Annotated in this window: 187 protein-coding genes, 1 tRNA gene and 4 pseudogenes (2 of these 192 running past the window's edge); 124 read left to right on the top strand and 68 right to left on the bottom strand. The window is 51.6% G+C overall.

The genetic code is table 11. From position 1 onward, the window contains the following. The 4 genes from EBA_RS12145 to EBA_RS12130 form a co-directional block, all read right to left on the bottom strand. A protein-coding gene (locus EBA_RS12145; RefSeq protein ID WP_192374955.1) for an AMP-binding protein crosses the window boundary here: on the bottom strand, positions 1-1,030 show its 5' end (the start). 1,121 nt of this gene lie to the left of the window's left edge; only the first 1,030 of its 2,151 coding nucleotides appear in the window; the start codon lies at positions 1,028-1,030; its stop codon lies off the left edge, out of view. A gap of 192 nt (positions 1,031-1,222) precedes the next feature. Then, positions 1,223-1,834 carry a hypothetical protein gene (locus EBA_RS12140; protein ID WP_192374954.1) on the bottom strand — a complete coding sequence of 204 codons (612 nt, stop codon included), beginning with the start codon at positions 1,832-1,834 and terminating at the stop codon, positions 1,223-1,225. A 70-nt stretch (positions 1,835-1,904) separates the two neighbouring features. Then, complete coding sequence (locus EBA_RS12135) at positions 1,905-3,380, bottom strand: putative Ig domain-containing protein (RefSeq protein WP_192374953.1); 1,476 nt, start codon at positions 3,378-3,380, stop codon at positions 1,905-1,907. Positions 3,381-3,642: 262 nt separating this feature from the next. Beyond that, on the bottom strand, positions 3,643-4,269 hold the full coding sequence (locus EBA_RS12130; protein ID WP_192374952.1) for a cytochrome b/b6 domain-containing protein: 627 nt from the start codon (positions 4,267-4,269) through the stop codon (positions 3,643-3,645). Between the two features lie 143 nt (positions 4,270-4,412). Between EBA_RS12130 and EBA_RS12125 the strand changes: the two genes are divergently transcribed. The 19 genes and pseudogenes from EBA_RS12125 to EBA_RS12040 all read left to right on the top strand — a co-directional run bounded on the left by EBA_RS12125 (position 4,413) and on the right by EBA_RS12040 (position 26,211). After that, complete coding sequence (locus EBA_RS12125; protein WP_192374951.1) at positions 4,413-5,078, top strand: response regulator transcription factor; 666 nt, start codon at positions 4,413-4,415, stop codon at positions 5,076-5,078. Then, positions 5,075-6,397, top strand: a complete 1,323-nt coding sequence (locus tag EBA_RS12120; protein ID WP_192374950.1) for an ATP-binding protein — start codon at positions 5,075-5,077, stop codon at positions 6,395-6,397. Before EBA_RS12125 ends, EBA_RS12120 begins: the two co-directional genes overlap by 4 nt. 95 nt (positions 6,398-6,492) lie before the next feature. Further along, positions 6,493-7,896: an argininosuccinate lyase gene (gene argH / locus EBA_RS12115; protein WP_192374949.1), complete on the top strand. Its 1,404-nt coding sequence runs from the start codon at positions 6,493-6,495 to the stop codon at positions 7,894-7,896. Positions 7,897-7,942: 46 nt separating this feature from the next. After that, a complete protein-coding gene (locus EBA_RS12110; protein ID WP_192374948.1) occupies positions 7,943-8,644 on the top strand; it encodes a type IV pilus assembly protein FimV in 702 nt (233 codons plus the stop codon). Continuing rightward, positions 8,641-9,870, top strand: coding sequence for a hypothetical protein (locus EBA_RS12105; RefSeq protein WP_192374947.1), 1,230 nt, complete (start codon positions 8,641-8,643; stop codon positions 9,868-9,870). Before EBA_RS12110 ends, EBA_RS12105 begins: the two co-directional genes overlap by 4 nt. Positions 9,871-9,889: 19 nt before the next feature. Continuing rightward, positions 9,890-10,426, top strand: coding sequence for a GTP-binding protein (locus tag EBA_RS12100; protein WP_192374946.1), 537 nt, complete (start codon positions 9,890-9,892; stop codon positions 10,424-10,426). A gap of 5 nt (positions 10,427-10,431) precedes the next feature. Continuing rightward, positions 10,432-11,088 (top strand): hypothetical protein, encoded by a 657-nt coding sequence (locus tag EBA_RS12095; protein WP_192374945.1) that lies wholly within the window; start codon positions 10,432-10,434, stop codon positions 11,086-11,088. A 40-nt stretch (positions 11,089-11,128) separates the two neighbouring features. Continuing rightward, positions 11,129-11,491: a roadblock/LC7 domain-containing protein gene (locus EBA_RS12090; RefSeq protein ID WP_101052602.1), complete on the top strand. Its 363-nt coding sequence runs from the start codon at positions 11,129-11,131 to the stop codon at positions 11,489-11,491. A gap of 27 nt (positions 11,492-11,518) precedes the next feature. Beyond that, complete coding sequence (locus EBA_RS12085) at positions 11,519-11,995, top strand: PAS domain-containing protein (RefSeq protein WP_192374944.1); 477 nt, start codon at positions 11,519-11,521, stop codon at positions 11,993-11,995. Positions 11,996-12,007: 12 nt separating this feature from the next. Continuing rightward, positions 12,008-12,754, top strand: coding sequence for a phosphate/phosphite/phosphonate ABC transporter substrate-binding protein (locus EBA_RS12080; RefSeq protein ID WP_192374943.1), 747 nt, complete (start codon positions 12,008-12,010; stop codon positions 12,752-12,754). A gap of 16 nt (positions 12,755-12,770) precedes the next feature. Beyond that, positions 12,771-13,370 carry a histidine phosphatase family protein gene (locus tag EBA_RS12075; RefSeq protein ID WP_192374942.1) on the top strand — a complete coding sequence of 200 codons (600 nt, stop codon included), beginning with the start codon at positions 12,771-12,773 and terminating at the stop codon, positions 13,368-13,370. Positions 13,371-13,412: 42 nt separating this feature from the next. After that, entirely contained in the window at positions 13,413-16,211 is a 2,799-nt protein-coding gene (locus EBA_RS12070; RefSeq protein WP_192374941.1) for a class I adenylate cyclase, read from the top strand. Positions 16,212-16,260: 49 nt separating this feature from the next. Further along, a complete protein-coding gene (locus EBA_RS12065) occupies positions 16,261-17,322 on the top strand; it encodes a hypothetical protein (RefSeq protein ID WP_192374940.1) in 1,062 nt (353 codons plus the stop codon). 300 nt (positions 17,323-17,622) lie between these two features. Beyond that, on the top strand, positions 17,623-18,141 hold the full coding sequence (locus EBA_RS12060) for a TonB-dependent receptor plug domain-containing protein (RefSeq protein ID WP_192374939.1): 519 nt from the start codon (positions 17,623-17,625) through the stop codon (positions 18,139-18,141). Continuing rightward, positions 18,066-19,604, top strand: coding sequence for a TonB-dependent receptor plug domain-containing protein (locus EBA_RS12055; RefSeq protein ID WP_192374938.1), 1,539 nt, complete (start codon positions 18,066-18,068; stop codon positions 19,602-19,604). The genes EBA_RS12060 and EBA_RS12055 overlap by 76 nt, the downstream gene beginning before the upstream one ends. Before the next feature lie 108 nt (positions 19,605-19,712). Continuing rightward, positions 19,713-20,252 (top strand): YfiR family protein, encoded by a 540-nt coding sequence (locus EBA_RS12050; RefSeq protein ID WP_192374937.1) that lies wholly within the window; start codon positions 19,713-19,715, stop codon positions 20,250-20,252. Between the two features lie 15 nt (positions 20,253-20,267). Further along, positions 20,268-20,573, top strand: a pseudogene (locus tag EBA_RS24920) (CHASE sensor domain-containing protein); the annotation flags it as partial. A 219-nt stretch (positions 20,574-20,792) separates the two neighbouring features. Next, positions 20,793-25,340 carry a response regulator gene (locus tag EBA_RS12045; protein WP_407663598.1) on the top strand — a complete coding sequence of 1,516 codons (4,548 nt, stop codon included), beginning with the start codon at positions 20,793-20,795 and terminating at the stop codon, positions 25,338-25,340. Positions 25,341-25,350: 10 nt separating this feature from the next. After that, positions 25,351-26,211, top strand: coding sequence for an HDOD domain-containing protein (locus EBA_RS12040; RefSeq protein ID WP_192374935.1), 861 nt, complete (start codon positions 25,351-25,353; stop codon positions 26,209-26,211). A gap of 17 nt (positions 26,212-26,228) precedes the next feature. Here the strand turns inward: EBA_RS12040 and EBA_RS12035 are convergent, their stop codons facing one another. Next, a complete protein-coding gene (locus EBA_RS12035; protein ID WP_192374934.1) occupies positions 26,229-27,548 on the bottom strand; it encodes a PepSY-associated TM helix domain-containing protein in 1,320 nt (439 codons plus the stop codon). Positions 27,549-27,765: 217 nt separating this feature from the next. Between EBA_RS12035 and EBA_RS12030 the strand changes: the two genes are divergently transcribed. The 5 genes from EBA_RS12030 to EBA_RS12010 all read left to right on the top strand — a co-directional run bounded on the left by EBA_RS12030 (position 27,766) and on the right by EBA_RS12010 (position 34,232). Beyond that, complete coding sequence (locus EBA_RS12030; RefSeq protein ID WP_192374933.1) at positions 27,766-30,063, top strand: DNA internalization-related competence protein ComEC/Rec2; 2,298 nt, start codon at positions 27,766-27,768, stop codon at positions 30,061-30,063. A 106-nt stretch (positions 30,064-30,169) separates the two neighbouring features. Beyond that, positions 30,170-30,484, top strand: a complete 315-nt coding sequence (locus EBA_RS24575; protein ID WP_324615351.1) for a PilZ domain-containing protein — start codon at positions 30,170-30,172, stop codon at positions 30,482-30,484. 11 nt (positions 30,485-30,495) lie between these two features. After that, positions 30,496-30,678 carry a CstA-like transporter-associated (seleno)protein gene (locus tag EBA_RS12020; RefSeq protein ID WP_225616209.1) on the top strand — a complete coding sequence of 61 codons (183 nt, stop codon included), beginning with the start codon at positions 30,496-30,498 and terminating at the stop codon, positions 30,676-30,678. Between the two features lie 316 nt (positions 30,679-30,994). Next, entirely contained in the window at positions 30,995-32,329 is a 1,335-nt protein-coding gene (locus EBA_RS12015; protein ID WP_192377272.1) for an IS1380 family transposase, read from the top strand. Positions 32,330-33,194: 865 nt separating this feature from the next. After that, the gene (locus tag EBA_RS12010) at positions 33,195-34,232 is read left to right on the top strand and encodes an IS110 family RNA-guided transposase (RefSeq protein ID WP_192374932.1); all 1,038 of its coding nucleotides are present in this window, start codon (positions 33,195-33,197) and stop codon (positions 34,230-34,232) included. 186 nt (positions 34,233-34,418) lie between these two features. Here the strand turns inward: EBA_RS12010 and EBA_RS12005 are convergent, their stop codons facing one another. Continuing rightward, positions 34,419-36,500, bottom strand: a complete 2,082-nt coding sequence (locus EBA_RS12005; RefSeq protein WP_192374931.1) for a carbon starvation CstA family protein — start codon at positions 36,498-36,500, stop codon at positions 34,419-34,421. Positions 36,501-36,756: 256 nt separating this feature from the next. Here EBA_RS12005 and EBA_RS12000 point away from each other — a divergent pair, with 256 nt between their 5' ends. Next, complete coding sequence (locus EBA_RS12000; RefSeq protein WP_192374930.1) at positions 36,757-37,248, top strand: cytochrome P460 family protein; 492 nt, start codon at positions 36,757-36,759, stop codon at positions 37,246-37,248. A gap of 27 nt (positions 37,249-37,275) precedes the next feature. Here EBA_RS12000 and EBA_RS11995 read toward each other — a convergent pair whose 3' ends face one another. The 9 genes and pseudogenes from EBA_RS11995 to EBA_RS11950 all read right to left on the bottom strand — a co-directional run bounded on the left by EBA_RS11995 (position 37,276) and on the right by EBA_RS11950 (position 48,040). Then, a complete protein-coding gene (locus EBA_RS11995) occupies positions 37,276-38,223 on the bottom strand; it encodes a histone deacetylase family protein (RefSeq protein ID WP_192374929.1) in 948 nt (315 codons plus the stop codon). A 298-nt stretch (positions 38,224-38,521) separates the two neighbouring features. Next, complete coding sequence (locus EBA_RS11990; protein WP_192374928.1) at positions 38,522-40,096, bottom strand: peptide chain release factor 3; 1,575 nt, start codon at positions 40,094-40,096, stop codon at positions 38,522-38,524. Between the two features lie 331 nt (positions 40,097-40,427). Beyond that, positions 40,428-40,613: a hypothetical protein gene (locus EBA_RS11985; protein ID WP_225616206.1), complete on the bottom strand. Its 186-nt coding sequence runs from the start codon at positions 40,611-40,613 to the stop codon at positions 40,428-40,430. Positions 40,614-40,935: 322 nt separating this feature from the next. Further along, a complete protein-coding gene (gene tnpB, locus EBA_RS11980; protein WP_229427876.1) occupies positions 40,936-41,109 on the bottom strand; it encodes an IS66 family insertion sequence element accessory protein TnpB in 174 nt (57 codons plus the stop codon). 531 nt (positions 41,110-41,640) lie between these two features. After that, positions 41,641-42,296: pseudogene (locus EBA_RS11970) on the bottom strand (IS66 family transposase); the annotation flags it as partial. Positions 42,297-42,522: 226 nt separating this feature from the next. Further along, the gene (locus tag EBA_RS11965; protein WP_192374927.1) at positions 42,523-42,951 is read right to left on the bottom strand and encodes a desulfoferrodoxin family protein; all 429 of its coding nucleotides are present in this window, start codon (positions 42,949-42,951) and stop codon (positions 42,523-42,525) included. 161 nt (positions 42,952-43,112) lie between these two features. After that, entirely contained in the window at positions 43,113-44,330 is a 1,218-nt protein-coding gene (locus EBA_RS11960; RefSeq protein WP_192374926.1) for an efflux RND transporter periplasmic adaptor subunit, read from the bottom strand. Between the two features lie 6 nt (positions 44,331-44,336). Then, complete coding sequence (locus EBA_RS11955) at positions 44,337-47,513, bottom strand: efflux RND transporter permease subunit (protein ID WP_192374925.1); 3,177 nt, start codon at positions 47,511-47,513, stop codon at positions 44,337-44,339. Between the two features lie 299 nt (positions 47,514-47,812). Next, positions 47,813-48,040 (bottom strand): Sec-independent protein translocase subunit TatA, encoded by a 228-nt coding sequence (locus EBA_RS11950; protein WP_192374924.1) that lies wholly within the window; start codon positions 48,038-48,040, stop codon positions 47,813-47,815. An 824-nt stretch (positions 48,041-48,864) separates the two neighbouring features. On the opposite strand from EBA_RS11950, the gene EBA_RS11945 reads away from it, so the two are divergent. From EBA_RS11945 to EBA_RS11930, 4 genes are all read left to right on the top strand, one after another. After that, positions 48,865-49,941, top strand: a complete 1,077-nt coding sequence (locus EBA_RS11945) for a sigma-54 interaction domain-containing protein (RefSeq protein ID WP_192374923.1) — start codon at positions 48,865-48,867, stop codon at positions 49,939-49,941. A 140-nt stretch (positions 49,942-50,081) separates the two neighbouring features. Next, complete coding sequence (locus tag EBA_RS11940; RefSeq protein ID WP_225616197.1) at positions 50,082-50,549, top strand: TonB-dependent receptor; 468 nt, start codon at positions 50,082-50,084, stop codon at positions 50,547-50,549. Positions 50,550-50,878: 329 nt separating this feature from the next. Then, positions 50,879-53,641 (top strand): TonB-dependent receptor, encoded by a 2,763-nt coding sequence (locus EBA_RS11935; RefSeq protein ID WP_229427840.1) that lies wholly within the window; start codon positions 50,879-50,881, stop codon positions 53,639-53,641. A 74-nt stretch (positions 53,642-53,715) separates the two neighbouring features. Next, complete coding sequence (locus tag EBA_RS11930; RefSeq protein ID WP_192374922.1) at positions 53,716-54,675, top strand: SMP-30/gluconolactonase/LRE family protein; 960 nt, start codon at positions 53,716-53,718, stop codon at positions 54,673-54,675. Positions 54,676-54,999: 324 nt separating this feature from the next. Here EBA_RS11930 and EBA_RS11925 read toward each other — a convergent pair whose 3' ends face one another. Continuing rightward, complete coding sequence (locus tag EBA_RS11925) at positions 55,000-55,203, bottom strand: hypothetical protein (RefSeq protein ID WP_192374921.1); 204 nt, start codon at positions 55,201-55,203, stop codon at positions 55,000-55,002. Between the two features lie 84 nt (positions 55,204-55,287). Here EBA_RS11925 and EBA_RS11920 point away from each other — a divergent pair, with 84 nt between their 5' ends. The 10 genes and pseudogenes from EBA_RS11920 (at position 55,288) to EBA_RS11875 (ending at position 65,587) form a co-directional block, all read left to right on the top strand. Next, positions 55,288-55,800: a rhodanese-like domain-containing protein gene (locus tag EBA_RS11920; protein ID WP_192374920.1), complete on the top strand. Its 513-nt coding sequence runs from the start codon at positions 55,288-55,290 to the stop codon at positions 55,798-55,800. A gap of 65 nt (positions 55,801-55,865) precedes the next feature. Further along, complete coding sequence (locus tag EBA_RS11915) at positions 55,866-58,202, top strand: DUF1549 and DUF1553 domain-containing protein (protein WP_192374919.1); 2,337 nt, start codon at positions 55,866-55,868, stop codon at positions 58,200-58,202. Positions 58,203-58,306: 104 nt separating this feature from the next. After that, positions 58,307-59,770, top strand: coding sequence for a DUF1501 domain-containing protein (locus EBA_RS11910; RefSeq protein ID WP_192374918.1), 1,464 nt, complete (start codon positions 58,307-58,309; stop codon positions 59,768-59,770). Positions 59,771-60,145: 375 nt separating this feature from the next. Further along, positions 60,146-60,499 carry a hypothetical protein gene (locus EBA_RS11905; protein ID WP_225616194.1) on the top strand — a complete coding sequence of 118 codons (354 nt, stop codon included), beginning with the start codon at positions 60,146-60,148 and terminating at the stop codon, positions 60,497-60,499. 7 nt (positions 60,500-60,506) lie between these two features. After that, positions 60,507-61,100: a peroxiredoxin gene (locus EBA_RS11900; protein WP_225616191.1), complete on the top strand. Its 594-nt coding sequence runs from the start codon at positions 60,507-60,509 to the stop codon at positions 61,098-61,100. Between the two features lie 2 nt (positions 61,101-61,102). Further along, positions 61,103-61,825 (top strand): c-type cytochrome, encoded by a 723-nt coding sequence (locus tag EBA_RS11895; RefSeq protein WP_192374916.1) that lies wholly within the window; start codon positions 61,103-61,105, stop codon positions 61,823-61,825. A 133-nt stretch (positions 61,826-61,958) separates the two neighbouring features. Beyond that, a pseudogene (locus tag EBA_RS11890) lies at positions 61,959-62,468 on the top strand (peroxiredoxin); the annotation flags it as partial. 90 nt (positions 62,469-62,558) lie between these two features. Beyond that, positions 62,559-64,202: a PepSY domain-containing protein gene (locus EBA_RS11885; protein WP_192374915.1), complete on the top strand. Its 1,644-nt coding sequence runs from the start codon at positions 62,559-62,561 to the stop codon at positions 64,200-64,202. Between the two features lie 259 nt (positions 64,203-64,461). Continuing rightward, positions 64,462-65,118, top strand: a complete 657-nt coding sequence (locus tag EBA_RS11880; RefSeq protein ID WP_225616187.1) for a thiopurine S-methyltransferase — start codon at positions 64,462-64,464, stop codon at positions 65,116-65,118. A 70-nt stretch (positions 65,119-65,188) separates the two neighbouring features. Continuing rightward, positions 65,189-65,587, top strand: coding sequence for a cupin domain-containing protein (locus tag EBA_RS11875; protein ID WP_192374913.1), 399 nt, complete (start codon positions 65,189-65,191; stop codon positions 65,585-65,587). Between the two features lies 1 nt (position 65,588). On the opposite strand, the gene EBA_RS11870 is transcribed toward EBA_RS11875, so the two are convergent. Beyond that, positions 65,589-66,857, bottom strand: a complete 1,269-nt coding sequence (locus EBA_RS11870) for a sensor histidine kinase (RefSeq protein WP_192374912.1) — start codon at positions 66,855-66,857, stop codon at positions 65,589-65,591. Continuing rightward, positions 66,823-67,467 (bottom strand): response regulator transcription factor, encoded by a 645-nt coding sequence (locus tag EBA_RS11865; RefSeq protein WP_192374911.1) that lies wholly within the window; start codon positions 67,465-67,467, stop codon positions 66,823-66,825. The genes EBA_RS11870 and EBA_RS11865 overlap by 35 nt, the downstream gene beginning before the upstream one ends. Before the next feature lie 305 nt (positions 67,468-67,772). Between EBA_RS11865 and EBA_RS11860 the strand changes: the two genes are divergently transcribed. The 7 genes from EBA_RS11860 to EBA_RS11830 all read left to right on the top strand — a co-directional run bounded on the left by EBA_RS11860 (position 67,773) and on the right by EBA_RS11830 (position 81,076). Then, on the top strand, positions 67,773-68,531 hold the full coding sequence (locus EBA_RS11860) for an Lcl C-terminal domain-containing protein (protein WP_192374910.1): 759 nt from the start codon (positions 67,773-67,775) through the stop codon (positions 68,529-68,531). 298 nt (positions 68,532-68,829) lie between these two features. Further along, positions 68,830-69,279: a hypothetical protein gene (locus tag EBA_RS11855; RefSeq protein ID WP_192374909.1), complete on the top strand. Its 450-nt coding sequence runs from the start codon at positions 68,830-68,832 to the stop codon at positions 69,277-69,279. Between the two features lie 505 nt (positions 69,280-69,784). Then, a complete protein-coding gene (gene recC, locus EBA_RS11850) occupies positions 69,785-73,276 on the top strand; it encodes an exodeoxyribonuclease V subunit gamma (RefSeq protein WP_192374908.1) in 3,492 nt (1,163 codons plus the stop codon). After that, complete coding sequence (recB, locus tag EBA_RS11845; protein WP_192374907.1) at positions 73,273-76,941, top strand: exodeoxyribonuclease V subunit beta; 3,669 nt, start codon at positions 73,273-73,275, stop codon at positions 76,939-76,941. Before recC ends, recB begins: the two co-directional genes overlap by 4 nt. Continuing rightward, entirely contained in the window at positions 76,938-78,911 is a 1,974-nt protein-coding gene (gene recD, locus EBA_RS11840) for an exodeoxyribonuclease V subunit alpha (protein ID WP_192374906.1), read from the top strand. The genes recB and recD overlap by 4 nt, the downstream gene beginning before the upstream one ends. Before the next feature lie 356 nt (positions 78,912-79,267). Further along, positions 79,268-79,915: a helix-turn-helix transcriptional regulator gene (locus EBA_RS11835; protein WP_192374905.1), complete on the top strand. Its 648-nt coding sequence runs from the start codon at positions 79,268-79,270 to the stop codon at positions 79,913-79,915. Between the two features lie 222 nt (positions 79,916-80,137). Next, positions 80,138-81,076: a hypothetical protein gene (locus EBA_RS11830; protein ID WP_192374904.1), complete on the top strand. Its 939-nt coding sequence runs from the start codon at positions 80,138-80,140 to the stop codon at positions 81,074-81,076. Positions 81,077-81,285: 209 nt separating this feature from the next. Here EBA_RS11830 and EBA_RS11825 read toward each other — a convergent pair whose 3' ends face one another. Together EBA_RS11825 and chrA are read right to left on the bottom strand one after the other, a co-directional pair. Continuing rightward, positions 81,286-81,714: a type II toxin-antitoxin system VapC family toxin gene (locus tag EBA_RS11825; RefSeq protein WP_192377269.1), complete on the bottom strand. Its 429-nt coding sequence runs from the start codon at positions 81,712-81,714 to the stop codon at positions 81,286-81,288. Between the two features lie 385 nt (positions 81,715-82,099). After that, a complete protein-coding gene (gene chrA / locus EBA_RS11820; protein WP_192374903.1) occupies positions 82,100-83,476 on the bottom strand; it encodes a chromate efflux transporter in 1,377 nt (458 codons plus the stop codon). A gap of 467 nt (positions 83,477-83,943) precedes the next feature. Here chrA and EBA_RS11815 point away from each other — a divergent pair, with 467 nt between their 5' ends. Next, positions 83,944-84,306 (top strand): hypothetical protein, encoded by a 363-nt coding sequence (locus tag EBA_RS11815; protein WP_192374902.1) that lies wholly within the window; start codon positions 83,944-83,946, stop codon positions 84,304-84,306. A 51-nt stretch (positions 84,307-84,357) separates the two neighbouring features. Here the strand turns inward: EBA_RS11815 and EBA_RS11810 are convergent, their stop codons facing one another. The 6 genes from EBA_RS11810 to EBA_RS11785 form a co-directional block, all read right to left on the bottom strand. Beyond that, entirely contained in the window at positions 84,358-84,957 is a 600-nt protein-coding gene (locus EBA_RS11810; protein WP_192374901.1) for a hypothetical protein, read from the bottom strand. A gap of 366 nt (positions 84,958-85,323) precedes the next feature. Beyond that, a complete protein-coding gene (locus tag EBA_RS11805; RefSeq protein WP_192374900.1) occupies positions 85,324-86,184 on the bottom strand; it encodes a carbon-nitrogen hydrolase family protein in 861 nt (286 codons plus the stop codon). Further along, on the bottom strand, positions 86,177-86,779 hold the full coding sequence (locus EBA_RS11800; protein ID WP_192374899.1) for a GNAT family N-acetyltransferase: 603 nt from the start codon (positions 86,777-86,779) through the stop codon (positions 86,177-86,179). Before EBA_RS11800 ends, EBA_RS11805 begins: the two co-directional genes overlap by 8 nt. 903 nt (positions 86,780-87,682) lie before the next feature. Further along, complete coding sequence (locus EBA_RS11795) at positions 87,683-87,949, bottom strand: RnfH family protein (RefSeq protein ID WP_223146755.1); 267 nt, start codon at positions 87,947-87,949, stop codon at positions 87,683-87,685. Between the two features lie 4 nt (positions 87,950-87,953). Then, entirely contained in the window at positions 87,954-88,391 is a 438-nt protein-coding gene (locus EBA_RS11790) for a type II toxin-antitoxin system RatA family toxin (protein ID WP_223146672.1), read from the bottom strand. Then, entirely contained in the window at positions 88,391-89,749 is a 1,359-nt protein-coding gene (locus EBA_RS11785; RefSeq protein ID WP_192374897.1) for a sodium-dependent transporter, read from the bottom strand. The genes EBA_RS11790 and EBA_RS11785 overlap by 1 nt, the downstream gene beginning before the upstream one ends. Positions 89,750-89,849: 100 nt before the next feature. Between EBA_RS11785 and smpB the strand changes: the two genes are divergently transcribed. The 14 genes from smpB to EBA_RS11715 all read left to right on the top strand — a co-directional run bounded on the left by smpB (position 89,850) and on the right by EBA_RS11715 (position 102,549). Further along, positions 89,850-90,335 carry an SsrA-binding protein SmpB gene (gene smpB / locus EBA_RS11780; protein ID WP_192374896.1) on the top strand — a complete coding sequence of 162 codons (486 nt, stop codon included), beginning with the start codon at positions 89,850-89,852 and terminating at the stop codon, positions 90,333-90,335. After that, entirely contained in the window at positions 90,335-90,904 is a 570-nt protein-coding gene (locus EBA_RS11775) for a hydrolase (protein WP_225616182.1), read from the top strand. Before smpB ends, EBA_RS11775 begins: the two co-directional genes overlap by 1 nt. A gap of 90 nt (positions 90,905-90,994) precedes the next feature. Further along, positions 90,995-91,945 carry an FAD:protein FMN transferase gene (locus tag EBA_RS11770; protein ID WP_229427839.1) on the top strand — a complete coding sequence of 317 codons (951 nt, stop codon included), beginning with the start codon at positions 90,995-90,997 and terminating at the stop codon, positions 91,943-91,945. A gap of 52 nt (positions 91,946-91,997) precedes the next feature. Further along, positions 91,998-92,759 carry a DUF2231 domain-containing protein gene (locus tag EBA_RS11765; protein ID WP_192374894.1) on the top strand — a complete coding sequence of 254 codons (762 nt, stop codon included), beginning with the start codon at positions 91,998-92,000 and terminating at the stop codon, positions 92,757-92,759. Positions 92,760-92,878: 119 nt separating this feature from the next. Beyond that, complete coding sequence (locus tag EBA_RS11760) at positions 92,879-93,508, top strand: phosphoribosylanthranilate isomerase (protein WP_192374893.1); 630 nt, start codon at positions 92,879-92,881, stop codon at positions 93,506-93,508. Next, the gene (trpB, locus tag EBA_RS11755; RefSeq protein WP_225616180.1) at positions 93,505-94,725 is read left to right on the top strand and encodes a tryptophan synthase subunit beta; all 1,221 of its coding nucleotides are present in this window, start codon (positions 93,505-93,507) and stop codon (positions 94,723-94,725) included. Before EBA_RS11760 ends, trpB begins: the two co-directional genes overlap by 4 nt. Further along, the gene (gene trpA, locus EBA_RS11750) at positions 94,722-95,525 is read left to right on the top strand and encodes a tryptophan synthase subunit alpha (RefSeq protein WP_192374892.1); all 804 of its coding nucleotides are present in this window, start codon (positions 94,722-94,724) and stop codon (positions 95,523-95,525) included. Before trpB ends, trpA begins: the two co-directional genes overlap by 4 nt. Positions 95,526-95,549: 24 nt before the next feature. Then, positions 95,550-96,497, top strand: coding sequence for an acetyl-CoA carboxylase, carboxyltransferase subunit beta (gene accD / locus EBA_RS11745; protein ID WP_192374891.1), 948 nt, complete (start codon positions 95,550-95,552; stop codon positions 96,495-96,497). A gap of 11 nt (positions 96,498-96,508) precedes the next feature. After that, the gene (gene folC / locus EBA_RS11740) at positions 96,509-97,774 is read left to right on the top strand and encodes a bifunctional tetrahydrofolate synthase/dihydrofolate synthase (protein ID WP_192374890.1); all 1,266 of its coding nucleotides are present in this window, start codon (positions 96,509-96,511) and stop codon (positions 97,772-97,774) included. A gap of 11 nt (positions 97,775-97,785) precedes the next feature. Next, positions 97,786-98,610, top strand: coding sequence for an SPOR domain-containing protein (locus EBA_RS11735; protein ID WP_192374889.1), 825 nt, complete (start codon positions 97,786-97,788; stop codon positions 98,608-98,610). 42 nt (positions 98,611-98,652) lie between these two features. After that, on the top strand, positions 98,653-99,171 hold the full coding sequence (locus EBA_RS11730) for a CvpA family protein (RefSeq protein ID WP_192374888.1): 519 nt from the start codon (positions 98,653-98,655) through the stop codon (positions 99,169-99,171). Between the two features lie 12 nt (positions 99,172-99,183). After that, the gene (gene purF, locus EBA_RS11725) at positions 99,184-100,692 is read left to right on the top strand and encodes an amidophosphoribosyltransferase (RefSeq protein ID WP_192374887.1); all 1,509 of its coding nucleotides are present in this window, start codon (positions 99,184-99,186) and stop codon (positions 100,690-100,692) included. Positions 100,693-100,703: 11 nt separating this feature from the next. Continuing rightward, positions 100,704-101,894, top strand: a complete 1,191-nt coding sequence (locus EBA_RS11720; protein WP_192374886.1) for an O-succinylhomoserine sulfhydrylase — start codon at positions 100,704-100,706, stop codon at positions 101,892-101,894. Between the two features lie 76 nt (positions 101,895-101,970). After that, entirely contained in the window at positions 101,971-102,549 is a 579-nt protein-coding gene (locus tag EBA_RS11715; protein WP_192374885.1) for a PilZ domain-containing protein, read from the top strand. Positions 102,550-102,737: 188 nt separating this feature from the next. Here the strand turns inward: EBA_RS11715 and grxC are convergent, their stop codons facing one another. Beyond that, a complete protein-coding gene (grxC, locus tag EBA_RS11710; RefSeq protein ID WP_192374884.1) occupies positions 102,738-102,992 on the bottom strand; it encodes a glutaredoxin 3 in 255 nt (84 codons plus the stop codon). 36 nt (positions 102,993-103,028) lie between these two features. Then, positions 103,029-103,691: a class II aldolase/adducin family protein gene (locus EBA_RS11705; RefSeq protein WP_192374883.1), complete on the bottom strand. Its 663-nt coding sequence runs from the start codon at positions 103,689-103,691 to the stop codon at positions 103,029-103,031. A 44-nt stretch (positions 103,692-103,735) separates the two neighbouring features. On the opposite strand from EBA_RS11705, the gene EBA_RS11700 reads away from it, so the two are divergent. From EBA_RS11700 to EBA_RS11660, 9 genes are all read left to right on the top strand, one after another. Continuing rightward, entirely contained in the window at positions 103,736-107,107 is a 3,372-nt protein-coding gene (locus tag EBA_RS11700) for a mechanosensitive ion channel domain-containing protein (protein ID WP_192374882.1), read from the top strand. Positions 107,108-107,190: 83 nt separating this feature from the next. Next, entirely contained in the window at positions 107,191-107,649 is a 459-nt protein-coding gene (gene nrdR, locus EBA_RS11695) for a transcriptional regulator NrdR (RefSeq protein WP_192374881.1), read from the top strand. Further along, positions 107,639-108,727: a bifunctional diaminohydroxyphosphoribosylaminopyrimidine deaminase/5-amino-6-(5-phosphoribosylamino)uracil reductase RibD gene (gene ribD / locus EBA_RS11690; RefSeq protein WP_192374880.1), complete on the top strand. Its 1,089-nt coding sequence runs from the start codon at positions 107,639-107,641 to the stop codon at positions 108,725-108,727. Before nrdR ends, ribD begins: the two co-directional genes overlap by 11 nt. 8 nt (positions 108,728-108,735) lie before the next feature. Next, positions 108,736-109,392, top strand: coding sequence for a riboflavin synthase (locus tag EBA_RS11685; RefSeq protein ID WP_192374879.1), 657 nt, complete (start codon positions 108,736-108,738; stop codon positions 109,390-109,392). After that, positions 109,389-110,501 carry a bifunctional 3,4-dihydroxy-2-butanone-4-phosphate synthase/GTP cyclohydrolase II gene (gene ribBA, locus EBA_RS11680; protein WP_192374878.1) on the top strand — a complete coding sequence of 371 codons (1,113 nt, stop codon included), beginning with the start codon at positions 109,389-109,391 and terminating at the stop codon, positions 110,499-110,501. The genes EBA_RS11685 and ribBA overlap by 4 nt, the downstream gene beginning before the upstream one ends. Before the next feature lie 45 nt (positions 110,502-110,546). After that, positions 110,547-111,023, top strand: coding sequence for a 6,7-dimethyl-8-ribityllumazine synthase (gene ribH, locus EBA_RS11675; RefSeq protein ID WP_192374877.1), 477 nt, complete (start codon positions 110,547-110,549; stop codon positions 111,021-111,023). Continuing rightward, the gene (gene nusB / locus EBA_RS11670) at positions 111,023-111,466 is read left to right on the top strand and encodes a transcription antitermination factor NusB (RefSeq protein ID WP_192374876.1); all 444 of its coding nucleotides are present in this window, start codon (positions 111,023-111,025) and stop codon (positions 111,464-111,466) included. The genes ribH and nusB overlap by 1 nt, the downstream gene beginning before the upstream one ends. Beyond that, the gene (gene thiL, locus EBA_RS11665) at positions 111,466-112,401 is read left to right on the top strand and encodes a thiamine-phosphate kinase (RefSeq protein WP_192374875.1); all 936 of its coding nucleotides are present in this window, start codon (positions 111,466-111,468) and stop codon (positions 112,399-112,401) included. Before nusB ends, thiL begins: the two co-directional genes overlap by 1 nt. After that, on the top strand, positions 112,385-112,882 hold the full coding sequence (locus tag EBA_RS11660) for a phosphatidylglycerophosphatase A family protein (RefSeq protein ID WP_192374874.1): 498 nt from the start codon (positions 112,385-112,387) through the stop codon (positions 112,880-112,882). The genes thiL and EBA_RS11660 overlap by 17 nt, the downstream gene beginning before the upstream one ends. 13 nt (positions 112,883-112,895) lie before the next feature. Here EBA_RS11660 and EBA_RS11655 read toward each other — a convergent pair whose 3' ends face one another. Next, entirely contained in the window at positions 112,896-113,528 is a 633-nt protein-coding gene (locus EBA_RS11655; RefSeq protein WP_192374873.1) for a HEAT repeat domain-containing protein, read from the bottom strand. A 167-nt stretch (positions 113,529-113,695) separates the two neighbouring features. Here EBA_RS11655 and EBA_RS11650 point away from each other — a divergent pair, with 167 nt between their 5' ends. Together EBA_RS11650 and EBA_RS11645 are read left to right on the top strand one after the other, a co-directional pair. Beyond that, positions 113,696-114,508 carry a GlcG/HbpS family heme-binding protein gene (locus EBA_RS11650; RefSeq protein ID WP_192374872.1) on the top strand — a complete coding sequence of 271 codons (813 nt, stop codon included), beginning with the start codon at positions 113,696-113,698 and terminating at the stop codon, positions 114,506-114,508. A gap of 105 nt (positions 114,509-114,613) precedes the next feature. Next, positions 114,614-114,690: transfer RNA gene (locus EBA_RS11645), tRNA-Met, on the top strand. Between the two features lie 247 nt (positions 114,691-114,937). On the opposite strand, the gene acnA is transcribed toward EBA_RS11645, so the two are convergent. Beyond that, positions 114,938-117,667 (bottom strand): aconitate hydratase AcnA, encoded by a 2,730-nt coding sequence (gene acnA, locus EBA_RS11640; RefSeq protein WP_192374871.1) that lies wholly within the window; start codon positions 117,665-117,667, stop codon positions 114,938-114,940. Between the two features lie 216 nt (positions 117,668-117,883). Between acnA and EBA_RS11635 the strand changes: the two genes are divergently transcribed. The 4 genes from EBA_RS11635 to EBA_RS11620 are packed head-to-tail and all read left to right on the top strand — an operon-like array spanning position 117,884 to position 120,912. After that, a complete protein-coding gene (locus EBA_RS11635) occupies positions 117,884-118,330 on the top strand; it encodes a ferritin-like domain-containing protein (RefSeq protein ID WP_192374870.1) in 447 nt (148 codons plus the stop codon). Between the two features lie 12 nt (positions 118,331-118,342). Then, on the top strand, positions 118,343-119,746 hold the full coding sequence (fumC, locus tag EBA_RS11630) for a class II fumarate hydratase (protein ID WP_192374869.1): 1,404 nt from the start codon (positions 118,343-118,345) through the stop codon (positions 119,744-119,746). Positions 119,747-119,785: 39 nt separating this feature from the next. Beyond that, positions 119,786-120,517 carry an MBL fold metallo-hydrolase gene (locus tag EBA_RS11625; RefSeq protein ID WP_192374868.1) on the top strand — a complete coding sequence of 244 codons (732 nt, stop codon included), beginning with the start codon at positions 119,786-119,788 and terminating at the stop codon, positions 120,515-120,517. A gap of 8 nt (positions 120,518-120,525) precedes the next feature. Further along, positions 120,526-120,912 (top strand): thiol-disulfide oxidoreductase DCC family protein, encoded by a 387-nt coding sequence (locus EBA_RS11620; RefSeq protein ID WP_192374867.1) that lies wholly within the window; start codon positions 120,526-120,528, stop codon positions 120,910-120,912. Positions 120,913-120,957: 45 nt separating this feature from the next. Here EBA_RS11620 and EBA_RS11615 read toward each other — a convergent pair whose 3' ends face one another. From EBA_RS11615 to EBA_RS24915, 3 genes and pseudogenes are all read right to left on the bottom strand, one after another. Continuing rightward, positions 120,958-121,473 carry an aspartate carbamoyltransferase gene (locus tag EBA_RS11615; protein ID WP_225616177.1) on the bottom strand — a complete coding sequence of 172 codons (516 nt, stop codon included), beginning with the start codon at positions 121,471-121,473 and terminating at the stop codon, positions 120,958-120,960. 33 nt (positions 121,474-121,506) lie between these two features. Further along, positions 121,507-121,752 (bottom strand): GGDEF domain-containing protein, encoded by a 246-nt coding sequence (locus EBA_RS11610; RefSeq protein WP_229427401.1) that lies wholly within the window; start codon positions 121,750-121,752, stop codon positions 121,507-121,509. A 16-nt stretch (positions 121,753-121,768) separates the two neighbouring features. Next, positions 121,769-121,912: pseudogene (locus EBA_RS24915) on the bottom strand (diguanylate cyclase domain-containing protein); the annotation flags it as partial. Positions 121,913-122,173: 261 nt separating this feature from the next. On the opposite strand from EBA_RS24915, the gene EBA_RS11605 reads away from it, so the two are divergent. From EBA_RS11605 to EBA_RS11595, 3 genes are read left to right on the top strand one after another with little or no spacing between them, the layout of a single operon-like run. Continuing rightward, positions 122,174-123,970, top strand: coding sequence for a PAS domain S-box protein (locus EBA_RS11605; protein WP_192374865.1), 1,797 nt, complete (start codon positions 122,174-122,176; stop codon positions 123,968-123,970). 16 nt (positions 123,971-123,986) lie between these two features. Continuing rightward, positions 123,987-126,473 carry a GGDEF domain-containing response regulator gene (locus EBA_RS11600; RefSeq protein WP_192374864.1) on the top strand — a complete coding sequence of 829 codons (2,487 nt, stop codon included), beginning with the start codon at positions 123,987-123,989 and terminating at the stop codon, positions 126,471-126,473. A 40-nt stretch (positions 126,474-126,513) separates the two neighbouring features. Next, positions 126,514-127,257 carry a hypothetical protein gene (locus EBA_RS11595; protein ID WP_192374863.1) on the top strand — a complete coding sequence of 248 codons (744 nt, stop codon included), beginning with the start codon at positions 126,514-126,516 and terminating at the stop codon, positions 127,255-127,257. A 10-nt stretch (positions 127,258-127,267) separates the two neighbouring features. Here the strand turns inward: EBA_RS11595 and EBA_RS11590 are convergent, their stop codons facing one another. Continuing rightward, complete coding sequence (locus EBA_RS11590; RefSeq protein ID WP_225616175.1) at positions 127,268-127,615, bottom strand: hypothetical protein; 348 nt, start codon at positions 127,613-127,615, stop codon at positions 127,268-127,270. A 1,174-nt stretch (positions 127,616-128,789) separates the two neighbouring features. On the opposite strand from EBA_RS11590, the gene EBA_RS11585 reads away from it, so the two are divergent. Continuing rightward, positions 128,790-129,296 (top strand): hypothetical protein, encoded by a 507-nt coding sequence (locus EBA_RS11585; protein WP_192374862.1) that lies wholly within the window; start codon positions 128,790-128,792, stop codon positions 129,294-129,296. A 211-nt stretch (positions 129,297-129,507) separates the two neighbouring features. On the opposite strand, the gene treY is transcribed toward EBA_RS11585, so the two are convergent. The 6 genes from treY to EBA_RS11555 all read right to left on the bottom strand — a co-directional run bounded on the left by treY (position 129,508) and on the right by EBA_RS11555 (position 135,858). Continuing rightward, positions 129,508-132,378 (bottom strand): malto-oligosyltrehalose synthase, encoded by a 2,871-nt coding sequence (gene treY / locus EBA_RS11580; RefSeq protein ID WP_192377264.1) that lies wholly within the window; start codon positions 132,376-132,378, stop codon positions 129,508-129,510. A gap of 73 nt (positions 132,379-132,451) precedes the next feature. Next, positions 132,452-134,305: a malto-oligosyltrehalose trehalohydrolase gene (gene treZ, locus EBA_RS11575; RefSeq protein ID WP_192374861.1), complete on the bottom strand. Its 1,854-nt coding sequence runs from the start codon at positions 134,303-134,305 to the stop codon at positions 132,452-132,454. Positions 134,306-134,381: 76 nt separating this feature from the next. Further along, positions 134,382-134,951, bottom strand: coding sequence for a BON domain-containing protein (locus tag EBA_RS11570; RefSeq protein ID WP_192374860.1), 570 nt, complete (start codon positions 134,949-134,951; stop codon positions 134,382-134,384). A gap of 29 nt (positions 134,952-134,980) precedes the next feature. Then, entirely contained in the window at positions 134,981-135,130 is a 150-nt protein-coding gene (locus tag EBA_RS11565) for a DUF3096 domain-containing protein (protein ID WP_192374859.1), read from the bottom strand. A 75-nt stretch (positions 135,131-135,205) separates the two neighbouring features. After that, positions 135,206-135,484, bottom strand: coding sequence for a hypothetical protein (locus tag EBA_RS11560; protein WP_192374858.1), 279 nt, complete (start codon positions 135,482-135,484; stop codon positions 135,206-135,208). An 83-nt stretch (positions 135,485-135,567) separates the two neighbouring features. Beyond that, the gene (locus EBA_RS11555; RefSeq protein ID WP_192374857.1) at positions 135,568-135,858 is read right to left on the bottom strand and encodes a sll1863 family stress response protein; all 291 of its coding nucleotides are present in this window, start codon (positions 135,856-135,858) and stop codon (positions 135,568-135,570) included. 867 nt (positions 135,859-136,725) lie between these two features. Here EBA_RS11555 and EBA_RS11545 point away from each other — a divergent pair. The 6 genes from EBA_RS11545 to EBA_RS11520 all read left to right on the top strand — a co-directional run bounded on the left by EBA_RS11545 (position 136,726) and on the right by EBA_RS11520 (position 151,877). Next, positions 136,726-138,579, top strand: a complete 1,854-nt coding sequence (locus tag EBA_RS11545; RefSeq protein WP_192374856.1) for an autotransporter assembly complex protein TamA — start codon at positions 136,726-136,728, stop codon at positions 138,577-138,579. Next, positions 138,579-142,589: a translocation/assembly module TamB domain-containing protein gene (locus EBA_RS11540; RefSeq protein ID WP_192374855.1), complete on the top strand. Its 4,011-nt coding sequence runs from the start codon at positions 138,579-138,581 to the stop codon at positions 142,587-142,589. Before EBA_RS11545 ends, EBA_RS11540 begins: the two co-directional genes overlap by 1 nt. Before the next feature lie 660 nt (positions 142,590-143,249). Further along, complete coding sequence (treS, locus tag EBA_RS11535; RefSeq protein ID WP_192374854.1) at positions 143,250-146,603, top strand: maltose alpha-D-glucosyltransferase; 3,354 nt, start codon at positions 143,250-143,252, stop codon at positions 146,601-146,603. A 411-nt stretch (positions 146,604-147,014) separates the two neighbouring features. After that, on the top strand, positions 147,015-150,692 hold the full coding sequence (locus EBA_RS11530) for a PAS domain S-box protein (RefSeq protein ID WP_192374853.1): 3,678 nt from the start codon (positions 147,015-147,017) through the stop codon (positions 150,690-150,692). Continuing rightward, positions 150,689-151,300, top strand: coding sequence for a response regulator transcription factor (locus EBA_RS11525; protein ID WP_192374852.1), 612 nt, complete (start codon positions 150,689-150,691; stop codon positions 151,298-151,300). The genes EBA_RS11530 and EBA_RS11525 overlap by 4 nt, the downstream gene beginning before the upstream one ends. Before the next feature lie 292 nt (positions 151,301-151,592). Then, positions 151,593-151,877, top strand: coding sequence for a hypothetical protein (locus EBA_RS11520; RefSeq protein ID WP_192374851.1), 285 nt, complete (start codon positions 151,593-151,595; stop codon positions 151,875-151,877). Between the two features lie 91 nt (positions 151,878-151,968). Here EBA_RS11520 and EBA_RS11515 read toward each other — a convergent pair whose 3' ends face one another. Then, positions 151,969-152,208: a hypothetical protein gene (locus EBA_RS11515; RefSeq protein WP_192374850.1), complete on the bottom strand. Its 240-nt coding sequence runs from the start codon at positions 152,206-152,208 to the stop codon at positions 151,969-151,971. 328 nt (positions 152,209-152,536) lie between these two features. On the opposite strand from EBA_RS11515, the gene EBA_RS11510 reads away from it, so the two are divergent. Beyond that, positions 152,537-153,826 (top strand): glycoside hydrolase family 30 protein, encoded by a 1,290-nt coding sequence (locus EBA_RS11510; RefSeq protein ID WP_225616173.1) that lies wholly within the window; start codon positions 152,537-152,539, stop codon positions 153,824-153,826. A 7-nt stretch (positions 153,827-153,833) separates the two neighbouring features. Here EBA_RS11510 and EBA_RS11505 read toward each other — a convergent pair whose 3' ends face one another. The 3 genes from EBA_RS11505 to EBA_RS11495 form a co-directional block, all read right to left on the bottom strand. After that, positions 153,834-157,001 carry a hypothetical protein gene (locus EBA_RS11505; protein ID WP_192374849.1) on the bottom strand — a complete coding sequence of 1,056 codons (3,168 nt, stop codon included), beginning with the start codon at positions 156,999-157,001 and terminating at the stop codon, positions 153,834-153,836. Between the two features lie 232 nt (positions 157,002-157,233). Beyond that, positions 157,234-157,404 (bottom strand): hypothetical protein, encoded by a 171-nt coding sequence (locus EBA_RS11500; protein ID WP_192374848.1) that lies wholly within the window; start codon positions 157,402-157,404, stop codon positions 157,234-157,236. 94 nt (positions 157,405-157,498) lie between these two features. Next, on the bottom strand, positions 157,499-157,636 hold the full coding sequence (locus tag EBA_RS11495) for a hypothetical protein (protein WP_192374847.1): 138 nt from the start codon (positions 157,634-157,636) through the stop codon (positions 157,499-157,501). A 260-nt stretch (positions 157,637-157,896) separates the two neighbouring features. On the opposite strand from EBA_RS11495, the gene EBA_RS11490 reads away from it, so the two are divergent. Both EBA_RS11490 and EBA_RS11485 read left to right on the top strand, forming a co-directional pair. Next, entirely contained in the window at positions 157,897-159,810 is a 1,914-nt protein-coding gene (locus EBA_RS11490) for a methyl-accepting chemotaxis protein (RefSeq protein ID WP_192374846.1), read from the top strand. Between the two features lie 9 nt (positions 159,811-159,819). After that, the gene (locus EBA_RS11485; protein ID WP_192374845.1) at positions 159,820-160,380 is read left to right on the top strand and encodes a chemotaxis protein CheW; all 561 of its coding nucleotides are present in this window, start codon (positions 159,820-159,822) and stop codon (positions 160,378-160,380) included. Positions 160,381-160,529: 149 nt separating this feature from the next. On the opposite strand, the gene EBA_RS24565 is transcribed toward EBA_RS11485, so the two are convergent. Continuing rightward, positions 160,530-160,658, bottom strand: coding sequence for a hypothetical protein (locus tag EBA_RS24565; protein ID WP_267873577.1), 129 nt, complete (start codon positions 160,656-160,658; stop codon positions 160,530-160,532). Positions 160,659-160,670: 12 nt separating this feature from the next. Between EBA_RS24565 and EBA_RS11480 the strand changes: the two genes are divergently transcribed. Both EBA_RS11480 and EBA_RS11475 read left to right on the top strand, forming a co-directional pair. After that, positions 160,671-163,013, top strand: coding sequence for a methyl-accepting chemotaxis protein (locus EBA_RS11480; protein WP_223146671.1), 2,343 nt, complete (start codon positions 160,671-160,673; stop codon positions 163,011-163,013). Between the two features lie 9 nt (positions 163,014-163,022). Then, positions 163,023-163,580 (top strand): chemotaxis protein CheW, encoded by a 558-nt coding sequence (locus EBA_RS11475; RefSeq protein WP_192374844.1) that lies wholly within the window; start codon positions 163,023-163,025, stop codon positions 163,578-163,580. Positions 163,581-163,754: 174 nt separating this feature from the next. Here the strand turns inward: EBA_RS11475 and EBA_RS11470 are convergent, their stop codons facing one another. Genes EBA_RS11470 through EBA_RS11460 form a run of 3 tightly spaced genes read right to left on the bottom strand, consistent with a single transcriptional unit; the run spans position 163,755 to position 169,615 of the window. After that, on the bottom strand, positions 163,755-165,197 hold the full coding sequence (locus EBA_RS11470) for an efflux transporter outer membrane subunit (protein WP_192374843.1): 1,443 nt from the start codon (positions 165,195-165,197) through the stop codon (positions 163,755-163,757). Beyond that, entirely contained in the window at positions 165,194-168,379 is a 3,186-nt protein-coding gene (locus EBA_RS11465) for an efflux RND transporter permease subunit (protein ID WP_192374842.1), read from the bottom strand. Before EBA_RS11465 ends, EBA_RS11470 begins: the two co-directional genes overlap by 4 nt. Before the next feature lie 3 nt (positions 168,380-168,382). Next, complete coding sequence (locus EBA_RS11460) at positions 168,383-169,615, bottom strand: efflux RND transporter periplasmic adaptor subunit (RefSeq protein WP_192374841.1); 1,233 nt, start codon at positions 169,613-169,615, stop codon at positions 168,383-168,385. A gap of 106 nt (positions 169,616-169,721) precedes the next feature. Between EBA_RS11460 and EBA_RS11455 the strand changes: the two genes are divergently transcribed. Both EBA_RS11455 and EBA_RS11450 read left to right on the top strand, forming a co-directional pair. After that, positions 169,722-170,342, top strand: a complete 621-nt coding sequence (locus EBA_RS11455; protein WP_192374840.1) for a TetR/AcrR family transcriptional regulator — start codon at positions 169,722-169,724, stop codon at positions 170,340-170,342. A gap of 123 nt (positions 170,343-170,465) precedes the next feature. Continuing rightward, positions 170,466-170,993, top strand: coding sequence for an SRPBCC family protein (locus tag EBA_RS11450; protein ID WP_192374839.1), 528 nt, complete (start codon positions 170,466-170,468; stop codon positions 170,991-170,993). A gap of 105 nt (positions 170,994-171,098) precedes the next feature. On the opposite strand, the gene EBA_RS11445 is transcribed toward EBA_RS11450, so the two are convergent. The 3 genes from EBA_RS11445 to EBA_RS11435 form a co-directional block, all read right to left on the bottom strand. Further along, the gene (locus EBA_RS11445) at positions 171,099-173,300 is read right to left on the bottom strand and encodes a hypothetical protein (RefSeq protein ID WP_192374838.1); all 2,202 of its coding nucleotides are present in this window, start codon (positions 173,298-173,300) and stop codon (positions 171,099-171,101) included. A 488-nt stretch (positions 173,301-173,788) separates the two neighbouring features. Next, entirely contained in the window at positions 173,789-174,457 is a 669-nt protein-coding gene (locus EBA_RS11440; protein WP_192374837.1) for a response regulator, read from the bottom strand. Positions 174,458-174,481: 24 nt separating this feature from the next. Next, positions 174,482-174,721, bottom strand: a complete 240-nt coding sequence (locus EBA_RS11435) for a hypothetical protein (protein ID WP_192374836.1) — start codon at positions 174,719-174,721, stop codon at positions 174,482-174,484. 238 nt (positions 174,722-174,959) lie between these two features. On the opposite strand from EBA_RS11435, the gene EBA_RS11430 reads away from it, so the two are divergent. From EBA_RS11430 to EBA_RS11380, 11 genes are all read left to right on the top strand, one after another. Further along, a complete protein-coding gene (locus EBA_RS11430; RefSeq protein WP_223146670.1) occupies positions 174,960-176,768 on the top strand; it encodes a methanol/ethanol family PQQ-dependent dehydrogenase in 1,809 nt (602 codons plus the stop codon). 82 nt (positions 176,769-176,850) lie between these two features. Then, positions 176,851-177,693 carry a methanol oxidation system protein MoxJ gene (gene moxJ / locus EBA_RS11425; RefSeq protein ID WP_192374835.1) on the top strand — a complete coding sequence of 281 codons (843 nt, stop codon included), beginning with the start codon at positions 176,851-176,853 and terminating at the stop codon, positions 177,691-177,693. Between the two features lie 16 nt (positions 177,694-177,709). Beyond that, entirely contained in the window at positions 177,710-178,186 is a 477-nt protein-coding gene (gene moxG / locus EBA_RS11420) for a cytochrome c(L), periplasmic (RefSeq protein ID WP_192374834.1), read from the top strand. Between the two features lie 180 nt (positions 178,187-178,366). Further along, entirely contained in the window at positions 178,367-178,648 is a 282-nt protein-coding gene (locus EBA_RS11415; RefSeq protein ID WP_192374833.1) for a methanol dehydrogenase, read from the top strand. Positions 178,649-179,021: 373 nt separating this feature from the next. Further along, positions 179,022-180,041 carry an AAA family ATPase gene (locus EBA_RS11410; RefSeq protein WP_192374832.1) on the top strand — a complete coding sequence of 340 codons (1,020 nt, stop codon included), beginning with the start codon at positions 179,022-179,024 and terminating at the stop codon, positions 180,039-180,041. Between the two features lie 5 nt (positions 180,042-180,046). Next, a complete protein-coding gene (locus EBA_RS11405) occupies positions 180,047-180,673 on the top strand; it encodes an MxaP protein (RefSeq protein ID WP_192374831.1) in 627 nt (208 codons plus the stop codon). A 165-nt stretch (positions 180,674-180,838) separates the two neighbouring features. Continuing rightward, positions 180,839-181,693 (top strand): DUF58 domain-containing protein, encoded by an 855-nt coding sequence (locus tag EBA_RS11400; protein ID WP_192374830.1) that lies wholly within the window; start codon positions 180,839-180,841, stop codon positions 181,691-181,693. Beyond that, positions 181,690-182,610, top strand: a complete 921-nt coding sequence (locus EBA_RS11395) for a nonribosomal peptide synthetase MxaA (protein WP_192374829.1) — start codon at positions 181,690-181,692, stop codon at positions 182,608-182,610. The genes EBA_RS11400 and EBA_RS11395 overlap by 4 nt, the downstream gene beginning before the upstream one ends. Then, the gene (locus EBA_RS11390) at positions 182,607-183,590 is read left to right on the top strand and encodes a vWA domain-containing protein (RefSeq protein ID WP_192374828.1); all 984 of its coding nucleotides are present in this window, start codon (positions 182,607-182,609) and stop codon (positions 183,588-183,590) included. Before EBA_RS11395 ends, EBA_RS11390 begins: the two co-directional genes overlap by 4 nt. Further along, on the top strand, positions 183,587-184,150 hold the full coding sequence (locus EBA_RS11385) for an MxaK protein (RefSeq protein ID WP_192374827.1): 564 nt from the start codon (positions 183,587-183,589) through the stop codon (positions 184,148-184,150). Before EBA_RS11390 ends, EBA_RS11385 begins: the two co-directional genes overlap by 4 nt. A gap of 36 nt (positions 184,151-184,186) precedes the next feature. Next, entirely contained in the window at positions 184,187-185,119 is a 933-nt protein-coding gene (locus EBA_RS11380; RefSeq protein ID WP_192374826.1) for a vWA domain-containing protein, read from the top strand. A 1-nt stretch (position 185,120) separates the two neighbouring features. Here the strand turns inward: EBA_RS11380 and EBA_RS11375 are convergent, their stop codons facing one another. From EBA_RS11375 to EBA_RS11335, 9 genes are all read right to left on the bottom strand, one after another. Then, the gene (locus tag EBA_RS11375; RefSeq protein ID WP_192374825.1) at positions 185,121-186,293 is read right to left on the bottom strand and encodes an EAL domain-containing protein; all 1,173 of its coding nucleotides are present in this window, start codon (positions 186,291-186,293) and stop codon (positions 185,121-185,123) included. Positions 186,294-186,310: 17 nt separating this feature from the next. After that, complete coding sequence (locus tag EBA_RS11370) at positions 186,311-188,989, bottom strand: nitrate reductase (protein ID WP_192374824.1); 2,679 nt, start codon at positions 188,987-188,989, stop codon at positions 186,311-186,313. 12 nt (positions 188,990-189,001) lie between these two features. Further along, entirely contained in the window at positions 189,002-190,225 is a 1,224-nt protein-coding gene (locus tag EBA_RS11365; RefSeq protein WP_192374823.1) for an NAD(P)/FAD-dependent oxidoreductase, read from the bottom strand. 61 nt (positions 190,226-190,286) lie between these two features. Further along, positions 190,287-191,609 (bottom strand): alginate export family protein, encoded by a 1,323-nt coding sequence (locus EBA_RS11360; protein ID WP_192374822.1) that lies wholly within the window; start codon positions 191,607-191,609, stop codon positions 190,287-190,289. 31 nt (positions 191,610-191,640) lie between these two features. Further along, positions 191,641-193,365, bottom strand: coding sequence for an ABC transporter ATP-binding protein (locus tag EBA_RS11355; protein WP_192377261.1), 1,725 nt, complete (start codon positions 193,363-193,365; stop codon positions 191,641-191,643). Between the two features lie 46 nt (positions 193,366-193,411). Further along, positions 193,412-194,425 (bottom strand): ABC transporter permease, encoded by a 1,014-nt coding sequence (locus tag EBA_RS11350; RefSeq protein ID WP_192374821.1) that lies wholly within the window; start codon positions 194,423-194,425, stop codon positions 193,412-193,414. Between the two features lie 89 nt (positions 194,426-194,514). Further along, positions 194,515-195,909 (bottom strand): CmpA/NrtA family ABC transporter substrate-binding protein, encoded by a 1,395-nt coding sequence (locus tag EBA_RS11345; RefSeq protein WP_192374820.1) that lies wholly within the window; start codon positions 195,907-195,909, stop codon positions 194,515-194,517. 542 nt (positions 195,910-196,451) lie between these two features. Further along, the gene (locus tag EBA_RS11340) at positions 196,452-196,784 is read right to left on the bottom strand and encodes a hypothetical protein (protein ID WP_192374819.1); all 333 of its coding nucleotides are present in this window, start codon (positions 196,782-196,784) and stop codon (positions 196,452-196,454) included. A gap of 325 nt (positions 196,785-197,109) precedes the next feature. Beyond that, positions 197,110-197,688: a beta-class carbonic anhydrase gene (locus EBA_RS11335; RefSeq protein ID WP_192374818.1), complete on the bottom strand. Its 579-nt coding sequence runs from the start codon at positions 197,686-197,688 to the stop codon at positions 197,110-197,112. A 153-nt stretch (positions 197,689-197,841) separates the two neighbouring features. Between EBA_RS11335 and EBA_RS11330 the strand changes: the two genes are divergently transcribed. Next, a complete protein-coding gene (locus tag EBA_RS11330) occupies positions 197,842-198,726 on the top strand; it encodes a LysR family transcriptional regulator (protein ID WP_192374817.1) in 885 nt (294 codons plus the stop codon). Positions 198,727-198,994: 268 nt separating this feature from the next. Continuing rightward, complete coding sequence (locus EBA_RS11325) at positions 198,995-199,402, top strand: hypothetical protein (protein WP_192374816.1); 408 nt, start codon at positions 198,995-198,997, stop codon at positions 199,400-199,402. A 162-nt stretch (positions 199,403-199,564) separates the two neighbouring features. Here EBA_RS11325 and EBA_RS24560 read toward each other — a convergent pair whose 3' ends face one another. The 6 genes from EBA_RS24560 to EBA_RS11300 all read right to left on the bottom strand — a co-directional run bounded on the left by EBA_RS24560 (position 199,565) and on the right by EBA_RS11300 (position 205,399). Beyond that, positions 199,565-199,696, bottom strand: a complete 132-nt coding sequence (locus EBA_RS24560) for a hypothetical protein (RefSeq protein WP_267873576.1) — start codon at positions 199,694-199,696, stop codon at positions 199,565-199,567. Between the two features lie 475 nt (positions 199,697-200,171). Further along, positions 200,172-200,519, bottom strand: coding sequence for a hypothetical protein (locus tag EBA_RS11320; protein ID WP_192374815.1), 348 nt, complete (start codon positions 200,517-200,519; stop codon positions 200,172-200,174). 457 nt (positions 200,520-200,976) lie between these two features. Further along, a complete protein-coding gene (locus EBA_RS11315) occupies positions 200,977-201,855 on the bottom strand; it encodes a DUF4238 domain-containing protein (protein WP_192374814.1) in 879 nt (292 codons plus the stop codon). A gap of 176 nt (positions 201,856-202,031) precedes the next feature. Then, positions 202,032-202,949 carry a DUF2971 domain-containing protein gene (locus EBA_RS11310; protein ID WP_192374813.1) on the bottom strand — a complete coding sequence of 306 codons (918 nt, stop codon included), beginning with the start codon at positions 202,947-202,949 and terminating at the stop codon, positions 202,032-202,034. Between the two features lie 72 nt (positions 202,950-203,021). Continuing rightward, positions 203,022-203,924: a carbohydrate kinase family protein gene (locus tag EBA_RS11305; protein WP_192374812.1), complete on the bottom strand. Its 903-nt coding sequence runs from the start codon at positions 203,922-203,924 to the stop codon at positions 203,022-203,024. Then, entirely contained in the window at positions 203,921-205,399 is a 1,479-nt protein-coding gene (locus EBA_RS11300) for a RimK family protein (protein WP_192374811.1), read from the bottom strand. The genes EBA_RS11305 and EBA_RS11300 overlap by 4 nt, the downstream gene beginning before the upstream one ends. A 162-nt stretch (positions 205,400-205,561) precedes the next feature. On the opposite strand from EBA_RS11300, the gene EBA_RS11295 reads away from it, so the two are divergent. The 15 genes from EBA_RS11295 to EBA_RS11225 all read left to right on the top strand — a co-directional run bounded on the left by EBA_RS11295 (position 205,562) and on the right by EBA_RS11225 (position 224,177). Continuing rightward, entirely contained in the window at positions 205,562-206,659 is a 1,098-nt protein-coding gene (locus tag EBA_RS11295; RefSeq protein WP_324615349.1) for a DUF2817 domain-containing protein, read from the top strand. Continuing rightward, on the top strand, positions 206,656-207,783 hold the full coding sequence (locus EBA_RS11290) for a GNAT family N-acetyltransferase/peptidase C39 family protein (RefSeq protein WP_192374809.1): 1,128 nt from the start codon (positions 206,656-206,658) through the stop codon (positions 207,781-207,783). The genes EBA_RS11295 and EBA_RS11290 overlap by 4 nt, the downstream gene beginning before the upstream one ends. A gap of 80 nt (positions 207,784-207,863) precedes the next feature. Then, on the top strand, positions 207,864-208,022 hold the full coding sequence (locus tag EBA_RS11285; protein ID WP_192374808.1) for a hypothetical protein: 159 nt from the start codon (positions 207,864-207,866) through the stop codon (positions 208,020-208,022). Positions 208,023-208,148: 126 nt separating this feature from the next. Further along, entirely contained in the window at positions 208,149-209,333 is a 1,185-nt protein-coding gene (gene alaC / locus EBA_RS11280; protein ID WP_192374807.1) for an alanine transaminase, read from the top strand. Between the two features lie 37 nt (positions 209,334-209,370). After that, a complete protein-coding gene (locus tag EBA_RS11275; RefSeq protein ID WP_192374806.1) occupies positions 209,371-210,681 on the top strand; it encodes a homoserine dehydrogenase in 1,311 nt (436 codons plus the stop codon). A 3-nt stretch (positions 210,682-210,684) separates the two neighbouring features. After that, positions 210,685-211,779 carry a threonine synthase gene (thrC, locus tag EBA_RS11270; RefSeq protein WP_192374805.1) on the top strand — a complete coding sequence of 365 codons (1,095 nt, stop codon included), beginning with the start codon at positions 210,685-210,687 and terminating at the stop codon, positions 211,777-211,779. Positions 211,780-211,833: 54 nt separating this feature from the next. After that, positions 211,834-213,579 carry a single-stranded-DNA-specific exonuclease RecJ gene (gene recJ / locus EBA_RS11265; protein WP_192377260.1) on the top strand — a complete coding sequence of 582 codons (1,746 nt, stop codon included), beginning with the start codon at positions 211,834-211,836 and terminating at the stop codon, positions 213,577-213,579. 6 nt (positions 213,580-213,585) lie between these two features. Beyond that, positions 213,586-215,127, top strand: coding sequence for an ArnT family glycosyltransferase (locus EBA_RS11260; protein WP_225616170.1), 1,542 nt, complete (start codon positions 213,586-213,588; stop codon positions 215,125-215,127). Continuing rightward, the gene (locus EBA_RS11255; RefSeq protein ID WP_192374804.1) at positions 215,108-215,803 is read left to right on the top strand and encodes a phosphatase PAP2 family protein; all 696 of its coding nucleotides are present in this window, start codon (positions 215,108-215,110) and stop codon (positions 215,801-215,803) included. The genes EBA_RS11260 and EBA_RS11255 overlap by 20 nt, the downstream gene beginning before the upstream one ends. A gap of 2 nt (positions 215,804-215,805) precedes the next feature. Beyond that, the gene (locus EBA_RS11250; RefSeq protein ID WP_456085607.1) at positions 215,806-216,261 is read left to right on the top strand and encodes a YaiI/YqxD family protein; all 456 of its coding nucleotides are present in this window, start codon (positions 215,806-215,808) and stop codon (positions 216,259-216,261) included. Positions 216,262-216,365: 104 nt separating this feature from the next. Further along, positions 216,366-217,205 carry a 4-hydroxy-tetrahydrodipicolinate synthase gene (gene dapA, locus EBA_RS11245; RefSeq protein ID WP_192374803.1) on the top strand — a complete coding sequence of 280 codons (840 nt, stop codon included), beginning with the start codon at positions 216,366-216,368 and terminating at the stop codon, positions 217,203-217,205. 2 nt (positions 217,206-217,207) lie between these two features. Further along, a complete protein-coding gene (gene bamC, locus EBA_RS11240) occupies positions 217,208-217,963 on the top strand; it encodes an outer membrane protein assembly factor BamC (protein WP_192374802.1) in 756 nt (251 codons plus the stop codon). 105 nt (positions 217,964-218,068) lie between these two features. Then, positions 218,069-222,019, top strand: coding sequence for a phosphoribosylformylglycinamidine synthase (gene purL / locus EBA_RS11235; RefSeq protein WP_192374801.1), 3,951 nt, complete (start codon positions 218,069-218,071; stop codon positions 222,017-222,019). A 203-nt stretch (positions 222,020-222,222) separates the two neighbouring features. Beyond that, positions 222,223-223,536: a sensor histidine kinase gene (locus tag EBA_RS11230; protein WP_192374800.1), complete on the top strand. Its 1,314-nt coding sequence runs from the start codon at positions 222,223-222,225 to the stop codon at positions 223,534-223,536. Then, positions 223,533-224,177, top strand: coding sequence for a response regulator transcription factor (locus EBA_RS11225; protein WP_192374799.1), 645 nt, complete (start codon positions 223,533-223,535; stop codon positions 224,175-224,177). Before EBA_RS11230 ends, EBA_RS11225 begins: the two co-directional genes overlap by 4 nt. Before the next feature lie 92 nt (positions 224,178-224,269). Here the strand turns inward: EBA_RS11225 and EBA_RS11220 are convergent, their stop codons facing one another. Then, the gene (locus EBA_RS11220; RefSeq protein WP_192374798.1) at positions 224,270-225,100 is read right to left on the bottom strand and encodes an HDOD domain-containing protein; all 831 of its coding nucleotides are present in this window, start codon (positions 225,098-225,100) and stop codon (positions 224,270-224,272) included. A 149-nt stretch (positions 225,101-225,249) separates the two neighbouring features. Beyond that, positions 225,250-227,001, bottom strand: a complete 1,752-nt coding sequence (locus EBA_RS11215) for a methyl-accepting chemotaxis protein (protein WP_192374797.1) — start codon at positions 226,999-227,001, stop codon at positions 225,250-225,252. A gap of 123 nt (positions 227,002-227,124) precedes the next feature. Between EBA_RS11215 and EBA_RS11210 the strand changes: the two genes are divergently transcribed. The 3 genes from EBA_RS11210 to gyrA form a co-directional block, all read left to right on the top strand. Beyond that, positions 227,125-227,607, top strand: a complete 483-nt coding sequence (locus tag EBA_RS11210) for a low molecular weight protein-tyrosine-phosphatase (RefSeq protein ID WP_192374796.1) — start codon at positions 227,125-227,127, stop codon at positions 227,605-227,607. 22 nt (positions 227,608-227,629) lie between these two features. Continuing rightward, on the top strand, positions 227,630-228,349 hold the full coding sequence (locus EBA_RS11205) for a dienelactone hydrolase family protein (protein WP_192374795.1): 720 nt from the start codon (positions 227,630-227,632) through the stop codon (positions 228,347-228,349). A gap of 126 nt (positions 228,350-228,475) precedes the next feature. Then, positions 228,476-230,686, top strand: the 5' portion of a protein-coding gene (gene gyrA / locus EBA_RS11200; protein WP_192374794.1) for a DNA gyrase subunit A. The gene runs 417 nt beyond the window's last position; only the first 2,211 of its 2,628 coding nucleotides appear in the window; it begins with the start codon at positions 228,476-228,478; its stop codon lies off the right edge, out of view.

The following is a 230,686-nucleotide window of genomic DNA, read 5'->3' as shown; positions in this document are numbered from 1 at the left end:
TTGTCAATGATGTCGCCAAGTCTTCCAGGTAAATCAGCTTGACATGTTGCTCCAGGATCGCCGCTTCCTCTCCCAGATGCGCCAGCTCAATGAACTTGCGTGAAGTCAAAACGATGTTGATTTTTCCGGTGCTACAGGCAGCGGCCATCCCGGCGGCACCAATCGAATAATTCAACATCGCCGGTACTCGTTGATAAATCTGTAAGCCCAACACTACGTTCAAAGTCTTGCAGCTATTGGGCAGTAACACGCCGACATTCTCGCCGGCTTGCGTGATGCTTTTTATGAGCTTGCCTACGATGAGGCTGCGAGTGATCAGCGCGTCGTAACTTATAGGTTTGCGTTCCAGGTCTTCGGCAACGGTGTAACGTCCACCATGCAGCGCGCGCGCTTCCAGTAAGGCCTCGAAGATGGTTTGTTGATAATGACTGGTGGCAAACATCATTTCGGTCATGATGTCGGCCAGGATGTGGCCACTGTGTTTGCGGCGGGCTTTGCCGGTCACTTCGCCGTGCGTCTCTATCAGCGTTGGCGGCAATATATGAATGGCAATACGCGGAAACCAGTGTTGACGCGCACCGCCTAGCTTGGAAAACCGGCTGTACTCGGCACCTTCAATGCGAACCGGCAATAAGGTTGCGCCGGATTTATCCGCAACCATGCCGGTGCCGTCGTAGATTTTCATCAACGAACCGGTCACGGTGATACGGCCTTCCGGAAAAATAACGGTTTTGGTGTCGTTTTGCAAATGATGGATCAGCGCTTTTAAAGATAGCGGATGGGTGGGATCCATCGGAAATACTTTGGATAAACGCAAAAACGGTTTCAGCCACCAGCGTTCGGAGATTTGTGTATTGATCGCAAAGGTAATGTCGTCCGGCAAAAACACACCCAATAACAATGGGTCGAGAAACGACGTGTGATTAGCTACTATCAATACTCGGTTGCCAGCTTTAGCATAATTTTCCAGTCCGTGGACCTTCACTCGATAGACCAGCGTCAGCAGCCAGCGTAAAACAATTTTTAACATAGTATTCCTCCCGTAAGCGCATATTAGCAGACAGTTTGCGATTTGCCGGGGAGGCACTATAACGATAAACTAAACACTGTTCAATTGGATTTTTTCATATTGAAAACACAAATAAAAAAGCCATCTCTCTCAAGATGGCTTTTTGCGGATTTTGCCGGTGGACGGAGACTGCCGAGAAGACTTCTTCAGCAATTATGCCGTGATTTTTCCCGCACTTTTGCTTATGGCGCCAAATACCGCCAACAAGCCCGGAACAAACAAAAATATCGAGGCTGGCACCGGAACTGCCGCAAGCGCGGATACTTTGACGTTTCCACCTTGCGTTGAGCCGCTGACCGAAGTGCCGTCGAAAGTGAAGATAGCGGGATTGCTGAAATTGATTAAGTAGGCAGTATTAATCGGGCTAACCGTCAGCGCTTTGAATTTAACGGTGCCCAATAAAGTAGGCCCGGTGATATTCAAGCCCCCGGTTGCTAGACTGTCAGCGGCTATAGCTTCGGCAAAATGGATTGAGCCAGGGGCAATGCTATTTGCAAAGCTAGCATCCGTGTCTGCACCAAATACGGTGGCAGAGGTCAACGATTGAGCCAATAAGTTCGTGCTGCTGTATGTCAGGTAGAAATCGAAGCCACCGAAGTCTGGTAAACCGTCGGCATAGATATATGCGTCAAAAGTCGAACCAACTGAAGTAGTGTAGATATTCGAATTGTTTGGAAATTTAAGACTAAGTGTGGTCGCTTCGGCTGTATGGAATATACCAACGAAAGCCAGGGCAATCAGTTTAACAAATACATTTTTGTTCATAATAGATTTTGTGGATTAGTTGTGCCAGTGGGTAACCCCACTAGCACCATGTTAAAAGATGCGGTGTGATTTAAGGTGCAGGCGTAACCAAAGCACATTGGGGTAAGGTGCATAGCGTTGCAGCTTTTCTGTAGTCGGCGATAGTCACTCTTAGATCGCCATTCAGATCGGCAGGGTTGCCGGTTGCGACTACTTGACCGTATTTCGCCTTGATGGTGTTCAAATCAAGCATATCGATATCGCTATCGCCATCGGTATCGCCGGGGCCGGTTACTTTGACGGTAAAGGCTTTTGATGCGGTTGTGTTATCGTGATCGTTAGCCGAGACGGTAAAGTTAAAGATGCCGACTTTGGATGGCACACCGGACAACAGACCTGTGTCCTGCGCAATTGTCAAGCCATTTGGTAGGGCGCCGACGCTGACATTTGCCACGTATGGGGTGTTGCCGCCGTTAACTGTAGGCCGCTCAGGAAACAGTTCGTTAACCTTGCCGTTTTGCAGCGCATCAGCCATGGCTAAAGGTGAGATAGCCAGAAATTCCGTCATTTGTGCGCCCTGATAGGCACCGACGATTACCGCAGTTGAGCAATCAAACGGGTAAGAGTCACCGTTGGCATCGGTGACGTCCACGACACCGCTACCATGCAGATTATCCGATGCAACCGCGTCGCACATGGCTTCGCCTTTTTCGCCATCAATGGATGCGGCGGGCCCTGCATAAGCATAAAATTCAAAACGGCGGGTGACGGCTTCTTCAGAGTTGTTGCCCATGTGGTCGGCACTACCGCGCAACTCAGATTTAGCATTGCTGGCGCCATTATGTGATTGCAATAGATACCATTCGGATTCCACTTCGTCCGGTTCGCCGTTGGTCCAGTCCGCATGGCCATCACCGTCATGGTCGTCACTGATCAAATCGCCCAAGGCCAAAGCGCGGGCTCGATGCGTGGTGGTTTTTATAACCTTGACCCAGCTTGGTTCGCCAAATTCTTTAACTACGTGTTGCGGAACAACCGGAGCTGGTATGGTTGCCACGACTTGTGCCGGAAAGTTGGCGGTTGGCGGGGTGTAGTCGAATACCGGCGTGTTTAACTGTAGCGCAGGGCCCACTACCAGCTTGCCGCTACTATCTTTAACCAGCCAGTTGTACTTGACTGCGCTGTATGGCGGGGTGGTGCTATTGGCGGAATAGGCAAAATGCACCCCAAAATGTTCACAACCCACATTCAAAGCCAAATTGTAGCAAGAGACAGTGGAGCCCGCTGGATAGGGATTGGTGAAGGCTCCCCCGTCATAGCGCACAAATGTTTTCGGGTGCGCAGGGTCTGTAAGATCTTCCCGTACTTTTCCATAGCCGTAATGATTGCCAGGGTAAGTGCCGACCACATCCTTGCTGTGCGCGTCGTCTAATTCGATTTCTATGCCATAGACGATGCCGCCGCTGTGATTTAGCGCGTCGAAATTGCCTAGTCCGCCTCTGATGTCGCTCGCCTGAGCTGCAGAGCCAAGCGCAAGCAATGGCAATAAGAATGTCATCTTTTTCATTGTGTATTCTCTGTTGGTTGGTGGTATGGAAACTGACCTAACTATCGATGAGACTCGGCGGCGGACGAATCAACTGTTTCTCTAAAAGCCCCATCGGTTTTTAAAAAAACGAAAGTCAAAGTAGCGTTGCCGCAAGGCATGAAGTGAGTTGCCCAACCCCGAGAGACTAACTCAAACTGTAAGGCAACGGAAAGTCGCAGGATTTATAACACCGGAAAATGAATTTAAAATTAAAACTGTGTTAGATTTCACATTTTTATTGTCATTTTTTTGACTTCTTTCCGGTTAACATCGCTTTTATCAAGTGTTCGTTATGTACTCTGCTAGAAATGACAACGCCGAGCACGTGCAGGGTAATCAATACCAACATGAAATTAGTCGCACCTTCATGAATTTCTTCCCAAAATTCTTCGTCCTGACGTCCTTCACCGCCTGTTTCGCCTTCATCGTCATCCTCCGCATGGGCCGCACTGATCACGCTGAGCATTGGTAAATTACTAGCGAGTGGTCCGCGTCCTTCTTCAATAGCGTACACTTTCAAACCGCTTATGGTGACGACCAATAAAGTGCTCAATAATGCCAATACCATCCAGCCGCCCAAGGGGTTGTGGCCCAAATGGTGTTTGGCGGTGCCGGCGCGGAGTTCGGCAATATAGTGGAAGACATTGGCTGGGGAATGGACAAAGTCGCTAAACCTGGCGTAGCGACTACCAACGAATCCCCAAATAACTCGAAATATAATAAGCCCCAGAACCGAATAACCGGCGTATATGTGCCAAGCGTTTTCGTCTTCGCTGGTGAAATAAGCTACCGTAAAAGCTAATACTAACGACCAATGGAAGATGCGGATCAACACGTCCCAAACTGCTACGGTATTTTCATTGTTCATTATTAGTGCTCCGATGTTGTAATGTACTGGCGATACGTATTATAGAAAGCGGATATGAAACCAATCTTAAACGGAAAAATCGGCTCTTGTAATGAGAGCCGGGGTGTAGCTCAATTCAAACCAAACAGGTGTGACAACAATCGATGCGATTATTGCTGGTAGAAGATGACCCAAGCTTATCTCGTTCGTTAAAAACCGATCTGGAGCGCGCCGGTTTTGCCGTCGATTTAGCCATGGACGGACAGAGAGGCGAGTTTTTAGGGACGACGGAGATCTACGATATTGTTATTCTGGATTTGGGGTTACCGAAAATCTCCGGTTTGGAGGTGTTGCGGCAATGGCGTCGGGCCGGTAATCATGTGCCGGTCATCGTGCTGACAGCGCGCGACGCCTGGCACGAGAAGGTCGACGGTTTTAAGGCCGGTGCCGACGACTATTTGGGTAAGCCTTTTCATATCGAAGAATTACTAGCGCGTATACAAGCGTTGTTAAATCGTTTGCATGGGCGAATACAGCCGCAACTGAGTGGCTGCGGATTAACCTTGGACGAAGACAGGCAAACTGTCTGCTTGGATGACTCGCGAGAAGCCGAACTAACGGCAATCGAGTTTCGCTTACTACGTTATTTCATGCTTCATCCGGGCAAGTTGCTGACCAAAACTCACTTGTTGGAACATATCTACGAGAGTGACAGCGACCCCGCCAGCAACGTCATCGAGGTCTACATCAATCGCTTGCGCGGCAAATTAGGTAAGGATTTAATCACCACCCGACGGGGGCAAGGCTATATCTTCGGCGAAAAAATATGATGTCACTGCGGCAGCGGCTTAATCGCGGCTTGGTCATCATCCTAAGCGTGGTGTTTGTCGGTCATTGGCTTGCGGCGGACTGGGTAATTCGAGCCGTGGCGGAAAAACAAATGCTGACTCGTCTGCAACACGACGGCGATTCGCTGATAGACACGCTAAAGCTCGCCGCTGATGGACAAATGATGTTCGATAGCTCGCATGCCGGCACGGTTTATGGACAAGCCTATTCAGGGCACTATTTCGTCATTGAGTTCGACGGCCAAACCTATTATTCAAAATCACTGCAAGCGCTTGTTTTACCGTTTGCCGCGGTGCCGCCAGGTACCGTTAAACAATTCCATTATGCCAACGGTCCACAGCAGCAACCGCTTCTGGTATTGAGCCGTGGTTTGGAGCGATTCGGTCATGTTATTAGCATTAGCATTGGTGAAGACCTCACCGATATGGGTCAAGATATTGACCAAATTCGGCTGGCATACCTGGCGCTGACCGCCATGGTCTTGCTGATTGCTATCGCTCTACAGAGCAACGATGTGCGTAGGTCGTTGAGTTCGTTACAGGCGGCGCGTGATGAATTGGCGTTGATTGCCAGCGGCCGGCAGCAGCAGATTCAAGCGCGCGTGCCCTTGGAAATCAAGCCTTTGGTGAAAGAGGTCAATCGTTTGCTGGTCTTGGTGGAACGCCGCCTTCATCAGTCGCGTACCGCTATCGGCAATTTGGCACACGCCCTGAAAACACCGCTGGCTATGCTATTTCGGTTGGCGGAACATCCGCAACTCGACGCACAACCTGAGTTACGCCAACAGTTGCAACAGCAAACTCAAGCCATACATCAACGCATAGAGCGCGAATTGAAGCGCGCCCGTATTTCCGGCAATACCCACACCGCCAGCGCATTCAATCCGCGTCAAGAATTAACGGCAATGGCCATGTTGTTACACAATATTTACAACGATAAGGGCTTGATGATCCAGGTGAACGCGCCAGATCAATTAATCCATTTTGATAGGGAAGACATGTTGGAATTGACCGGTAACTTGCTGGATAACGCTTGTAAGTGGGCCAACCGGCATGTGGTGGTAAATGTCGAAATTCGGCAAGGCATGATGATCAGTGTGGAAGATGATGGCCCGGGCTGCGCGGAGCAAGACATGCTACAGCTTAGTCAGCGTGGCTTGCGTTTGGATGAGGCGGTGCAAGGTCATGGCTTAGGGTTGGCTATTGTCCGTGATATCGCCGAGTTTTATGGCGGTACCTTGATGATCGTTCGTTCTCAAGCGCTTGGTGGATTGTTGGTTAATGTGCGGTTTCCGCTATAAATCACCAAAATCAATCGCGACCTGCAAATCCGTCAGTGGAAAAGGGCGGTGAAGGTATAATTGCGCTTCATTAAATTTTCATCGAAAGCTAGCTTATGATCACCGTTAATACCGAAAAACTTTCCAGCGCCCGTTTTGCCGAAGCCACCGATGCTTTTGTCGAGGAATTTACCGCTTCCGTCAGTTTCGATCAGCGCATGGCTCGCCAGGATATTCAAGGCTCGTTGGCGCATGCGGCCATGCTTTGCAAAATAGGAATTCTGACCGAACAGGAACTCGCCGATATTCGCAGCGGATTGATGCAAATAGGCGGCGAGATCGAACGCGGAGAGTTCGTCTGGTCGATCAAACAGGAAGATGTTCATATGAACATCGAAGCGCGTTTGACTGATCTGATTGGCATTGCGGGGAAAAAACTGCATACCGGCCGCTCACGCAATGATCAAGTAGCGACCGACATTCGTTTGTATTTGCGTAGTGAAATCGAAATGATACTGGCGCAATTGCAACGCCTGCAAATCGCCTTGCTGGATTTAGCGGAACGCGAAGCCGATACCATCATGCCTGGCTTTACCCATCTGCAAGTGGCGCAACCGGTCACATTTGGGCATCATCTGATGGCGTGGTTCGAGATGCTATGCCGGGATAAAGAACGTCTGCAAGATTGTAGTAAACGTCTCAATGTGATGCCGTTAGGCGCGGCAGCATTGGCGGGCACCAGCTATCCTATCGATCGTTTCATGACCGCTGAATTGTTGGGATTTTCCCGGCCGTCGAACAACTCCTTGGATTCGGTCAGCGATCGCGATTTTGCGATTGAATTCGCGGCGGCCGGTAGTTTAATCATGATGCATCTGTCGCGATTTTCCGAAGAACTGGTGTTATGGGCCAGCGCGCAATTTAATTTTATCGACATTCCCGATGCATTTTGTACCGGCTCGTCGATCATGCCGCAAAAGAAAAATCCTGATGTGCCGGAACTGGTGCGCGGCAAATCCGGCCGGGTCACGGGTCATTTAGTGTCGTTGTTGATGCTAATGAAGAGTCAGCCATTGGCTTATAACAAGGACAATCAGGAAGATAAGGAACCCTTGTTTGATACCGCCGACACCCTGATCAATTGCCTGCATGCGTTTGCCGATATGATGCCGCGCATTCAAGCCAAGCGCGAGAATATGTATAACGCCGCCAAACGCGGTTTCGCTACCGCCACCGATCTTGCCGATTATTTGGTGCGGAAAGGCATGCCGTTCCGCGATGCCCACGAAGTGGTTGGGCAGGCGGTGCGTCTGGGTTTGCAAACTGAGCGGGATTTGTCGGAATTGAGCTTGGCTGAATTACAAGGCTTTGCCGAAACGATTACGGCGGATGTATTCGATATTCTAAAATTGGAAGGATCGGTCGCCGCCCGAAATCACATCGGCGGTACGGCTCCGGAAGCAGTTCGTAAGGCAATTTGTGACGCAAGACAAAATACCCTACTAAATTCTGTTAATTAGTTGTTTAACTGCTACCCTTCGAACATTGTTTGATTCGGAGGGTGGCATGCCGCAATATTTTTCTCGGCTGATTGCAGGGCAACACGCCGATGAGTTTTCCCAAGAAACCAGTTTTTGGCGAGACCAGGCCTTAGTATTACTTTACAACCCTGACGGCGATCAAAGTCAAACCTTAAATGCGCTAGTCTTCAAAGTTGGGCGACAGCCTAAAGATCTGCTGGCACATGTGCGCCGAATTTACTTTTGTTATGACCAGCATTTAGCTGAGCAGCTTTACGCGGCTCTGCTAGATTTGCTTATAGTCCTGGATGGTAAAGGGAGTTTGATAAGCCGCCGTATGATAGAGGCCAGTCGTTCTCGACTAAATAGTGGGCAATTTCAGGCCTTGCATAAAACCACTGGGCGCGCGCAGTTTGGTAATCCTTATTCGCTGTTTAGCAGCGGTATTACGGGCAGCCGCGAATTGGTCAGTTCCCAGCAGCAAACCGAAATGCAGCATGATTTTCTGGAGTTGGCGAATGATTTTATCGAATACAGTCAACTTGAGCAGGCCATGGATGTGTTGGAAACCGGAATCAGCCTGCATCCTGAACGCGCGGATTTACAGCAGGCCTTATTGGAACTTTATAAATCGATAGGAAACCGCGAACGCTTTCAAATCCACCAACAAAGATTTAGCGACTCTGGTGTCGCACTACTAGAAGAATGGTTGGTATTGGCACAATTTTTTGACAGGCAGGAATCATGAGCAAGGCGACTAAGACACCGTTTCGAATTGCTCTTCACGGCATGGATAGCCGCACCTGTAAAACCATGGAAATGTATTTGAAAGGACCCTGCCGAGGCGCTGCAATTGTGGTTGATGAGGCTGAAGCCAATATCGACATGATCGATGCAGATCATCCAAAAGCCCGTGATATTCTGGATGCCAGAAAAGCCTCCACACCGGCCCGGCCCATCATATTGCTGTCTTTACAAAACCTGCAACTAGACAATACCTATTTTATAAAAAAGCCGGTTAATGTCGAACAAATATTGGCGGTTCTTGACAAGATCAAGGCCGTTGCACACGCTCGCAAAGCCATTGGTGGCGGTGTTAAACCCGTCCTTGATCCGCAGCCTAAAGCACCTGACTCGCCGGAACCCGCTAAGCTAGAGCCGCCAAAAAAAATGGCTATGGACGTGTACGTCAATAAGTCTAAAACAGCGAACCCCGTCGAAACTGAGCATCATAAAGCCAGCAAGCATCAGTCGGCGATGCAATTAAATGAAGGAGGCTTTTCTGCATTTTTGGGAACGCTGACTAATATCGACTTCGACGATGAGGCGCAATTGTTAACGGCTTGTTACGATCCGCGGCAGTATTTTTTAGGCTACGTACAGTCAGCATATAAAACTGCCAATTTGCAGTCGCGCGTATTGCAACTTTGTTCGATTTGGAAACCATTAACGATATTTCCAGAAACTCAGGAAATCTGGGTAGATGCCGACGATAAGCAAACCCGAGCATTTGCCGGGATGCCATTAGGAAAAGGCTCCGTCAGCAAAATGATTTTGACGGCGGTAGATCCGGCAATAACCATTCAGAGGCCTGAAAACAAATTGCAGGATATGTGGGCTTTTGTCTGGAAATTGGCAATTTGGACATCCAAGGGTCGCTTCCCGATAGGGCTGGATATTCAGCGTCCGGTCTATTTGGAAAGATGGCCTAATTTTACCCGACTGGTCATCACGCCCGATGCCTTGCGTATTGCCGCTTTACTGGTTCAGGCGCCCAGAACGCCTCTCGAGGTCTCTGGCCTATTGCATGTCAAACCACAGTATGTGTTTGTATTTATTAGTGCTTGTCAGGCAATAGGTATTTTGAAACAAAGCGAACGTCAGGTCGATACGGTCATCGCCGTTGAACAGACTACAAAACCTAAAAACAAAGGTTTATTAAGCAAAATTCTCAGCAAACTACGTGGCGCTTAGCAAACGATAAGGAATCTCCATGAGCCAATACAAAATTATTTTCACTGGCCCCGTGGGCGCCGGCAAAACCACTGCGATCAATGCCATCAGCGATGTGCCACCGGTTAAAACCGATGCGGCGGCCAGCGATATGACAAAAAACCGTAAAGCATCAACAACGGTGGCGATGGACTACGGCGTGATGAATTTGGCAGGCGGTGAAAAAATTCACTTATATGGAACTCCCGGCCAGGAGCGTTTCGATTTCATGTGGGATATTTTAACCAATGGCGGTATCGGCTTAATCTTACTGCTAGATAACACTCGCGCGGATCCTTTTCTGGACATGAAGTTCTTTCTGGACGCGTTCGGTAAGTTTATCGACGATACCACCGTGGCGATTGGGGTAACACAAATGGATTTGAGCACTAAGCCCTCAATAGAAGACTATCACGCGCACTTACAGGGATTTGGCCTAAAACCGCCAGTGTTTGCCGTGGATGCGCGGGAAAAGAATGATGTCTCCCTATTGGTGCAAGCGTTGTTGTATTCCCTGGATCCGGGGTTGGTGGGATAAGGGCGATGGAAAAATTTAATTTGATTGATGGGTTGTATTTATACCCCACTCCCGCGGGCGCCTATTACGCCATATCGTCGCCCGAAACCGATAAACCGCGGCGATTCTTAATACGCTTGCTGCAACAAGCAAGAACCCCCGAACTGACCATAGAGCAACTGCAAAAATTGATGGAAATTGAGGACGAAGACAAAGCGTTGCAATTGTTATTGTATTGCCAAAAGCTGGGTTGGGTGCAGGGTGTGGATGCTCCTTTGCAGGCACCGAGCACAGCATTAGAGGACATTTTGCCGGAATTATTGGGGAAAATATCAGAAAGCGGCAAAGTGTTATTGGCCGACGATCAGGGATTTTACTTGGCTTGTAGCGGCTTTGCCCATGAAGTTGCCGAAGAGCTGTCGGCGCTTAGCGCGGAACTGGCGACCGTGCATAAACGTCGATCAGGCCTATTGATAAACAATATGGGTATATCCAGCCATGCCTGGGCCATCGTTGATCCTTTCGGTAATAGTCAAATTGGTTTTTGGCCGATGTTCGTCGGTAAGCATCGTTTCGTATTAGCAATAACAGGTGTACCGCATTTTAATCAGGCTGAGTTCGTCACTTTAGCTTGGGCTTTGATCACGCGTTATTTAACAAAAGTCGCTGACGTTCCAAGCTGAACGCAGTGCAACTCACTCATTGTCAAAGAGGAATTAAATTATGAAAGCAGACATGCTGACGTCGGTTTTGAACGAGCTGAACGGAACATCGGCGGATATAGAAGCGTCCGGCGTGATTTCTACCGATGGTTTGATGATGGCATCGGTATTGCCCGCCGGTATGGACGAAGATCGGGTAGGTGCGATGAGCGCTGCCATGTTGTCTTTGGGCGATAGAACCGCGCAAGAATTAAATCGCGGCAATTTGGAACAGGTGTTGATCAAAGGTGCCAGGGGCTATGTGTTAATGACCTATGCCGGTAACGAAGCCGTGCTCACTGTGCTCGCCAAGCCTAACGCCAAACTCGGATTAATCTTCCTTGACGTCAAGCGCGCAGCTGAGAGTATTTCCGAAATGCTGTAAACCATAACCGGCAACCTGGAGCAAATTATGTTCGTTGATATGAAACCAGAAGATATCGTAGGCGAGTACCAGGAAGCGACTCTTACCTATTACGATGGTAAATCCCGAAAAGTACTTTACACCGCGCTTGAAACCCCATATCCCGACGGCAAATTAATCGTTTCCACGACTACGCCGGATGGCATTATCAGTCATGTCAATCGGGCGTTTGTAGAAATGTCAGGCTACACCGAAGCGGAATTGCTCGGCGCACCGCATTGTATTCTTAGACACCCGGACATGCCGCCAGCTGCTTTTCAAGATCTATGGGATACGGTGTTGCGGGGTGAGAAATGGCAAGGATTCGTAAAAAATTTACGTAAGGATGGCGGTTATTATTGGGTAAAAGCCACGGTGATCCCGAACGTGCGCGGCGGCAAGGTGGTAGGTTATACCTCGGTGCGTAGAAAGCCATCGCTCACTAAAGTCGATGAATGCATCGCGCTGTATCCGACACTTTTTTAATGGGGGAACATCATGTCTTTTATGTTTACAGTTAGTCCGGATTTTGCCCCGGATCGCCTGTCAGGTTGGTATATCTTCAACACCTGGTTGCAGAAACAGAGTGCCGAAGCCATCCATCTGGAAATGTATAACCACTATCAGGATTTACACCATGCAATAGCAGCGGATAAGATCGATTTAATTTATGCCAATCCCTTCGACGCTGCGACCTTGGTCAGAGAGAAAGGTTTTTTGCCTCTGGTACGCGCTAATGGTGAATCCGACGAAGCGATCATTGCCGTGAATGCCGACAGCAATATCCGAGATGTGATCGACTTAAAACCAAATACCCGCGTAGCATTCACTGACGATCCGGATGTGCGCTTAATGGGTATGATCATGCTAGAACCCGCCGATTTGCATGCCGATAATATTGTCCCAATATTATCGGATAATCATGTTTTGGTCGCTAAACACCTGCTGAAAAGCGAAGCCGACGTTGGCATTATTCTGGCGGAGGCATACGATAATCTATCTGGTATGATAAAAAAACAATTACGGGTATTGGTGCGCAGTCAAATTAGTGTTATCAACCATTCCCTAATGATAGGGCCGAGATTGCAGGGCCGCCGAGGCGATTTTCAAAAAATACTGGTGGATATGGATAAGGATGAAAAAGGTAGCGGGGTGTTGAACGCGCTTGGTTTCGAGGCCTGGAAACGGATCGAAGACGAAGAAATGGAGTTTATGATCGATTTGATGGATACCTTGAACACCTGATACCAATTTAGTCGCGATGAATCAGTCAACCGTAATAGATTTTTTGCGACACGGCGAAGCCTGCGGCGGTTCGTATTATCGAGGTATTACCGACGATCCACTCACGGAACGCGGGTGGCGGCAAATGTATTGCCAATGCGGGGAAGGGCAGTGGGATACCGTAGTCAGTTCGCCGCTGCGACGTTGCCGCTCCTTTGCCTCTGCCTGGTGCGAACAACAACAATTGGACTTACTGATCGAACCGGCTTGGAGTGAAATCGATTTCGGTGCTTGGGAAGGTCAAACCGCCGAGCAAATTTCGATTCGGTGGCCCGATGCGCTAGCGGCATATTATAAAGACCCCATAAAATTTACACCGCCCGGCGCCGAAAGCTACCAAAAATTCGCCACCCGAGTGCGAAAAGGCTGGGAAAATTTATTGGCTGTACATGGCGGACGCAGAATACTGGTTGTTACCCATGCCGGAGTGATCAGAGCGCTATTCGCGGAAGCCTTCAGACTAACGGTTACCCAAAGTTTTCATATCGACTTGCCGCACGCCTGTTTGACCCGTTTTACCAGTTTTGACGACGGCAATGGCCGCTTCGTCCAGCTTAACTTTCACAAGCCGGGTTGAGTCTTCTATACTTGCCTCACATTTGATTTTGGCGCCGCCACTTTGACGAATCGATTCCTACCCATCCATTTAGGCGCGCCGGGCGAAGAGATCAGCAAAAAAGATCTGTATGCGGTTGCCCAACGTTTCAAGCACTTCAACCAATTGCGTTTGCAACATGTACAAAGTTTCCTGCAGCCACGCCAGCAGGACTTTTTAAAGCTGCTGCCTTTATTATTTCATCAAAACCATCCCTTGTTGCCCGGTTTCGTCTCGCTGGAAAGCCCGGCCGGTATTCCCGATTACACGCCCAGCAAGCAAACCACCGATGTCGCCAAATTGTTTTCCAAAGGGTTTGTCTATAAGCGTAAGGCATTAAGACACTATCCGATCCAGGCTATTTTTCTAATGGGTAGTGTGGGTAGCATGGCTTTTTCAAAAAATAGCGATATCGATATTTGGCTTTGTCACTCATCCACCCTGGCACTCGATGAATTGAACGAATTGCGGCAAAAAGCCCACGAAGTGGAAAAATGGGCCGCATCGTTAAAAATCGAGGCACATTTTTTTCTGGTCGATGCTACGCAGTTTTTACAAGGTGAAAATACGCCTATCTCCAAGGAGAGTAGTGGCGAAACACAACATTATTTGTTATTGGAGGAGTTTTACCGCACCTCGATTTATATTGCCGGGCGGGTACCGATTTGGTGGTTGGTGCCGCCAGAGCAGGAAAAACACTATAAGCAATATGTCGCACATTTGCTGGAAAATCGGTTTGTCTCGGAAACAGACATCATTGATTTTGGTGGTCTGGAAGATATACCGATGGCTGAATTTGTCAGCGCTACGCTCTGGCATATATACAAGTCTCTGACCTCACCACATAAGTCATTATTGAAACTGCTGTTGATGGAGAGTTATGCCAGTGAATTTCCCAACCCGCAATGGCTGTGTCTGTCATTAAAACAGTCGGTTTATCAGGGCGATTTCAGTGTCGATAGCCAGGACCCATACTTGCTAATGTATCGCAAAGTGGATGCCTACCTGCGCCAAGCTCAGTCAAAACGGCGGTTGAACCTGATTCGGGAATGTTTTTACATGAAAATCATGGCTGCTTCCGAAAATCTCACGGAGAACAGAGTGCGCTTGCAGCGTGAAAATTATCTGCACAGCGTGGCCAATCAATGGGAATGGCCGGACGATTTGTTGGAGAATTTGGCCAGCCAAAAGTTTTGGGATATCAAAAAAGCCAGCGTCGAACATGTAGTGATTCGCGACCAACTGCAGCAATGTCTGCGGATGATTTTAAAGTTCTCCGGTTTGCCCTTGGATCAGGCGCAGCGGGAAAACCGAGATTTGAAATTGATTGGACGTAAATTACGGGCGGCCCTGGATTTACGCCCGGATAAAATTGAAGTGCTCACTACCAGAACTACCGTCCATGCCAAACCCGACCTTTTAGTCCTTGTCGAAGTCATTACTGACGACACGCCACCATGCTGGTGTTTATATGTCGATAGAATCGCTTCGCAAAAAGCCTTCCCCGAAAGCGCTATTAAATCAGGCGAGAGCCTGCTTGAGGTTTTATGTTGGGCGGTGGTAAACGGCCTGTACAAAAAATCGCTCAATCTGCAGCTAGTTACCTCAAGTCTTAAAATTTCCAGTAACGACTTATATCAGCTGTTTAATGAGTTAAATGCCTTTCTAAGCCGCCACTTGCCTGGCAGAGAGAACGATTTGGAGGTCTACGGCGAGCCTAATCGCATCTTGGCTTCGTTGTTGCTGATTAATCTTGGTGAAAGTTTGACCATCGACGCGAACAATCAGCAATTAGTGATGAGCGAGCGCTCGGACCCCTTAAGTTACGGTGACAGCCGTCAGTGTTTTATTCAGAGCATTCAGTGTTTATCCGTATCCAGTTGGGGCGAGGCCAGCTTACAACGCTATATCGGTATTGATGGCGTTTTTAATTGCCTAGTCGATGTGTTCAATAATAGCGCTACGCCTTTATCCGCCGATAAGCTCCGGATATTGTGTTACAACCCGGTACGCGGCAGAAGCATAGTCTTGCGTATCGAAGCCTTGTTCGGCAATTTGTTAAAGTTTTTCGCGCCCGGCCAGGACGGCTTACAGCGCTATATTGTTGCTGCGGAGACAGGTTATTGCTTGTTCCAACTTAGAAACCGCAGCCTGGGTTATTATCGGCTGGAAACACATAGTCAACTTTTACAGGAATTGGCGAAACCCAATCCGCAATTTTCTGCAGTATTTTTTGACACCTACGTACTGGATCAAACCTATATTCCCTCTTTATATAGCCACAACTTGGCCGATGTGATTCAGATTTTTTATCATGCGACCAGTAAACACGTTGGCGTTTATCTGCTTGATGAAAAAGGGGCGCTGTTCGTCCGTCAGCATAGCAATGCCAATCCGGAGCACGTCATTACCCACTATTCGATGTTTTTGGGAACGCTGCTGGCACGCGCTCAATTGCCGGATGGCTTAAGTGTCAAATTTTACGAAATCCAGCGTAATTCGGCGGGCGTGCTGTCTTGTCAGGTCGTGCCGGTCAAACTCTGCAGCAGCGCAATGGATTTAAGAGTCAGAATAGCTGCCGAAGAAACGGGCGCTATGGCGATATATTGCAACGAAGCGAAGTTCTCCGTCACCAACGCCGACAGCTTTAAAGCTATCCGCACTCACATATCGGGTTACCGTAAAAACCACGACGACTACCCGTTTCACATCACGGAAATCGATGTACCTTGCCGTACATTGGGCACGGAGCGTAAAGAGCAGTTACAGGCCACGCATTTTCTAAACTACAAACAAAAAATAGAAGATAAATTAAATATTTAGGTTTCGCAGCCGATACTCAGCTCAAATCAGTAGAGCTGTGGGGGCTGTCATGATTATTCAGAATTCCGCCGTCAAGTTTCAAAGCCAACACCAATCGCAACAGATTGCCAAGCGTGACGAATCGTTGCGAATCTGGATAGATAAACCAGAAGACAAACCCAATAAAGTGCTTTCGCACCGTGCCGAAGCCGGCCCCATTCAAGACACGCTTGATTTAAGCCACGCCCCGCAAACTTCGGCAATTACCACACAAACCTTGGATACCGATAAAGCACTCAGTTCCAAAGATACTTTGCTGCTGCAAATCGTCAGGCGTATGGTCAAGGAAGTCACCGGCCGGGATTTTGAATTGTACGCTCCGGAAGATCTGCAGAGGCAAGCCGATCCAGTGACTATTCAGGCTCCGCAGCAAGCACCGGCGACGTCCGCCCCTGAACGCGAAGGGTATGGTTTGGTGTATCAACAATCCGCATCTTATTTCGAAAGCGAAACCACTAGTTTCAGCGCCGAAGGCAGTATCCACACCAAAGACGGTCAAAATCTGAGTTTTTCGGTGTCCTTATCCATGAGTCGTCGCTTTTACACCGAATCAAATCTGACTATGCGCGCGGGCGATGCGGTGAAAACCGACCCCTTGGTCATCAATTTTGATGGCACTGCCGCGGAACTGAGCGATACCCGATTTCAGTTCGATATTGATGCCAATGGTAGCCTGGATCAAATTGCCGGCTTGAAAGCGGGCAGCGGTATGTTGGCTTTGGATAAGAACCGGGATGGTCTAATCAATGACGGTTCGGAATTGTTCGGCCCGAAAAGCGGCGACGGCTTCGCGGATTTAGCGGCATACGACGATGATAAAAATCAGTTTATCGATGCAGGCGATGCCATCTACAAGCAACTGCGAATCTGGCAACATCATGATGACGGCTCGCAGCAATTGTTTGCATTGGGCGATAAAAACATCGGTGCGATTTACTTAGGACACCTGACTACGCCGTTTCAACTGAAAGATACGGCTAATCAAACGCTGGGCGAAATTACCAGTAGCGGCATTTATTTAACCGAACAAGGCAAAGCCGGCAGTGTGCAGCAGCTTAATTTCATAGCATAAACGAATAATTTCTCGCCAACGTCGTTCCGCCAAGTTGGTGAAACATTTCCGGTTTGGTTCGGTGTCCGTAGTGTGGCATGACACCTACACCTCCTCGTGCCCCAATTTGAGAATTGGACTAGACTTGCCGATATAGCCCTAATAACTTTTTATAAAACGGGCTGAATTTCTGCGTTGAGTGGCCTTAGACTCGCGGCATTTTAAGGTCAGGCTCATACAAAACGACATACGGGAATATAATCACTGGATACGGTGGTGAAGCAAACCGTGGATTACTAACAGCACTGATCAAAAGCTCTTATGAAAAAATATATTGCCGGATTTTTATTATCTACCGGCTATGCCTGTACGTCATGGGCCGCATCTCAAGATGCTCTTGAGCTGAATGTGGAAGACTTGCTAAATGTCGAAGTCACTTCTGTTTCAAAAAAAGCTCAAGCCTTAAACGATTCTGCCGCCGCGATATTTGTGATTACTCACGATGACATCAAACGCACCGGTGCGACCAGTATTCCGGAGGCGCTGCGGATGGCGCCGGGTTTGGATGTGGCAAGGATAGATTCGAATAAATGGGCGGTGAGTGCGCGCGGCTTTAACGGTCGATTTGCGAATAAGCTCTTGGTGCTAATCGATGGTCGTAATACTTATACCCGCTCCTTTTCCGGTGTTTATTGGGAAAACCAGGATGTAATGCTCGAAGATGTGGAAAGAATAGAGGTGATCAGAGGACCTGGTGCCACGCTTTGGGGGCCAATGCGGTCAATGGTGTTATCAATATTATTACTAAGCACTCCTCAAAAACTGAAGGCGGTTTACTGAGCGGGGGTGGTGGTACAGAGGAGCAAGGCTTTGGGGCTTTACGCTATGGTGGGCAGTTAGGCGACGATACCACGGGCAGAGCATACGTTAAGGGCTTCAAACGCGACGAGAACACTAACACCCTGGGTGCTGGCGCGGGCGACGATTGGGACAAAGCGCAAGGTGGCTTTAGAATAGATTCCAATTTAACGTTAAAAGACGAATTAAAATTGCAAGGCGACTTATATCACAGCCATCTTAATCAAACGGTAACAGTTCCGCAGATCACGGCGCCTTATGCCGATACTTTTCGCGACAAAGCTGAAACCTACGGTGGCAACATTCTCGGCCGCTGGCAACACACTGTTTCAACCAGCTCGGACTATTCCCTACAACTTTATTACGACTACTACCGGCGCAACGAGGCCTGGTTTAGCGAGGGTAGGAATACCCTGGATTTGGATTTTCAGCACAGATTTAGCTTGCTCGATAACAATGAAGTCATCTGGGGCTTCGGTTATCAGTACACCCATGACGACACTCGTGCCGGCAAGTTATTGAGTCTAAGCCCGACCAGTCGAAACGATCAATTATTCAGCACCTTCGTGCAGGATGAAATGGAATTGATCGATCAAAAATTGTGGTTAACCTTAGGCACCAAATTAGAACATAACGATTACAGTGGCTTCGAGGGGCAGCCTACCGCACGCTTGATGTGGACACCGCATTCTCAACATCGCCTATGGGGAGCGGTGTCAAGGGCTGTGCGGACACCGTCTCGCGCTGAACACAATATGACCCTATTGCAAACAGTGGTGCCGCCCTCCGCGTTGAACCCGTTCCCAACCGAGGTGAATTTACAAGGAACCCGTAATTTTCGCACTGAAGATGTGATTTCTTACGAATTGGGCTATAGAACGACATTTATAAAGTCGCTGTCTATTGATATTACCGGGTTTTATAACAATTATAATAATTTGCGTAATCCTGCCCAAGCCGCTTATTACTTCGATTCTACGCGCTTCGTCGTGGTGCAACCGGTACCCTTAAGTAACGACTATAAAGCCAAAACCTACGGGTTTGAGGTGTCCACCGTTTGGCAAATGCTGGATTGGTGGCGTTGGGATGCGAATTACAGTTTATTAAAAACCGATCTGCAAGATTCTGCCCCCCCATTCGGTGTCAGTCCACAACAGCGAGTGAGCCTACGCAGTGCATTATCAGTGAGTAAGGAGCTGGATTTTGATTTATGGTTTAAGTATGTCGATAACAATACCAGCGTCACAATATACGGTCCAAAACATATTAATAACTACGTAACTATGGATGCTAGGGTGGCTTGGCGACCAGTCCATGAGGTGGAGTTATCATTAGTTGGACAAAACTTATTCACATCAAGCCATTTGGAATATCAACAGGAAAATCTGGTCATGCCAACTTTAATTGACCGCGGTATGTACGGTAAAGTGAGTTGGAGTTTTTGAATAATTTACATTGGTAGGTATAAATATATCTTGATGGCCACTAAATAGTCTTTCTGATTACCTTTGCAATCCAATAGTGAGTTTGAATGTTGCCCTGCCGCAAATGACATGGAAAAGCTAATTCGATATTTAGCGGTTTCGGTATGTTTAGTTACTGCGCCGATAGCCAGCGCGGCGCCGCAAGCAATGGAGCAATATACAGTGTTGGCAGCGTTGACTTTGAATTTTGCCAGATTCACTCAATGGCCTGAGCAGGCATTTGCAGAATCGGGCGACTCATTGAATTTATGTTTGGTAGGCGATAATGTTGTGCAGCAATCCTTTGAGTCTATAAACGGCAAAAGTGTTGGAGATAGGGTGATTAAAGTTATCTATGCTGATCGCTTGCGAAACTTAACACAATGTCATGTGTTATTTATTAGTGAATTAGCAAAGAATTTACTTTTACAAGTTTTTATCGATATTAAATCTCACCCTGTTTTGACTATGGGGGAGGATCAAGAGTTTATGGGTTCCGGCGGCATGGTCAGCATGATTAACAAGGAGGGCAAGATTCAATTATCTGTTAATTTAGCCGCTGTGAAGGCAGCGCGGTTGAGCATTAGCTCGAATTTGCTGCGGCTAGCGAAAATTGTCGGCGAAAATTAGGAGAGACGAGCAAAAATGTTTAAATGGTTTAATAACGCGCCAATTAAAATAAAGCTGGTGTCCATATTAACGTTTACCGCTATGCTAACTTTATTTTTGGCAACGGCAGCTATTATTGTTAATGAATATTTTGCAAAGAAAAAAGAAACAGAACAGCAGTTAGTTTTAATAGCCGATATTATCGCGTCTAATATCTCTGCAGCCTTGGCATTTCAAGATGTGGCTGCGGCTAGCTCCATGCTGGCAAGCATGCAAACACGAGATAGTATATTAAATGCAGAGCTATATAATAAAGCCGGTATTTTGTTTGCGGATTATCATGGGCCAAATACTGCCAGCGAAAATTGGACATCATCCAAAATTCTAGAAATTTTAGAAAGTCCGCATAAAGCCGATTTCTCTGAAAATACGCTCCAAATTTTTAGCGATACGTTTAACCAATTATTTTTATATGGTAAACGACCAATAGATCAAGCTAGTAATAGGGATATATTTGAATACGACACGAAAAATAACCTACATTTTGTACGTCCTATTTATTTGGACAGCGATGTTATCGGGATTTTACATTTAGTTGACGATCAAAGCGGTTTGTATGCGATTTTAAAAACCTTTTATTTTGTTACCGGATTAATCGTGGTCTTTACCATGATTTTTATCGGTATGCTAACCACCAAGCTGCAACAAATATTCTTGGGGCCTTTATTAAAACTCATGGATGCGATGAAGTCGGTCGGCCATGAAAAAAGCTTTTCGCATCGTATTAATAAGACGAGTACCGACGAGTTTGGTGATTTAGCGGATGTCTATAACGCCATGCTTGCGGAAATTCAATTCCGCGATGATCAACTCGCCATGCATAGAAATTCTCTTGAACAGCAAGTCCTTGAACGAACCCAACAATTGGCGGACACCAATCAAGAATTGAAACACAGCATAGCCGAGGCTCTGGCGGCAAAAGAACAAGCTGAGCAAGCCAGCAAAGCCAAGTCGCAATTTTTAGCGACTATGAGCCACGAAATTAGAACGCCGATGAATGGCGTGCTGGGCATGACTGAACTGTTAATGTCATCTGGTCTGGACGACCGGCAAACCCGCTTTGCCGATACCGCCTATCGTTCCGCTAATTCGCTATTGAGCATCATCAATAATATTCTCGATTTTTCCAAAATCGAAGCCGGCAAATTACAGTTGATCGTCCAGGAGTTCGACCTGCGCCGTCTATTGGAAGACACCGTGGAAATGATGGCCGAACAAGCCCATCGAAAGGGTTTGGAAATAATCCTGAATCTTCCGAATCAGATGAGTTTCATCGTCCAAGGCGATGCGGAGAGATTACGGCAAGTGCTGGTTAATCTGCTCAGTAACGCTATAAAGTTTACCGAAGCAGGTGATGTTCAGCTTAAAGTGAATTTTGCGGAAAATTCGGCCCATGATAGTGTCAGATTGCTGTTCGAAGTAATCGATACCGGTATAGGCGTTGCCGTTGAACGTCAGGCGGAAATTTTCGATAGTTTCACCCAGTCAGACGGCAGCATAACCCGGCGTTACGGTGGTACCGGTTTGGGACTGACTATTTCCAAGCAGTTGGTGGAATTAATGGGCGGCAATCTGCAGCTCGACAGCAAAATCGGCCGCGGATCGCGGTTTTACTTCAACTTGGAATTTGATTTGGGTATCCAGACCAACATCGAACGCGCCGACACCAGCGCGTTAGAGGGCCTGAATATCCTGGTGGTCGATGATAATGCGATAAACCGCGAGATACTGTTCGACCAGGTTTCGCCGTGGGGAGCCAACGTCACCACGGTCGATAGCGGCCCCAGAGCATTAAAGATATTGGTGGAGGCGGCTACTCTCAATAATCCGTTTCAAGTCGCTTTACTGGATTGGCATTTGCCGGTTATGGACGGCCTGACTTTGGCAAAGGCTATTCAACGCGATCAGCGTATTCCCAAACTGGCCTTGATCATGCTCAGTTCCGAAAATGTCAACGTGCAAACCGGCCTCACTCAAGAATACGGCATTAGCTTTTATTTAAACAAACCGGTTTTCCAACAACGTTTACTCAATTGCTTGTTGGAAACCGCTACCTGCTCACCCGCCGAACTGCCGCCTTCGTCCGCCATGCCGGCCGAGCAAAGCAGGCTGTCCGGACGTATTTTGGTTGCCGAGGATAACTTGGTCAATCAGGAAGTGGTTAAAAGCTTTTTAGAAAACATGGGTTGCACCACGGACGTGGTGAAAGACGGTCAGGAAGCGCTGCAAGCCGCCTGCCAACGTCGTTACGACTTGATTTTGATGGATTGCCATATGCCGGTTATGGACGGTTTTTCGGCCACCGCTAAAATTCGCGAGTATGAGCAATCCAATGCCACGCCTAGAATTCCCATCATCGCCTTAACCGCCGATGTGCAAAAAGGCATTCATGACCAGTGTGAACAGGTGGGCATGGACGGCTATTTGAGTAAGCCGTTTAGCAAGGAACAGCTTCGCCAATTGCTGACGCATTGGTTGCCGAGTACTGCGGATAAGGCGTTAGTGCCGGCAGCACTTGAACCAACTGTCGCCGCAGCGATAGACGATTCGACGCCAAGCCCGATTTGCGAGGCGGATCTGGATCAGCTTCGGGATATATACGATGCCAATGGCGTAAGCTTATTAGAAAAAGCCATAACGTTATATTTGCAAACAGCGCCCGAAACAGCGGAAAAACTGAGACAGGCCGTTGCTAATACTCAACCGGATTTGTTAGCCAATATGGCCCACGCGCTGAAGTCGTCGAGCGCGAATCTGGGAGCCAAGGAACTGGCTAATACGTGTTTGATGTTGGAAACCGCCGGCCGTCAGGCCGATCTTGAGGCTATTCCGGCATTATTTGAGTTATTTGAGACGCAATTGCCGGCGGTTGTTGCGGCCTTGCGCGCTATCGCCGACGTAGCAATTTCTGTAGCACCGCAAGCCAGGGCTGAGAATCAAGTAAGCGGCAGCTCTTTGGAAGCCAAGCAGATTTTACTGATAGACGACGATCCAAATTTTAGATTGATTACCAGCGAACAGTTAAAAGCCTCCGGTTTCGACGTCGTCGAGGCCGAGAGTGGAGAAGCGGCACTGTTACGATTGGATGTTGAAATTCCCGATCTGGTCATAGTCGATGCGATTATGCCTGGCATCGACGGTTTCGAAACCTGCCGTCGTATGACAGCCATTCACGCCATGACCGACGTGCCTATCATTATGTCTACCGGCTTGGAAGACATAGAATCGATAAATCGAGCATTCAAGGCAGGTGCTACCGACTTTATTATCAAACCGCTCAATCATGTGGTGCTGATTCATCACATCAGATTTTTGCTGCGCTCCAGCCAAGACACCGCTGAACTGCGTAATAGTAAACAACAACTTTCCGCGGCACAGCGTATAGCGGGTTTGGGTTACTGGACCTGGGAGCCCAAGCAAGATAAATTCACCATTTCGCCATTTTTAGCGGAAATGTGCCAAATGCCTGCCGATTATTTCCGGGGCGAACTAAGCAACTATCTGAATTTGATCGAAGCGTCCGATCGCAAAATCGTGCAGACATTGATAGAGGCGGCTGCCCAAGGCGAAAAAGTGGAGTATGTCGAGTATCGTTTGCGTCCGGACCTGGAAGCCGCGATTAGCGTTCGTCAGGATACCGCGTTGATCAGTAGCGGACCGCTAAGCTTCGTCACCGGCACTGTTCAGGACATTTCCAAGCAAAAGCAATCGGAACACATTATTCATCAGTTGGCGTATTTCGATGAGCTGACCGGGCTGGCTAGCCGCGTTCATTATCACAAGCGTATTCAGCAAACCATAAAAGCCTCGGCGCGCAGCAAGCAGGAATTTGCATTTTTGTTCTTGGATCTGGACGAGTTTAAATATGTCAATGACAGCTTTGGGCACAACATTGGCGATCAATTCCTGAAAGCGATAGCCCAGCGCATTCAAAGCGTGGTCCGCGAAGAAGATTTTGCCGCCAGATTGGGCGGGGACGAGTTTTGTATTATCGCCAGCAGTATTACCGACGAATTTCAAGCCATGGACATCGCAGAACGCTGTCTGCAAGAAATCAACCGGCCTTTAATTCTGGATACTCACCATTTAAAACCGCGCGTTAGTATCGGCATCGCCATTTACCCAAAAGATGGCGAGAATGAGCACGACCTGATGAAAGCCGCCGATACCGCTATGTACGCCGCTAAAAGTGCCGGCAAACAGCGTTACGCTTACTATAGACCGGAGATGACAGGGCTCGCCATCAAACGCTTGCAAGACGAGCAAACCTTGCGAGACGCGCTGGAATACCAACAGCTTGAACTGTACTACCAGCCACAAGTGAGCATGTTGGATGGCCGGATGATAGGTATCGAAGCCTTACTGCGTTGGCGACACCCGTTGCGCGGCTTGATAGGGCCGAACGAGTTTATTCCTTTGGCCGAAGCATTGGGTTTGATCGGTAAAATATGCGATTGGGCCATTCAGCTAGCCTGTTCGCAATTAATCGCTTGGCAAGAACAAGGCTTGCCGCTTATCACTACGGCTGTCAACGTATCTGCCAGCCATTTCCGTGATCCGCAATTTCCGATTACCTTGCAGGAAATCCTTAAACGTACGCAATTCCCCCCGCAATACTTACAACTCGAAGTCACGGAAAGTGCGATGCAAAACGCGACGGACTTGGATATTTTTAAGCAATTGAAAGCCATAGGCGTCAAAATCGCGATAGACGATTTCGGCACCGGTTTTTCGTCGCTGGCGTCGTTGAAGCAGATGCCGGTGGATTGCCTGAAAATCGACCGAACGTTTGTCCAGGATGTGTTGTTCAATCCGCAAACACCTATTCTGTTGGGAACGATTATCGGCATGGCCAATGCGATGGATTTCTCGTTAGTAGCAGAAGGCGTCGAGACTATAGAGCAAGCCATGGTCATGAGCGGTTTGGGTTGTCAGGTGGTTCAAGGCTATTTGTTTAGCCCACCCCTAAGTGCAGCCGAATTGCCGGCATTGTTTTACAAAGATTTTCGACTGGAGTTTATTCAGTCGAAACAGACTAATAATGACTAAGTAAAGGGCTATGACTGATCTTGGACTACCGGAGCGGTTCGCTGATGTTAAGCGGCTACCTTCATTGCCACATGATGTTCATCAAGTCGTCAAAGCCTTATCCAACGACAATCTGGACTATGCCCAGTTAGCAAAGATCCTGGCAGGGCATGCGACGATAACCTCCCGCTTGATTGCCTTGGCCAATTCGGCCTGGTTCAACAACTCCAGCGAACCGGTGACGTCCTTGGAGAGAACCTGTCAGAAACTAGGTTTGAATGTGGTGCGAGGCGTCGGCATCGGGCTAGCGGTGATGAAGCCGTTCAATGTCAGGGGTTGCCGAAGCTTCGATATTAAGCGCTATTGGATCAGCACTATGCTGGTTGCACATGCGGCACGCGCGTTAGCGGATGAATCGGTGTCGGAGCGGGGTAACGAGCATTTGGCGCAAACGGTGCATACCGGCGGCATACTGCACAATATTGGCTTGCTTTGCATGGCCGACATCATGCCGGAGGAAACCCACCAAGCCCTACGTTTCAAACAATCCGACTCCGAATTAGACCTGAATCAGGCTTTACGCAGAGTACTACAAACCGATTATTGCGAAGTAGGGGCGCATTTGGCCTATTCCTGGGGCATACCCGAAGCGTTGGTCGCAATTATTCGCTACCACCGCAATCTTGGTTATGAAGGCAGTCATTGGCGCCAAGCGGCTTTAGTAGGCGCCGCAGCGCACATGGTTGGCAGCCTGTTTGACAATAAAGAAACATGGCCGGTAGCGGCTTTCGAAAAACTGGCGCTCAGCCAGGCATGCCAAGCCGAGTTGTTTGCCGATCTCCAAGTCCAGTTTTTAAAAACCCAAGAATTAGCAAAAGTGCTGTTTCGTTGACCTAGTTAGAAACCCGGCTACTGTAGTCGTTTTACCTGTCTGATTCGGCCATATAATTTTTGCAACGCTTTACTTAAAGCAGGTATCAATACCTTAAAAATCAACTTCGATCCGTATTTTGACGCCTTGATACAAGCAGTTATTGCTGTTTCAGTAGCTCGTTTTAAGTCTATTTGTCTATCGGCGACAAAGCCGTGCCGGAATAACCAGTGTATTAAACCGCTCAAATAGAGCAGGGTTGGCATCAGTCCCGCAAAAAACCATAGTAAACGGCCGCCGTTACCAAAGGCTTCGCCGGTGTGTAGTGGCCAAAGCCAGGTAGTGAATGTTTGTCCGGTCGAGAATTTGCTTGGATTTTGCACATCGCGAATTTGCCCGCTCCACCGATCTACCCAGACGGTAGTGAACGGATGATGTTGGTTGATCTCGTCGCGTTGGCGCAAATTGATCCGATACGTACCTAGCTCGCCAACCGGCGTGGTAATACGCCGAACTTCCGAGCTGGGAAACGGCCCGCGCGCCACTAATAAAGCTTCGGACAGACTAACCGGCCGGTCATTGGGGATTGCAGTGCTGCTTACATTGGGACCTGCATCGCCATGCCCCATGCCGGAAGCTGCGGTCAGGCGTTCCAGCAGGCTAGGGTAAGCCAAATGGAAGCCGGTAAAAGCCAGTAAAATTAATAAGGCCGAACTCGCGAATCCAAATAGTCTATGCAAATCAAACAATAGCCGCATCAAACCGGCATCTTGACGTACTGTAAATGCGCGTGACAACTGTCGCCAGCCGGGCCACCACAAGTACAAGCCGCTGCATACTGACAGCATCATTAGGCCGCCGAAAACGGCTAGTGCATTCCGGCCAAATCCGTCCAATTGCAGTTGCGTATGCAGATCCAACACCCAAGTGCTTAGCGTTTGTCCCCAAAGCCGGCTGGCTACAACTTCACCGCTATAAGGGTTAACCGAGACCATCAAGGGCGCATAAAATGCGTCCACGCTTTCCTTAGGCTTTTCAAACCAGGCGGTGATCATGCCGTCTGCCGTGCGCGGCATCTCCAGGGTCCAGGGTCCATGCCGATCCGGATTCGCAGCGCGTACTGCGGCGACGATCTTATCCAATGACAGGATCTTGTCTGCCGGGACATCGATACTCAATTTTGGATTGAACAAAATATCCAGCTCTTCCCGATAAATACTCAAACTGCCCGTCAAACCGATCAGCGCAAAGACCAGGCCCAAACTTAATGCCAAATAAACATGACACAACCGCCACCATTTTCGGGCGTTGACGATAAAGCGCGGGCGGACGATCAGTGGATAATGAATTTCGGGCATGCGGAAGAATGGTTACAGTTTTTTCGACAATTAGCCGCTCGCGGCAAGCCGGCTATTTTGCAGGAATAATTCAACGACAGCCAGCCTATCGGGAATGTTGATCCAGTGATAAGTTTAAAAATTGGACTAGACTGCGTTAATGCTGTCAGGCGGCTGACTTTGTTTGGTAGAAAAAAGTGACATGTCTAGCGACGGATAGACTTAGATTGGAGACGCAGTGAACTCAAGCAGTTTAATGTTTCTGGCGGGCATTGTTGCCGTGCAACAATTCAGCCGCTTACCCAATATGTTCGAATTACTCGGTCTGGGTATTGGCTGTTTGCTGTTGATTTTCCGGCGTGATTGGCGATTTTTTGCGCTGTTTGCCGGGCTGTTGTGGGCGAGTTTATTCGGCGGCTGGCGACTGTCCCAACAATTGCCTGACACCTATCAAAATAGGGAAGTCAAAGTGCAGGGTTATATTGCCAGCCTGCCGCAACAACAAGATCAGCGGACTAATTTCGATTTTATAGTGACGGCACCGACAGACGGCTTTCCGGATAAAATTCGGTTGAGTTGGTATTACCCGCAACTGAATTTGGCGGCCGGGCAAAGTTGGGAATTCCACGTAAAACTGCGCAAACCGCATGGTCGCCTCAATCCTGGCGGTTTTGATTTTGAAGCCTGGCTATTTACCAATCATATCGGGGCGACAGGTTATGTGCGCGATAAACCGCCGCCGCAAATCGTGAGTATATCGCCAAGTATTGGCCAATATTTCGCCCGGTATCGGCAAGCAATTGCCGACCGGCTGGACGCAGCTTTACCCGGTAGTGAGCAGCTGGGTATTATCAAAGCGTTGACTATCGGCAGCCAAAACGCGATCACGCAACAACAATGGCAAGTGTTCAGAGTCACCGGTGTTGTGCATTTAATCGTAATTTCCGGTTCACATATTAGCTTGATTGCCGGCCTGATTTACCTTTGGAGCAGAAGGCTTTGGGCTTACACCGGGGTGTTAAGTATTTCGCCGCAACGGGCCGCCGCATTGTGCGCTTGGCTGGCTGCGGTGTTTTACGCCGGATTGGCAGGATACTCGGTACCAACCTTGCGCGCGGTGATTATGCTAAGTGTGGCGCTGGCAGCCATCGCCTGGCAACGTAACACCGCACCCATGCGAGTTTTATTGCTGGCATTGCTGGCCGTCTGTTTGATCGACCCGTTGGCGGTGTTATCTGTCGGCTTTTGGCTATCATTCGTGGCGGTGGCATTGTTGATTTATGTGTCAGCGGGTCGATTAGGCAGACCCTCGTACTGGCGCGAAGCCGGCGGGGCGCAATTGGCGACGGCAGTGGGTTTGTCGCCCTTGTTGATCGTGTTTTTTCAGCAGGTTTCGTTGATATCGCCTGTTGCCAACTGGCTGGCCGTGCCGGTTATTGGCATATTAATCGTACCGCCGGCTTTGCTGGCGGTAGTATTGCTATTCATATGGCCGTGGCTGGCGGCGCTGTTGCTTCATCTCCTGGACTATCTGCTGCAAGGGCTGTGGTGGCTACTCGCGCAAATGGCCGATTTGCCCTTAGCCAGCATCTCCTGCCTACCGCCGCCGTGGTACGCAGTTGCACTGGCGGCCGCCGGCGTATTACTGCTGTTGGCGCCGGGCGGTTTTCCCGGCAAATATTTAAGCCCATTATTATTTTTACCGCTGATATTTGTGACGGTTGAGAGACCGAAACCCGGTGAAGCTTGGCTGACTGTGCTGGATGTGGGGCAAGGATTAGCAGCGGTAGTGCAAACTGCGGAACATACTCTGGTGTTTGATACCGGTGCGCGTTATTCGGAATATTCCGATATGGGTGATTCTGTGGTTTTGCCGTTTTTACGCGAGCAAGGTATCACTCGCGTCGATAGCTTGATGATTAGTCATGGCGATAATGATCACAGTGGCGGTGCGGACTCGATACTAAACGAATTGTCGGTAGACAAAATCCTTAGCAGCGTTTCGGATTGGGCGGAACGTGAGAATGGACAATATTGCCGGAACGGACAAACTTGGCGCTGGGACGATGTAAGCTTTAGTGTACTGTCGCCGTCGGAAAGCGGATTTGCCGGCGATAACGATAACTCCTGCGTTTTACAAGTTAGCACCGCGCGGCAGCGTTTTTTGCTGACCGGCGACATCGAGCAAGCGGCTGAAACCTGGTTGGTGCAAGAGTACGGCGACAGACTGGCAAGTGACGTATTGCTGGCACCGCATCATGGCAGTAAAACCTCTTCAAGTTTGGATTTGCTTGGAGCGGTTGTTCCCAAACTGATTTTGATCCCGGCCGGTTATCAAAACCGCTTCGGCTTTCCGCATCGACAAGTTATCGAACGCTACCGGCAGCTTGGCATAGCTTGGTTGAATACTGCCGAACAGGGTGCTATATCAGTGCGTAGCGGCACTGAAAGCATTCAGCCGATAGCGGAACGAGCAAAAAGGCAACGTTATTGGCGGGCAGCCGTGCCGAATCGGCAGAGCATTGATGTCAGATAAATTTTGTCGCGTCGGCGTTTCTGCCTATACTCTCAGGACCAAAATATGGAGCATTGCAGTGGAGAACGAAAACCGTACCAGAATACGTTTTAACCCGGAAGGACTCGTGGCGCACATCACTATCGAACCGCCGCCGCCCGGCGGTGAAATTGTCATCGACGGCCAAGTCGTCGATATGAGTTACAGCGGCATTAAAATTCGCTTGAAAGAACCCCTGGGGCAAGCGGTGGACGAGGCCGAATTGCGTATATCCATTATATTGCCGGAATCGCGGGTGGCGATGTCGATACATGGCAACATCAAGCATATCCGCGAAGACCGCGAATGCGGCTTGCAATATAACGTCAATAAACACAGCGAAGACGAATTCGATGATCTGATGTTCGAATGCGTCAAGTTGGTGCCGAACCGTAAAGATTAATTGATACGCTAATGAGCGCATTCATGTTGTCGTTGCGAGCATTCTGGCGCCACTTGAACGGCGACGTGGCGTATGAGCGCTATCTGCGACACTGGCATGAGCATCACGCCGAACAAGTATCACCATTAAGTCGAAAAGCATTCTTCGCCGCTGAAACTCGGCGAAAATGGCATGGTGTGAAGCGGTGTTGCTGAATATAATTGTGGCTTGAGTGGCTGGTGCAAAACGATATTCCGACCGCAGTTGACGATTCTATAAGTGCAGTACTGTCATGGAATAACGGTTCAATTCGATCAACTTGTGTTTGAAACAATGTGAGCGTTGCAATTCGGAAGGGTATAAAAAGGCCTAGGTTTTTCAACCTAAGCCTCTATAGTCATCCAACCCGCGACCGGCTGATTACAAAGCCTGATATTAAAGGCGATAACCTTCGCTGAAAATCTTGGAAACGGAGCGCCAGCGAAGTGAAGATTTTTAGTCCCCGATAGCCGTAGCGCCGGGTACGCCGGACTGGCCTTGGTGGGGCAATGCCTGGATATCATCAACGTTGAAGCGGTTGTCGATGGGCGGATACCGGTCTCGCAAGGCATCAAGACGTCGGATGTCGTGAAATCGGCGACGGGACTGCTCAGTATCGGCAAGAGTGACTTCGAGGCGATTGAGCCATTTCGGGAAGATCGGTTTTTCAAGCAGGCGCTGAACCTGCGCAAAGTGCCGGGTAGCGTGTGGTTGCGGCAACGCCTGGATCGGGTCAGTGATGCGTTGCGCGAGCCGCTGGACGAGATGTCGGTTCGGCTGATTGAGCGCGCCGCCGTACCGATCACGCCGCACAAAGGCTACGTCTGCCTGGATATGGATACCTTTGTGATGGATCAAAGCGGCAGCAAGAAGGAAGAAGTCAGTCGCACCTACCAAGGCGTGGATGGTTATACGCCGGTGGCGGCGTATCTGGGCAACGAAGGCTGGTGTGTTGGCCTGGAGCTTCGCCCCGGACGCTGGCATTCGTCTTTGGAGATCGAGTATTTTCTGGAACGGCTGTTGCCGCGTGTCGAACGTCTGGTGTCAGCCGAACAAGCCGTACTGATGCGCAAGGATTCTGGCTTCGACAGTGCCAAACTGCTGTTTGCGGCGGCCGCTGAAAAAGAGCGTTGGGCCGCCATGGACCGGCGCTTCGACTATCTGGTGAAGTGGAATCCACGTCGCCAGGCTAAAGAAACCTGGGTAATGCAGGCCGAGGCCGCAGGTCGCTTCGTCGAAAAGCGCCCCGGCAAACGCGAAGCGCTGTTCTCGATGAACGTCGAACGCGCCTTCGGCAAACAAACCCGAACCTTTCGCCTGGTGATTCGCCTAATCGAACGCACCATCGACCGGCGAGGACAACACCTGCTGTTGCCCGACATCGAACTGGAAGGCTGGTGGACCAGTCTGGACGACGACGAAGCGCTGGTCATCGAACGCTACCGCGACCACGGCACCCATGAACAATTCCACTCCGAGTTCAAGACTGACCTGGACTTGGAACGCCTGCCGTCGGGTAAACCTGTTCTGAGCGAAGTCGAAGGGTTTGACACCAACGATGTCATCCTGTGCTTGGGGATGCTGGCGTACAATTGCCTGCGGTTGCTTGGACAATTAGGCTTGCTGGGTGATCTGGCGCCGATCCGACACCCGGCCAAGCGGCGGCGGATCAGAACGGTGTTACAGGACATCATGTACCGGGCCGCGCAGGTTATCCACAAAGCAAGACAATGGTGGCTGGATTTGGGCCAATTCTCGCCCGTTGCCCGGCTATTTGAGTATCTGCAGCAGCGGTTGGTGATTCAGCCATCTGCCGCACCGGGATAAACGCGACCGGAAACGCACAATCATACGGACTCACCCCGGCTACTCACTGACCGGGGCGCCGTCCGTTTGTGCATTGGCTGCCGAAATGGCCAGAACAGGTGCTGGCAGAGGCTTTTTGGAGAGAAAACGCATCTGCAGATTGAGAAGAACAACGCAGGGCTGGTTGGGTAGTCGGAAAAATGACCCTCATTCGAATGCTGGCGGACGTTTGAACTGATAGCAACACGGATTCAGGTTTGATATAGACACTGCTGATTTTATTGATTGTAAAATAATGGAAACGACATCAATTGTGTACTCTTTTTCAGAGTTTACTGACCACTATTCATTACAAGACAAATAAACATAGAATTAATATTCGGCTGATCCGGCTCCTTTCGTTGCACTGCCGCACAACCTAGCCAGTAGGATGCGCCAACCAACGGGCGGCGCATCTTTCGAGTTATTCAATTCCTTCAATATCTAACGGCACAACGCTACCCCAGTTTTCGGGATAAATTCCTTGCTTGACATAATTCTGAAAACTCGAGTAAGCCGGGTGGGCACGGTTTTTGTGCCCACGCGGGATTAAAGCCGCTGTCTATATCGGTGGGCAGAAAAGCATTGCCCACCCTTGTATGATGAATTTTAACAACCGATAGCGCAGAAAAACCGATTAAGCTGTCATCGTTCATTGGGAGGCCGTCCCACCCTGAGGACTGGTAGTTTACCAGAGCCTGTCCGTGTAGATTGGCCCCCGCCCTATTCACCCATACCGTGGAGTATCCGAGGCTAAGAGCCTGCATACACAAGGAAGGTAGGTGCATGTGCAGGGTCGGGAACCGATGAATAGTGTACTTCCCTTTAACTGTATTCAAAAACGATTATGACGAACCGCCCGCTCAACACTACCGCTGAATCTGTCCATCGCCTGTTTGCCGGCGTGGATGTGGGCGCCGATGAATTGGTATTAGTGATCCGTAAGAATGGCAAGCCGTTCGATCCGCAAAAATATGCCAATACCCGTAGCGACCGTACCCGGTTGGTCAATAAGCTGATCAAATTATCCGGCATCAAGGTGTGTCTGGAAGCCACCGGCATTTACCATTTCGATCTGGCAATTGCGCTGCATGACGCCGGTATTCCCGTGATGGTGGTTAATCCCAAGGCCTCGCATAATTTTGCCAAGGTCTTGATGAAAAACAGTAAAACAGACGCCGTCGATGCCAACACCCTGGCCGAATATGTCGAGCGCATGGATTTTGTGGCTTGGACTCGCCCTTCGAATCAGACTCTGACTTTGCGCGGCTATGCGCGCCGTATCGACGCGCTAACCGGTCAGAAGGCCGCCGCGAAGAATCATCTGCATGCGCTGAGCGCCACTCAGGAAACCCCGAAGGCTCTACTGCGCGATGCCAAACTGGCGGTCAGTCAATTGGAAAAACGCATCGATACCCTGACAGACGAAGCGATGGATTTAATCGACCAGCATCCTGAACTTCAGCGAATATTTGAGCTACTGACCGGGATCAAAGGCATTGCCCAAACCAGCGCCATTGCCTTGATGGGCGAACTGCTGTTATTGCCGCCCAATCTGTCGCATCGCGAATGGGTTAAGTTTGCCGGACTCGATCCCAAGGCGTTTGAATCCGGCAAAAGCGTACACAAGAAAATGCGGCTGTCCAAGGCCGGTAACCGGCACATTCGCTCCGCGCTGTATATGCCGGCCTTAAGTGCCAAACAACATGACCCGCATGTGCGGGCGTATTTCCAGCATCTGATCGACAACGGCAAGAAACCGTTACAAGCTGTCTGCGCTGTCATGCGTAAATTGTTGCATGCGATCCATGGCATGTTGAAGCACGACCAGCCGTTCGATAACACACGGTTTTATGCCATCCCTGAATCGATCATCGCTGAGTAAAAGATGATGAAATTTGTTGCTTTTGAACAGAGTATCTACGCGTTTGTTTAGGTTCATTTTGGATCATCACTGTGTGATTTAATCGAAATCGGTTCATCAAATTGGCGGATTGAATTTAGACTAATCCCAACTAAATCAATCATCGCGATCAAGTCGTTCCAGGGAGCAGATCGATACTGAAAAATTCTAATCCCTCACCCATTCCTCAATCAATCGGCTGGGAATATGTGCCGACTCGCTGGATTGTGGGTAGTTTTTGCCGGAGATGATGCAGTAGATCACCCGCAGGGTATCGGCCAGTAAAAGCCAGGTGATAAGCATGAACAAGCTGGTTAAAGCGGCATTTAAATAGTCGTTGAAAATCAGGTGTGGGGCGTTTTTGACTTGCTCGGCCGGCAGGGAACCGCTGGCCAGTTTGGCGGATAGGTCGGCTGCGTGCGCTAAAAAGCCAACGCGCAGGTCGGTAGCAAACAGTTTTTCCCAGGCGGCGGTGCTGGTGACGATGATTAGCCAGGACAAGGGCAGGGCGGTGACCCACGCGTATTTTAATTTATCGGATTTCACCAAAATCGTGGTGGCGACGCATAAGGCTATGGCTGCCAGCATTTGGTTGGCGATGCCGAATAAGGGCCACAAGCTGTTGATGCCGCCTAATGGGTCGATGGTGCCCATGTACAGAAAATAGCCCCAGGCGCCGACGACTAAACCGCTGCTCAGTAAGATGCTGGGATAGCTGCTGGTTTTGCCGAGACCGATATTGAAGTTGCCCAACATGTCTTGCAACATGAAACGGGCAACGCGGGTGCCGGCGTCCAGGGTGGTTAATATAAACAAGGCCTCGAACATGATGGCGAAGTGATACCAGGCCGCCAACAAATGCTCGCCAAATACCTGCGCGAACAAGCTGGCCATGCCCACCGCCAGCGACGGTGCGCCGCCGGTGCGGGCAAATAGCGTGGACTCGCCCATGGTCTGCGCCAAATGCTGCATTTGTTCGACGCCGACCGGAAAGCCCCAACTGCTGATTTTGGCAACCGCATCGACCGCTTCCTTGCCGACGACGCCGGCCGGGCTGTTAATTGCGAAATACACGCCTGGCTCCAGTACCGTGGCGGCGATCATCGCCATGATGGCGACAAAGGATTCCATCATCATCGCGCCGTAACCGATGAAGCGGGCGTCCTGTTCGTTAGCCAGTAACTTGGGCGTGGTGCCGGAGGAAATTAAGGCATGGAAGCCGGAGATGGCGCCGCAAGCGATGGTTATAAATACAAACGGAAACAGCTTGCCGCCGAAAATCGGGCCGCTGCCGTCGATAAACTGGGTGAGGGCGGGCATTTTCAATTCCGGGCGCAACACGACGATGGCTATTGCCAACGCACTGATGGTGCCCAACTTCATGAAGGTGGATAAATAATCCCTTGGTGCTAGTAATAGCCAGACTGGCATTACCGCCGCCGCAAAGCCATACAAGATCACCATCAGTGCCAGTTGCGGCGCGTCGTAATCGAACCAACCGCGTAGGGTCTGATTGTTATCGATCCAGCCGCCTCCCAACACCGCAAAAATCAGCAAGGAAACGCCAATCAGCGTGGCTTCAGCCACCCGGCCCGGTCTTAATTGATGTAAATACAGGCCCATCAACATTGCAATCGGGATCGTCGCTGCCACGGTGGAGGTGGCCCATGGGCTGTGTTTCATTGCGTTGACCACCACTAAGCCCAGTACCGCGATCAGAATGGCCATGATCATCATCACTCCCAGCATCGCCGCTGTACCGCCTATCGCGCCGAGTTCGTCTTTGGCCATTTGTCCCAAGGAGCGGCCGTCGCGGCGTATCGAGAAAAACAGCGTGACAAAATCCTGCACGCAGCCGCCCAGCACCGCCCCGATCAAAATCCATAAAGTACCGGGCAAATAACCGAATTGCGCGGCCAGAGTTGGGCCGATCAATGGGCCGGGGCCGGCGATTGCCGCAAAATGGTGGCCGAATACTACCCATTTATGGGTGGGCATAAAGTCGCGACCATCGTCGAAACGCTCGGCGGGCGTGGCGCGGCTGGCATCCAGCACTAGCACTTTAGTGGCAATAAACGCGCTATAGAAACGATAGCCCAAGGCATAGATGCAAATTGCCGCGACGATCAACCACATGCTGTTGATGCTTTCGCCGCGTTGTAATGCAATTCCGCCCAGGGAGAAGGCGCCGGTTAGGGCCACACAAGCCCAGAAGAAAATGGACGGTAATTGTTGTTTGTTGCCGGACATGGCGAATTCCTTTCGAAAATAGTGCTGTGCATTGCGTGATAAAGTTCGCAAAATGGTAGCATGCCGGAGTCGATTGCTGTAGGCGGATTAGCACGGAAACCCGCTGTTTGTGCTGGTTTTATTGCTAATAAACTGTCCTCGTCAGTTAGGTTTGTACGACTGGAACGCGCGCGTTAGCAGCAATTGCGTTAATCGTTAAACTCGCCGGCGTATAATTAAGGCTTAGTACCCATTGCAGATAAAGGAGAACGAGAAAATGACCAAAACTATTTTCAGCGGCTTATGTTTGGCCGCTGCGGTTTTAATGCCGTTTAACATGGCTTGCGCAGACACAAAGCCCACTGCTAAACCGGAACATGGCGAGTACCGCGACTGGCGCTTGCTGGGTGTGTCTTTGCGCAGCGACAAAAACAGTATACGGGCCATAGTGGGTAACCATGTGGCTATCAATGCCGCCCGTGCCGGCAAAGTCAAACCTTGGCCGGACGGCAGTATTATCGCCAAAATTAAGTGGGCCGAAAGAAAGCATCCCAACTGGGAACAAGCGACCGTACCCGGCGAATTCACTGCCGCCGAAGCGATGGTGAAAGATAGCAAGAAATACGCAGAAACCGGCGGCTGGGGTTTTGGCATCTGGGAAGGCGAAACCTTAAAAATGCTGGATCAGGAAAAATCCGCACCGTGTTTTGCCTGTCATTTACCCATGAAAGACAGCGACTACGTTTATACCTTGCCTAATCTGCAATAAACGCGGCACCGTTGATCAGAGGCGGGATTATTCGCCTCTGATTTCTAAACCCATCAAACTGCTTACGTGTACAGCGACGCTGTTTGCTAAGGCCCTCAAGTTATAACCACCTTCCAGCGCGGAAATGATTCGGCCTTGACAGCAGGTATCGGCAATAGCGATCAACTCATTGCTTATCCAGCGATAATCTTGTTCCAGTAAATCCAGCGAGGCTAAGGGGTCGTCCCGATGGGCGTCGAAGCCTGCCGAAATCAAAATCAGCTCCGGATTGAATGCTTTCACCGCCGGCAAAATGGTTTGCTGATACTTTTCCCGGAACACTTCACTACCGCTGCCGGAAGGCAGGGGGACATTGATAATATTGCCGACGCCGTTTTCCGAAGGATGACCGGTGCCCGGATAATGCGGCCATTGATGGCTGGAGGCATAGAGCACTTGCGGCTGTTCGTAAAATGCCGCTTGTGTGCCGTTACCGTGATGAACGTCGAAATCGACGATGGCGATACGCTTTAATTCGTATTGGGCTCTTGCGTATTCAGCGGCAATTGCAATGTTATTGAACAGGCAAAACCCCATCGCATAATCCGGCATCGCATGATGGCCCGGTGGCCGTAATGCGCAAAAAGCTCTGGCATTTTGGCCGCTACAGATTTTATCTACCGCATCGCACACTGCGGCCACTGCGCGCAGCGCTGCTTGTTTCGAGCCGGGTGATACTACGGTGTCGGCGTCCAGGTTCGCCAGTCCTTGCGTGGGAATGCTTGCCAACACTTTGGCGATCATGGCTTTGCTGTGTACCAAGCCAATCTTGTCTTGAATATCGGCGGGAATAATGGGCTCTACTCTCTGCAGTCCGTTAAATTCAGGACTGGATAAAGCTTGTTCGATCACATGGAGCCGGTCGACGCTCTCTGGATGGGCTACGCCGGTGTCATGGCCCAAAAAATCCGGGTGACTATAGTACAGTGTGCGCATAAGCTTACTCCTGCGGATTTTGCTTAAAGTCAGGTCTTTATCGGATTGTCGCTTGCAGTGTATATCCCTTGTGCAAATATTTCTATAATTATTAAGTATTTAGCGATGTTTTTTTGAGGTGGCATTTTGCGCTAGGGGTGTCGCGGCGAGAGTGTTTTCGCCTGTAGCCAGCGATTGCCGGTGGTATTTGAGACGTGATTTTTAACGGGTATGCGGGCTTAAAAAAGGTTCGCAGGAATCGCTAAGCCTTAGCGATTCTGCAAGATCCCAAACTAAACTATTGGCATTGCATGCGCTGTTAAAGTTCTCTAGTCTGACTAAAGTTTATATCCGGCCAGCGTTCTTGGGTTAATTGTAAATTGACCCGGCTACTGGCCAGATAAACCAAATAGCCGCCGCCATCTTCAGCCAAGTTTTCGAAGGCTTTGTTTTTAAATTCTTCCAATTTCGCGGGATTTTTAGAGCTAATCCAGCGCACGGTGTTGATCGGCGATACGTCATAAGCACATTCGACGCTATATTCGTTTTTCAAACGGTGCGCGGTGACATCGAACTGCAAGATACCTACCGCACCCAGGATTAAGTCATTATTCTTAAGTGGTTTGAATAACTGCGTGGCGCCTTCTTCGGTCAATTGAATCAGACCTTTCTGCAATGCCTTTGCCCTCAAAGGGTCTTTTAGCACCACGCGCCGGAAAAGTTCCGGCGCGAAGTAAGGGATACCGCCAAATTTTAGGGTTTCGCCTTGGGTAAAAGTATCGCCGACCTGAATCGTGCCATGGTTGTGTAGCCCTATGATGTCGCCCGGATAAGCTTCTTCGACATTTTTCCGGCTGTCGGCTTGAAAGGTAATGGCGTTGGCGACCTGGATATTTTTACCGACCCGCACATGATTGACCTTCATACCCTTATCGAATTTACCGGAGCAAATTCGCATAAATGCCACCCGGTCGCGGTGAGCCGGGTCCATATTTGCTTGGATTTTAAACACAAAACCGGTGAACTTTTCTTCATTAGGCAATACTTCGCGTTGCTCGGCTTGCCGCGAGCGCGGACCCGGCGCGTATTCCGCGAATGCATCCAGCAATTCGATAATGCCAAAGTTATTGATCGCTGAGCCGAAAAACACCGGTGTTTGTTCGCCAGCCAAATATTTGTCGTGATCGAATTCGTGGCTGGCACCTTTAACCAGTTCGATCTCGTCGCGCAATTCTTCCGCTTGATACCCCAATAGTTCGTCGAGTTTGGGATTATTCAAGCCTTTGATGATCTCGGCTTTGGCTATCCGGCCGCCATGGTGCGGACTGAACAGCAAGATCTCGTCTTTATAAAGCTGGTAAACCCCTTTGAAGCGTTTGCCCATGCCAATCGGCCAGGTCATCGGCGCGCATTGGATTTTCAAAACACTTTCGACTTCATCGAGCAGTTCAATGGGTTCGCGGCCTTCGCGGTCCAGCTTATTGATGAAAGTCAGAATCGGCGTGTCGCGCAAGCGGCAGACTTCCATCAGTTTGATGGTCCTGTCCTCTACACCCTTAGCCACGTCGATAACCATCAATGCCGAATCGACTGCTGTCAAAGTGCGGTAAGTATCTTCGGAAAAGTCTTCGTGACCAGGTGTATCCAGCAAATTAATGATGCAGCCGTTATGCTCGAACTGCATGACCGAGGTGGTCACGGAAATCCCGCGCTCTTTTTCCATTTCCATCCAGTCGGAGGTGGCATGACGTGCGGCTTTACGGCCTTTTACCGAGCCGGCCAACTGAATCGCGCCGCCAAATAGAAGCAGTTTTTCGGTGATTGTGGTTTTACCTGCGTCGGGGTGGGAGATGATGGCGAAAGTGCGTCGTCGCTTATATTCTGGGGATTCCATTGGTTACTTTGTTTGGATTTGCATAATTATGTACACGGTTATGCACACAAAATTAAAAGTACACTTCCGACAATACGATTTGAATTGCCGGAAAATACTGGAATTATATCGTAGATTCTTCCCAGACGACGTCCTCCGGATCACAAAGACAGGTAGTACCTTTTTGTCTAATCTTCTGCGCAGGGAATGGACATTCATCAACTTTCATCCATCGATAGATTGTACGCTTAGGTTTTTTGTAGCGTTCGTACAGATCGTCGATCTTAAAAAATATTTTGCTCATTTTTTATCCTTCAAGTCACTAGTGTCCCGTTAAGAACGCCCTAAAAAGTCACGGAGCTTTATATTCCGTAGGCTTCAGAGCATTACCAGGTGTCTCCGGCTTGAACGGCAAATCAACAGTGTCGCAGGACTGATCATCGCGCAGTTGTTCGACTTCTTCATCAATTGCCGAGATGTCAGTATTCCAGGTTTCCTCGAACACATCCCGCTGCAGCGGGGCCAGGGCTTCGCTCATGGTACTGAAGCGGCTGCGCTTGTAAATGGGGCAGCGCGCCAATTTTGATGTCTTTAGCGTAAAACGTGGCGTCTTTGCTTTGGATCGCTTTGGCATCCCGGATTGCCTGATCGATTTACGCCTGAAGCACTGCCGCCACTTCGGTTTTGGTAGCCGGTGCTAGATGCTATTGCTCAAGTTTTGCCTGCGGATTCATTGGGTTATTATACCGCACCCCCTTTCAAAGCCTTGATATGACGGGGCTTTAGTAGTTTTGTACGACCCTATTTTGACCCCCCATTCAAACTTGTCAGTCTGCTTGGGGCCAAGCGGATAACAGCTGTCAATCGACGCCGGTAATCAACCACTGCCATTGTGCCTGCGTCAGTGCAAACACCGCATCGCCAATCCTGGGCCAGATAAAGCCGCCCTGATATAAACGCCGCTGACACAGCCAAACGCCAATGCCATCCCACAACAACAGCCTCAACCGATTACCCACTCGGCTGCGAAAAATAAACGCCGATCCGGCGCAGGGTGAGTGACCCAGACTCTGCTGCGCGATGGTCGACTAGCCATCCAGGCCATGCTGCACTTGTGCCCTGTAGGTATGTTGACCGGCGCCGCAGCCAACCAAATCTGTGCAGGGTAATCGGTCAAGCCAGACATTGTAAGCACTCAGCTACCCAACCCGCCGAAACCGAAGACGAAAGCGCCAGTCGATGACCGTGGCCATGGGTAAAGGCCATAGCTGCCGCCGCAGGTACCGCCACAGAAGTAGGCTCAGCCGGCCTAACCTGCCCCGGCACTAAAACCACCGGCTCTGTCACCGGCCCTTTGCGATAATCACTTAATCATGCCGTGAATGTACGAATATTGATTTCCTGCTGCGCACAATACTCGGCTTGCGACAACCTACTGCGTTACCACGCAGCAATATGCTGACGCCATTTCGCAGTAAGGTCCATAGCCACGCCTAATCAAAAAATCGTGTGCGCCTTTTAAACCACGCGATTGATTTTTTAAACAAAGCCAACACCGTAGCAGTTTATAGGGATTTTGGCTCGACGAGTCGCCAAGGCAGCAATGCCTCAAGGTCTTCGACGGTTTTGGATAGAGGTAACTGACGGAACAATGCCACAAGATAGGTGTAGGGTTCGATTTGGTTGGCTTTACAGGTTTCGATTAGCGAGTAGAGATTGGCGCTGGCCTGGGCACCAGCCACCGTGTCGCAGAATAACCAGTTACGGTGACCGACGACGAACGGGCGTATGCGTTCTCGCAGAGGTTGTTGTCGATGGGCCAGGCGCCGTTGTCGACAAAGCGGATCAGTTTCGGACATTGCGACGACAGATAATGCAAGGCCTTGCCCAGCAAACTGTCGGGCGTGACTCCATGCAGATGCGCGACCAGCAAGCCTTCGATCTTGGCCAATACCGGCTTGCTTAACTGTTGGCGCTGTTGCCCACGCTGTTCGGCACCGCGCACCGCTGCAATAGCGTTATACACCTCATAGCCGTCGCTCATGAAAACGGTGCCAGGCTGGATGCCTTCATAGAGGGGTTGCGCATGACTTCCGCCACGACCGGGCGTGTAGCTGAACAGTCGGATCGGTGGGCCGGAGTCGGTCATTTGCGCCCACAGATATACCCGGTTGCAAACAGATTCGGACCAACTCCCGTTTCGCTTCCGGATCATAAAGACATCGGCCATCTCGCCCGTGTCCTACAATCAATGGTCGCGATAAGCGAGTAGTGTGCTCCTTCATAAGTGTCCACCTGATGATAAGTGGACACTATCTTCGCTTCTTTCGATATGAAATTAGTGCTGACCGTCTTTTTTGGATCGTGACCGCTGATGCACGGGAGCTTCTGACGGAAGTAAGTGGCGAAACGGCGACAACGTCCTTGTTATCGCCGATCTGATGACTTTATACCTCGGCGCTATTCAACCAAAGATCGTGTTTGTTACATAGGCTCAATGCGTAGACCGTGCCGCTGTAGCCTGCCAGGCTGAATTCGGAAATGGCTACGGGGTCTTTGCTAGGATCGAACATATGCTCGTTCAGGAATTTGTAGTCTTTATCCAGCAGCACATGTTTGACGATGTAATGCTCGTAACCTTTCATTTCGTGCGGCGTGGTGATTTTGACGGTGGTTTTTCCGTCGGTTTTAACGACTTCAACCTCCGGCAGATGCGTCGCGGCTTTGCCGGCCCAGCGGCCTTGCGCGTCCTTGGTATAAAACACATCGCCCGGCGGTGTGGGTTGTTTGCCGGCTTCGGCCTGGGCTAGGGTTGGGGCAATGATGCCTACCGCCGCACCGGCGGCACTCAATCGAATAAAATCGCGACGTTCCATGAAAATTCCTTGTTATGGGTTAAAAGTTGTTTGCCACTGAGTGAAGTACAGTATGAATTGCTCGGCAGCGCGGTTTGAGCCGGGTTTTCTATCCTGTCAATGCAGGAAAAAACGTGCGCGGCGGCTCCGGCTCGACAGACCGCGCGACGCGTTGAAATGTATCACGATTTCGCCGGACTTTTGTCCTTGGCTTTCGCCGCCGGTTTTGCTTGGGCTTCCACCACGCCCACGGTTTCGCCTTCCACTAACAGATCCGAGGGGCTGGCGACCAAGGTATCGCTGGCCGAGATGCCTTCCAATATTTCCAGTTCGCGGCCAAAGTCACGGCCCAGTTTTACCGGACGAAACGCCACACGATGTTCCGCGTCGACCACTACCACATGCGGACCGGCTTGATCGATCACCAACACATTAGCCGGCACTACCAAGGGGCTGGATTTGCCGGCGACGTTGATCGAGATCTCGACGTAGGAGCCGGGTAGTAACTTTCCGTCCTTGTTGGGTAGGGTAATATCCACTTGCCGGGAACGATTAACCGGGTCCAACGCGCCGGCCACATGATCCACGTGGGCGCTTACCGGCTTGCCTTGCGATTCCAGCACTCTTACCGAGACTTCCTGGCCGGCCTTGATGTCGTCGGCATAGACTTGCGGCACCCAAACCGTCAACCGCAACGGGTCGGTTTGGGTTAACGCAAATAACTCCTGACTGCCGGCGACGATTAAACTGCCGACATCGACCGCCCGCCGAGTAATCACGCCGGAAAACGGGGCGACGATGCGCCGGTAGCCTTCAATATTTTCCAGGCGTTTGACATTGGCTCGCGCGGCAGAGAAATCGGCTTCGGCCTGCAGGAACGCGCTGCGTTTTTCGTCGAATTCCTGTTGGGTGCCGCTGTCGGTGCCGTTCAATTGCGTCCAGCGCTGCAGGGTGGTGCGTGTCAGTTCCAGCCGGGCTTTGACCTGGGCCAGCGCGGCGCGCGCTTGCGCCAGTTCCTGTTCCAGCTCGGGTACGTCGATGACCGCCAGCAGGTCGCCTTTCTTAACCTGATCGCCTATGGTTTTGTGCCAGGCGCTTAAGTAGCCGTTGCTGCGCGCATAGAGTTGGGTTTCGGTATTGCCGCGCAAGCTGGCAGGCAACACCAGTTTGCGGGTCGCTTCTCCAGGCCGGGAATGCGCCGCGATGACGCTGCGCTGCTGGCTGGCCGCCGTTTGCGCCTGCAAGGTTTCCTCTTGCTGGAGGTTCTGTGCCAGGCGCCAGGCGCCGGCCAGCAGGAGCAATAACAATAGCCCCAAACCCAGCCGTTTTACTACCAAAAGGGTACGGTGCGTATGGTCGGTGGACGGTCGCGCAAAGGTTGATGAAGGGATGCTATTCATATGATTTTAGGGAGTTACAAAGTTTGTGCGATGCGAAAATCGATGCGCCAGCCAGCGGTGGGTGCCGGCAAACACCAGCGGAACGAACAGTAAAGTGGATACGGTGGCAAAGGCCAGACCGCCGATCACTGCGCGGCCCAGCGGCGCGTTTTGTTCGGCGCCTTCGCCCCAGCCGATAGCCATCGGCAACATGCCGACGATCATCGCAAACGCGGTCATCAGCACCGGTCTAAGCCGGGTCGCCGCCGCTTCCAGCGCTGCCGTTACCGGCGGCACGCCGGCCGCCAGCCGGGTACGGGCAAAAGACACCAGCAAGATACTGTTGGCGGTGACCACGCCCATCGCCATGATGCTGCCGGTCAAAGCCGGGATGCTCAAGGTGGTGCCGGTCAAAAACAGAGTCCAGGCGATGCCCGCCAACGCAGCGGGCAGGGCGCTGACGATAATCATCGGGTCCAGCCAGGATTGAAAATTCACCACTAGCAGCAGGTACAGCAACACAATCGCGACGGCCAAGCCGGCAGCCAGACCGGTGAACGAACTGTTCAGGGTTTGGATCTGGCCGCGCACATTCAGCTCGACGCCGCGCGGCAGATGCTCACGCGCCTCGGTAACCAAGGTTTCGATCTCCTGACTGAGCGAGCCCAGGTCGCGGTCTTCCACGCCGGCGTAAATATCAAATACGTTGTTGGCGTTGTAGTGAGTCACCGCGGCCGGCATTACCGTGCGTTTTAGTTTGACCAGGTTGCCGAGGAGTTGCGGCTGGCCGTTGCCGCCGCCGACCGGGGTGCGCATCAAGGCATCCAGGTTATCGAAATCCAGCGGATTGCCCATCACTCCGATATTGACCGAATTGCCGTTGGCCGGATTCAACCAGAATGACGGCGCGGTTTGCATGCTGCCGCTGAGCGTCAACAACAGGTTTTGCGCCAGATCGCGGGCCGACAAACCCAGTTGTTGCAACTGCTGGCGGTTCATTTCCAGGTCCAGCGCCGGCCGATTCATGCGTTGGTAAATATGTGCATCGACGATGCCGGGGATTTGCCGCAAACGATTTTCCAAGGCGATGACCTGCGGCATGACTTCTTCCGGCTTGCCGCCGATGAACTGGATGTCGATAGGCGCGGGGACGCCGAAATTCAAGGTCTGGCTGACCTGGTCGGCGGGCTGGAAGAAAAATTCCAAACCGGGAAAACGGCCGGGTAATTCCGTGCGCAACTGTTTGATGTAATCGGCGCTCGGGGCGTGGTCGCCGGGACGTAGCGAGATCATGATCTCGGTGTCGGCGGTTTCCACGGTGCCGGAGTTACCGAATAAGGTGTTGCGGGTGCTGTAGGGGCCGCCGATAATGTCGAGCAGATCGGCGATCTCTTCGGCGGGAATAATGCTGCGAATGACTTTTTCCACCGCATCGATGTGTTGCGGCATTTCCTCGATGCGGGTGCCGGATGGTGCGCGGACGTGCAGACGAATCTGCCCGGCGTCCACCGCCGGAAACAAGTCTTCTCCCAATAGCGGGACCAAGCCCAGCGATGCCAGGCAAAAGCCTAGAATTGCCGAGCTATAGCGCAAGCGGTGTTTGAGTAAATGACTGGCCAAGATCAGATAGTGGCCGCGAAACTGTTCGAAGCCGTGCTCGAAGGCGTGATGCAGACGTTGAAAACCTCTTGCCAGTGCGTTGGTCGGCGGCGCATCGGTATGGCCGTGATGGCCGGACATCACGTACATCACCAGCGTCGGCACCAGGGTACGCGACAGAATGTAGGAAGCCAGCATCGCGAATACCACCGCTTCCGCCATCGGCACAAACAGGCTGCGCGCCACGCCGGACAGGAAGAACATCGGTACGAACACGATGCAGATGCACAATGTGGAGACCAGCGCCGGCATCGCAATTTCCGCCGCGCCGTCCAGGATGGCTTGATGCGGGTTCTTTCCCAACAGCATTTGCCGCTCGATGTTTTCGATTTCCACGGTGGCGTCGTCCACCAAAATCCCCACCGCCAATGCCAAACCGCCCATTGTCATTAGATTGATGGTTTCGCCGACAAGATACAAGGCAATCAGCGAGCACATGATAGACAGCGGTATCGATACCGCGATGATGCAGGTGGTGCGCCAGTTGCCTAGGAACAGCAAGATCATCGCGGCAGTCAAGCCGGCGGCGATCAATGCTTCATGCAACACATTGCCGATGGCGGCCTTCACGAATAGCGACTGGTCGAACATCAAGCGCATATTGATGCCATCCGGCATCAGGTCCAGCATTTTCGGAATGGTTTGCCGGACGTGTTCAACCACTTCCAGGGTCGAGGTACGACCCACCTTGAAAATTGAGGTCAAGATACCGCGTTCGCCGTTTTGCCGGGCGATGGTCGTCACCGGTGCCGCGCCATCGCGCACCGTGGCGACGTCTCGTACCAGCGTCGTGACACCGTTCACGGTGCGGACCGGCAGGTCGGCGAGCCGGGGTATCGCCGCCACCGCGCCATTCAGGCTGACGTCGTATTCGTTACTGCCGATTTTTACCGTGCCGGTGGGCAGGATCAGATTTTGCGCGGCCAGGGTATCGTTTAAATCGGCGGGCGACAGGCCGCGCGCCAACAGGGCCGGGGCATCGACATCCAGCGTAATTTGCCGGCTTTTCGCGCCGAACGGATTCGTCATTGCCACGCCGGGTTTGGATTGCAACGCGGTTCTGGCGATATTATTCACCAGATCGTTGACATCGGTTTCCGGGACGACGCTACTGGAAATGCCCAACTGCACCAACGGCAGGTCGGCGGCCGAATATTGAATGACTTGCGGCGGCGCCACATTGGTTGGTAGCGAGCGGTAAACTGAGTTGCTGCTGGACATCACCTGGGCGATGGCGGTGCGGATGTCCGTGCCCGGATGGAAAAATACTTTAACTACGGCCGCACCGCTGTAAGACAAAGATTCACTGTGTTCGATGCCGTCGATCAAGGCCATGGAGCGCTCGACCGTGGTGGTCAAGCGGTCGGCTATTTCCTTGGCGGTCATGCCGTTGTATTGCCAGAGCATCGCTACCACCGGAATATCAATGGTTGGGAAAATATCGGTGGGCATTTTCCGCAACACATAGGGTGTAGACAACAGAATCAACAGCGCCGCCACGATAAAGGTATAGGGACGGCGTAAAGCGATATTAACGATCCACATGGATTTCTCGGGAGATCCGATTGGTTAGAGAGGTCCGGCCGGTTTTAAATCTATCGTTTCGCCGGCAAAGGCAATTTCGTGTTTATGTAAGGCAATAGCTATACCAATCAATCTCCATAGGGTTTTCGATGCATAGTTCGTGGCGTGCGCTGGAGTTTGGGTGAACGTTAACAGCGCAGTTTTTGCTCGGTAGGCGTTCTGTGTTGTTGCCCTACCAGCAGGCGACAAGCAAACGCTGCTGCTTTGCTAACAGGCTGCTGTTTTGCGCGTGTTTGGAGGCGGGGAGGCAAACTGGACTATTAAGCCTTGTTGCGGTCGGGTACGTTGATCAAGTCAGCGGATAGTTCTTCCTGGTAGAGTTGGGTGATGGCTTTGGTGTCTTGGGCTTCTTCGCTTTCCTTCACCGCCGTCCGAAATCCCTTGATCGCATCGCCCAGGTCTGCGCCGACACTTTTCAGGCGTTTGGTGCCGAACACTAAAATCACAATCGCTAAAACCACTAATAGATGGGGAATACTCAAGCCCATTTTTTTGCTCCAAGATTTAAAGTTGATGGTGTTAGCTAAGCCGCTCGCCGGTATCGACTTAGCCTTGATAGAGTAGTCTCAGGCAATATAGGTGCCAACATGCGCGGCGAGCGCTGAAATACTAAGTAATGACACCTGCAGTCCAGGCACATTAACCACGCAAGCGTAAGTTGCCGAGGCGGCGAAGCAAGAGAGTAAGTCGGCAAATAGTTTGGAATCGGCTGAGTAATCAGCATGGCATCAGCAGACAGTGTTGATTTACGTGCAGGCCGTTGAGTAATTGGCCTATTTTGATTGCCGGAATGGCGGGGTTAGGATGACTCCGGCAACCGAAAAAGCCCGGATGACTGGGAAAAGCGTCATGCTGGGCAAACAACATTCGGATTTTCGCAAAACTGTTGAAATACAAACACTAAATCAACAATATCTGCTGCTGTAGAAACATTTGTGTTTCGCAAAAACGCGTAATCCCTTATTCTTACCAAGAAATACGAAGTGGCATGAACAGTGCTTAGAGCCAGTTATCTCGCTGCTATTTTCCGAGCATTTTGTCTCCATAACATTCACTTCTGCTGACCGGATCGCCGGAAGCCAGTTTGTCCCCAAAGGACTGCTGGCTTTTTTTTTGGCCTGTGCTCAGCGCAGGTGCCGGTGTGTTGACCGACTTTGGGCAGGGTAAGGCTGATTTTTGTTTGGCGTTTGCGTATTCGCAGCTCATTGGTGATACCGCTGACGAATCACTATTTTTGACATCTTAGGAAAAGATATTTCATGGAACTATTTTTGAGTGGCGGCAACGTGGCTCGCAGTAAAGGGGAAACCGTATGACATTATTGGCATTTGACGAATTGCAATTACGATCGTTGTCGCACACGGTGCGGGCCACGGCGATGGTTTTCGAGGATCCGGTTTCACGAAAGCTGTTGGAGCATATCGAGCGGATCGCGCCCAGCGATGCGACAGTGCTGATCATTGGCGAGACTGGCACCGGCAAGGAATTGGTGGCCAGGCATGTACATGCACTTAGCAAGCGCGCCAAAGGACCGTTCGGTGCTCTAAATTGCGCGGCACTCAGTGAAAATCTCATCGAAAGCGAATTGTTCGGCCACGAAAAAGGTGCGTTTACCGGCGCCTTGAATACTAAAGAAGGTTGGTTCGAAACCGCCAATAAAGGTAGTTTGTTTCTGGATGAAGTCGGCGATTTACCGCTGGGCTTGCAAGCGAAATTATTGCGAGTGCTACAGGAAAGAGAGGTAGTTAAGGTGGGCTCGCGCACGCCTTCGCCGGTGGATGTCAGAGTCATCGCTGCTACTAATGTTAATTTGGAAGAAGCGGTGGCGGCATCGCATTTTCGTGCCGATCTTTATTACCGCTTTAATGTGGCGGCCATTCATCTGTCGCCGTTACGGGAACGTCCGGGCGATATTTTGCCTTTGGCCAGACACTTTCTAAAAATCTACGGCGATAGATTGGGTTACGCCGAAATCAAGCTGTCGCCTTCCACCGAGTTGGCCTTGTTAAATTACGATTGGCCCGGCAATATTCGCGAGCTGGAAAATGCCGTACATAGGGCGTTGTTGGTCTGCCCAGGCAATCGCTTGCGTCCGGAGGACTTTAAGTTGTCGGGGGTACGGGTCTCGCAGAGCGGCCCCGTGGTTTCCACCTCTTCGCTGGAAAGTTCATTACTACGCTTGTGCGAACAAGCGCCGCCTAAGTTGTTCGATATTATCGAAGAAACCGTGATTCGTACGGCGTTCGAGTTTTGCGAAGAAAACCAGGTGCAAACCGCGCGCCTGCTGGATATTAGCCGCAATGTCTTGCGGCACAAGCTAGGGCTGTATGGCATGTTGGCCAATGGTCAGAGAAAATTGGCCGTTGCCTACGAAGAAGGCGAAGATTAATCTCCGCTAAGTTTCTGCAGGCAGCTCGCAAATGGCGAGCTGCCTGCATCAACACGCTATTTTCCAAGTGCCGGGGTAGACGTCGCCGGGCCGATGCCGACAATCTGCAGAATCGTGTCTTCGTCCTTGGCACCGTCATAATGGATTTCGTTGCCATAGTGGGTGACGAAGCTGCCAGCCGGCACCGCCTGCAAATGCGCCGGATCATAATCCGTGCCGGTGCCGGTGCCGGTGAGCTGGGTTATCCGACCGGCGATTATGTCGATATGACCGGCCAGTATTTGCCTGGCGCGTCCAAATGGAACTTTAAACTCGGTGCCGAATATTCCAAGCCGATTTTCGAGAGCAAATACATCGCGCACACCAGCTTCAATACCAACTACCAAACCGAGTTCAATAACACCGATAACCTATCGGCCTATGGCTGGGTGGCCGATAGAGCCAGAACGGACGCGGCGATCAGTATCGGTACCCGCGACAAACACTGGGACTTGAGCCTGATCGGTAAAAACATCTTCAACGATAGAAATCACGAAATTGGCTGGAATTCCTACGGGCCGGATCCTTATCCACGTTGGTTCGGTATTCAGCTAAGCGGGAAAATTTAACGGAAAAGGCCAGGCAGAAAGTTCGCTTGAGTCGGCTGGTAAGCCTAGGGTGGTACTGTTGATAGGCAGGCAGCGAGTCAGCAAGCGCTGATGGCCTTTCAACAGTTTTTCGCTCGGCGGCATTGGAATGGTGTTAGCCGGCCGTATAAATTGAATTTTAAAATTGTTATTTGAAATCAATTATTTAAATAGGCTTAATGGATGCTTTGGAGACAGTTTAGCGTCCGGTGGCATGGTCGTTGCGTTGAGCGTTACAGAAAGTTCGAATTGCGGACGTCGTCGTGGCGTTGGCTCGAATTGGTTTTTGTAACATTCGCATAGGTGAGATCGTGAAGGAAAATTTAATTTGGAGTCTGTCGGCAGACAACATTGAATCGGCGAAAGTGCCGCTGCACATCAGCAATCGGCGTGGTTTGTCGGTATGCGTGGCGATGGCCATAGCGGGTGGTTCAATGCTGATTGCTAGCGATGCGACTGCCCAAACGGCGTCGGTCAAAAAAAGCGCGAAAAAGACCGGTAATAAAGCGGTTGCCGACACCAAAGTGAACGATTTACAAGCGCAGGTCGAACGCTTGAGCCGGGAATTGGAAGCCTCAAAACGGCGCGAGCAGGATTTACTTAAAAGAGGCGTGGCGGTCGCGCCGGCGACTGGTATTACCGATCCGGCTGCGCAAACCAGTCAGGAGCCGGACAATGCCGTAGCCGCCGCTGAGCCTGAGCCTGAGCCGGAAGAGAAGGCCGATGAGCCGCAAAACCTGTCTGAAGTGGTCGTAACGTCTCGGCGTAAGGAAGAGAAATTACAGGAAGTGCCGATTCCGGTGGCGGTGATTAACCGGGAAACGCTGGAACGCGACAACGTGGTGTCGGTACAGGATTTTTCGCGGCGTGCGCCCAACCTCGGGGTTACCTCTGCCAATGCCCGGCAAACCAGTATTGCTTTGCGTGGTTTGGGTAAAAACAGCGGCAACGAATCCATGGAGCCAAGTGTCGGGGTGATGGTGGATAACGTCTGGCGGGCATGGACGGGTGCGGCGTGGGCCAACTTTGCGGATTTGGATCAAGTGGAAGTGTTGCGCGGCCCTCAAGGTACGCTGCAAGGTAAAAACAGTAACCTGGGTTTGCTCAACATTACTACCAAAGCGCCGTCATTCAAGAACAGTTACTACGTGGATGGTTTTGCCGGGAATCGTGACGCGCTGCAAGGCAAATTTGGGGCTACCGGTACCATCTTGCCTGGCTTGTTGGCGTATCGAGCATCCGGTTTTATCGATAAGCGCGATGGCTTTGTGAAAAATTTGGATGTGCATCGTAGCGAGGGTGATTTGGGCGAGACCAATGCATTGGGTGGCCGGCTGCAGTTTTTGTTTACGCCTAGCGAAGTACTTAGCGCCAAGGTAATCGTCGATAAAACTGCCTCCACTCAGACCATGAGTGTGCAACCGCTTACTGCCGACCCAACTCGGTTTGATACCGGGGCTACGCGCAACACGACCTTTAGTACGCGTCTGGCGCGGGATTGGTTTAATACCTTGACTACCAATGGCCAAGCAATCACGGTAATTGGCGACCCGAGAGCGATGGCCAATAACGAAAGACGCCAGTCGCGCGGCGACGGTTCCGGGGTATCGGCGGAAATCAACTGGGATGTGCTGGGACATCGCTTTACCTCGGTTTCCTCCTACCGGGATGCGCTGTTCGAACCTAACCATGATGGCGACGGTTCAACGGCCGATATCGAACGGATCTCCGGTTGGACGGTTAAAAACGAACAGTGGTCGCAGGAGCTTAGGCTGGCGTCTAAAGACCCTGGGCCAATCGATTACCAATTCGGGGTGTTTGCAATGCGCGCTATCGCCAATACCTTTAACCAACGACTTTTTGGTGTCGATGCCGGCGCTTTTTATGCCAGCGATAGCCAGTACAGCCTGTTGAATGCCAGTCCGGCGTCCAGGCAATTATTGGCCGCGTCTATGCGCGACACCATGCTGACGCAAAACGTGGTGCCGGCCACTGACAGCTATGCCGGTTACGGTCAGATCAACTGGCATGCTACTGATGATGCGACCTTGACCTTGGGCTTGAGAGATACCTTCGAACGCAGGGAAAACACTGGCTATAGCCGGAATTTGGGAGGTGTGGATTTAGACGCTTTGGGTGCCTCCGTAGGTGCCAATGCCGCGCAGATTGCTGCGGCGAAGGCTATCCGAAGCAATCGTTTGGGCCCGGAATGGGATGCGGCGCGGCAAGGTTTTGATCAAAACTCGCAAAACTGGTTAATCAACCCTAGCTACAAAGTCAACAAAGACCTGATGGTCTACGGCTCGGTGGCAGGTGGTCAAAAATCCGGTGCCGCGCAGTTCAATTTCAACACCGGGGCTACGGAAAACGTCAAGCCGGAAGATGTGATGGACTACGAATTTGGTGTCAAGAGCACTTGGCTGGATCGTAAGCTAGTGTTCAACGTCAACTTATACCAAACCGATATTCAAAGTTTCCAATCGCAGTTGGTGAAGGCCGATCCGTTGCGCTCAGGGCAGTTCTTGTCGCAGCTCGGCAATATCGGCGGTATCCAACTGCGCGGTATCGAGTTGGAAACCAATTGGGATATTACCCAAGGTTTGAACGTGTTCTTAAACGGTTCGTATAACAAAGCCATATATACCGACTTTGCCAATGCGCCGTGCCCGCCGGAAGCGAATAGCAGCGGATTTTGCGATCAAACCGGTAAAACCATCCCGAATGCGCCGGCCTTTACCGCCAATTACGGTGTCGATTATCGTGCACCACTGACCTTTGGTTACGGTAATGACTACGGCTTGCAATGGCATGCCTATTTGATCGACAGCTTTAAATCCGCAGCCAACTACAACGCCAGTTTGTCGCGCTACGGTAAGCAGGATGCCTATCACGTCACCGACGGCGGGATTGGCGTGGGTACCAAAAATGGTAAGTACAACCTGGATCTGGTGGGTCGGAATATTTTCGACACTATTTACTTCACCAATGCCAGTAACTTTTCCAGCACCAGCGCGGCGAGTGCGTCTTACGGCGATGCGCGCTACTACGGGGTGCACTTTAGAGCCAAGTTCTAATGGTTACACTCGCCGGACGGCTAGACCGCCGTCCGGCAAACTGATTTATCGAAACATTTGCAAAGGAAATACTTATGTTATTTAAACACTTCTATTTACTGGGATTTAGCGCGTTGATTTATGCGGCGGCGGCTAGTGCGGACGACCCGGTTACCCCGGCTATTCCCGGCGTTGCCGCCGGCGGTGTGGTAGCCGAGCTGATCAAAGACGGCTTTAACGGTACCGAGGGACCTATCGGCTATAGCGACGGCAGTTTATTGTTCACCGAAACCCAAGCCAACAGAATTATACGTATCGGTACGGACGACAAAGTCTCGACGTTTTTGGAAAATTCCAATGGCGCCAACGGCCTGGCGTTAACGCCCGACGGCGAAATTGTCGCGGTACAAACCGTCAAAACCAAAGTCGGTGTGGTTTACCCGGCCAATAAGAAAAATACCTTGGCCGAAAATTATCAAGGCACGGCATTTCAACGACCCAACGACTTAGTGCGCGCCAGCAACGGCGGTATCTACTTTACCGATAGCGGTACACGGCCGAGCAAGGAAAATCCTAATCCGCCGCCATCACATCCCGGCGTGTTTTATATTTCACCCGGCGGCGAGCTGAAACAATTGGCGACCGACATTGCACGGCCCAACGGTATTCAATTAAGCAGGGACGAAAAAGTCTTGTACGTCGCCAATACCCCAGGCGAACACACCCTGGCTTACGATATTGCTGCGGATGGCTCGATTCAGAATCGGCGCAATTTCGCCAAACTGGACGGTTGGAAAAAAGGCGAAGACGGCACGTGGTCCAGCGGTGCCGACGGCATTGCATTGGATGACGAAGGCAGGTTGTATGTTGCCTCCAACGCCGGCGTAGAAATCATAAGCGCTAAAGGTGAGAGCCTGGGAGTGATTCCATTACCCAAAAAGCCGCAGAATCTGGCGTTTGCGGGTATTGATAAGAAAACCCTGTATGTCGTCGGTCGCGGCGCGGCCTATAAAATTCCGTTGCTGACTGCGGGTATTAGAAGTCGGCCGAAATAGCGAATTTGACGAAGTATCTCAATCGGCCCTTAAAGCGGGACTTAAGGGCCCCCAGCATTTCATCAAGCTCTCGTGGTGAGAACCTCTAACGGGCAAGGATTGATCCTTAGCCCGTTTTTTTGTCCGGCGTTTTGGCCGGCCGCCAAGTGGTGCAGATGCGGAAGTTACAGCGTTCCTGCTTGACCTATCTGCACGCCTCCTTGCTATAGATCCAAGCAACTTTATTAACCTCAAATACTACTCACCTTTATGCACTTGAAGGTATCGACGAAGGGCCAATCAGCTCAGGCTTCGACCAACGCAGCAGAAATAAATCCGGCCGGACTAATCAACGGTTGGGGTGGTGCTAGCCCAGCAACAGGGCATGTTGCGACCCTGCTGAATTTCCACCAGTTGCTTGGGCCGCACTTGCATATTGAGGGATTTATCAAGTGTTATCGAGAGTGCTGCTAAATAAATATCACTTTTTAAATCAATGAGTAACAGGATTATGATGGTTTTTAATGACGGATATTTTTCGAGTGGCATGCTAGTTGCTTTTTACCCAATGAGGAACCTTATTCAAGCGCGATAAACCGTGCAGTTAGCAACTAATAACAGGAAGACATAGCAATGAAAAACACGACCACAGCGGCTCTTTTAGCTCTGATCTTGGCGGCTCCAGTCGCTTTTGCCGCCGACGCGGACGCCGGTAAAAAAACCGAGGCGCCAGCCGCACGGCCTTATACCTATAAAACGCCAAAACTGAATCGCGCGGAAATCGATGCCTTACTCGCCAAGCCTGAGCAAGTATTGATTATCGATGTGCGCCGTCCTGATGAGATCAGCAAGATCGGTACCTTTCCCGTCTATTTGAACGTACAAATCGCTGAACTGGATAAGGCATTGCCGTTTATCCCTAAAGAACGCTCGATTGTCACCGTGTCGAATCACGCCGGCCGGGCCGGTAAATCCGGGGATTTACTGGCTGAAAAGGGTTTCAAAGTAGTAGGCGCGATAGGTTCGCAAAACTATGAAGAAGAGGGCGGCAAGATTACCAAAATTGTCCCGCCCGCGCCTAAGCCCGAAGAGCATGCCAAAGAGCAAGAGCAAGAGCACAGCAAAGGCCATAAGCATAAAGGTTAATTTCCGAATGAGGTTGGGTTAAGCCCCGGCTTCGTTCCATCAAGCTGTCATTTTGGAGGAATTCAATGAAAATCAAACTATATTGCGCGGTGGTCTGGGGATTGGCACTGGCACTTTCCGACGCAGCCCAGGCAGCAGAGGAGAAACCGGCCACCGAAGCCGCTGCCCCCGCCGGACAAACCAAATCCAAGCTGTGGTCATATCAACCGGTCAAAGCGCCTGCCGTGCCTGACGTGCAGCAGAAAGATTGGGTGAGAACCCCTATTGATGCGTTCGTGTTGGCACCGCTGGAAGCCAAGGGCATCAAACCTTCACAGGATACCGACCGCGCGTCGTTCATCCGCCGGGCCACGCTGGATGTGTGGGGCGTCATTCCCACTCCGGAAGAAGTTGATGCATTTGTTAACGATAAATCGGCCGATGCCTACGAAAAACTGGCGGACCGCTTGCTGGCTTCGCCGAAATACGGCGAGCGCCAAGGGCGCAAATGGCTGGATTTGGCACGTTATGCCGACAGTACCGGTTTTCAAAACGATAATGATCGCTTGAACATGTGGCGTTACCGCGATTACGTGATCAATTCATTTAATCAGGACAAGTCGTACAGCAAATTCATTCAAGAACAATTAGCCGGCGACGAATTGTGGCCGGGCGACGAACAAGCTTTGGTTGCTACCGGCTTCATGGCACAATTCCCGGATAACAGCAACTCCCGCGACTTGGTACAGCGCAAATACCAAATTACCACGGATATTACCGATACCGTGGGCAAGGTAGTGTTGGGCCAAACCGTGGAATGTGCGCGTTGCCATAACCACAAATTCGACAAGATCAGCCAGAAGGATTATTTCTCGCTGCAGTCGTTCTTTGCCAATGTCGCACCGGTAGACAACATCCCCGCGAAGAAAGGCGAAGTGGAAAAAGCCTACGAACAACAGTACGCCAAATGGGAAGAGGCGACTAAAGATATTCGCGCCAAGAAAAAAGCCATTATCGATACGCACAGGGAAGAGGCGCTTAAATATCACAAGGAACGTTATTTGACCGACTCGCGGGAAGCGATCTTCAAACCTAAAGAGCAGTGGAACGCCCGTGACCGTTGGGTCAACCATCGTTTGGCTAATGTGACCGACGAAGGTAGCATGGAATCGTATTTCCGCGAAAAAGGCGAAAGTACCGATGCCAAAACCCGCGATCCAAAGATTGCCGAGCAATGGGCCGAGTTGGAAAAACTGGATAAAGAACTTAAAAAATTCAACGATCTGAAACCCACCACGTCCTCCAACACCATTTCGGCGATGACCGAACTGGGTCATCCGGATGCGCCGCCTAGCTATGTATTTGCGGTAGGCGATCACGAAAAACCGCTGGAAGAAGTGCAGCCGGCGTTCCCGGAAGCGATTACCGACGAAAAACCGGATATCAAACCGCTGCCATTCTCCTCCGGTCGCCGGACAGCGTTGGCGAAATGGATTACCAGCCCGACCAATCCCTTGACCGCTCGGGTATATACCAACCGGATTTGGGACCAGTATTTCGGTAAAGGCATCGTCACCACGGTCAGCGATTTCGGAAAAGCCGGCCAAAAGCCGACGCATCCCGAGTTACTGGATTACCTGGCCTCCAAATTCGTCAACGACGGCTGGAGCGTGAAGCAACTGCACCGTGAAATCCTGCTGTCCAGCGTTTATAGCCAATCGTCCGATTATCGGGAAGATGTGGCGCAAGCCGACGGCGAAAATCAGTTACTGGCAGTGTTTCCACGCCAACGTCTGGAAGCCGAGCAGGTCAGGGATTCCTTGTTAGCCGCGGCGGGAAAACTGGAAGAGAAAGTGGGTGGGCCTAGTGTTTACCCACCGTTGCCAAAAGCGATTAACACCGCCAGCGGTAACTTCCAAGGCGATCCTGCCTGGAAAACCTCCAAGGATGTTCACGATCAGAATCGCCGCAGTTTATACATTTTTACCCGGCGCAGTATCCCGTACCCAATCCTGGATTCTTTCAATATGGCATCGCCGCAGGAAGCGCACAGCAAACGCGAGGTAACCACCACGCCGTTGCAAGCCCTGACCCTGTACAACAGCGAGCTGATTTTCGACTGGTCTAAATCCCTGGCGGGTCGGGTAATCAACGAGGCGGGTGAAGATGAAGAAGATCGGATCGGCAGACTGTATCAAATCTTGTTTGCGCGGCAACCGAACGATAACGAGAAAGAATCGCTGCAGGCCTTCTTGAATGAACAAGAAGCCATCATTCGCGCCAAGGCAGCGGATGGTAAGTTTGAAGTGAATGTGCCGGCCGGCGTTAAGGACAAGCCGCTGGGTGACCCTGTTAGAGCCGCCGCATTCGTGGATTTGGTCCACGTCGTCGCCAACTCCAATGAGTTCATCTACCGGTTTTAACGATTCATACGACTCGGTTTAAGTGGGCGTCTGCCAAATCGGTAGGCGCCTTACCCAACCCGAAGCAGTTGCCGACACAAAATACTATTCAAGAGGTTTAGATAATGAACAACAAATCACGTCGCGATTTTTTAATAAAAACCGGCTATGGCTTGGGCGGCTTGGCTGTTAGTGGTTTTCTGCCTGGTGGCGGCGTAATCGCTACGGCATTGGCTGATGATCCGGCTTTGCAAGCGCTGGCCGGTGCCAACCCTTTAGCACCCAAAGCGCCGCATTTTGCGGCTAAAGCCAAAACCGTCATCTGGCTGCATATGTCCGGTGCCCCCAGCACGCTGGATTTGTACGACTACAAACCCCAATTGGTCAAACAAGCCGGTACCGGTATTCCCGCGTCGTTTTTGCAAGGTATCAAAACCAGTACCCAAGGCGGTATCACCAAATTGATCGCCACCAAACGTGACTGGAAACAGCACGGGCAAAGCGGCGCCTGGTTTTCCGATTGGCTGCCCAATCTGGCGGAACATGCTGACGACCTGGCATTTATTAAATCCAGCGTCACAGTCGGTGCGACCCACGATATTTCCATCATGAAGCTGAACACCGGCGGTTTAAACCCCGGCCGGCCAACGCTGGGTGCATGGGTGCAATATGCCCTGGGCTCGGCGAACCCAAATCTGCCGGCCTACGTGGTGTTGTACAACGACAAACGCGAACCACGCGGCGGTGTGACCAACTGGGAATCCGGCTTTTTACCCGCGGTTTACCAAGGTACGCCGTTCCGTCCCGGCAATTCGCCGATTCTGCATTTGAACAACCCGGAATATCTGGCTAACGCGGAAAAACGCCATGCCCTGGACTTGTTGAAACAGATTAATCAACAGCATGCGGCCAACTATCCAACCGATAGCGAACTGCAAGCCCGCACCGAATCCTACGAGCTGGCCTACCGCATGCAGGAAACTGCGCCGGAAGCGGTTGACTTCAGTAAGGAGTCTGATGCCACCAAAGCGCTGTATGGCTTGAACGACGAAATCACCCGCCCGTACGGTGAGTTGTTGTTGCGTGCCAGACGCTTGACCGAACGCGGTGTGCGTTTCGTGCAAGTCGTATCCGGCCCGACCGACATCAAAGGCGACAGCCGCGATTGGGACGCGCACCAAAACATCGAAGACAACCACAGCAAGCATTCAAGAATTATCGACAAACCAATCGCCGGTTTGTTGAAAGATTTGAAAGCCAAAGGATTGCTGGATGACACCCTGGTGGTGTGGACTTCCGAGTTCGGCCGTACCCCATGGAGCGAATCCGGCGATGGCCGCGACCACAACCCTTGGGGCTACACCCAATGGATGGCGGGCGGCGGCGTCAAAGCCGGCTACACGTATGGCGGCACCGACGAGCTGGGCGTGCAAGCCATCAAAGGTACCGAGGTGGACACCTACGACTTGCATGCCACGGTGTTGAACCAGTTGGGTCTGGATCACTTGAAACTGATTTACAAGTATCAAGGCCGTTCGGAACGTCCAACCGTGGTGTACGGCAAAGTGATCAAGGAATTGATTGCTTAAGGTCGGGCTTTAACAGCTTACCCGAAGGCTCGGCGCTTTCGGGTAAGCGATTCGCCGAACCGGCTATTTGCCGGGGCAAGGCGAATTTGAATCAATGTGGACATCTCTGAAATTCCTTCTTTATCAAACAGGGCGTTAGGACGACGCTGGCAGGTGAGCGTTTATCCCGGCAAGGAGGCTGGGGCCAATGGATGGCAAACCGGATATCTCCCAGTAATACGCGAAGCCAGGCCTTTGTGGGGGCCTTGGGTGACAGTGGGTCGTTTGAGTCCTGTTTGGCGAAGAGGGAATTTTAGAGATGTTCCGAGAACATGCGGGTAATGCCGCGACAGGGTTAACGATATGCGAAAGACGATTTACCTTTTCGGAATTGGGTTGGTTCTCAGCAGCAGCGCGGTGATTGCCGAAAGCGAATTTGATTTCGAAGAGTTAATGAATGATGTGGAAACCAAAATTCAGGAAGTGCAAAACAATATTGCCGCCAAGGACGCCAACACCGCGGTAACCCAAGCCAAGCAATTACAGGATGAATTCAAGCTGGTTGAAGGATTTTTTGCCAAGCGTGGCAACGCCGACGATGCCACGCATAACGCCAAGGAATATCAGGACAAGGCGGCGAATATTCAGAATGCGCTGGCTGCCGGTGATTTCGATACGGCTGCCGTTGCCGCCAATGACTTTTCCAAACAATGCCGCGGCGCCTGCCACGACAAATACAAACCCCTCTAATTGAAGAATGATGAAAAACTTATTTTTGAAAAGCCTGCTGCCTGCCGTCTTTGCTTTGCCGGTGATGGCCGCGCTCCCGGAAGGCCACCCGGCCCCGGATTTTCAAGCGCAAGCCTCCCTGGCCGGCAAGGCGTTTAATTACACGCTGGAAGACGCTTTGAAAAAAGGCCCGGTGGTGGTGTATTTCTATCCGTCTGCTTATACCGGCGGCTGTAATCTGCAGGCGCATAGTTTTGCGGTCAATCACGAAAAATTTGCCGCTGCCGGCGCCAGCATCGTCGGTGTCTCGCTGGATAGCATCGAACGCCTGAACGACTTTTCCGCCGACCCCAATTATTGCGCCAGCAAGTTTCCGGTGGCATCCGATGCCGACGGCAAAATTTCCGGCAATTACGATATTGCTGTGAAAGCCGCTGCGCCGGGTAAAACCGACAGCCGGGGCGTGGAAATCAACCACGGCTTTGCCGAGCGCACCACTTTTGTGATCACGCCGAACGGCAAAATTGCTGCGACCTTGGGCGGTTTGAAGCCGGAAGAAAATGTCGCCAAAGCGTTGGAAATCGTCGAAAAGCTTGCCGCTGATCGACCGAAGGCGAACTAGGCATGGAGTTTTGCCGTTGGCTAAGTGCTGTAAGGTCCGACACCAAACCCGGCAGAGCAAGGGTTCATTGGCGCCGCCGCAGTCCGTGGCTGGCCGTCAGTACCTTTGCCTTGCTGGCCTCGGCGAAAACCGTATTGGCCGAGCAGAGCGCTGAGCTTGCCTTACAGCGTATCGGCAGCGGCAACCCGGTCGCCGGAAAACATAAGGCGGCTGACGAACGTTGCCAGGAATGTCATGGCGAGGACGGCAACAGCGGCGATGTCAGAATCCCCAGCCACGCCGGCCAATACGCCGGTTATTTGGTTAAGCAGCTCAGCGATTTTAAATCCGGCGCCCGCAGCCACGAGATTATGAATGTGATGGCTGCCGATCTGACGCCAGAAGATATGGCCGACATCGCCGCTTATTTTGCCAGCCAACAAATCATGCGCGGCGAGCGGATTGCTGACAATCCACTGGCTAAAAATTTATTTGTAAACGGCGATGCAGCGCGGGATTTACCCGCTTGCGCTAGTTGCCACGGCGAAAACGGTAAAGGCAAAGTGGTGGATAACGTCATTTACCCGGTGATAGGCGGACAACGCCGGGTTTATCTACGCAGCCAGTTGACCAATTGGAAGCTGGGCGAACGCAAAAACAGCCCGGAAGCGGTGATGAACAAGGTCGCCAAGTCTTTAAACGACGACGAATTGAATGCCTTAGTCGAATACCTATCGGGATTGTAAACAGATGAGTGTGCCGCCGGAAGCTTATTCCCATCCTTTTTACGGAGTTGATATGAAACGATTTTTTCTGGGTAGCGCACTATCGCTGTTAGTGGCGTTCTCGGCGCTGGCCGGCTTGTAAGAGGGCGATAACGCGCCGGATTTCGAAACCCACGCCTCGTTTGCCGGCAAGCCGTTTGCCTATTCCTTGAAGGAAGCGCGCGGCAAGGGTCCGGTGGTGGTGTATTTCTATCCGACTGCTTACGGGCGCGGCTGCAATATTCAGGCAAGAACCTTTGCGATCAATCACGCCAAATTCGCCGCCGCTGGTGCGACCATCGTTGGCGTGTCTTTGGACAGTATCGAGCGGTTGAACGAGTTTTCGGCCGACCCTGACTACTGCGCCAGCAAATTTCCAGTCGCCTCGGATGTGGACGGCAAGATTGCCAATGCTTACGGCTTGAGTGTGGATGAATCGAAAACCCGGCGCTTGGACAGCCGCGGCTTGCAAGTCAATCACGGTGCCATCGCTCGGACCACGTTTGTGGTCGCTGCGGACGGCAAGATCGTCGCCAGCGTCGGCGACTTGCAACCCGCCGAAAATGTCGAAAAGGCCTTGGAGATTGTGCAAGGTTTGGGTAAGTCCGCGCAGGCGGGTCAATAAGGGTTTAAGGAAGTGTGCAGTAGGGGGCGAAGTGCAAAGTTATTTTCAACGGATAGTGTCATCAACAAAAAGGCGTTTAAGAGGGCGGCAATGAAGAAGTCTTTGAATTGGTTGTTATATGAAACCCACCGCTGGCTGGGGGTGGTGTTGGCTTTGTTCATGTTTTTCTGGTTTTTCACCGGCATCGCGATTATCTATTCGACGCCGACCACGCAAAGCCGCAGTCAGCAATTGGCGCACGCGGAAAGCCTAGCACCGGAAGCAGGCTGGTTGAGCTTGGGCGAAGTCTGGGAGCGCAGTGCCGAGCAGCGCAAGCTGTTTGCCGCGCAACATCAATCCAAGCCTGCCAACATGGGTGAACATGGCGGTCAGGCAAAAGCCGAGGAGGCTGGTAATGGCGCCGAAGCGGCTGTTGGTATAGCCGATGCCCACTTGGTAAGGCATCACGATGAGCCGTTTTGGCTGGTGGAAGATACCAAAGGCGCGCGTTTTGCGCTTTCCGCACTGGACGGCAGCTTGCGCGAAACTTTGGTGGAGCAGGCGCTACGCATCGCCGACGACTGGTTCAAACGCGAGGGTATTAATCAGAATTTGCAAGTAGTGGAAACGGTCGAATCGCCCATTATTCTGCGCAATCAGGAGGCTTTGCGACCGTTTCATCGGGTGGCTAGCGACGACGGCGACGAATTGTTGATTTCGGCGCGTACCGGCGAAGTCCTGCATGCCTCGACCCGTGTCGATAGGGCGTTTTACTACGCCGGCAATTGGCTGCATTTATTCAAACCACTGGAGGCCATTGGCTTGGGGCAATATCGCCACGACGTGCAACTGTGGTCCGGATTGGGCGCGACCATCGCGTGCATCACCGGTTTGATTATCGGGTGGCTGCGCTGGCGGCCGGGTTTTAACGGCAAGCCCACGTACTCGCAAGGCCGCACGCAACCGTACCGGGAGTTTTGGTTTAAATGGCATTTCTGGAGCGGTTTGATCGGCGGGACCGTGGCGCTGTCCTGGGCGCTGAGCGGATTTATCGACACTAATCCCGGCAAATTATTTTCCGAAGCCAATCCGACTCGGCAAGAGCTGAACAGATATTTGGGCAAGGTGTTACCCGACGCGATGCGTAATTGGCAGCCCGGCCAGCTTAATACGGCTCAGGGTAAGGACATTGTTGAATTGGCTTGGCGGCGCTTGGGCGGCGATGCGGTGTTATTGGCCTACGGCCGCGATGGTCAGAGATTGCCGCAAGCGGTGGATGGGGCGGTTCAGCAATTCAATAAGGTTTCGGTAACCGAGGCGATTTTACGTGTGTCGCAAGATACGCCCATCGCCAGCCAGGAATTGCTGGACGACTACGACAGCTATTATTATCCCCGCCATCATCAAAGCTTGGTGGAAAAGCCCTTGCCGGTGGTCGTGGTAGAGCTGGCTGACGCAGCCGGCACCCGGTTTTATCTGGACCCGCAAGACGGTCGCTTACTCGCCAAATTGGATCGCAGCCGCAGAGTTTATCGCTGGCTGTATTCGGGATTGCATCATTGGGATTTCGGTTGGCTGTATCACCGGCCGATCTGGGATGCCTGGATGTTGACCTGGGTGGGTTTCGGTTTGGTACTGGGCGCCAGTTCGCTGGTGGTCGGTTGGAAAAGGCTGGTCAAAACCTTTAAACCGAAAAAGCGCAAGGTGGCCGGACCGCAGTCGGTGCTGGAACTGGCTACGGAAACCCGTAATTAAGATGTTGCCTGGCTAAATACTCGGTAACGCCAAGGACAATTGGCGTTACCGGTGCGCCAGGATTAGACCCCGGTAACTAACTTTCAACACATCCTCGGCCGCTTTATCGCGGCCTATCCCCCTCTTGATAACCGCTTATGGCTTGGTCCGGATCGGCCGCACATGCCTCAACACATACTGAATAGGCACAATGCCGAGCAGCAAATGGACAAGTCACATAGAATGTCCCATTGTTGAAATTCAAGATAAGGAGCAGGCTATGGATCATGATTTCTGGCATCAGCGCTGGCAGCAGAACCAAATCGGTTTTCACCAACAAGCGTTCAATCCGATTCTCCAACTGCACTGGCCGCGCTTGGCTATCCGGCAAAATGCCCGAGTGTTGGTGCCTCTGTGCGGAAAGAGTAAGGATTTACTTTGGCTATTGGCTATGGGCTACCAGGTGGTGGGCGTTGAATTAAGCCCGCTGGCCGTCGAATCGTTTTTCGCCGATAACGACTTGAAACCCACCGTGCGTCGCCAAGGCGAATTTTGGGTCAGCGAGGTGGATGGCTTGCAGATTTTTTGCGGCGATTTTTTTGCGTTGCAAGCCGCGGATGTCGGTGAGCTTGATGCGGTTTACGATAGGGCCGCGCTGGTGGCTTTGCCGCCGGATATGCGCATCGATTATGTGATGAAGCTGTCCTCGCTGTTGCCGCCTAACGTACAAATGTTATTGATAGCATTTGATTATCCCCAACATGAAATGCCCGGACCGCCATTTAGCGTGCAGACCGATGAAGTTGAGAATTTATATAACCACTGGTGTGAAGTCGAATTGCTGACCAGTGACGATGCCTTAGTGACCGAGCTACATTTTAAAGAGCGCGGCTTGAGTAAAATGGCGGAGCAAACCTATCGATTGGTCGTGCGTTAACGGGCGGTAAAATCCGCTTGGATCAGGTCTTTTGACGGTAAACTACCCGTAAACATTGGGAGATATAAACATGACACACTTTGGCCGCATTCTTTATTTGGCTTCCACATTGGGGTTCTTGCTGTGCGCATCGCCGATTGTAAAAGGCGAAGACTCGGTGGCGAAATTCTCGCGCGAATTGCTATTAAAAAAACCTATATCGCTAGCAGCCAAGGAAGTAGACGCTCACGTGATCCGCGTGCGGTTTCCGAAAGGCTTTAAAACGCCGTCACATACTCACGAAGGGCCGGGGCCGCGTTATGTGGTGAAGGGCAAACTCAAAGTCGAAGACGATGGGCAAATCAATGTCTATAGCCAAGGTGAAGTGTTTTGGGAAACCGGCGCTGAAATGACGGTTGAGAATGTTGGAAAAGGCGAAGCGGAAATAATTATATTCGAGCTAGCCACAGCTAAGCCGGCCACGGAATAAGCTATCTCAAAACAGGGAGGAACAACTTTAGACAGGTACCGCCTCCCTGCGCAGTTTCGATTTTTAATTCACCGCCCAAATGTTTTGCGCGCCGGTCTTGGTTGCGCAGACCGCGACCCAATGTGACGGTATCCAGGTCGAATCCGCAACCGTTGTCTTCGATACGAATTTCAACATGATCTTGCCAATGTCGCGTGGCCAGTCTCACCCGGTCGGCATGAGCGTGCTTGAGTACATTGGCTAATGCTTCTTGCACCAACCGCAGTACATGCAGGGCATCGGGCGGTTCCAGCCAGGGCAGCTCCGGTAAATCATGAATGTCCCAATCCAGAGTTAGGCCGGCATCTGCCAGGCGCGGCCCCATGCGATAACGGATTGTGGCTAACAAAGTAACCAGATCATGTTCCATCGGCTCCAATGAATCGATCACCAAGCGCAGGTCATCCACACAGCCGCGCAAAGCGTTGATGACGGCTGATTGCGGCAAATCATCTCGTTCAATGGCGCAGAGGGTCGCCAGTAAAGTCGAGCCCAGGCCGTCGTGCATGTCGTACATTAAACGCTGCCGCTCCAACAATAAGGCATTTTCACGCTCGACGGCCACTAGCTGCTTCTGCTGTCGCGTCAATTCTTGGTTTAGATCCCTAGCCAGGTGGCGCTCTGTCATGGTGGTGTGGATAGCCGCTTGTACCCGCAAACCATACAATAAAACCAGACTCATCAAGATCAAGAAATAGCCAGCATAGATCAACTCACTGCGGAACGCCAGTGCCGACGTGTTTAGCAACATGACCGGCAACACCGCGCAAATTAGCATCATTCGGGTACAGGGGGAGTTGACTACGCAAAATACCAGCATCAGATTAAATAGGCTGACGTAAGCGAATACTGTTGTTATGGGCGGTGACAGCAGCCAGGGCAGCGAACCCCAGACTACGCCGCTAACAGTGATCGAAAATAATAGCCACGGCATATAGCGATACATCGCTTTATTCAGGGATTCCTCCGACTCCATCCTCCAGGACACAAACGATTGCGCTAGATAATTGCTAAGGGCTGTCATACACCAAATTAATTGAAGATGGCGTGGCCAATAATCGCCCCAGACATACAATACGGCCATAGTGACCAGCGATACCGACAGCAAAGACATGCGCCAGTGCGCCAAAAACAAGGCCACTGCATCGATACGGGTTCGCTCTCTAAGGCTTTCTTCTAAGCCGACCGCATTCGATTCAATCACGCAACAGCCCCAACTTGCGCGCTTCATAAATAGCTTCGCTCTTGCTGTGGACCTGTAACTTCAGATAAATGCGTTTCACGTATGTACCGACGGTATTGCTGGACAACTGCATCAATTCGGCGATCTCTTCGTAACTATAACCCTTGCTGCTCAGTTCCAGCACCGTGCGTTCCTGAGCCGACAAGCATTGCTCTTCCAAGGGACCGTCGTTATTGAGTTGAAAGCGCTTGATTAGCAGCTGGCGGGCTATCGTCGGGCTAATCGGGCTGCCGCCCTGATACAAGGCGCGAATCTGTTCGACAATATCCAAGCTACTCGCGCCTTTGAGCAAATAACCCGTCGCACCAGCCTCGATACATTGCAACACATGGCGTTCATCGCCAAACACAGTGATCACCATCACATCGCAGTTTGGCAAATAGTGTCGCGCCCAGCGGATCAATTCGATACCACTACCGCTGGGCAAGCCAATATCGACTAACAGTACGTCCGGTTTAGTGTATTCCAGCAGGCGGCGTCCTTCGGGCAAATCGTCAGCCACACCCGCCAAACGCAAATCGGCGGCGCTAGCCACCGCATCGGCAAAAGCGGTGCGGAACTGTGGGTCATCTTCGACAATAAGTACGGAATAGTTCATGGCCGGAGTCTATCACTCAACGGTGGCCCAGGTGATCGTTAGCGAGGTAAAACGTTAGAATTTGTCCCGTCTTCACGGGACAAGGCTAGCTAGACAAACAGGCCTGGAAGCAGAAGAATGTGGCCGTGTTCACAACGTCAGGGTTTTACGTTTTAAAACCACTGCAGAGCAAGCTGAGATCTCTTGTCGGGGCGCCGAATATCGGTCGATTTTAGCCTGCTATGGTGAAGTTTCTCGTCCATTACCCGGAGCGCGTCGATTGTCATCAACTGAGATTTTTTTCTAACAAACGCCCAAGGGGCAATATGCAAAGCACCTTCACGAAACTTAAGCCTAACCGAGCGCTGGCTGGACTGACATTAAGCCTAACATTGGCATTTTTCAACCAGGCTACTGCAGCATTGACCGATAACGGCAATGGCTTAATTTATGATTCCGGCCTGGACATAACCTGGACACAGGATGCAAATCTACTCGTTACAAAAGGCGGTATAAATAGTACCGTAGTGAATGAAATACTAGCTGCGAACCCGCACGGTGTTGTTGATCCTTACTACTTAGTAAATTCACCAAACACCGGAGTTTACACCTTATCAGCTGCGGATTTTCATGCAGATGGCACAGCGACTTGGTGGGGTGCTCAAGCGTTTGTACATTATTTGAACTTTACGACTTACGGCGGCACTGATAAATGGCAATTGCCTGCTAGTACTGCGATAAGCGGCTTTAATAGCGGCAGCGAATTAGGATTAGGTGAGTTGTTCTACAACGAATTAGGTGGTATTGGAGGAACGCCCTTAGCCACATCCGGCCCATTTAACAACATTCAAAGCGGCACCTATTGGACGGGCACCGAAAACCATCCACCTTCCTCCGCTGCATGGTACTTTCGCATGAGCGATGGCGGCCAAACATTTAGCAGTAAGACAAGTTCGTTTTTCGTATGGGCAGTTGCTCCAGGCAATGTGTCTGTTTCTCAGGTTCCGGTACCCAGTGCAATCTGGCTGTTTGGTTCCGGCATGCTGGGGCTGTTGAGATTGAAGCATCGGCATCAGATAAATTGAAGCTGTCCTTTTCAGCGCTGAAGGTTATCCGTTTGACCTTATTTCCCAGACTGATAACCACCGCTGAAAATCTTGGAAACGGAGCGATAGCGAAGTGACGATTTTTAGTCCCCGATAGCCGTAGCGCCGGGCGGGTTTTCGCAGCGAAGCGGAGAAAACCTGCAAGGCATCGCGACACGGCGTCAAGTCATGCGAGAGCCGATGTTTCGACCCCCTGTTGGGTCGAAACGAGGTGACGCGGACGAGTCGGGGCCGCCGAAGGCATAAACTGCCAGCAAATTTTTCGCGCTGAAATCGGATGGGACCCATTTCAGCTTTACCGAAAAATGCTGGCGCTCTTGAGTTCAGCTTTTTAAATTCCAATTTTGTTACGTTGCATTCGGCAATTGCGATTGTGTCTTCTCTAACGCTGAGTCTTGCTGATCCAATGGTGGAGGCCGATTACTTTACCGTCGGCCACCCAGGGGGAGATACTTTTACTACCATGGGTAGTGTGCGGATATACGATTATGGCTACTGCCCCTTCGGTATCGGGCCAGCTTGCAATACGGACTCCGTTGATTTAATCGGACACATCAACTCGCTCGACCTGGACAACTTTGCCAATCCTGCCGGTGGCGCTTTTTTAAATAGCAGTATAAGCTCGACACTGGCACCCGTGCCGATACCAGCTGCCGGAATACTCTTTGGTTCCGGTCTATTCGGTTTTTCAATAATCAGAAAAAGGCATGCGGCTAACAGGCTGTAAACAAAATATTTTCAACTATCACTTTATAATTTGCTTGGGTCGGCAGCCGCCGGTCGATACCAAGGATTCGATGCCAAATGATAAGCGACTTCCCATTTTGCTTAGTCCTTGATATCCAAAGAATCGGCCGGGTACTTAGGAAACTCCGCTGGGTTGTTTCGAAGGTCGGCCGGGTACTTCCGAGCTACCCTTTGAACCTACCGAAATACACCCGCCACAATGCACTAAAGCTAAGCAAGGTGGGACATTTTCAATGACAGCTTATTGGTCTGTCGCTCCACAATATCTGCCATCTGTCGAACCTTAGGCCAAGGTGTAAAAGATTATCCTTCTTTGTCTTATGAGAAGTGGAGGCGCGGTTTTCTCTGAACCAATAGCGCTATTTTGCTTAGGCCCCGATACCGCCGGTGATATTCATAAGCGCCAATTTCTACCTTCTCGATGGCCTGGGCAAAAAAGGCGATAATAGGGTCCATCGCTCATCCTTAACCAATACCAACCCATCATGCCTGAATCAGGTCACGCACATTCCCTGGATAACGGCATCGCCGTGATCCACTCCAATCAACTGGAAGAACTCCGCGATGTGGTCGAGTACTGGCTCAGACAGCATCCCTTGCTGCCCTTGGAAAACGAGATTTTTCTGGTGCAGAGCAACGGCATGGGGCATTGGTTGAAGCAAAGTCTGGCGCAAAATTCTTCGCTAGGCATTGCCGCCGCGCTGAAGATGCAACTGCCGTCTTTGTTTATCTGGAGTGTTTACCGAGCAATATTGGGCGAGCAGATTCCCACCGAGCAAACCTTAGCCAAAGATCCGCTTATTTGGCGTTTATATCGCCTGTTGCCAGGTTTGCTGAAACAACCGGGTTTCGAAACCCTGGCTAGTTTTTTGACCGACGACAGTCATTGCCGCAAACGTCACCAACTTGCCGAACAGCTGGCGGACCTGTTCGACCAATATCAAGTGTATCGCTCCGATTGGGTGTCTGATTGGGCGGTGGGACAAGATGTGTTGCGCAACGGGCATGGCGAGAGCAACCCTCTGCCGAGCGCGCAACTTTGGCAAGCCGCTTTGTGGCGCGCCGTGCTCGAGGATTTGGGTGAAGAGTCCTCGCCGTTTGCCAGCAGGGCAGCGGTTCATGCCCAATTCATGGCTAAAATCGATACCTTGACTGCCCGGCCCGCCGGTATGCCGCGCCGCGTCATGTTATTCGGTTTATCGTCCTTACCGCAGCAAGCGCTGGAAGTATTGGCCAAGTTGGGCCGATTCTGTCAGATCGTATTGTTTGTGCATAACCCTTGTCAGCACTATTGGGCCGACATCATCGAAGACAAAGAACTGCTGAAAGCCGAACGCCGTCGCCAGTCCTACAAATCCGGTATGAGTGCGGCATTAAGCGATGCGGAATTGCATTTACAGGCGCCGCCTTTATTGGCCGCTTGGGGCAAACAGGGCCGGGATTATATTCGTTTGCTGGATCATTTCGATGAAACCCAAGCCTACGCCAACTGGCATTGGCCCGACAGCAAAATTGATATGTTCAAAGAGTACGGGGATGCGGGAAGTCGGAGTTTGCTGCAACATCTGCAGCAATCTATTTTGGACTTAGAACCCTTGCCCGAGCAACCGGTATGCCTGGCCAGCGCCGATACGTCTATCCAATTTCATATCGCCCATAGTCCGCAACGTGAAGTCGAAATTCTGCACGATCAATTGTTGGCGCGTTTCGATAGTGCGCAGCAAAATGGCAAGCCTTTGTATCCACGTTATATCATTGTGATGGTGCCGGACATCAATACCTATGCTCCGCATATCCATGCGGTGTTCGGCCAAATTCAAAGCGATGATCCGCGTTATATTCCCTACAGCTTGGCCGACCAGCAACAGCGCGGGCAAAATCCGCTGCTGCTTGCCGTGGAAGCCCTGCTGAATCTACCGGAGTCGCGCTTTGCGGTCAGTGAATTTCTCGGCTTGCTGGAAGTGCCGGCCCTGCGGGCGCGGTTTGAGATAGACGAAACCGCCATCTCCAAACTACATCAGTGGATTGAAGAATCCGGCATCCGCTGGGGCTTGAACGCCCGGCAGCGCGCGGAACGAGTCAATATGCCCGCAAACCTGCAAGCCAATACCTGGCAGTTTGGACTGCGGCGCATGTTGTTGGGGTATGCGGTCGGTACCGGTGCACCGTTCGATGAAATTCAACCCTACGAAGAAATCGGCGGCCTGGATGCAAAATGGCTGGGCGGTCTGGCGTTTTTATTGGAAACGCTGGAAAAATACGCAGAGCTATTGCGGCTGGAATACGCGCCAGCCCAATGGCAGCAGCTATTGTCCGAATTGCTGAACGATTTTTTTCAAGTAAGCGATGAGCGCGAGCGAAAAACCCTGGAAACTCTAACAAGTGCCTTAACGAGTTGGGCCAGACACTGCGCACAAGCCGGTTTAAGCGAGACGGATTTACTGCCCATCCCCGTGGTACGCGAGGCCTGGCTGGCTGGGGTTGACGAACCGTCCTTGCATCAACGCTTTCTCAGCGGTCGGGTGAATTTCTGTACCTTGATGCCGATGCGCGCCATCCCGTTTAGACTGATTTGCCTGTTGGGCATGAACGACGGCGACTATCCGCGCAATCAACAAGCGCATAGTTTCGATTTGATGAGCCAGCGCGGTCAATATCGCCCCGGTGATCGTTCGCGTCGGCAAGACGATCAATATCTATTTCTGGAAGCGTTGCTGTCGGCGCGCGAACAGCTATATATCAGCTGGGTAGGGCGCAGTATCCGCGATAACAGCGAGCGGCCGCCTTCGGTTTTAATCAGTCAATTGCGCGACATGCTGGCGCAGGGCTGGGCACTTGCCGATCAGCCTGCATTGTTGGAGAGAATTACCGTCGCGCATCCATTGCAACCGTTTAGCGAAGCCTATGTGCAAAAACACCGTGATCCCAGCCTTTTTACCTATGCCAGGGAATGGTTCGTACCGCCGGCGGCTCAGCCGCTTAGCGGGCAAATCGTCCCCAGCGCGGATGATAAAACCTACGCCTTGAGCCTGGAATCACTTGCGCGGTTTTTACGCGCGCCGGTGAAAAGTTTTTGTAATCAAACCCTCAAGTTTGGCTTTGATAGCCTGACCGTTACCAGCGAAGACTGCGAGCCGTTTGGGATCGATAATCTGCAAGCCTATTTATTCTGCGATGAATTGCTTCAGGGTTTAACCACAGAGCATCCGGACGACTTGGAAGAATATCTATCCGGGCAGCAGGCCGTGATGACGCAGAAAGGCCAATTGCCCTTGGGCGGTTTTGCCCAGGCGAGTTTCGCGGCCTTGGCCGAGCCGGTCACAGCGGCTTGGGAGCGTTATCGCGAGTTGGCTATGGTGTGGTCAGAGGTTTTAGAACCGCACGTGTTGCAGCTGGCGCCTTTTGCATTGGCCGACGGCGTGACGGTGCAACTGACCGGCGATCTTAGTCAACTGCGCCGGCACAACCAGCAAGCCGGTCTGTTGCATTTGACGGCGCAAAATCTGCTGAATAAGGATAAATCCATCAAGTATCCGAATTTATTTTTGCAGTGGCTACAGCATTTGGCCGCTTGCGCCGATAGTTTGCCGGTAAACACCTTAGTTGTCGGTGCCGACACGGTACTTGAAATGCCCGTTGTCGAGCAAGACGACGCTTACCAACAGTTGCAAGACCTGGTTGCTGCTTATCACGACGGCATGCAAGCGCCGTTGCCGGTGGCTTGCCGCACCGCATTTTGCTGGCTTGCCGCCCCTCCGGAAACTGCGCGGGAAAAAGCCCAAGCCAGATATGACGGCGACGACTGGAATGCCGGCGAAGTGCAATACGACGCCTATCTGGCACGCTTCTTTCCCAATTTTGCCAGTTTGACGGCGTTTGTCGCAGACAAGGATTTTGCAAACTGGGCGGATAATTTGTATCGGCCGATGCCGGCGCACATCCGGGAATTGCCTGGGGCAGGGGAGGTGTCGGTATGACCAGCGCAATCCCACTCAACCCCCTCGAATTTCCGTTATCGGCTACCCGGCTGATCGAAGCCAGCGCCGGCACCGGTAAGACTTACACCATCGCGGCTTTATATGTGCGCTTAATTCTGGGACACCATCCCGAGAATACTGAACTCAGCCGGTATCTATTGCCGCCGGATATTTTGGTGGTGACCTTCACCGAGGCCGCCACCAAGGAACTGCGGGAACGGATACGCGAGCGCTTGAGTGAGGCGGCGCGGTTTTTTCGTCAGCAATTGCCGACGAAGGATGCCTTCTTACAAGACATCCGTGCCGCTTATCCTGAAGTGGACTGGCCGGCCTGCGCCCGGCGTTTGGAATTGGCGGCCAACTGGATGGACGAGGCGGCGGTGTATACCATCCACAGTTGGTGTAATCGCATGTTGCAACAGCATGCTTTTGATAGCGGCAGTTTGTTTCGGCAGGAAGTGAATACCGACGACACGGAATTGTTGAATGAGGTAGTGCGGGACTATTGGCGCAGTTTCTATTACGAGATGTCCAACGATGCCGATTTTCCAAGTCTGTATGCGTTGTTCAAACATCCGGACGAATTACTGCTGGCGGTGCGTTCGCTGCTGGGTAACGCTGAGCCGATACCGGTGGGTGTGGCCGACGGTCAACCGATTAAAGAATTGATTTCCGCGGTCGTGTCCATCAGGCAGTCGGCGTTACAAGCGTTAAAAGCGCCTTGGCTAAGTTGGCTGCCGGAAGTGCGCGAATTATTAGAGGCGGCTATAGAAACCAAAGTGCTGCCGGCAAAAAATTACAACGCCACTAATCGCCGCAACTGGCTGGACAAAATCGAAGCCTGGAGCCTGGACCCTTTGCAGGATACGCTGGACATCGGCAAGGGCTTTGAGAATCTGTCGCCGGCCGGCATGGCACAATTAGCCAATCCAGGGCAAACCCCGCCGGAGCATCCTGGTTTTGCGGCGATAGGCTGCTTGCCCGCGGAACTGGCGGCGCTGCCCAGTTTAAAAGTCGAGCTGATCAAGCACGCTGTGCATTGGATCAGGCAGCGTTACGATTTTGAAAAACAACGCATCGCCAGGATGACTTTCGACGACATGCTGATTCGGCTGGATAACGCGCTGCAAGGCCGCAATGGCGACAGGCTCGCGCAGGTGATTCGCGAGCAGTATCCGATTGCATTGATCGACGAGTTTCAGGATACTGACCCGCTGCAATACCGGATTTTTTCCATGCTCTACGCTACGCCGGCCGCAGTTGATTGTGCGTGTTTGATGATTGGCGATCCGAAGCAAGCTATCTACTCGTTCCGCGGCGCGGATATTTATACCTATCTTAAAGCGCATAGCGACACCAACGGCCGGCATTACACCCTGGGTACCAATTACCGTTCCACCCAGGCCTTAGTCGATGCGGTCAATCAGGTTTTTTTGCAAGCCGATCAACAAGAGCGGGGCGCGTTCAGATTTAAAACGGCACAAGATAATCCTTTACCTTTTTTGCCGGTCAAGGCCCAGGGCCGCGACGAGGTATGGCTTATCGATAAGCAAGCCGCCCCGGCCTTAACGCTGTGGCATTGGAAAACCGAGGGCGCGGTCGGCATGCCGGCCTATCGGGAAACAATGGCAGAGGTGACCGCCAGTCAGATTGTTAAATTACTGAAGTCAGCTGATGCAGGGCAAACCGGGTTTAGCTCGGCATCCGGCATGCGGGCCTTGCAGCCTGGCGACATTGCCATCCTGGTCCGCAGCGGCACCGAAGCAACGGCGATACGCAACGCTTTGGCACGCCGCCGCTTGCGCAGTGTCTACCTGTCCGAACGCGATTCCATCTTTGCCAGCGGCGAAGCAGTCGACATGTTGCTTTGGTTAAATGCCCTGGCCGAACCGCGTAATGAGCGCAAGGTGCGCGCGGCCTTAAGCTCGGCGACCTTCGCTTGGTCTTACCAAGCGCTTCACTCACTGGCCTTGGACGAACCCGGCTGGGAATTGCATCTGGAGCGCTTTCTGATGTATCAACAACGCTGGCAACAGGATGGCATTTTGCCGGCTTTGCGGCAGCTGATTAACGACTACGGTTTGCATGCGCGCCTGACTGACGACAATGAAGGCGAACGATCGATTACCAATCTGCTGCATCTCGCCGAATTGTTACAACGCGCCAGTACCCAGTTGGAAGGCGAGCAAGCCCTGATCAGGTATCTGGCCGAAGCGATAGAGGCGGGCGGTAGCCAGGCCGGCGATGACGGCATTATCAGGCTGGAAAGCGATGCCAATCTGATTAAAGTGGTTACCATCCATAAATCCAAAGGCCTGGAATACCCGCTGGTGTTTTTGCCGTTTATTTGCAGTTTCCGGGAGGTCGGCGGCCGCTTCAATGCCTATTACCGCTATCACGACGAGAACCGGGATTTGCAAATCGACTTGCATAAACAAGATCGCATTAAAGCCATCAGCGACGAAGAAAGGTTACAGGAAGATTTGCGTTTGCTGTATGTGGCGATGACCCGAGCCCGGCATGCTTGTTGGTTGGGCATTGCGCCGGTCAAATCCAGCAGTACCAAGGATTGCCAGTTGGAAAAATCGGCCATGGGTGCCTTACTCAATTGGCAGGCCAAAATGCCCATCAGCGCCTTGGCCGAGCAACTGATTGAACTGAAAGGCAGCTGTGACGCGATTTCGATAACGTCTTTACCGGAAATTGACGACGCGCGCTATAGCCCGGTCTTGGCTGACGAGGGTGGCTTTGGTGCGCGCGTGCCGCTCAGTAAAGTATTCAGTAATTGGTGGATAGCCAGTTATAGCGCCTTGCACATCGCGGACCACCTGACGCCTGCGGACGAACAGTCTCAGCCCTTGCCGGAGTTTGAAACCGCTCATGACGATAAGCAAAACGACGAAGCCGAAATTGCTGCGGCGCTTAGTAAACCCTTGTCCGGTGTCCATGCTTTGCCCAGAGGCGCCGGCCCCGGCGTGCTGATTCACGATCTGCTGGAGGAGTGCGCGCAATGCGGTTTTGCCAATGTGGCCGCAAATCCTGCCTTAAGACAAGAGTTGATTCAAAAGCGTTTTATCGGCGAATGGGAGAACAAACATGCCGTCATCGCTTCGGCCTTGGCGCACTGGTTGAGCATGCCCTTGCTGGAGGACGCTAAGCTTAGTTTGGCTGCGCTAGAAACTAATGCCTATCAAGCCGAACTGGAGTTTCTGCTGGGTGCCGATACCGTTGACACTCAGGAACTGGACCGCTTGGTCAGCCGCCACACCTTCGGCGGTCAAGCCCGTCCTGGCTTACTGCCCGGCCAAGTAAACGGGTTACTAAAAGGTTTTATCGACTTGGTGTTCGTGCACGATCAGCGGTACTACGTGATCGATTATAAATTCAATAGTTTGGGTGCCGATGACGCGGCGTATACGCAAGAAGCCTTGACTGCGGCCATGTTGGCTAAGCGTTACGATCTGCAATACAGCTTGTATTTACTGGCCTTACATCGTTTGCTGAAAGTCAGATTGGGCGCTGCTTACGATTACGAGACGCACATCGGCGGAGGGCTGTATTTGTTTTTAAGAGGCGCGCAAGGGCCAACAGCAGGGCGCGTATTCGATAAACCACCCAGGCTATTGATCGAGCGCTTGGATGCCTTGTTTGGAGCATCATCATGATCCGGCAAGCGGCGGTAATAGACAGCATGCAGCACTGGGTAGCGAAAGGCTGGTTGAGTCATTTGAATCGGGCCTTCGTGGGATTTCTGTTGGATCTCGACCCGGCGGCGTCTGACCCGGTGCTATGGGCAGGGGCCTTGGTCAGCCATCAGCTGGATAGAGGTGAAGTGTATTTGGACTTGGCAAAACTCTGTGAGCAGCCGGGAATGACGCTGGCTATTCCTGCTGATGATGCTTGGGCAATTGAGCAGGACGCGGCGGCGGCCGAGTTGGCACGCTTAAAAGTATATAGTCTTGAGGTCTGGCAAGCGGCGCTATCGCAATCAAGACTGGTGTCATCAGGAGCAGGCGATACGCCGCTGATTTTGGCGGGCAACCGGCTGTATTTGCGGCGTTACTGGCGCTATGAACAAATCACGCAGGCCTGCATTATGCAGCGCTTGCAACCGGCGAGAGATAGCTTGCCGGTGTCGTTGGTGGCACGCTTGCAAACGCTGTTTTCCGCCAGCTCGGAAAGCCAGGATTGGCAAAAAATTGCTTGTATCCTGGCTTTGCGCGCCCGCTTTGCCATCATCACCGGCGGGCCGGGTACCGGGAAAACCACTACCTTGACCAAGCTGTTGGCCTTGTTGATTGAACTGGCGCAACAGGAGAGCGATAAACCCAAACATCTGAATATCTTGCTGGCGGCGCCGACCGGCAAAGCGGCGGCTAGAGTCAGCGAGTCGATTGCCAAAGCACTCGACAACTTGGCTATCGACGACAGTATTAAACAAGCTATTCCCAGAAAGGCCAGCACCTTGCACCGCTTGCTGGGCAGCCGGCATGATTCGCGGCGCTTTCTACACAATCGCCACAATCCTATCGTCGCCGACATCGTGATTGTCGATGAAGCGTCGATGATCGATTTGGAAATGATGGCGTCGCTTTTAGAAGCCTTACCGATCAACGCGCAGTTGATCTTACTGGGCGACAAGGACCAATTGGCATCCGTCGAGGCCGGTTCGGTGATGGGGGATTTATGTCGCGGTGCAGAACACGCCGCTTATGTTGCGGAAACGCTGGCTTGGATTGCTGCTTATGCCGGCGAACAACTCAAAGCTACCGCAGCGCCCGGTTCCGCCATCAATCAACAAACCGTCATGTTACGGCACAGTCATCGTTTCGATGCACACAGCGGCATTGGTCAATTGGCTCAAGCCGTGAATCGGGGCGATGCCTTGCAGGCTCAGGCGATCTTAATTGACACCGCACAGTACCCGGATTTGCTACCCAAACCGCATGCAGAATATATCGCCTTACGGCAACACCCCAGCCCGGACGCCGCCAATAGTTTGTTAAGAAAACTGGTGATAAATAGCGGTGACGCCACCCGCCGAGGTTATGGCTATTATTTAGCGCAAATCAATAATGGCCGGCCGGATAATGCGGAGCGCTACGACGAATGGGCCATGCAAGTGTTGACCGCCTTCGATACGTTTCAAGTGTTGTCGGCGTTGCGGAAAGGGCCTTGGGGCGTAGAGGGTCTTAATCAGCGTATTGAAGAATGGTTGTTTGCCAAAGCCAAGCAGGCGCTATGGTACGAAGGCCGGCCGGTGATGATCACCCGCAACGACTACAATCTGGGCTTAATGAACGGCGATATTGGGATTGCTTTGCGAGACAGTAGCGGCAAGCTTAAAGTGGCATTTCCCAGTGCCGATGCGGGTATCGATCCATCGGCTAATCTAAAAATACGCTGGATCTCGCCAATGCGCCTGCCGGACGTCGAAACCGCTTTCGCCATCACCGTGCATAAATCACAAGGCTCGGAGTTTAATCATGTGGCATTGGTCCTGCCGGAAAACATCAGCCCGGTGCTCACCCGCGAATTAATTTACACCGGCATCACCCGCGCCAAACAACACTTTAGCTTGTTGGAAAGCAGCGACGGGGTGTTTGCTAAAGCTATTTTGACTTGCCGACAATAGAGGTCAAGCAAAAATCCATGTTGTTGGGGTTTATACGTAACACCCATGAGCCATGGTTTCAGCGAGACTTACGCCACTGGCGAATGACAGTTTTTCTAAATGGGGAATTGTTGAAACCGACTCAAGGCGGAAGTTCGTGTATTTATCTTGAATGTCGGTTTAAAATTTAAATCAGCCATTCAAATAATAAAAATTGTAGGGTGGATAAGCGAAGCGCCATCCACCTATTTGCGTTCCTATGGTGGATGGCGCTTCGCTTATCCACCCTACGGCCCTCACGTGCAATAGCTCATCCTTTTTCCCTGACCGTCTATAATTGCTGGCGACTGATTATATGCACTAAGGAGAGTCAGGCCATGCTAGAACGCAGAGCACAACTAAGGCGAAGAGAATCAGATCGAGTCGAGGACGATCTTTACAAGACATTATCCACCCCGCATTGCCATCATTGCTTGCAAAACTGGGATGAAAATGAGCTGTTACTGGATAGCCAAAAACAACTGATTTATATCACGCCACAAGCCACCGGCATTATCAAACAACACCCCAAACTATTTACATTATCGCCGGCATTCAGACTACTCAACCCACAACATGCCGCCAAGCTGGAAAGCTTTGGGACTGATAAAACTCAAGACACCGAGCCACTTTGTCTCTTGCTGGAAAACGAACAGGAGCAACAAAGAATCCTGTTGAGTTGCCACCAATTACCAAAGCCGTCAACCAGCATTCCCCATGCCGCCCGCTATCTGCTTAAGCTGCATTATTTCTGTCATTTTCAATCCCTGAAATGGCTGCTTTTCGTTCGCCAATACGCCCTGACCCGCGCCGAAATCCGCCTGTGTAAAAGTCTGGTCGAGGGCTTGACGCTGACTGAGTACAGCACCCAATGGCACATTACTACCGGTACCGCGCGTAGCCAATTGCATGGGGTGTTAGGGAAAACTGGGACGAGAAGGCAGGCGGATTTGTTGCGGTTGATTTATTTGTTTACGCAGGGGTAGTTGGTTGATGGGTTTTGTATATCAGTTGGTAGATGTGGCGGTTTAGGCTCGCTGTTAGTCTGAAATAGCAGCTAGGGGTAGTGCAATTAGTAAAGTGAAATTGCACGAATGAAGGTGCTAATTTCTCCAACGCGGACTGAGGCCGGACGGTTTATTCAAAAATTTGCTGATGCTGTTGTCCATTATATTATTTCCCAAGTAAAAGCTTTTAAGGAGAGTCTTATGTTTGATTTTTATTCTAAAGCAAGATCACTCTGTATATGTGAAGCATTGTTGCTCAGTCTGGCGATCAGCGGTCCTGCAACTGCGGGCATAGTCGATGATATGTTAAACAACCATGTACCTTATACACGCTGGTTTAGCAATGACCTTTATGCTAATCATGTCAATCTGGTTGAAAATCCAGGGTTTTGGCACAGGGATATTCAAGGTGGTAACGTAAGTCAAACGTCATGGACAGGTGCTGCAACTGGAGCCGGCGTCCAGGTCCAACCAACCATGGACCCAACCAAAATCCCTCCATACACCGATTCCCTCAATTATTGGTATCAACGTCAAACATCATTCGGTGGTTCAACTGGGGGAAGTAGGACTGAATATTTATCTTTTTATCCTTCGTACGATAGTGACACTGCAGAGGAGAATGGCTTGGTGATCGCCCCAGTGACGGATTTAAGAACACTTGGTTTAATGGTGGAAGGCTACGCATTTAGGGACATTAGCAGCACCTGGAATTATCGGTATATCATCAGTAATATAGGTAACTCACCGTTGACACTTGAATTTATACTGTCCGAATATTTGGATCATCGTGGTGTACATGATGAGTTTTCTTTTCAAAATGCAAACGGAGTATTTGCTTATGATCAGCAACCTTGGAACGCTAATATTGACCTACACAATTATGATTGGACATCGCTATCCCTTGCTGTGGGTAGTGTGCTTTGGGTAGGCTTTAGAGATATTCATTCGCCGTCGTCCGATACCTGGGGAATACGTACTGAACAAGGAAGTTATGTGGAAACCGATAATCTACTGCCAGTTCCGTCTACCCACGGGATAGCTGTAGTGCCGTTGCCTTCAGCAATCTGGTTATTTAGCATTGGCTTACTTGGAATACTAGTGAAGCGCCCCGGTAATCTGGGATGTAGATTGTCGTGAGTTTGGGTGGGCACCGCTGTTTGTGCCCACGCGGATTGAAATGGTGGGCAAATTTGCCCACCCTACGTTTGAATGTCAGCAACTCCGATCAAACCAGCTTCGTAGGGTAGCGCCGCGCACCTTTGATTCAAACATCATATTTTTACTGGATGTTTGGAGCAATGACTGATCTTTTACGCTAAAACGCAGGGCTGAAAGTTTCATTGGCATTACTGGTTTTTGCCCGTAAAAGGGTTCAGCAAACGTACACCCGTATGCTTAAAGTCTTTAGCATTCCTAGTTACTACGGCCAGGTCATAAATGAGCGCGGTGTCCGCAATGAGTTTATCTAGCTCGTGTTGAGCATCCGGAACACGCAGCTTTCCCCATAGCAGAGCAATATCACTGTCAATACCGAGAATATTGGTTTGATAGTGTTGAAGTAAGGTAATTAACCAGTTTTCCAGGAGTTTGCCTTGAATACTATCGCCACGATGTAAAATTAAATCGAGGCCTCGGCGTAATTCGCCAATGGTGATGGCTGAAATATAGAGCCGAGTATTCTGCGTAATTAGCGTATCGAAAATGTGGCGAACGCCTGCATTAGCGTTATCGCCTTTTCTGATTTCACTGATGACATTGGTATCAATTAAATACACCGGCAATATGAGTATCGTCGTTAACTCTCTGAAAGTCAGTATCGATGCCTACATTGGGAATATTGGCTATAAGATTTCTAACAACTAAACTCGGCATCGAGCTCTCCGGATAGATTAACTCGCTATCGATGATAGCGAGACTGAAGTCGATTGCAATAATTTAGTCCGACAGCAAAGCGGATCAAGCCAGTTCTGCGTTGGCTTGCCGTTCGACTGTTCATTGGGATGAGAGGGTGTCCAAATATTCTGGAAGTCGGCGCCGCTTGGCGGGATGGAATGGCAGGGGTATTTTCCGGCCGGTGCAAACCCCGAGCTTAAACCGTTGGAAAATTTGTTACCGAGTCGTGGGTGTGGCTAAAAAATCTCTCCGGGTGTAATCGTTTAGTCATAAGCCCAGTCCATGTTGGCTTAGCCAGGGTTTCAGAAAGGTCAATAACAGTCCGGCCGTGCCGCTACAGGCGATAACCTGGATAACGCCTGCTTTATAACGAAACAAAGCAAAGATAGCGATTAATCCTAGCAGCAATGCGACGCCGTCGATCTCATCACTAAAGCCTTGCGGCCAAAATACGTGATAGGCAAAAAATGCCGCCAGATTAAGAATCACGCCGACCACTGCGGCGGTAATGCCGGTCAATGGCGCGGTAAATTTCAGGTTGTTGTGGGTAGATTCCACCAATGGCCCGCCGGCCAGGATGAACAAGAAACTGGGCAGAAAGGTGAAATAAGTCACCACGGTCGCGGCGACCGCGCCAGCTAGAAATAGATGCTCGCTGCCGAATAGCGCCTGGCTCCAGCCGGCGACGAAACCGACGAATGTCACCACCATGATCAGCGGGCCGGGCGTGGTTTCGCCCAAAGCCAGACCGTCTATCATTTGTATCGCTGTCAGCCAGTGATAATGTTCCACCGCACCTTGATACACATAAGGCAATACCGCATAGGCGCCGCCGAATGTGAGTAGGGTGGCTTTGGTAAAGAACCAGCCCATTTGCGTCAATGCGCCATTCCAGCCATATTTGGCGCAGAGCCAGCCGAGCGCGCCGGCCCATAATGTCAAACCAATTAAAGCCAGCTTGGCCAGGGTCTTACCGTTGAAGCGGGCGTGTGCCGGCGTTGGGGTGTCGTCGTCTATCAACGCCGGTCCGAAATGCTGATTGGATTTACCGTGACCGCCGCCCAAATTAAAGTACTTGGGAACCAGTTTGCCGCCGATGGCACCCAGCAATCCCGCGAAGAATACGATTAACGGAAACGGTGCGTGCCACGCAAATATAGCTAGAAATGCTAGAGCTGCTATCACCCATAACCAAGCGTTTTTTAAAGCACGAGAACCGATTCGATACGCCGCGAACAACACGATCGCTGTCACCGCTGGCTTGATGCCGTACAGCGCGCCGGCAACCGCCGGTAAATGCCCGTAAGCCAGATAAATCCAGCCCAAACCGATCAAAATTAACAAGGACGGCAACACAAACAAGCCGCCCGCCATGATGCCACCCCAACCGCGATGCATCAGCCAGCCGATATAGGTTGCCAGTTGTTGTGCTTCAGGACCAGGCAGCAACATGCAGTAATTTAAGGCATGCAGGAAACGGCGTTCGGAAATCCAGCGCTTATTTTCCACCAGGTCCTGGTGCATGATGGCAATTTGCCCGGCCGGCCCGCCGAAGCTGATAACCCCGAGTTTTAACCAATAGCAAAAAGCTTGTTTTATTCTGACAGGCGGCGGTGGACTTGTCGGTGTTTGTTGCTGGCTCATAAGGCTGTTCCTAAAAAGCTTGGTACAAAGTGTCGAAATATTCACCGGCTTTGCTTATCAAAGCAAAGCCCAATTTAATGAAATTGCTTTGTATGAAACTTGTCTTCGCGATTTGGCATTAATTATGCTCGAAAGTTTGTGAGATTTATACGTCAACTAATTGACATTAAAAAGAAATATTTTTTCTATTAATTGTTTTAAAGCTCGCAAAAACACAAGTATCACGCTAGTATTAATATTGATTCTTGAGCGTTTTCTGCGAACTTGTTAACGGAACGGGATTGAAAATGTCTTAAGCAAACAACGCGTAGCCAGGTATGGGAATTTGCTAAGGCCGATTATTACTCAGGCCGTTAGTTTTGGCCGCTGGCGACGAATAGTGCCGACCGTGCTCTTTGGGCAAGCTTGTATTGAAGAAGGGCTTGTTCGTTGGGCGCATAACGTCAACTTTGGAATAGGAGGAAATCATGCAAGCCAGTGATTTTTCGTTTCTAAAGCATCCCAAAACCATTTCCGCCGTCCTCGGTGGTCTGTTAGCTTTTTGTGCGTTAAACGTCGTCGCGGACACGCCGCATCCGGAAAGCTTCGACACGCCTTCGGGGTTAATTTTGACGCCATCTGACCAAACGTTGACAGCCGATGCTACCCATGGCGCGAATCTTATGTTGAGTAATTCAGCGCAGGGTACGGCAAGTCTGCAGCCGACTGAAAAGCGAAAAAGCCGGCCGGTAAATGTAGGGTGCGGTGTGGATGTGAATCAATTTGCCAGCGAAGATAATTCGCTGTCTAGTCGATTGGTTGGGGAATGTGATTTGAAGTTTCGCTACTGAGGTTGAGCTTAGCGCCCGGTTAGTGGCCCAACCAGTGGTGCAAAAAAAATGTCAGTCGACCAGATGTTGAATTTGCTGGCTGGTTACCGCGACGGCATTTAATTTGCGGATTTGCGGTTCGATGCCTTCGAAGTTGCCGCGAAATTCCATCAAACGCAGCTCGGCTTCAACATCGGCTACTTCTAGCAGATTTTTTAGCAAGCGATCCTGCATTTTCCGCAAGTCGCGTTGTCGGCCGAAATAACCTTCCAGACATTCGCCGACCAGCATGAATGCCGCTGCAAACACCGTCAGTACTGCAAATGCCAGCACCAACTTCGGGATGCCCTGGGTTAGAGCCGCTATCAATGCGCCTGCCGACACGGTGGCTATGGTGCTGCCTATCAGGCGCAAACGCACCGAGCCTCGCAAGCGCGTACTCAACAAGTGATAGATGCTCAGACACTCCTGCTTGACCAGACCATTGGTGTTTAGCGCCAAGTCGACCAGCAATTGAGACTGTGATGCGCTGTCTTGCCCCAGTAATTTGCCGGGTCTAAGGGTTTCGGTATAGCCTGGATGTTTCGCACAAATTTGATCCAGCAATTCCGGTCTTAACTTGCTGAGTAGATTGACCAAAGCCTGGATGTCAAGAGCGATTGAATCAAGCATGCATATCTCCGCCGGGGCGTGTAGTGGACGATAGTTCAATAATAACCGGGCTTGGCTATTGCAGACACTGTTTTTTCGGCATTCCGCAAGTTTAGGAGAATTGGTCCAAAAACCAAGGCGATAAACTTTGGTGAAGGTGATTTTTGAGAAAGTTTGTAGCCATTGGCAAGCAATTTGCCGTTGGCTTCGACTCCGCTCAGTCAACGGCAAATTGCTTGGTTTGGGTGCATTTATTGCCTGAGACAAATAGCCTTAAGCTTGAACGATCAGATAAGGCTGGGACATATTGATTTAGATCGAAATCGCGAAGTATTTTGATCGCGCCAGGCCTTGCGAAGCCTGGCGCTTGAAAAGGGTTTTGCGTGCCTATTGGCAATCGAACTGCTTAGGCCAATCCCGATAATTGAACACCTGGCCTTCCTGGCGCACGGTGTCTACCGCCGCCAAATCCAGGTCGGCGTAAACCCATTGCGCAGTGTTGTATTCGCCTATAGCCAAAATACCGTTGCTCGGAAAGCCCCTGTCCACTGGTGTATAAATCGCCGCCGCCCCGCAGTTAACATCTACTGCTTCCGACCAATCTGCGTTGCCGACCAATGAGGCTTGCACCACATAGCATTGATTTTCCAAGGCACGGGCTTGGCAACCAATGCGCACCCGATAATAACCGGCCTCGGTATCGGTGCAGCTAGGCACTAGAATCAAAGTCGCGCCGCGCTCGGCTTGTTGGCGGGCGTAATGCGGAAACTCGCTGTCGTAGCAGATATTGATCGCTACCTTACCGAATACGGTATCGAACAACTTGATGTCCAGCCCGCGCGAAATATGCCATTGCTCGTTCTCGAAACGCGTCATCGTCAACTTTTCCTGAGAATCCACATCGCCTTGCGGGGTGAAGAAATAGGCGTGGTTGCGGAATTCGCCGCTGTCGTGTTTGACGGGGTAAGTGCCGGCCTGAATATACACTCGATGCTCGGCAGCCAAAGATTTGAATAGGTTCAGATAATCCGGCAACAAGGTTTGCAAGGCATCCAGTTGGCCGTTCAAAGACGAATACACATCCTTGGGAAACAACGATGCCAGTTCCATGCAGGCATATTCCGGAAACAGCAGAATGTCGGCCTGGTTATCTGCCGCTTCCTTGACCCAGCGGCGAGTCTTGGCTGCGAAGTTTTCCCAGGTTTCCAGAAAGCTGATGTCGTATTGGGCGCTGGCGATTTTAGGCACGGTCTTCTCTCAACCAAAAAGTCATAGGTTTGGCAGTTTCTGCGACGTCGTCGAGATCTTTCCAGGTGTAAGTGGTTTTCAACTCAGGATGTTTAAGGTAGCCACGCTTGTTCCAGAATGCATCCAACGGCACGTAATCGGCCGGACGGCGTGGATGGTCAATCGGGCGTTCGACGCAGCAGAAAGTAATGTGTTTGAAGCCGCCCAAATCCTCGGCATGCGCTTCGCGTTGTTCGAAAAAGCGCACGCCTATGCCCAAGCCGCGATAGGCTTTGTTCAACACCGATTCGCCGCAATAAAACACTTCGTCCGGGTTATAGTCGTTTTCAACAAACGGTTTTTTAACTTCCTCAGTTTCATATTTCAGCGGAATCGCCGTCGATGCGCCAATGATCGCGTCGCCGTCAAACGCCAATACGATCACGCTTTCCGGGCAGTTGATGTAGGTTTGTAGGTATTTCTTCTCGTAGTCGTAATCGCCGTCGTACAGATACGGAAAATCGCGGAACACTTCGATGCGCAGGCGCGCCAGTTCCGGAATGTATTGAATCAAGGCTTCGCCGCTAAGGCGCTGAATGCGGATGTCTTTGCTCATGCTGGTTTGCGGTTGAATGAAAAACAAAATGTCGCCGCCAAGGTTAAGGCGTTAATAGCATATTGTATTGCAGGCGCTGGCGGATTGCCTATGGCGAACGTTTAAGAACTTAATCGGCAGTCTTCTCGTAGGCTGGGTAGAGCGCAGCGAAACCCAGAGAAATGGCTGGATTAAGGGGGCGGAAAATCGTGTAGCCTCGATTGGCGTGAGCGTAGTCGAGGAGGCGTGTGATCGTTATATCCGGGTGCTCCATTCGTCCGATTACGCTTTGCTAATCGGACCTACGGCTCTAACGTGAAGTTGAGGCGCCCGCGCGGCTTTTCGCGCTGGTAGCCTCGAATGCAGGGTTAGAGCACAGTTTCATAGAACTGCACCGACAAGATCACCATAACCCCACACGAGTGTACCTAGAATCATTAGCCATGCACCTATGTAGCCGGCAGCTTTATCCAGCTGGTGTTGGAGGAACCGCTCTTCCGTCTCTGTGTCGTAGGCAACCTTCATCTTCTGGACCGGCCCGGAGTCATCAACCGAGACCAGTGAGCCCAAGGCGAAAGTTACGGGGGCGCCTCCAACACCGCCGATGCCAAGACGGACGACACTTCGGTAGCTAAGGACAGCGCCAAAAAGCACGAGAACGGAGCCAGACCGTTGAAACCAAACCCACGACTTTGTTCCAAAGTCCAAATAGATTGAGATACCTAGCACCGCAAGTGCCAGAAGAAACAGAAACGGGGTGCTCTGGAAGGCGCGGCGCATCTGTGCTCTAACTAAAATTAGACATCTTAAATGACGCAAAACATTGCCTCAAAACGATGTCTAAACGTTTTAAAAAATAAAAATATCTTTTCATTTCAACTATGTGTCTTCATTTAGCACTGCATAAATCAAATTTTACCCAAACTACTTCTGCAATCGCACCCGCCGCGCATCCATCGGATTTTGTTTTAAAGGCCGATAAATCTCGACACGATCTTCAGAACTAAGGATCTTATCCAAACTGCAAACCTGCCCAAAAATCCCAACCTTCTGCTTACTCAAATCAATTTCCGGAAACTCCCGCAAAATGCCGGATTCTTCTATCGCCTGTTCGATACTGCTATTAGCCGCTAAACTGACGGGAGTAAGCAACTGCCGATCCGGCAGGGCATAAGCCACTTCAACGCTTATCAAATCAGCCGCCATACAACGATTTAGCGCGCTGGGTGAAGGAAGATACCATGGTATTGCAGATCTGATTGAACACCGGGCCGAACGCAAGATTGGCGAGCATGCCGGAGATTTCGAATTCCAGGTCCAGCGAGATTTTGCTTGCGTCCTCGCGCAGCGGCATGAAGCTCCAAAAGCCCTCAAGCGAGGAAAACGGCCCGTCCAGCAGGCTAATTTGGATTTTGCCGCCCTGATCGACTTTATTGCGGGTGGTAAAGGACTTATGAAAGCCGGCCTTGGCGATGTCGATTTGGCCTTCGACGATGTCGCCGTCGCGCTTCAATATCTTGCTGCCGGAGCACCAAGGTAAAAACTTGGGATACGACTCGATATCGTCCACCAGATCGAACATCTGCTTCGCCGAGAATTTGACCAGGGCGCTTTTTTGTACAACCGTGATCATTACAGGACCCCGAGCACGTGCAGGAAGACGATGAACACTGCTGCCGGTGCCAGGTATTTGATCAGAAATTGCCAGGCTTGAAAGCCTTGCTTAGGAAGTTCCAGTTCTTGCTCGGCATGGCCTTGTTTCATCATCCAGCCGGCAAATACCGCGATGCACAAACCGCCCAAAGGCAGCATCAGGTTAGCGGTCAGATAGTCCAGCAGTTCGAATAGATTTTTATCGAACATTTTAAAACCGGACCAGATATTGAAGGAAAATACCACGGCCAGGCCCAAACCCCAGCAAGCGGTGCCGGACCAGACGCAGGCTTTTTGCCTATCAATATTTTTGTTTTCCACCAGCCAGGCCACTGCCGGCTCAATCAAAGAAATAGAGGAGGTGAGGGCGGCAAAAAACAGCAACACAAAAAACAGCACGCCGAACATCCAGCCGCCGCTCATATGTCCAAAAGCCAAGGGCAGGGTTTGAAAGATCAGGCCGGGGCCGGTGGCAACTTCCAGTTGGTTGGCAAATACCAGGGGAAAGATGGCGATGCCGGCCAGCAAGGCTACCGCCGTGTCGGCGCCGGCGATGAAAAACGTGGTTTTGGCAATAGAGACATGACCGGGCAGGTAAGAGCCGTAAACCATAATCGCGCCCATGCCCAAGCTTAAAGTAAAGAAGGCGTGGCCCATTGCGGTAAGTACAGCGTCGGCGTTGATTTTGCTGAAATCGGGGCTGAATAAAAAGTGGATGCCTTGCGCATAAGCGCCGGAAGCCATCGCATAAGCCACCAAAATGATCAGGATGACAAACAAAGCCGGCATTAAGAAGCGCACGGCTTTTTCCAGGCCGCCTTTCACGCCGCGCATCACCACTTGCATGGTGATGAACATGAACAGCGAGTGCCAGAAAATTTGCTGAAGCGGGCTGGCCATTAGGTTGTCGAACATTTGCTTGACTTCACTTGCGTCGGTACCGAAGAAGCCGCCGAAAAAGGCTTTAAAGATATAAGCCATAGCCCAGCCGGCAATCACGCTATAGTAGGCCAGGATTAAAAAACCGGCGATCATGCCCATCCAGCCCAAATACCCCCAGCGTGGATCGACTTTAGCTTCCGCGGCTAGACTTTGCATGGTGTTGATCGGGCTTTGCCGGCCGCGTCGGCCCAGCATAATTTCCGCAATCATGATCGGTATGCCGATGGCGGCTACGCAGAGCAAATACACCATTACAAAGGCGCCACCGCCGTTTTGGCCGGTGATGTAAGGAAACTTCCAGATATTACCCAAACCGACCGCCGAACCGGTGGCGGCCAGAATAAAGGCGAAGCGGGAGGACCATTCGCCGTGGATGGATGGGGTTTTATCTGTCATGTTGGGGAGCCCTTGTGTTTTTATGTCGTTATTTAACGGGTGTGTGAGTAAAATATCAAAATTCACGTTTTCAGTCAGTTTAAAAAATCTTCGCTACAGAATGGCAGCCAAAAAATCCAAGAAGGACAACAAAGCCACCGATAACACCATTGCGGTTAATCGCCAGGCTACTCACGAGTACACCATAGACGAGACTTTCGAAGCCGGTTTGGTATTGGAAGGCTGGGAAGTAAAGAGTTTACGCGACGGTCGGATTCAATTGAAAGAAAGCTATGTCGAGGTCAGACGTGGTGAAGCCTGGCTGTGCGGCGCGCATGTTTCGGCACTGTTGTCGGCGTCTACCCATGTCAATCCCGATGCGGTGCGCAAGAAAAAACTGTTGTTGCATAGACGCGAGCTGAATAGGCTGATCGGTTCAGTGGAACGCAAGGGCTATACCTTGATTCCGTTGTCGATGTACTGGATTAAAGGCCGCGCCAAGTTAAAAATCGGTCTGGCCAAGGGTAAAAAACTGCACGACAAACGCGCCGCTGCCAAGGATAAAGATTGGGAGCGCGATAGGGCGCGCATCATGAAGCACGGTTAATGATGGCCATGCATCCGAATTTATTAGACGCAAACAATAGCGTTTTGCTAGTGGTTGATATTCAAGGGCGTTTGTCTACGGTGATGCCCGTTTTAGAGCTGCAGCAGATGCTCATGCACGGCCAACGTTTGCTGCAAGCTGCGGGGTTGTTGGATGTGCCGGTGCTAGTGACCGAACAGTATCCCCAAGGTCTTGGGCCTACTCAACAGGAGATTGGCGAGTATTTGCCGGGCAACTCGCGGTGTTTCAGTAAAACCGGTTTTTCTTGTTGCGCCGCGGACGGCTTCAATCAAGCTTTGGTTGATACCGGGCGGAAACAAGTCGTCGTGATAGGCCAGGAAGCGCATGTCTGCGTGTTGCAAACCGCGCTTGAGTTGTTAAATCAGCATTATCAGGTTCACGTTTTGGAAGATGCTGTCTGCTCGCGTCGCGCGGAACATAAAAATTTCGCTTTGCAGCGTATGCAGCAGCAAGGCGCTACGTTGAGCTGTCACGAATCAGTGTTGTTCGAATGGTTGCGGGATGCTCGGCATAGCCATTTCAAAACTATTTCAGCGCTTTTGCGTTAATTAATCGGGGGTTTAATGCTAAGGAAAGGATGGAGCGCGGTCGTACTTGGATGGTTGCTAATACAGGGGTGTGCGGAGCCGTTGCCGCCAGTGCAGACGTTTAGTGGTTTTGCGCAAGGGACCACCTACCACATCAGCTATTGGACGCCGCAAGCCTTGGATGATGCGCAAATTACCGCTGAGGCTGAAAAAGTTTTCTTGGATTTGGATAAAACCTTATCCAACTACCGGCCTGACTCGATAATCGAGCAATTCAACGCCAACACATCGACAAACAGTCAGCAGGTTGGCGAGGAAATCGTCGCTTTGGTTAAAGTTGCACAGAACGTCAGTAAACTGAGTCAGGGTTGTTACGATTTGACCATAAAACCTTTGTTCGAGATGTGGGGCTTTATGGGCGACGATTTGACTATTCCCGACGATGCCGCGCTGCAGGCAGCTTTGGCGAATATCGGCATGGATAAATTGCAGCTGGTCGACGATAGCCATATGTTGAAAACACTACCGAATGTGCGAGTCGATGTGTCGTCGATAGCGCAGGGTTATAGCGTAGAAAAAATCAGTAGTGCGCTTGAGGCCTTGGGTATCGAAAACTATTTGGTGGAAATTGGCGGCGAATTGAAAGCGCTGGGCAGCAAGCCGGACGGTAAGGCCTGGCGGATTGCAGTGGAAAAGCCGCTGCCCGGTGAGCAAAAAATGCACAAGGTGGTGACCTTGCCCAAAGAAACACCGATGGCGGTGATGACCTCCGGCACTTATCGGCATTATTTCGACATTAAAGGCAAACGTTACAGCCACATTCTCGATGGCCGCAATGGCAAACCGGTGACACACGATTTGGTAGCTGTTAGTGTGTTTAATGAAAGCCCCACTATCGCAGATGCCTGGTCTACTGCTTTACTATGCTTGGGGCAAGAAGAGGGTATGAAACTCGCTGATGCCGAGAAATTGCAGGTGATGTTTATCCAGCAACAAGGCACCGAGTTTGTGGAAAGCAAAACTAGAGCCTTGACAATGTCGACTCAGGTGACGATTAACTAGGCTTAGTCCTATCGTGGTAGTATCCGCGCAAAACGGAATCGGGGGAGGTTTTATGTGGGGTCTAAACGATCATTTAACGTTTGCCGTACATGGCGGTGGTGATAGCGGCGGCGGGCTGAGCGGCGGGGTAGACAGCTTGCTGTCGTTTCTCGAAGTACTGGTGCGGCAATCCCCTTCGGAAAGTTTTAATAGTCTGTTGCCAGGCATTGCCGCGTTGCAGAATATTCATCCCTTGCTGGTGCATTTTCCGATTGCTTTGCTGACATTGTTCTTTACCCTGGATTTGATAGGCAGCTTGGCGAACCGCCCGGAGTGGCGGCAGATAGCCGGCGCGTTTTTGTATCTGGGTACGGTGTTTGCCGGGTTCGCCGTGGCGGCCGGTTTGGTTGCGGCTGCGACAGTGGCGCATGGCGGCAACGTCCATGAAGTGATGGAGCATCACGAACATCTGGGTATCTCGGTATTGAGCCTGGCTGCAGTTCTGGCGGCCTGGCGCTTGTTGAGCAAAGGGCATATTGTCGGTCCAGCCAATACCTTGTACTTGTTATTGGCGGCGATTTTATCTGGGCTGTTGGCGTTTACCGCCGACCTAGGTGGCCTGATGGTTTATAAATATGGCGTGTCGGTGCAAGCTGCCGATCAGATCAATCGAGCCGCCGCGCAAGCCCACGAACACGAAGGCGTTGTTGAGGATAATGTGTCGGTAATACATGAAGAAGTCGACGTGGAAGAATTGAAACCGGATGATAGTCATCACGATGAAGCGGCGCATGGCTCTGCCGGTCATCATCACGACCATCATCATGCGCATTGACGTAAGCCTGCAGAGCCGCCGGATAAAGGCTGACAAGGGTCAGCCTTTTTTTATTGGCCCGGACATGACAACTCGGCTAGCTGTGTTATCCTACGCCGCCGTTTTTTGTGAGGCTTTTGATGCGCACCCGCGTTAAAATTTGCGGCTTTACTCAGGTTGAAGATGCGCTTTGTGCGGCTAATTTGGGTGTCGATGCCATCGGTTTGGTGTTTTATCCGCCCAGTCCAAGAAACGTATCCATCGAACAAGCTGCCATTATCAGTAGAGCATTGCCAGCCTTTGTTAACGTGGTAGCCTTGTTCGTCGATGCCGAGCCTGCTTTGATTCGCGAGGTGTTAAATAAAGTAAGGGTGGATTGCCTGCAATTTCATGGCGATGAAGCTGCCGAGGATTGCCGGATTTACGATAAGGCGTACATCAAAGCGATTCGCATGCGCCCGGATACGGACGTCGGCGCGCTGCAACAGCAATACCACGATGCGGCCGGCTTACTTTTGGATGCTTATCATCCAGGCGTGCAAGGCGGCAGCGGTAGCGGTTTTGACTGGGATTTGATTCCAAAGACTCGTAGTGTGCCGATAATTCTCGCGGGCGGATTGACGCCGGAAAATGCCGGTGATGCGATTAAAGCTGTAAAACCGTATGCGCTGGATGTCAGCAGCGGTGTTGAGGCCGGGAAAGGCATTAAGGATGCGGCAAAAATGGCTGCGTTTATAAGAAAAACTAATCAAGTGACTTTAGAACTATGACAGAGAAATACCCTCAGGGGCACAAGTACGATATGCCGGATGCCCGGGGCCATTTCGGGCCTTACGGCGGTATTTTTGTAGCGGAAACGCTGATGCCGGCAATTACCGAATTGAACGAAGCCTACCAGCGCTATATGCAGGATCCTGAATTCATTGCCGAGTTGGATGCCGATCTCAGGGATTATGTGGGCCGGCCATCCCCGCTCTATCACGCCGAGCGATGGAGCCGCGTACTGGGCGGCGCGCAGATTTATCTAAAGCGCGAAGATCTCAACCACACCGGCGCGCATAAGGTAAATAATACCGTTGGTCAGGCGTTATTGGCAAAACGCATGGGCAAGACCCGTATCATCGCTGAAACCGGCGCTGGCCAGCACGGCGTCGCGACTGCGACTGTCGCTGCGCGCCTGGGTTTGGAGTGCGTGGTTTACATGGGCGCAGTCGATGTTGCGCGCCAAGCCTTGAATGTCTATCGGATGAAGTTGCTGGGCGCCACTGTCGTGCCCGTGCAATCCGGCTCCAAAACCCTGAAAGATGCGCTGAACGAAGCCCTGCGCGACTGGGTAACCAATATCGACAATACGTTTTACATTATCGGCACAGTCGCCGGTCCGCATCCTTATCCGGCCATGGTTCGGGATTTTCAGGCGGTGATAGGCCGCGAAGCCCGCCAACAATGTATCGATCAAGCAGGGCGCTTGCCGGATGCGCTGGTGGCATGCGTGGGTGGCGGGTCCAATGCCATTGGATTGTTTTATCCGTTTATCGATGACAAGACCGTGAAAATGTATGGGGTAGAGGCTGCCGGCGACGGCATCGAAACCGGTCGTCATTCCGCGCCGTTGTCGGCCGGCAGGCCCGGTGTATTGCACGGCAATCGTACCTATCTGATGGCCGATGACGACGGTGAGATTATCGAAACGCATTCCATCTCCGCCGGTCTGGATTATCCTGGCGTCGGTCCGGAACATGCCTGGTTGAAAGATACCGGCCGCGCCCAATATCCCAATATTACCGACGAAGAGGCGCTGCAAGGTTTTCATGCCTTAACCAAGATGGAAGGCATCATCCCGGCGCTGGAGTCCAGCCATGCGATGGCTTATGCGATGAAGCTGGCGCCTACTATGCGCAAGGATCAAATTATTATCGTTAACCTATCCGGACGCGGCGATAAAGACATGCACACCATTATGCAACGCGAGGGCATCAGTCTATGAGCCGTTTAGCTAACAAATTTGCTGAATTAAAAGCCTCCGGCCGCAAGGCGCTGATACCATTTATTACCGCCGGCGATCCGTATCCGGAATTTACCGTACCCTTGTTGCACGAAATGGTCGCCGCCGGCGCCGACATTATCGAGCTGGGTGTGCCTTTTTCCGACCCGATGGCGGATGGCCCGGTGATACAGCGAGCCAGCGAGCGGGCTTTATCGCATCATGTGGGCTTGCGAAAAGTGTTAAGTATGGCAATTGAGTTCCGGAAAACCGATCAGGACACCCCTTTGGTGTTGATGGGTTATTTAAATCCGATAGAAATCATGGGTTACGAAGATTTTGCCAACGCCGCACAACGCGCCGATGTCGATGGTGTGTTGACAGTGGATTTGCCGCCGGAAGAATCGGAAGAGTGTGTCAGACTGCTGCGCGAGCGCGGTATCGACCAGATTTTTTTACTAGCGCCTAACACCAATGCCGAACGCATTCAGAAGATGGACGCGGTGGGTAGCGGCTATTTGTATTACGTGTCCTTGAAAGGCGTGACCGGCGCCGGGCATCTGGATACCGCCGACGTCGAACAAAAACTGCAACTGATTCGCCAAAATACAGCTTTGCCGGTCGGCGTCGGTTTTGGTGTGAAGGATGCCGACACCGCGAAAACCATCGCCGCGATTGCCGACGGTGTCGTGGTGGGTAGCGCGCTGATCAGTAAAATAGAAGCAAATCTCGATGATCCTCAGCAAGCCAAGCATGAGATCGTCACCTTATTAAAATCCATGCGTCAAGCCATGGATGTTTAAGCTTTTAAGCGGAGAATACACCGAATGAGTTGGTTTGAAAAACTGGTCCCCTCTGCCATTAGAACCGAAACCTCGCAGAAAAAAACCACGGTGCCGGAAGGCTTGTGGAATAAATGCCCACGTTGCGATGCGATTTTGTTCAATGCCGAACTAGAGAAGAATCTTAGCGTTTGTCCAAAATGCGATCACCATTTGCGCATTTCGGCGCGTAAGCGGCTGAATATGTTTCTGGATGAAGGCGGCCGTCAAGAAATAGGCGCTGGATTGAAACCCAGTGATCCTTTGAAATTTAAGGACAGTAAACGCTACAAAGACCGCATCAGCCAAGCGCAAAAACAAAGCAACGAGAATGACGCGTTGGTAGTGATGAAAGGGTCACTGCAAGGCGCCGGTATTGTCGCTGCGGCGTTTGACTTTGGTTTTATGGGTGGTTCCATGGGTTCGGTGGTTGGCGAGCGTTTCGTGCGCGGTGTCAATGAGAGTCTGCGTTCCGGCGTGCCGTTCATCGTGTTTACCGCCAGTGGCGGGGCCCGGATGCAGGAGTCTTTGTTCTCGCTGTTTCAAATGACTAAAACCAGCGCGGCATTGGCCAAGCTGGCAGAAGCCGGCATTCCGTATATATCCTTCATGACCGATCCGACCATGGGCGGGGTTTCCGCCAGTCTGGCGATGTTGGGCGATATTAACGTGGCAGAACCTGATGCCTTGATCGGCTTTGCCGGGCCGCGCGTTATTGAACAAACGGTGCGTGAAAAATTGCCGGAAGGCTTCCAGCGCAGCGAATTTCTTCAGGAACACGGCGCTATAGATATGATCGTCGATCGCCGCGAGATGCGTGAGAAAATAGCCAGTATTCTCGCTATCATGTGTGCCGGGCGCAGCAGCGATGCCGATGTGGTGATCGAAGCCAATCCCAACAGTGAGTCTTTAAGCGATCAAGGTGAAAGCAATAATCCGCAGCATCAGGAATAAATACGGTCGAAATGACGCGTTTTGATTCGCTGCAAGCCTGGTTGGACTGGCAGGAAAAACTGCACCCTCGGCCTATCGATTTGGGGTTGGGACGGGTTGCCGGTGTTTATCGGCAGCTTAATCCGGACCCCAAAAAAACGCCGACCATTACGGTTGCCGGCACTAACGGCAAGGGTTCCTGCGTGGCATTTTTGGAAGCGATATACCGCGCTGCCGGCTACCGGGTTGGTGCTTATACCTCGCCGCACATTTTGAGGTATAACGAACGTATTCGTATTGATGGTGAGCCGGTCGACGACACTTTGATTTGCGAGGCGTTTACCCGCATCGATGCGGCGCGCGGCGACACCAGCTTGAGTTATTTCGAGTTTGGCACCCTAGCCGCACTGAGTATTTTTGCCGACGCGGATCTGGATATACAGTTGCTCGAGGTCGGTTTGGGCGGCAGACTCGATGCGGTGAATATCGTCGATCCCGATGCGGCAGTGGTGACGACCATAGCACTCGACCATGTTGATTGGCTGGGCCATACCGAAGAAGCAATCGGCCGGGAAAAAGCCGGTATTTTCAGGTCGGGAGTGGCGGCGATAGTCGGGGATAGCCTGCCGCCTAGTTCCTTACCCGAAGCGGCGGCGCGGGTTGGTGCAATTTTGCTGCAAATGGGCGCAGCTTTTACCTATCAAAAACAGGCGGATACTTGGGATTGGCGGTCTGCGGATATGCAAATTAGTCAGCTGCCGCAGCCGGCCTTTAAGGGCGAGCACCAATATCGAAACGCCTCCGCGGCGATAATGGCTATAAAAACCCTGCAGCCTTTTTTGGCGGTCAGTGACGACGCCATTCGGCAAGGTTTGCGCAGCGCGAAGTTGCCGGGGCGTTTTCAATTGATTGCCGGCCAGCCGCGAATTTTGCTTGATGTCGGGCACAACCCGCAGGCTGTGCAAACATTAATCGACTATTTGCGCGAATACTTCCCCGAGATCAGAATACACGCAGTTTTTGCGATGATGCGGGATAAAGATATTGCCGGCGTATTGAACATGATGCGCGATAGAGTAACGACGTGGTACTTAGCACCGCTGGTTAATCCTCGCGCTGCTAGTCCGGATATGTTAGAAACCATTTTTCAGCAACAAGGCCTGGACAATGTCCGCAGCGGTTTTGCCGATTTTACCGAGGCATTTCAAGCCGCTCGGCAAAATGCCGGGCAAGACGAATTGCTTTTGATTTTTGGTTCTTTTTTTCTAGTATCCGAATATTTATCGAAATTTTCTTAGAGGTGATGAGAATGGATCAGGAGTTAAAGCAACGATTGATTGGTGCGGCGGTGATTACTGCATTGGCGGCGATTTTTGTGCCTATGTTATTCGACGACCCGATCGACGAAACCGGCAAAAGCATCAATGAATTAAAAATCCCCGAGCTACCCGCCAAGGCTCAGGATGTGGAAATCATGCCGTTGCCGGAAAAAGTGGAAGAGGTAGCGGAAAACCTGCCGGCGGCGAATGCGCCTAAACAACAGGTGAAAGCGCTGGAAGAAGGTGAGGCCGAAGCCGAGTTGGAAGCGCCCAAGCCGCAAGTTAAATTATCTGCCAAGGACACCGCGCCGGTGCAACGTAATTTGCCGGCTGCCAAATCCGCTGCGCCAGCGGCGGCGGTCGCGCAATTCGGTGAGGAACCCGCCGAAGCCGAAGATGAGCCGCCGGTGGTCAACAAACCTGTCAAGTTACCGGCCCCGGCCGTACAGCCTTTGCAAGCCGTCAGTCCAACGCCGAAAGTGTTAAAGCCGGTCAATAAATTATCTGAGCTAAAAGCCGAGGTGGCACCAACATCGCCGGTAACGACAGCTAGCAAGGCGCAGCCTGCAGCCGCCGAAGAAAGCAATCGCTGGTATTTGCAAGTGGGTACGTTTAGTCAAAAACCCAACGCAGTCAGTTTGCAGGAGAATTTGAAGCAACAAGGTTTCGCGGCATCCGTCAGAGAGGTCGCCAGCGATAAAGGTGCGGTATTTAAAGTGCGGATAGGCCCTATCGTCGATAAAGTCAAAGCCCAGGCAGTCAAGGCCAAGCTGGCGCAAATCAATGTAAACAGCTTTGTTTCTGCGGACGAATAAGTAATTGCGACTGATGTATTGTTTGGATTAGCCGGCTAGACCATGTTGGATATTGTGCCTTGGGCTAAGCTATTGTGGGTGGATTACGTCATTGTTTCTATTATCGCGATTTCGGCGATAATGGGCCTATTGCGCGGATTTATTAAAGAAGCGTTTGCGCTAGCACTGTGGATGGTGGCGGTTTGGGTAGCAATACAGTACTGCCGTGATGTCTCGGTACTACTGCAATCCACCATCAGTTTTCCTTCCGCCAGAATCGCTGCCGCTTTCGCCTTATTATTTTTCACGACCTTGATTTTGGGTAGTTTAATCAGCTTTTTGCTGAGCCAGCTGATAGAAAAGACCGGCTTGACCGGTAGTGATCGTTTGCTGGGTATGTTATTCGGTATTGCCCGCGGGGCGGTACTGGTTTCTCTATTGGTGATGCTGGCCGGCTTAACGCCGTTACCGGAAGATCCCTGGTGGAAACAATCCCTTCTCATTCCTCCGTTCCAAGCCTTGGCAGTGTGGTTGAAAGCGCACATGCCGACAGGGTTGGCGGATTACATCCATTATCGATAACTCGGATCTGCTATGTGTGGTATTGCCGCTATTGTTTCCAATCAAAGTGTTAATCAGGATTTGTACGACGCCCTGACAGTACTTCAGCATCGGGGTCAGGATGCCGCCGGCATCGTTACTTGCGACGGCAGTCGTTTGCATTTGCGCAAAGATAACGGTTTGGCGCGGGATGTATTTTCCAGTAAGCAAATGATGAAGTTGAAAGGCAATATGGGTATTGCCCATGTGCGCTATCCGACAGCTGGTTGCACCAGTTCGGCGGAAGCTCAGCCTTTTTATGTGAATTCGCCGTTTGGATTGACGCTGGCGCACAACGGCAATTTGACCAACACGGAAGAACTGAAATATCAGGTGTTCATGGACGACCAACGCCACATCAACACCGACTCGGATTCGGAAGTATTGTTGAATGTATTCGCGCATGAATTGGCGCAATTCGGCAAACTCAAATTGACCGTTGATGATGTGTTTCAGGCGGTAAATGCCGTGCACAAACGCTGTCGTGGAGCCTATGCGGTAGTGGTTATGATTGCCGGTTTCGGCGTATTGGGTTTCCGCGACCCGCATGGCATTCGGCCCATCGTCTTCGGGCAACGGAAAACCGAAGACGGCATCGATTATATGATCGCCTCGGAAAGTGTGGCGCTGGATGTATTGGATTTTCAGCTGATTCGGGATATAGAGCCCGGCGAAGCGGTGTTTATCGAAGCAGACGGCCAGTTACACACGAAGCAATGCACGGAAGTAGTTGATCACTGCCCATGTATTTTCGAATATGTCTATTTTGCTCGGCCGGATTCGATCATCGACAATATTTCGGTGTACAAAGCCAGAATGCGGATGGGTAGAAAACTGGCCGAAAAAATTCAAAGGGAGTGGCCAAATCACGATATCGACGTGGTCATTCCGATTCCGGATACCAGTCGTACCGCAGCATCCCAGATTGCCCACGACTTAGGTGTGAAGTTTCGCGAAGGCTTTATGAAAAACCGCTATATCGGTCGGACTTTCATTATGCCTGGGCAAAAAATGCGCAAAAAGTCGGTCAAACAAAAGCTGAATGCGATTTCGCTGGAATTCGACGGCAAGAATGTACTGCTGGTGGATGATTCCATTGTACGCGGCACTACCTCCGAGCAGATTATCCAGATGGCCCGCGATGCCGGCGCCAAGAAAGTGTATTTTGCGTCCGCAGCGCCGCCGGTACGTTATCCCAATGTATACGGTATTGACATGCCGGCCGCGCATGAATTGATCGCGCATGATCGCACCGAGGATGAGATTTGCCAAGCCTTGGGTGCGGATAAGCTGATTTATCAAGAATTGGACGATTTGATTGATGCGGTCGGTAAAGGTAATCCGGACATCAAGCATTTCGATACGTCATGTTTCAGTCACCATTACATTACCGGCGATATTGACGATGCTTATCTGGCGCGTATCGAAGCCTTGCGTAATGACAATGCACAGGAACTGCGCAACGGCAGTAGCTTTATCATAGAAATGCAGGTTGCAAAGTAAAAGGACTAAAGATGAGCGAATTTGATTGGCAAGATTATGCGCCGGAAACGCAGGCTATCCGCGCCGGGCATAAACGCACCCACGAAGACGAACACAGCATCCCGATTTTCGCCACCTCCAGCTATGTGTTCAAATCGGCGGAGGAAGCTGCACTGCGGTTTACCGGCAAACAGCCCGGTAATATCTACTCGCGTTTCACCAATCCCACTGTCAGCGCGTTTCAGGAGCGTTTAGCCTATCTGGAAAAAGGCGAGCGTTGTCTGGCGTTTGCGTCGGGTATGGCGGCAATCATGGCCGTGGGTATGGCTTTACTGAAGGCCGGTGACCATGTGGTGTGCTCACGCAGTGTGTTTGGAAACACCGTCCTGACCTTCCAGAACTATTTCGGCAAGTTTGGGGTCGAGACCGATTTTGTCAGTCTGACCGAGCCGGCGGCCTGGGAAGCGGCGATTAAGCCCAATACCCGGTTTCTGTTCCTGGAAACGCCGTCTAACCCCTTGATCGAAATTGCTGATATTCAAGCACTGGCGGACATCGCTCATCAGCATGGTGCTTTATTGGTGGTTGATAATGTGTTCTGCACGCCAATTTTGCAGCAGCCATTGACTTTGGGTGCGGACTTGGTAGTGCATTCCACCACCAAATACATAGACGGCCAAGGGCGTTGCGTCGGCGGCGCGGTGGTGGCTAACGAAGAATTGATCGAAAAATACGTGTATCCGTATCTGCGTACCGGCGGCGCGACGATGAGTCCGTTCAATGCCTGGGTATTTTTGGGCGGACTGGAAACGTTGGCGCTCAGAATGAAAGTACATTGCGATAATGCCTTCGAACTGGCCAAATGGTTGGAGCAACAGCCAGCGGTAGCCAAGGTGCATTATCCCGGCTTGGAATCACATGCCCAGCATGAATTAGCCAAACGCCAGCAAAGTCATTTCGGCGCGGTAGTCAGTTTTGAGCTGCAAGGCGGGAAGGATCATGCTTGGCAGTTGATTGATTCCACTCGCATGTTGTCGATTACCGCAAATCTGGGTGATGTAAAAACTACCATCACGCATCCGGCGACTACCACTCATGGCCGCTTGACGCCGGAGGCACGGGCTGAGGCGGGGATTAACGATAGCTTGGTCAGAATTTCGGTAGGTTTGGAAAATATCGACGATATTAAGGCCGATTTGCTTAACGGCTTGGCGCATTGCTAAACCTGTAGGCAGATAAAGCCTGCCGCAAATCAAAAATTAAGCTATCTTTGACCGACGTTATATAGAGATTGCGATCATGTTTCAGGACAGAAAAGAGTACCGAAAAAACTTTAACGCGGAAGGCCAGCTGTTCGTGGGTGGCGAGACTTTGCAGCTTAATTGCTACGATGTGTCCTTGAAAGGCGCAATGGTGGAAGTCAATTCAGGTGATTTATTAACCACTATCCAGGATTTCGAAGCGTTTCTTAATGAAGATCGGCAGGCGGAAATTTTTGTCGCGGAATTGATGTTGGCTGGCGAGGTCGATATTGTTTGGGTGAAACGTGAGCGCAACCGCATCATGATGGGCTTGGAGTTTCACGATGTCGTGCACAACGCGCACAAACTTTGGCGTAAGCGGCGCGGCTACCGCAAAGTGGAAGCGTTTAAAGCCGAATTGTTTATCGACAAGGAGCGCTTCAGTGTGGAAGGTGTTAACCGCTCGGTAGAGGGCATGTGTCTAAAGTTGGCGGGTAGTCATCCTTGTATCAAGGTTGAGGCACCGGTTAAGCTGTTGGTTGCCGACTTGGCATTGAGCGCATTGGGCAAAGTGGTCTGGGTCGAGAGCAATGAGCTGGTCACCCGCCTAGGCCTGCAACTGGTGGTAATTAGATAGGGTCCTGTAGGCAGCCTCGGATTTTTGGGGCAGCATTTGCCCAGCATAAAAACTTCAGGCCGCTTTTTCGCGGCAATGGAGTCATTCATTTAAAAATGACGTCCATAAATTCATGCCACACGGAAAGGCGTGTTCCAACAATTGCGCAATTAGCTGACAATTATTGTCGATTGCTAGTTTTGACCCGCTTAAGCGTTTAACAGTGGATCCAGCTCGTGGCTCATATCCAGGGCGTGCAAGTCATCGAAACCGCCGATATGCCGCTCGCCGATATAGATCTGCGGTACGGTGCGTCGCTTGGTCTTTTCCATCATTTGCTGACGTAGTCCAGGCTCGGCATCCACATTGATTTCGGTATAGCCCACACCTTTTCTATCGAAAAGTTTTTTCGCCATAGTGCAATACGGGCAGAGCTTTGCGGTGTAAATGATAATGTCCGGCATGAGAAAAATTAATAATTGCTAATGAATGGGGGTATTCTAAGGCCACAGCTGGCTTTGCTCAATAGCAATGGCTTTGGCGAGTTGCTCAATTAATAAGCAGGCCGCCTCTGTTAACGTTGCACCAAATGCCACGATACCGTCTTCGTGGCCCAGCATGCTGAACAATCCCGCTTGTTGTAGCCTGCCTGATTCAAATAGCTTTGCAACAGCGTTTGCCATTTCCGGTGTGCCATAGGGTACTTCCATTGCAGTGCAAGCCAGGTTTAATTTAGTGGTCTGTAACCATAATTCCGGGCAGTGTACGTGGATCACTGCGGCAATCAATGAGTGTTGTCGATAAACGCTGGCGTGGGTAAGGGCTTCGGAGGATGGCTGCGATGCACCGCGTGATTTGATGGCATTACGTTCCTGTGATGCGGTTTCGATCAACGCGAAATGTTGTTTGTTAAGAACAGGCAAATGCCCGGTTTGGGTGCCGGAGATCAAAAACTCTTGGCCACCGGGAACCAAGCGCCGACTGATATTGCCGAAACCCAGTCCTGCGTATTTTTCGGTTATCTGGCCAATTAGCCGCAAGCGATAAAACAGGCTACGCCAGGCGTTGAGTTCGCTGATATCGATGTCCGCTGCTAACTCGGCATGCTGATGATCAAGCCGATATTTAATAACACCTTCCAGTTCGCTGAACCTGTTTTCCATTTTTATAATGTGTTTTTTAGACTTATTTGTTATCCAGCCACCGCATGAAACCTAATTTTTTAAGATCCGGCTTTGCTTTTTGTTTGCTCTTATTGCTGATCAGTTTAAACCTTGCGTACGCCGCAAATCAAAACCCGGCCAATAAAGCGCTATCGCGTACCGATGTACAGCAACGCATTCAAGTCATCAAAGATAAGCAAAATCTGCCTGAAGAGCAGAAAAATCGGATTCTGGCGGCGTACCACGAAAGTGAAGATAATCTCAACGAATTGGAGGCACAGGACGCGCAAGCCGAATCCTTCAAGCAGGCTTTAAACAGCCTACCGATAGAAGTTAAGCAATTGGCAAGGCAAATAGCCGACGCCGAGAGCAATTTAAAAAATCGGAAATCCGAGAAACTGCTGATTTTTCCGACGGATGAGTTAGAGCAACGCCTGCTTATCGAAAAAACCAAGCTTAGTGATTTAGACGCCGAAGTCAGCCGTATCGAAGCGACTTTGGGTGAATTGAATAGCCGGCCGCAATTGATTCGGGAAAAAGTCTCCGAAATCAAGAGCAAACAGACTTCCAGTCAGCAGGAACAGCAGAGTTTGGCATCCAGGGCTGGTGACAATCTTTATCAAAAAGAGGCCAGGCAGATACAACTGGATAGCCGGATTCGTCTGTTAAACAGCACGCTGAAAACGCTGGAATTGGAAAATCTTAGTAATCCCTTGCAAGTGCAAGCTAACAAGGATCGCGTACATCTGTTGACCTTGCAACGGGAGCAGCAGAGTTTACTAATTGCTGACCTCGATAATTTCTTGCTGGAGCGGCGCCAACAGGAAACTGATAAAGAACAGACGGCATTATTGCAGGCCGAAAAGGACGCGGAGAGCAAACATCCTTTGATTAGGGCCGCCACGAAAGAGAATATGCAGTTCAACCGCAATTTGCAGGAGATCAATAAAAACACGGAGCAATACTCGCTCCAAAAAAATGAAATAGACGTTCGTTATAAACAGTTGCAAAAAGATTTTCAGAGCGCGGAGCAAAAAATTAGCCTTGCGGGTTTAAGTCCGGCTTTGGGCAATTTACTACGCGAACAGCGCCGTAACTTGCCGCAACGTAAACAATACAGCACCTTGAGTGAAGAGGTTCAAAACCAGATTGCCTTGACCAGTCTGGAAATGTTTAAGTTGGACGAGGCCAAAAAAAGTCTGGCCGATATTAACCAGGTGTTGCTGACGCGCATTGCCCAATTGCCGGCGGATACGGACGAGTCGGAAAGGCTACGGGTGCGTACCGAGTTACGTATGTTGTTGAACGACCAGAAAGACTTGGTGGCAAGACTGGCGAGTGGTTATAGCGACTACGGCCGGCTGCTGGGTGATGTCGATTTTAGTTTGCAGCAAATGTTGAGTATCGCCGATAAATTTAGCGGCTATCTGGATCAGCGTTTATTGTGGGTACCGAGCGCTCCGGTTATCGACAAACATTATTTGCAGGAAATTTTTTCCTCATTGCTGTGGTTCATGAGTCCGAGCAATTGGCTGGGCGTGGCGACGGCTTTTTGGGATGGCATCAACCATTTCCCGCTGTTGGTATTGGTGGGCTTGGGTATCGTAATACTCCATTGGCGTTTCCGGGTTCGAATCAAGCAGCAACTCGCCGTATTGTTAGCTAAAAAAGCTATCAATCACAATTTTGGCGATATTGTTTCCAGTCTGCTTTACCTGTTATTGATGTCTCTTTATGGGGCCTTATTGATGGCCTGGATCGGCGGTGTGCTGATATTGAACGCGCGAGCCGATTTTTTCAGTCACTCGTTCGCCGCCGGTTTAATCGCTTCGGCCTTGTCATTGTGCCTGGTACAGTTCTTCTATCGATTGTTTCGGCCGCGCGGCGTCGCGGATACCCTGTTCCATTGGTCTGATCACGCCATTTTGTTGTTGCACACGCAAATGAAGTGGGCCCGATTCATACTGGTGCCCTGCGTGTTTCTTATCTCAATGACCGGTAATGATCTGTTCTCCGAACACAGTTATGCATTGGGCAGAACCGCGTTGATCGTGATGATGGCAACGATGGCCTATTTGTTTCACCGTCTGATGCACCCACAGTCGGGATTGGCAAAGAATTGGTATTTACAATCGGCAGGCTGGATCAGCCGTTTGCGCTATGTGTGGTACGCAATTGCGGTGTTGGTACCCTTGGTAATCATCGGTTTTGGGGTGACGGGCTATTACCAAAGCGCGCTGGAACTGCAAGGCAAGCTGATAATGAGCTTGCGTTTGATCTTTCTCACCGTATTGTTCCAAGGCTTGGTATTGCGCTGGTTGCGCAATACCGAACGCAAGCTGGCGTTGAAGAATGCGGAAAAAAAACGCAAGCAGGTCGAGCAAGCCGCCGTTAGCAGCGCCAATCTGGAAGGGGGGTATCCTGTCGAGGAGCAGTTGCTGGATATTTCCAAAATTAACCAGCAGAGCCATAAGTTGTTGACCACGGTGGTCATGGTGATCATGTTGGTCGGTTTCTGGATGATCTGGAGCGATATTTTACCGGCTTTGACAGTATTCGATCAGGTGGTGTTGTGGCAGCATAGTGAAATGGTGGAGGGCAAGGAAACATTAGCGCCCGTTACCTTGATCAATCTATTGATTTGTTTAGTGTATAGCGGACTGGCTTTTATATTCGCCAGTAATTTTCCGGCTCTGGTCGACTTGATCACCGCCGGCAAGTTCGCTATGACAGCCGGTAGCCGTTACGCGCTGATTCAATTGGTGCGTTATTCACTGATTACCGTGGCCTTTCTGGCGATTGCCAACGAGCTTGGCGGTAGCTGGTCGCAAGTACAATGGCTGGTTGCGGCACTTTCGGTAGGCTTGGGTTTCGGCTTGCAGGAAATATTCGCCAATATGGTATCGGGTATTATTTTGCTGTTCGAACGGCCGATTCGGGTCGGAGACACTGTGACCGTCGGCGATGTCACAGGCCGGGTTAGCAAAATACAAATGCGGGCGACGCATATCGTTGATTGGGATAGAAAAGAGTTGGTGGTGCCCAATAAAACCTTCATTACCGACCGCTTGATCAACTGGACCTTGTCGGATACCGTGACCAGATTGGTGGTGCCGGTTAGCGTGGCTTACGGCACCAATGTGGAAATGGTGGAGCAGATTTTGGCCGATGCGGTAAAAAGCATTGAGCAAGTGCTTTGCGATCCGGAACCGGTGGTGATCTTTGTCGGCTTTGGCGATAGCGCCTTACAGTTCAAAATTAACGTATTTGTCCGTGAACTTAGTGATAGGACGGTGGTTACGCATCGCCTGCACACGCAAATATACGAAGCATTGCTGGCCCACCATATCGAGATACCGTATCCGCAACGCGACGTGCATATCCGTTCGGTCGCAAAGGGAGTATTCAACGAATGAGGCCCGGTTTATTAGCCGATTTCAATATAAAACCATTCTGTAATAAAATGGCCGCCCTTTGATCATCGATTTGGCTCTTTAATATGCGTTGTCCGTTTTGCTCAGCACAAGATACTCGGGTAATCGACACCCGCTTGGCCGACGACGGCGATCAAGTTAAACGCCGCCGCGAATGCGTGGCCTGCAAAGAGCGGTTTACCACCTTTGAAGTAGTTGAATTGACCCTGCCGCGCATCATCAAACGCAACGGCGCCCGGCAGAGCTTCGACGAAGCCAAGTTGCGGGCCGGCATGCAACGCGCCCTGGAAAAACGCCCGGTACAGGTCGACGCGGTCGAAGCGGCGCTTAGCCGCATCAAAAAAGCCCTGACAGCAAAAGGCGAGCGCGAGATTCCTGCGCGTGAATTAGGCGAACTGGTAATGCAGGAATTGCAGGCGTTGGACCATGTGGCCTTCGTGCGCTTTGCCTCGGTGTATCGCAGTTTTCAGGATGTCTCCGAATTCACCACCATGATCGAAAATCTGCAAAAGCATGACGTCTAGTCAAGATGCGGCCTATATGGCCCGCGCGGTTAAACTGGCGGAACACGGCAGGTACACGACTGACCCTAACCCGCATGTGGGCTGTGTGCTGGTGAAGGACGGTAAGATTATTGCCGAAGGCCGGACGCAGCGCGCCGGGTTTGCCCATGCAGAAGTCGATGCGCTGAGCAAAACAGATAACGCGCGAGGTGCGACGGCCTATGTCACGCTGGAACCTTGCAGTCACTTCGGTAAAACCGGCCCTTGCAGCGACGCATTAACCGCGGCGGGCGTCAGTCGAGTGGTAGTGGCCATGCCGGACCCCAATCCCCTGGTAGCTGGGCGCGGATTGCAAAAGCTCCGCGAAGCAGGTATTGAGGTGCTGGTCGGCGTCTTGGAGCAAGAAGCTGCAAAGCTAAACCAAGGCTTTTTTAAACGTATGCAGCAGGGCTTGCCGTGGATACGCAGCAAGCTGGCTATGAGCCTGGACGGTCGCACCGCGCTGGCGTCCGGCGAGAGCCAATGGATCACATCCGCCAATGCCAGGCAAGACGTGCAGCTCTGGCGGGCGGCCAGCAGCGCGATTGTCACCGGTATCGATACGGTGCTGTACGACGATCCGCAGTTGAATGCGCGCGTTGATTTCGACGCAGTTCAGCCGGTCAAAGTGGTGCTGGATTCGCAATTGCGCATGCCATTATCCGTAAGACTGCTGGAAAATGCAGTGGATGTCTGGATTATTACCTGCAGTGACGATGTGCTTAAAACGCAGACATTGCGAGACGTGGGCTGTAAAGTTTTTCAGGTCGATGCGCTGAACGGACGCGCAGACTTACCCCAGGTTTTTAAATTGTTGGCCGAGCTACAAATTAATACGGTATTGATCGAAGCCGGCGCCACCTTGAACGGCGCGCTGCTCGATAGTGGTTTGGTTGACGAATGGCTGATCTATATGGCGCCTTGCATATTAGGCGACGAGGGACGTGGACTTTTTCATTTGCCCGGCTTGCGGACGATGGCGGATAAAAAGCAGTTAAAGTTACTTGAAGTTAGACAAGTTGGCCCGGATTTGAGGCTGACGTTTAATTCGCGAATATAAAGGTCACAATGTTTACAGGTATCATACTTGCAGTCGGCAAAATCGCCAGCATCCAGCCGCGCGGCGGCGACTGTCGGTTGAAAGTCGACACGGGCAAACTGTCTTTAGTCGGTTGCGCACTAGGTGACAGTATTGCCGTCAACGGTGTTTGTTTGACCGCCGTCGAATTGGGCGAGCGTTATTTTTTTGCCGATGTCTCCAACGAGACTTTATCGTGCACGACTTTAAAAACGGCGACTACCGGTACGCCGGTTAATCTGGAGTTGGCGATGACGCCCTCCGGCCGGCTGGGCGGACATATCGTCAGCGGTCATGTCGATGGCATCGGCAAAGTGATCGAGAAACAGGCCGACGGTCGCTCGATTCGCTTCAAATTCAAGGCGCCGGATGTGCTGGCCAAATACATCGCCGAGAAAGGCTCAATCTGTATTAATGGCATCAGTCTGACTGTCAATAGTGTGGACGGCGCGTATTTTTCCGTGAACATTGTGCCGCATACCTTACAAGAAACCACCCTAGGTAGCACCCAGGTAGGCAGCGAGGTGAATCTGGAAGTGGATTTACTGGCCCGCTATCTGGAACGCTTAATGAAAGGCGAAGCGGCGGCGTACTGCCAAGGCGGTGTCACCGAGGCCTTATTACAAAACGCAGGCTTTATTAAATGAATAGCATAGAAGAAATCATCGACGACCTCCGCCAAGGCAAAATGGTCATCATCATGGACGATGAAGACCGGGAAAACGAAGGCGATTTGTTGATGGCGGCGGCTTTTGCCCGGCCGGAAGACATTAATTTCATGGCCAAATACGGCCGTGGTCTGATTTGTCTGACCTTGACCCGCGAACGTTGCCAGCAATTGCGTTTGCCCCTGATGGTCACCGACAACAATACCCCGTACACCACCAATTTTACGGTGTCGATTGAGGCTGCTACAGGTGTGACAACCGGTATTTCAGCCGCCGACCGCGCGTTGACAGTACAGGCGGCGGTGGCAAAAAATGCGCAACCGAGCGATCTGGTGCAACCCGGACATATTTTTCCATTGATGGCGCAAGCCGGCGGCGTACTAAACCGGGCTGGCCACACAGAAGCCGGTTGCGACCTGTCCAGGTTGGCGGGCGTCGAGCCGGCAGCCGTGATTGTGGAAATATTGAACGACGACGGTTCGATGGCACGCCGGCCTGACCTGGAGGTGTTTGCCGAGCAGCATGATCTTAAAATTGGCACCATTGCCGATTTGATTCATTACCGCATCAAACACGAAAATACGCTGGAGCGCATCAGCGAATGCGTTTATCCGACCGAATTCGGCGACTTCAGGCTTTACGCCTACCAAGACTGCAACGACGATAATGTGCATCTAGCCTTGGTGATGGGCAACGTGGCAGGCGATGACCCGGTGTTGGTGCGGGTCCATGCCCGCAATTTAATCGACGATTTATTGTTTTCCAAGCGTAGCGATTGCAGTCTGCCGGTCCGAGAGGCCTTGAAAAATATCGCCGAAGCCGGTCGCGGCGTATTGGTGATCATCCGTCAAAAAGAAAATAACAAAGACTTGGTGGAACTGATTCATACCTACCAAATGCAGGATCACGGCGTCAAAAACAGCCAAGACTTGAGTGCCGATGCCGATTGGCGCACCACCGGTGCCGGCTCGCGTATCTTGTCGGATTTGGGGGTGCGGCGCTTGAAGGTGATGGGCGCTCAGAAAAAATACATAGGCTTGTCCGGCTTCGATCTGGAAGTGGTCGAGCATATCGATGCGACGCATTGATAGTGGGTTTTAAAACATTTCAATCATTCAACAACAGGTAAACACATGGCGACAGTCACTACTCTGGAAGGCAATTTTTCCGCGCAAGGCGGCAAGTTTTGCATCGTTTCTTCACGCTTCAACAGCTTTATCGTCGAGCAGCTGGAAGGTGGCGCAATCGATGCACTGGTTCGCCATGGTGCGGATAAAAACGACATCACCCTGGTAAAAGCGCCCGGCGCCTTCGAATTACCGATGGTGGTGCAACGCATCGCCGCCAGCAAAAAATACGATGCGATTATTGCATTGGGTGCGGTAATTCGCGGCGGCACACCACACTTCGAATATGTGGCCGGCGAATGCGTAAAAGGCATCGCTCAGGTTGCTTTGCAATATGATGTGCCGGTGGCTTTTGGGGTGTTGACGGTAGACAGCATCGAACAGGCTATCGAACGTGCTGGCACCAAAGCCGGTAACAAAGGCGCGGAAGCTGCCTTGTCGGCGATAGAAATGGTCAGTCTGTTTAACAACCTGGGTCTTTAATGAGTCAAGCAAAAACCAACGCCAGAAAATGCGCGGTACAGGCGCTGTATCAATGGCAGATGTCAGGCGAGAGCCTGGTTCGCATCGAAACCTATTTTCTGGAAGAAGAGCATCTGAAAGGTGCGCAAAAAACCTATTTCAGCGAATTGTTTCATGGTGTGCCTAAGCAATTGGATGTGATCGATGCGGCGTTGACCGAATTCGTCGACAGGCCGGTGGAAAAAATCGATCCGGTGGAACGCGCGATTCTGCGTATCGGCGCATATGAGCTGATCAACCGCTTGGAAACGCCGTATAAGGTCATCATCAACGAAGGCGTCAATCTGGCTAAGGACTTTGGCGCCGACGGCAGCCATAAGTATATTAACGGCATACTGGATAAAGTCGCACAGAAACAGCGTGCCGTCGAGATTGCCGCAAAAAAGGCTAAACCGCAAAGCTGATGGCCTTGGCCGAATTCGACCTAATCCGTCGCTATTTCGCGGTCAATAAGCCGCAACATCCGTACAACCAATTAGGGATAGGCGACGACTGCGCATTACTAAACGTCCCGGCCGGTTACCAATTAGCGGTAACCGCCGATACGATGGTTGAGAACGTGCATTTCTTTGCCGATGCGGATCCTGAACTGCTTGGTCATAAACTGTTGGCAGTTAATCTCAGTGACTTGGCGGCAATGGGCGCCGAACCCTTTGCGGTGACATTGGCTTTGACCTTGCCCAAAGTCGATGAAGCTTGGCTGCAAGCTTTCTCGCTAGGCTTTATCAATCTGGCGCGTCAACATCATGTTGATCTGATCGGTGGCGATACTACGTCCGGGCCGTTGACCTTGACGGTGCAAGCGATGGGTGTGGTGCCGCAGGGCAGGGCGTTATTGCGTTCCAGCGCCCAAGTCGGTGATCTGATTTATGTCAGCGGTCAGCTCGGTAATGCTGGCTTGGGGCTGAAAATTAAGCAAGGCTATGCCTGCGCAGATCCGGAATTGGCCTTGCGATGCTTCAACCAACCGCAAGCTCGTGTCCAGCAAGGTTTGGCCTTGCGCGGCGTCGCCAATGCCTGTATCGACATTTCCGATGGCTTAGCGGCCGATTTGGGACATATTCTGGAGAAAAGCGGTGTCGGTGCCTGTTTGCAATGGCAGGATTTGCCCTTATCCGGTCAAGTGATGGATTACATAGCCCGAAGCGGCGATTGGCGCATGCCTTTGACGGCTGGCGACGATTATGAATTGTGTTTTACCGTGTCCGCCGATTTGTCGGCTTTGGTGCCGGCTGGTTCTTATTGCGTAGGAATGATCGAAGCGGTGCCGGGTTTGCGGGTTAACCGGGCAGGGCAGGTCAATAGTTTCGAGGTCAAGGGTTTTGAGCATTTTTCTTAGAGAGCATTACGGTAACAGTCGACTGACTGCGGCGCAGATCGTCAAAGATCCCACGCTGTTTCTGGCCTTCGGATTCGGTTCCGGTTTGTCCAAAGCCATGCCCGGCACCATGGGGACTATCGCCGCTATTCCCGTCTATTTGGCTTTGCTACAAACCAGCAATACGATCTATTTATTGGCGACGCTGATCAGTGCCGGCCTGGGCATCTGGATTTGCGACCAAGCCGCAAAAAAACTCGATGTCCACGACTTCGGCGGTATCGTTTGGGATGAAATTGCCGGGTTTTTGATTACAATGTTCGGTATCAGCTATTCCTGGCAGAGCTTATTAGCTGGCTTTGTGCTGTTTCGGTTTTTCGATATTGTTAAACCCTGGCCGATTAAATGGCTGGATAGGTATGTGGTAGGCGGGTTCGGCATTATGTTGGACGATGTCGTTGCCGGCCTGTTTGCCGCAATAGTTTTGCGTTTTTGGTTTTGAGCGGTATTTCTCGCTAAGGGGCCAAGTTTAACGCTAATTGAGCAGCGTCCCTGATGTCCGGGTTGCGGTGTTTCCTAAGTTGTTTTATCCGGGCAATCAATCTTTTATCTTCCACCATGGTGATGGTTCGCAGGGTTTGTTCGACAATCTCGTCGTCCATGTTTTCTAGCGCAAGCAACAGTAGCTCGGTGCGATCCGCAGGATTTTGCCAGTGGTTTATTTGGCGTACGGCCTGAGTCGTCACCAGTTTGGACGTGTCATGCAGCGCGGTAATCATACCTTGCTTGGCTGCCACGTCTGTATAATCACCCAGGGTCATTACCGCTATTTCCCTGTCGTATTCATCTTCGGCACTTTCGAGTTCGTGCAGTGCGTCGTTTAGTATTTCTAGTTTTTCGTTATCGCTTGTTTCGTTGTTGACGGGTGCTGGGTTCAGAATTAATTGGGCTTGTTGTTGTAGTTGCAAGTTGGCGCGCATCTTAATGGAATTGGAGTCGTTATCGGCAGCAGGCTTTGAATGACCGGGTAAGATTCTTTGGTAGCTGTAAACAAATCCCTCGCCAATCTCATTTCTATAACACAAGGCGATACCGGTCAAGGATAGGCAAATAATCGTTTCTATAAATAAGCGTTTGATTTTTGACATGTATTTCAAGCTTGCCAGTTGGTGATTTTGTATGGTTGACCGTAAATGTAACCGGCGACTAAAATCCCGTCCGATTTGCAGTTTATTGTCATCCAAACATTTAAATGTTGGAAATTTCCTGCAAACATCACTGCAGTCTTTTTAACAACTATAAACCAGGTGAAATAATGAATAAAAAATTATTACTTTGTGCTTCGACTCTTGCATTGGCCGCCACAAACGTGGCGTTTGCCGATAGAAACGATAACGACGACAGATCGGAAAATGTTTGCCCCGTCAGTCACGCCGCGTTGGAAACCGCGCTTAAATCCGCGCAGGCTCAAGCTAACGGCGGTCTGGGGTTTCATATGTGGGCATCAGTCGTCAACGCAAACGGTATTGTTTGCGCGGTCGCGAAATCCGGCGACGGATTGAATGCGCAATGGTTGGGTAGCCGAGTCATTTCAGCCCAAAAAGCCTATACCGCAAATGCGTTCAGTTTGACGGATGGCGCTAATCCAACTGCTGATTTGGATGGATTGGCTTTGTCGACAGCCAATCTTTATTCCGCCGTTCAACCGGGTGGTAGCTTGTTTGGTTTGCAACACAGCAATCCTGTCGATACCAATTGGGCTTATGCCGGTAACGCAAAAAAATTCGGCAGAAATGACGATCCGATGAATGGTCGTAGAGTAGGAGGCGTTAACGTTTTTGGCGGTGGTTTGGCGCTATACAATGAAAGCGGCAAATTGCTCGGTGCGGTTGGTGTTAGCGGCGACACGTCATGTGCTGACCATAATATCGCTTGGCGTGTGCGCGATAGCTTGAAGTTGGATTTTGTACCAGCCGGTCTTTCCGGCCCCAACGGCGACAATATTATCTTTGATTTGGATGCCAACGGTAAAAGTGCTCACGGCTTCGGTCACCCTAAATGTATAGGCGATGAAGATGTCAAAAATGCTGCGATTATCGTCTCAGCCCCTATAGGTAACAACCCGTAAACCGCTAAAACCAAGCCCACCTTACAATAGATGGCCGTATAGAAATTAATAGCATGTTTATTGCTTGCTAAATTTTATTTAGTCTGTATAATTAGCCAAATCAATCGCGGGGTGGAGCAGCTTGGTAGCTCGTCGGGCTCATAACCCGAAGGTCGTAGGTTCAAATCCTGCCCCCGCTACCAGACAAATCAAAGGCTTAGGTTTAACGACCTAGGCCTTTTTTTTAACTGTCGCAATTTTGTCGCAGTTAGAAATAAAACATTCCCAAAAGAGCCAACAAAAAACGGTGTTACTTGATTGGGTGTCAATTGTTGCGAGCTCATCGCTGAGTCAGGAAAATTGCCATCCTTGGCGGTTGCTTTGCCTTACTTATCGGCAGCTTCCAGATGGGTTTTTGCCCTGTGCAACTAGAAAAGTTAAGGGTGTATTTTACGAGTGCGACGGAACTGCCGTTTCGCGCATTGCAAGTTGCACTAGCTTTTTCAACACGGTGCGAAGAATGCCGCCATCTCGATAGTACTGAGCTTCAACGGCTGTGTCGATGCGGCTTATGGTTTGAAACCGGATAGCCGAACCGTCTTTTACTGCGGCCGAAACACTTATTTCTCGGCTGGTGATTGCGTCACTCAAATCGACAGAAAATATCTCGTTGCCCGTTAACTGGAGATTGGCCACTGTGTCGCCGGCCAAAAACTGTAGTGGCAAGATATCCATGCCGATCAAATTGCTGCGGTGGATTCTTTCGTAACTTTCGGCGATCACCACTTTAACCCCTAGCAAGTACGGCCCCTTGGCCGCCCAATCGCGCGACGAACCGGAACCGTACTCCTTGCCTGCCAAAATGCATAACGGCGTACCGGTTTGCTTATACCGCATCGCTGCGTCGAAAATACTAATCTGATCGCCGCTGAGATGGTGAACGGTCAGGTTGCCCTCGCTGCCCGGCACCAGCAGATTGCGAATACGAATATTGGCGAAAGTGCCGCGACTCATGACTTCGTCGTTGCCTCGGCGCGATCCGTAGCTATTCCAGTCGCTACGGGCTATGCCGTGCTCCAATAAATAGGTGGCGGCCGGCGAGTCAGCGGCAATCTGCCCCGCCGGAGAAATATGATCGGTCGTCACCGAGTCGCCGAATATTGCCAATACCCGTAGGCCGGTCAGCGGTGCAATCGATTGCGTTTGCGCGGACATGCCTTCGAAGAACGGCGGTTTGCGGATGTAAGTCGAATCGGCCTGCCATTGATAACGTTCGGATGCGGCCACCGGAATCTGCCGCCAGGTTGCGCTACCGGAAAACACGTCGGCATAACGCTGTTTAAACATCGCCGGCGTGACGAATTGGCGGATGGTGTCGGTGATTTCCTGATTGCTCGGCCAGATGTCTTTCAGATAGACAGGATGGCCGTCGTTGCCTGTGCCGATCAGATCGCGGCTGATGTCCATAGCCGTGGAACCGGCCAACGCATAAGCGACTACCAAGGGTGGCGAAGCAAGATAATTGGTCTTGGTCAACGGGTGTACGCGGCCTTCGAAATTTCGGTTGCCGGACAATATCGCCGAAACCACCAAGTTGTTTTCGAGTATGGCTGTTTCCACGGCCGGGTCCAATGGACCGGAATTGCCGATGCAGGTGGTGCAGCCGTAACCCACCAGATAAAAACCCAATTGTTCCAAATACGGCAGCAATCCGGATTTTTGCAAATAGTCCGTGACCACCAACGAGCCGGGGGCCAGCGAGGTTTTGACGTAGTTTTTGACTTTCAGACCTTTTTCCACTGCTTTTTTTGCCAGCAGGCCGGCGGCGAGCATGACTGATGGATTGCTGGTATTGGTGCAGGATGTGATAGCGGCAATCACCACAGCGCCGTGGGTTAGGGTTTCGCTACTGCCCCGAGTAGTTACTAGGTCTCGCCGATTCAGCTCGCTTGCCGCGAGACCCATGCCCTGATTGCCGGCCGGCGCAGTGAGCATTTGCCGATAGGTCGGTCCCAGCCGGCTCAACGGGACGCGGTCTTGTGGGCGTTTTGGGCCGGCAACCGACGGTTCTATACCTGCAAGCTCAAGCTCGACTATTTGGCTGAACTCGGGGTCTACGGTCGACTTGTCGCGAAACAAGCCTTGCAGTTTGGCGTAATGTTCGACCAGCGTAATTTGCGTGTCGCTACGTCCGGTCAGCCGCAGGTAGTTCAGGGTTTCATCGTCGATGGGGAAATAGCTCACCGTCGCACCTTGTTCCGGCGCCATGTTGCCGATGGTAGCGCGGTCCGCGACGCTTAGCGAGGATAGGCCGGAGCCGAAAAACTCGACGAATTTTCCTACGACGCCAATCTCTCTACACAGCTCGGTAAGCCGTAACACCAGATCGGTGGCGGTGACGCCGGTTGGCAGGTTGCCGGTTACTTTTATGCCGACCACATCGGGGAGCAGCATATAGATCGGTTGATCCAGCATTACGGCTTCGGCTTCGATGCCGCCGACGCCCCAGGCCAATACGCCCAAGCCGTTGACCATAGTCGTGTGCGAATCGGTCCCTACGCAGCTGTCGGGGTAACAGACATTAGAAGTTTTATCGCGGCATACCACCGAGGCCAGATATTCCAGATTAACCTGATGTACGATGCCGGTGGCAGGCGGGACGACCCGTAAATTGCGGAATGCGGCTTGGCCCCATTTCAGAAAGGTATAGCGTTCGGCGTTGCGCTGAAACTCCAGCGTTTCATTCTGGGCCAAGGCATTGGCCTTGCCGAAGTAGTCCACCTGAACCGAATGATCGATCACCAGATCGCACGGTACCAACGGATTGATCTTGCTGGGATCGCCGCCCAAATCGCTCATCGCATCGCGCATTGCCGCCAAATCAACCAATGCGGGGACGCCGGTAAAGTCCTGTAACACCACCCGCGCGGGTTTGAAAGGTATCTCGTGTCGGACGCCGTGCGCTTGCCAACCAGCCACCTTGATGACGTCTTGTTCGTGGATTTGGTAGCCGTCGCAGTGGCGTAACGCTGACTCCAACAGAATCTTGATGGTAAACGGGAGCCGGGCAATACCCATCCCATTGCCGACATTCAGATCAGGTAATGAATAATAGGTAGCCTGAGGAGCTGATGGGAGGCCTAAAGGCCTTATCACACCGAAAGGATCGAAATTTGCCATGATGAATTCTCCTGTCGATTGGAGAGCTGCTGACGTGATAACGCCGCACAGTGGAAGACTCACTACAGGCGGTTAAGTTCGCTTAGCCTAGCGAGCTAGCCGTTGCAAACATCTTTAACCCAAAAGTTTGTTTATAAAATCAAACTTATCGTTATCCATATTGTCGGATCGGCTTTACGGTGCGAATGGCTTTATCCCACATGCAAAGGGGGCGTTATGGTTAATACCGAAATCGATCAAGATGCCGTGTTAAGCGTTTTGAATAATATTCTGGAAGCCGAATTAGCGGGTGTCGTGCGTTATACTCACTATGCTTTGATGGTGTTCGGCTACAACCGTATTCCGATCGTGTCGTGGATGCGTGCTCAAGCCTCGGAGTCGTTGACGCATGCCAACCAGGCCGGCGAAATGATCACCCATTTGGGCGGGCATCCGTCGTTGGGCATTGGCCCGCTACTCGAAACCCACCGTCACGACATCGGCGACATTTTACGCGAATCGCTTGAGCACGAAACTCAAGCTCTGGCCGAATACCACCGCTTGCTGGGTTTGGTAAACGGCCGCAATGTGCTGTTGGAAGAGTACGCGCGGCGCCTGTGTGCCCTGGAAGAAACTCACGTCGGCGAAGTGCGTAAGATGTTGTTGAAACCCGGCGATTTATAGGCGGATCAAGGCATGAACGCGGAGTCTTCCAAAGTGCGGATCGAGATGGACTCTTTTGGCGAAATCGCCGTGCCGGCCGAGAAATACTGGGGCGCGCAAACTCAACGATCTTTACAGCATTTCAAAATCGGTAACGAACGACTGCCCAGGCCGCTGATTCGGGCGCTTGGTATCGTCAAGCGTTGCGCGGCACTGGCTAACATCGAAGTCGTTAATATCGACGTTACGATTGCGCAGGCGATTGCCGAAGCCGCGCAGAAAGTCATAGAAGGCGAATTGGACGAACACTTTCCCTTAGTGATCTGGCAAACCGGTTCCGGCACCCAATCCAATATGAATGCCAACGAGGTCATCGCCAATCTGGCCTGCGAACGACTCGGCGGCGCGCTAGGTTCAAAAATACCGGTGCATCCCAACGATCATTGCAATCGCAGCCAATCCAGCAACGATGTGTTCCCAACCGCGATGCATATCGCCACAGTTGAGCAATTGCATCAATTACTGATTCCGGCCCTGCAACGCCTGCATCAGGTGTTGCACGATAAATCCCAGGCCTGGGACAGCATCATCAAAATCGGCCGCACGCATCTGCAGGACGCCACGCCGTTGACCTTAGGCCAGGAGTTTTCAGGCTATGCCACGCAAGTACAACTAGCTATCGAGCGTATTAACGACAGTGTTAAACGTTTGTACCCGCTGGCTCAAGGCGGTACGGCGGTCGGCACCGGTCTGAATGCCAAGCCGGGTTTTGCGGAAGCCTTTGCCGAACAGGTGGCGAGTTTTACCGGCTTGCCGTTTGTGTCCGCCCACAACAGGTTCGAGGCAATGGCCAGCCATGATGCGTTGGTGGAAATCTCTGGGGTGTTGAATTCCATCGCAGTTAGCCTCAACAAAATCGCCAACGATGTGCGCCTGCTGGGTTCCGGGCCGCGTTGCGGCTTGGGGGAATTGATGCTTCCCGAAAACGAGCCCGGTTCATCCATCATGCCCGGCAAGGTCAATCCTACCCAATGCGAGGCCTTGAGCATGGTGTGCGCACAGGTTATAGGCAACCACGTGACGGTGACATTCGCCGGCGCGCAAGGGCATCTGGAGCTTAACGCTTTCAAGCCGGTGATCATTTACAACGTCTTGCAATCGATCCGCTTACTCGCCGACGCCGCCATCAGTTTTACCGACCATTGTCTGGCCGGTATCGTGCCGAACACTGAACGTATCGAGCAGTTAATGCAGCAATCGTTGATGTTGGTGACCGCCTTGGTGCCGCAGATCGGTTACGACAATGCCGCGCGTATCGCCAAGGCGGCGATGGCCAATCGCAGTACACTGCGGGAAGAAGCTATTGCCAGCGGCTTGATTAGTGCCGAAGGTTTTGATGCCATCGTTTGCCCGGCGCGCATGGTCGGCACAAAATAGTTTTCTTATGGCCATCGCCACACTTTAGGAGATCGAAAAATGCCTCGCCAAGACTTCCCGGAAAACTCTCAACAATGGGTTTGCCTGCAATGTGGTTATAACATGATCGGCGAGATGCCGGACGTGTGCCCGTTTTGCGGCGCCCACCACGATCAGTTCATGGCTTGGGACGAAGCCGAAAAGGCCTATCGCGTCACCGTTCATCCGGTAAACGATGTGGTCAGCCAATTGCTGTCGGAGCCGAAACTGGGTTTGGAACACAGCGCGTACCGTATTGAAACCGCGGATGGTGCGGTGTGGATTGATTCGCCGTCGGCATTTAATCGCGATTTGGCGCCGGTGCAAAGCATACTATTCACCCACCACCATTTCCTAGGCGCGTCTAATCAATACCGGCGAATCTGGAACGCCGAGGTCTGGTTGCATGAACTGGATGCCAAGCACCATTTGGTCGATTTATTCGACATCGACCGGCGTTTCACTGAGGACTTCAGCCACCGTGGCGTAGAGGCTTACCACGTCGGCGGCCATACGCCGGGATTTACCTTTTATATCTACCGGGATGTGTTGTTCATCTGCGACTACGTGTTTCTGACGTCATCCGGGCTGTGTTTCAATCCATACGGACCGGAATCGGAAACCCGCAAACAAGCGCAACGGATTTACCAAATCATCGGCACGAAATCCCTTAAAACGGTTTGTGCTTATAACTACGTTGCAAACTTTTCGGACTGGCTGCCGGGATTCGAACGGCTGTTATCGGTGACGTGAAGCTTGCCATGCCAGCCGATACCGAACGCCAAAATGACCAGCCATTGACCGTTTATTATGACGGTGCCTGTCCGAAATGCGTCCGCGACAGAGATTCCTACCAAAAACTCTCCGGTGCTACGGACCAGCAAGTCTGTTGGTTTGATATTACCGGCCAGGAAAGCCGGTTGTGCGAGCTGGGCATCGATCCAAAACTAGCCTTATCAGAATTGCACGTGCGTAAAGTCGACGGCAGTGTCGTCACCGAGTTGGATGCCTACATCGTGTTGATGGCTAAAGTGCCTAAGCTAAAACCGCTCGCCTGGTTGATTGGTCTGCCATTCATTCGGCCCTTGTTAGCCAGAATGTATCATTGGCAGGTAAATCACCGGTTGCAGCGTAGAGGTTTGCAATAAGGGTATTCTTCTGCGGCGGCAACTTTTATTGGCCGTTAGGCGATATTATTCAGATTTAGCTAAATGGTGCTGTATATCGCTGGGTAGATCGACGTTACCATGCGCGCGTGCCTGAGCGTCAAACCATTCGTGTAGCGCCGAAACAAATTGCGGATATTCGCTGTAATAACGAATTTGGCCACCATTTTCCAAGTCTCGATACGCGAATCTTATATCAGCCGATTTGGCTGTTTTTAACTGCATAAGCCCAGGCATATTGGCACCATGCATGCGTTCAGTTGTCGAAAAATCGCCTTTTCTGAATTGCCCGATCATTTTACGCAAATGGGTCTGAATCGATGCTATCAACATGCTATCGGTTGCGGATTTGGCTACGACATGTTGCACGCCGCCGTGTCTCGTTTTGGTAAAAGATGACTCGGTTTGCTCGACTGTGTAAGGTAATAAGCTGTCCAAAGATTTCTCCAGGATTTTAGCTTGGGTATTCGTGTTTTTTTCGTCGGCGTGCAGGATGGCGGTAAAAATGAACAGAGCGATGAAGACTATAAAGATTTTTGTCATGGTCTTTCTCCAGTTTTTTGCTAAATGCAGTTGTCAGCAATTGAATATTGGCAACGCGGGGCATTGACGGGCAAGGTAGCTATAGACGTGGATTTGGTTACGGCCTTTTTTCTTGGCTTCGTAGCAAGCTGAATCGGCGTGGTACAGTGCGTCCGCAATATTGCCAGCGGTACCGGCCAGCGCGCTGATGCCGATGCTGGCGTTGACCGCAAACTCTTGGCCCGCCCAAATCAGGCGCAAATTTCCGCACGCATTCGCACAATTCGTTGGCAATGTCATAGGCCTGATCTATTGTCGTGTGCTCCAGTAGCAAAGCGAATTCGTCGCCGCCAAGCCTTGCCAAGGTATCCCGTTGCCGTAACTTCGACGTCAGTAACCCGGCGAAGCTTTGCAATACGTGGTCCCCCGCCGCGTGAATGTTGGCGTTGCATTTTGACACTACTTATTTCGAGCAAAAATACGGACGACTACGTATTTGACTCAGGCGCAAGGGTATTTAACCGAGGTGGCAGCAGGTGAAGGGCTGAGGGGGGAATAAAGTCATTTCTGTGGGCACATAGGTAGACGTACGTACTTGATGGCCCCATCTGGGAGGCTTATGCTGGTGAAAGCCGCGCTAGGTAAGTTTGCGTCTGCGGGTTAACTTGGCGGCTAGGAAACGCCGCAACGAACATCTGTGAACGGGCCAAGGAGGATAGAAATGTCAGACTTGCTGCAAGCTGCATCGGCACCATTGCTACTGGCGGTGTTGGATGCACAAGATGTCTGCGTGATGGCCACCGACAGCCAAGGCATTATTCAGGCATTTAATCCGGCCGCTGAACGGCTATTGGGTTACAACCGGACGGAAGTGGTCGGTATCCTCACGCCTTTGTTTTTCTTCGATGCTACCGACCTTGCCGAAAAAGACATCGCGCTACATGAAAGGACGACGGCGGAAAGTCTGCAAGCCCTGAGTTTAATTTGCGGTGAGCACTGCGAATGGACTTATAACGGCAAAATCAATAGCCGCATTCCGGTAGCACTCTCCGTGTTCTCTTTGGCAGAGTCCCAGGGCCTCGAGGCAGGTTATCTGCTGGCGGCTAGCCCAATGAAAAAGCCGCCAAACTCGCCCGAAGCGTCGGAACAGTTTATCCATGCCGTCGTCAGTGCACTACCGATTCAGTTTTGCGTGCTCGATGCGGCCGGCACTATCTTGGCCGGCAATAGGCCCTGGGCGGAGATTGAAGCTGCGAAAAGCGTCGGACCACAGACTTTGCCGATCGGCCAAAACTATTTGTCACTACTGGAAGGGGGCTTGGCTCGCCATTTCGGCGCCGAAGGTTTTATTCAGGGCGTGCGGTCGGTGCTGAACGGTACGCAAACGGCCTTCGCTATGGAATACTCCTATGCTTCGCGGACCGGGCGGCGATGGTTTGAAGGTAAAGTGGTACCTTTTTCCGATCAAGCCATGGGTAAGGCCATCGTGATGCACGAAAATATCACCGAACATAAAAAGCTGGAGCACCGGTTTCGCCAAGCCATCGAATCCGCGCCCAGCGCCATTGTGATGGTTAACGAGTTGGGCACCATTGTGATGATCAATGTTCAAACCGAGAAATCGTTTGGTTACTCGCGCGATGAGCTGATCGGGCAGGCTGTTGAGGTATTGGTGCCGGAGCGATTTCGCGGTCCGCATATCGGTTTTCGCCAGGCTTATCTGGCCGCTCCGGTATCCCGGCCCATGGGCGAAGGCCGGGAGCTGTTCGGTCTGCGTAAAGACGGCAGCGAATTCCCCGTCGAAATTGGCCTGGGGCTGATTGATGACGAGGACGGTATCATCGTGCTAAGTTCCATCATCGATATTACCGAGCGCCGGAACGCTAGCGATAAATTAAAGCAAGCCCTCAACGAAAAAGAAGTATTGCTCAAGGAGGTGTACCACCGGGTCAAGAACAATTTGCAGGTAGTGTCCAGTCTGATCAACTTGCAGGCGGGCAATGTCAAAAACGAGACGACCGGCGATTTGTTGAAGCAGAGTGCCGACCGGATAAAAGCCATGGCCCTGTTGCACGAAAAGCTTTACCACTCCAAGGATCTGGCGAAGATCGATTTCAAAGATTATATTCGCAGTTTGGTCGACCATTTATTGTTCGGCTATGGAACGCATTCGAGCAAAATCGCTGTCGATCTAAGAGTCGACGAGGTGTATCTGAATGTCGACACCGCGATTCCCTGCGGGCTGATCATCAACGAACTGCTGTCCAATGCGCTGAAACATGCATTTCCCGGCGATAGCTGCGGGAAAGTCGACATAAGCTTTACTCACAGCCAAGGCGAACTGATGTTGGTGATTGCCGATAACGGTATCGGTCTTCCTGACCAACTCGAAATAAACCATAGCACTTCCTTGGGCCTACAGTTGGTCCACACCCTGACTAACCAGTTAATGGGGGAAATGACCGTTGAGCGTAGCCATGGCGCCGCCTTTACGCTGCGTTTCGCCGAAATACTTTGATCGGGAGGACCCTGCCATGCCGAACAGCAAGATTCTGATTGTCGAAGATGAAGGCATCATCGCCATGGATATTCGCAGGCAGCTGGAAGACTTCGGCTACGAAGTGGTCGCCACCGCGTTTTCGGGCGGGCAAGCAATTACCTTGGCCGAACAGAGCCAGCCTGATCTGGTGTTGATGGATATCGTACTTAAAGGCGAGATGGACGGCATCAGTGCGGCGCATGCGATCAGCGAGACCTTGCGCATTCCAGTAATCTTCCTGACCGCTTATAGCGATCCCGATACCTTGCGACGCGCGCAGGCCACCGGTGCCTACGGCTATCTGATCAAGCCGTTCCGCCCCGACGAATTGCACGCGTCGATTGAAGTTGCACTTTATAAGCGCCAGTTGGAACAAAAACTCAAAGATAGCGAGCAATGGTTTGCCAAAACGCTGCATTGTATTAGCGACGCAGTGATTGCAACCGACGGCGCAGGTAACATTCGCTTCATGAATCCGGTGGCCGAGGCCGCGATCGGATTGGACCTGGAGCACGCCAAGGGCACCAGCGTCGAGCAACTAATGACGCTGCTTAACCAAAGCAATCGCGCAGTTATGGAAAACCCCGTGCCGAAAACACTTAAGAGCCGCCAGGTTACCAGTATGGATTGCGCCACGCTGCTAGTGAATCAATCCGGTCACGAATTTCCGGTGGAAGATGGCGCGGCACCCATTCTGGATGATGACGGAAGTTTGTTGGGCGCGGTGATGGTGTTTCGCGACATCAGCGAACGGCGGCGCATGGAGAAGTTACTGCGCGAGAGCGAGGAGCGCTTTCATAGCGCCTTCGACTTAGCCTCTATCGGCATGGCATTGATTGCACTAGACGGCGGATTTTTGCAAGTCAACAACTCGTTAATGGACATCTTCGGTTATTCGAAACCTGAATTATTGCAAGCGAATCTACAAATGCTGACGCATGCGGAGAATACGGATAACGCCATGGCGCTTCGCCTGAGGCAATTATTGGCCGATGAGTTGCCATCATTTCAAATCGAGATTGAGTGTTACCATAAAATCGTCGGTAAAGTCGTATGGGCCTTGTTAAGCGGGTCCTTGGTCCGCAATTCGGATGGCGAGCCGCAGTATTTCATCTTGCAAATTCAGGACATTACCAACCGCAAGTTTGCCGAGCAGCAATTGCTGTACTTAGCGAATCACGATCCCTTAACCGGACTTTTGAACCGGGAGCAGTTCCATAACCGCCTAACCAAAGCTTTGGCAGCTGTGCAGCGTTACGACACGAAATTAGCGTTGATGTATTTGGATTTGGATCGTTTTAAATTGATCAACGATACCTTGGGCCATAGGCTAGGAGATTTGCTGCTACAGTCGGTTAGCGACCGATTGCGGACCTCGATTAGGGCACAAGATATTCTGGCTCGGTTGGGCGGTGATGAGTTCATCATCCTACTGAGTGATATTAACAAAATCGACGATGCTGCCAGGGTCGCCGAAAAGACTATCGATATGCTCACGCAATCTTACACGCTAGAGGGTAACAATATCGTGGTGACGGCCAGCATCGGCATCAGCATTTACCCAGATGACGGCAAGGATAGTCACACCTTGCTGATGAATGCCGATGCGGCCATGTATTTAGCCAAGGAACGCGGGAAAAACAATTATCAATTTTATACCTTGGCGATGACGGAAAGATCGCTGGAGCGCATGACCATCGAGCGCGGCTTACGCCGGGCATTGGCCAATAACGAGCTGCGGGTACATTACCAACCGCAGATTGATTTAGCCTCCGGGCTGGCAACCTGCGTCGAAGCTTTGGTTCGTTGGCAGCATCCGGAATGGGGGCTGGTTTACCCGGACAGATTTATCGGGGTTGCCGAAGAGACTGGTTTGATCGTACCCATTGGTGCCTGGGTATTAAGTACCGCTTGCAAACAAGTCAAATCTTGGCATGAACATGATGGGCCATTCAGTGCAGTAGCGGTCAATTTATCGGCACGGCAGTTTTTAGAAAACAATCTCTACCAAACCGTTAAACAGACGCTGGTGGAAACCGGGCTTAATCCGTCTGCACTAGAACTGGAAATCACCGAGTCTGCAGTCATGCAAGATCCGGAAAACACCTTGAAGGTGTTGCAACAACTGCGTGAACTCGGCGTTACATTGAGTATCGACGATTTTGGCACCGGCTATTCCAGTCTGACCTACCTCAGGCGATTTCCGGTACAAAGCGTCAAGATCGACCAAACCTTCGTGGCCGACATCTCCAACGACGAAGGCTGCCGGACGCTGGTCAGCGCGATTATTGCACTGACTCATGAGTTAAAACTCAATGTGATTGCGGAAGGCGTGGAAACCGAAGAGCAGTTGGCTTTCCTTAGCAAACAGCGTTGCGATTCGCTACAGGGTTATATTTTCAGCCGACCGGAAACTTCAGCAACGCTGGAAAACGAATTTAAAGCGACTCAATTCAAGACGCAACTACATCGTTACAACTGAGGCGATCCGGCTATTTTTTGTAGCGATCAGGAGGCTGACCGTGGAAAAAGCGTATTTATGGGTTGTCTATGACGATAACACATACCAGCTTAATATATCCGAAGCAGAAATAATCATGATTGATCTGCCATGCGAATCCATGAAATTACACAAACGCTACCATTCGTTTGTTGTTGACCGGGAAAATATTGAAGATTTTTGGCGAAAAATAAAAAATATATTTCCATGCGAGTTTAAAGTTTATGAGTTTTCCGATGAAGAATTGTTGATTGGCGAACATTATATCGATCCTTTAAGAAAGACAGCTGCGTATATACCCTGGATAGATAATAAGCTTATGAGGCTGGTTAAGCGAACCGCGTTTCGCTTTTTTTTCTTTGTGGATTTCAACGCTACCTTTGCGGTAACTAGCGAGCTGTTGGGTCGGTATCTGAATAAACTTGAATGTCAATATGATGTGCTCGATTGCGTAAAAACCGAACCGACTTTCTATACCGGAGATAATTACTACGCGGCTAAGCTTAAAGTGCAAATGTCATATGCCGATGTGTTACTGGTAATGGGCCTATTATTCAAAATGGTGGTTGAAAACCATGGGGTTGAAGACGAAGGCAGTATGACGATACTTTACGGGCAGTTTGGCGACGACGGGGTACGGGTATTCGATCGATGGTGCATTCCCAATATATGGACTTTAAGCCACGATGCCTCATTTGGCCATGAAATGCCGCTGTTTTGCCAATGGGAATTCGAACAAGCCATCCGCAAGTATACGGAAACATGACTGACATATTTTATTCATAAAGTGTTTCGCTCAAGTCCGGCGGAACAGGCAGGCTGGCCCGAACGATACGGGCCGCGTAACTTTGATCTTCTGTAAGAGGAGGCGGCTGAAGCATCAAATGCCTGTGCACTAATTCAAATGCTTTATCGAAATCGGCATTAATAAACCCACGCGACAGTTGCTCACAAATATTGTAGAGCGTCGAATAATGGGCAGTCTCGCCGGTGCTGCAGAGGCTGATTTTGTCGCAAAGCACTTTTACAACCGACACCACCGAACCGTCCTGGCGCCACGTAACCGACGTGGAGACGACATCGTCACCGCGGCAGGCGATAGGTGCGAGTGCGGCATAGGCCAAATCGACCAAACCAGCCAGTATTTAGCTAGATCTCCCGACGTCATGGCCTTAAACGTGGCGCTGCCAGAATCCATCAACAAAGCTTGATACATGACGATGTCCATGTCGGAGAGCGGAGCGGTTTCCGGATAATGGGATTGTTTTATCGCAAATCGCTCATGATAGTCGCGGACAAGTTGTAAGTGCTTGTTCATGGAATTCTCCCTGACAAATTTCATTGAAAGACAGCTTGGAACAATGGAAAACTAGTAAAGCCGTGGGACTGGCTCATGCGCCAGCTTAGGCCTTGCTGTGGATCTACTCAAGTAGTAGAACTACGTATTTTTGGGTTTTGAATGGCCAACGTCCATATGCTTTGGTGACAGCCGCTTTGCTAATTCCGGAATGGCGGGCCGTTCTTTTTGGTAAAACCTAAGCGCTTGCTCTCTTCATTCGGGACTATAAATCCCCCTCGGTAATCGTTCCTCCGTATCTTTCTATTTCAAGGGAGCTTTGGGCTCTTTTTTAACCATCGTATCTCACTAATCATGACTGACTAGATCCCGTAGTCGCGCCTAAGTATTGCCCTTTGTTGGCGATTTACCTACAAAATCCGATGATTCGTGAATGTGTAGAACCCTCCATACGTAAATTTACTTACGTATCCATACGGATTTATCCCTAGATTGTTATGGGATTTAATCAACCTATAGCTAAAGCTGGATTCATGTCGGATTATTTAGTTATGAGGAATGGTTTTCAAAGCAAATTATAGGTATTTAATATTTGCTTTGATACGGTTAATCAGTTTTATCTTGTTAAATAATTTATTTAACTTCTAAACAAAATGTCATGGTTAATTTATTTTATTATGCACTCTATTAAATTTTTCCTAGCTGTACGAGTGCATATGATAACTAGAGATTTTAATAAGTTATAACTGGCTTTAATTGAAGTGCCGGTCATAGTTTGTCATTTACTCGGTTTTAATTTGTCGCCGCATTAGTGGTTAGGTATTTAACGTTGTCGTCTTCAGAGCTTTGAATCTCCAGTAATAGAAGCTTGCGTGATTTTACGGTTAACGTAAGCAGAAAAAACTCTGCTAAAGCCGATATTGCTCTGCAATGTGGGCTTCAGAGTAAAAGGTGGCTAAAGGAAAGCCAATTGTAAATGTAACTATAGATGGGGAAAATCCATGAAAACGCTTTTATCTTTAAAACTTTGGTTTGCTGTTTGCCTATTTGCAGTTTCGACTGTGAGTTCGGCAGGCATTGTTTGGGAATCTACTGATGGTGATAGCAATTTTCTCTCCTTCGGTTCTGGGTCGCTCCCATTTCCTTCCAGTGAGACCTTCGGTATTTTTGCAGCTAACGCCAATTTGGCTGCTGATGCGCCTGTGTACACGTTTACCGGTGTAGGCAGTTTTTCGTCTGCTAGCCCTTTTAAACTTGGTATGTTGACTTCAAACGGTTGGGCTAGTGAAGTAGGTAATATCGGCCTGGGCACTCCGAATATGTACATGTTGAGTTTTGTAAAACCTAACATGATTACCAATAATCTAAGCTTCCTGTTTGGCGTTGACATACAACCAGCAGCTGACCAAGGCGGCGTCTCCGCAGTGCCTCTTCCGGCCACAGCATGGTTAATGACCAGTGCTATGCTGGGCATGTTGTACATGGGGCGGCGTAAAGATGTTGTTTAGTTCCCTGTCTATATAGGGTTTCTGGGCTGGATGGAGTTTGACTCCATCCATTCTTTTGCGATTCGCACAAGAATGTATAACCAAGCATTTTTCTCTACGCATACATTAGATTGGAGCCTTGTATCGCTATTGTTCTGTCTAACAAGCCAAGTGTGAGTGCGGAAATGGGGTGCGTTTAATCAGACTAGCGCTTTTTGGTTTGCACGAGAGGTTAATTGTCACCCGCAGTACCTGAGAATAGGCCGAGATTAAATATTTTCAGACTGTCGCCTATAAAAAATTGCACATAGTCTCCCGCAGGTTCAGTCGCAAGGCGTGTTTGACTGAATAGTTCTAGATAAAGACTGGGCGCCTGATTCGGTAACTCGAGCCAAATGTCTTCCCAAACAGATGAAGGCTCGCCACACTGGTTGTTCAGTAACTGAGTTATTAGCCGGGGAACCACGATAATGACAAACTGTTCCCGATCTTTTCTGGCAAATGCCAGCAGGTGATCGCTTGCCGTGCCGTGAATATTGATTTTCAGGTAATCGCCGCTTTTAAACAATGCCGGGTATTGATGCCTGAAGCGCAAAGTTTGCAGCACCACAAACAGTTTGATCAGGCCATTGTCCATGTTGTGTAATAACGACTCGATGAGGCGCGCTCGATTGCAACCCGGCAACGCCAGAGCGGTATCGAGAGCAATCAATAATCGGCTATTTTCGTTGAAGTCGATTGGCCGGCGATTATCCGGGTCAACCAAGGTAAATTGCCAAAGTTCATGACCTTGGTAAATATCCGGCACGCCTGGTGCAGTTAAATGCAGCAAGGTCTGGGCGAGGGCGTTATACAAACCCGGTTTTCTGATCCTGGCTTCGAACTCGCAAAAATCCTGTAAAAAGCGCTGGCTGATATTGTTGTCCAGGCAGTGTTCGATGAAAAGCATCACTCCTTGTTCATAATCTTCACTGGGATCAAGCCACGAGGTATGCACTTTCGCCTCGCGTACCGCTTTTATCATGTAGTTTTGCAGGCGCTGACGATATTCGCTTCGCGCACTGTCATCCAGGTTCTTTAACGGCCAGGTGCCGATGAGCACTTGATAGAGCAGATACTCGTCGTTGCGAGCAATGACCGCGCGCTTGTTTTTGGTTTTTTGGGGTTTATTCATTTGTCGCCAGCGCCGAATTGCATCCGCCCATTGTGCCGGTATTTCACTTAATACATTGATTCTTGCCCGCACGTCAGCGCTATGTTTGCTGTCGTGCGTGGATAAACACAGCAGGGTGTGCGGCCATTTTTTTAGTCGTTCCTGATTGAAATGATGAAAGGCATTCACCGAATAGCCAAAACGCCGCGGATCGCCGCCGACCTCGTTTAAAGAAATGAGCCGGTTGTATTGGTAAAGAGCGGTATCTTCATGGCCTTTGGCCATCACCGGTGCGGTATATTGTTGAAATTTCATAACAAATTTCAACAAATCTTTAACCGGAACCACTTTGCCGTGATCCAGCAGCAGAATATCCCGAATAAACGAAAAGACATTCTTATCTGCCGACCCGACTCGATGCATGGCTTGCGTAACGGCCCAGTTAATATACTGGCTATCTTCTTTACTGACGGTTTGACTATTTATATAAGTGCGATAAACCGGAAAACAGGCCACCACTTCCAACAAGGCGTTTCGCAACGCATTAAGCGTATAGTCGCGGGTTTTTGAGCTGACATCGGCTATTCTGGTTAGCTGATTAGCCAGTACGTTCAATTCACTGGCGAGCGCAGTATTCATCACATGTTTTTTGGCTAGATAAACCAGTTCCTCAAAATCTTGCCAATGGCCGATGAAACGCGTATAGCAATGCAGCAACGGTTTTTCCGCAACGCCATCGATAAAAACGCCGTTAACGATATTGGCGAATTCATAGCCGGTGGTGCCGTGTATCGGCCAATTGCTGGATAAATACTCATAGTTGGCGACAATTTTCTCAGCGACGATATAGATGGGCGGCAGCCCTTGATCGTCGTTTAGATTTAACAGGGCCGTGATTTTTTGGTTGAGGCGTTGATAATAGGCGACCGGATCGTATAAGCCGTCGGCGTGGTCGATACGCAGCCCTTGAGTTTTACCTTGTTCAATCAGCGACAGGATAAATCGGTGTGTCGCCTCGAAGACTTTTTCGTCATCAATACGCAGCCCGGCCAGATCGTTGATGTCGAAGAAGCGCCGATAATTGATTTCATCGCCGGCGACCCGCCAATAGGCCAGCCGGTAAACTTGCTGTTCCAGTAAGGCGTGCATTTGCCCGTTTTCACCCGCTACCCGTTTGAATTCCGCCGTACGGAAGCTAATGAAGCGGATGATCGCCGGGTTGTCCGCGCACAGCCGGGCCAGATGTTTTTTAAAAACTTCTTTGTCCCGTTTGCGTTCTTCCGTTTTTTCCTCTTTAGTTTCGGTGCGTAAAGGTAGTTTGCTGAAACTGTTCTCAATGGATTGGTATTCCAAAAACACCGGATCGTCGGCGGCGAACTCGTTCGATAACCACTCGTGTTGTGAACTCAGGATTAAGGGGTAAGTTTGCGGATCGACCGGAAAACGGTGTTGATAGTAATAGATGCTGAATTCGCCCTGTTCCACATCGAAACTCAGTGTCAGTTCCTGTTGCTCCAGAATGTTGCCGTAGTGACTGCCCAGTACCGGGAGCAGTATTTTATGTTGCAAGGTTTTTTTGACAGGCTGCCAGTCGATGTCGAAGAACGAGGCATAGTAAGACGCTTGGCCGTTCTCCAATACATCCAGCCACCAGATATTGTCGCTACCCATAATGGCCATGTGGTTTGGCACAATATCGGTGATTAGCCCCATGCCGTACTGCCGTAATTCGGCGATCAGCGCCTCAAAATCCGCTTCGCTGCCTATTTCCGGATTGAGTTGGTTATGGTCGACGATATCGTAACCGTGATTGCTGCCCGGGCGGGCTTTCAGGTAAGGGGATGCGTAACAGTGGCTGATGCCTAATTGGTGAAGATAGGAGACAAATTGGGTGGCCTCGGCAAAAGTAAACTGTTTGTTAAATTGCAGTCGATAAGTTGAAACCGGAATGGCCGTCGCTTCCCCTTATTTGGCGGGTTCCGTCATACCCAGTGCAAACAGCAGAAAGTGGCTGCCGCGTTAGTCATATTTCGGATTCCTGTAAATATAAAAAGATCGACCAGGGTTCCATGCCGCCTTGGCGTAGTGTGTTTTCCAGTTCGGCATTGCTGGAAAACAACAGCTTTCCGCCGCCGGAAAAATCGACGCTGACAGGTTCGCTACCTAGATTTGCAATCAGCTTTAAAATCGAGCCATCGTTCAACTGCCATTGCACGGTTAACGCTCTGTCGCTCAATAGGCGGTAATCGGCTTGTCCGCCGGTAAGGCCATTTAACTTGGGGTCGATATAGCGATTGCGAAGCCGTAATAACTCGCGGTGATATTCGAACCATTGCCGGTGCGGTTCATGGCTCAATTCGTCCCAGGCCAGTTTGGCTAGTTGATAGGTGGCGGCGGCCGTGGGCAGCGGAATTTTTTGGCGGGATTCAGGACTGCTAAATGCCGGAAATTCGGCGAATTCCCGCAAGCGGCCCTCTGAAACCTTATTGCCCAGCTCCTCAGGAAAATCCACAAAATAGGTGAACGGTTGGCTGCATGCCCATTCCTGGCCCATAAACAACAAGGGAGGCGAGGGTGTTAACAACAAAACAGCCGTTGCCGCCCGCAATGCCTCCGGTGCACAAAGATTTGAGATGCGTTCGCCAAGCGCCCGGTTTCCGACTTGATCGTGGTTCTGTAGAAAAGACACGAAAGCCGCCAACGGCAAATCCCGGCACGGTTCGCCTCTGGGTTTTCCGTCCCGGTAAAGGGATGCCTCACCTTGGTAGGCAAAACCTTCGGTCAGACAACGGCCCAGATGGGTCAAAGGCTGCTGTTTGTAGTCGCCATAATAGCCGCCGGTCTCCCCGGTTAGCAGCAGATGCAGTACGTGATGAATGTCGTCGTTCCATTGCGCATCGAAATGGCAGATCGGAGCGTAGGGCTCGCATCGGAGATAACGGGCGGCGTTGTGGTCGTTCTCCAGTACCAAATAGACGGGGCGGTCATTTCCAGGTCCGAGTCGGACGGCTTCAGCTAGTTCTTCCAGTATGTTCGGCGACGAATCATCGAATATGGCATGTACTGCGTCCAAGCGTAAGCCGTCGAAATGATATTCTTCCAGCCAATACAAGGCATTGTGTATAAAAAATCGGCGCACACAGTGATGACGCGAGGCTTTAAAATTTACCGCGTCACCCCAAGGCGTATGATAACGATCCGTAAAAAAAGCCGGCGCATACAGATGCAGGTAATTGCCTTCGGGGCCAAAATGGCTGTAGACCACATCGTTAAAAATCATCAAACCTTTGGCATGTGCGGTCTCGATGAGATCTTTAAGATCGTCGGGTGTTCCATAGCTGCTGTCGGGCGCAAATAGCAGCACGCCGTCATAGCCCCAATTCCGCCGCCCCGGAAAGTCGGCGATACTCATCAACTGTATCGCGGTGACACCCAATTCGATCAGATGGTCCAGATGCTGCTTTACCCCTGCAAAAGTACCTTCCTCGCTGAAGGTGCCCACATGCAGCTCGTAAAACACCACCTTTTCCCAGGGTAGGCTTTTCCAGTCGTCATCCCGCCATTGCCATGCTTCGGGATCGATGACTTGACTGGAACCGTTGACATCCTCAGGTTGATAACGGGAGGCCGGGTCGGGCACATAATGTTCGCCATTAATCAGGTACTGGTAATAAAAACCGCTGCTGGCGAAACCGGTAGTAATGCCATACCAGCCATTGTCCTCGGCGGCCATCGGCAGCTTGAGTTCGGGCGCAAAACCTTGCAGGCACAATTCGACCTTATCCGCGCCAGGTGCCCACAAACGGAAATTGACCCTGCCGTCATCCAGTATGCGGGTGCCGAAAGGCATGGGATGCGAGCGATGTACACTGGACATGCGCCGGTCTCAATCTACCGTGTCATGTGGCAGCTTTCGCTACGTCGGTGACAGGAATCACGTCCAGGCGAGGTCTTCATGGTGTGGCCGGCTGTTTTTCCGCTACGGTCAGATTGTCCTCGATATCCATGACACCTTTCGTATTACGGACAATTTGGCGGACCAAATCGGCCTCTATTTCAGAACTCAGTTGGCCTTCAAGGAACACCACGCCATTTTTGGTCTTGACATGGATGTTCAGGCCATGCGCGTTCGGATTCAGCAAAAGTTGGGATTTGACTTTGGCGGTGATATTGGCATCGTCCACGAAATGCATGAATGAAGCTTGCTCGGTATGACGTTGAGCTGCGGCGCTGACTCTTAATTGGTTGTCGACTTGCTTCACGCCGTCGATGCCTTTTGCAATCTCACCGGCCAGATCGCTTGCAATGTCGCTCTCCACGGTACCGGTCAAGGTGACTGCGCCTCGTTTTACATTGACGTCGATAGCGAAAGGATTCAGGTGCTCGCTCAAGGCGTAAGTCGTCACGATTTTTGCTTTCAGCCAGGCATCCGATGTTTGCTCGTTGTGTTTCTCGTTTGCAGTCGCCGTGAAGCCTAGCAATGACAACATCAATGCAAAAATAGCCAAGTATTTGGTTTTCATATTTGGTTCCATAATCTTTAAGAAATATCTTAAAATCTGGAGCGTAATCCCAGAGAGCCCCTCACGATCAGATAAACCGCCACGATAAGATTTAGAAGTTCCGGCATCATCAAAATCAGAAATCCGGCGACCAAGGCCAAGAGCGGTTCCATATTGTTCAAAGACAGGTTTATTCTCATGAGATGATCCTTGGTTTGCCGAATGGGAACGCGTCGTCGCTCATCCCCGTCGATGTGCGACGCGGTTACCGGCTGTCAAATTTTGCCGATTGGCTCTTCAGCAGGCTTCTTAATCCAGAGGCTACACCAAGCATCAGGGCTAATATTGCCATCGACTACCAGACAGGCACTGGGTGCGATAAAGTACATGCAGTTACTGCACTGCTGATCGCCTTTCGGTTTATCCTGATATTTTGCTTGGGTTTTATTCATCTTGCCGGTTTCAGCAAAGCCGAAACGAGGTAGGCACTGTACGCATCCGGCAGCGAGCAAGCCGTGCAAAAATATTCGACGGGTATGATTATGAGTCGACATGGTGCATTCTCCTTTTAGGGAAAACGATAACGTTGACAGAACAAATCTTATTAAAAGGTAGCCAAAACGGGCTGGCGAAAATGCTACTTAATCTTGGAAACCGCATCGTCAATGGCTGTTCTAAGATCATGCCAAGCATGTTCCAATCCTGGCTTGAGTGCCTCCCACGCTTGCTCTCCGGATGCACGCAACTCCTGTAATTTTGTTTGTGCGGCCGTCTGCTTGGCGTGTAATTCCTCAATCTGCCCGAAATACACGATTTTGGCCTCTGCTGTCGCCGTGTCAGCTTTTGCCTTTAATACCTCGATTTCGGCTGCCCACTCTCGCAATTGGGCTTCGAATTTCTCTTGATAAGCTTCTTTTTTGGTATTCATAATGTTTTTCTCCGAATTGTTTTTGTCTCTAGACAGGCGTTTCTGTCCGATTTCAGTAACAACAGGGGTTTGCTATGCCTGACATATTCGGCCGTGAAGCACAGCATCGCGACGTAAAGTTATTGTCGGATATACGGTTTATTTGCATGCTGATTATCGCGTTTTGACGATGTCTACATATCGAGTAGTCGTGAGTAACTAGGATGTCATGCCTGACGTTAGACAGTATGGTGTTTTCTAAAACTTAGCTGATCAAACCCAGGATTCAGATAATAATGAGATATATGGCTATGATGTAATTCAATAATGCCGGACTAATTATTATCTTTAATGCCGCCTATTAAAGAGCGCAATGCATGTGCTCCGTTGCTAAGTTATTGGTATTGAAAAAGGTATTTTGATTTGATGATCTATTTTAATATCAAATCAATGGTTTAAACTTAAGTCCGTTATCAATGGCTTGTATTTTGGATAAAAACTTTATCACGGACAATCTTGGCTGTAGAATACAAGTCCACCAATAAAACACAATAAGTGAAAATACCTACCTGCTAGCCAAAATGGCAAACTGTTTGGATAATAGCCGAACTTCTAATGCATGCCACCGCCTAGCCAACCCGAAACAACATGCGTCCGGTGTCGATTATTTATTAAGGGAATACTTTTAGATAACCCTGCTAATCGGTTGAATAGGGAGTTTTCACGCCGGTTCGTCTTAGTTCAGTTAAAGGATCAAAAGGTCGTTAATGATGGGCTATCCAATATTCATGCAAGCGAGAAGCAGCTCCAATGAGTCGGATTACCGCTGGCGCGCAAAGTTGAGTATCGCGCTGAATTGGCCTGCCGGCCTTCTCGTATTGAAGCGCCATGCCCGGAACGCATAGATCGGCAAATTTATCCCTGGCCGCGTTAATGTGCCTGATGACCGTCGCCATGACTTTGACCGCGCCGGTTTCCCATGCCGCCGATCCCCAAGCTTATAGCGTCACTCTCGACAAGACCGGCAGCGCCCGCTTGGATCAGTTGCTTCAGGATGCGTCGACATTGATCAGCCTTCGGGAAAGCGCCGAGGTGGGGCCATTTGCTTTGATCACACGCTGCAAACAAGATCAGGAGCGCTTTATGGCCGCTTTACATGCGCTGGGTTATTACAAGGGCGAGGTGTCATTGCGAATAGCCGGGCGGATGTTAGACGATCCGGCGCTAATCGATTCGTTAATCGATGCGCCGGCCGATCCGCCGGTGATGGTCACTGCGGCGTTCGAGCTTGGTCCGCAGTTTCATTGGGGACAGATCACGACGGAGGGCGATATTTCCCAGCAGGCGAGCGCCGCGCTGAAGTTGAACACCGGCGACATTGCACTGGCCGAGGACGCACTAGCGGCGCGGGAACGTTTGTTGAATGAACTACTCGAGCAGGGCCACGCGCTGGCGAAAGTCGACGAACCTGTCGCCACGTTACGGGAGGATACTGACCGTGTCGACATCCTGTTTCGAGTTGACAGCGGCCCTAAGGTAGCTGTCGGCGATATTGCCGTGAATGGCTTAAAGGCGCTGAACGAAACCTTCGTTCGTAGTCACCTTATAATGAGCCCAGGCCAGCCGTTTCAACCGTCTACCATCGAAATCGCCCGGCAGGACTTGGCTGCGCTTGGGGTTTTCTCTTCGGTCAGCGCTCAGACCGGCAAGCAGCTCGATAGCGGAGGTCGCATCCCGGTCAATTTTGAGGTCGCGGAACGTCAACGCCATGCGGTCAATCTCGGTGCCGCCTATTCCACCGACCTTGGCGCCAGTTTCTCGGGCGCTTGGCAGCACCGCAATCTGTTCGGCAATGCCGAACAGCTCAATCTGAGTGCGGGCGTGATGCAACTGGGCGGCAACAGCGCCACCGGCATCGGCTACAAAGGAGGAGCCGCCTTCAGTAAACCGGATTTTTTACAGCGCGATCAATCGTTGCAGATTGGACTCGATGCGATCAAACAGAGCTTGGACGCCTACGACCTGAAAACGGTCCTGGCCGAGTTGCTGTTGAACCGCAAGTTGTCCAAATATTGGCATGGCAGTGTGGGTATAGCCACTCAACAATCGCGTATCGCCCAGCAAGGCGTGACGCGCGACTATACCTTGCTGAGTATGCCGTTGACGTTGAAATACGATAGCAGCAACAGCCCGCTGGATCCGACCGAAGGCAGTATCGGCACATTTTCGGTGACGCCCACCGAATCGTTGGCCGGCGGCGGCAAGCCGTTCGTGACGATGCAGGTTTCCGCTTCGACCTATCTGGATCTTGGCAAACCGGGTCGTAGCGTGCTGGCCTTACGCGGCCTGATCGGCGATACCGAGGGCGCCGGCCAGTTCGATTTGCCTCCGGATAGACGTTTTTACGGCGGTGGTAGCGCGACGGTACGCGGTTATAAATATCAGTCCATCGGCCCGGCGTTTGCCGATCACAAACCGCAGGGTGGCACGGCGATAGCGGCCGGAAGCGTGGAATTGAGGCAACGGATTTTAGACGACTATGGCGTGGCGCTGTTTGCAGACGCCGGGCAGGTTAGCGTCGACAGTTTCCCCTTTTCCGGGAGCTGGCAAATCGGCGCCGGCGCTGGCCTTCGTTACTACACCTCGTTCGGGCCGATCAGGCTCGATTTGGCGTTTCCGGTGAACCCACAGCCGGGCAGCGGTTCGTTCGAAGTCTACATCGGCTTGGGGCAGGCGTTCTGATGCAACGGCTAAGCCGCTGGATACTGTGGGGCTTTATTGGCTTGCTGGCCCTGCCGCTGCTCGCATTGGCGTTGTTGATAGGGGCCGCAAATACCTCAACCGGCCTTGCCGAAATCGAACGGGCGGTGTCGGTACTGAGCGCGAACCAAATTGTCTTGAACGGGCTAGGAGGCGATTTACCCGCGCAACTGACCGTTAAGCGTATCGAACTGCGCGACGCCGGCGGTCCTTGGTTGACGATAGACGAACTGATATTGGACTGGCTGCCGGCCAAACTGCTGGTGGGCGAAGTCGCCATTGAGCGCCTGCAAGTCCGAAAAATCGCTGTCGCCCGCCCGCCCGTGCCAAGTGTTGCTGCCGAACCGGAAACATCCGGCGGCCTGTCGTTGCCGCTGGCTATTAATGTCAATAATCTGCTGGTCGAGCGTGTCGAGATGGCGCCGCCGCTTGCCGGTAAGGCTATTGATTTAAGCGTAGGCGGGGGGCTGGCACTCACCACCGCTTTCCGAGGAGCGATCGAACTTAAGGCCAAGCAGTTGGACGGCGAGGGTACTTACAGTGTGCAGGCCAAATTGAGCAACGATAGCCTGCAAGCCCGCTTGTCCCTGCATGAAACCGCTCGAGGGCCGTTGGCATTGCTAGCGGGTCTGCATGACCGCGAGGGGCTGAGTTTGGAGGCGTCGCTGGCAGGCCCGTTATCCGGGGTTCTCAGCAGCGTGGACTTGAAGCTGGATGAATTACAAGCACAGCTCGGCGGCCGCATCGACTTTGTCCAGCCGGGCGCCGATTTGTCGCTCACAGCATCTGCTCCGGCCATGCAATTACGGCCTGATCTGGCTTGGCGAGCGTTGTCGCTAAATCTGCAAATGCGTGGGGCCTTAAAGGATCTGGCTATCAACGCCGACTTGCAACTCGATGGCTTGCATGCCGCACAAACCGATATCGGCAATCTCGACGTCAAATGGCAGGGAATCGGTGGACGGATCGATCTGGATGGCGAACTAGCAGGGTTGCAGCTAGCGGATTCGCAAACCGATCTATTACAGGCTACGCCGTTGGCGTTTCAGGCGAAAATGGGATGGGATACGCCGGATTACCCGGTTGATTTTGTCATAAAACACCCGCTGATTGACGCTTCTGGACACACTCACCTGGAGAAGGGGGGCGGACGTGCGGAGTTAGCTTTAAATTTGCCCGATCTTCGCCCTCTGGCTGCTGCGAACGGCTTGCAATTGGAGGGCCATGGCATGCTGACACTGAAGGCTGCCCGGCAAGCCGATGGCAGCAAATTGGAGATAGCCGGCATATTGGGTCTAAGCGGTGGTTCCAGTTGGGCCAGATTGTTGGGCGAATCCGCGAAGTTCGATCTTTCCATGGCGGGCGAGAAAGAAAATATGACCCTGTCATGGCTGCAACTCGATGGCAAGGCCTTGAGCCTATCGGCCCATGGCGAACTGGATTCCGGGAATGCCGACTTCGAGTGGCAGGCACAACTCAATGATGTCTCGGCCATCGCCGATACTGCTTCGGGAAAACTGGCCATAGAAGGCAGCCTGAACGGGGAACGAGATGATTTGACGCTGGAAGCCAAGTTGAATGGCAATCTGAAGAGCCAGGGTTATCCCGGCGGCCCCATCAAAGCCGCTCTTCAATTACAACATTTGCCGGATGCCCCAGATGGCCGAATTAACCTGAATGGGGAACTGATCGGCTCGCCGATCGAAGTGCGATTGGCCGTCGACAGTCCCGGCGGCAAAACCATTCGGCTTGACATCGATCAAGCCGACTGGAAAAGCACCCGCGCGAGTGGCGGTTTGACGCTGACGCGGGACAATTCGCCACCGGCCGGCAAAATAGTCATGAAAATAAACCGGCTGGCCGATTTTCGGCCGTTGCTCGGTCAGCCATTGTCCGGCAGCGCCGATGCGACTTTGGAACTGGGCGAACGCGGCGGCCGTCCGCTGGCGAAAATTGGGCTTGAAGCGCGGAACGCCGGCCTTGAAGGAACGGCGACCGCCGAAACTTCCTCGTTGGCGCTGACCGTCAGCGAGCCCACCACGCAGGCCAGACTGGACGGTTTATTGACCCTGAACGGGATTAGTGCCGGCAAGATAAGCGGTTCGGCGCGGCTCAAAATGGAAGGAGCGATGGACAGCCTTCATTTGGGGTTGTCGGCAATCTCGCCAAATTTAAATGGTAGCGCCGCACAACTGAGCGCCGCCGCCCAACTCAACGCTGCGGGCAGTGTGCTGGCGGTGAGCGCTATGGAAGCGAGTTGGCGGCAACAAACCGTCCGGCTGCTGGCGCCGGCAAAGATAGCGTTTGCCGAGGGGCTTAGCGTCGACCGGCTGCGGCTGGGTTTACGGCAGGCGGAACTGGAAATCGCCGGGAAGTTTACGCCGGAATTGGCGCTTAACGCCGAGTTGCACGAAACCCCGGCCGAGCTGATAAGCCTGTTCGCGCCCGATCTGGCGATGAACGGCACACTGCATGCCTCTGCCGAACTGGCTGGCAGTCTGGCGCAGCCCAAGGGTTTGTTCCGGTTCCAGGCCGACAAGCTGCAAATGAAACAAGGACCAGGCCGGGGGCTGCCGCCTGCCCGGATTGATGTCACGGCTTCGATCCATGGCGAGGTTGCCGAGCTGGATGCCAAGCTCAACGTCGGCAACGACACCCGCGTGCAGATCTCCGGACAGTTGCCCATGACGCAGACCGGATTATTGAATCTGCAAGGCGAAGCCGCTCTGGATTTAAAACAACTTAATCCCCTATTGAGCGCCGACGGGCGGCGAATGCGCGGCCTGCTACGAGCCGATGCCAAACTGGTCGGGACTTGGCCGGCGCCGGTCGTCACTATGAATGCCCACCTTGATGGCGGTGATTGGCAGGATGCGGTCGCGGGTGTAAGCGTCAAAGATATTGCGGCGGAATTGCAAGCTGAGAATGGCACCTTACGTATTGTCAAACTGCAGGGCAGAGCAGGGTCCGGCACGCTTGCCGCAGCAGGCAGCGTCGGTTTATCGACGGCGGGTTTCCCGGTCGATCTGACGGTCACTGCTCGCAATGCCAAGCCACTGGCTAGCGACCGCTTGACGGTCAATCTCGATGCGGACCTTGCGGTACGCGGACTTGCCGTCGAGCGCTTGAACGTTGACGGACGTATCCGCATCAACCGTGCGGACATTCGTATCCCGGAACGGATGCCAACCAGTATCGCCGTGCTGAAACTGAATAACCCCGCCGCGCCACCACCTGCGCCTGAAGCAAAGGGCGATATAGCATTGAATTTAATGGTCGATGCGCCAAGGGAAATCTTCGTGCGAGGCAGAGGGTTGGATGCCGAACTGGGTGGTACAGTGCATATTGCCGGCACGTTAAAAGAACTTCGGCCCGATGGGACGTTTCATCAAAGGCGCGGCGAATTCTCGCTGGCCGGACAATCCCTGGTATTTAATCAGGGGGAAGTTGGTTTCGATAGCGGTAGCCTGACCAATCCGTCGCTGAATTTCGTTGCCACCACCAGCCGAAACAATATAGCCGCATCGCTAACCGTGGGCGGTAGCGCTCAACAACCTAAAATTACCCTCAGCAGTACGCCGCAATTGCCACAGGACGAGATCCTGGCAAATCTGTTGTTTGGCAAGGGTAGCGCCAGTCTAAGCCCGCTGGAAATGGTGCAGATTGCTTCGACGCTGGCGTCGTTGACCGGCGTTACCGGCGGCGGCCAGGATCCGTTGGAAAGCGCGCGAAAACGGCTTGGTCTCGACCGCTTGTCGGCAGGCGGTGCCAATCCGAGTGTGGAAGGCGGCCGTTATATTGCGCCGGGCGTTTACCTTGGCGCCAAACAGGGCGTTTCGGGTGGTACTCCCCAGGCAGTGATCCAGATCGATGTTTTGAAAGGCCTTAAGTTGGAAAGTACCATTGGCAACGTCGGCGGTATAGGCGGCACATCTTCTTCCGGTAATTCTTCAACCAATAGTATTGGCGTGCTCTATCAATTTGAATACTGAAGCAGCCGTCCTAAAGTAACGCAGCCTGAGAGAGATGTTTTCTATTGCCTACCGGCTACGAAGTGATTTAGGGAAAAGGTTCGATGATCGGACAAACGCCGGGTGGCGAAAGGCGGCAAAATTTATGGTGTGGCTATATGCGGGGCCTCCGGGCAAGCAACTATTGTTCATAGGCTGTGAATTTGGGCAAAAACGCGAATGACAACAGGATGACAGCTTGGGTGGGAACGCGTTGTAGTGTCCACATCTCGCCGCATTGCTGCAGCGGGTAGAAGATCTCAACCGTTTTCATCGCCGCGAAGCCATGCTTTATCAGCAAGACATCTGCCGATCCGTGAGCGGGGTTTCAGCCAGTCGCAGCATTATTTTCCGTAGCGCAAATACTGGAAACTTATTTTACCTCGCTCACTCGTACGGAAGTACGCGAATAAAGGCGACCACAATTTATGGCGGAATCCACCGATATTCTGACCGAATAACGGTAATTCGGTGGCCGCCCGGCGTTTATATCGCAAAGGGTATTGGCGCGAATGACGGCATCTACGGGCCGGCGTGCGAGTTGATGAATACCATCCACTGCGAGGATGGCGGCGAGCAATATCGTCTACCCGGTGCGTCCGTATTGAACGCGACTTCGACTATTTTCTATGAGAGGGCACCATGAAGAAGACGACAGCCAACTCGACAGAAACTACGCCGGTTGACGCCTCGCAATGGATGGAAAACCCGCTTTGGTATAAAGATGCCGTCATTTACGAACTGCATGTTAAAGCTTTTTTCGACAGCGATAACAATGGTGTCGGCGATTTTGCCGGATTGATTCAAAAGCTCGATTACCTGCAGGATTTGGGGGTGAACACACTCTGGTTGTTACCCTTCTATCCTTCGCCGATGCGCGATGACGGTTATGACATTGCCGACTATCGCAATATCCATCCCGAATACGGCACCATGGCCGACTTCAGACAGTTCGTGAAGGAAGCACACCGCCGCGGCCTTAAAATCATTACCGAGCTGGTCATTAACCACACCTCCGACCAACACCCCTGGTTTCAAGCCGCGCGTAGGGCGCCGGCCGGTTCCAGTAAACGCGATTTTTACATTTGGAGCAATACGAATCGTAAGTTTCCGGAAACGCGGATAATCTTCAGCGATTCGGAGAAATCCAACTGGGCTTGGGACGACGAAGCCCAAGCCTATTATTGGCACCGTTTCTTCTCCCATCAACCGGACTTGAACTTCAACAACCCGCAAGTGGTGAAGGCGGTAATCCGCTTGATGCGTTTTTGGTTGGACCACGGCGTTGATGGCATGCGTCTGGACGCGATTCCCTATTTGTGCGTGCGCGAAGGCACCCAAAACGAAAGCCTGCCGGAAACGCATGCGGTGATCAAACAAATGCGCAGCGTACTCGACACGCAATACCGGAATCGGGTTTTTCTTGCCGAAGTCAACCAGTGGCCGGAAGAAGTCAGCGACTACTTCAGCAATGGCGACGAATGCCATATGGCTTACCACTTTCCGTTGATGCCGAGGATGTACATGACCATCGCCCAGGAAGACCGCCACCCCATCACCGATATTCTACGCCAGACCCCGGATATTCCGGAAAGCTGCCAATGGGCGACTTTTTTGCGTAATCACGACGAACTGACGCTGGAGATGGTCACCAACAAAGAGCGCGATTATATGTACCAGATGTATGCCGACGATCCGCGTGCGCGTTTGAATATTGGCATTCGCCGGCGCTTGGCGCCGCTGATGGACAATGAGAACAACAAAATTCGCTTGATGAACAGCTTACTGCTGTCCATGCTGGGCTCGCCCATTATTTATTACGGCGACGAAATCGGTATGGGGGACAATTTTTTTCTGGGCGACCGCAATGGCGTGCGCACCCCCATGCAATGGAGCCCTGACCGCAATGCCGGTTTTTCCCGCGCCGATCCGCAACGTCTGTATTTACCACCTGTCATGGACCCGGTTTACGGCTACGGGGCGGTCAATGTGGAGGCACAGTTACGAGAGCGTGCTTCCCTGCTGAATTGGATGCAGCGGGTGCTGGCGGTGCGCAAAAATCATCCGGCATTCGGCCGAGGGACGCTGGTGTTTTTACATCCGGGCAATCGCAAGATACTTGCCTACTTCAGAATCTACGAGGGTGACATTATTCTTTGCGTCGCCAATCTGTCGCGTGCCGCGCAAGCGGTCGAACTCGATCTGTCGGCTCATAAGGGGTGTGTGCCCGTCGAATTGATGGGGCGCTCGGCTTTTCCACCGATAGGCGAGCTACCTTATCTCCTTACCTTGCCTGGCCATAACTTCTATTGGTTTCGGCTGGCCAGCGGCGAAGAGGTTCCGGCCTGGCACGAGGAACACTCGTTGCCCGATGAACTGCCGACGATCGTGTTATTCGACGGTTGGCTCAGTTTTTTCGCTAACCGGGTTGTGATCCGGCGTGCGGCGATGGCCGAGAAGACGCGCGTTCAGCTTGAAAACGAGGTGTTGCCGCGCTTTATTGCCGCGCAACGCTGGTTTGGCCCGAAGGGCGAACCGGTACGCCGCGTAACCATAAGCGATCATTGCGTATGGGAGAAGGGCACATATAACTGGTTGATCACCCTGGTCGGCGTCGAAACCATAAGCGGTGAGCGGCAGACCTACTTTTTACCGCTTGCGCTGGCCTGGGAAAACGGTGACTCCGCCCGATTGCCTGCCATGTTGCCAAGCACCTTGGCTAAAGCACGCCAACAATCACACGTTGGCTTTCTGGGCGATGCCTTCGCGGACGAGGCGTTTTGCCGGGCTTTGGTACAGGCCATCGGTAACCGCCAAAGCTTAGCCTGCGAAAATGGCACCCTTCGTTTTTCACCTACCAATGCATTCGAGGCCCTCGCTGGGCAGATAGCCGACGACCTGCCGGTACGCCCTGCCATCAAGCAAGGCCGCAATACCGCAATCGTCCTGGGGAAACATCTATTTTTGAAAGGCTATCGGTATCTTGAAAACGGTAAGCGCCCGGAGATTGAAATGGGCCGATTTTTAACCGACGTGCTGGGATTTCCCTATATCGCGCCTGTTGCAGGTGTGATCGAGTATGACGGCGGCGACGGCCAAAACGTGACGCTGGCGTTGTTGCAGGGTTACGTTGAAAACCAGGGCGACTTTTGGAGCTACACACTGGAATATCTTGGCCGTCATCTGGAAGATTGCCGCGTGGTGCCGACGCCGGAACCCGCGGAACAAGCTCACACCGCCTATTTGGTCCTGGTACGCAAGCTCGGCCAACGCACCGGCGAATTGCACCATGCGCTGGCCACGCCGACGGGCGATCCCGCTTTCGACCCTGAACCCGTGACAGACGCTGACTTGGCTGACTGGGTGTTGCGAACGCAATGGGAGGCGACAGCCACACTGGATCACCTGGAACACCGGTTGCCAGGCCTTAGCGAAACGGTGCGCGATTTGGCACAAGCGTTGCTGCTGCAACGGGATGCGCTTATAGCGTGTATCCGATCATGTATTCGCGGGCCGGTTAAAGGTGTCAAGACTCGCTGCCATGGCGATTATCATCTGGGACAAGTGCTGCTCGCCGACAACGATTTCGTAATCACCGATTTTGCAGGCGATCCGGCGCGAACGCTCGCTGAACGTCGCTTCAAATATTCGCCTTTAAGCGATGTGGCCGGCATGCTGCAATCGTTCGATTACGCCGCTCACTCGGCCGTGCAGAAGGAGAGTGCGGAACGCCCAGAACCGACAGTAAAATTCGAGCCTTTGCTGCGAGACTGGAAAGCCGAAGTCGAGCGGGTTTTTCTGGAGGCCTACGATGAAGTGGCTCAGGGCTCAGGCTTGTTAGCAGCCGACGCCTCGTTGCGCGGTCTACTCGAACTGTTTCTGTTGGAAAAGGCGTTTTACGAGGTTCGCCATGAACTCGACAATCGGCCGGATTGGATGGTCATTCTGTTGCGGGGCATTTTGATGTCACTGAAGTCGGCAGCCACAAACAGGTGATTTATAAGAACCGCCTGTCGATCAGACGTAGTTTTTGGCAGTTGGGAGAAGTCAATGAAAGATAGCTTGGCACGATGGAAGATTTGGAAAGGCGCTCGATTGACTCAGTCGTCATTTTAGGTGTTGCCATTGGCCTGTTCAAGTAGGTGCTACTACGTATTCTTTTGGTTATGGCTTTTGGTTTTCAATGGTCTACGTTTAAATGAATGGGCAATTCACAGTATTTTCATGACAATCAATTGATTTTTTTGGCTTATTTTCCAGGAAAATAGGGTGAGGGGTTTATGTTTTTAATTAGTCGACAGTATTTGAGTGAGGCAATTTAATATCCAATCCATTTTCATTTATTTAGGTTCTCAATCGGCATTAATACGGTATGGCCTAGCAGTGATTGTTGTCGTTGCAACCAGTTTGGCAACAATTTATCTTCAGGTGATTGGCGAACGGGCTGCGTTTTTACTGTTTTTCTTTGGAATTATTCAGGTTTCGTTTTGGCTTGGTTTATATCCAGGTTTGCTTGCCGCCATTCTGTCCTTGTCCGCGGTTAATCTGTTCGTATTATTCCCCCAGACAATCGCGACGGGCGATTTAGTGATACTCAATGCCGGGTTTTGTTTTGTTTCGGTCGTCATGGTATTCACAACCAGTTTTCATCGACAATTAGCCCAAACACTTTGGGAAAGTCGGCAAGATTTAGCGCATGCTCAATTGGTTGGCCAAATCGGTAGTTGGCGTTTGAACGTCGCGCGTAACGAGTTGATTTGGTCTGACGAAAATCATCGCATCTTTGGCATACCCAAAGGTACGCCGATGACCTACGAGACGTTTCTTGCCATTGTGCATCCTGATGATCGGCAATATGTCGATCACATGTGGCAAGCCTGCTTGCGCGGCGCACCTTACGACATTGAACACCGAGTGGTAGTGGGCGGTAAAGTGAAATGGGTGCGGGAAAAAGCCGTTCTGGAATTCAACAATAAAGACAAATTGCTCGGTGGCTTTGGCACCACCCAAGACATTACGCAACGAATGGGGTTACAGGATCAATTGGCTAAAGTCGCGGCATCGGCGCCCGGCTTGATTTGTTCCTTTCGCTTACGCTCGGATGGTAGTGCGTGTATGCCTTACGCCAGTCCGGTCATCGAATCGGTATACGGACTCGGGGTTGAAATCGTTTCGCAAGATTTCAACCCCGTATTCGCTCGTATCCATCCGGACGATATTGGGCATATTCACGCGTCGATTGCTGAATCGGCGCGTAGCCAACAACCCTGGCACGATACTTACCGTTATAACCATCCAACCAAGGGTGAGGTTTGGCACGAAGGCCATTCGCTGCCCATCCAGGAAGCTGATGGCGGCACTCTTTGGCATGGCTACGTGCACGACGCTACCGAACGTATTAATGCCGAAAAAGCGCTTCAGGAACGCATAGACCGCTATGAGTTGGTCCTTAACGGTGCACAAGACGCCATTTGGGATTGGGACGTCCCGAACAGGCGAGTGAATTATTCTTCTCGATGGAAAGCGCTTCGTGGTTACACGGAACACGAGATCGGCAACGGCGAAGAAGAGTGGAGCAACGCTATCCATCCCGATGACCTTGAACGGATATTAGCGTCGGTGCAGCGCCATTTTACAGGTGAAACGCCGGTATTTTCCGAAGAATACCGGATACGCTGTAAAGACGGTTCCTGGAAATGGGTATTGGACCGCGGTATTGCCCGGAAAGACGGCAATGGTAAGGTTATGCGCATGGCCGGATCGGAAAGCGACATTACTGTACGTAAATTAGGGGAGAAAGCCTTGCGTGATCGCGAGAATGAATTGAGGCTGATAATGGATACGACGCCGGCGTTGATATCGTATCTGGATCTCGATTTCCGTTATTTACGTGTCAATGCCACCTACGAAAAATGGTTCGACATGTCCGCCGAGCAGATTGTAGGGCGTGAAGCGGAAGATGTTTTAGGCATCGAGGCCTGGCAGTTAGTCGGCCCCTACCTGCAACGCGCTCGTCGCGGTGAACAGGTCAGTTTTGACCAGCAAATCCCTTATGCAAACAAAGCCAACCGTTGGGTGCATGCCACCTATATGCCAAATGTCGATGCCGAGGGGGTTATCAGGGGCATTGTGGTACATGTCTTTGATATTGAAGAGCGGGTGATGTCCGAGCATAAAATCACCTTATTGAATCAACGCTTACAGCAGCGCGTCGAAGAGATGCAGGTGATTTTTAATACTGCCCCCATAGGTTTGAGTATTGCCCATGGCACGGATGGCACGCATATCCGCGGCAATGCGGCGATTGAACGTATGCTGGGCTTGCCACCCCATAGCGAACTTTCCCTTAAAGAAAATTCTGCTGTGGGTATTTGTGTCACGCAAAACGGAGCCAAACTGGCTTTCGAAGATTCGCCCATGCAACGCGCGATTCGCGGTGAAATAATTTCCAATCAAACCGTTGAAATTCTGCTCCCGAACTACCGGGTGGTGACGGCTCTGTGCAATGCAACACCGTTGTTGAGTGACGAAGGGAAGCCAAGAGGAGCCGTTGGGGCGTTTTTGGATATTACCTCGCTCAGACACGCGGAACAGGCCCTTGCCAAAAGCCAACTGCAACTACGGCTATTAGTGGAACAGGCGCCGCTCAGTATTGCCATGTTCGATACCAATATGAATTTCTTGGTGACCAGCCGACGTTGGGTCAAGGAGTTTGGACAAAACTTCGACGATCTGGCGGGGCGTAACCATTACGTCGTCAATCCCGATCTTCCTATGGTATGGAAACAGGTTCACCAGCGTGTTTTGTCCGGAGAGTTCCTCAGCAACAACGACGATTTATGGGTGCAAGCCGATGGTAGTCGGCATTGGTATAATTGGGCCGCCCATCCGTGGACTGACACGAGTGGAAACATTGGCGGTATTATTATTACTAGCGATGACGTGACCGTGCGGCGAAAAGCCGAACTGGAACTGCTTAATTCCGAAGCGCGATTGGCACTGATTGTCGATCAGGTAAAAGCCGGATATTGGGATTGGGATTTAATCGACCGGCAGTTGTTTTTGTCGCCGGAAGCGAAGCAGCAATTAGGCTTTACCGATAGCGATATACCCAAACGAAGAGCGGAGTGGGAGGAGAGATTGCACCCCGACGACCGTGCTTTCGTACTGAAACTGGTGGACGAGCACCTCACTGGTTTGCAACCCTATTACGAAGCCCAATTTCAATTTCGGCATAGCGATGGTGGTTACCGCTGGTTCCATTCCCGCAGCATATTGCTGAGTGATTTGAATAACCGTCCCTATCGTGTGCTGGGCATGAATTTGGACATTACCGAATACATGAAACAAAAACAGCTTAGCGGGCGACGCGAGAAGGTGGAGCAATCGTTTCGCTTGTATGTTGCTATGCAGACTGCCGCAGCGATTGCCCACGAATTGAATCAGCCGCTGGCCGCTATCGCGTCCTACGCCGATGTGGCCTTGCATCTAATGCAAATCGACAGCTATAACCAAAAAAAACTTGCTCAGTTGGTGGAAAACTGTTCGACCCAAGCCCAGCGTGCAGGTAATGTGATACGGCAATTGTTGGCCCAGTTACAAAAAGAGGAAATACCGAACGAAGCCTTTGATATCAATTTAGCCATCCGGGAGGCGATAGAGTTGGTGAACGTTGATGAGTTTGCACATGGGGTTACGGTCGTCACCAACCTGGCTGCCGATTTACCGCCGGTCTTGGCTAATGGATTGCAAGTCCAGAAAGTGTTGATCAATCTATTGCGTAACGGTTTGGACGCTATGCAGGAACACGGTAAAACCGCTGACACGATTGCGATCATCAGTGGCCGCTCGGTGCTTGACGCGTCCATGGTTCAAGTCACCGTGCGGGACAGCGGTAAAGGCGCGGTCGATAGCGCTTCCTTGCGTAAGATTTTTCGACCTTTCTATACCACTAAGCCTAAGGGTTTGGGCATGGGGCTTGCTATTAGTCGTTCTCTGATTGTCGCACATGGCGGCAAGATGTGGGCGGAACAGAATGCAGGCCAAGGCCTATCGATTCATTTCACCTTGCCCTTTGCCGAATGAGTGAGGAAGCCTTAGTTTTTATTGTCGATGACGATGATGCGGTACGCGACAGTCTCGGGCAGCTTATGCAAGCTGCCGGCTTGCCTTGCCAGCTTTTTGAAAGTGCGGAAGATTTTTTGGAAGCCTATAGGCCAGGGCAACCAGGTTGTTTAGTACTGGATTTAAATATGCCCGACATGAGTGGTGACGAATTACAAAATGAGCTGATTCGGCTAAATATCCAGATACCCATCATTTTTTTAACGGCGTTTGGCGACATACCGACGACGGTACGAGTCATTAAGGCAGGCGCCATCGATTTTCTGACTAAACCTATACCCAGCAAGGTACTATTGACGCGGATAGAAGCTGTGCTCCAGCAACAATCCTTGGTATTAGAGCAAAATAAATGCAATTGCATCATTACCCTGACAGCCCGCGAATTGGAAGTGATGTATTTGGTGATTACCGGCCAATCGAATAAACAAATCGCCCGGCATTTGGGAATCAGCCACCGTACAGTTGAAGTACACAGAGCCCGCGTCATGGAGAAAACCGGCGCAAGTAACCTCGTGGATTTAGTGCGCATCTGTAGCGAATATGAGATTTCATGCAATTCTGTTAACTAATTTCAACTCGCATCGTCTTGCAATAACTACTCTGCCCATCGATTTGGGCAGCACAGAGTGCCCAAAATTCTCAGGTAGATGAGTTATGTTCAATCTAGGATTGTTGCCGCTGAGATGTGATCAAACCCTTGGTGTGAAATGGCAAATCAAAATACGCCTTCACTTCTATTAATCCAAACGATACTCGGCCTGGCGGATTCCGGATTTGTGCGCATAATGTCGGAGCAATACCCTGGTACTATGGGATAATTTGGCTGCGGTGGCCTCTCATCGCGACAAACAGGAAATACAAATGTATTCGTCAGATGATGAAATAGGCATTATCACGGCCTTTGTAGAGCAATTGGAAGAGCAGTCAATCCCGCGCGCGTTGGCCGTTAAAAAAAGAGTAGAAGAGGGAGACACACTAAACGAGATTGAGATAATGCATTTTGAGCAAATGCTTTCCGAAGCCAGCACTATGATGCCATTACTGAAACATCACCCTGAATATCAAAAATTGATAGCTGAGTTGGCGAATCTTTACAACCAAATTTCGGAACGCGCTTTACTTAACCAGTTAAACGCCAAGACTTAGAAAGCCGGTAATCCAAGCATTACTCGCATTTCTACGCGCACAAAAAAGCCGGGCGTACCCGGCTTTAGACGTCGCAGCCATTTAACGGCTGTTACTCGAAGGAAACCTCTTCCAGACTGGCTAAACAGCCTAGTCCTCTGGCAAATTCCTGTAATTCACTGGCCATGTGAAAGTTGATGATGGAATTTGTTTTCAAATCGACAATCGCGTACTCGACAATGGGATCGTTACTCTGCAGCCTGGGCTTGTACTTTAATAGTTTTTTTGATTCTTTAGCCAGCTTACGATTTAGCCGAGCCGTTAGCGCGCGAATTGATACCAACTTTTTCATATCCAATCTCCATGCGTTAGAACAGAAACCGCAGTATAGGTGATTTTGACGGTTTGATGACAGTGCTAGGCAAAAAATCCTGCGATGCTTTGCACAATGTAATCTTTGTTTATCCTGACTATCCAGGATGAATATTAAGCTGGCTAGCGCATGCAAAGCACAGATAATATAAGCCCGATTCTGTTCGTATTTAATCCGGCGGATCCGCTTCCGCGCCAACCATGAGGGCTTTCATGTCTGAGCAAACCAATGCTGACCAATCAATATCTCATTCAGGGGGGAGCCATCAGTTGTCGAGGCTTGGCTGACTACCGCCGACCAGCGCGCCTTGTTTCAATCGCAGACAGACACTGTCAGTTTTACACACGTTGCCCACGATTTACCGGCAATAACAGTCGATACCGGCGATGTGTATCAAACCATGGAGGGTTTCGGATTCTCCTTGACTGGCGGCAGTGCCATGCTGATTGCTGCACTACCCGACGCCGAGCGGCAGGCTTTGTTGCGGGAATTATTTTTGCCTGAGGGCGATGGTATCGGCGTCAGCTGTTTGCGCCTCAGCATTGGCGCTTCGGATTTAAGCGAGCGTTGCTTTACCTATGATGATATGCCGGATGGGCAGACCGACCTCGAGCTAGCGCATTTTGATATGCATGCCGGTGATCTCGAGCTTATCCCGCTGCTTCAAGAAATTCTAGCGCTGAATCCGGAGATCAAGATCATGGCGACAGCCTGGTCGGCGCCGCGCTGGATGAAAACCAACCAGGCATTTGTCGGCGGCAAACTCAATCCGCAATACCACGGCGTTTACGCCGCTTACCTGGTCAAATACCTGCAAAGCATGCGCGAGCGGGGCATAACGATTCACGCCATTACCCCGCAAAACGAGCCGTTGAATCAAAAAAATGAGCCCAGCATGATCATGGAAGCCGGCGAACAAGCCGAGTTCATCAAGAGTCATCTTGGGCCGGCCTTGTCGGCAGCGGGATTGGCGGATGTTGAACTGTTTTGCTGGGACCACAATTGCGATGTAAAGGAGTACCCGTTGACGGTGTTTGCCGACGCCGATGCGCGGCAGTACCTGAGCGGTTCGGCCTGGCATCTGTATGGCGGCGATATTTCGGTATTGTCTGAGATGCATCAAGCTTACCCGGACATGAAGTTGTATTTCACCGAACAATGGGTAGGCTCGGACGGCGAGTTCGGCGGCGATTTGTTGTGGCATATACGCCATGTGATGATCGGCTCGATAAGACACTGGAGTAGGGTGGTGCTGGAATGGAATCTGGCTTCCGACCCCTTTTGCGGCCCGCATACGCCTGGCGGCGAGGCGCGCTGTGTCGGTGCATTAACCATAGACGGCGACCAGGTCACTCGTAACGTTGCTTATTACATCATTGCTCACGCCGCCAAATGGATACGGCCCGGCTCGTTACGCGTTCATTCCGATGAACAGGTGCTACCGAATGTGGCGTTTCTGACGCCCGAGGGTAATATCGTGTTAATGGCCTTGAATGACAGCGCCGAAGCACAACAGTTTGCCATCCAATATCAAGATAAAAGCGCAGTAGTGACGTTGTCGGCGGCTGCGGTGGCTACGTATGTTTGGGCAGCGTAGCCTGCTATCATTCCAACAGCACATCGACGCGGCGGAATTGGCCTAAACGCAGCGCTTCCGCCGTTTGCCCCGCGATGCAGTCTGCTGTGAATGTTTGAGTGCCGCTGTCCCGACCGTATAAGCGGTATTGGCAAGGTTTTACAGCATGGGGGCCAAAGGTGTCCCTCCGCAGTGGATTGCTATAAACCAGCAAAGTCGAGCCGAACAGGGCGCAAGCCACGCTGTTTGCCGGCAAACTTTCCTCAAGCCCAAACGGCTTGACCGATTGCTGCTCTATTGCGAAAAACCTTCCGACCAATACAGGGGCTGGCTTAAACCGTAACTGGCCGGCCTCGAATACCAATGGCGCAGCACCCAGGAACAGATGCGTCCACAAGTGCAAAAACTCCACAGTGGCGCCGGATAAGCGGGCCACGCAACCGCGTCCGTGTTGGCGTGGATCGATAGTAAACCCGCTACTGACCAGAAAACTGGAGTTTTCGACTGGGTTGCGTTTGTATTCGTCGGGATCGTGAAAAGGCACCAGTAATGTGTCGATATTTGCGTAAAACTCGTCAAGCAAGCCGGCACGCACCATCTCTAGCACAAACTTGTAATGCATATGCAAGAAAATCGAGCCGTTCTCCAGCCAGCCATAGTTAAAAACACCGATGCGCCCCAAATCCAGTGCGTTGTTGCCCAAGGGTTCGTTGACCCGATACATGCCTAGTTTTGCATCGAATAATTCGGAGTGTTGCACGGCTTTATAAAGGGAATGGGCTTGGCTCGAATCGGCGATACGCAAAGCATGTACAAAACCTTCCAGGAATAAGGGTAGGGATGATTGTCGAAAGCAGGTTACCACCAGGCCACCGCCTTCAAGCTCCCGATATTGTTCAGCTTCGTAAGAAAAATAGGTGACGATGCCCTGGGTTGTGCGGGCTTTGTCTATCGCAGTGTCTAAATAATTTGTTACCAAGCTCAGGAAACTTTGAATTTCGCCTGGCGCGAGCTCTTGTTCGGCACCGGCAAAACCCATGAATACCTGTTGCCGATAAGCTTCTTTCAGCGCGCCGCTTTCCTGCCAGAATAGCTCTGCAGTCAAATCGGTGTGGTTTAACAAGGCATGCAACTGCGCTACAAAGTTGGCTAATTCCAAAGGTAAGGCGCAGGGTGCATGTAAATCGCTTACTACATTGCGAGTAAAGTCCACCAGGCGCTTTAGTTCGATGGTTTCGTTTACCGACGATCCCAAAATGCCGGGTAAGCCATTCAGCGCATCGCACCAGCCGGGTCTGTCGGCTTCCATTTCGATACCAACACCGGCTGGGTCGAGCGTAGCCAGTTTGTTGGCTACCAGCGTCAGGATTTTACCCAATAAGCTGGTGTAAACAATTTCGCCCTGGCCGGACTCGGCACGTACTTGATAACGGCGCTGTTTGCGCGCGTCTATCAATGCCTTTTTCGCCGGGCGATATTGCACCGCGCCGTATTGGCGAACACCGTTTGCGGTTAGCACATACTTTTCAGCGCGCGGCACCACAAAATGGGTAGGATCGAAAAAGCTGTAGGTTTTTTCCAGGAATAAGCTCGCCAGGCGATCTGGAAAAATTGCCGCGTAACTGATCAGTAAATCCAGCAGATAAGTCCAGTGATCCGACCAATAGCCGCGGTCGAATTCGGCGTCTTCCACTTCCCGCGCTTGCGCCAAAATCTGGTGAAGTAGCGATTCAGCATCTGTTGCCGATTCCAGTGCTTGCACAAGCTCCGCATATTTAAACTCTTTGCGCAGCAAGGCTTCCAACTCGGGAAAGCGCGGGTAATACGACGCAAAATGCTGTGGTGCATCCAAGGCAAAACGCGAGTTGCGCAAAGCACAGGGGTTGTAGCCGTCCGGTTGAATCAGATTGAAAAAGTAGCGAATATTCTTGGCATCCAGAGCCGGATCAAAGAACAGATCCATGCGCCGGTTTTGCAGCACATCGCGAAAGTCGCCGTTGCCTTCGGAATAGGGCGTGTCCTGCAATAAAAAGTCGTTGTAATCCCGCTCCAGATCGCCGTGTTTACGGCCGAACAAATATAAATGCGCATCGCCGGGCACCGGCATCGAAAATCCGCCGCGCAAGCCGTTGTCTAAATAACATTGCCGGGCATGGGCATCGAACAGCGGCAGCGCGCTTGCGGTAAACGCCCGTTGGCTGATGTGCTCCACCAGTTGGCGATTGGTCTCGCGTTTGCCGACGAAATAATCCGGCGTAGCCGTCTCGGCCAGGAATTGATTAAAAATTTCGCGGGAGCCGGCATGACCATAAACGCCATAAAACACACGAGTTTCGCCGGGTTGTAATTCCAGAGACAAATGCTGAAAAGCCGCAGGGGTTTGATTGGCGCTTACCTGATCGGCAAAGTCCAGCGGCTGCTTATCGAAAAATCGTTCCGGCTGAGAAAAATCGCCGGCCAACCCAAAAATCCGCTCCGGATCGACGATAACGCGGGTATGCTGACCATCCAAGAAGCCGACGAAGAAGTTGCCGGCAATTACTGTTTCCACCTGTGGACTGTCGGTTGGCCAAACTTTTAAGCGATAAAACGGCAGATTTTCTGCGACGCCCTCAACGCGCATGAAGGCTTCCGAAGTACGACTCATGAATTTGAGTATCCACTGATTCATCGCGTAAGGCAGCACTTGCGGTAAGCCATCGACAATCTCGATTTTCATGGTCTTCCCGGAGGTGTTGGCTATCTCCACACGACGCAACAAGCCAGCAACCGGTGCGTCGGCCAAGGTGAATACGTCGGCGCGCAGACGCAAACCCAACTTTGGATTGATTTCCTCCACCCCGACTTCATGCGGCGTCACATAAAGGCGTTGTTTAACTTCGGGTCCGGCGCCGCGCTGAAACGGCTCGTAATTTAGACTTTGCCGGTCATCGGCGACTTTTAGAAAAGTGCGGAAACCGCGCGACGGGGTTAGCTGATACGCCTTATCAGCCGGAAAAAACTCCAAAAAAGCCCCGTCTTTATTCCGCACCCCAAAACTGGCGATAGCCTGGCCGCGATTGACGTAAAACACCCAGGCCGGACGCCCGTGCATGCCGGCAATGCCCGGCAAGAAACTGGCGAACGGGGCGCAGTCGTTGTACTGCTCAATCATGAAACAGTTTTCGTTGTCGTGGAAATAGTTAGGCTTGGTCATGGTGCAGTCACCGGTATCAAGGGAATTTTAGTAGTTAGGCAATATCGTTTTGTGATCAAGAATTGCCGTGCAGTCGTTGGTTAAGGATAGCCTTAGAATGATACGAAGGGATTTGTCGACAGCTGGATTAGACTTTTCAGGCGGTTAGAACAGGGGAATTTACCGACATGCTAAAGAAAATGTTCATGCCCATTCATCCCTGATAGCCTGCTAAAAGGCCAGCGGGCTTGAGTCAAGCGGATTTTTTCGGCGTGGCAATTAATAGGCTAATGTCTGTGGTGCCTATATTTTCATCAGCCAGCACAATCACTTTGACGAACTTGACCACCTGCCAGTGCCGTAAATTCTTAGGCAAATGGATCAGACCATTTTCAATGCTGGCTTCGAATTCTATGGCTTGCATGGTAAGGGCCTCTGCTTGTGATTAAGGGTTAGGACGAATCGCACTAACCAGTTCAACGGCGCAATGCCGGCAAATGTCCTGCTTACCTAATTGTTCAGCCCAAGTCCGCTTCGTCAATGATGCCGGTCTGGGCTTCCGGGTCGAACAACATCATCCTGGTTTGATGTCGTTGATTGTCAACGATCCATAACACTAAACCCGGATAAAATCCCGCATTTCGCCTTCCAGACATAACCCAATCGAGCGCAAGGATTCCGTTGCGTAATCAGATAAAATTCGCGACGATCACCGGCGTAGTGCAAATCGATGTAGGCCAGAGCACCCTAGCCGTTGCCAATCGCTTGGAAGTCCGACAAGGGCCGAGCCTGGTTACAGCGCTAACCAGAAAACCGAGGAACAGCAAGAAAGCTAATCCAACAATGAAAATACGCGATCCGGGTTTATGAGCTATGTTTATCATTCCTGTAATTTGTCAACATTATGTGAGAAAACATGTTTAAAAATATGAAAATCGCTATAAAACTGGCAATCGGTTTCGGAAGTCTACTGCTGCTGATGACGATTCTTGGGATTGCTGCTCTAAGTCAGATGAGCACCGTCAACGATCAATCGACCGAGATCGCTTCCAATTGGCTGCCGTCGGTACGGACTGTCGAGGAGATGAACACCAATACCTCCGATTATCGCATCGGCGAACTCAACCATATCATTTCGGAAAAACCGGAAGAAATGGCGGCTGCCGAAAAGATGATGAGCGATACTTTGGCGACCTATCGCAAAAACGAAGCCGCTTACCTCAAACTGATTTCCTCTCCGGAAGAGCAGGAAATTTACGACGAATTTAAGCGCAAATTTGACGCTTACATGGTGGCACACGACAAGATGTTACCTTTGTCGCGGGCGATGAAGACCAACGAGGCGATGGCCATCATGAACGGGGAATCGCTTACGCTGTACAACGAGTTTAGTGAACAGCTACTTAAACTGGTGCAACTGAATATCAAGGGTGGCGAGAAAGCCAGCGCGGAGGGCGATGTAATTTACCTTCAGGCGAAAAACATCGTGACCGGTCTGATTGTGTTTGGCTTCGTGTTGGGAGTTTTAGTTGCGCTGATTATTACCCGTGGCTTGGTTAAACAGCTGGGCGGCGAACCCGGCTCGGTAGCCGATGTAGCAAACAAAATCGCCAACGGAGACTTGTCGAGTCAGATCGCACTGCGTGTTGGTGACACCGGCAGCGTGTTCAGCGCCATGAAGGCTATGCAGGACAGCCTGATCGGTATTGTCGGCGAGATCAAGAGTCTCGTCGCCGCTGCCAACAAGGGCGATTTCAGCACTAAGCTAAATTTGAGCGGCAAGCTTGGCTACAACAAGGACTTATCCGAATTGTTGAACCAATTTTCCGACACCGTCGATATTGCCTTCAAGGACACCATTGCGGTCGCGCAGGCACTAGAAGAGGGTGACTTGACCCGCACGGTGACCCGTGAATATCAAGGAGCCTTTGATCAAGTCAAACAAAGTCTGAACAATACGGTGTACAAATTGGCGCAAACCATGGCCGAAGTGACCGAGGCCGCCAATCAACTGGGTAACGCTTCGCAACAGATCAGCGCCACTTCGCAGTCCTTGTCTCAGGCGACCAGCGAACAGGCCGCTAGTGTCGAGGAAACGTCGGCCAGCATCGAGCAAATGTCGGCTAGCGTCAACCAAAATACCGAAAATGCCAAAGTCACCGACGGCATGGCCGGTAAAGCCAATCACGAAGCCATCGAAGGTGGTGCGGCAGTCAAGCAAACCGTGGAAGCCATGAAAAGCATCGCCGGCAAAATCGGCATCATCGACGACATTGCCTACCAGACCAATATGCTGGCGCTCAATGCCGCCATCGAAGCGGCGCGGGCCGGCGACCACGGCAAAGGTTTCGCCGTTGTGGCTGCTGAAGTCCGCAAACTGGCAGAACGCAGCCAGATCGCGGCGCAGGAAATTGGCCAACTGGCCGAGTCCAGCGTCAACACCGCAGAAAACGCCGGTCAATTATTGGACGCTATCGTCCCCAGCATTGCCAAAACCTCGGATCTGGTCCAGGAGATCGCCGCTGCCTCCTCCGAGCAATCGGCCGGTATCAGTCAGATCAATGCCGCGATGAGCCAAATGAACCAGATTACCCAGCAAAACGCCTCGTCCAGCGAAGAGCTGGCGGCCACCGCCGAGGAAATGACCGGCCAAGCCGAGCAATTGTTGACGCTGATGAGCTTTTTCAAAATTGCTCAAGCCCGGCCGAATGTTACGGTTGCGAAACCCACCAAAAAAGCGGAAAAAATCAAGCCGGCTGCTCAGGGTCACCACAAAGGTAATGGTGGCCTGGAGATGGAGTTTGATTTAAACCAGTTTAGTCGGTTTTAGGAGCAGATCATGACAGCCATCGTCGGAATATCCCCACAACTGCCTGCGGTCAGAATCGAAGCGGTTCAGGCAGGCGCCGGCCAATATCTTACCTTTGTCTTAGGTGGCGAGATTTATGCGCTAGGGATTTTAAACATTAGGGAAATCATCGATTACGGCCAGCTGACCCAAGTACCGATGATGCCGGCCTTCGTGCGCGGCGTCATCAATCTGCGCGGTAGCGTGGTGCCGGTCATCGACTTGATGGCGCGCTTCGGCAAGGGCAGCACCGGAGTCGCTAAACGTACTGGGATCGTCATAGTCGAAATAGGCGATCAAGGCGACGCCAACCAGCAGGACATCGGCATCATCGTCGACGCTGTCAACGAAGTGATCGACATCGGCCCGCAGGACATCGAGCCGCCTGCGAGTTTCGGCACCGGTATTCATTCTGAGTTCATCAGCGGTATGGCCAAGCGCAATGGGCGTTTCATCATTTTGCTCAACGTCAATAAGGTGTTGTCGGTGGATGAATTGGCGGGTTTGAGCAGCGTCGCTACGGATAGCAATCGTTCTCCGGCATTGGAGTAAACCGCAGCGCCATTCCCACCGCTGTGGGAATGGCGAAAAACCAGTTAAGCAAGGAATTCTAAATATCATCGCGCTACCGGAATTTGCGCAACAACCGCTACGTATAAAACTCGATAATCAGCCAGGAGAAACTCGTGAAGTGGAGCGAATTATTTTTCAACCGCAATCAACAAGCGGCCATCGAAATTGACCGCGTCACGTAAGCGATCATTGCCGGACAACTTAACGAACGGATCATTACAGCCAGACTTGACGGGCAAGGCCAACATTTCGGCCATGCGATCAATAAGATGTTGGACGCGATGGTGCCCCCCTTCAGACTGGCTTCCGATTATGTGGAGAAAATATCCCAGGGTGATATTCCTCCGAAAATTATCGATAGCTATAACGGCGATTTCAACACGATTAAAAACAGCCTCAATCAGGCCATAGACACCATCGGCCAACAGGCGGCGGATGCCCAGGCTATTGCCAACGGCAATTTGTCGATCAACGTCAAGGTGCATTCGGAAAATGATGTCGTGTCTAAGAGCCTGGTACAAATCCTTGGCGTGTTGCAAGGTTTGCAAAAGGAATTACCGCGCCTGCCCCTGTCTTCTAAAGACGGCCACCTGTCCGAGCGCGGGAAGCCGGAGCAATTCCAGGGAGCGTATGCCGAGGTGATCGGCGGTGTCAACGACATGCTGGATGCGATCTTGTTGCCAATAGGTGAAGGCAACCGGATTCTGGCGCAGATTTCCGGCGGCAAGATCGACGAATTGATCGCTCAGCACTATCAAGGCGACCACGAACAGATGAAGCAGGCCGTCAACAAGGTGGGGACCACCTTGCAAGGCTTGCAAAAGGAATTACAGCGACTGACTCTGGCTTCTAAAGACGGCCAATTGTCCGAGCGCGGCAAGCCTGAGCAATTCCAAGGCGCCAATGCCGAGGTGGTCGGCGGCATCAACGACATGCTGGATGCCATCTTGTTACCCATAGGTGAAGGCAACCGCATCTTGAGCCTGATTCGCGGTGGCGACTTGCGGCAGCGTGTGGACATTGCCTGTAAAGGCGACCACGACAAAATGAAGCAGGCGGTCAACGGCGTACATGGCTGGTTGGCGGACCTAGTTGCCTATGTCACCAAGATTGCCAATGGCGACATGACGGCGGAAATGGCCAAAGCCTCCAACGACGATCAGATTCACGAATGGTTGGTATTGATGAAGCGCAATATCCAGGCGCTGGTAACAACAGACGCCAACATGCTGTCGGTAGCCGCCGTGGAAGGCCGGCTGGCAACCCGCGCCGACGCCGACAAGCATCAAGGCGATTTCCGTAAAATCGTCGCCGGGGTTAACAACACACTGGACGCGGTGATAAGTCCGCTCAACGTTGCCGCCGATTATGTGGATAACATCGCCAAGGGCAACATCCCTGCCAGGATCACCGATACTTACAATGGCGATTTCAATGTCTTGAAAAATAACCTCAATACCTGTATAGACGCGGTCAATGCCCTGGTAGCAGACGCCAATATGCTGTCGGTAGCCGCCGTGGAAGGCCGGCTGGCAACTCGCGCCGATGCGAGTAAACACCAGGGCGATTTCCGCAAGATCGTTGAAGGCGTCAATGGAACCCTGGATGGTGTGATTCTGCCGATCAACGAGGTCGTCGAGGTATTGTCGCTGGTGGAACAAGGCGACCTGACTCACACTGTCAAAGGTGATTACAAAGGTCAACTGAGCGACTTTAAAGATACCGTCAACAACACCGTCGCCAAGTTGTCGCAAACCATCTCGGAAGTCATCAATGCAGCAGACCAGTTGGGAACGGCTTCCGAGCAAATCGGCGCCACCTCGCAATCTTTGTCGCAAGCCTCCAGCGAACAAGCCTCCAGCGTCGAAGAGACCTGCGCCAGCATCGAGCAAATGGCGTCTAGCATCAATCAAAATGCCGAGAGTGCCAAAGTCACTGATGGCATGGCCGGCAAGGCGTCACAGGAAGCCCAACAAGGCGGCACGGCGGTGAAACAGACCGTGGAAGCCATGAAAAGCATCGCCGGCAAGATCGGCATCATCGACGACATCGCCTACCAAACCAATATGCTGGCCTTGAACGCCGCGATTGAAGCGGCCCGCGCCGGCGATCACGGCAAGGGCTTCGCGGTGGTGGCGGCGGAAGTCCGCAAATTGGCGGAGCGCAGTCAAATCGCGGCTCAGGAAATTGGCCAGCTGGCGGAATCCAGTGTCAAGACCGCCGAAAGCGCCGGACAATTGCTGGACGCTATTGTCCCCAGCATCGCTAAAACCTCGGATCTGGTGCAGGAAATAGCCGCCGCCTCACAAGAGCAATCGTCGGGTGTCGGTCAGATCAACGCGGCTATGAACCAGATGAACCAAATTACCCAACAAAACGCTTCAGCCAGCGAAGAGTTGGCGGCCACCGCCGAAGAAATGGGCGCTCAGACCGAGCAATTGCAAACATTGATGAGCTTTTTCAAAATCGGTTATACCGGCAAAGCTCCCAAAATACGGACCGGCGCAAAATCGGCCGGCAAACCGGAAAGAACCATGACGGATTTAACCGCCGGACTCGCGCCCAATTTTAACGGTAGCGATATTAAATTAAATAAATTCGAGCCCTTCTAGGAGCAAACTATGGCAGTCATTGCAAACTGTGACAAGCAATTGCCGGCCATTGTGCCGGAGAGCAATCTGGCCACCGCCGGCCAATATTTAACCTTTGTGCTGGGCAGCGAGGTCTATGCGCTGGGAATTTTGAATATCAAGAAAATCATCGACTACGACGACCTCACCGAAGTACCGATGATGCCGGCCTTCGTGCGCGGCGTCATCAACCTGCGCGGTAGCGTGGTGCCGGTCATCGACTTGATGGCTCGCTTTGGCAAGGGCAGCACCGCAGTCTCTAAACGTACCGGCATCGTCATCGTCGAAACAGGCGGTCAAGGCGACGGCAACCAGCAGGACATCGGTATCATCGTCGACGCCGTCAACGAAGTAATCGACATCGGCCCGCAGGACATCGAACCGCCGCCGAGTTTCGGTACCGATATCCATTCCGATTTCATCAGCGGCATGGCCAAGCGCAACTGGCGTTTCATCATTTTGCTCAACGTCAATAAGGTGTTGTCTGCAGATGAAATGGCGGGGTTGAGCACAGCCAGTGATGTTCAGGTTGCGCTAGAGTCAGGCTGAGATAAGGTTTTGTACCCGTCAGGTAAGGGTTTGGAGAACAACCGCAGCGCGTATCACGAAGATGTGACGCGCTACCACTTTCCAAACCCAAAGCCAGATGATCGAAAATATGTGAACCGACATAAAAGCTGCCGCGACTAGCGTTGCCGATCTAGCGCACGGCATTTTTGACAGTTAATTAGTTTTGGTGGCCGAGTCCAGCCAACCCCCACCCAAAGCTTTGTAAACCGCAGTCAAGGCAGTCGCCGTGGCGGTTTCGCTTTGTGCCAATTGGCTTTGGTCCTGCAGTAAGCGAAGTTCACTGTCCAGTACGGCGAGAAAGTCCGATACGCCTTCTTGATAACGCAGATGCGCCAATTCGGAGGCCTTTTCGCTGGCTTGCGCCGCCGCAGTTAACGATGCCCGTCTGGCGCGTTCCTGCTTATAGGTGACCAAAGCATTTTCGGTTTCTTCCAGGGCATTCAGCACGGTTTGTTCATACTGCGCCAAGCTGGCTTCGGCGCGGGCGTCGGCGGCTTTGATGCGGGCGTAAACCCGGCCTAAATCAAATGCCGCCCAGCTGATTTTCGGGCCGACCGAATACGATTCCGAACCTGGTGCGACGATGCCGGACAAGGTGCTGGCTTCCAATGACAGACTACCAACGAAGGTGACTCTGGGAAACAGGTCCGCAGTAGCCACGCCGATCCGCGCGGTAGCTGCCGCCAAGCCGCGTTCGGCGATGCGAATATCCGGGCGTCGGCGCAATAACTGTTCCGGGTTGCCGATTTGGATAGTGTCCGGTGCTTTCGGTAGCGGTGCCGCCAGCGCCAAAGTGCCTGTCAATGCGTCCGGCATTTGTCCGGTCAACACACTGAGCCGATGGATGGCTTGGGTAAGCGCGCTTTCCAGGGGCGGAATGCTGGCTTTGGTGCTTTCCAGTTGCGCCAGTGCTCGGGAGGTATCCAGCTCGGTGCCCCGACCGTTTTCCAGCTTGACCTGAGTCATATCCAGGGTTTGCGCCTGGTTATCGGCATTTTTACGGGCGACGGCCAACTGGTTTTGCAGGCCGCGCAATTCGAAATAATTCCGGGCGGTTTCGGCAATCAAGCTGACGCCAATGTCGCGCAGGCTGGCTTCCTGGGCTTCGACTTCGTCGTTGCTGGCTTCGACGTTGCGCCGCACCCGGCCGAAGAAATCGACTTCCCACGAGGCATCGAAGCCGGTGTTATACAGTTTTAATTCGCGCGGAAAAACCCCGGTGCGGTTATTAAACGAGCCGGTACTGCGTTTTTGCTCTGTGTAATTGCCGTGCGAAGTCACCGTGGGCAATAGATTCAAACCGGTTTCCAGGTATAAAGCCCGCGCTTCCGAGAGATTGGCGCGGGCGGCTTTCAGTTCGTAGTTATGCTGGATAGTTTGGTCGATCAAACTGCTGAGTTGTTGATCGTTGAACAGCTGCCACCACGCGGTTTCGACTTCGCGCTCCGCGAATTCGGCTGGCGCGGCGTTGACGAAAGCCGCCGGTAACTGCTTAGTGACCGGCAATTGATAATCCGGGCCAACCGCGCAGCCATTCAGCAACATCAAGCTGAAAACGGTATAAATGAAAGTGTGTTTGCTTAATGGCCGAATCATGGCGATACATCCGAAGAATGTTGAGTAGACGGTTTGCCGGCCGCTCGCAAGCGCTGGACGATAGCCTGCACCGTGACGTAAAACACCGGCGTCAGTAACAAGCCGAACACGGTCACGCCTATCATGCCGCTGAAGACTGCGGTGCCAAGCAAGCGCCTAGATTCCGCACCGGCGCCTTCGGCAATCACCAGCGGGAACACGCCCATGATGAAGGCAAACGAAGTCATTAGAATTGGCCGTAAGCGTATCCGTGCGGCTTCCACCGCCGCTTCGAACCGATTTAAACCGCTTTCCTGGCGTTGTTTGGCAAACTCGACGATCAAGATCGCGTTCTTGCTGGCCAATCCCACCAGAACGATAAAGCCGATCTGGGTGAAAATATTGTTATCCATTTTTGCCAGCCACACCCCGGTCATCGAAGACAGGATGCACATCGGTACGATCAGGATCACCGCAAACGGCAGCGACCAGCTCTCGTATTGTGCGGCCAGCGCCAGAAACACGAAGATTACGCTGAGAGGAAATACCAACATCGCCACATTGCCGGCCAACACTTGCTGCAGGCTTAATTCAGTCCATTCGAAATCAAAACCCGGCGGCAATTCGGCGGACAGCAGCTTGCTCATGGTATCGATAGCCTGGCCCGAACTGATGCCGGGCAGGGTGCTGCCGTTGATTTCGGCGGTAGGATACATGTTGTAGCGGGTGATTTTGTCCGGACCGGAGATTTCCTTAACCTCGCTGATAGCACCCAACGGCACCATGCCGCCCTGGCGGTTCTTGGTTTTCAGTTCGGCGATGTCGCCGGGCAACATCCGAAACGCGGCATCCGATTGCGCCACCACTTGGTAAGTACGGCCAAAGGCGTTGAAATCGTTGACATACAAAGAGCCGAGATAAATCTGCAAGGTATCGAAGACATCCTTCAGCGGTACGTCCATCGATTTGACCCGGGTGCGGTCTACATCGACGAACAATTGCGGTACGCCGGAAGCAAAGGTGGTAAACAAGCCTACTAAACCAGGCTGTTGATTGCCTTTACCCAGCATTTCACCGGTGACTTTTTGTAGCTGATCGACGCCGGCATTGTTTCGGTCTTCGATTTGCAGTTTAAAGCCGCCGACCGAGCTCATGCCGCGTATCGGCGGTGGCGGAAATACAGCGATGCGGGCGTTGGGGATGCTGGCTAGGCGTTGGCCCAGGTTTTTAATCACCTGATCGGCATGTAATTCCGGGTGGCCGGCGCGCTGGTCAAACCCGTCCAGGCGGGCGAACATCGTCGCCACATTGGATTGATTGGCACCGCTCAAAACCGACCAGCCGGCGTAGGCATTAATGTGTTTGACGCCCGGCGTTTCCAGTACGATTTTAGTGGCCTGCTGTACCACATCCTGGGTTCTGGCCAACGAAGCGGCATCCGGCAATTGTGCGTATAGCACCAGATAGCCTTGATCTTGATTGGGAATAAAGCCGGTGGGGACTTTTTCGAACGCCAGCAAATTCAGGCCGTTTAAGCCGACATACAGCGCCAGGATTACCGCGGTCATGCGGATCATTCGGCCAACCAACCGCGAGTAACCCACGCTGAAACGATCAAAAAAACGGTTGAAGCGTACGAAAAACCAGCCGAACAATTTATCGAATACCTTGGTGAAGGCATCCCGGTCATGATGAGCGCGATCCAGTAACAGCGCGCACAAAGCCGGACTCAGCGTTAGTGAGTTGAACGCGGAAATTACGGTGGAGACGGCAATCGTCAAGGCAAACTGCTTATAAAACGCGCCGGATACGCCGGTGATGAACGCTGTCGGTACGAATACCGCCACCAGCACCAGCGCAGTAGCGACCACCGGCCCAACCACCTCCGACATCGCTTTGCGGCTGGCCTCGCGGGCACGCATGCCTTCCGCGAGATGGCGCTCGACATTTTCCACCACTACGATGGCGTCGTCGACCACGATACCGATCGCCAGTACCAACCCGAATAGCGACAGCGTGTTTAAGGAAATCCCCAGAGCCGACATCACTGCAAAAGTACCGATCAGCGAAACCGGCACCGCCAGCAGCGGAATTACCGCCGCCCGCCAGTTTTGCAGGAACACGATCACGACTAATACAACGAGCAGCAAGGCTTCGAATAGGGTTTTCACCACAGCGTCTATGGATTGTTGCACGAACACTACGGTGTCGTAGACCAGTACGTAATCCAGGCCTTCCGGGAAGCGGGTTTTCAGTTTTTCCATGGCATCGACCACGGCTTTTTTGGTGTCGATGGCATTGGAACCGGGCAATTGGAAGATCGCCAAACCGACAGTTTGATCGCCGTCCAGGTATAAACCGGAGTTGTAATCCTTGGCGCCGAGCTCGATACGAGCTACGTCTTTCAAGCGGGTGACCTGACCGTTATCGCCTTGCTTGATGACGATGTCGCCGAATTGTTCGGGTTCGATCAAGCGGCCTAGTGTGCTGACGGTGTATTGATATTCGGCATTATTTGGCGAGGGTTGTTGGCCGACCACACCGGCCGCCACCTGCACGTTTTGTTCGCGCACCGCGTTGACCACTTCGGCGGCGGTTAGATTGCGGGCCGCGATGGTTTCCGGATTCAGCCACAAACGCATGCTGTAGTCGCGGGCACCGAACAGCAATATATCGCCGACGCCCGGCAGCCTTGCCAATGTGTCGCGAATTTGCAGCAGCGCGTAGTTGCTCATGTAAACGCTGTCGTAGCGTTTGTCGGGTGAGATCAGATTGACTACCAGACTCAAATCCGGGCTGCGTTTTTTGACGCTAATCCCTTGGCGTCGCACTTCTTCCGGCAGTTTCGGTTCGGCCAGCGCCACCCGGTTTTGCACCAAAACCTGGGCTTTATCCAGATTGGTGCCGGGTTTAAAGGTGATGGTCAATGCCATAGCACCGCTGTTGGTGGACTGCGAAGACATGTACAGCATGTCTTCCACGCCATTGACTTCCTGCTCAATCGGCGTTGCCACGGTTTCTGCAACTACCTTGGCGTTGGCGCCGGGGTAGTTGGTGCTGACCATTACGGTAGGTGGCGCAATTTCCGGGTATTGGGCAATCGGCAAGCCGATCAGGGCCAAGCCGCCGACCAACACGATGACAATCGACAATACCGCCGCGAAAATCGGCCTGTCGATAAAAAAATGGCTAAATTTATCCATAGTTTATTGGGCTCCTGGCTCTGCAAGCACCGTGCGCTCCGGATTAACCTTGGCGCCCGGTTTGAGTTTTTGCAAACCCTCGACTACCACCCAGTCGTCGGGCTTCAGGCCGTCGCGAATCACGCGCAAATCGCCGATTCGGGCACCCGGCGTGACTTGCCGGTATTCCGCTTGGTTGTCCTGATTGATTACCCATACGAAGCGTTGCGCCTGATCGGTGGCGATGGCACGGTCAGGCAGCAGTAGCGCCAGGTAAGATGCCGAAGCCTTTACCCGCAACCTGGCGAAAAAGCCGGGGCTGAGCAGTTCGTCGGGGTTGGCGAATACGCCGCGCAGGGTCAACGTACCGGTGGCGGCTTCCTCGCGCGGTGAGATGTAATCCAGTTGGCCATGATGCGGAAAGCCAGTTTCGTCGGCCACCGCCAGTTCCACCGGCGTGCCTTTTAAATCGGCGGAACCTTTGCCGTGTTGTTGGGCATGGCGGCGATATTTCAGTACCGATTGTTCGTCGGCATCGACGTAGACATAGACCGGGTCGGTAGAAACGATGTTGGTTAGCAAGGTGTCGTCGGCTTTGACCAAGTTGCCGGCAGTGATCATCTCGCGGCCGACGCGGCCGTTAATCGGCGCACGGATTTCGGCGTATTCCAGGTTTAATTTTGCGGTATAGACATTGGCTTCCGCCGATTCGACGGCTGCGGCTGCTTCACGTAAACCTTTGTTACGGCCGTCGTATTCTTCTGCCGAAATGGCTTTGGCTTTGAATAGGTTTTCGGCGCGGCTCAGGTCGTTTTTGGCCAGCTCGCGTTTGGTTTTGGCGCGTTCCAGTTCCGCTACGGCAAAGTTAAGTTGCGCTTTCAGCGGTTTGGGATCGATCTGAAATAGCAGATCGCCTTTTTTGACTTTTTCGCCGGCGGTGAAATTGACTTTGTCCAGGTAGCCGCCGACCCGTGCACGAATATCGACGGCGTTAACAGCTTCGACTCGGCCGGTATATTCGTCCCATTCCGTGGTTTCTTGGCTCAAGGCCTGAGCAATTTTTACATTGCTTGGCGGTGGCGCAGCCGGTGCGTTTGCCGCATCGTTGCTGCCGCTGCAGCCCAATAAAGCCAGTTGCATCGCAGTGCCGATAATGCCTAATCGTAGGGCGCGTACCGAAATAACGTGCCGAGGAATTTGTCCCGGACTCAAGTTCTCCTGCTTAATCGCCGCCGCCATGCGCTTATTTTCTGCCATTGCCGTACTGCCTCAAAAGTCGTTTAACTAAAATGGTAATATCTATTACCTTTTAGTCTAGGTTATCATCTTTACTCAAGTCAATTCATTTTGCGAATAACACAGCATGGTCAAATGTGGGCGCCCGTGTAAGGGTGATGAGCAACAAAGTCGGGATCGCTTACTCGACGCTGCGTTGCAGCTTTTTCTCGAGCACGGCTATGGCAACCTCAGCATGGAAACCATAGCTCGCGATGCGCGGGTCTCGCTGCGCACTATCTATAGCCAGTTTGGCGGTAAGGCAGGTTTATTCGGTGCGTTGATGCGGCGTTGCAGCGACCAGTTCATCGCCACCCTGGACGATGATTGTCCCTTGGAAGACGCGTTATCGATTTTTGGCCGGCAATTTTTATTCAGGATTACCCGGCCGGATGTGATGCGGATGCGGGCGATCCTGATTGGCGAATCGCCGCGATTTCCTGAGTTGGCCACGCAGTTTTACGAACAAGGACCGCAACGGACTTTGGATAGGCTGGCCCAATTTTTCAGTCGCCATCAACAAGCCGGTAACTTGGTTAAAGTAGATCCGCATTTTCTGGCGGATCAATTCGTTAGCGCCTTGCGCAGTGAGCGTTTGCAACGATTGCAACTGGGCTTGGAACCGGCACCGGATGAAGCCGAGGTCGAGCTGTGGGTGCGGCAGGCGGTGAGCTTTTTTTTACATGGATGCTTGTCCACTGCCCCTTAGCAGCTGTCGCTAGCCAGCCAGGATTTAGTGAAGTTTGCCTGGCGTTTATCGGGGTTTATTCCCAAGGAAGCTGGCTGACAGATCGGGATAATACCGGCTTTTCACCTTCATCCGGTATTCCCCATGCGACACATCATTTTTTCATTTTGCATTTTGCTCCTTTCCTGGCAAGCGCATGCGCACGGTCCAACGCCACAAAAAGCTAAGGAATCGCTGACGATTCAAGCGCCGATTGCTAAGGTGTGGGCCGAACTGAAAAATTTCGACGACATTGCCAACTGGCACACCGACTTAAAAAAGAGCGCAGGTGATGGCAAAAATCAGTCCGGCGGTGTCCGTACCTTGACCTTTCAGAACGATGAAGTCATCACCGAAGAGCTGGATTATTACAACGAGGCGGAACACGAATACAGCTACCGGTTGAAAGCCGAGAACACCAAAGCCGTACCCACCAGTTCGCATACTGTCGATGTCAAAGTGGTTGTGGGCGAAACCCCTGATAGCAGCGTGGTGACGGTTAAAAGCCGTTTCTATCGCGGCGATACCGGCAATACGCCGCCGGAAAATTTAAACGACGAAGCGGCCGTTAAAGCCATGACACAGTTTTTCAAGAACGGCTTGAACGGCTTGAAAGCGAAGCTAGAGAAATAAATCGAAGGTTGGAATCAAGTCGCCCCGGCCGCCGCTAATTTCAAATGTATTAGCGCAAAAACAATCGCCCCTTGCGGGGCGATTGTTGGTCAGACGGTTTACAGTTTAAGGGTTCGGCCCGTTATGGCAGCTAAAACAACTCACCTGATAACCTGCCGGCCAATTCTTTGTACCAAACTCGCCGGCATTGATGGTTTTGGCAACCTTGATCGCACTTAATGGCGTGCCGGCACTGGTGGTGCCATGGCAATAACTACAGCTCGGCGTGCTGGCCGTGCCATTTTTATTAGCGTCTTCGTGCTGATTGACCCAGGCATCGCCGGTCGTGTGCATGCCGTGCGGGCCACCATTTACTGTGCTGGGGATCGTGGCATGGCAGGCTTTACACTCTGCAACCGGTCCGGCATGCCCTTGTACAGCAGTGCTTTGCAGGTTTTCATCGGCATGACTGGACGGATACTCCGCGTGCGTCGAGCCGTGACAAGCTTCGCATTGCAAGCCGCCGTGGCCTTTGCTAAAGCGGTATAAATTTAATCCAGGTACCGGCGCATTGGCGTTGGTGGCAAAGGTATGGTCGCTCGGTACAATGGCTTTGCCCGTGGCATCTACCCCCGAGATTGCTCGTTTGCCTGGCGCAGCGCTGTTATGGCAAGACTCGCAAGTGGGTTCATTGAACCAGCCTTGCCGTGTCGCACTGCCTACGGCTTTCATATTGCCGTGACAGCTTTGACAACTGATAGACGGGTCTCCATTCGCGTCGGTGGCTGTGGCCATCGCACCGCGCAAACACTGAGTAACCGAACCCGGATGGCATTGGTAACAGGCGCTACGGTTGTCGATGCTATCCAGCGTTAACTGGGTGGCCGGGTCTTTCACCTCTGCGTGTTTTAAATGTAATGATTGAGTAAACGAGGCAATGCCGGCCATTCCTCCCATCACCGTGGTTTTGTTTTCCTTGTCAAAATAAGCATTGCTGGCATGGCAAGCCACGCACAAAACCGGTTGACCGCCATCTGCAGTCGCAAGTAAACCGCTGGATTTGTAACCTTTGGCGTTCAGTGCGGTGAGCGCATCGTTAAATAGCTTATTCCCCGCTTGTTTTTCATCGTGCAAATGCAGAATGTTTCTTTTCCAGTCCTTGTCCGGATCGGCGTCGAACAACCAGCCTGTTTTCGGTTTGGCGGCTATTTGTGCGGCATTGTTATTGGCGTCGGTGGAGGCGTGGCAACCTTTACAAGTCATTTCGTCGCTGACAGGTAATACCGTGGTGGCGCTGGCGAGCACTTTGCCACTCAAGGCATCCTTGGCGACTACTTTAACGTTGGGATAGAAGTTTTTATTCCCTTTATCGTCGAAGGGGGTCACTGGAATGCCTTCGGCTTCGAACCACTCGTAAGCCATGTTATAGCTCATTGGCGCGGGCGTTAACGACGGCGTTTTATTGCCTGGCATCGGTGTGCCGCTAGCGAGGCCGTCCAGATTGACGCCAACATCAGGTGCGGGATTAAGGCCGACCAGTTCGCCTACCCAAGACCAGAAATTGGTTTTATTGGCACTGCTGGTATTGATAGAACCGCTGCTGTCGGCAACCGCTTCATAAGTCAGTAGTACATTGTTACTAACCAATTTACCGTTTTTATCTTTTAATTGCGCATGCAGGGTGTTGTATGGCGGCAAAATCGCAAACACCGAAAAATCCAGACCATCCATGCAGTGCATGCCCAAGTCGTTCCAGGCCAACAGGGTATAGTCGCCGATAGCGGTAGTGTTTAAGACGGTAACCGGCACCGCTTTGGAGGTCTTGCTATCCCGGATGGTAATTGTCGCGGAGCCCGCCTTGATACCCTTGACCGTAGCGGTAGCGTTGGCATAGCTGACCGAGGCAACCGTGGTATCGGACGATTGTGTGCTTACCGTACCGGACGCGTTGCTTACCGATATACTCGCACTGCTGCCAACATTTATCGCTAATACAGTCGGAGAAATCGTTAAACCGGAAGTCGGGGCGCTATTTACTTTAACTTCCACGCGTTTTGAGGTTTTACGGTCTTTGACGGTAACTGTAGCCGAGCCTGCCCTAACGCCTTTTATGCTGGCGATGCCCTTAGAATAATCGACAGTCGCGATATTCGCGTTGCTGGATGTTACGCTTATTGTCCCGGAATATTTAGATACGGTGACCTTGGTCACTTGCCCAACTAGGATTTCAACCGAATTCGGCTTGAGCTCAAGGGCATATGCGTTGCTAAACGCCGAAAAACCCAAACAGACCAGCAAAAACCGAAATATAAATGTATGCGCATTCATAATGTCTCCCTGAATACTTTTGATCGGATGGGCGCTAAGAAATTGCCCGCATGAATGGACTCAAGCGGCTAACTCCCGCTCCCCTGTCCTGTTTATCACTTTTTTTTATAAGGTTATTCAATTTGTAGATTAACCAATGAAGATGAACTGAATATTAAAAAATGATGAAGTAATGATTAAGATCTTTTGGGTGTTGCCGTGGAGGATGACCTGGTTGTCAGTTGGCGTGTGGTGGTGAGGGGTTAGACTTTAAGGTAGACCTGATTTCCAGCGATCCCGATCGTGGGGTGTCTGGCTTAGAAATCGGTCAAACACAACTTCCAAAAATGGCTTTTCCCGCCAAACCGTTCGTGCTGAGCCAGTCGAAGCGTGAATGGTTTGGCGCAGAGTGGGTGCACAGGGCTCTCCTGAGTTTATCGAAGGACTCAGGACGAACGGGGAAACTCTGATTGGCTGAAACAGGGAGGTTATTGGTTACTATTTTCTTATCAGCTCTCGGATATCTCGGTACCGATTTTGATAATACCTTGCCGGCTGGCCAGTAAGGTCAATTCTGACATCGTTTTGACATTCAGTTTTTCTTTAATCGCGGTGCAGTGATTACAGACCGTTTTGTAGCTCAAACACAATTTTTCCGCCGCCTCGCGACTGCTTAGACCATTAGATAGTAAACAGAAAATATCGAATTCGCGGGGTGATAGCGATTTAACTTTATAAGCCTCATCTTGACCTATGGCCATATTCACGGCCAATTGTTGCGCCAACGCCGGTTCGATATACGTACCGCCCTCGGCCAGCGTACAAACTGCTGTTACCAGCGTGTCCGGTTCGTTGTTTTTGCTGATATAGCCCTTCGCACCCGCCTTGATCGCTCTGGTCACATAAACCAGTTCGTTGTGAATGGAAAATACCAGTATCTTGCAGTTGGGGTGGCGGACCAACAGCCGACGTACCGACTCCAAGCCGCCCAGGCCGGGCATTGATAAATCCATCACCACCACATCCGGCGTTTGCTTGTCGTACACCTGGCAGGCGGTTTCGCCTCTATCGGCTTCGTAGACCATGCCTATCCGTTCCGACAACGACAAATAGGCTTTATAACCGGCTCGCACGACTGCATGGTCGTCCACCAATAAAACGCTGATTTTATTCGCCACTAAATAACTACCCTCGCCGGTTGGTTAGATGAGCAAGAAACGCCTTCGGCAAAGCCGCTGCGTTCCGTGGCACGGCGTTTCTTGCGCTGCCATCATGCCGTTTTTTATGCCGGGAAACCATGGGAGCTTTTCCCGTTTTGCCACGGCCTTGCGTGAGCCGGGGGCGGGAAACTTTCCATAGGTTTTTTCGCCGAATTCCCGGTCTATTCGTGGATTATTCCGTAACGCCGGATAGGTCGACTTCTTTACCATTTGCGCCAGCATGGCCCGGTAGGTCTAAATCAATATTCTGTGCGATTTGATCGAGATTGCTGATGTGAAAAGTGAAGGAGATTTCTGCTACCAAGCAAGATCTCGCGTGACGGATTGACGCCAAAATTAAACGCAGTTTGTGATTGATTTTGCCCGGAAATGCCGATGGCGTATCCGCTTTTAACGGAAGGCTCCCCTAACCAACCGATTTGCCTGGCCATGCAACCTAATAAACAACATAGGAGGATTCATGCAAATTTCACGGTTTGCCAAGCAGGTATCGACCACGGCATTAGTGACGGCTGCGGCCTTGGCCGTGTCGCAATCGGCGCAAGCGAATAAAGAACTGGAACAACTATCCAAGCAGAACACCAACTGGGTGATGCAGACCAAGGATTACGGCTCTACACATTTCAGCGAACTGATCGACATCAACGCCAATAATGTCAAAAACCTCAAAGTAGCCTGGTCGTTTTCTACCGGCGTGTTGAATGGTCACGAAGGCGGGCCTTTGGTGATCGACGGCATTATGTATGTACACACGCCGTATCCAAATAATGTATTTGCGATTAGTTTGGATGAGCCGGACAAAATCCTCTGGCAATATAAGCCCAAGCAAAACCCGGCGGCTCGTGCAGTGGCTTGTTGTGACGTGGTGAACCGTGGTTTGGCGTACGCGCCGGCCGGTAAAGATTATCCGGCTACTATTTTCCTGAATCAGCTGGACGGTCATGTGGTGGCAATCAATGCCAAGACCGGCGAAGCATTGTGGAAGATGGAAAACTCCGATATTGCCATGGGCTCCACTTTGACCATGGCGCCATTCGTGGTCAAAGATAAAGTGATCGTCGGTTCTGCCGGTGCAGAGCTGGGTGTGCGCGGTTACGCGACGGCGTACAACATCAAGGACGGCAAACAAGCCTGGCGGGTGTACGCGACCGGCCCGGATGAAGACTTGAAATTGTCCAAAGATTTTAATAGCGCCAATCCGCACTACGGTCAGTTTGGCTTAGGTCAAAAAACCTGGGAAGGCGACGCCTGGAAAATCGGCGGCGGTACCAACTGGGGTTGGTATGCCTATGACAGCGACCTGGAAATGTTGTACTACGGTTCCGGTAACCCGGCACCGTGGAACGAAACCATGCGTCCCGGCGACAACAAGTGGACCATGACCATCTGGGGCCGCGACGTTAATACCGGTGAAGCCAAGTTTGGTTATCAAAAAACCCCGCACGATGAGTGGGACTATGCCGGTGTTAACTACATGGGCCTGTCCGAGCAAATGGTCGATGGCAAAATGACCAAACTGCTGACTCATCCGGATCGGAATGGCTTGGTCTACACCTTAAACCGGGAAAACGGTAACTTGGTCAATGCCTTCAAAATCGACGACACCGTGAACTGGGTGAAAAAAGTTGATTTGAAAACCGGCTTGCCTATCCGTGATCCGGAATATTCGACCCACATGGACCACCAAGCGACCGGCATCTGTCCGTCGGCGATGGGTTATCACAACCAGGGTATCGAATCCTACGATCCGAACAAGCAATTGTTCTTCATGGGTACCAACCATATCTGCATGGACTGGGAACCGTTCATGTTGCCTTACCGCGCGGGCCAGTTCTTCGTCGGCGCCACCTTGAACATGTATCCGGGTCCCAAAGGCACGTTGGGTCAAGTCAAGGCCATGAACTCCGTGACCGGCAAAATGGAATGGGAAGTGCAGGAGAAATTCGCGGTCTGGGGCGGTACCACCGCGACAGCGGGCGACTTGGTGTTCTACGGCACCCTGGATGGTTACATCAAGGCCAGACATTCCAAAACCGGCGAAGAGCTGTGGAAGTTCAAATTACCTTCCGGCGTTATTGGTCACCCGATTACCTATAAACACAACAATAAACAGTATGTGGCGATTTATTACGGTGTCGGCGGCTGGCCTGGCGTAGGCCTGGTATTTGACTTGGCCGATCCTACTGCGGGTCTGGGTGCAGTGGGTGCGTTTAAGGAACTGGCGCACTACACGCAAATGGGTGGCGGTGTCATGGTGTTTGCACTGTAAATCGTCGGGTGGGCACCGCGTGCCCACCTGGTTGGCCGAATTGGTGGGCACCACGTGCCCACCCTACGTTGAATCTAAATCCATGAAAACAACCATCCGTATTTTTACCGCTACGGCGCTGTGTCTTGGCTTTGCCAGCGCCCAGGCCGAACAGCCGACTTTGAAAGTCTGCACAGCCGAAAACGAAATGCCTTATTCCAATAAAAATGGCGAAGGTTTCGAGAACAAGCTGGCGCAGTATGTGGCCGAACAACTGGGCCGAAAACTGGAAACTGTGACTTGGACCGATCCGCGTTACTTCGTCCGCGACTACGTAGATAAAGGTTTGTGTGACGTGGTGATGGGTGTCGATCAGGGCGATCCGCGGCTGTCCACCTCGGCGCCTTACTATCGCTCCGCCTATGTATTTATCAGCCGCAGTGACGACAAGCTGGATTTACAAAACTGGGATAGCGAAGTGCTGAGCAAAGCACAAAGGATTGCTTTCGTGCCTGGCACACCTGCAGAAACCATGTTGCGTGCCATTGGCCGTTACAACGATATGTTCAATTACCAGCAGGAATTGGTCGATTTCAAATCCAGGCGTAATCAATATATCAAATACGAAAACGACAAGCTGGTTAACGAAGTGGCGACCGGTCGGGCCGATTTGGCGGTGTTGTGGGGGCCGGCGGCGGCGCGTTATGTCAAGGCGTCCAATAAGCCGCTGACCATGACGGTGATACCCGACAACAACAAGCGGGCTGACGGCGAGAAAGTCGGGTTCCATTACAGCACATCTATCGGGGTGCGTAAGGGCGATACGGCTTTGCTGGCGCAATTGAACAAAATCATTAAAGACCAGCAGGACGAGATCGCAGAACTCCTGGAAGCGGATGGCATTCCGCTCTTGGATGAACCCGATACCGCTCTGTCCATGAACTAACAGGAAACATTCGATAATGAAATTTAAAACACTTTTGAGCGGCGCGGCGCTGACTCTGACAGTGATGGGTATGCCGACGGCGCAGGCCGATATTACCTTGCGCCATTCCTTGACCGGAGAAGTACTGGACCTGAGTTTTGCCAAGAAGGGCGGCAACACCGACAAGTTCAAACAATTCATGCAAACCGGTAAGAACCCTTACAACAGTGACGAAGAAGCTATCAAGAAAGGCGAAAGTCTTTATATGACCGGCTGTTCCGGCTGCCACGGTCACGAAGCCGAAGGCAAGCTTGGGCCTGGTTTAGCCGACGACTACTGGACGTATCCCAGAAACTCCACCGATCAAGGCTTGTTCGAGCTGTTGTTCGGCGGGGCCAACGGCATGATGGGGCCGCAATACGTCAACTTTAGTACCGACGACATGTTGCACATCATGGCGTTTATTCGCCACATCTACAAAGGCGATCCGAAGAAAGCTGATTGGCTGAAATAACACCGCGTTTGCGTGATCAACTCGTTCCCACGCGCCGCGTGGAAATGCGGATTTACTGCGCGGCGGTGGCGATTTGGCCGCAGCGCGGCCAAGCCCTGAATTCCCTCGCAGCTCGTGGGAACTAGGAAGCAAAGGGTGGGGGAGTTGGAAAATTTAAATTTGATACATCAGGAGATCAACATGAACAAACTAATAATGTTAGGCGCAGTACTGCTGGCTTTGGGCCTGTCCGGCGCGGCGAAAGCCTACGACGGTACCAAATGTAAAGAAGCCGGTAACTGCTGGGAGCCGAAACCGGGCTATCCGGCACAAGTGGTCGGCAGTAAATACGACCCTAAACACGATCCTAACGAACTGAATAAACAGGCTCAGTCTATTAAGGAAATGGAAGCACGTAACGCCAAGCGTAGTGAAGTGCTGGCGAAAACCGGCAAGTTCGTTTACGACGTGGAAGGCCAATAGTGATTTGGCTAGGTCTGGGGGCGCGCAAGGTTCCCTGGCAGTTTTCTAGGAAATTGGACCCTTAGGACGCCACTAGGGATGGTGGCAACTAAAGCCGGACGGAACCGGAAATAATTTCGCCGAAGCGAGCGCAAGGGAGTGTGTGGCGGATTGGCATGCTAGCTATCAGTTGTTTAAAAACTTCGCGAGTGCAGTAGCCTTTAAACAACTTTTGAACCCAACCTCATGCTCCGGGCGTTTCCCATGTTCAATCGCAAATTACACTATCGGCGTCCAGCGCCGAGCTCAGTGTTGCTTAGCGTTGCGGCATTGTGACCCTGCCTCGGAGTCTTTTTTTGCGATATTGGCTTTAATAAACCGCGCTCAATTAGCTATGACAAGCAAGCAAACTCTCAGCGACTGGCGCGCCAGTGCGTTGCAGTTGGAACAACAAATCAACCATGTCGTCGTTGGTCAACAGGCGGCAGTGCGCAATCTTTTGATAGCAGTATTCGCCCGTGGCCATGTGTTGCTGGAAGGCCAGGTCGGGGTAGGTAAAACTACCTTGTTAAGGGCCATCGCCCAAGGGCTGGGCGGCCACTATCAACGTATCGAAGGCACCATCGATTTGATGCCGGCCGATCTGATTTATTACACCTATTTAAACAGCGACGGCCGACCCTGCGTCGATCCCGGCCCGCTGTTAAAACAGGGCGAGCAGTTGTCGGTGTTTTTCTTCAATGAGATTAACCGGGCGCGACCGCAAGTGCATTCGCTGCTGTTGCGGGTGATGGCCGAGCGTAGCATCGGCGCATTCAACCGCGAATACCGGATGCCGCACATTCAGGTGTTTGCTGATCGCAATCGGGTGGAAAAAGAAGAAACTTTTGAATTGCCGGCGGCCGCTCGCGACCGGTTTTTTATGGAAATCAACATCAACACGCCCAGTGACGATAGCGTGCTGGACGATTTGTTGTTCAATCCGCGTTACCACGATGTCGATGCCTTGATTGGGGAAATGGCCGCCAGCCAAATGCCTTATTACCAGCTCAACGACTGGGCGGCGGCGATTCAGAGCAGCATCCAGCCCAGTGCCGCGTTGCGCCAATACGCCTTGGAGTTATGGAAAGCCACCGCCGATCCCGGCGCATTCGGCATCGCTTTAGCCGATGTGGACATGGACAACCTGCTGCAGGCCGGCGCCAGTCCGCGTGGCGTCAGCTACATGATACGTGCCGCCAAAGTTCGGGCTTGGCTGGAAAATCGCGACAGTCTGTTGCCGGAAGATTTGCAGGCGGTTTTCGCGGTCACCATGTCGCACCGGATATTTCTGAACCCGATGTACAGCTATCGCCAAGACGAAATTATTCCCACCTTGATAGACAGCATACTCAACCAAATCGCCGCACCGTAACATCCATGAATATTAAATCGACTCTGCACGCCATGCTACCGCATGCCGGCCTCGGCCACCTATTGGAAACCTATCTAACTTGGTCGGGCGTGGGTTTTATCTGCTCCTTTATAGCCAGTAGCTTGGATAAACATGCCGATGTGCCGTATGCCGCGTATTACACCAGCGCGCTTAACGACGCCGTGGGTTTTAAATTTTGGATTTTGCTGGCGGTGGTCGGCAGCTTGCTGTTCTGTCTGAGCTTGCCGGTGTTATATCTGGCGCTGCATTATCCAGCCATGACTGGGCTTAGTCGGCGCTTGCGGCAGTTCACCTATACCTTTTTTTTGGTGGCCTTTGATGAGGGCGGCCTGATGATAGGGATTTTGACCGCCAATTTTATCGATACCAGCGAGCGCATCTCGCTGCTGGCTAATAAATCGTTTTTGTTCAGCGATGTCGGATTTTTCACGATACTGGCGCTCTGCCTGTTGAACTCCTTGTTGTGGCTGTTCGGCGAAGCCATCCATAGCCGCAATGGGCAGTCTTATTCAGGTGTGGTGGCCTTATTGATGAGGGTGCCGTTGAAGTTTTCTTTGCCCGGATACCTAGTTGTGACGGCGGTGCTGACCAATTTGGTTGTCAGCCAATAACGAATCACGCGCTAAGGCAATTTATGGCCATAAATGTACCGAAACCAAGCAATTTGCCGTTGACTGAGCGGAGTCGAAGTCAACCGTTCGCTTCGGCTTCGCTCAGCGAACGACCTATTTGGCATTGCCAATGGGTACAAACTTTGTCAAAAATCTTCTAAAACGATGTCGGCCACGATAAAGCCTTTTCAATACCGCCTGCCGCGCCCGGTAGTCGGCGTGTTTCCCGGCGCGCATCCCGGACAAATGGTCGGTAACGGCCAATTGTTCAAGCGCCATGACACCTTGATCGCCCGTCCGGACCCCAGACGCATCGATTTAAGGGCCAGCTTGTTGGATCCGTTTGGTAATTATCAAGTGCGGGTGCAGCAGCAACATAGCGCGATCGACGTGTATCTGCTGGCTGATTTATCTGCGTCCATGCAGTTCGTCGGTAGCTATGACAAGCGCCGTGCGTTGGCGGATATGCTGTTATCGGTCGCTGCATCGGCTTTGGAGTATGGCGATAATGTCGGGTTTATCGCTTGTAACCAGCGCGTGCTCTCCGATTGTTATTTGCCGGCCGGTAAACACATGGGCCGGATTCAAGCGATGGCTAAGCGCCTGGAAAAAGTCGACTTGCAACCCGGTGCGGCCGGTTTGCAACAAGCGCAACGCTATCTACCCAATCATCGGGCCCTGGTGTTTTTAGCATCGGATTTTCATTTTCCCTTGCCGCAGTTGCAGGCTATTTTGCAAAACTTGCGGCGTCACGATGTGGTACCGCTGGTGCTGTGGGATCAGGCCGAATACAGCCGCTTGCCGGATTGGGGACTGTTTCAAGTTCAGGATCTGGAAACCGGCAGACGGCGCACGCTGTGGCTGCGTCCGGGGTTGAAGCGCAACATAGAAAACGCATTTGCGCAGCGCCGTGCGCAATTACAACAGCAGTTTCGCGCTTTGGGCTGTGAGCCCTTATTCATCGAAAACGCTTACCGCGCGGAGCAGCTGGGGCAATATTTTTTAAGGAGAGCCGGGTGACAGTGGCGGCAAAGCGGCTTTTTTCCGGTTCGGTAAGGGCATTTGGCGTGCTGCTGTTAGCGGCGTGCTCAGGCGCCTCCAATCAAGCACTCCGCGACTTTCAAGTGCAAACGCCGCGGCCGTTCGGTTATGTGATCGGCGATACCATACCGCAGCGGATTGTGCTGGAAACCCGCGCCGGTATGGCACTGGAACGCGGCAGTCTGCCGACGCCGGGTCGGGTGAATCGCTGGCTACAACTGAATGCGGTGCACGTACAAGAGCTAAGCGGTAGTGACGGCAAGCGCTATCAAATCGATCTGCTATATCAGCAATTTTACGCCCCTATGGAAGTCAAAGCCTTGAACATACCAGGCTATAACTTGCGCTTTCAGCAACATGGGCAAAGCCTGGAGCAACCGGTTGCGGCATGGACCTTTACCGCCGCACCCTTACGCGAGTTAGTGGTCAGGCAGGATCAACACGGCGAATACCTGCGCCCGGACCAAGCACCGCCCTTGTTAGACGACGCTGTCATTGTCCAGCGCTTATTCATGGCCTTGGCCGTGGTCTTGGGTGTGGCTTTACGTTTGGCCTGGCTCTACGGTTACTTGCCAGGTCGAGCGCAGCGCCGGGTGTTTAAGTGCGCGCAGCGGCAACTGCAAAAGCTTGGCCTGTCGCAATTACCGCAGGCGCTGGCTGCACTGCATGCTGCTTTTAATGGTTTGCATGGCAAGCCGGTGTTTTTACATAAATTGACCGAGTTTTATCAAAGCCATCCGGAATACTGCAGCATCGCCGACGAATTGTCCTGGTTTTTCGATTATTCCAATCGCTACTTTTTCGACGACGCTTCGACCATGCCGCAAGAAAGCGATCTGCAAAAAATCAAAGCCCTGTGTCTGCACTGCCGGGAAATCGAGCGAGGCAGCCGATGAATTTAGGCTTCGATTATCCGTGGGCCTTGCTGGGTTTGCTGTTATGCCTGTTGCCGATGCTTAGAATAGGCGCGGTCGCCAACCCTTATCCCTGGCTGGCGTTATTACCCGTCGATCCTGTATCGCTGGCCATCAGCGCTGTGATCCGCTTGTTGGGCGTGTTGGCGATAGGCGCACTGTGTCTGGGCTTGGCAGGTGCTTATTGGCAGGAGCAGCAAGTGGAGCGCATCGGCCATGGTGCGCATATCGTCATGCTTTTGGATCGCAGTAACAGCATGGACAATACCTTTGCCGGCAAGGCGCCGGAAACGCAAGGCGAAGAATCCAAAGCCAGCGCTGCCCGTCGCCTGTTGAACCAGTTTGTCGAGCAGCGCGCACATGATTTGATCGGTATTGCCGCCTACAGTACCTCACCGCTGTTCGTGCTGCCGCTCACCGAAAACAAAGCTGCGATTCATGCCGCGATAGACGCCACGGTCTTGCCGGCCTTGGCTTATACCAACGTTAGCAAAGGTTTGAGTATGGCCTTGGAATTCTTCGATAGCCGGCCGGTGACCGGTTCGCGCATCGTGTTATTGGTGTCGGACGGCGCAGCAGTGATCGAGCCGGACAGCGAAGCGGCCTTGCGCGAGCTGTTCAAACAACGCCAAGTCAGCTTGTATTGGGTATTCCTGCGCACCGCCAACAGCCCTGGCTTGTTTGAAACTCCTGAAGACCCGCGCGACGACAACGCTCAGGCCATGCCGGAACGCTATCTGCATCTGTTTTTTAGCAGCCTGCATATCCCGTATCAAGCTTACGAAGCCGAGACCCCCGGAGCGTTGCAGCAAGCCATAGACGACATTAATCACCTGGAAAATAGGCCTTTGCATTATTTCGAACGGATTCCAAAGCAGGATTTATCCACCCGTTGCTATGCCTGGGCGGCGACGATGCTGCTGTTACTACTGGGCGTCAAACTCTGCGAGGCCAGGCCGTGATCCGCAAAATTAAACATGGTTTGTTATGGTTGACGCTGACGGCGGCCTTAATGTTGACGCTGACGCAATTGCTACAACTGGTCGGGCTGTCCAGCCAAAATCGGTTGATCGCTCAGTTGCTGGTCGGCAAGGATGTCGGCGCCGACGAATTGGCGACGTCGGCACCGGAAGTGCGCATGGCCAGGGCGGTGTATCTGAGCCAGCACCAGCGCTACGACGAAGCCTTGACGACCTTGAATTTGTTATTGCAACAAAGCGGTTCTGAGGCACAAGCGCACACCCGTTACAACTTAGGCAATCTGTATCTACGCCAAGCCATGCAAAAAGCCGAAGCCGGCAATGTCAACGAAGCGATGCCGTTGCTGGGTCTGGCCAAGCAAGCCTATCGCGAAGCCTTGACGCTGGATAGTCAGTTTTGGGATGCCAAATACAATCTGGAAGTAGCGATGCGTCTATTGCCGGAGATGGACCGAATTTCTAGCGGCGACGATGCCGACGATCTCAGCCAAAAGACCCAGCTATGGACTACCTTGCCGGGGTTCCCGCGTGGTTTGCCGTAATTCAACGGCTTTCTTTCTTACCGATAATTTCACTACATGAGCATAACGCCCAATCTCAGGGATTACCGTTTCTGGCTGCTGGCGGCGGCGCTGCTGAGTTTGTTGCTGGTGTTTTTCCATCCGCAAACCAGCGCGCCAGCGTCCTTGTACCGCTTGACATTCATTGTCGACATTACCCGCAGTATGAATACCGAAGATTATCAGCTGGAGCGGCAGCCGGTCGGCCGCTTGCAGTTTGTCAAACAAGCGTTGCGCCAGGAGTTGTTAAAACTGCCTTGCGGTTCGGAAGTGGGTTTGGGCCTCTTCACCGAACGCCGCTCGACGCTGCTGTTCGAACCGATAGAAGTGTGTTCGGGGTTTGCCGAGATCGACGCCGCACTGGCGGCATTGGATTGGCGCATGGCCTGGGCCGCCGATAGTCGCATCGCCAGCGGTTTACTGAGCACCCTGGAGATGCTGAAAGACCAGGATCAGACTCTGGTGTTTTTCAGCGATGGTCAGGAAGCGCCGCCGCCCAATCCGCGCTATAAACCGGATTTATCCGCGCTGAAAGATAAGGTGGCCGGCATCATCATAGGCGTCGGCGGCGATCAACTGTCGCCCATCCCCAAGTTCGACGCCAAGGGTCAACGCCAGGGTTTTTATAAACCCGAAGACGTGCCGCATCGCTCGTCGTTTGGGGAATCGGATTTGAACCCGGAAAAGATCCAGGGTTACAACGCCCGTAACGCGCCGTTCGGCAGCGAGGCCGCCAGCGGTGACGAACACCTGAGCCGGCTGCACGAAAGCTATCTGCGCCAGCTCGCCGCCGAAAGTGGTTTGCAGTATCGACGCCTCACCGATGCCGATAGTCTGGATCAAGCCTTGCAGCAAGCCGAATTTGCCAAACCGGGCCAGCATCTGGTTGATACAAGTTGGCGCTATGCCGGCCTGGCGCTGTTGCTGTTAGCGGCGGTGTATTTCAGATAAATCAGTCACCAGCGACGGTATCCACCAGCAAAATCCGTTCGCTATCCAGGCGTAAGGACAAGGTTTTACAGAGCAGGCTGGTTTCGAAATCGCGGTAGCGTTCAGAGGTGACTATACGCTCGCTATCGCCGCAATTTTCCAAGGCCAGCAATTGAAAGAAATACGGCCGCCAAGACCAGTTAAAACCGATTTTACGCGGATCGGTAAACCATTGGTTTTCTTTGAAGTTGAAATCCGGCGAAATTTGGTCGCCCTGGTTATTGCATAGATAAAACCGAATCACACCGCTATCGGTGAAATTCCAACTGACCAATTCGTTCAGATTAAAGTCATCTTGCAAGGTGTCGGCCAATTTGAAGATAAGGACTTTGCTGGTGTTGATGGCGCTGACTTTCTTTTGCACCTTGGCCAAGGTGTTTTTCAAAAACTTACCGCGCAGTGAGGCGATATGCTGCTCGTAAAGATCTGCCGGCAGAAAATCGGCTTTGGCCTGAGCAAATAAAAAGCCCTGCATGTATTGCGCGCCGCAGTTTAGGCTGAATAAAAACGCTTCGTCGGATTCCACGCCTTCGCAAATGATCCGGCAACCGGTACGTTTGCCCAGACGCGAAATCATGTGAATGATGTCGCCAGCTATGCCGCCCTTGGTCGCCAGTTTGAACAAGCGCATGTCGATTTTGATGATGTCGGGTTGAATGGCGATGACTCGTTCCAGTTGCGAGGAGCCGGCGCCGAAATCGCCGATAGCCACGCTCAAACCGTGTTTGCGATAACGCCGCACAATTTGTTTCAATTTCTGCGTATCGACATGAGCATCGGAAATTTCCACGATGATGCGCCGCCGATCGATATTCAGCTCGTCCAACATGCGTAGTGTGGGCAGCGTGTTCAATTGCCGCAGGTTTTCAATCCAGGCTGCGGAAATGTTCAATGCGAGATAACTTTGCGTATCGGCCAATTCCGAAAACTTTTCCAGGGCTTGCCACCGCACCTGCCTGTCCAGTTCGGTACGGGTTTTGGCATCGACATCGGCGGAAGAGAACAGGGCGCCTGCCGATACCACTTTGCCTTTGCCGTCGTATTGGCGAGCCAGAGCTTCATAACCGACGATTTTGCCGCTGGCTACCGAGATAATCGGTTGAAAATATGGAAATAACTGGGTTTTAGCTTGCATCGTCCCTTGGTATCAAATTAAGTGGGTTTCGGTAAAAACTCCTTCAGTTCCGCGACACAGGAACCGCAACCGCTGCCGGCGTTCAAACAGGCGCTGATGTCGGCAACGCTTTGCAATTGCTGGGTTTGCACCGCTTGTTTGATGGATTTTTCGCCGACATTGAAACACGAACAGACGATTCGGCCAATATCGGTTTCACCTTTGGGCGGTAGGCCGCTCAGCAAACTCAGGCGCTCAGCTCTGCTTAACTCGGTTTTGGCAAATAAACTGCCTAGCCAGCCGGGTTCGGGTAGCTCGCTATTGGGGCCGACAAATAAGCAGGCTTGTAATTCGCGATCAAGCAAATAAGCAGTGCGGTAATAGCCTGCTTGTTGGTCGCTATATTCCAGCCAGTAATTGTCGTCGATATGCTGCTCTTCAGCGGCGAGTAACGAGCGTGCCCATACCCGCCAGTCCTTGCCGGTTTCGGTAGAAGCCAATTCGTAGCGAAAGTAGCGCTCGCCGCGCACCTTAACCTGATACTCGGCACCCTCGATGTGCAAGGGCTTTCGAGATAATATCGTTGCATACCATTGTGCCGGCCAAGTGCTGATATGCACCGGGGTTTGCTTGCTTTCCGGTTGCCCGGAGTGCGGATCGACAACCGGGTTGACCACCGCGCCCATTCGGCCATGGCTACTGGTTTGACCGGTCCAGTGCATGGGCACGAACAGACTACCGATTTGCTGACCCGGATTGATCTCGACGCGAGCAAGCATGTTACCCCAAAGGCTTTGGATGTTGGCCAGGCTGCGCGCCGCTAATCCTAGGCGCTCGGCATCGGTCGGGTGTATCTCCACAAAGGGTTCGGGCCGATGCGCAGTCAGTTTGGCGGCCAGACCGGTGCGGGTCATCGTGTGCCATTGGTCACGTAAACGGCCGGTATTCAGGGTAAACGGATAGTCGGCATTCGGCGCGTTGACCGGCGGACGCGGTGTTATCGAGATGAAGCGAGCCTTGCGATTGGCTGTGAAATACTGACCATCCGCGAACATTCTGGCCGTACCTGCTGTGTGCCCGGCGCTGACCGGCCACTGCACCGGTTGCAGTGCGTCGAAGTCGTGCTGATCGATCCGGGCAAAAGCCGATAAGTTGAAATCGCGTAGCTGATGCTCGGTATCGTTTTCAAATGCCGACAGTGCTGCATGTTCGCGAAAAACATCGGCGCTGGATGCGTAGTTAAACGCCTCTCTAAACCCCATGCGTTGCGCGACTTGGCTAATAATCCACCAATCGTGCCGGGCTGCGCCGGAGGCTGGAAACAGCGGCCTTTGTCGGGAGATGCGCCGTTCCAGGTTGGTGACAGTGCCGTCTTTTTCGCTCCAGCCGGTGGCCGGCAGCAGTACATGGGCCAGTTGGGCGGTGTCGGTGTTGGCGATGCAATCGGACACCACCACCAGTTCGCACTGTTGCAAAGCGTGTTTAACTTTGTCAGCGTCCGGCATCGATACCACCGGATTGGTGGCCATGATCCACACTGCTTTGATTTGGCCGGCGGCGATGGCATCGAACATCGCCACGGCTTTTAAACCTTGTTTGTCGGCGATTTTGTCGCTGCCCCAAAAACGGCTAACTCTATCGACATGCTCGGGGTTGTCCAAATCCATGTGTGCGGCCAAGGTATTCGCCAAACCGCCGACTTCCCGGCCGCCCATGGCGTTGGGTTGGCCGGTGAAGGAAAACGGTCCCATGCCCGGTTTGCCGATGCGCCCGGTCGCCAGATGGCAATTGATGATGGCATTGCATTTATCCGAGCCGGAACCGGATTGATTGATGCCTTGCGAATAGACCGTGACGGTCTTTTCGGTATGGGCAAACCAATCGAATAGCGTGCCGACCGCTGCCGAACTTAATCCGCAAGCACTGGCTACTTGTTCGATGCTGCCGGCACTGTGTTGCGCTTCGGACACGGCTGCGGCAAAACCTTCTGTATGGTCATCGATATAAGCTTGATCCAGCCGGCCGTTTTGCTGTAAATGCGCCAGAATGCCATTGAATAACAAGGCGTCCATGCCCGGTTTGACTGGTAAGTGCAAATCGGCAATATCGCAGCTGGCGGTGGCGCGCGGATCGATCACCACGACTTTTAAATTAGGATTGTTTTCCTTGGCCTTACGGATGCGTTGAAAAGCAATCGGATGGCACCAAGCGGCATTGGAGCCGACCAGTAAAATCAATTCGGCCAATTCCAGGTCTTCGTAATTGCAGGGCACTGTGTCGGCCCCGAATGCGCGTTTATACCCAACTACCGCCGACGACATGCACAGCCGGGAGTTGGTGTCGATATTGGCTGTGCCGATAAAGCCTTTCATCAATTTATTGGCGACGTAATAATCCTCTGTCAGCAATTGGCCGGAGACATAAAATGCCACTGCTTCGGGGCCGTGTTTTTCGATAATCTCGTTAAAGCGTGCGGCGACATGGTTTAAAGCGCTATCCCAATCGACCCGTTGGCCGTGGATGCTGGGGTAGAGCAGACGGTTTTCCAGCGAAACGGTATCGCCGAGCGTCGCGCCTTTCGAGCAAAGTTTGCCGAAGTTGGCCGGGTGAGTACTGTCGCCCTTGATGGTAACCCGGTGCGTGGTGCTGTCTTCTACCGTGGCTTCGATGCCGCAACCGACACCGCAATAAGGGCAAGTGGTTTTGATAGTGTTCATGTGTAAATCTGGTTATGCCGCATTTGCCAACGAGGTTTGGCCGAACATCAAGCGGTCTCGGATTGCGGTAATCGGGGTTTTATCCTTGACCAGATTTAAATACCAGGCGCTGTCGCTGGTGTCGCCATACAGAATTACGCCGACGACAATATTATTGCGCAACACAATTTTTTTATAGACGCCCAACTCATGGTCTATCAGTTGCAGGGTCTGGCATTCGTTATCGCCTTCGAAATCGCCCACCGAAAATAAATCGATACCCGTCACTTTCAACATGGTGGCGGACGATAAAGTTTTAAATTGGCTGTTGGTTTGTCCGGACAATTGTTGCGCGCAAACTTTGGCTTGCTCGTAGACCGGCGCGACCAAACCAAACAGTTCGCCCCGGTGTTGCACGCATTCGCCGACCGAAAAGATCGCCGGGTCGCTGGTTCGCATGCTGTCGTCGACCACGATGCCGTGCTGACATTCCAACCCGATGCGTTTGGCCAGGCTGATATTGGGCTTGATGCCGGTGGACATAATCAGCATGTCGGCCGGTAAGACGCTGCCGTCACTGAGCTCAACCGCGCTGATATGCTCGTCCCGGCTGTCTATGCGTTGAATAGTGGTTCCGAGATAAAACTGTATGCCTTTATCCGCCAATTGGCGCTGTAAAAATGCCGCTGCTTTATTATCCAATTGCCGGTTCAATAAATGGCCGGCGCGATTGACGACGCTGACCTGCATACCGCGTTTCAGCAAGCCGTTGGCAGCTTCCAAGCCCAGCAATCCGCCACCCAAAATTACCGCATGGCGTTTGCTGGCGGCTTTTTCTATCATGGTTTCCACGTCGGCGATGTCTCTAAAGCCCAATACGCCTTCGACGTTGCGGCCGGGTATATCCAGCATCAACGGTAAGGAACCGGTAGCGATCAACAGCTTGTCGTAAAACGCACAGGTGCCGTCATGGGCAATCACGCAGCGGCGCTCGCGGTCGATGTTAACCACCGCCTTATCCGGTCCGCAGTACAGTGTGACCCGGTTGTTTAGATACCAATCGAAATCGTGAATCATGATGTCGGCGATGCTTTTCGCGCCAAACAGCACCGGCGTTAGCATGATGCGATTGTAATTGCCGTGCGGCTCGGCGCCGAACACGGTGATGTCGTAGCGGCCAGGCGCGGTCTGAATCAATTCGTCAACGGTACGCATGCCGGCCATGCCGTTGCCTATCACTACCAATTTGAGTTTCATGCTGTTGCCGAATGAGTGGGGTGAATGATAGGGGGCGAATTTCCAATTCGCCCCCAGCCGCTTAAAAGCTGACGTTGGCTTGCAGCCAGATTTTTTGGGTATCGGGGAACGCCGCATTATTGGTGTTGAAGTCCGCGTATTTGGCGAGTAAGGAGTAATGCTTACCGAATTTTTTCATCACGGAGAAGTCCCATTCCGTACCGAATTTGACGCCGCCGGTATCGTCGGAGAAGTCGTGAAACACGCCGGTGAAGATCAGGCTATCGTTCATAGCCTTGTAGCTGGCGGTGGCGAACACGTCGCGGATACCTTGGCCCATGGCGATGGTGGCGGGCGAGCTGGCCCCTACCGGGTTAATGAATATATCGGCCCAACCTTGGAAGGCGTGGTTGGTACCCAACGGGGTGTTAAAGGTTTTATTCAGGCCGGAGCCGTTCAGCTGTTCCATCGCCCCTTGCAAGGTCACATTGAACGCAGTCAAACCACCCATCAAATTGATGCGGTCGGCTTGGTAATGGTTGGGGTTGTCGGCGTAATTGGATTGTTTACCCCATTCGGCGGTATACAGAAAGTTGACGGTATCCCAGAACTGCGGCGATTTACCGTCGAAGCGCAGGCCATAAGTTTGCGAGGATTTGAAGTAATTGGCGCGTTCGCGGTAATCCAGCCAGTAGCCGTAGCCGATCAAATTACCCCAGTCGCTGACTTTGTAATTCAGGTTAAGAATGGGCGCGTTCAAGGTTTCGGTTTCACCGAATATGTTTTGCACATGGTCCAAATAACCGACGTTAGCGGTCAAACCAAATAAGGTCTGGTTGTTATGCGTGATTAAAACCGAATCGTAAGTCGATTCCATTTGCCGCCAGCCGACGTTGCCGATGAAGCGATCGTCGTCGAACTTGATACGTTGTCGGCCGACTTTGATTAAGGTATCGGCGATACCTTTGTAACTCAGCCAGAATTGGTTGAGTTCATTGCGTGCCGGATCGGCGATGACGGAATAGTTTCTATCACGGTTTGTGGTGGTACCGCCCCGGTCATAGTCCGATTGGGCCGCATACAAACCTTCGTACTCGGCATAACCTTGAAAGTCATGGAAGGTCGGTGTCAGAAATCCCAAGCGTAAGCGCACGGTATTGGCGTTGGCAGTCTCCAGCGGTTTGGTCGCGTTAGGCGACGGTTTTTTAACGCCATTGTCTTGATCGACATTCTCCCAACGGTAGTTCAAATCCATTTTTACCGCGCCATTGCTGCCGTAATGGTAGAAATTCAAGGCATCTTCCACTTCTTTGGTGATGTCGGCTGCGGCCGGCAGACTGACGAAGGTTAGTGATAATAGTGTCGCCGGTAACTTGCCGGTTGGACGTTTGAGTTTTTGCGGCATAAGGCCCCCTAGGGAAACAAGCGGTTTTAAATTAATGGGTGTGATCGCATTCGGACAAGAAGGTCAGCAGGCTCTCCCGGTATTTGTAGTAATCGGGATGTTCCAACAACGCTTTGCGGGTGCGCGGCCGGGGCAGGTCGATTTCCTGAATTTTGCCGATTTTGGCGTGTGGGCCGTTGGTCATCATCACCACGCGGTCGGCTAACAAAATGGCTTCGTCGACATCATGGGTAACCACAATGGCGGTGACATGGGTGCGTTCCCAAACTTCCATCAATACTTCCTGGAGTTCCCAGCGGGTCAGCGAATCCAACATGCCGAAGGGTTCGTCGAGTAGTAGTAATTTGGGAGATAAGGCAAAGGCGCGGGCGATACCGACCCGCTGGCGCATACCGTTGGACATGTCGGCGGCTTTTTTATGCATCGCATCGGCCAGGCCGACGCGGGTTAGATAATATTCGACTATGTCGTCGCGTTCGTCTTGGCTGGCATGCGGATAAACCTTATCCACGCCCAGCATTACATTTTGGAATGCGGTCAGCCAAGGGAACAGGCTAGGTGCTTGAAACACTACGCCGCGATCCGGGCCGGCACCGTCGATTTCCCGATTATCCAAAATAATGCCGCCTTCGGAAATTTCGTTCAGGCCGGCGGTCATCGATAACACCGTGGATTTGCCGCAACCGGAGTGGCCGATGATGGAAATGAATTCGCCTTTCTTCATTTTCATATCAAAGCCGTCCACCACTTTGACGCTGCTGTTGCCGTCGGGTGTGGGATAGGTTTTCGACAGATTGGCAAACTCCAGATAGCGCGCTTTGCCCAAATCGCGGGCGGCAGGCTTTAACGCCGAGGTGTCCAGTTTCCAGTCGTTGCTGGTATTGGGGCGTACGTCCGGCAGTTTGATTTTGTCGCTGGTTTCGCCGCCGGCGCTTTCCATGCCGATATCCATCAGATAACGAGTAATTTCGGCGCGCAAGCGTTTAAATTCTTCGTTATGGTTCAGGGCGGTGCGGTCGCGCGGCCGCTCCAGATCGATAGTAAAAGCCGGGCCGAAGCTGGCGTCCGGGCCGGGTTTGAGTGGAATGACCCGATCGGCCATGTAAATGGCTTCATCGACGTCGTTGGTAATCAGGATGACGGTCTTCTTATCCTGTTCCCAAATTTGCAGAATTTCGTCCTGCAAATTGCCCCGAGTCAGCGCGTCCAGTGCGCTGAGCGGTTCGTCCAGTAATAAAATATCGGGATTGGCGGCCAAAGCCCTGGCGACGTTGACGCGTTGACGCATGCCGCCGGACAGTTCGCCCGGCTTTTTGTCCATCGCTCGGCCCAGGTTTACCATCTTGACGTACTTTTCGGTGTGGGCCCGGCGTTGATCGGCGCTCCAGTCCTTGAAAATAGCGTCTACCGCCAGTGCTACGTTTTCGTAAACCGTCAGCCATGGCATCAAGGAATAGTTTTGGAATACCACGCCGCGGTCCGGTCCGGGTGCGGTGATTGGCAGGCCTTGTTTCAATAGTTCGCCGCTGTCGGCGTGGATTAAACCAGCGATCATCGATATCAAGGTGGTTTTGCCACTGCCGGAAAAACCCACGATGGCAATGAATTCGCCTTCGCGAATATCCAGGTTAATGTCTTTCAGGATAGAGGCTTTGTCTTTGCCTTCGCCGTAAGATTTACAGACGTTTTTCAGTTCCACCAAGGGTTTATAGGCATCGTTGGCTGGAACGGCGGTGCTTGCTGATTGTTTGTGCATGGAAAGCTCAATGATTTTTGCTTGGGCGGCGCTCATGACGGCATCCTCAGATTTTTTGGAACGAGAACAGGTTTTGCAGCGAGTTCATCACCCTGTCGAGGATGAAGCCGATGATGCCGATGGTGAATACCGCTACCATGATTCTGCTCAATGAGTTGGAACTGCCGTTTTGGAATTCATCCCAGACGAATTTGCCCAGACCGGGGTTTTGCGCCAGCATCTCGGCGGCGATCAATACCATCCAACCTACGCCCAGGGACAATCGCATACCGGTAAAAATATAGGGCAGGGCAGAGGGCAGGATGATGCGCTTGATCTGTGTGGCCCAATCCAGGCGTAACACTTTGCCGACGTTAACCAAGTCGCGGTCTATTGAGGATACGCCGACGGCGGTGTTGATCAGCGTGGGCCATAAGGAACACAGCGTTACGGTAATCGCCGAGGTGAGAAAAGACTTGGCAAACCAGGAATCGTCGTCGGTGACATACATGGCACTGACCACCAAGGTGACGATGGGCAGCCAAGCCAGCGGCGACACCGGTTTAAAAATCTGGATCAGCGGGTTGAACGCGGTATTTAGTACCGGACTCATACCGCAGATGATGCCCAGCGGTACTGCGATCAAAGTAGCGATGATAAAGCCGGCAAACACGGTACGCAGGCTGGTGAAAATTTGGTCTAGATAAGTTGGTTTGCCGGTGTACGGACGCGGCTTGATTTCGGCTTTGGGATCTTCGGCCAGTTTTTCTTTGTTACGCAATTCCTGGCGTTGAAAAAACTCGGCCATTTTGGCTTTTTCGGCGGCATGCTCGGCCACCAGCCCGCTGACTTCCGACCAAACTGCAACCGGCCCTGGAATTGCGCCCAGGCTGGTATTGATGTGTGAAGCCGTTACGCTCCAAAAGCCCAAAAACAGGATGAAGGCGATAATCGGCACGCCCATGATCAGCCACATTTGCCGTAGTTGTTGAGCGGGGTTTTCGCCGGCCGCAATTTTTACAAACGGCACGAACCAGGTCAGGCCGGTGATGTTGAAGAATTTAATTAGTTGCTTAGTCATGTTTGTGTCTCGCGTATCGTTGGCTCGGTAAAAAAGATGCGTCCTTGCACCACTGCACATCCTGTTTAGAGCACCCACCAAGAGTTTGTTTAATCGACGATTTTGCCGCCGGAAACGGTTTGTTTGCCTTTCAGACCTATCGGAAATTTGGCCAGATAATCGTTAGGTTTGTTGGCATCGAAAGGAATTTTGTCGATGAAGAAGTTTTGCGAAGGTTTAATGCCGGTGTCGGCCGGGAAGTCTTCGGCTTTGGCTTTGCCTTCTGCGACCAGTTCTTTTGCAGCTGCCAGGTAAATGTCAGGGCGATAGACTTTTTTCGCGGTTTCCAAGTACCAGTTGTCGGGTTTATATTCATTGATCATGCCCCAGCGACGCAACTGGGTCAGATACCAGACCGCGCTACTGTATGAAGGGTAGCTGGCGCCATGGCGGAAAAAAGTATTGAAGTCAGGTAAGGCGCGTTTGTCGCCTTTTTCATATTCGAAGGTGCCGTTCATACTAGCTGCCAATACATCAACATCCGCGCCCACGTATTGTTTTTGCGAGAGCATTTCGATGGCTTCTTTACGGTTTTTGTTGTTTTCCGCGTCCAGCCACATCGAGGCTCGAATCAGGGCTTTGGTGACGGCTAAATAGGTATTGGGGTATTTTTCCGCCCAAGCTTGGGTCACGCCGAAGACTTTTTCCGGCGTATCTTTCCAGAGTTCTTCGTCGGTGATCACCGGTACGCCGATGCCTTTAAACACGGCTTGTTGATTCCAGGGTTCGCCGACGCAGTAGCCGAAAATCGTGCCCGATTCCAGCGTGGCTGGCATTTGTGGTGGTGGGGTGACCGCCAACAGGGCGTCGGCATTGATTTGTCCGGAGGTATCTTGCGGTGGCGCATAAAAACCAGGATTGATGCCGCCGGCAGCCAGCCAGTAACGCAGTTTGACGTTGTGGCTACCGGGCGGGAAAGTCATCGCCATGTTAAACGGTTTACCTTCGGCTTTAAATTTATCGACAACCGGCTTCAGTGCGTCGGCTTTAATCGGATGTACCGGCTTGCCACCTTCCATGGGGACATTGGCTTTCATTTGTTTCCAGATGTCGTTGGAAACGGTAATGGCGTTGCCGTTAAAGCCCATGCTGAAGGCGGAGACGAGATCCGCCTTGGCGCCGTAGCCGGCACTGTAACCCAGGGGAGCAGATGCCAACATATGTGAGCCGTCCAGTTCGCCGTTGATTACCCGGTCCATCACTACTTTCCAATTGGCTTGCGCTTCCAATTGCACGAATAAACCTTCTTCCTCAAAAAAACCTTTTTCCGCAGCTACCGCCAGCGGTGCCATGTCAGTCAATTTGATAAAACCGAATTTCAAATCTTCTTTTTCCGGTTTGCCGGCGGCGAAGCTATGGTTGGAAAAACCTAATATGCCCAGCGCGACGACCGAGCTAAATGCGGCGGCAATTGTCTTGGGGGTGAAAATGCGGTTCTGTTTCATGTCGGTTCCTGTCAATTGAGAAAAATCGGCCAAAAAAAAGGCGTCTATGGCTGATCTGCATGCAAATCGGCCAATAGACGCCTTTGTCTTTATTGCTCAACAGTGAGCGGGTTAGTTGTTGACGACTCCTACACTGGAGTATTGCTTATTTCTAAGCAAACCTGATGCCAGTTTAATAATTTTGCTGATTTCTATATAAAAAATCTTTAAATAACATTTAGTTACGATTTTATTTTACAGATTTTTTTTTTTGGATTTAGTTAATGCACCTAGGCGGAATTTAAAATGATGCACTCTATTGAAACAGCAGTCGTTTTTTTGCACATGCGTGGTGCAAAGGGCCATGTCGTTAAGTTAAGTGTTTTTCGATAAGGTGATCCGCAGACTGAGCGGAGCCGAAGCCGGCAATTCGCTTCGGCTCCGCTCAGCGAACGGCTTAACCTAACGGTATTGGCGGGAAAGAGTGGTGTTTCTAATAATCGCTGGGATATGCGGGCTACTTCAATGCAATGTGCTCGCGCCATTGCACCAAATCAGGTTACTTACCGCGTGATTGATTGTCTTCGTTTGATTGCGTTGTAGCCAAAGTAGGCAATAAGACTAATCCAAGCCAGCAAGATGTCCCAAAACTGTTTGATAAACATCATGGGAGCTAAAAATAGCGACATCCAATGGTTTAGGGGAATAAAACGGGCTGCGAAGTTGGCGCCTTCAGGGCAACTCGCTTGCTTGTCAAAGCCTGCAAGTTCGCATCCGGCAAGCGTAAGAACCTTGCTGGAATTGATGTGCGCCAAGAAAGGCATGCCAAACGCGACAGTAAATAGAATCAGCCCAGCAAGAAGAATCCAGAACATTAGCTTGTTGTATTTGTTCATGGTTGCTTAACTTAAAGCTAAGCGCGCGCGATAGCAACCGTACAGTTTGAAAACAAGGTTGGGTGCAACTTTAGCCATTTATACTTACAGATTCCAGGGTCATCGGTAACCATGTGCTCAGGGCGCGATGGCAAGAATGGTAAGGGCAGGATGATGTTGCCGGCTAGTCTGCTGCAACCGATACGGGCGCCACTGATTTTGCGAAAGACTACCCAGGATGAGGATACACGGCGGATTCTTCGATTTAGGGCCTTGGTAAACCCGATTGCTGCGCGGTACAGGGCGCTATTAACATAGCGCCCGGTTGGCCCGGCGGAGTCTGACTCTAGCTGGCTTGGCCGGCTGCAGTTGCTTCAGGTACTTCGATCAATCGGCCGGTTTTTACGTCGTAAACATAACCGTATACTGGGATGTCGCCAGGTACCAGTGGATGGGCTTTGATGCGTTTAACATCTTCCAGCACGCTGTCGGCTTGGTTTTTGATGGTCAGCCAGTTGATGTATTTACCGTCTGTCGAGCCAGGGCCGGCACCGCTATCATGCCAGCCGGTGGCATCGACGCTGGCGGTTTTCAAGCTGCTGGACAACAAGTCGCTCATGATTTCATTGGTAAAGGTTTCCATACCGCAGTCGGTGTGATGAATCACAAACCATTCCTTGGTACCGAGTAATTTGTAGGAAATAACCAGGGAGCGGATCGCATCGTCGCTGGCGCGGCCGCCGGCATTACGAATCACGTGGGCATCACCTTCGGATAATCCTGCATATTTGGCGGGGTCCAGTCGGGCGTCCATACAGGTCAGTATGGCAAACTGACGAGCCGGCGGCATAGCCAAATCGCCTTTGGTGAAACTGGATACATAATCGCGGTTGGCTAACAGTACTTCGTTGTGGATTTTGCTCATAAAAACCTCGGTGGGTGAAAAAACGTCTGGCCTGAACGACAAGCCAGACGAGGTAACGACTATCTCCGGGCGGCATTGTAGCTTTGCGGAATCCTGGTTTAAAGACGCTAATTAGTTTATAAAATATAAACTTTAAGTTTATAGTTGGGCGTCATGGATAAGTTTAACAACATGCGGGTGTTTTGCCGAATCGTTGAGTTGGGGACTTTTTCGGCGGTGGCCAAAGAGTTGAAGCTGTCGACGATGATGATCAGCAAGTATATCGCGCAATTGGAGGCCTCCCTGGGCGTGGTGCTGTTGCACCGCACGACGCGTAGCCTCAGCCTCACTAGTGCCGGCGAAGCCTACTACAACCGCAGCAAACAGTTGCTGGAAGATTTGGCTGATTTGGAAGCGTCCACCGCGCAGTTGGGCGAACGGGTGAAAGGTACTATCAAGATCAGTGCGCCGATAGATTTCGGCGGCATGTATATGGTGCCGGCCATCGAGAGCTACTTAAAGCGTTATCCCGAAGTGAAGATTTTGATGTCGCTGGATAATAGACCACCCAACTTGCGGGTGGGCAGCGTCGACATTTCCTTGTTAGTCACCGACACCCTGGACCCCGGCGTGGTAGCGCGCAAGATCGCCGAGACCGAATTGTGCACCTATGCCTCGCCGGCCTACTTATCGGAAAAAGGCTGTCCGCAAACCATAGACGAACTCAGCAATCACCAATGCCTGCACTATGTCGATACCCCGCACGGCGAGTTTTGGCTGTTTAATGTCGATGGCGAATTGAAAAAAATCAAATCCGACTGGGTGCTGGCATCTAACAACGGGCGCGCATTGTGTCAGGCGGCGGCCCTGGGGATGGGTATCGTCCAGGCGCCGAGATTGTCGGTCGCACCGTACTTACAAAGCGGTGAGTTGGTGGAGATCCTCAGGCAATACCGCCGGCCGGCGCTAGCCATTTACGCCACTTATCTGCAACGGCGTTTTTATCCGGCCAAATTGACCACGTTTATCGATTTTTTGTTGGAGTATTTTGAGCGGTAGGGGATTTGGGATCGGGCGGCTTAGTGAGAGAAAAGGGGCATAGCGTTTGAAATGATTTTTTTAGTATTTGTGTCAGACAATATGTTCAACTTTTGATGCCATGAATGGCATATTCTGCTGCTGGGCAGAGCAAGTTCTGCCAACTGACGACGACCGGGATTTGTGCAACGACGGGTCTGTTTAGCTATGGATGCTCGATTGCAAGACCTGACCCCTGGTTTTCGTTATTTCTAAGCATGAACACAACAACACATAAAAAGGTAAGAACATGAACGTTAGATTGAAAAAATACCCGCTTGTTGGTTTTTTAGTCCTGTTTTTTGGCGTTGCTAATCCTATTGCAGCGCTTACAGAAATTCAAAATGCGTTGACGACCGAAGCGACTAACGATGCCATTGTTAACCTTGAAGCGGCCTTGAAAGCGGTGACTGAGCATAAGTTGAATGAGGCGGAAAATTACATTGATGCCACGCGGAGCTCTGCCAGCGACATTTTGGGAAGGTGTTCGGTTGAAGCAAAAAAAGAACGCGGTTCCAACGCACTTAAAAATGCACGTCGGCAAATTAAGAACGGTGATTCAGTCGCTGCTGAGGCTTCTTTAAAAGAAGCGATTAAAATTTTTAAATCTTTACTAATGTCCGTTAACAATACCCAGCAACCCAGTTTGTTTAAGTGATTCAAACCGCATCAACTTCTGGTGCCAATGCTAGCCATGAACTGGCCAACATCGGACAGAGAAAGTGAAAAACCTGATGGCAATGACTCGACAATATGCGCACGTAGGGTAATCGTTTGCTTTCTCCCTTCGGCGAAACAGGGATACGCTCAGCCTTGCGAATTACCAATCTTTAAATTTAAACCGCTTCAAGCGTTGTTTAAACTTTTCCTTGTCAATGAAGTACAAAATCGCCAGCAAAATCCCAGGCCAAAATAGAAACAAAAATATTTGACTCAAAGCAGCAAAACTCATGTGTGCGATCCTCTAAGACTAGGGCTGGGATAATGACATTGATTGATCCCCGCACCAAATAGTTTCAAAAATGGCCGCTGGATGCCGATCAAAGACAGTTATAAACTCATTTGCTGCCTGTCAAATCGAGTGTGTGGCTGGCAAATTAGGATCGTGTGGGTGAATTCGCCTCCACGCCGATGGAAAATTGGGTTCCGAAAGCGGCATGCTCCGCTCCTGAAGTGCCCGTCTTCGGCTGCTCTGGCCAGTCTTCTCGTTCAATCCCTGACTCGGATCGCCCAAGCCATGGCCGACTGTAGTGGTCAACTTTTTTCGGACACCGAGATAGGTTGTTGTGCTGCCATTTTCCTTTCAAAGCCATTGGGCGGCAGGTAGCCCAATACGGTGCGCCTAACGGCAGTACCCTATAGTCAGCGCACCTTATGGCCTTGCTCTTTTTGGAATACATACACAATTGCGCCATACCCCGAGAGGCTTAGCCAACGTGGTGGATGCCCCTCCGCTCAAAGTATTTAAGCTCGCCCACGCTGTCTTTTGCTATCGTCGCAATCTTTTTTAGCTTGCGCGCAAGCCTGCCAAGCTGGCGATTAAACCTAAAAGCCTTGCGGGCAAGGTAAATTGATTCGCCCGCCGGGCGAAATGCCTTGCGCGCAACGCATTTTGCTATGGTCGCGAAGCTTTTTACCTTGCGCGCAACCCGTTTGAGCTTGCGCACGAGGTATTTTGCTATCGTCGCAATCATTTTTACCTTGCGCGCAAGCCTGCCGAGCCTGGCGATTAAACCTAAAAGCCTTGCGGGCGAGGCAAATTGATTCGCCCGCAAGGCAAAATGCCTAGCGCGCAACGGGTTTAATCTCGCGCACAAGGTGATTTACTATCGTCGTAAAGCTTTCTGTATTACTCGCCAGCTTATTAAGCTATGCGATACAGCGTTTTAGTCTGAGTCCGAGCGAAGGGAGTTTGCGCGAATAGCTCAATGCGATTAGCGCGAGGCGTCAAGGTCCGAATGAAGGGGAAATCTCTAATCCCCCAAAGAAAATCATGCCGGGCACTAACCAATCGCTCAGGACTTGAATGCAATTGATTGATGTATTGTTGGCAGGCTTGTTCGGCTATCGGTCAATAACTGCCTCATGCTGAAGCAATTTCAATGACCTCTAACTGTTCGTTTGCCACCCTATAATCGTCGGCAGTCCTAGGATGCATAAGCGATAGCGTCATGCATCGAGAGGCATCCTAAGGCGGCGGATGACGCTCCGCTGGGCTCTTTAATAGATTCGCTAGATATTCAGATTTGTTAGTTTCAGTTTAACCACCTGTTCATATTTGATATGCAGTCCGTCGATCACCTTCCTGGATGAAACCAAGTATTTTTCGGTTTGGGTGGTGACTTGAATACTATGCATGACTGCAATTTGGTTAATGAAATTTTCGTCAAAATTTGGGTCAGAAGTATGAATCACAAGCAGGCGCCTTGGCGACAACGCAATAGACAGCAAGTGGATAGGCTTATCCGATAGGCCGCCGTTCACTACTACTGGCGAATCACCCGTTAGGAAGTGCTCTCCATCTGGTAGATCGAATGTGCTCCAGCATAACTGAGTAAGGTACTCAATGAATTGTTCATCAAATATATAGTTTATTAGAGCGGTAAGCAGGTTGTTTCGTACTACAGCGCCTATATCGAGGTTGTTCAATATCTCCTGCAATTGCAAGGACGGTCGCCGCCGCACAAGGTCTTCTATGATCTCAGCAGCATTAACAGATCGCTCGATTTCTGCAATTCGCTTCGGACTTCGCTCAAGAAGAGAGTTAATGAATAGCGACCATACTCGCCTATCGTCAACGGATAGCGAATTGATGTTTGAAGAAATAAGCTTCTGATGGATCAGCGCCGCCGCATCATCAATATTAGAAAAGAAGTTACGCTCTAGCTCGTCAGAACTAGTCTGAGATAGAAACGGAAGCCCTACGGGTTTGAATGAATACAGGTCGTTGACGTAAGCGACCGACTTAGCTGGTCTACGCTTCAATACAATATTCCCGGCTTTATTTCGTGTGTACAACCAAAACCCCATGCCGTCGCAATCGTACCAAGCACGAAGATAGAACTTAGGGACGAAATGATGCTTGTGTGAAAACTGCTTCTGCTTAAGCATTTGAACCTAACGCGGTGGTCAATATCTTTTAACTCGATAAGATGGTGACTGATGCGCTTCCTTTCGTTCGGCACATGCTATGCTCATCTTATGGGCTTGCCTAATGATCGTTTACACAAAAATTCTTACACCTTCCCCTACGATGCGGTGCACGTTGTTAACCACATCCTAGGGGCTCATGATTTCAATGCTTGCCTTTTCATAAGACCATCTTCCATCTTCATTCTATAGAGCATGCACTTATATTCTTTTTTTGACAGAATTTTTAATACTCCTTCGATGTCATCGTCTTTTGTTCTGGCGCCGAATGTAATTGACTTTATGGCTTCTATACAAATTGGTACATCAGTGTAAAGCACTTCACTTTGGTTTTTGACATCTATGTGTTTAGAATTTGTTTGGCAGTTGACTGTTACAGATATTTCGCCAAAGCTTTCATAAAACAAAAATCTATATTCATTTTCATAACCCCAAAGAGAACGCTTTGAGAAAACGACATCATTGACGAGTGAATCCCGGTGTTTTTTTGTCTCACCATACAAAAGATAATCAAGAATATTGAAAGAAGGGGTTAAGTTTTCATGATATTTTATTGGTCCTTCTCTCAATAGATTTGGCTTTTTTTTAAAAGGCTCGTCTATCTCAAGAACACACCCATAGTGTTGATCAGCGTAATGAGCCCACATCAATCTATTATCATACTCGGTTGTAACACACAAAATTCGAAAACATTTGATTTGAGCTATATTTAAAAAATCCCTGAAATCCGATTCAGGGCTCCTATTAAAATTAGCCATGAATTCTGAAAAATGCTCTCTTCTATATGTGCCAACTTCTATCATATGCCGTATCATATAAATTAGAGTTTTATTGATGTCACTTAATTTAACACTGTTATAGACAGAGATTCCTTTTGCGCATTCAGTTAGAATATCCCAGCATTTTTCATGTGAATTAATATATTGCTCTTTTGTGAAAGGTGTAAATTGGCATTCTTCTATATCATTAAAAATTACAGGACTCGACCATCGCAATGACTCATTTTCGAGTATTAGGTTGGTAGTGTTTGTATTGGTGTATTTATAAAAAGTCATTATTCGGCATTTTTACTTTTATTGGCAGATCTACCACGCAATATTTTAAAGCTAACAAGTTATCATCTAATTTTAAATATCGCTATCTTTCCAGCTTCCCAGCAATTTTTCATGTTCACTCAAGCTAGGTAAACCCGGCCTAGCCCCCATCCGTGAGCAGCAAAACGCCCCGGCCACACTGGCGTAGCGCAATAAGTCTATCCAGCTCAAGTCTTTGGCAAGGCCGGCGGCAAAGGCGCCGTGAAAGGCGTCGCCGGCGCCGGTTGTGTCTATGGCGACGATAGGCGGGGCGCTGAGGCTACCTTGTTCCTGGCCGCGTTGCCAGATTAAGCCGCGCTCGCCCAGGGTAATCACTACCACCGGGGCAAGTTGCGCCAGTTTGGATAAGGCCAGGTTTTCATCGCCGGCATATTGCACGGCAAATTTTTCCGAACAGACCAGATATTCGACTTTAGTCATGAGAGCCTGCGTGCCGGCATGCAGGGAGCCGGCATCCAACACCGTCGGTATCGGCTTGCTGAGTTGCTCAAGACAGCGCAGGGAAATATGCGGTTCATGACCATCGAACAACAGCACTTTGGCTGCTAAGCCGTCAAAGTCGATAGCGGTGGCGGGCAGGGCGCTGGTTTGTCCTTTGTAATTGATTAAGGCGCGTTGGCCGTTCGGTTTTACCAGCACCGTGGACAACGGGGTGGGCGACTCGCCGCGTACCACGAAGCGGGTATCGACACCGTGATCCTCTAGTTCCCGCAAATGACTGTCACCATATACATCATGACCCAAATAGCCGCAAAAGCCGGCTTTGCCGCCCAATTTAGCCACCGTGACGGCGGCGTTGGCCGCGGGTCCGCCGCCGCAGCCCAGCAAGTCGTCGGCGACGATTTTTTCATCGGTGCCGGGATGATGCGGCACCGAAAACACCAAGTCGTAACTGGCATGGCCGATACAAAGTACGTCGAGCGGTGCGGCGGTCATTGCGCCACACCTTTGCTGCGGTTGTCCATGCGCCGCAGGAATTCGCTCATGATGGCTTTGTACAATTCATCACCCAGATATTTGTCTTCCACGCCGCTGTCGATGCTGGGGTTATCGTTCACCTCGATCACATAGCCTTTGCCCTTGATTTCTTTTACGTCCACACCGTACAAGCCGTTACCGATGGGTTGGGTGGCCCGTAACGCCGCGTCCAGCACGCCTTTAGGGACTTCGAAGGTGGGCAGGGTGTCGAAATTGCCGCTGTCGGTGCGTTTGGCGCCATGCCGATAAATCTGCCAATGGTTTTTCACCATGAAGTAGCGGCAAGCGTACAAAGCCTTTTGATTGAAAATGCCGATGCGCCAATCAAAATCGGTGTACAAAAATTCCTGGGCCAGCAATAGCGCCGATTGCTCGAATAACTCGGCGACTTTGCTCTCCAGTTCCTGGCGGTTATGCACTTTGACGATGCCGCGCGAAAACGAGCCGTCCGGAATTTTGATCACCACCGGATAACCGGCTATGGCTTCCAGATTGTCCAGGTGTTGGGTATTGCCCTTGTGCAAGATCCAGGTTTTGGGCGACGGCACTTTATGAGTGCGAAACAGGTCGGCCAGATAGACTTTATTAGCGCAGCGCAGGATGGAGGTGGGGTCGTCGATCACCACCAAACCTTCTGCTTCCGCTTTTTTTGCGAAACGGTAGGTGTGATGGTCGATGGCGGTAGTTTCACGGATGAATAAACCATCAAATTCCGGCAGGCGGCCGTAATGATTCAAGGTAATCAGTTCCACATCGATACCCAGTTGCCGGCCGGCATCGATAAATTTTTTCAGCGCGCCGCGATTGCTAGGCGGCAATTGTTCGGAGGGATTGATCAGAATCGCCAAATCATAGCGCGCGGTTTTTCGGGTCCGGCTTTTCCGCCAGACCTTTTTGCTGAAGCGATCCAGCGCATCGGCAAACAAAGTCTGCATGGCATCGTCCAACTGCCTGGGGGAGACGGCTTTTAGATCGGTGATTTGCCATTGCTGCTCAAAGCGTAAGCTGATTTCCAAAATCGGGCAGGCGAAACGCTCGAACAATAGCCGCGCCAGTTCTTGAAAAGCCGGTTCTGGCGTGGTGCCGAAATAACTGTACAGGGTAACTTCGCCGTTTTTGTTTTGATGTTTGAAGGCCCGCGCCAGCGGTTGGTTCAAGTCTTCCAGTTGCAGGCGGTACAAGGCATTTTTGCCCAAGTCGTTGATGACTTTTACCGACGGAATCACATGATGGTTGCGAGCCTCGGCCAGCAGCGAGCAATAATAGCCATCAGATAAATAGGTGTAGCTGCTGCACAGGTTGATTACCCGCACCCGCTGCTCGGGATCGGCTGGTTCGCTGGCTAGATAGTCTTCAAAGCTGACCACCTGGTCGCTAGGGTAATAAGGATTCCAATCGGTAAGATCGTCAACGACTAGCAGCGTGCTTGCCATGGTAAAAAGTGCTCGGTAGGTTTATGTTAGGCGGGGATTTTGAAACCAGTCGGGTTTTAAGACAAGCCGAATTCTGCAATTCTCTTTTTGCCTGCCTATTGCTTGCGGCTTAGGGGTTTGCCACACTGTGAATTTACTGTCTCGGAAATTTTGCGTATGCAGATGAGTTTGTCCCCCTACGGCACGGAGATCGATACCAGTGTATTCCCTCCCAGTTACGCGGCGGCCAAGCAGCGTTGGCTAGCGCTACTGGCGGAAATGTCCTTGCCTGTGCGCCATCAGATTTATCAATGCGCCGGGTTGGGCCCTGACGGTGAAACCTTGCTCACTGACACCGCCTGGATAGGCGACGAAAATGCGGAAAACCTGGTGGTGGCCATTGCCGCTACGCACGGTGTAGAGGGCTTTGCGGGGAGCGCGATACAGATCGATCTGCTGCAAGGTTTAAGCAATCGCCAGCTGGATATTCCGCACAATACGGCGATATTGTTGATTCACGCCTTAACGCCCTGGGGTTACGCCTGGTCGCGGCGTTGCGACGGCGACGGCGTGGATTTAAATCGCAATGCGGTGGACTTTTCCCAACCCTTGCCGGAAAACCCGGATTACGATTTGTTGCGGGATTGGCTATTCGTGGCGGATGGGGAGCAAAGACGGCAGGCGTTTGCCGATTTTAGCCGGCAATACGGCCGGGTCGCACTGGAAAAAGCCATCAGCGGCGGCCAATACCGCGACCCGTCCGGACCGTTTTACGGTGGCCTGGCGCCGGCGCATGGCCGGTTGGTTTGCGAGGATTTGATCAATCGGCACGGCTTGGCCCAACGCCGCTTGGCGGTGGTAGATTTGCACACCGGCCTGGGGCCTTACGGCTACGGCGAAATTATTTGCGATCATCAACCCGATAGCGCCGGAGCAGCGGTTGCGCAAGGCTGGTATGGCGATTCGGTGACTTTGCCTTTAGCCGGCACATCCAGTTCGGTGCCGAAATTGGGCTTGTTGGATTATCTCTGGCACGCCAACATGAATCCACAGAGCTGTTATGTGACCTTGGAATTTGGCACTTACAGTACCGACCACTTGTTTGAAGTGCTGCTGCGCGATCATCAACTGTGGGCCGCAGAGGATAATCACGAACAACGTTTTGCGCACAGCATGGTGATGCGTCATCACTTTTGTCCCAACGACAACGCCTGGCAAGAAATGGTGTTATTTCGTGCTCGGCAAGTGCTGAGTCAAGCGTTACGCGGGGTATCGTCATGACGGCTTTACCGGCTTTAGCTCACGAGTTGGCGGTGCGTCCGGCGCAAAGCGCCGATCTTGAGGGTTTGGTGGCTTTGGAAAATGCCAGTTTCGCGACCGACAAATTAAGCCGACGCAGTTTTCGGCATTGGTTGAGTTCGGAACATCGCGCGCTGCTGGTAGCGGAATGGGCCGGGCTAGTGGCCGGCTATATTTTGATCATTTATCACCCCGGCACCCGCTTGGCGCGGATTTATTCCCTGGCCGTTTCTCCTCAGCTACGCGGCTATGGAATAGCCAAGAGCTTAATGCTGGCCGGCGAGCAAGCGGCACGTGACGATGGTCGTCTTTATCTGCGCCTGGAAGTTTCCGTGGATAACACGCCCGCGATCCGCCTTTATGAGGCGCTGGGTTTTCAAAAGTTTGGTATGTATCGCGACTATTATCAAGACCATAAAGATGCCTTGCGCTACCAAAAGCGCATCCGCCGCTATCGCGATACCCCGCAACACCGCTCTGTGCATTGGCTGCGGCAAACCACGCCGTTTACCTGCGGGCCGGCGGCGCTGATGATGGCGATGCACGCGCTGAACAAAAGTTATCTGCCATCGCGCGAGCAGGAAATCGAGTTATGGCGCGAAGCGACCACCATTTTCATGACCTCCGGCCACGGCGGTTGTCATCCCATCGGCTTGGCGCTGGCGGCTAAACGCCGGCAATTTGCGGTGGAGGTGTGGATCAATCAAACAGGTTCATTGTTTATCGATGGCGTGCGTAGCGAGGACAAAAAGCAGATCGTCGAATTGGTCGACACCTGTTTCAAGCGCGAAGCGGTGGAGCAGGGCGTGGCGATACACTATACCAACGTTACACAGAACGATTTAATCGCTGCGTTCGAAGCCGGGGCGATACCGTTAATTCTAATCAGCACCTATTCGATGGATCGTAAGAAGGTTCCGCATTGGGTGGTGATGAGCGGTTTTGATAAGGACTGCTTGTATATGCACGATTCCGACCCGGACGATGGTCGGCAGAATGAGTTGGATTGCCAGTTTATTCCCATCGCCCGCGAGGATTTTGAGCGGATGTCCTGCTTCGGCAAATCGCGCTTGCGGACGGCGGTAATCGTCTGGCCCGGCATTTAGTTCGAGCTTTTCATTCTCAGATGCCGGTGCAGACGGTACAATTGCACTATAAACAGCTAATATTCACGAGACCTTAATTCATGAACGACCATAATCAAGACGACGGCAGCAAGAAAGTTAAAAACATTGCCGCGGTTTTGTTCCTATTGGTGTTGACCTTTTTGGTCGGCGGCTCCTACCTACACCAGCAAACCACGGATGCCGCTGAAGTGCCTGCAAGCGCTGTAGTTCAACCCTAAAATTTGCCCGATCACGATTTTCGGATGCGTACCGCTGTACCGAAATTGACATCGCCCTGCAACAACAGTACCTTAGCCGGCTTTCTTTAGAAACCGTCTTCAAAATCAGAATTTCAAGAGTCATTAATGGAAGAATTTCATCGCATTAGTCGTCTGCCGCCTTACGTTTTTAACATCGTCAACGAGCTGAAAGCCAAAGCCCGAGCGGAGGGCGAGGATGTTATCGATTTTGGTATGGGCAATCCGGATCAGCCCACCCCCAAGCATATTCTCGACAAGATGGTGGAAGTGGCGCAACGCGACGATACCCATCGCTATTCGGTTTCCAAAGGCATTCCGCGCTTACGCAAAGCGATTTGCGGTTGGTACAAAAAGCGTTTTGACGTTGATCTGGATTTTAATACCGAAGCCATCGTCACGATAGGCTCTAAAGAAGGCTTGTCGCATTTGGCACTGGCTACCTTAGGCCCCGGCGATGTGGTGCTGGTGCCGAACCCGGCTTATCCGATTCATCCTTATGGCGTGGTGATCGCCGGTGCGGATATTCGTCATGTGCCGTTGACCCCTGGTGTCGATTTTTTTGAAGAATTGAAAAAAGGCATCGCCGAATGCTGGCCTAAGCCGAAGATGTTGATTTTAAACTTTCCGGGCAATCCAACCTGCCAATGCGTGGAGCTGGATTTCTTCGAGAAAGTGGTGGCGATTTGTAAGGAACACAAGATCTGGGTCGTGCATGACATCGCTTACGCGGACATCGTATTCGATGGCTACGTGGCACCGTCGATATTGCAGGTGGAAGGCGCGAAAGACATCGCTGTCGAATTTTTCTCCTTATCTAAAAGCTATAACATGCCCGGCTGGCGTGTCGGCTTTATGTGCGGTAACCCCACTTTGGTGGCGGCCTTGACCCGCATCAAATCGTATATGGATTACGGCACTTTTACGCCGATTCAGGTGGCTGCGATTGCTGCGTTGGAAGGACCGCAAGAGTGCGTAAAGGAAATTTGCGATATGTACAAAGCCCGCCGCGACGTGTTGTGCGACGGCTTGAATGCCATGGGCTGGCATGTGGAAAAACCCAAGGCCACCATGTTTGTCTGGGCCAAAATCCCAGCAGCGTATCGGGAAATGGGGTCTATCGAATTTGCCAAGAAATTGATTATCGACGCCAAAGTGGCAGTATCGCCTGGAATCGGTTTTGGTCAACACGGCGACGATCACATCCGTTTTAGCTTGATCGAAAACGAGCACCGCACCCGCCAAGCCTTGCGCAGCATCCGCAATATGCTGAAAAAAGACAACGTAGTATAATCGCCGCCATTTTTGGGTATAACGCTAGGAGTCAGGTTTGAAGCCGGTAACAGTTGGGGTTTTGGGATTGGGTACCGTCGGTGGTGGCACCGTCAACGTACTGAAAAGGAATGCCGGGGAAATCGCTCGCCGGGCCGGCCGGGAAATTGTCGTTACCCGCGCCTCTGCGCGCGATCTAAACCGGGAGCGGATTTGCGCTACTGACGGCATTGCCTTGACCAGCGACCCGTTCGAGATTGTCAACGATCCGGACATCGATGTGGTCGTCGAACTGATCGGCGGCTACGATTTGGCTAAACAACTGGTGCTAAGTGCGATTGCCAACGGTAAGCATGTGGTTACCGCCAATAAAGCCCTGATCGCCTTGCACGGCAACGAAATTTTCGCCGAAGCCAGCAAGAAAGGCGTGATGGTGATGTTTGAAGCGGCGGTAGCCGGCGGTATCCCTATCATCAAAGCCATCCGCGAAGGTTTGGCTGGCAACCGCATCAACTGGCTGGCCGGCATCATCAACGGCACCGGCAATTTCATCCTCACAGAAATGCGCGACAAAGGCCGTGATTTCGCCGATGTGTTGGCCGAGGCGCAGGCGCTGGGTTACGCTGAAGCCGATCCGACCTTTGATGTGGAAGGGATAGACGCTGGGCATAAACTGACGATTCTGGCGTCGATTGCCTTTGGCATTCCCTTGCAGTTTGACAAAGTCTTCACTGAAGGCATCACCAAAATCACCCGTCTGGACGTGGAGTACGCCGAAGCGCTAGGGTATCGGATCAAAAATCTAGGCATCGCCCGGAAAACTGAGGATGGCATCGAATTACGCGTGCATCCCACCTTGATCCCGAAACGCCGCTTGATTGCTAATGTCGACGGTGTGATGAACGCGGTGTTGGTCTGTGGCGATGCGGTTGGGCCAACCTTATATTATGGCGCCGGTGCCGGTGCTGAGCCTACCGCTTCGGCTGTGGTGGCCGATCTGGTGGACGTGGTCAGAGCGATGACCAGCGATCCAGAAAACCGGGTGCCACACCTGGCTTTCCAGGCCGATGCGATTGCCGATATTCCGGTGCTGCCGGTCGATGAGATCAAAACGGCTTACTATCTGCGCCTGACTGCCGAGGACAAACCCGGCGTACTAGCCGACGTGAGTCGGATATTAGCCGCGCACAACATCAGTATCGAAGCGCTAATTCAAAAAGAGCCGCCGCAAGGCGAGACCTCAGTGCCTATCATCATGTTGACGCAACTGACGCTGGAAAAAGAAATGAACGCGGCGATTGCCGACATCGAAGCCTTGACGACAGTCAGCGGCAAAGTGGCGCGCATTCGCTTGGAAACTTTAGGATAAACCATGGCAAACCAAACCCGCTACACCGGCATCATCGAACGTTACCGCGACCGCTTGCCGGTCTCCGCCGACACCCGGCTGATCAGTCTTTGCGAAGGCAATACCCCGCTGATCCAATTGCAAAACATCCCGCGCTTGATCGGCAAGGATGTCGATATCTACGTTAAATTCGAAGGCTTGAATCCGACAGGTTCGTTTAAAGATCGTGGTATGACCATGGCTGTGACCAAAGCCGTGGAAGAGGGCAGTCAAGCCATTATTTGCGCATCTACCGGCAATACCTCGGCCGCTGCGGCTGCGTACGCGGTGCGGGCCGGCATCAAAGCCTTTGTGCTAATTCCGGAAGGCAAAATTGCCCTGGGCAAATTGGCGCAAACCCTGATGTATGGCGCGCAGATCATTCAGATCAACGGCAATTTCGATGCTGGCATGGACATTGTGAAGAAAATTTCCGATCACGCCCCGGTCACTATTGTTAACTCCATCAACCCTTATCGGATCGACGGTCAAAAAACTGCGGCGTTCGAAATCGTTGATGCCTTGGGCGATGCTCCGGATTTCCATTGTTTGCCTGTAGGTAACGCCGGTAATATCACCGCGTACTGGAAGGGCTATAAAGAATATTCAACCGATACTGCCACTCATAAAGCCGTGACCAAAAAACGTCCGGTGATGTGCGGCTACCAAGCAGCGGGTGCCGCGCCGTTTTTAGCCGGCCATCCGGTGGAAAACCCGGAAACCGTGGCCACCGCAATTCGCATCGGTAATCCGCAATCCTGGGATGGCGCTTGGACTGCGCAGAAACAATCCGGTGGTTGGTTTGTATCGTTCACCGACCAGCAAATCTTGGCCGCACAAAAAATGCTGTCGCAATTTGAAGGTATATTCTGCGAACCGGCTTCCGCCACATCGTTAGCCGGTGCCTTGCATGACATCGCCAACGGCAATATTCCTGAGGGCAGCAAAATTGTATGCACCCTGACCGGTAACGGTATCAAGGATCCGGATATCGCCATCAGCCAATGTAAAGACGCGCATCCGGTGACCATAGACGCCACCCTGGATGCGGTGAAAAAAGCCATTTTGGACTCGATGTGATTTTAAACATGATCATCGACAAGCCGGCAATTGCCGGCTTTTTTATTGCTTGATATGTATCTGCAAAGCGTAAAAAAAGCCATCGTACCCAGGCCGGAGCTGACCAAGCATACGCATTTAGGCGAGATGGACCCGGTTCTGCAACGCATTTTCAGCAGTCGCGGCGTACAAAATACCGAAGAGCTGGATCGTAGTCTGGCGAGTTTACCGTCGCCGTGGCTGTTAAGCGGTATGAAGGAGATGGTTGAACATTTGGTAGACGCGATCAGACAGCAGCAAAAAATTACCGTGGTCGCGGATTTCGATGCCGACGGCGCCACCAGTTGCGCATTGGCTCTAAAAGGCTTGCTCTTGTTAGGTGCCGGCAAGGTGGATTTTGTGGTGCCTAATCGATTTGAATACGGTTACGGCCTGACGCCGGAAATCGTCGAACTGGTGAAGCGGCAAACGCCCGACATTATCGTTACCGTCGATAACGGTATTTCCAGTATCGATGGGGTGAAGGCTGCCAAGGCCGCCGGTATCAAGGTGTTGATTACCGATCACCATTTGCCGGGTTCGGAGCTGCCGGATGCCGATGCGATAGTTAATCCCAATTTGCCTGACGATAAGTTTCCGAGCCAACATATTGCCGGTGTCGGTGTGATGTTTTACATCCTGATGGCCTTGCGGATTCGCTTGCGTGAATTGCACTGGTTTGAAAAGGCTGGCATTCCCGAGCCGAATCTGGCGCGTCTCCTGGATTATGTGGCCTTGGGTACTGTGGCGGACGTGGTGGCCTTGGATCAGGTTAACCGCATTTTGGTACATCAAGGCTTGCTGCGCATCCGCTCCGGGCAATGCCAGCCCGGCATCAAGGCTTTGGCTGAGGTGGCCGGTAAGCAATTGTCCGGGATTCATGCCAGCGATTTGGGCTTTTCCATTGCGCCGCGTCTCAATGCCGCCGGACGAATGGACGATATGTCTTTAGGCATTCAATGCTTGCTGACCGACGATGCCGGCTTGGCACATGACATAGCCGAGCAATTGCATGCCTTGAACCAAGACCGAAAAGAAGTCGAAGGCCAGATGAAGACCGAGGCGATGGTATTGCTCTCGGAAATGAAGGCACTGGATGAAAAACACGTGCCGGCCGGCGTTTGTTTGTATGACGGCAACTGGCATCAAGGGGTGATCGGCATCCTGGCGTCGCGGATCAAGGACCGCTTACACCGGCCGGTGATCGCATTTGCGCCAGCCGATAATGGCGATATCAAAGGTTCGGCACGCTCCATCAATGGTGTGCATATTCGCGATGTGCTCAGTGAAATCGCTGCCAAGCATCCGCAAATTTTAAGCAAATTCGGCGGCCACGCCATGGCGGCGGGTCTGACGCTTAAGCTACACGATTACCCACATTTTGCGCTGGCTTTCGCCGAGACGGTGGCGGCGAAATTGGAGTGGGTGGATCTGGAGCAAAAAGTCTATTCCGACGGCGATTTGGATGAGCAGCACATGACGCTGGCATTCGCGGAAACGTTGCAACAAGTGGCGGTTTGGGGGCAGAGCTTTCCGGAGCCGGTGTTCAATGGCGTGTTCGATGTGATCCAATGCCGCATCGTCGGGCAGCAGCATTTAAAGTTTGTGTTGCGCTTGCCCTTTAGCGGCCAGTTGTTGGACGCGATTGCGTTTTTCGCCGATCACCCGGAGAAGTGGCTGGGTTGCCGAAAAATCAACGCGGCGTATAAGCTGGATATTAATGAATTTCGCGGGCAGCGCAGCCTGCAACTATTGGTGCATTATCTGGAGAAATGGGAATAAGCGCCTATGTCTGAGAGAGTATTACGCTGGATAGACGCACATACGCTGGCGCTGCTGCTGGTGATCATGCTGTTGCGCGGCGGATTTTTGCTGATCAACGGTTTCGATTTGATCGGCGACGAAAGCTATTACTGGGATTGGTCGCGGCAACCGGATTGGTGTTATTACAGCAAGCCGCCGATGATAGCCTGGTTGATTGGTGCGTTTACCTGGTTGTTGGGCGATCATACCTTTACCGTGCGTTTGCCGGCTCTAGTGCTGGGTACGGTATTTCTAGGTTTTTTTCACGCGACAGCCAAGGCATTTTACGGTGCGCGCGGCGCTGCCATGGCGCTGTTACTGGTGCTGGCCACGCCTATCAATGTGTTGGCCAACTTCCTGATGACCATAGATGCGCCGCTGTATTGTTTCTGGATGATGAGCGTTTATTATTTAAGACGAGCATTGTTCGACAAGCAAGCGCGAGCCTGGTTATGGGCGGGTTTTGCGAGTGCGGCGGCCTTGCTGAGCAAGCAGTCCGCACTGATCTTACCCTTGATGTTGCTGATATTTTTGTCCTTGGATGGTCAGCGGCGGCCCTTGCTGAAAAAAGAGTTTTGGCTGTATTTGCTACCCATTATCCTCGCGGCAGTGCCGATTTTATGGTGGAACCAGCAACACGATTGGGTGATGTTCGGGCATAGCAAAAGCCATTTCGGCAACCACGAACCGGTAAGCCTGGTTAAGCATTTGCAATGGGCTGGGGATTTTCTGCTCTATCAGATTTTATTGGTCTCGCCGCTGCTGTTTGTATTGGTGGTGATTAGCAGCGCGCAAGCGGCGCTCAATTTTAAACACTTGGCTGCGGAGCAACGCTTTTTACTATTGATGGGGCCAGCTTTACTGCTGGGCGTGTTGCTACTCAGTGTTCTGCAAAAAGCCCAAGGCAATTGGCCAATGCCTTTTTATTTTACCGGCCTGATTTTGTTGGTGGGCAACTGGCTGGCTGGCGCCTGGAAAACAGCCTTGAAATACGGCGTTGCACTGGGTTTGGCGATGGTGCTGTTGACCTATTCCTTACCCATCGTGTTACAAGTCTTCAAATTGCAAAATTCGGCGTTCGATCCCACCAAACGCTTTAACAGTTGGCAGGAATTAGCGATAAATGTGCATTTCGAGCGTTTGATCAGTTTGCCGAATCCGGAAAATACCTTTGTGGTAGCCTTGGGCCACCGTTATTTGGCAAGCGAGTTGGCTTTTTATTTACCGGATCACCCCAAGGTTTATCGTTATGAAAGCAGTGGTTTGGTGACCTCGCAGTACGAAGTCTGGTCCGGTCCGCAAGCATTTATCGGTAAAAACGGTTTTGTGATTGGGGAAACGCCGGCGGAAGGTTTACCTGCTGAATTGAAAACCGCGTTCGAAAATTTCCGATTTTTGGCGCAAATTCCTAATCCCAGTAAGCCAAACTCACCCTATTACCTGTATTTAGGTGAAAACCTGAAGTTTTGGCCGGAAACTGTTCGGCCGGCATTAGTTAAGGAAGGATATGCCCCATCAGAAAATTAGACGCGCGCGCAACGAACTATTGCTGGTGTTGATATTGGCGGCACTGACCACGCTATTGTTTTGGCTGACAGATCTGGATTTACGCTTGGCGGCCTTGTTTTATCATCCGGAAAATCCCAGCGATGTCTGGCCGACGCAGCATTGGTGGCCGTTGAAGCTGTTGTACGACTACGCTTTTCCATTCACCATGTGGTCCGGTGTGATAGCGTTGGCGGTTTACGTCCTGAGTCATTTTCATGCCTACACGCAACGCTTTCGCAGGAAGGCCTTATACATTCTGCTAGTCATTGCTTTAGGTCCGGGTCTGGTAGTCAATCTTATCGTTAAAGATCATTGGGGTAGACCCCGGCCCGTGCATGTTAGCGAATTCGGTGGCCAGTATCCGTATGTGCCGCCTGCCAAATTCGGCCACACCCTGGATAAGTCCTTTGTTTGCGGCCATTGCTCGGTGGGCTATGCGTTTTTTGCTTTGTATTTTTTGTCGCAAAATCACAAAGCGCTTTATTTTTTGCTGACCATAGTGTTGGCTTGGACCTTGGGTTTTACACGGATGACTTCGGGCGGGCATTTTGCGTCAGATATTTTGTGGTCCGGATACTTGGTGTTTTTGGTGGCTTATGCCTTGTACTACGGCTGGTATGTTCGTATCAAACCTGTCACCAAGGCCGATCAATGAGTATGGCAATCAAAATTTGGGTGGATGCTGACGCTTGCCCTAATCTGATTAAAACCGTACTGTTCCGCGTCGCGCAAAAACGACAATTGGAGTTGCTGCTGATCGCCAATCAAACCGTCGCCGCGCCGCCGTCCCGCTATATTAAATCCATTCGCGTCAGCGGCGGCTTTGATGTGGCTGATAATTATATCGTCGAGCATCTGCGGGCCGGTGATTTGGCTATTACCGGCGACATTCCACTGGCAGCGAAAATCATCGCCAAGCAGGGTTTTGTGATTAATCCGCGCGGTGAAGCTTACACTGTCGAGAATATCGGCGAAAAACTGGCCATGCGCGATTTCATGGAAGGTTTGCGCGATAACGGTTTGGCATCTGGCGGCGTAGCAGCCATGGCGGCGAAAAATGTGCAAAACTTCGCGAACGCGCTGGATAGATTTCTAGCCGTCAGACAAATATAACAGGCTGAGTTTTCAGGGCTAGCTTGATATAATGGCTCAGTTTTATATACCTAAACACGAGAGATTTGCATGATTCAAGGTAGTATCGTTGCACTGGTAACCCCATGATGGAAGACGGTGCGGTGGATGAAGCCAGTCTGAAACGGCTGGTAGAATTTCATATAGAGCAGGGTAGCGACGCCTTGGTAGCGGTCGGTACCACTGGTGAATCGGCCACTCTCGACGAAGACGAACATTGTGCGGTAATTAAATTTATCGTCGATTGCGTGTCGGGGCGGATACCGGTGATTGCCGGCACCGGCGCCAATTGCACGCGTGAAGCCATTCGTCTGACCCAAAAAGCCAAGCAAGCCGGGGCGGATGCCTGTTTGCTGGTCACGCCTTATTACAACAAGCCGACTCAGGAAGGTTTGTATCTGCATTACAAAGCCATCGCCGAAGCGGTCGACATTCCGCAAATCCTCTACAACGTGCCAGGCCGTACCGCTTGCGATCTGTTGCCGGAAACCGTCGGGCGTCTAGCTAAAATCGCCAATATAGTCGGGGTGAAAGAAGCCACCGGCAAACTGGAAAGAGTGAAGCAGATTAGGGATTTAACCGGCGATGATTTTGCGCTGTATACCGGTGACGACGCCACCAGTTGCGAATTTTGTTTGTTGGGTGGTAACGGCAGCATCACGGTAACCGGCAACGTGGCGCCTAAGCTCGTACATGAAATGTTGGCAGCGGCGATGAGCGGTGATCGCGCAACTGCCGAGGCGATAGACGCCAAATTGACCGGATTACATGGCAGCCTGTTCGTTCAGTCCAATCCTATTCCCGTCAAATGGGCGGTGGCTGAAATGGGCTTGATGGGCAACGGCATTCGTTTGCCCTTGACTTGGTTAACCGAGGACTGTTTCGCTACTGTGCGCGCAGCGATGCATCAAGCCGGTGTTTTATAAGCATGAAAATTAGCCTATACGGTCGTGTGGTGCTGGTTTCGGCATTGTTGGTGAATGCATCTTGCAGCACCATCAAAAGCTGGTTTCCGGATAAGGAAAGAGATTATCAATTTACGACCGAAATCCCTGAATTGGTCGTCCCGGATGATCTGAAAACCAAAACCTTGGCGACGCGCCCGCTAAGCAATACGCCGGAACCCACAGTCGCACCGGTGCAGCAAGAGTCTGTCAAATCTCCGGCCCCTGATACCGCCGAGTCAGTACCCGGCAAGTCGGAGAAACCCGAAGCTAATCAGACTGTAGCAACACCCGCCTCCGGGCATAGTGCGCAAAGCACCGCTAGCAGTGGCGTCAGCAGTTTGCAAATTGATCAATCCGCGACCCAAGCGTGGTGGACAGTTGGCAAAGCCTTGAGCCGGGAAAAATTGGAAGTGGTCGAGCGGAATATGGATAAAGGCTATTTCTTCGTAAAATACGACCCTAACGCGATTAAGCCGGAAGATGGCTCGATTTTGGACGAAATCAATTTTTTATTCGGCGACGATCCTAGTCAAGAACAAGAATATCGGGTGAGTCTACATCAACTCGATGAGCTGCTTACCGAAGTTACCGTGCAGGATAGCGACGGCAAAACCCTGTCAAATACCGCCGCAACTTCTTTGCTCAGATTAATAACCGAAGGCATTAACCTGGATATTCCCAGCAGTACCCCAGCAAAGGCGGATGGTGCTGCCGATAGCACTGCTGCACCACAGTAGGACCACTGCAATTCTTGCGCTTGCGATTTGGGGCTTGCCGGGTTTTACTCCGGGATGCCCCGTATTTATCTCTTTCAGCTATAAACATCGATTCAAACACAGCCCATGTTGACCCTATCCGGAACCTCCGCTCTTTCCCGTTTTCGTATCGAAAAACTGTCGGCCGAACTGCAGGCCATCGCCGGTAGCATCATTGCCGTTAGCGCCCGATTTCAGCATTTTGTGCAAATCGATGGCGATTTGCCTGTCGAGCAATTGGCTATGTTGGAACGCTTGCTCGATTACGGCTATAGCCAGGAAAATATCGAAAATGTGCCAACGCTAGAAGATGGCGGCCAATCGCCGGCGAACCAAGTCTCCGTATCGCTATGGGTGGTACCGCGTTTAGGTACTATTTCGCCATGGTCCAGTAAAGCGTCGGAAATAGCCGAGCGTTGCGGCTTGTCGGCGGTGAAACGTATCGAACGGGGTATCGAATATCGCTTTACTACTACCGAAACTTTGAACGATGCCAGCAAACATCAGTTGGCGGCTTTACTGCACGACAGAATGATCCAGCAAGTCGTTTACGATCAGGCTGAACTGGATTTGTTTGCCGAACACGAGCCCAAGCCGCTACAGAAAGTAGCCATCATTGAGCAGGGCAGGGATGCACTACTTAAAGCCAACACCGAATTAGGCATGGCTTTGTCTGCCGACGAGATCGATTATTTGACCGAGAGTTTTGTCAGTTTGGGCCGCAATCCGACCGATGTGGAACTCATGATGTTTGCCCAGGCTAACTCGGAACATTGCCGGCACAAAATCTTCAACGCCAGTTGGACTATCGACGGCGAAGAGCAGGCCAAGTCGCTGTTCGCGATGATACGCAACACCCACACCTTGAATCCTCAAGGCGTGTTGTCGGCCTACAGCGACAACTCCTCGGTGCTGGAAGGCCCGACCGCACAGGTGTTCATTCGCGATGCGGCGAATAACTATGCCTACGGCTATGTCGAGGAAGCAGCGCATATGCTGATGAAGGTGGAAACCCACAACCATCCGACCGCGATTTCACCGCATCCCGGCGCGGCGACCGGTTCCGGCGGCGAAATTCGCGACGAAGGCGCTACTGGTCGGGGTTCTGCGACCAAAGCCGGCCTGACCGGTTTCAGCGTGTCGCATCTAAAAATTCCCGGTTTTTCGCAACCTTGGGAAGCCGATTACGGCAAACCCGAGCGTATCGTTTCGGCTTTGGACATTATGCTGGAAGGTCCTATAGGCGGCGCGGCGTTCAATAACGAATTCGGCCGGCCCAATATCGCCGGCTACTTTCGCAGCTTCGAACAACCTTCTGAAACCGGCGAAGCCAACCAATACCGCGGTTACCACAAACCCATCATGATCGCCGGCGGCATGGGTAATATCCGGCCGATGCTGGTCGACAAACAGCCAATTCCGGCTGGCTCATTGATCATTATCTTGGGTGGTCCGGCCATGCTCATCGGCCTGGGCGGCGGTGCGGCGTCCTCGCAAACCTCCGGCGAAAGTGCCGCAGAACTGGATTTTGCATCCGTTCAACGCGAAAACCCGGAAATGGAGCGCCGTTGCCAGGAAGTCATCAACCATTGCAACTCGCTGGGCGAGAACACGCCGGTTATCTCGATCCACGACATCGGCGCCGGCGGTTTGTCGAATGCGGTACCCGAGATCATTCACGACTGCGACCGCGGCGGCCGCTTCGAGCTGCGTAAGGTGCAGAACGCCGACAAAGGCATGTCGCCGATGCAGATCTGGTGCAACGAAGCCCAGGAACGCTATGTGGTGGCAATCAAACCGGAATCGCTGGAACTGTTCGAATCGTTCTGCAAACGCGAGCATTGCTTGTATGCGGTGATAGGTGAAGCCACCGATGCCGAGCATTTGACCCTGAGCGACGAATGGCTAGGTCGCCCCCAGCATCCTGCTTCCGGCGACACTAGCACATCCATGTCCGTCGGCGGTCACCCCGTCGATTTGCCGATGTCCGTGCTGTTCGGCAAGCCGCCGAAAATGCATAGAAATGTGCAACGGTTAAACAAGAATTTGCCGAGTCTGCAACTGGATAAAGTTGATCTGGCGGAAGCCGTGAAACGCGTTTTGGCATTCCCGGCTGTGGCAGACAAGAGTTTCTTGATTCATATCGGAGATCGCTCGGTGACCGGTTTGGTGGCGCGCGACCAGATGGTCGGTCCCTGGCAAATTCCGGTGGCCGATGTTGCGGTGACCGCATCCGGTTTTTATGCGCACTCCGGTGAAGCCATGGCGATGGGCGAACGCACGCCATTAGCGCTTATCAATGGCCCGGCCTCAGGACGCATGGCGATAGGCGAGGCTTTGACCAATCTGGCGGCGGCGCGTATCGGCAAACTTAGTGATGTAAAGCTATCCGCCAACTGGATGGCGGCTTGCGGTAGCCCTGGAGAAGACGCAGCATTGTTCGATACCGTCAAGGCGGTGGGCATGGAATTGTGTCCTGAATTGGGCATCGCCATTCCGGTCGGCAAGGATTCCTTGTCGATGAAGAGCGTATGGGAAGACACGACCATGACTTCGCCGCTGTCGCTGATTATTACCGCTTTCGCGCCGGTACAGGATGTTCGCAAAACCCTGACGCCCGAGCTGCGCGACGAAGACAGCGTGTTATTGCTGATCGATCTGGGCCATGGCAAGAATCGCCTGGGCGGTTCGGTGCTGGCGCAGGTTTACAACCAGCTCGGCAACCGGGCGCCTGATCTGGACGATGCCGGTTTATTCAAACGCTTCTTCGATACCATTCAGGCTTTGAACGAAAAAGGTCTGTTGCTGGCTTATCATGATCGCGCCGACGGCGGTTTGCTGGCGACTGTGACCGAAATGCTATTCGCCGGCCGCAAGGGCGTCGATCTGGATATTTCCGAACTGGGCGGCGACGCTTTGGCGGCCTTGTTCAACGAAGAGCTGGGCGTTGTAGTGCAAGTCAAGACTGGCGAGCTGGATCATGTCGCCCGTTTGCTGGATCAAGCCGGTCTGGACGAATTTACCCATGTCGTCGGCAAGGTGGTATCGGGTCAAGGCTTGCGCATCGTTCAGAACGGACAAGAAATCTACAGTGCCAACCGCCCCGAATTGCAAAAAACCTGGTCGGAAGTCAGCTACCGAATGCAAGCTTTGCGCGACAATCCCGATTGCGCGCGCCAACAATTCGAACGAATTGCCGACGACAACGATCCGGGCTTGTCCGTCGTGCTGAATTACGACATCAACGACGATATAGCCGCCAAGTTCTCGGCTGCTGAACGCCCGAAAGTCGCCATCTTGCGCGAACAAGGCGTCAACGGCCATGTCGAGATGGCTGCGGCCTTTGATAGAGCCGGCTTCGCGGCCATAGACGTGCACATGACCGACATCATTTCCGGTCGGGTCAGCCTGGCGGATTTCAAAGGCTTGGTGGCTTGCGGCGGCTTCTCCTACGGCGACGTGTTGGGTGCCGGCGGCGGCTGGGCCAACTCCATCTTGTTCAACCCCAAGGCTCGCGACGAATTCGCCGCCTTCTTTGCCCGTCACGATACCTTCGGCCTTGGCGTCTGCAACGGTTGCCAAATGATGTCCGGCTTGAAAGACATCATCCCCGGCGCCGAACATTGGCCGGCCTTCAAACGCAACCTTTCGGAACAGTTCGAGGCGCGGGTGGCGAGGGTCAAGGTACAAGCATCGCCGTCGATCTTCTTTCAAGGCATGGCGGGTTCGATACTGCCGGTCGTGGTAGCTCATGGTGAAGGTCGCGCCGAATTCGGTTCTGATAAGACCGTGGGTGCGAAAATCGCGATCAGTTATGTGGATAATTACGGCAATGAAACCGAGGCGTTTCCGGCCAACCCGAACGGTTCGCCGTCAGGCATTACCGGTCTAACTACCGCCGATGGCCGCTTTACCATCATGATGCCGCATCCGGAACGTTGTTTCAGGGCAATACAAAACTCTTGGCATCCGGCCGATTGGCTGGAAGATGGCGCTTGGTTGCGAATGTTCAGAAATGCTCGTGTATGGGTGGGTTAACTCAATGCTGCCGCTCAGGCTCCCTTGAGGGCAATTAGTCTGGAGCCTAATTCTGCTTTGTCGTGCGCCGTGACAAGGCGCACGACAAAGTAGAACTAAGCGTTAAAATGAAATTACTTGGCTAAGGGGAAAAATAAGAATTTTTCCTATGGCTGTACAGGAAGCCAAGCTGGATAATGGCGGGTTTACACATATTTCATGTCATGAGCCTTCGCTACCAGATTATTTGTCGCATCCTGCTGTCTTCGATTTGTATTTTGGTATTGGGCGGGGCGATTGCGGTTTGGCAGGCGCGCCAGTCGGTGGCAAAGGAAGTCGACGCCTCGATTCATTTGGCCTTGCAGTTAATTACCTTGGGCATTGCCGATACTCCGGTATTTCAACAAAGCGACGATTTATCCCGCTTCAGCGCGTTACGACAAACGCGGCATTTGAGCATCCAATTGCAAAAGCCGGATGGACAACTGATCCATTTCGCCGGCGAAAATCAGCCGAGTAACCCCGAAGAAATGCCGCCCGGCTGGTTTATCCGTTTGGTAAAAAGCGATTACCCTAAGGTTGAACATCAATTGAATATGCAGGATGGTAAGCTGTTGACACTGATTATCCAGGCTCAGCCGCTCGATGAAATCACCGAGGTTTGGCAAGAAAGTGCGGCGTTTTTTGCGTCGATTTCCTTGTTGACCTTGTTGACCTTTCTGGCGGTCAATCTGGTATTTAACAAGTCTTTGAAATCGATTGCGGTAATTGTCGATGCCTTGCGACTAATTGAAACCGGCCAATATCGGCAACAATTACCGCCATTTTCTACGCAGGAGTTCGATGATATTGCCAAGGCAATCAACCATATGACTGTGGAGCTGGAGAAAGCCCGCCAGGAAAACCGGGCCTTGACTCAGCATTCATTGGCGATACAAGAGGAAGAGCGCCAACGTCTGTCGCAGGAATTGCATGACGAATTAGGCCAATCTCTGACAGCCATAAAAGTGATGGCGGTAACGGCAGGGCATCGAAAAGCCGATGCTGCCAAAATAACTTCGTCAATCTCGGAAATTTGCGATCATTTAATGACTGTGGTGCGCTCGATGATGCAGCAATTGCATCCTCTGGTGTTGACTGAATTGGGTTTGAAGGCCACCTTGGAGGAGATGGTTAATCATTGGTCGGAACGCAATGCCGATCTGCAACTGACAATCCGCTGTAGCGACGCAGTAGACGGTCTGGATAAAAATCTGACTATTCAAGTATTTCGAGTGATACAGGAATGTTTGACCAATGTCGTCCGCCATGCTCAGGCGCATAAGGTTAGTATCGACTTGGAAAAACTCGATCAACCTCACATATGTTTACAGCTAAAAGTGCAGGATGACGGGCGAGGCTGCGATTTGCAGACTACTAGTCAAGGCTTCGGTTTATTGGGCATCAAGGAACGCATTAAGTCTTTGGACGGCGAGTTGCAAGTATCGTCGCAACCCGGCGCAGGTATGCTAATCAATGCGCGAATCCCGCTGATATGAATAACAAGATAAAAATCGTGCTGGTAGACGATCATTTGGTCGTACGCGCTGGTTTTAAGATGCTGTTGGCTGCCGGGGATAGTGTAGAAGTGATCGGCGAAGCCGAACGTGGCGAACAGGCCATTCAACTTTATCAAGAATTACAGCCCGACATGTTGGTGATGGATTTGTCCATGCCCGGCATTGGCGGTTTGGAAACCATTCGCCGCATAACCCAGCGCGACAGCCAGGCGAGAATTTTAGTTTTCAGTGTGCATCATGAACAAGTATATGTCAGCCGGGCTTTAGCTGCCGGCGCGCAAGGGTATATCACCAAAAATAGCGCCCCCGGTATCCTTGCTGAAGCAATCAGAGCAATTATGTCTGGTCAACAGTATGTAGAGCACGGTTTAATCAAGGTTAGCGACGAAACGCGGCAACACACCGGACAGCAAACCATCATCGCTAGTTTCTCGCCGCGCGAATTCGATGTATTCAGTTTACTGGCCCAAGGATTGACAGTGCATAAAATCGCCGATCAATTATGTCTGGGGCATAAAACCGTGGCGAACTACGCCACACAAATCAAAAAAAAGCTGCAAGTGGATACCACGACTGAGCTTGCGCATATAGCGGTCAATTTAGGGATGACGGCGCGCTGAGAATTGGTTTAGGAGGCGGATATGTTCGGCATTAAAAGCAATCGATTAAGCACAAATGCAAGTGCCTGATCGATTACTGAAAACGATGATGTTTAATCGAGAAGGCCGTCGAGTTCGGATTTTCTTGCTAAAACACCCGGCAATTTTTCTTTGAGCACTTGCTCTGATAGCCCAAGCAGCTCCGTTACTTGCTGGGGTAGCGATGTTATAATTTGGTCTTCATCCAAACCCTGATCTTGATAGTCGCTAATTGAGTGGGCGAGGAAAACTGCACAAGCTAACTTGTTGGGTGTCTCCAGCAACAACGGTTCCGCAGATTGCTCGATGGTTTCAACCAATTCGTCAGCAAATTTCCAGCGACGGCAAAGCTCCGCGCAGATCGCCTGACCACTGTAGCCCAAGCGCCTCTTTTCAATTTCCAGTCTGGAGTTGCCGTTTTTCACATGCTGATCGATTTCGTTGGCTTCTCTGGGGCTGGCAATGTGAATCAGCACATTGCCTAGATTACTGATTATGCCGGCAGTGTACGCAATGTCGGCCGCTAGGCCGGCTTGGGTAGCGAACCATTTTGCATAACCGGCAGTGCGAAAACTATTGCGCCAGCTTTGTTTGACATCAAAATTATCCAATTGCGGTACAGCACTGACAATGCCGGATGCGATCACCAATGTTTTAAGCTGATTCATGCCTAGCATAGCGATGGCTTCGTCTATGGAGCCAATTTTACGGGATAAACCAAAATGTGCTGAGTTAACCAAGCGGAGGATTTTTAAAACAATAACTTGTTCTTTTTCAACGTCTTTGGCTATGTCTAGCATATCAGCGTTGGGATTGTTCAGCTGATTTATGATGGATCTTACTACTTCGGGTATTTGCGGTATCTTGTGGATTTGGTCGAACAGTTGGCTCATTTTTGTCGGCATGTAGTGATCCTTAACCTAAGAAATTACAATTATTCAGGGCCAGTTGTAGTCAGAGTCGACAAACAAACTTCATAACTCAAACGTCTGAGCATGGTTCGGCGCCGCCTGAATGCAGAACGCGCCGAACCATACAGATGCGGGCGGCAGCTTTAGGTCTTAAAGTTTCCAACCATGGCCCGCAACTGATTAGCCAGATCAAGTAGCTCGTGACAGGCATCAGCGGTATTTTTTGCGCCGATCGAAGTCTCTTCAGAAACGCGGCTGATATTGCTGATATTACGATTGATTTCCTCGGCAACCGCGGTTTGTTCCTCGGCAGCACTGGCTATCTGGTTATTCATATCGTTAATGGTATCGATGCGCTCACTGATGGTGGTTATTGAACCGCCAGCTGATGCCGCTTGTTCCACGCTGGAATTGGCACGGCTTCTGCCGTTTTCCATTACTGCTACGGCCTGTTTGGCGCGATCCTGTAGACGTTCGATGGTTTTTTGAATTTCCAATGTGGAGTTTTGGGTGCGGCTAGCCAAGGTTCTGACTTCGTCGGCAACTACCGCAAAACCACGGCCTTGTTCACCTGCCCGAGCAGCTTCGATCGCGGCATTTAATGCCAGCAAATTGGTTTGCTCGGCTATCCCTTGGATGACACCCAGTACTTCGCCGATGCTATTACTATCGTTTTCCAGTTCGTGTATGACGTTGGCCGCGTTTTCCACTTCCGAGGCCAAGCTGTTGATGCCGTGTACGGCGTCTTTCACAATGTTTTTTCCTGAAGACGCTTCGCGGTCGGCGATTTCCGCTGCTTCCGATGCTCTAACGGCATTTTTGGCGACTTCCTGCACAGTGGCAGTCATTTGTTTCATCGCATTAGCCACTAATGTCGTTTCGTGTAATTGTCGCTCGACGCCGGCTTGTGTTGACTGGGTGATATTAGCTAGCTTATTTGACGAGCTGGCTAGCTTTTCGCTGGTAGAGCTGATCTGGTCTATGGTTTTAGCTATTTTGCGAACGAAAGTATTAAAACTGGAGGCGATCCAGGCAAATTCCGATTTACCGCTCGCATCAAGGCGGGCTCTAAGGTCGCCCTCACCACTGCCTATGTCTTGCAGCTTTAAAGCCAATGCCGTCAACGGACCTATGATTATCTTGCTCATTGTGAAATAGCCGGTAAAGCCAATCATGATTAGCGTTATGCCTAAAAAGCCGATGGCATAAAATGTACTGGTTTTTAGTTGGGCAAGGGCTACGCTGAACGGGGTGACAATTTCGAACGCGCCATGTAAATCGCCTGCATGACGATTTTCCATCGGATAACCTAATAAATCCTGGCCTTTTTCATTGTTCCAGAGGCTTTGCGATGTTTTAGGATCGCCATGGCACAACTCACATTGCTTGACTAATTTTACCGGGCGCAAATAGCGGACCTCTTCCTTTGCTTCGTCTACATAGCTGTAATCTTGCGCGGAAGGATTGCTTCTGAAAAACTCCAGCGCTTGGCGCTCAATGTCGTCAGCGGCGTTCCGGGGGTTTCTGGGGTTGAGAGAAGGCGCTTTGAAGCGAAATCCGTGCTCTTTTGCTTCGGTTTCGATAACGTCCCAAGCGTTGGCGGTAGGAACCGTTGCCACCACCAATTCTCTTGCTTTTGAAGAGCCTTGTCGTTCGACTAGTTGCATCAGTTGTTCCGGCGTGTAGATGCCGGATTCCCATTTTTTGACCACGTTGTCGCGAATCGATTCGGATAAAATTAGCAACTGACGCGATGTCTGGATTTCTCGGTCGATCAGCTTCTGTTTCTCGACGCTCGAATACACAACCAAAATCGCTATGCCAACCAATGTGAGCACAGACATGGTTATGGAAACCACTTTTACCCCCACAGAGTGCCAGTTCATCATCAACATTCGAAACTCCTTAATACGTTCTAATTTTTCTCAATTTACCTGACTTTTCAGTACCTCTCTGAAGACAGGCGAACTGAGTATAGCTTACAATTTAGCGTCATCTATCTTAAAAACTTTATAGCTATGCGGAAAATCAAGGTTCTGTTTGTTTGTATGGGCAATATCTGTCGTTCGCCTACTGCAGAAGGTGTATTTGCTCATTTGGTCACAACAAAAAACCTGTCTGAGCGCTTCGAAATCGACTCAGCGGGTACCCACGCCTACCACACCGGTGATGCTCCCGATCTACGCGCGCAAAAAGCTGCTCGTGACAGGGGGGTTGAATTAAAGCATCTGCGGGCGCGCAAGGTGGTATCCGCAGACTTTGAAGTCTTCGATCATATCTTGGTAATGGATGATGAAAATCACGCCATATTAAAAGAGGCCTGCCCGGTAGATTTGAGTCATAAGATTCGCCATTTTCTCGATTACGCACCACACGTAAATCAACGCGAAGTGCCAGATCCCTACTATGGTGGCAGCTATGGTTTCGAGCGGGTACTGGATATGGTAGAAGCAGCGTCAGAAGGTTTTTTACAAACCTTGCAGCATACCGGTGAGTTGTGATCAACAAAATAGGAAAAAGCTCATGGCGATAATCTCGAACACAGTCAGTTACCTGGATCGCGATACGGTGTTGGAAGGTTTTTTTGCTTATGACGATGCGATTATCGGGCAGAGGCCGGTCGTGTTGATCCATCATGCGTGGGGTGGGCGAGACCGGTTTGTGGCTGACAAGGCTTTAAAACTAGCGGAATTAGGGTATCTAGCGTTTGCTACTGATATGTATGGCAAAGGCGTGCTAGGAAAAAGTCCGGAAGAAAATGCCACATTGATGCAGCCTTTTATAGCAGACCGAGCAAAGCTTCAGCAGCGCTTGCATGCGGCGCTATTGACGGTCAAGCTGATGCCGTGGGCTGATAACGGTAGAGTTGCAGCGATTGGATTTTGTTTTGGTGGCTTATGCGCGCTGGATTTGGCGCGGACTGGCGTGGATATTCGTGGGGTAGTATCGTTTCACGGACTGCTCGGCGCGCCTGAAAATCTTGCTAACCCTAGGATTAAGGCCAAGGTGTTGATGTTGCACGGTTACGATGATCCGATGGCATCTGTTGAACAAGTAAGTGCCATACAAAAAGAGCTCACTAAAGCGGGTGCGGATTGGCAGTTGCATAGTTACGGTCATACCAAGCATGCGTTTACCAACCCTGTCGCCAACAATCCGGATTTCGGCACAGTTTATCAAGCAGTTGCCGATCGCCGCTCTTGGCAAGCCATGCAAAACTTTTTGAGTGAGATTTTTGCCTGACGGCAGATGGTGGCGTTTGCTATAATCGGCGGCTTTATAAACCTGTCAGCAATGCTTAAATGGAATTGATGCTGCAGGCCAACCCGTCGATCGATAAGCTTTCGACTGCACTGGAACCACGGACCCATGTCAGACTTCGCTAAAGAAATTATCCCCGTCAATCTCGAAGACGAGATGAAACAATCCTACCTCGATTATGCTATGAGCGTCATCGTTGGCAGGGCACTTCCCGATGTCAGAGACGGCCTCAAGCCGGTGCACCGTCGCGTACTGTACGCGATGAACGAACTAGGAAACGATTGGAACAAACCCTATAAAAAATCGGCGCGTATCGTCGGTGACGTGATCGGTAAATATCACCCACACGGTGATACAGCGGTCTACGACACCATGGTGCGGATGGCGCAGCCATTTTCTTTACGTTACATGCTGATCGACGGCCAAGGTAACTTTGGTTCGGTGGACGGCGATTCGCCGGCGGCGATGCGGTACACCGAAGTACGGATGTCGAAAATCGCCCACGAATTGCTGGCCGATCTGGACAAGGAAACTGTCGATTTCGTCGCCAACTACGACGAGTCCGAGTCCGAGCCGACCGTGATGCCAACCAGAGTACCCACGTTGTTGGTCAATGGTTCGTCTGGTATCGCGGTCGGTATGGCCACCAACATTCCCCCGCATAATCTGGGCGAGATAATTAGCGCTTGTTTAGCCTTGATCGAAAACCCCGATCTGACTATTCCCGAGTTGATGGAAATTGTACCTGGTCCGGATTTTCCGACCGCCGGTATTATCAATGGCGCTTCCGGCATTTTCGAAGCCTACGCCACCGGCCGTGGGCGTATCTATCTGCGTGGTCGCAGTCATTTCGAGGATATTGGCGATAGCGGTCGCCAAGCCATTATTACCACCGAGCTACCTTACCAAGTCAACAAAGCCCGCCTTTTGGAAAAAATTGCCGAGTTGGTTAAAGAAGGTAAGTTGGAAGGCATTTCCGGATTGCGAGACGAGTCCGACAAAGACGGTATGCGCATGGTCATCGAGTTGCGGCGTGGCGAAGTACCTGAAGTGGTGCTGAATAATCTGTTCAAGCAAACCCAGATGCAAACCGTATTTGGTATCAATATGGTCGCTCTGTACGACGGTCGGCCGCATTTAATGGGTCTGAAAGAGATTCTGGCGGCGTTTGTCGATCACCGTCGCGAGATCGTCACCCGCAGAACGATTTATAACCTGCGCAAGGCGCGGGAAAGAGCGCATACCCTGGAAGGTCTGGCAGTCGCGCTGGCTAACATCGACGAGATGATCGAGCTGATCAAATCCTCACCGAACCCGCAAGAAGCTAAAGTGGGTTTGTTGGCTCAAACCTGGAAAGCCGGTTTGGTTGCCGCGTTGCTGGATAGAGCCGACGCCGACCGTTCGCGGCCGGATGATTTATCCGTTGAATTTGGCTTGGCGGACGGCGCATACCGCTTGTCGGAGGCGCAGGCTCAAGCAATTTTGGATTTGCGTCTGCACCGTTTGACCGGTTTGGAACAAGAAAAAATCGTCAACGAATACAAACAATTGCTGGAGTTGATTGACGAATACCTGCATATCCTCGGCAACGATGTGCGCTTGATGGAAGTGATTCGCGAAGAGCTGGAGGAAATTAGAAACCAATACGCCGATCCGCGGCGCACCGAAATTGTCCAGGATTATTCCAATCTGTCAGCGGAAGACTTGATTACCGAAGAAGATATGGTAGTCACCATGTCGCATGAAGGCTATGTAAAAACGCAACCTTTGAGCGATTATAAAGCCCAGCGCCGCGGTGGTCGCGGCAAGTCGGCGACGGCGACCAAGGAAAATGATTTTGTCGAGAAATTAATTATCGCCAATACCCATGACACCATTCTGTGCTTCTCGTCTGCCGGTAAAGTTTATTGGTTAAGGGTGTTCAATTTACCGGTCGCTAGCCGGGCGTCGCGTGGTAAGCCATTCGTGAATTTGCTGCCACTGGAAGAGGGCGAAAAAATCAACGCGATGTTGCCGGTGCGCGAGTATAGCGCCGATAAATACATCTTTATGGCAACCTCATCGGGCACTGTGAAGAAAACCCCGTTGCCTGAATTCGAGCGGCAACGTAGCAACGGCAAAATCGCCATTGATTTAAACGAAAACGATACTTTGGTGGGCGTGGCGATTACCGACGGCCAGCAAAACGTATTGCTGTTTAGCAGCGACGGCAAAGCCGTCTGCTTCAACGAAACAGATGTGCGGTCGATGGGCAGAACGGCTACGGGGGTGCGCGGCATTCGCTTACAGGATGGCCAAAAAGTCATTTCGCTGATTATC

The sequence above is a fragment of the Methylomonas albis genome (genome assembly GCF_014850955.1).
GTDB classification, from domain to species: Bacteria; Pseudomonadota; Gammaproteobacteria; order Methylococcales; family Methylomonadaceae; genus Methylomonas; species Methylomonas albis.
Note: the sequence above shows the minus strand (reverse complement) of the source record. Positions and strands in the feature narration are given on the sequence as shown.

Coding starts and splice junctions, on each gene's coding strand:
- argH (WP_192374949.1), top strand. CDS start 6,493: ATGATCACCGTTAATACCGAAAAACTTTCCAGCGCCCGTTTTGCCGAA.
- EBA_RS11940 (WP_225616197.1), top strand. CDS start 50,082: ATGGATTTCGTTGCCATAGTGGGTGACGAAGCTGCCAGCCGGCACCGC.
- EBA_RS11570 (WP_192374860.1), bottom strand. CDS start 134,951: ATGAAAACCAAATACTTGGCTATTTTTGCATTGATGTTGTCATTGCTA.
- EBA_RS11490 (WP_192374846.1), top strand. CDS start 157,897: ATGTTTAAAAATATGAAAATCGCTATAAAACTGGCAATCGGTTTCGGA.
- EBA_RS11495 (WP_192374847.1), bottom strand. CDS start 157,636: ATGTCTGGAAGGCGAAATGCGGGATTTTATCCGGGTTTAGTGTTATGG.
- EBA_RS11415 (WP_192374833.1), top strand. CDS start 178,367: ATGAACAAACTAATAATGTTAGGCGCAGTACTGCTGGCTTTGGGCCTG.
- EBA_RS11785 (WP_192374897.1), bottom strand. CDS start 89,749: ATGACAGATAAAACCCCATCCATCCACGGCGAATGGTCCTCCCGCTTC.
- accD (WP_192374891.1), top strand. CDS start 95,550: ATGAGTTGGTTTGAAAAACTGGTCCCCTCTGCCATTAGAACCGAAACC.
- recB (WP_192374907.1), top strand. CDS start 73,273: ATGACCAGCGCAATCCCACTCAACCCCCTCGAATTTCCGTTATCGGCT.
- EBA_RS11350 (WP_192374821.1), bottom strand. CDS start 194,425: ATGACTAAGCAACTAATTAAATTCTTCAACATCACCGGCCTGACCTGG.
- folC (WP_192374890.1), top strand. CDS start 96,509: ATGACGCGTTTTGATTCGCTGCAAGCCTGGTTGGACTGGCAGGAAAAA.
- EBA_RS11365 (WP_192374823.1), bottom strand. CDS start 190,225: ATGAAACTCAAATTGGTAGTGATAGGCAACGGCATGGCCGGCATGCGT.
- fumC (WP_192374869.1), top strand. CDS start 118,343: ATGAACGCGGAGTCTTCCAAAGTGCGGATCGAGATGGACTCTTTTGGC.
- EBA_RS11860 (WP_192374910.1), top strand. CDS start 67,773: ATGCAAAGCACCTTCACGAAACTTAAGCCTAACCGAGCGCTGGCTGGA.
- EBA_RS11875 (WP_192374913.1), top strand. CDS start 65,189: ATGACACACTTTGGCCGCATTCTTTATTTGGCTTCCACATTGGGGTTC.
- recJ (WP_192377260.1), top strand. CDS start 211,834: ATGTATCTGCAAAGCGTAAAAAAAGCCATCGTACCCAGGCCGGAGCTG.
- EBA_RS11355 (WP_192377261.1), bottom strand. CDS start 193,365: ATGCACAAACAATCAGCAAGCACCGCCGTTCCAGCCAACGATGCCTAT.
- EBA_RS11540 (WP_192374855.1), top strand. CDS start 138,579: ATGCAACGGCTAAGCCGCTGGATACTGTGGGGCTTTATTGGCTTGCTG.
- ribH (WP_192374877.1), top strand. CDS start 110,547: ATGGCGACAGTCACTACTCTGGAAGGCAATTTTTCCGCGCAAGGCGGC.
- EBA_RS11250 (WP_456085607.1), top strand. CDS start 215,806: ATGGCAATCAAAATTTGGGTGGATGCTGACGCTTGCCCTAATCTGATT.
- EBA_RS11410 (WP_192374832.1), top strand. CDS start 179,022: ATGACAAGCAAGCAAACTCTCAGCGACTGGCGCGCCAGTGCGTTGCAG.
- EBA_RS12075 (WP_192374942.1), top strand. CDS start 12,771: ATGAATCAGTCAACCGTAATAGATTTTTTGCGACACGGCGAAGCCTGC.
- EBA_RS11485 (WP_192374845.1), top strand. CDS start 159,820: ATGACAGCCATCGTCGGAATATCCCCACAACTGCCTGCGGTCAGAATC.
- EBA_RS11790 (WP_223146672.1), bottom strand. CDS start 88,391: ATGATCACGGTTGTACAAAAAAGCGCCCTGGTCAAATTCTCGGCGAAG.
- EBA_RS11430 (WP_223146670.1), top strand. CDS start 174,960: ATGCAAATTTCACGGTTTGCCAAGCAGGTATCGACCACGGCATTAGTG.
- smpB (WP_192374896.1), top strand. CDS start 89,850: ATGGCAGCCAAAAAATCCAAGAAGGACAACAAAGCCACCGATAACACC.
- EBA_RS11375 (WP_192374825.1), bottom strand. CDS start 186,293: ATGCAAGCTAAAACCCAGTTATTTCCATATTTTCAACCGATTATCTCG.
- EBA_RS11450 (WP_192374839.1), top strand. CDS start 170,466: ATGCGACACATCATTTTTTCATTTTGCATTTTGCTCCTTTCCTGGCAA.
- bamC (WP_192374802.1), top strand. CDS start 217,208: ATGAAAATTAGCCTATACGGTCGTGTGGTGCTGGTTTCGGCATTGTTG.
- EBA_RS11565 (WP_192374859.1), bottom strand. CDS start 135,130: ATGAGAATAAACCTGTCTTTGAACAATATGGAACCGCTCTTGGCCTTG.
- EBA_RS12095 (WP_192374945.1), top strand. CDS start 10,432: ATGGAAAAATTTAATTTGATTGATGGGTTGTATTTATACCCCACTCCC.
- EBA_RS11325 (WP_192374816.1), top strand. CDS start 198,995: ATGAACGTTAGATTGAAAAAATACCCGCTTGTTGGTTTTTTAGTCCTG.
- EBA_RS11920 (WP_192374920.1), top strand. CDS start 55,288: ATGAAAAACACGACCACAGCGGCTCTTTTAGCTCTGATCTTGGCGGCT.
- EBA_RS11735 (WP_192374889.1), top strand. CDS start 97,786: ATGGATCAGGAGTTAAAGCAACGATTGATTGGTGCGGCGGTGATTACT.
- EBA_RS11370 (WP_192374824.1), bottom strand. CDS start 188,989: ATGAACACTATCAAAACCACTTGCCCTTATTGCGGTGTCGGTTGCGGC.
- EBA_RS24565 (WP_267873577.1), bottom strand. CDS start 160,658: ATGGCCGAAATGTTGGCCTTGCCCGTCAAGTCTGGCTGTAATGATCCG.
- chrA (WP_192374903.1), bottom strand. CDS start 83,476: ATGAGCCAGCAACAAACACCGACAAGTCCACCGCCGCCTGTCAGAATA.
- EBA_RS12090 (WP_101052602.1), top strand. CDS start 11,129: ATGAAAGCAGACATGCTGACGTCGGTTTTGAACGAGCTGAACGGAACA.
- EBA_RS12065 (WP_192374940.1), top strand. CDS start 16,261: ATGATTATTCAGAATTCCGCCGTCAAGTTTCAAAGCCAACACCAATCG.
- EBA_RS11775 (WP_225616182.1), top strand. CDS start 90,335: ATGATGGCCATGCATCCGAATTTATTAGACGCAAACAATAGCGTTTTG.
- EBA_RS11930 (WP_192374922.1), top strand. CDS start 53,716: ATGTTATTTAAACACTTCTATTTACTGGGATTTAGCGCGTTGATTTAT.
- EBA_RS12125 (WP_192374951.1), top strand. CDS start 4,413: ATGCGATTATTGCTGGTAGAAGATGACCCAAGCTTATCTCGTTCGTTA.
- EBA_RS11900 (WP_225616191.1), top strand. CDS start 60,507: ATGATGAAAAACTTATTTTTGAAAAGCCTGCTGCCTGCCGTCTTTGCT.
- EBA_RS11400 (WP_192374830.1), top strand. CDS start 180,839: ATGTCGGCCACGATAAAGCCTTTTCAATACCGCCTGCCGCGCCCGGTA.
- EBA_RS12010 (WP_192374932.1), top strand. CDS start 33,195: ATGACGAACCGCCCGCTCAACACTACCGCTGAATCTGTCCATCGCCTG.
- EBA_RS11635 (WP_192374870.1), top strand. CDS start 117,884: ATGGTTAATACCGAAATCGATCAAGATGCCGTGTTAAGCGTTTTGAAT.
- EBA_RS11700 (WP_192374882.1), top strand. CDS start 103,736: ATGAAACCTAATTTTTTAAGATCCGGCTTTGCTTTTTGTTTGCTCTTA.
- EBA_RS11895 (WP_192374916.1), top strand. CDS start 61,103: ATGGAGTTTTGCCGTTGGCTAAGTGCTGTAAGGTCCGACACCAAACCC.
- grxC (WP_192374884.1), bottom strand. CDS start 102,992: ATGCCGGACATTATCATTTACACCGCAAAGCTCTGCCCGTATTGCACT.
- EBA_RS11855 (WP_192374909.1), top strand. CDS start 68,830: ATGGGACCCATTTCAGCTTTACCGAAAAATGCTGGCGCTCTTGAGTTC.
- EBA_RS12000 (WP_192374930.1), top strand. CDS start 36,757: ATGACCAAAACTATTTTCAGCGGCTTATGTTTGGCCGCTGCGGTTTTA.
- EBA_RS11705 (WP_192374883.1), bottom strand. CDS start 103,691: ATGGAAAACAGGTTCAGCGAACTGGAAGGTGTTATTAAATATCGGCTT.
- EBA_RS11620 (WP_192374867.1), top strand. CDS start 120,526: ATGCCAGCCGATACCGAACGCCAAAATGACCAGCCATTGACCGTTTAT.
- EBA_RS12110 (WP_192374948.1), top strand. CDS start 7,943: ATGCCGCAATATTTTTCTCGGCTGATTGCAGGGCAACACGCCGATGAG.
- EBA_RS12130 (WP_192374952.1), bottom strand. CDS start 4,269: ATGAACAATGAAAATACCGTAGCAGTTTGGGACGTGTTGATCCGCATC.
- EBA_RS11600 (WP_192374864.1), top strand. CDS start 123,987: ATGCCGAACAGCAAGATTCTGATTGTCGAAGATGAAGGCATCATCGCC.
- EBA_RS11340 (WP_192374819.1), bottom strand. CDS start 196,784: ATGAACAAATACAACAAGCTAATGTTCTGGATTCTTCTTGCTGGGCTG.
- thiL (WP_192374875.1), top strand. CDS start 111,466: ATGGCCTTGGCCGAATTCGACCTAATCCGTCGCTATTTCGCGGTCAAT.
- EBA_RS11260 (WP_225616170.1), top strand. CDS start 213,586: ATGTCTGAGAGAGTATTACGCTGGATAGACGCACATACGCTGGCGCTG.
- EBA_RS11915 (WP_192374919.1), top strand. CDS start 55,866: ATGAAAATCAAACTATATTGCGCGGTGGTCTGGGGATTGGCACTGGCA.
- EBA_RS11945 (WP_192374923.1), top strand. CDS start 48,865: ATGACATTATTGGCATTTGACGAATTGCAATTACGATCGTTGTCGCAC.
- moxG (WP_192374834.1), top strand. CDS start 177,710: ATGAAATTTAAAACACTTTTGAGCGGCGCGGCGCTGACTCTGACAGTG.
- EBA_RS11210 (WP_192374796.1), top strand. CDS start 227,125: ATGCGGAAAATCAAGGTTCTGTTTGTTTGTATGGGCAATATCTGTCGT.
- EBA_RS11290 (WP_192374809.1), top strand. CDS start 206,656: ATGACGGCTTTACCGGCTTTAGCTCACGAGTTGGCGGTGCGTCCGGCG.
- EBA_RS11760 (WP_192374893.1), top strand. CDS start 92,879: ATGCGCACCCGCGTTAAAATTTGCGGCTTTACTCAGGTTGAAGATGCG.
- EBA_RS11255 (WP_192374804.1), top strand. CDS start 215,108: ATGCCCCATCAGAAAATTAGACGCGCGCGCAACGAACTATTGCTGGTG.
- EBA_RS11835 (WP_192374905.1), top strand. CDS start 79,268: ATGCTAGAACGCAGAGCACAACTAAGGCGAAGAGAATCAGATCGAGTC.
- EBA_RS11455 (WP_192374840.1), top strand. CDS start 169,722: ATGGTCAAATGTGGGCGCCCGTGTAAGGGTGATGAGCAACAAAGTCGG.
- ribBA (WP_192374878.1), top strand. CDS start 109,389: ATGAATAGCATAGAAGAAATCATCGACGACCTCCGCCAAGGCAAAATG.
- EBA_RS11380 (WP_192374826.1), top strand. CDS start 184,187: ATGAGCATAACGCCCAATCTCAGGGATTACCGTTTCTGGCTGCTGGCG.
- EBA_RS11360 (WP_192374822.1), bottom strand. CDS start 191,609: ATGCCGCAAAAACTCAAACGTCCAACCGGCAAGTTACCGGCGACACTA.
- EBA_RS11810 (WP_192374901.1), bottom strand. CDS start 84,957: ATGCTTGATTCAATCGCTCTTGACATCCAGGCTTTGGTCAATCTACTC.
- EBA_RS11715 (WP_192374885.1), top strand. CDS start 101,971: ATGTTTCAGGACAGAAAAGAGTACCGAAAAAACTTTAACGCGGAAGGC.
- EBA_RS12135 (WP_192374953.1), bottom strand. CDS start 3,380: ATGAAAAAGATGACATTCTTATTGCCATTGCTTGCGCTTGGCTCTGCA.
- EBA_RS11830 (WP_192374904.1), top strand. CDS start 80,138: ATGTTTGATTTTTATTCTAAAGCAAGATCACTCTGTATATGTGAAGCA.
- EBA_RS11335 (WP_192374818.1), bottom strand. CDS start 197,688: ATGAGCAAAATCCACAACGAAGTACTGTTAGCCAACCGCGATTATGTA.
- EBA_RS24560 (WP_267873576.1), bottom strand. CDS start 199,696: ATGAGTTTTGCTGCTTTGAGTCAAATATTTTTGTTTCTATTTTGGCCT.
- EBA_RS11205 (WP_192374795.1), top strand. CDS start 227,630: ATGGCGATAATCTCGAACACAGTCAGTTACCTGGATCGCGATACGGTG.
- EBA_RS11445 (WP_192374838.1), bottom strand. CDS start 173,300: ATGAATGCGCATACATTTATATTTCGGTTTTTGCTGGTCTGTTTGGGT.
- EBA_RS11465 (WP_192374842.1), bottom strand. CDS start 168,379: ATGGATAAATTTAGCCATTTTTTTATCGACAGGCCGATTTTCGCGGCG.
- EBA_RS11295 (WP_324615349.1), top strand. CDS start 205,562: ATGAGTTTGTCCCCCTACGGCACGGAGATCGATACCAGTGTATTCCCT.
- EBA_RS11515 (WP_192374850.1), bottom strand. CDS start 152,208: ATGAAAAAGTTGGTATCAATTCGCGCGCTAACGGCTCGGCTAAATCGT.
- EBA_RS11985 (WP_225616206.1), bottom strand. CDS start 40,613: ATGAGCGAAGCCCTGGCCCCGCTGCAGCGGGATGTGTTCGAGGAAACC.
- nrdR (WP_192374881.1), top strand. CDS start 107,191: ATGCGTTGTCCGTTTTGCTCAGCACAAGATACTCGGGTAATCGACACC.
- EBA_RS12120 (WP_192374950.1), top strand. CDS start 5,075: ATGATGTCACTGCGGCAGCGGCTTAATCGCGGCTTGGTCATCATCCTA.
- recD (WP_192374906.1), top strand. CDS start 76,938: ATGATCCGGCAAGCGGCGGTAATAGACAGCATGCAGCACTGGGTAGCG.
- purF (WP_192374887.1), top strand. CDS start 99,184: ATGTGTGGTATTGCCGCTATTGTTTCCAATCAAAGTGTTAATCAGGAT.
- EBA_RS11870 (WP_192374912.1), bottom strand. CDS start 66,857: ATGAAGCGCGCAAGTTGGGGCTGTTGCGTGATTGAATCGAATGCGGTC.
- EBA_RS11880 (WP_225616187.1), top strand. CDS start 64,462: ATGGATCATGATTTCTGGCATCAGCGCTGGCAGCAGAACCAAATCGGT.
- acnA (WP_192374871.1), bottom strand. CDS start 117,667: ATGGCAAATTTCGATCCTTTCGGTGTGATAAGGCCTTTAGGCCTCCCA.
- EBA_RS11300 (WP_192374811.1), bottom strand. CDS start 205,399: ATGGCAAGCACGCTGCTAGTCGTTGACGATCTTACCGATTGGAATCCT.
- ribD (WP_192374880.1), top strand. CDS start 107,639: ATGACGTCTAGTCAAGATGCGGCCTATATGGCCCGCGCGGTTAAACTG.
- EBA_RS11960 (WP_192374926.1), bottom strand. CDS start 44,330: ATGAATAGCATCCCTTCATCAACCTTTGCGCGACCGTCCACCGACCAT.
- purL (WP_192374801.1), top strand. CDS start 218,069: ATGTTGACCCTATCCGGAACCTCCGCTCTTTCCCGTTTTCGTATCGAA.
- EBA_RS11585 (WP_192374862.1), top strand. CDS start 128,790: ATGAAAACGCTTTTATCTTTAAAACTTTGGTTTGCTGTTTGCCTATTT.
- EBA_RS11865 (WP_192374911.1), bottom strand. CDS start 67,467: ATGAACTATTCCGTACTTATTGTCGAAGATGACCCACAGTTCCGCACC.
- nusB (WP_192374876.1), top strand. CDS start 111,023: ATGAGTCAAGCAAAAACCAACGCCAGAAAATGCGCGGTACAGGCGCTG.
- EBA_RS11545 (WP_192374856.1), top strand. CDS start 136,726: ATGCCCGGAACGCATAGATCGGCAAATTTATCCCTGGCCGCGTTAATG.
- trpA (WP_192374892.1), top strand. CDS start 94,722: ATGAGCCGTTTAGCTAACAAATTTGCTGAATTAAAAGCCTCCGGCCGC.
- recC (WP_192374908.1), top strand. CDS start 69,785: ATGCCTGAATCAGGTCACGCACATTCCCTGGATAACGGCATCGCCGTG.
- EBA_RS12100 (WP_192374946.1), top strand. CDS start 9,890: ATGAGCCAATACAAAATTATTTTCACTGGCCCCGTGGGCGCCGGCAAA.
- EBA_RS11520 (WP_192374851.1), top strand. CDS start 151,593: ATGTATTCGTCAGATGATGAAATAGGCATTATCACGGCCTTTGTAGAG.
- treZ (WP_192374861.1), bottom strand. CDS start 134,305: ATGTCCAGTGTACATCGCTCGCATCCCATGCCTTTCGGCACCCGCATA.
- EBA_RS11995 (WP_192374929.1), bottom strand. CDS start 38,223: ATGCGCACACTGTACTATAGTCACCCGGATTTTTTGGGCCATGACACC.
- EBA_RS11310 (WP_192374813.1), bottom strand. CDS start 202,949: ATGACTTTTTATAAATACACCAATACAAACACTACCAACCTAATACTC.
- EBA_RS11815 (WP_192374902.1), top strand. CDS start 83,944: ATGCAAGCCAGTGATTTTTCGTTTCTAAAGCATCCCAAAACCATTTCC.
- dapA (WP_192374803.1), top strand. CDS start 216,366: ATGATGGAAGACGGTGCGGTGGATGAAGCCAGTCTGAAACGGCTGGTA.
- EBA_RS12050 (WP_192374937.1), top strand. CDS start 19,713: ATGGAAAAGCTAATTCGATATTTAGCGGTTTCGGTATGTTTAGTTACT.
- EBA_RS11215 (WP_192374797.1), bottom strand. CDS start 227,001: ATGTTGATGATGAACTGGCACTCTGTGGGGGTAAAAGTGGTTTCCATA.
- EBA_RS12040 (WP_192374935.1), top strand. CDS start 25,351: ATGACTGATCTTGGACTACCGGAGCGGTTCGCTGATGTTAAGCGGCTA.
- EBA_RS12105 (WP_192374947.1), top strand. CDS start 8,641: ATGAGCAAGGCGACTAAGACACCGTTTCGAATTGCTCTTCACGGCATG.
- EBA_RS11560 (WP_192374858.1), bottom strand. CDS start 135,484: ATGTCGACTCATAATCATACCCGTCGAATATTTTTGCACGGCTTGCTC.
- alaC (WP_192374807.1), top strand. CDS start 208,149: ATGGAAGAATTTCATCGCATTAGTCGTCTGCCGCCTTACGTTTTTAAC.
- EBA_RS11955 (WP_192374925.1), bottom strand. CDS start 47,513: ATGTGGATCGTTAATATCGCTTTACGCCGTCCCTATACCTTTATCGTG.
- EBA_RS11470 (WP_192374843.1), bottom strand. CDS start 165,197: ATGATTCGGCCATTAAGCAAACACACTTTCATTTATACCGTTTTCAGC.
- EBA_RS11405 (WP_192374831.1), top strand. CDS start 180,047: ATGAATATTAAATCGACTCTGCACGCCATGCTACCGCATGCCGGCCTC.
- treS (WP_192374854.1), top strand. CDS start 143,250: ATGAAGAAGACGACAGCCAACTCGACAGAAACTACGCCGGTTGACGCC.
- EBA_RS11435 (WP_192374836.1), bottom strand. CDS start 174,721: ATGCTGGCGCAAATGGTAAAGAAGTCGACCTATCCGGCGTTACGGAAT.
- EBA_RS11910 (WP_192374918.1), top strand. CDS start 58,307: ATGAACAACAAATCACGTCGCGATTTTTTAATAAAAACCGGCTATGGC.
- EBA_RS11230 (WP_192374800.1), top strand. CDS start 222,223: ATGAGCCTTCGCTACCAGATTATTTGTCGCATCCTGCTGTCTTCGATT.
- moxJ (WP_192374835.1), top strand. CDS start 176,851: ATGAAAACAACCATCCGTATTTTTACCGCTACGGCGCTGTGTCTTGGC.
- EBA_RS11730 (WP_192374888.1), top strand. CDS start 98,653: ATGTTGGATATTGTGCCTTGGGCTAAGCTATTGTGGGTGGATTACGTC.
- EBA_RS11330 (WP_192374817.1), top strand. CDS start 197,842: ATGGATAAGTTTAACAACATGCGGGTGTTTTGCCGAATCGTTGAGTTG.
- EBA_RS12080 (WP_192374943.1), top strand. CDS start 12,008: ATGTCTTTTATGTTTACAGTTAGTCCGGATTTTGCCCCGGATCGCCTG.
- EBA_RS11685 (WP_192374879.1), top strand. CDS start 108,736: ATGTTTACAGGTATCATACTTGCAGTCGGCAAAATCGCCAGCATCCAG.
- EBA_RS11525 (WP_192374852.1), top strand. CDS start 150,689: ATGAGTGAGGAAGCCTTAGTTTTTATTGTCGATGACGATGATGCGGTA.
- EBA_RS11800 (WP_192374899.1), bottom strand. CDS start 86,779: ATGAGCAAAGACATCCGCATTCAGCGCCTTAGCGGCGAAGCCTTGATT.
- EBA_RS11500 (WP_192374848.1), bottom strand. CDS start 157,404: ATGCAAGCCATAGAATTCGAAGCCAGCATTGAAAATGGTCTGATCCAT.
- EBA_RS11220 (WP_192374798.1), bottom strand. CDS start 225,100: ATGCCGACAAAAATGAGCCAACTGTTCGACCAAATCCACAAGATACCG.
- EBA_RS11655 (WP_192374873.1), bottom strand. CDS start 113,528: ATGTCAAAAATCAAACGCTTATTTATAGAAACGATTATTTGCCTATCC.
- EBA_RS12005 (WP_192374931.1), bottom strand. CDS start 36,500: ATGTCCGGCAACAAACAACAATTACCGTCCATTTTCTTCTGGGCTTGT.
- EBA_RS12020 (WP_225616209.1), top strand. CDS start 30,496: ATGAGCGCATTCATGTTGTCGTTGCGAGCATTCTGGCGCCACTTGAAC.
- EBA_RS11610 (WP_229427401.1), bottom strand. CDS start 121,752: ATGACATTGCCAACGAATTGTGCGAATGCGTGCGGAAATTTGCGCCTG.
- EBA_RS11925 (WP_192374921.1), bottom strand. CDS start 55,203: ATGCCACTCGAAAAATATCCGTCATTAAAAACCATCATAATCCTGTTA.
- EBA_RS11650 (WP_192374872.1), top strand. CDS start 113,696: ATGAATAAAAAATTATTACTTTGTGCTTCGACTCTTGCATTGGCCGCC.
- EBA_RS11720 (WP_192374886.1), top strand. CDS start 100,704: ATGAGCGAATTTGATTGGCAAGATTATGCGCCGGAAACGCAGGCTATC.
- EBA_RS11950 (WP_192374924.1), bottom strand. CDS start 48,040: ATGGGCTTGAGTATTCCCCATCTATTAGTGGTTTTAGCGATTGTGATT.
- EBA_RS11475 (WP_192374844.1), top strand. CDS start 163,023: ATGGCAGTCATTGCAAACTGTGACAAGCAATTGCCGGCCATTGTGCCG.
- EBA_RS11285 (WP_192374808.1), top strand. CDS start 207,864: ATGAACGACCATAATCAAGACGACGGCAGCAAGAAAGTTAAAAACATT.
- EBA_RS11225 (WP_192374799.1), top strand. CDS start 223,533: ATGAATAACAAGATAAAAATCGTGCTGGTAGACGATCATTTGGTCGTA.
- EBA_RS11605 (WP_192374865.1), top strand. CDS start 122,174: ATGTCAGACTTGCTGCAAGCTGCATCGGCACCATTGCTACTGGCGGTG.
- EBA_RS11990 (WP_192374928.1), bottom strand. CDS start 40,096: ATGGAATCCCCAGAATATAAGCGACGACGCACTTTCGCCATCATCTCC.
- EBA_RS11460 (WP_192374841.1), bottom strand. CDS start 169,615: ATGGCAGAAAATAAGCGCATGGCGGCGGCGATTAAGCAGGAGAACTTG.
- EBA_RS12060 (WP_192374939.1), top strand. CDS start 17,623: ATGAAAAAATATATTGCCGGATTTTTATTATCTACCGGCTATGCCTGT.
- EBA_RS11315 (WP_192374814.1), bottom strand. CDS start 201,855: ATGCTTAAGCAGAAGCAGTTTTCACACAAGCATCATTTCGTCCCTAAG.
- EBA_RS11615 (WP_225616177.1), bottom strand. CDS start 121,473: ATGACAAAAATCTTTATAGTCTTCATCGCTCTGTTCATTTTTACCGCC.
- EBA_RS12140 (WP_192374954.1), bottom strand. CDS start 1,834: ATGAACAAAAATGTATTTGTTAAACTGATTGCCCTGGCTTTCGTTGGT.
- EBA_RS11390 (WP_192374828.1), top strand. CDS start 182,607: ATGAATTTAGGCTTCGATTATCCGTGGGCCTTGCTGGGTTTGCTGTTA.
- EBA_RS12035 (WP_192374934.1), bottom strand. CDS start 27,548: ATGCCCGAAATTCATTATCCACTGATCGTCCGCCCGCGCTTTATCGTC.
- EBA_RS11305 (WP_192374812.1), bottom strand. CDS start 203,924: ATGACCGCCGCACCGCTCGACGTACTTTGTATCGGCCATGCCAGTTAC.
- EBA_RS11480 (WP_223146671.1), top strand. CDS start 160,671: ATGTTGGACGCGATGGTGCCCCCCTTCAGACTGGCTTCCGATTATGTG.
- EBA_RS11625 (WP_192374868.1), top strand. CDS start 119,786: ATGCCTCGCCAAGACTTCCCGGAAAACTCTCAACAATGGGTTTGCCTG.
- trpB (WP_225616180.1), top strand. CDS start 93,505: ATGACAGAGAAATACCCTCAGGGGCACAAGTACGATATGCCGGATGCC.
- EBA_RS11505 (WP_192374849.1), bottom strand. CDS start 157,001: ATGACCAAGCCTAACTATTTCCACGACAACGAAAACTGTTTCATGATT.
- EBA_RS11885 (WP_192374915.1), top strand. CDS start 62,559: ATGAAGAAGTCTTTGAATTGGTTGTTATATGAAACCCACCGCTGGCTG.
- EBA_RS11555 (WP_192374857.1), bottom strand. CDS start 135,858: ATGAATACCAAAAAAGAAGCTTATCAAGAGAAATTCGAAGCCCAATTG.
- EBA_RS12085 (WP_192374944.1), top strand. CDS start 11,519: ATGTTCGTTGATATGAAACCAGAAGATATCGTAGGCGAGTACCAGGAA.
- thrC (WP_192374805.1), top strand. CDS start 210,685: ATGGCAAACCAAACCCGCTACACCGGCATCATCGAACGTTACCGCGAC.
- EBA_RS11765 (WP_192374894.1), top strand. CDS start 91,998: ATGTGGGGTCTAAACGATCATTTAACGTTTGCCGTACATGGCGGTGGT.
- EBA_RS11345 (WP_192374820.1), bottom strand. CDS start 195,909: ATGAAACAGAACCGCATTTTCACCCCCAAGACAATTGCCGCCGCATTT.
- EBA_RS11965 (WP_192374927.1), bottom strand. CDS start 42,951: ATGGAACGTCGCGATTTTATTCGATTGAGTGCCGCCGGTGCGGCGGTA.